This is a genomic window from Pseudenemella bisphenolivorans, assembly GCF_051133435.1.
Lineage (GTDB): Bacteria > Actinomycetota > Actinomycetes > Propionibacteriales > Propionibacteriaceae > JAAYAO01.
Map to the genome: position 1 here is coordinate 223,215 of NZ_JBPGNY010000003.1, position 169,631 is coordinate 392,845.

At 67.4% G+C, this 169,631-nt stretch carries 156 protein-coding genes and 3 tRNA genes (1 of these 159 only partly in view); 67 read left to right on the forward strand and 92 right to left on the reverse strand.

The window, feature by feature from the left end; translation table 11 throughout:
- From ACR4XW_RS08590 to ACR4XW_RS08610, 5 genes are all read right to left on the reverse strand, one after another.
- Positions 1 to 184: the 5' end (the start) of an HIRAN domain-containing protein gene (locus tag ACR4XW_RS08590; RefSeq protein WP_491777672.1), read on the reverse strand. 944 nt of this gene lie to the left of the window's left edge; the window shows 184 of its 1,128 coding nt (coding positions 1-184); it begins with the start codon at positions 182 to 184; its stop codon lies off the left edge, out of view.
- A 54-nt stretch (positions 185 to 238) separates the two neighbouring features.
- Positions 239 to 314, reverse strand: a tRNA-Arg gene (locus tag ACR4XW_RS08595).
- Between the two features lie 302 nt (positions 315 to 616).
- On the reverse strand, positions 617 to 1,459 hold the full coding sequence (locus ACR4XW_RS08600; protein WP_434760135.1) for a class I SAM-dependent methyltransferase: 843 nt from the start codon (positions 1,457 to 1,459) through the stop codon (positions 617 to 619).
- Positions 1,456 to 2,523: a hypothetical protein gene (locus ACR4XW_RS08605; RefSeq protein ID WP_434760136.1), complete on the reverse strand. Its 1,068-nt coding sequence runs from the start codon at positions 2,521 to 2,523 to the stop codon at positions 1,456 to 1,458. Before ACR4XW_RS08605 ends, ACR4XW_RS08600 begins: the two co-directional genes overlap by 4 nt.
- A gap of 12 nt (positions 2,524 to 2,535) precedes the next feature.
- A complete protein-coding gene (locus ACR4XW_RS08610; protein ID WP_434760137.1) occupies positions 2,536 to 3,222 on the reverse strand; it encodes an iron-dependent transcriptional repressor DtxR in 687 nt (228 codons plus the stop codon).
- A gap of 107 nt (positions 3,223 to 3,329) precedes the next feature.
- Between ACR4XW_RS08610 and serC the strand changes: the two genes are divergently transcribed.
- Entirely contained in the window at positions 3,330 to 4,433 is a 1,104-nt protein-coding gene (serC, locus tag ACR4XW_RS08615; RefSeq protein ID WP_434760138.1) for a phosphoserine transaminase, read from the forward strand.
- A gap of 28 nt (positions 4,434 to 4,461) precedes the next feature.
- On the opposite strand, the gene ACR4XW_RS08620 is transcribed toward serC, so the two are convergent.
- Positions 4,462 to 6,297, reverse strand: a complete 1,836-nt coding sequence (locus ACR4XW_RS08620) for an SdiA-regulated/phytase-like domain-containing protein (protein WP_434760139.1) — start codon at positions 6,295 to 6,297, stop codon at positions 4,462 to 4,464.
- Between the two features lie 228 nt (positions 6,298 to 6,525).
- On the opposite strand from ACR4XW_RS08620, the gene ACR4XW_RS08625 reads away from it, so the two are divergent.
- The gene (locus ACR4XW_RS08625) at positions 6,526 to 7,179 is read left to right on the forward strand and encodes a DUF7691 family protein (protein WP_434760140.1); all 654 of its coding nucleotides are present in this window, start codon (positions 6,526 to 6,528) and stop codon (positions 7,177 to 7,179) included.
- Positions 7,180 to 7,256: 77 nt separating this feature from the next.
- Here ACR4XW_RS08625 and ACR4XW_RS08630 read toward each other — a convergent pair whose 3' ends face one another.
- Positions 7,257 to 8,012 carry an alpha/beta fold hydrolase gene (locus ACR4XW_RS08630; RefSeq protein ID WP_434760141.1) on the reverse strand — a complete coding sequence of 252 codons (756 nt, stop codon included), beginning with the start codon at positions 8,010 to 8,012 and terminating at the stop codon, positions 7,257 to 7,259.
- 44 nt (positions 8,013 to 8,056) lie between these two features.
- Positions 8,057 to 11,455 (reverse strand): pyruvate carboxylase, encoded by a 3,399-nt coding sequence (locus ACR4XW_RS08635; RefSeq protein WP_434760142.1) that lies wholly within the window; start codon positions 11,453 to 11,455, stop codon positions 8,057 to 8,059.
- Positions 11,456 to 11,549: 94 nt separating this feature from the next.
- Here ACR4XW_RS08635 and ACR4XW_RS08640 point away from each other — a divergent pair, with 94 nt between their 5' ends.
- Together ACR4XW_RS08640 and ACR4XW_RS08645 are read left to right on the forward strand one after the other, a co-directional pair.
- Positions 11,550 to 12,122 (forward strand): nitroreductase/quinone reductase family protein, encoded by a 573-nt coding sequence (locus ACR4XW_RS08640; RefSeq protein ID WP_434760143.1) that lies wholly within the window; start codon positions 11,550 to 11,552, stop codon positions 12,120 to 12,122.
- Between the two features lie 48 nt (positions 12,123 to 12,170).
- Complete coding sequence (locus ACR4XW_RS08645) at positions 12,171 to 12,584, forward strand: hypothetical protein (RefSeq protein ID WP_434760144.1); 414 nt, start codon at positions 12,171 to 12,173, stop codon at positions 12,582 to 12,584.
- A 269-nt stretch (positions 12,585 to 12,853) separates the two neighbouring features.
- On the opposite strand, the gene ACR4XW_RS08650 is transcribed toward ACR4XW_RS08645, so the two are convergent.
- The 11 genes from ACR4XW_RS08650 to ACR4XW_RS08700 form a co-directional block, all read right to left on the reverse strand.
- Complete coding sequence (locus tag ACR4XW_RS08650; RefSeq protein ID WP_434760145.1) at positions 12,854 to 13,573, reverse strand: VIT1/CCC1 transporter family protein; 720 nt, start codon at positions 13,571 to 13,573, stop codon at positions 12,854 to 12,856.
- A 110-nt stretch (positions 13,574 to 13,683) separates the two neighbouring features.
- Positions 13,684 to 14,250 (reverse strand): DUF4112 domain-containing protein, encoded by a 567-nt coding sequence (locus ACR4XW_RS08655; RefSeq protein ID WP_434760146.1) that lies wholly within the window; start codon positions 14,248 to 14,250, stop codon positions 13,684 to 13,686.
- 112 nt (positions 14,251 to 14,362) lie between these two features.
- Entirely contained in the window at positions 14,363 to 15,166 is an 804-nt protein-coding gene (locus ACR4XW_RS08660) for a DNA-formamidopyrimidine glycosylase family protein (RefSeq protein ID WP_434760147.1), read from the reverse strand.
- Between the two features lie 3 nt (positions 15,167 to 15,169).
- The gene (locus ACR4XW_RS08665) at positions 15,170 to 19,696 is read right to left on the reverse strand and encodes an ATP-dependent helicase (RefSeq protein WP_434760148.1); all 4,527 of its coding nucleotides are present in this window, start codon (positions 19,694 to 19,696) and stop codon (positions 15,170 to 15,172) included.
- 99 nt (positions 19,697 to 19,795) lie between these two features.
- On the reverse strand, positions 19,796 to 21,082 hold the full coding sequence (locus ACR4XW_RS08670) for an MFS transporter (RefSeq protein ID WP_434760149.1): 1,287 nt from the start codon (positions 21,080 to 21,082) through the stop codon (positions 19,796 to 19,798).
- Between the two features lie 241 nt (positions 21,083 to 21,323).
- Positions 21,324 to 22,826 carry an NCS2 family permease gene (locus ACR4XW_RS08675; protein ID WP_434760150.1) on the reverse strand — a complete coding sequence of 501 codons (1,503 nt, stop codon included), beginning with the start codon at positions 22,824 to 22,826 and terminating at the stop codon, positions 21,324 to 21,326.
- Between the two features lie 102 nt (positions 22,827 to 22,928).
- On the reverse strand, positions 22,929 to 23,744 hold the full coding sequence (locus tag ACR4XW_RS08680; protein WP_434760151.1) for a DUF3027 domain-containing protein: 816 nt from the start codon (positions 23,742 to 23,744) through the stop codon (positions 22,929 to 22,931).
- 2 nt (positions 23,745 to 23,746) lie between these two features.
- Entirely contained in the window at positions 23,747 to 24,130 is a 384-nt protein-coding gene (locus tag ACR4XW_RS08685) for a cold-shock protein (RefSeq protein ID WP_434760152.1), read from the reverse strand.
- Between the two features lie 141 nt (positions 24,131 to 24,271).
- On the reverse strand, positions 24,272 to 24,457 hold the full coding sequence (locus ACR4XW_RS08690; protein ID WP_434760153.1) for a tautomerase family protein: 186 nt from the start codon (positions 24,455 to 24,457) through the stop codon (positions 24,272 to 24,274).
- An 8-nt stretch (positions 24,458 to 24,465) separates the two neighbouring features.
- The gene (locus ACR4XW_RS08695; protein ID WP_434760154.1) at positions 24,466 to 25,254 is read right to left on the reverse strand and encodes an IclR family transcriptional regulator; all 789 of its coding nucleotides are present in this window, start codon (positions 25,252 to 25,254) and stop codon (positions 24,466 to 24,468) included.
- 12 nt (positions 25,255 to 25,266) lie between these two features.
- The gene (locus tag ACR4XW_RS08700; RefSeq protein ID WP_434760155.1) at positions 25,267 to 25,935 is read right to left on the reverse strand and encodes a cupin domain-containing protein; all 669 of its coding nucleotides are present in this window, start codon (positions 25,933 to 25,935) and stop codon (positions 25,267 to 25,269) included.
- 152 nt (positions 25,936 to 26,087) lie between these two features.
- Between ACR4XW_RS08700 and ACR4XW_RS08705 the strand changes: the two genes are divergently transcribed.
- The 3 genes from ACR4XW_RS08705 to ACR4XW_RS08715 all read left to right on the forward strand — a co-directional run bounded on the left by ACR4XW_RS08705 (position 26,088) and on the right by ACR4XW_RS08715 (position 29,190).
- On the forward strand, positions 26,088 to 27,368 hold the full coding sequence (locus ACR4XW_RS08705) for an MFS transporter (RefSeq protein WP_434760156.1): 1,281 nt from the start codon (positions 26,088 to 26,090) through the stop codon (positions 27,366 to 27,368).
- 65 nt (positions 27,369 to 27,433) lie between these two features.
- On the forward strand, positions 27,434 to 28,333 hold the full coding sequence (locus ACR4XW_RS08710) for a hypothetical protein (RefSeq protein WP_434760157.1): 900 nt from the start codon (positions 27,434 to 27,436) through the stop codon (positions 28,331 to 28,333).
- 56 nt (positions 28,334 to 28,389) lie between these two features.
- Entirely contained in the window at positions 28,390 to 29,190 is an 801-nt protein-coding gene (locus ACR4XW_RS08715; RefSeq protein WP_434760158.1) for a hypothetical protein, read from the forward strand.
- Positions 29,191 to 29,196: 6 nt separating this feature from the next.
- Here ACR4XW_RS08715 and ACR4XW_RS08720 read toward each other — a convergent pair whose 3' ends face one another.
- Entirely contained in the window at positions 29,197 to 30,345 is a 1,149-nt protein-coding gene (locus ACR4XW_RS08720; protein ID WP_434760159.1) for a DUF2332 domain-containing protein, read from the reverse strand.
- Between the two features lie 108 nt (positions 30,346 to 30,453).
- On the opposite strand from ACR4XW_RS08720, the gene ACR4XW_RS08725 reads away from it, so the two are divergent.
- The gene (locus tag ACR4XW_RS08725) at positions 30,454 to 31,629 is read left to right on the forward strand and encodes an acyl-CoA dehydrogenase family protein (RefSeq protein ID WP_434760160.1); all 1,176 of its coding nucleotides are present in this window, start codon (positions 30,454 to 30,456) and stop codon (positions 31,627 to 31,629) included.
- A gap of 34 nt (positions 31,630 to 31,663) precedes the next feature.
- Here the strand turns inward: ACR4XW_RS08725 and ACR4XW_RS08730 are convergent, their stop codons facing one another.
- Positions 31,664 to 32,233: an NUDIX hydrolase gene (locus tag ACR4XW_RS08730; protein ID WP_434760161.1), complete on the reverse strand. Its 570-nt coding sequence runs from the start codon at positions 32,231 to 32,233 to the stop codon at positions 31,664 to 31,666.
- Positions 32,234 to 32,344: 111 nt separating this feature from the next.
- On the opposite strand from ACR4XW_RS08730, the gene ACR4XW_RS08735 reads away from it, so the two are divergent.
- From ACR4XW_RS08735 to ACR4XW_RS08745, 3 genes are all read left to right on the forward strand, one after another.
- The gene (locus tag ACR4XW_RS08735) at positions 32,345 to 33,934 is read left to right on the forward strand and encodes a class I adenylate-forming enzyme family protein (protein WP_434760162.1); all 1,590 of its coding nucleotides are present in this window, start codon (positions 32,345 to 32,347) and stop codon (positions 33,932 to 33,934) included.
- Positions 33,931 to 35,388 carry an acyl-CoA carboxylase subunit beta gene (locus ACR4XW_RS08740; protein ID WP_434760163.1) on the forward strand — a complete coding sequence of 486 codons (1,458 nt, stop codon included), beginning with the start codon at positions 33,931 to 33,933 and terminating at the stop codon, positions 35,386 to 35,388. The genes ACR4XW_RS08735 and ACR4XW_RS08740 overlap by 4 nt, the downstream gene beginning before the upstream one ends.
- A 93-nt stretch (positions 35,389 to 35,481) precedes the next feature.
- Positions 35,482 to 36,159 (forward strand): hypothetical protein, encoded by a 678-nt coding sequence (locus ACR4XW_RS08745; RefSeq protein ID WP_434760164.1) that lies wholly within the window; start codon positions 35,482 to 35,484, stop codon positions 36,157 to 36,159.
- 195 nt (positions 36,160 to 36,354) lie between these two features.
- Here ACR4XW_RS08745 and ACR4XW_RS08750 read toward each other — a convergent pair whose 3' ends face one another.
- Positions 36,355 to 36,810 carry a glutaredoxin domain-containing protein gene (locus ACR4XW_RS08750; RefSeq protein ID WP_434760165.1) on the reverse strand — a complete coding sequence of 152 codons (456 nt, stop codon included), beginning with the start codon at positions 36,808 to 36,810 and terminating at the stop codon, positions 36,355 to 36,357.
- Between the two features lie 339 nt (positions 36,811 to 37,149).
- On the opposite strand from ACR4XW_RS08750, the gene ACR4XW_RS08755 reads away from it, so the two are divergent.
- The 5 genes from ACR4XW_RS08755 (at position 37,150) to ACR4XW_RS08775 (ending at position 41,884) form a co-directional block, all read left to right on the forward strand.
- A complete protein-coding gene (locus ACR4XW_RS08755; protein WP_434760166.1) occupies positions 37,150 to 38,388 on the forward strand; it encodes a quaternary amine ABC transporter ATP-binding protein in 1,239 nt (412 codons plus the stop codon).
- The gene (locus tag ACR4XW_RS08760) at positions 38,388 to 39,398 is read left to right on the forward strand and encodes an ABC transporter permease (RefSeq protein ID WP_434760167.1); all 1,011 of its coding nucleotides are present in this window, start codon (positions 38,388 to 38,390) and stop codon (positions 39,396 to 39,398) included. Before ACR4XW_RS08755 ends, ACR4XW_RS08760 begins: the two co-directional genes overlap by 1 nt.
- On the forward strand, positions 39,395 to 40,378 hold the full coding sequence (locus tag ACR4XW_RS08765; RefSeq protein ID WP_434760168.1) for a glycine betaine ABC transporter substrate-binding protein: 984 nt from the start codon (positions 39,395 to 39,397) through the stop codon (positions 40,376 to 40,378). Before ACR4XW_RS08760 ends, ACR4XW_RS08765 begins: the two co-directional genes overlap by 4 nt.
- 107 nt (positions 40,379 to 40,485) lie before the next feature.
- Entirely contained in the window at positions 40,486 to 41,139 is a 654-nt protein-coding gene (locus ACR4XW_RS08770; protein WP_434760169.1) for a carboxymuconolactone decarboxylase family protein, read from the forward strand.
- A 7-nt stretch (positions 41,140 to 41,146) separates the two neighbouring features.
- Entirely contained in the window at positions 41,147 to 41,884 is a 738-nt protein-coding gene (locus tag ACR4XW_RS08775; protein ID WP_434760170.1) for an AAA family ATPase, read from the forward strand.
- Positions 41,885 to 41,957: 73 nt separating this feature from the next.
- Here the strand turns inward: ACR4XW_RS08775 and ACR4XW_RS08780 are convergent, their stop codons facing one another.
- The gene (locus tag ACR4XW_RS08780; RefSeq protein WP_434760171.1) at positions 41,958 to 43,112 is read right to left on the reverse strand and encodes a steroid 3-ketoacyl-CoA thiolase; all 1,155 of its coding nucleotides are present in this window, start codon (positions 43,110 to 43,112) and stop codon (positions 41,958 to 41,960) included.
- 100 nt (positions 43,113 to 43,212) lie between these two features.
- On the opposite strand from ACR4XW_RS08780, the gene ACR4XW_RS08785 reads away from it, so the two are divergent.
- Positions 43,213 to 45,357, forward strand: a complete 2,145-nt coding sequence (locus ACR4XW_RS08785) for an acyl-CoA dehydrogenase family protein (protein WP_434760172.1) — start codon at positions 43,213 to 43,215, stop codon at positions 45,355 to 45,357.
- A 178-nt stretch (positions 45,358 to 45,535) separates the two neighbouring features.
- Here ACR4XW_RS08785 and ACR4XW_RS08790 read toward each other — a convergent pair whose 3' ends face one another.
- Entirely contained in the window at positions 45,536 to 46,123 is a 588-nt protein-coding gene (locus tag ACR4XW_RS08790) for a TetR/AcrR family transcriptional regulator (protein WP_434760173.1), read from the reverse strand.
- Positions 46,124 to 46,265: 142 nt separating this feature from the next.
- Here ACR4XW_RS08790 and ACR4XW_RS08795 point away from each other — a divergent pair, with 142 nt between their 5' ends.
- Genes ACR4XW_RS08795 through ACR4XW_RS08805 form a run of 3 tightly spaced genes read left to right on the forward strand, consistent with a single transcriptional unit; the run spans position 46,266 to position 49,384 of the window.
- Positions 46,266 to 47,159: an SDR family oxidoreductase gene (locus ACR4XW_RS08795; protein ID WP_434760174.1), complete on the forward strand. Its 894-nt coding sequence runs from the start codon at positions 46,266 to 46,268 to the stop codon at positions 47,157 to 47,159.
- A gap of 16 nt (positions 47,160 to 47,175) precedes the next feature.
- A complete protein-coding gene (locus ACR4XW_RS08800) occupies positions 47,176 to 48,330 on the forward strand; it encodes an acyl-CoA dehydrogenase family protein (protein WP_434760175.1) in 1,155 nt (384 codons plus the stop codon).
- Between the two features lie 10 nt (positions 48,331 to 48,340).
- A complete protein-coding gene (locus ACR4XW_RS08805) occupies positions 48,341 to 49,384 on the forward strand; it encodes an acyl-CoA dehydrogenase family protein (protein WP_434760176.1) in 1,044 nt (347 codons plus the stop codon).
- A gap of 118 nt (positions 49,385 to 49,502) precedes the next feature.
- Here ACR4XW_RS08805 and ACR4XW_RS08810 read toward each other — a convergent pair whose 3' ends face one another.
- Together ACR4XW_RS08810 and ACR4XW_RS08815 are read right to left on the reverse strand one after the other, a co-directional pair.
- The gene (locus ACR4XW_RS08810) at positions 49,503 to 50,279 is read right to left on the reverse strand and encodes an SDR family oxidoreductase (RefSeq protein WP_434760177.1); all 777 of its coding nucleotides are present in this window, start codon (positions 50,277 to 50,279) and stop codon (positions 49,503 to 49,505) included.
- A gap of 5 nt (positions 50,280 to 50,284) precedes the next feature.
- Positions 50,285 to 51,433: an acetyl-CoA C-acetyltransferase gene (locus tag ACR4XW_RS08815; RefSeq protein ID WP_434760178.1), complete on the reverse strand. Its 1,149-nt coding sequence runs from the start codon at positions 51,431 to 51,433 to the stop codon at positions 50,285 to 50,287.
- A gap of 150 nt (positions 51,434 to 51,583) precedes the next feature.
- Here ACR4XW_RS08815 and ACR4XW_RS08820 point away from each other — a divergent pair, with 150 nt between their 5' ends.
- The 3 genes from ACR4XW_RS08820 (at position 51,584) to ACR4XW_RS08830 (ending at position 55,229) form a co-directional block, all read left to right on the forward strand.
- Positions 51,584 to 53,209, forward strand: coding sequence for an AMP-binding protein (locus tag ACR4XW_RS08820; protein ID WP_434760179.1), 1,626 nt, complete (start codon positions 51,584 to 51,586; stop codon positions 53,207 to 53,209).
- Positions 53,210 to 53,243: 34 nt separating this feature from the next.
- On the forward strand, positions 53,244 to 54,461 hold the full coding sequence (locus ACR4XW_RS08825) for an acetyl-CoA C-acetyltransferase (protein WP_434760180.1): 1,218 nt from the start codon (positions 53,244 to 53,246) through the stop codon (positions 54,459 to 54,461).
- 177 nt (positions 54,462 to 54,638) lie between these two features.
- Complete coding sequence (locus ACR4XW_RS08830) at positions 54,639 to 55,229, forward strand: hypothetical protein (RefSeq protein ID WP_434760181.1); 591 nt, start codon at positions 54,639 to 54,641, stop codon at positions 55,227 to 55,229.
- Between the two features lie 32 nt (positions 55,230 to 55,261).
- Here ACR4XW_RS08830 and ACR4XW_RS08835 read toward each other — a convergent pair whose 3' ends face one another.
- On the reverse strand, positions 55,262 to 56,008 hold the full coding sequence (locus ACR4XW_RS08835) for an enoyl-CoA hydratase/isomerase family protein (RefSeq protein ID WP_434760182.1): 747 nt from the start codon (positions 56,006 to 56,008) through the stop codon (positions 55,262 to 55,264).
- Positions 56,009 to 56,236: 228 nt separating this feature from the next.
- Here ACR4XW_RS08835 and ACR4XW_RS08840 point away from each other — a divergent pair, with 228 nt between their 5' ends.
- The 8 genes from ACR4XW_RS08840 to ACR4XW_RS08875 all read left to right on the forward strand — a co-directional run bounded on the left by ACR4XW_RS08840 (position 56,237) and on the right by ACR4XW_RS08875 (position 62,633).
- Positions 56,237 to 57,097, forward strand: coding sequence for a CoA transferase subunit A (locus ACR4XW_RS08840; RefSeq protein WP_434760183.1), 861 nt, complete (start codon positions 56,237 to 56,239; stop codon positions 57,095 to 57,097).
- Positions 57,094 to 57,867 (forward strand): CoA-transferase subunit beta, encoded by a 774-nt coding sequence (locus ACR4XW_RS08845; RefSeq protein WP_434760184.1) that lies wholly within the window; start codon positions 57,094 to 57,096, stop codon positions 57,865 to 57,867. The genes ACR4XW_RS08840 and ACR4XW_RS08845 overlap by 4 nt, the downstream gene beginning before the upstream one ends.
- Positions 57,868 to 57,942: 75 nt before the next feature.
- Complete coding sequence (locus ACR4XW_RS08850) at positions 57,943 to 58,725, forward strand: SDR family oxidoreductase (RefSeq protein ID WP_434760185.1); 783 nt, start codon at positions 57,943 to 57,945, stop codon at positions 58,723 to 58,725.
- A 46-nt stretch (positions 58,726 to 58,771) separates the two neighbouring features.
- On the forward strand, positions 58,772 to 59,230 hold the full coding sequence (locus tag ACR4XW_RS08855) for an FAS1-like dehydratase domain-containing protein (RefSeq protein WP_434760186.1): 459 nt from the start codon (positions 58,772 to 58,774) through the stop codon (positions 59,228 to 59,230).
- Positions 59,227 to 59,682, forward strand: coding sequence for a MaoC/PaaZ C-terminal domain-containing protein (locus ACR4XW_RS08860; RefSeq protein WP_434760187.1), 456 nt, complete (start codon positions 59,227 to 59,229; stop codon positions 59,680 to 59,682). The genes ACR4XW_RS08855 and ACR4XW_RS08860 overlap by 4 nt, the downstream gene beginning before the upstream one ends.
- Positions 59,683 to 60,420 carry an enoyl-CoA hydratase family protein gene (locus tag ACR4XW_RS08865; RefSeq protein ID WP_434760188.1) on the forward strand — a complete coding sequence of 246 codons (738 nt, stop codon included), beginning with the start codon at positions 59,683 to 59,685 and terminating at the stop codon, positions 60,418 to 60,420.
- A 43-nt stretch (positions 60,421 to 60,463) separates the two neighbouring features.
- Positions 60,464 to 61,612, forward strand: a complete 1,149-nt coding sequence (locus ACR4XW_RS08870; protein WP_434760189.1) for an acyl-CoA dehydrogenase family protein — start codon at positions 60,464 to 60,466, stop codon at positions 61,610 to 61,612.
- Positions 61,613 to 61,622: 10 nt separating this feature from the next.
- Positions 61,623 to 62,633, forward strand: a complete 1,011-nt coding sequence (locus ACR4XW_RS08875) for an acyl-CoA dehydrogenase family protein (protein ID WP_434760190.1) — start codon at positions 61,623 to 61,625, stop codon at positions 62,631 to 62,633.
- A 66-nt stretch (positions 62,634 to 62,699) separates the two neighbouring features.
- Here ACR4XW_RS08875 and ACR4XW_RS08880 read toward each other — a convergent pair whose 3' ends face one another.
- Positions 62,700 to 63,443, reverse strand: a complete 744-nt coding sequence (locus ACR4XW_RS08880; protein WP_434760191.1) for an SDR family NAD(P)-dependent oxidoreductase — start codon at positions 63,441 to 63,443, stop codon at positions 62,700 to 62,702.
- 240 nt (positions 63,444 to 63,683) lie between these two features.
- Between ACR4XW_RS08880 and ACR4XW_RS08885 the strand changes: the two genes are divergently transcribed.
- A complete protein-coding gene (locus ACR4XW_RS08885; RefSeq protein ID WP_434760192.1) occupies positions 63,684 to 64,898 on the forward strand; it encodes an MFS transporter in 1,215 nt (404 codons plus the stop codon).
- A gap of 201 nt (positions 64,899 to 65,099) precedes the next feature.
- On the opposite strand, the gene groL is transcribed toward ACR4XW_RS08885, so the two are convergent.
- Positions 65,100 to 66,728 carry a chaperonin GroEL gene (groL, locus tag ACR4XW_RS08890; RefSeq protein ID WP_434760193.1) on the reverse strand — a complete coding sequence of 543 codons (1,629 nt, stop codon included), beginning with the start codon at positions 66,726 to 66,728 and terminating at the stop codon, positions 65,100 to 65,102.
- A 220-nt stretch (positions 66,729 to 66,948) separates the two neighbouring features.
- Between groL and ACR4XW_RS08895 the strand changes: the two genes are divergently transcribed.
- Positions 66,949 to 67,413, forward strand: coding sequence for a hypothetical protein (locus ACR4XW_RS08895; RefSeq protein ID WP_434760194.1), 465 nt, complete (start codon positions 66,949 to 66,951; stop codon positions 67,411 to 67,413).
- A 32-nt stretch (positions 67,414 to 67,445) separates the two neighbouring features.
- On the opposite strand, the gene ACR4XW_RS08900 is transcribed toward ACR4XW_RS08895, so the two are convergent.
- Genes ACR4XW_RS08900 through ACR4XW_RS08910 form a run of 3 tightly spaced genes read right to left on the reverse strand, consistent with a single transcriptional unit; the run spans position 67,446 to position 69,219 of the window.
- Entirely contained in the window at positions 67,446 to 68,201 is a 756-nt protein-coding gene (locus ACR4XW_RS08900) for a YbaB/EbfC family nucleoid-associated protein (RefSeq protein ID WP_434760195.1), read from the reverse strand.
- A gap of 2 nt (positions 68,202 to 68,203) precedes the next feature.
- Positions 68,204 to 68,926 (reverse strand): hypothetical protein, encoded by a 723-nt coding sequence (locus ACR4XW_RS08905; protein ID WP_434760196.1) that lies wholly within the window; start codon positions 68,924 to 68,926, stop codon positions 68,204 to 68,206.
- Between the two features lie 11 nt (positions 68,927 to 68,937).
- Entirely contained in the window at positions 68,938 to 69,219 is a 282-nt protein-coding gene (locus ACR4XW_RS08910; RefSeq protein ID WP_434760197.1) for a hypothetical protein, read from the reverse strand.
- A gap of 224 nt (positions 69,220 to 69,443) precedes the next feature.
- Between ACR4XW_RS08910 and ACR4XW_RS08915 the strand changes: the two genes are divergently transcribed.
- Positions 69,444 to 69,779 (forward strand): hypothetical protein, encoded by a 336-nt coding sequence (locus tag ACR4XW_RS08915; protein ID WP_434760198.1) that lies wholly within the window; start codon positions 69,444 to 69,446, stop codon positions 69,777 to 69,779.
- Between the two features lie 22 nt (positions 69,780 to 69,801).
- Here the strand turns inward: ACR4XW_RS08915 and ACR4XW_RS08920 are convergent, their stop codons facing one another.
- On the reverse strand, positions 69,802 to 70,095 hold the full coding sequence (locus ACR4XW_RS08920) for a DUF3263 domain-containing protein (protein WP_434760199.1): 294 nt from the start codon (positions 70,093 to 70,095) through the stop codon (positions 69,802 to 69,804).
- Between the two features lie 28 nt (positions 70,096 to 70,123).
- On the opposite strand from ACR4XW_RS08920, the gene manA reads away from it, so the two are divergent.
- The 3 genes from manA (at position 70,124) to ACR4XW_RS08935 (ending at position 72,858) form a co-directional block, all read left to right on the forward strand.
- Positions 70,124 to 71,365, forward strand: a complete 1,242-nt coding sequence (manA, locus tag ACR4XW_RS08925; protein ID WP_434760200.1) for a mannose-6-phosphate isomerase, class I — start codon at positions 70,124 to 70,126, stop codon at positions 71,363 to 71,365.
- A 74-nt stretch (positions 71,366 to 71,439) separates the two neighbouring features.
- Positions 71,440 to 72,114, forward strand: coding sequence for a hypothetical protein (locus tag ACR4XW_RS08930; protein ID WP_434760201.1), 675 nt, complete (start codon positions 71,440 to 71,442; stop codon positions 72,112 to 72,114).
- A 111-nt stretch (positions 72,115 to 72,225) separates the two neighbouring features.
- On the forward strand, positions 72,226 to 72,858 hold the full coding sequence (locus ACR4XW_RS08935; RefSeq protein WP_434760202.1) for a hypothetical protein: 633 nt from the start codon (positions 72,226 to 72,228) through the stop codon (positions 72,856 to 72,858).
- 49 nt (positions 72,859 to 72,907) lie between these two features.
- Here the strand turns inward: ACR4XW_RS08935 and ACR4XW_RS08940 are convergent.
- The 5 genes from ACR4XW_RS08940 to ACR4XW_RS08960 form a co-directional block, all read right to left on the reverse strand.
- Positions 72,908 to 72,983 (reverse strand) — tRNA-Thr (locus ACR4XW_RS08940).
- Between the two features lie 52 nt (positions 72,984 to 73,035).
- Complete coding sequence (locus ACR4XW_RS08945) at positions 73,036 to 73,860, reverse strand: DedA family protein (RefSeq protein ID WP_434760203.1); 825 nt, start codon at positions 73,858 to 73,860, stop codon at positions 73,036 to 73,038.
- A complete protein-coding gene (gene glmS, locus ACR4XW_RS08950) occupies positions 73,860 to 75,725 on the reverse strand; it encodes a glutamine--fructose-6-phosphate transaminase (isomerizing) (protein ID WP_434760204.1) in 1,866 nt (621 codons plus the stop codon). The genes ACR4XW_RS08945 and glmS overlap by 1 nt, the downstream gene beginning before the upstream one ends.
- Positions 75,726 to 75,820: 95 nt before the next feature.
- Positions 75,821 to 76,948 carry a mannitol-1-phosphate 5-dehydrogenase gene (locus ACR4XW_RS08955; protein WP_434760205.1) on the reverse strand — a complete coding sequence of 376 codons (1,128 nt, stop codon included), beginning with the start codon at positions 76,946 to 76,948 and terminating at the stop codon, positions 75,821 to 75,823.
- Complete coding sequence (locus ACR4XW_RS08960) at positions 76,945 to 79,005, reverse strand: PTS mannitol transporter subunit IICBA (RefSeq protein ID WP_434760206.1); 2,061 nt, start codon at positions 79,003 to 79,005, stop codon at positions 76,945 to 76,947. Before ACR4XW_RS08960 ends, ACR4XW_RS08955 begins: the two co-directional genes overlap by 4 nt.
- Positions 79,006 to 79,306: 301 nt before the next feature.
- On the opposite strand from ACR4XW_RS08960, the gene ACR4XW_RS08965 reads away from it, so the two are divergent.
- The 4 genes from ACR4XW_RS08965 (at position 79,307) to rlmB (ending at position 84,247) form a co-directional block, all read left to right on the forward strand.
- Positions 79,307 to 80,401, forward strand: a complete 1,095-nt coding sequence (locus ACR4XW_RS08965) for an ABC transporter ATP-binding protein (protein WP_434760207.1) — start codon at positions 79,307 to 79,309, stop codon at positions 80,399 to 80,401.
- 91 nt (positions 80,402 to 80,492) lie between these two features.
- Entirely contained in the window at positions 80,493 to 81,878 is a 1,386-nt protein-coding gene (locus ACR4XW_RS08970) for a DUF4032 domain-containing protein (RefSeq protein ID WP_434760208.1), read from the forward strand.
- Positions 81,879 to 81,887: 9 nt separating this feature from the next.
- Positions 81,888 to 83,297 (forward strand): cysteine--tRNA ligase, encoded by a 1,410-nt coding sequence (gene cysS / locus ACR4XW_RS08975; RefSeq protein ID WP_434760209.1) that lies wholly within the window; start codon positions 81,888 to 81,890, stop codon positions 83,295 to 83,297.
- Entirely contained in the window at positions 83,297 to 84,247 is a 951-nt protein-coding gene (rlmB, locus tag ACR4XW_RS08980) for a 23S rRNA (guanosine(2251)-2'-O)-methyltransferase RlmB (protein WP_434760210.1), read from the forward strand. Before cysS ends, rlmB begins: the two co-directional genes overlap by 1 nt.
- Before the next feature lie 99 nt (positions 84,248 to 84,346).
- Here rlmB and ACR4XW_RS08985 read toward each other — a convergent pair whose 3' ends face one another.
- Positions 84,347 to 84,517: a hypothetical protein gene (locus ACR4XW_RS08985; protein WP_434760211.1), complete on the reverse strand. Its 171-nt coding sequence runs from the start codon at positions 84,515 to 84,517 to the stop codon at positions 84,347 to 84,349.
- A gap of 120 nt (positions 84,518 to 84,637) precedes the next feature.
- On the opposite strand from ACR4XW_RS08985, the gene ACR4XW_RS08990 reads away from it, so the two are divergent.
- Complete coding sequence (locus ACR4XW_RS08990) at positions 84,638 to 84,880, forward strand: hypothetical protein (protein ID WP_434760212.1); 243 nt, start codon at positions 84,638 to 84,640, stop codon at positions 84,878 to 84,880.
- A 16-nt stretch (positions 84,881 to 84,896) separates the two neighbouring features.
- Here ACR4XW_RS08990 and ACR4XW_RS08995 read toward each other — a convergent pair whose 3' ends face one another.
- A complete protein-coding gene (locus tag ACR4XW_RS08995) occupies positions 84,897 to 86,339 on the reverse strand; it encodes a glycine hydroxymethyltransferase (RefSeq protein ID WP_434760213.1) in 1,443 nt (480 codons plus the stop codon).
- Positions 86,340 to 86,462: 123 nt separating this feature from the next.
- Here ACR4XW_RS08995 and ACR4XW_RS09000 point away from each other — a divergent pair, with 123 nt between their 5' ends.
- Positions 86,463 to 88,892: a sodium-translocating pyrophosphatase gene (locus ACR4XW_RS09000; protein ID WP_434760214.1), complete on the forward strand. Its 2,430-nt coding sequence runs from the start codon at positions 86,463 to 86,465 to the stop codon at positions 88,890 to 88,892.
- A gap of 90 nt (positions 88,893 to 88,982) precedes the next feature.
- On the opposite strand, the gene ACR4XW_RS09005 is transcribed toward ACR4XW_RS09000, so the two are convergent.
- A complete protein-coding gene (locus tag ACR4XW_RS09005; protein ID WP_434760215.1) occupies positions 88,983 to 90,644 on the reverse strand; it encodes a DUF2207 family protein in 1,662 nt (553 codons plus the stop codon).
- Between the two features lie 310 nt (positions 90,645 to 90,954).
- On the opposite strand from ACR4XW_RS09005, the gene ACR4XW_RS09010 reads away from it, so the two are divergent.
- The 3 genes from ACR4XW_RS09010 to ACR4XW_RS09020 all read left to right on the forward strand — a co-directional run bounded on the left by ACR4XW_RS09010 (position 90,955) and on the right by ACR4XW_RS09020 (position 94,603).
- Positions 90,955 to 91,995, forward strand: a complete 1,041-nt coding sequence (locus ACR4XW_RS09010) for a neutral zinc metallopeptidase (RefSeq protein ID WP_434760216.1) — start codon at positions 90,955 to 90,957, stop codon at positions 91,993 to 91,995.
- A 162-nt stretch (positions 91,996 to 92,157) separates the two neighbouring features.
- On the forward strand, positions 92,158 to 93,282 hold the full coding sequence (locus tag ACR4XW_RS09015) for a neutral zinc metallopeptidase (RefSeq protein WP_434760217.1): 1,125 nt from the start codon (positions 92,158 to 92,160) through the stop codon (positions 93,280 to 93,282).
- Positions 93,283 to 93,472: 190 nt separating this feature from the next.
- The gene (locus ACR4XW_RS09020; protein ID WP_434760218.1) at positions 93,473 to 94,603 is read left to right on the forward strand and encodes a neutral zinc metallopeptidase; all 1,131 of its coding nucleotides are present in this window, start codon (positions 93,473 to 93,475) and stop codon (positions 94,601 to 94,603) included.
- Positions 94,604 to 94,613: 10 nt separating this feature from the next.
- Here ACR4XW_RS09020 and ispF read toward each other — a convergent pair whose 3' ends face one another.
- Both ispF and ACR4XW_RS09030 read right to left on the reverse strand, forming a co-directional pair.
- Entirely contained in the window at positions 94,614 to 95,114 is a 501-nt protein-coding gene (gene ispF / locus ACR4XW_RS09025) for a 2-C-methyl-D-erythritol 2,4-cyclodiphosphate synthase (protein WP_434760219.1), read from the reverse strand.
- 94 nt (positions 95,115 to 95,208) lie between these two features.
- Positions 95,209 to 95,694, reverse strand: coding sequence for a CarD family transcriptional regulator (locus ACR4XW_RS09030; protein ID WP_434760220.1), 486 nt, complete (start codon positions 95,692 to 95,694; stop codon positions 95,209 to 95,211).
- Positions 95,695 to 95,979: 285 nt separating this feature from the next.
- Between ACR4XW_RS09030 and ACR4XW_RS09035 the strand changes: the two genes are divergently transcribed.
- Positions 95,980 to 96,525: a copper chaperone PCu(A)C gene (locus ACR4XW_RS09035; protein ID WP_434760221.1), complete on the forward strand. Its 546-nt coding sequence runs from the start codon at positions 95,980 to 95,982 to the stop codon at positions 96,523 to 96,525.
- Positions 96,526 to 96,537: 12 nt separating this feature from the next.
- Here the strand turns inward: ACR4XW_RS09035 and ACR4XW_RS09040 are convergent, their stop codons facing one another.
- From ACR4XW_RS09040 to ACR4XW_RS09050, 3 genes are all read right to left on the reverse strand, one after another.
- On the reverse strand, positions 96,538 to 97,497 hold the full coding sequence (locus tag ACR4XW_RS09040; RefSeq protein WP_434760222.1) for a ribose-phosphate diphosphokinase: 960 nt from the start codon (positions 97,495 to 97,497) through the stop codon (positions 96,538 to 96,540).
- A 72-nt stretch (positions 97,498 to 97,569) separates the two neighbouring features.
- Complete coding sequence (locus ACR4XW_RS09045; RefSeq protein ID WP_434760223.1) at positions 97,570 to 98,247, reverse strand: response regulator; 678 nt, start codon at positions 98,245 to 98,247, stop codon at positions 97,570 to 97,572.
- Between the two features lie 43 nt (positions 98,248 to 98,290).
- Positions 98,291 to 99,448 carry a sensor histidine kinase gene (locus ACR4XW_RS09050; RefSeq protein WP_434760224.1) on the reverse strand — a complete coding sequence of 386 codons (1,158 nt, stop codon included), beginning with the start codon at positions 99,446 to 99,448 and terminating at the stop codon, positions 98,291 to 98,293.
- A gap of 135 nt (positions 99,449 to 99,583) precedes the next feature.
- Between ACR4XW_RS09050 and phoU the strand changes: the two genes are divergently transcribed.
- Positions 99,584 to 100,249: a phosphate signaling complex protein PhoU gene (gene phoU / locus ACR4XW_RS09055; protein WP_434760423.1), complete on the forward strand. Its 666-nt coding sequence runs from the start codon at positions 99,584 to 99,586 to the stop codon at positions 100,247 to 100,249.
- A 53-nt stretch (positions 100,250 to 100,302) separates the two neighbouring features.
- Here the strand turns inward: phoU and ACR4XW_RS09060 are convergent, their stop codons facing one another.
- Together ACR4XW_RS09060 and ACR4XW_RS09065 are read right to left on the reverse strand one after the other, a co-directional pair.
- Complete coding sequence (locus tag ACR4XW_RS09060) at positions 100,303 to 101,052, reverse strand: phosphoglyceromutase (protein ID WP_434760225.1); 750 nt, start codon at positions 101,050 to 101,052, stop codon at positions 100,303 to 100,305.
- A gap of 52 nt (positions 101,053 to 101,104) precedes the next feature.
- Entirely contained in the window at positions 101,105 to 101,839 is a 735-nt protein-coding gene (locus ACR4XW_RS09065) for an SDR family oxidoreductase (RefSeq protein ID WP_434760226.1), read from the reverse strand.
- A gap of 241 nt (positions 101,840 to 102,080) precedes the next feature.
- On the opposite strand from ACR4XW_RS09065, the gene ACR4XW_RS09070 reads away from it, so the two are divergent.
- A complete protein-coding gene (locus tag ACR4XW_RS09070; RefSeq protein ID WP_434760227.1) occupies positions 102,081 to 103,466 on the forward strand; it encodes a hypothetical protein in 1,386 nt (461 codons plus the stop codon).
- Here the strand turns inward: ACR4XW_RS09070 and ACR4XW_RS09075 are convergent.
- From ACR4XW_RS09075 to ACR4XW_RS09095, 5 genes are read right to left on the reverse strand one after another with little or no spacing between them, the layout of a single operon-like run.
- Positions 103,444 to 103,977: a type III secretion system chaperone family protein gene (locus ACR4XW_RS09075; RefSeq protein ID WP_434760228.1), complete on the reverse strand. Its 534-nt coding sequence runs from the start codon at positions 103,975 to 103,977 to the stop codon at positions 103,444 to 103,446. The two genes, ACR4XW_RS09070 and ACR4XW_RS09075, sit on opposite strands and share 23 nt — an antisense overlap.
- 16 nt (positions 103,978 to 103,993) lie before the next feature.
- Positions 103,994 to 104,359, reverse strand: a complete 366-nt coding sequence (locus ACR4XW_RS09080) for a biotin/lipoyl-containing protein (RefSeq protein WP_434760229.1) — start codon at positions 104,357 to 104,359, stop codon at positions 103,994 to 103,996.
- Positions 104,360 to 104,377: 18 nt separating this feature from the next.
- A complete protein-coding gene (locus ACR4XW_RS09085) occupies positions 104,378 to 104,641 on the reverse strand; it encodes a hypothetical protein (protein WP_434760230.1) in 264 nt (87 codons plus the stop codon).
- Between the two features lie 11 nt (positions 104,642 to 104,652).
- Positions 104,653 to 106,206, reverse strand: a complete 1,554-nt coding sequence (locus ACR4XW_RS09090) for an acyl-CoA carboxylase subunit beta (RefSeq protein WP_434760231.1) — start codon at positions 106,204 to 106,206, stop codon at positions 104,653 to 104,655.
- A 13-nt stretch (positions 106,207 to 106,219) separates the two neighbouring features.
- Complete coding sequence (locus ACR4XW_RS09095) at positions 106,220 to 107,716, reverse strand: methylmalonyl-CoA carboxytransferase subunit 5S (protein ID WP_434760232.1); 1,497 nt, start codon at positions 107,714 to 107,716, stop codon at positions 106,220 to 106,222.
- A 149-nt stretch (positions 107,717 to 107,865) separates the two neighbouring features.
- On the opposite strand from ACR4XW_RS09095, the gene ACR4XW_RS09100 reads away from it, so the two are divergent.
- The 4 genes from ACR4XW_RS09100 (at position 107,866) to ACR4XW_RS09115 (ending at position 109,700) form a co-directional block, all read left to right on the forward strand.
- The gene (locus ACR4XW_RS09100; RefSeq protein ID WP_434760233.1) at positions 107,866 to 108,177 is read left to right on the forward strand and encodes a hypothetical protein; all 312 of its coding nucleotides are present in this window, start codon (positions 107,866 to 107,868) and stop codon (positions 108,175 to 108,177) included.
- Positions 108,174 to 108,533 (forward strand): hypothetical protein, encoded by a 360-nt coding sequence (locus ACR4XW_RS09105; protein ID WP_434760234.1) that lies wholly within the window; start codon positions 108,174 to 108,176, stop codon positions 108,531 to 108,533. Before ACR4XW_RS09100 ends, ACR4XW_RS09105 begins: the two co-directional genes overlap by 4 nt.
- Positions 108,534 to 108,648: 115 nt before the next feature.
- Entirely contained in the window at positions 108,649 to 109,266 is a 618-nt protein-coding gene (locus ACR4XW_RS09110; protein WP_434760235.1) for a MerR family transcriptional regulator, read from the forward strand.
- Complete coding sequence (locus tag ACR4XW_RS09115) at positions 109,221 to 109,700, forward strand: hypothetical protein (protein WP_434760236.1); 480 nt, start codon at positions 109,221 to 109,223, stop codon at positions 109,698 to 109,700. The genes ACR4XW_RS09110 and ACR4XW_RS09115 overlap by 46 nt, the downstream gene beginning before the upstream one ends.
- Positions 109,701 to 109,916: 216 nt before the next feature.
- Here ACR4XW_RS09115 and ACR4XW_RS09120 read toward each other — a convergent pair whose 3' ends face one another.
- Positions 109,917 to 110,828, reverse strand: coding sequence for a CPBP family intramembrane glutamic endopeptidase (locus ACR4XW_RS09120; RefSeq protein WP_434760237.1), 912 nt, complete (start codon positions 110,826 to 110,828; stop codon positions 109,917 to 109,919).
- Between the two features lie 134 nt (positions 110,829 to 110,962).
- Between ACR4XW_RS09120 and ACR4XW_RS09125 the strand changes: the two genes are divergently transcribed.
- From ACR4XW_RS09125 to ACR4XW_RS09135, 3 genes are all read left to right on the forward strand, one after another.
- Positions 110,963 to 112,129, forward strand: a complete 1,167-nt coding sequence (locus ACR4XW_RS09125; RefSeq protein WP_434760238.1) for a sensor histidine kinase — start codon at positions 110,963 to 110,965, stop codon at positions 112,127 to 112,129.
- Positions 112,126 to 112,785, forward strand: a complete 660-nt coding sequence (locus ACR4XW_RS09130; protein WP_434760239.1) for a response regulator transcription factor — start codon at positions 112,126 to 112,128, stop codon at positions 112,783 to 112,785. The genes ACR4XW_RS09125 and ACR4XW_RS09130 overlap by 4 nt, the downstream gene beginning before the upstream one ends.
- 228 nt (positions 112,786 to 113,013) lie before the next feature.
- Positions 113,014 to 113,553: a glutathione peroxidase gene (locus ACR4XW_RS09135; RefSeq protein ID WP_434760240.1), complete on the forward strand. Its 540-nt coding sequence runs from the start codon at positions 113,014 to 113,016 to the stop codon at positions 113,551 to 113,553.
- Between the two features lie 64 nt (positions 113,554 to 113,617).
- On the opposite strand, the gene glpX is transcribed toward ACR4XW_RS09135, so the two are convergent.
- Positions 113,618 to 114,646 carry a class II fructose-bisphosphatase gene (gene glpX, locus ACR4XW_RS09140; protein WP_434760241.1) on the reverse strand — a complete coding sequence of 343 codons (1,029 nt, stop codon included), beginning with the start codon at positions 114,644 to 114,646 and terminating at the stop codon, positions 113,618 to 113,620.
- A gap of 184 nt (positions 114,647 to 114,830) precedes the next feature.
- Between glpX and ACR4XW_RS09145 the strand changes: the two genes are divergently transcribed.
- Positions 114,831 to 115,994: a nucleotide sugar dehydrogenase gene (locus tag ACR4XW_RS09145; protein WP_434760242.1), complete on the forward strand. Its 1,164-nt coding sequence runs from the start codon at positions 114,831 to 114,833 to the stop codon at positions 115,992 to 115,994.
- A gap of 21 nt (positions 115,995 to 116,015) precedes the next feature.
- Here the strand turns inward: ACR4XW_RS09145 and ACR4XW_RS09150 are convergent, their stop codons facing one another.
- The 6 genes from ACR4XW_RS09150 to ACR4XW_RS09175 form a co-directional block, all read right to left on the reverse strand.
- Positions 116,016 to 117,167: a branched-chain amino acid ABC transporter permease gene (locus tag ACR4XW_RS09150; protein ID WP_434760243.1), complete on the reverse strand. Its 1,152-nt coding sequence runs from the start codon at positions 117,165 to 117,167 to the stop codon at positions 116,016 to 116,018.
- Complete coding sequence (locus ACR4XW_RS09155; RefSeq protein ID WP_434760244.1) at positions 117,167 to 118,051, reverse strand: branched-chain amino acid ABC transporter permease; 885 nt, start codon at positions 118,049 to 118,051, stop codon at positions 117,167 to 117,169. Before ACR4XW_RS09155 ends, ACR4XW_RS09150 begins: the two co-directional genes overlap by 1 nt.
- Positions 118,048 to 118,773, reverse strand: a complete 726-nt coding sequence (locus ACR4XW_RS09160) for an ABC transporter ATP-binding protein (RefSeq protein ID WP_434760245.1) — start codon at positions 118,771 to 118,773, stop codon at positions 118,048 to 118,050. Before ACR4XW_RS09160 ends, ACR4XW_RS09155 begins: the two co-directional genes overlap by 4 nt.
- A complete protein-coding gene (locus ACR4XW_RS09165) occupies positions 118,763 to 119,530 on the reverse strand; it encodes an ABC transporter ATP-binding protein (protein WP_434760246.1) in 768 nt (255 codons plus the stop codon). The genes ACR4XW_RS09160 and ACR4XW_RS09165 overlap by 11 nt, the downstream gene beginning before the upstream one ends.
- Complete coding sequence (locus ACR4XW_RS09170) at positions 119,527 to 120,738, reverse strand: ABC transporter substrate-binding protein (protein ID WP_434760247.1); 1,212 nt, start codon at positions 120,736 to 120,738, stop codon at positions 119,527 to 119,529. Before ACR4XW_RS09170 ends, ACR4XW_RS09165 begins: the two co-directional genes overlap by 4 nt.
- A gap of 163 nt (positions 120,739 to 120,901) precedes the next feature.
- The gene (locus tag ACR4XW_RS09175) at positions 120,902 to 121,714 is read right to left on the reverse strand and encodes an alpha/beta fold hydrolase (protein WP_434760248.1); all 813 of its coding nucleotides are present in this window, start codon (positions 121,712 to 121,714) and stop codon (positions 120,902 to 120,904) included.
- Between the two features lie 178 nt (positions 121,715 to 121,892).
- Between ACR4XW_RS09175 and ACR4XW_RS09180 the strand changes: the two genes are divergently transcribed.
- Complete coding sequence (locus tag ACR4XW_RS09180) at positions 121,893 to 124,127, forward strand: protein phosphatase 2C domain-containing protein (protein ID WP_434760249.1); 2,235 nt, start codon at positions 121,893 to 121,895, stop codon at positions 124,125 to 124,127.
- A 1-nt stretch (position 124,128) separates the two neighbouring features.
- Here the strand turns inward: ACR4XW_RS09180 and ACR4XW_RS09185 are convergent.
- Together ACR4XW_RS09185 and ACR4XW_RS09190 are read right to left on the reverse strand one after the other, a co-directional pair.
- A tRNA-Thr gene (locus ACR4XW_RS09185) sits at positions 124,129 to 124,204 on the reverse strand.
- A gap of 94 nt (positions 124,205 to 124,298) precedes the next feature.
- Positions 124,299 to 125,861, reverse strand: coding sequence for an alpha/beta hydrolase (locus ACR4XW_RS09190; RefSeq protein ID WP_434760250.1), 1,563 nt, complete (start codon positions 125,859 to 125,861; stop codon positions 124,299 to 124,301).
- A 69-nt stretch (positions 125,862 to 125,930) separates the two neighbouring features.
- On the opposite strand from ACR4XW_RS09190, the gene ACR4XW_RS09195 reads away from it, so the two are divergent.
- The gene (locus tag ACR4XW_RS09195) at positions 125,931 to 126,764 is read left to right on the forward strand and encodes a PSP1 domain-containing protein (RefSeq protein WP_434760251.1); all 834 of its coding nucleotides are present in this window, start codon (positions 125,931 to 125,933) and stop codon (positions 126,762 to 126,764) included.
- Here the strand turns inward: ACR4XW_RS09195 and ACR4XW_RS09200 are convergent.
- The 8 genes from ACR4XW_RS09200 to ACR4XW_RS09235 all read right to left on the reverse strand — a co-directional run bounded on the left by ACR4XW_RS09200 (position 126,746) and on the right by ACR4XW_RS09235 (position 136,820).
- The gene (locus ACR4XW_RS09200; RefSeq protein WP_434760424.1) at positions 126,746 to 127,690 is read right to left on the reverse strand and encodes a DUF4241 domain-containing protein; all 945 of its coding nucleotides are present in this window, start codon (positions 127,688 to 127,690) and stop codon (positions 126,746 to 126,748) included. The two genes, ACR4XW_RS09195 and ACR4XW_RS09200, sit on opposite strands and share 19 nt — an antisense overlap.
- A gap of 26 nt (positions 127,691 to 127,716) precedes the next feature.
- Positions 127,717 to 128,952, reverse strand: coding sequence for a DoxX family protein (locus tag ACR4XW_RS09205; protein WP_434760252.1), 1,236 nt, complete (start codon positions 128,950 to 128,952; stop codon positions 127,717 to 127,719).
- Between the two features lie 132 nt (positions 128,953 to 129,084).
- Positions 129,085 to 130,263, reverse strand: coding sequence for a DNA polymerase III subunit delta' (locus tag ACR4XW_RS09210; RefSeq protein WP_434760253.1), 1,179 nt, complete (start codon positions 130,261 to 130,263; stop codon positions 129,085 to 129,087).
- A 61-nt stretch (positions 130,264 to 130,324) separates the two neighbouring features.
- Positions 130,325 to 130,942 carry a dTMP kinase gene (tmk, locus tag ACR4XW_RS09215; RefSeq protein ID WP_434760254.1) on the reverse strand — a complete coding sequence of 206 codons (618 nt, stop codon included), beginning with the start codon at positions 130,940 to 130,942 and terminating at the stop codon, positions 130,325 to 130,327.
- Complete coding sequence (locus ACR4XW_RS09220) at positions 130,939 to 132,306, reverse strand: hypothetical protein (protein WP_434760255.1); 1,368 nt, start codon at positions 132,304 to 132,306, stop codon at positions 130,939 to 130,941. The genes tmk and ACR4XW_RS09220 overlap by 4 nt, the downstream gene beginning before the upstream one ends.
- Before the next feature lie 9 nt (positions 132,307 to 132,315).
- On the reverse strand, positions 132,316 to 135,048 hold the full coding sequence (topA, locus tag ACR4XW_RS09225; RefSeq protein WP_434760256.1) for a type I DNA topoisomerase: 2,733 nt from the start codon (positions 135,046 to 135,048) through the stop codon (positions 132,316 to 132,318).
- Between the two features lie 213 nt (positions 135,049 to 135,261).
- Positions 135,262 to 136,101, reverse strand: a complete 840-nt coding sequence (locus tag ACR4XW_RS09230) for a hypothetical protein (RefSeq protein ID WP_434760257.1) — start codon at positions 136,099 to 136,101, stop codon at positions 135,262 to 135,264.
- The gene (locus tag ACR4XW_RS09235; RefSeq protein ID WP_434760258.1) at positions 136,098 to 136,820 is read right to left on the reverse strand and encodes an ABC transporter ATP-binding protein; all 723 of its coding nucleotides are present in this window, start codon (positions 136,818 to 136,820) and stop codon (positions 136,098 to 136,100) included. Before ACR4XW_RS09235 ends, ACR4XW_RS09230 begins: the two co-directional genes overlap by 4 nt.
- 201 nt (positions 136,821 to 137,021) lie before the next feature.
- Here ACR4XW_RS09235 and ACR4XW_RS09240 point away from each other — a divergent pair, with 201 nt between their 5' ends.
- Positions 137,022 to 138,230 (forward strand): sensor histidine kinase, encoded by a 1,209-nt coding sequence (locus ACR4XW_RS09240; protein WP_434760259.1) that lies wholly within the window; start codon positions 137,022 to 137,024, stop codon positions 138,228 to 138,230.
- 52 nt (positions 138,231 to 138,282) lie between these two features.
- Entirely contained in the window at positions 138,283 to 138,954 is a 672-nt protein-coding gene (locus ACR4XW_RS09245) for a response regulator (RefSeq protein ID WP_434760260.1), read from the forward strand.
- A 38-nt stretch (positions 138,955 to 138,992) separates the two neighbouring features.
- Here ACR4XW_RS09245 and ACR4XW_RS09250 read toward each other — a convergent pair whose 3' ends face one another.
- Entirely contained in the window at positions 138,993 to 140,480 is a 1,488-nt protein-coding gene (locus ACR4XW_RS09250) for a PTS fructose transporter subunit IIC (protein WP_434760261.1), read from the reverse strand.
- A gap of 28 nt (positions 140,481 to 140,508) precedes the next feature.
- Complete coding sequence (locus ACR4XW_RS09255) at positions 140,509 to 141,483, reverse strand: 1-phosphofructokinase family hexose kinase (protein ID WP_434760262.1); 975 nt, start codon at positions 141,481 to 141,483, stop codon at positions 140,509 to 140,511.
- A 91-nt stretch (positions 141,484 to 141,574) separates the two neighbouring features.
- Here ACR4XW_RS09255 and ACR4XW_RS09260 point away from each other — a divergent pair, with 91 nt between their 5' ends.
- The gene (locus tag ACR4XW_RS09260; protein ID WP_434760263.1) at positions 141,575 to 142,276 is read left to right on the forward strand and encodes an HAD family hydrolase; all 702 of its coding nucleotides are present in this window, start codon (positions 141,575 to 141,577) and stop codon (positions 142,274 to 142,276) included.
- A gap of 8 nt (positions 142,277 to 142,284) precedes the next feature.
- Here the strand turns inward: ACR4XW_RS09260 and ACR4XW_RS09265 are convergent, their stop codons facing one another.
- From ACR4XW_RS09265 to ACR4XW_RS09275, 3 genes are all read right to left on the reverse strand, one after another.
- Positions 142,285 to 143,064 carry a DeoR/GlpR family DNA-binding transcription regulator gene (locus ACR4XW_RS09265; protein WP_434760264.1) on the reverse strand — a complete coding sequence of 260 codons (780 nt, stop codon included), beginning with the start codon at positions 143,062 to 143,064 and terminating at the stop codon, positions 142,285 to 142,287.
- On the reverse strand, positions 143,061 to 143,906 hold the full coding sequence (locus ACR4XW_RS09270) for a class II fructose-bisphosphate aldolase (protein ID WP_434760265.1): 846 nt from the start codon (positions 143,904 to 143,906) through the stop codon (positions 143,061 to 143,063). The genes ACR4XW_RS09265 and ACR4XW_RS09270 overlap by 4 nt, the downstream gene beginning before the upstream one ends.
- A gap of 133 nt (positions 143,907 to 144,039) precedes the next feature.
- The gene (locus tag ACR4XW_RS09275) at positions 144,040 to 146,439 is read right to left on the reverse strand and encodes an ATP-dependent DNA ligase (protein ID WP_434760266.1); all 2,400 of its coding nucleotides are present in this window, start codon (positions 146,437 to 146,439) and stop codon (positions 144,040 to 144,042) included.
- Positions 146,440 to 146,508: 69 nt separating this feature from the next.
- Between ACR4XW_RS09275 and ACR4XW_RS09280 the strand changes: the two genes are divergently transcribed.
- From ACR4XW_RS09280 to typA, 3 genes are all read left to right on the forward strand, one after another.
- Positions 146,509 to 148,017 carry a DUF7059 domain-containing protein gene (locus tag ACR4XW_RS09280; RefSeq protein WP_434760267.1) on the forward strand — a complete coding sequence of 503 codons (1,509 nt, stop codon included), beginning with the start codon at positions 146,509 to 146,511 and terminating at the stop codon, positions 148,015 to 148,017.
- 88 nt (positions 148,018 to 148,105) lie between these two features.
- Positions 148,106 to 149,083 (forward strand): alpha/beta fold hydrolase, encoded by a 978-nt coding sequence (locus tag ACR4XW_RS09285; RefSeq protein WP_434760268.1) that lies wholly within the window; start codon positions 148,106 to 148,108, stop codon positions 149,081 to 149,083.
- 581 nt (positions 149,084 to 149,664) lie between these two features.
- Positions 149,665 to 151,524, forward strand: coding sequence for a translational GTPase TypA (typA, locus tag ACR4XW_RS09290; protein WP_434760269.1), 1,860 nt, complete (start codon positions 149,665 to 149,667; stop codon positions 151,522 to 151,524).
- A 150-nt stretch (positions 151,525 to 151,674) separates the two neighbouring features.
- Here typA and ACR4XW_RS09295 read toward each other — a convergent pair whose 3' ends face one another.
- From ACR4XW_RS09295 to ACR4XW_RS09370, 16 genes are all read right to left on the reverse strand, one after another.
- Complete coding sequence (locus ACR4XW_RS09295; RefSeq protein ID WP_434760270.1) at positions 151,675 to 152,388, reverse strand: hypothetical protein; 714 nt, start codon at positions 152,386 to 152,388, stop codon at positions 151,675 to 151,677.
- Positions 152,385 to 152,795 carry a helix-turn-helix domain-containing protein gene (locus ACR4XW_RS09300; protein WP_434760271.1) on the reverse strand — a complete coding sequence of 137 codons (411 nt, stop codon included), beginning with the start codon at positions 152,793 to 152,795 and terminating at the stop codon, positions 152,385 to 152,387. The genes ACR4XW_RS09295 and ACR4XW_RS09300 overlap by 4 nt, the downstream gene beginning before the upstream one ends.
- Positions 152,796 to 152,838: 43 nt before the next feature.
- Positions 152,839 to 155,340 carry a glycoside hydrolase family 65 protein gene (locus tag ACR4XW_RS09305; protein WP_434760272.1) on the reverse strand — a complete coding sequence of 834 codons (2,502 nt, stop codon included), beginning with the start codon at positions 155,338 to 155,340 and terminating at the stop codon, positions 152,839 to 152,841.
- 42 nt (positions 155,341 to 155,382) lie between these two features.
- A complete protein-coding gene (locus ACR4XW_RS09310) occupies positions 155,383 to 156,093 on the reverse strand; it encodes an HAD family hydrolase (RefSeq protein ID WP_434760273.1) in 711 nt (236 codons plus the stop codon).
- Positions 156,094 to 156,103: 10 nt separating this feature from the next.
- Positions 156,104 to 157,006, reverse strand: coding sequence for a DUF2510 domain-containing protein (locus ACR4XW_RS09315; protein WP_434760274.1), 903 nt, complete (start codon positions 157,004 to 157,006; stop codon positions 156,104 to 156,106).
- A gap of 125 nt (positions 157,007 to 157,131) precedes the next feature.
- Positions 157,132 to 158,025 carry a ferredoxin family protein gene (locus ACR4XW_RS09320; protein ID WP_434760275.1) on the reverse strand — a complete coding sequence of 298 codons (894 nt, stop codon included), beginning with the start codon at positions 158,023 to 158,025 and terminating at the stop codon, positions 157,132 to 157,134.
- Positions 158,022 to 159,122 carry a cupin domain-containing protein gene (locus tag ACR4XW_RS09325; RefSeq protein ID WP_434760276.1) on the reverse strand — a complete coding sequence of 367 codons (1,101 nt, stop codon included), beginning with the start codon at positions 159,120 to 159,122 and terminating at the stop codon, positions 158,022 to 158,024. Before ACR4XW_RS09325 ends, ACR4XW_RS09320 begins: the two co-directional genes overlap by 4 nt.
- Before the next feature lie 137 nt (positions 159,123 to 159,259).
- Complete coding sequence (locus ACR4XW_RS09330) at positions 159,260 to 159,580, reverse strand: hypothetical protein (protein WP_434760277.1); 321 nt, start codon at positions 159,578 to 159,580, stop codon at positions 159,260 to 159,262.
- A 163-nt stretch (positions 159,581 to 159,743) separates the two neighbouring features.
- On the reverse strand, positions 159,744 to 160,523 hold the full coding sequence (gene pstB / locus ACR4XW_RS09335) for a phosphate ABC transporter ATP-binding protein PstB (RefSeq protein WP_434760278.1): 780 nt from the start codon (positions 160,521 to 160,523) through the stop codon (positions 159,744 to 159,746).
- Between the two features lie 28 nt (positions 160,524 to 160,551).
- On the reverse strand, positions 160,552 to 161,712 hold the full coding sequence (pstA, locus tag ACR4XW_RS09340) for a phosphate ABC transporter permease PstA (RefSeq protein WP_434760279.1): 1,161 nt from the start codon (positions 161,710 to 161,712) through the stop codon (positions 160,552 to 160,554).
- Positions 161,712 to 162,668, reverse strand: a complete 957-nt coding sequence (pstC, locus tag ACR4XW_RS09345; RefSeq protein WP_434760280.1) for a phosphate ABC transporter permease subunit PstC — start codon at positions 162,666 to 162,668, stop codon at positions 161,712 to 161,714. The genes pstA and pstC overlap by 1 nt, the downstream gene beginning before the upstream one ends.
- Positions 162,669 to 162,772: 104 nt before the next feature.
- Positions 162,773 to 163,885 (reverse strand): phosphate ABC transporter substrate-binding protein PstS, encoded by a 1,113-nt coding sequence (pstS, locus tag ACR4XW_RS09350; protein ID WP_434760281.1) that lies wholly within the window; start codon positions 163,883 to 163,885, stop codon positions 162,773 to 162,775.
- Between the two features lie 156 nt (positions 163,886 to 164,041).
- Positions 164,042 to 164,926 (reverse strand): NUDIX hydrolase, encoded by an 885-nt coding sequence (locus tag ACR4XW_RS09355; RefSeq protein ID WP_434760282.1) that lies wholly within the window; start codon positions 164,924 to 164,926, stop codon positions 164,042 to 164,044.
- Between the two features lie 5 nt (positions 164,927 to 164,931).
- Positions 164,932 to 167,022, reverse strand: a complete 2,091-nt coding sequence (locus ACR4XW_RS09360; RefSeq protein ID WP_434760283.1) for an RNA degradosome polyphosphate kinase — start codon at positions 167,020 to 167,022, stop codon at positions 164,932 to 164,934.
- A gap of 24 nt (positions 167,023 to 167,046) precedes the next feature.
- A complete protein-coding gene (gene mshD / locus ACR4XW_RS09365; protein ID WP_434760284.1) occupies positions 167,047 to 167,880 on the reverse strand; it encodes a mycothiol synthase in 834 nt (277 codons plus the stop codon).
- A gap of 69 nt (positions 167,881 to 167,949) precedes the next feature.
- Positions 167,950 to 168,603 (reverse strand): winged helix-turn-helix transcriptional regulator, encoded by a 654-nt coding sequence (locus tag ACR4XW_RS09370; RefSeq protein ID WP_434760285.1) that lies wholly within the window; start codon positions 168,601 to 168,603, stop codon positions 167,950 to 167,952.
- 67 nt (positions 168,604 to 168,670) lie between these two features.
- Here ACR4XW_RS09370 and ACR4XW_RS09375 point away from each other — a divergent pair, with 67 nt between their 5' ends.
- Both ACR4XW_RS09375 and ACR4XW_RS09380 read left to right on the forward strand, forming a co-directional pair.
- Positions 168,671 to 168,919, forward strand: coding sequence for a MoaD/ThiS family protein (locus tag ACR4XW_RS09375; protein WP_434760286.1), 249 nt, complete (start codon positions 168,671 to 168,673; stop codon positions 168,917 to 168,919).
- Positions 168,920 to 169,030: 111 nt separating this feature from the next.
- A partial coding sequence (locus tag ACR4XW_RS09380) for a metal ABC transporter substrate-binding protein (protein WP_434760287.1) occupies positions 169,031 to 169,631 on the forward strand: 601 nt, incomplete at its 3' end.

The window sequence follows — 169,631 nt, forward strand, 5'->3', positions numbered from 1 at the left end:
CAGCGATCGCGTTGCGGTCGTACTGGTTGCCGGGTTCGCGAACAAGATGAAAGGTGACGCGCCCCGACTTGCGTGGGAGCCCTGCCCAGTACTCCACTCCGACAACCTGGATGGGCTTCGAGCCGGCCGGCCAGGGCGCTTCCGGTTGACGTGACCGCCCGAAGAGCCAATCGAAGAAGCCCACGCCGGATCATCCTCTCCACAGGGGCGCACCACCCCGACGCCCAGCCACTCGCGATGGCGGCCCCAGCAAGATTCGAACTTGCGACACATGGTTTAGGAAACCACTGCTCTATCCCCTGAGCTATGGGGCCATGTCGTGTCACGACAGCATCCAAGGGTAATGCCCTTCGCCCGTTGATGCCGAATGTGACTCCGGTCGCACCGGTGGCTCGGTCAACCCGACGACAGCAAATCAAAGGTCACGTTTCGGACGCGAAATGTCCACCGCAGCGGGCAATCCCGTTGCGTTAACCGTGACTTCAACTAGTATTTACCAAGAGAGCGGCGCCGACGTGTGTCTCCTGGGGGTGGGTAGACAGGCGTTTGAGCCCTTCGTCGTCGGCGCCCTCTCTTTTACCAGCCGCACTCCCTGACGGGGGCGCGGCTTTCGTCATTATTTGACCGCTGCAAACCGCCGCATCGGCATCGGCAGTTCCACCGAACCACTCTTCGCGGCCTGCTTGTCCAGCCAGTCGATGGTCGCCTCCACCCGGTGCGATTTGACCTTCGGTAAATACAACGAGTGAACGAACCGTTCGGCGTCTCGCCGCTCATACACCGGGTAGCGGTACAACTCCCGCTTGCTCTCCAGCTTGCGCAGGCCGGCATCGGTGACCAACTTGGTCAGGCTGTAGCGCCGGTCGGTGTCCTGGGATCGCTTCGGCAGCCGCGGTTTGCCGCGCAGGTGGCCGTACATCCGGGCCATCATCTTCAGGTCGCGCATCGCCATCGGACGGTTCGTCGGCGCCAGTACCGCCAACATGCCGCCGGGACGCAACACCCGGGAGACCTCGGACATCAGCACCGGCAACGGACGGACGATGCTGAAGCTCATCACCGACACCACCACGTCCACCGATTCACTGGCCAGGGGCAGTTTCAGCGGCGAGCCACACACCCACGAGCCCTGCCGGCCGATCGAGGTTTCGGCGAACCCGTCGGCGGCATCGGCCTCGGCACCTCGCTCGAAGGCCACCCGCAGTTCCGACATGGAGCGGTCGACCCCGATGATGGTGCGGTCGTCGGCGTCCAATTCGCGACCCAGCCGGCCCGAACCGCACGACAGATCGAGGACGACCTTCGCCCGGGCGGACACCACCCGGGTCAGCCACCGGTAGGGCGTGGCCCCACCACTGGTTGCCCGGCTGAACACGTCCTCGAGAATGCCGGGACGCGATTCGTGGAACTGCGCCAGATAACCGGACCAGTCGATCGGTCCACGTGGTGCCTTGCTCATCCGTCCTCCATGGGCCCACTGGGGTCATGACCCAGGATGCGGGCGACGTCGGCGCCGATCGAACGGATCACCACACCCGGCCCGATCGGGCGTCCGGCCACCGCCGAAACGAGTGCCGACAGGCCGGGCAGGGCCTCGTCGGGTGATTCGGCCCGCGGTGCATCCGGCGCCAACAAGGGGTTCTGGCCGTCGTTCCAGGGCGTGGTGAGTTTCTCCCAGGTGCGCAGCCAGGCCTCGGAGATCTCGGCCACCGAGGGCACTCCGAAGAAGTGGCCGACCGGGGCGTGATGGCGCAGGGCCACGATCGGTGAGCCCTCGTAAATCCGAGCCAGGCGCACCCGGGCGTCCAGGTCGCGGCGGTGGGCGTAGTCGTTGCGCATCACGAACGGGCACGGGTTGGGGCAGGTCTCCCCCACATCGGGACGCTCCCCGGCGTCCACGGATTCGTGGTTCATCGCGCACACCGAGAGGGCATCACCCAGCCGGGAGTGGAACCGGTCGAGATAGGCGGTGAACCCCGCCTGGTCACCGTCGGAGGCGTTCAGCGATCGCTTGGCAGTGGCGCGCTGGGCCGAGTTGTGCGGGCAATCAGGGTCGTCGGTACCCCACCGTCCGTCCACCGTGCGACTCATCACCGTCGGGTCACCGGCATGACCCAGGGTCGGTTCCCAGGCCAGGTGGCCCAGGTATTCCGCGATCAGGTGGGCGGTCACCACGACCTGCAGCGGTTCGTGGCGCTGCGAGCGCAACTGGACGACCTCCAGCATCAGCTCGTACAGCGGCACCAGCGACTTCAACGCCCCGCGCTGCTTGTCGCGCGGTTGGATCGGGAAGCAGGCCGCAGCCAGATCGCTGGCCCAGCCGGTGTCGAAGCCATAGGCGATCGTGGAGAAGTCCTCCGCGTCCAGGTCGAGTACCCGCTTCGCCGCGGTGGCGAGCTTGTGGGCCTCGACCAGGTGCGGTGGGGCTCCATCGGCCGGGATCGAGGCGGCGAACAGGGCGGCCACCGCGTCGTACCAGTGCCCATTGAGCAAGGCGGCGACTACGGGTTGGGGTGCGTACAAAGTGCTATCCGATCAGGCGCGAGCCACGAACATGTGCGTGGTGGTTTCGTTGCTGATTTCACAGGCACCGGTGTCGGTTTCCAAAATCACACCCAGCCCACCCGAGCGGGCGGTCATCGGTACCCCGGGGCGCACCCCTGCCTCGTCCAGCGCCGCGAGCAGGTCGAGGTCACTTTGCAGATGCTCGCTGAGCCGGGTCACGACCAGCTCGGACGGCTCCGAGCCGACCACCTCGGACAGCGGCTGGGCACCGGTGCGGAACAGTTCTTCGACCGCGGGCGCCCCGAACTCGTCCATGCCGGGAATCGGGTTGCCGTAGGGCGATTCCACCGGCATCTTCAGGATGTCGACCAGCCGGTGTTCGACCTCGTCGGAGATCACGTGCTCCCAGCGGCAGGCCTCGTCGTGCACCAGCCGCCAGTCGAGCCCGATCACGTCGGTCAGCAGTCGTTCGGCCAACCGGTGTTTGCGCATCACCCGCATCGCCAGGGCCAGGCCCTCCTCGGTGAGTTCGATGTGCCGATCGTCGTCCACCCGCAGCAGTCCGTCGCGTTCCATCCGGGCCACGGTCTGCGAAACCGTGGGGCCACTGTGGTGCAGGCGTTCGGCGATCCGGGCCCGCAACGGGACGATGCCCTCCTCGCGCAACTCCCAGACAGTGCGCAGATACATCTCCGTGGTGTCGATCAATTCGCTCACCGGATCGCCCCCTCAACAACGCACGCCAAGTTACCGACGCCCAGCCTACCCACACCGTCCCCACCCCCACGATTCCCGTCGGCTGTCATACCGGCGAGAATGGGCGGGTGAGTACGTTACGGATCCCCACCGACCTGCTGCCCGCCGACGGCCGATTCGGCTGTGGCCCGGCCAAGATTCCCGGCGACGCCGTCGACCGGCTCGCCGCAGCCGGACGCACCTGGCTGGGTACTTCGCACCGACAGGCCCCGGTGCGCGACGTGGTGGCCCGGATCCAGCGGGGCCTGGCCGAGCTCTACCGGGCACCGGATGGATACCACGTGGCCCTCGGCAACGGCGGCTCGACGCTGTTCTGGGATGCCGCGGTCAGTTCACTGATCGAGCGCCGTAGCGCCCATGGGGTGTTCGGGGAGTTCAGCTCCAAGTTCGCCCAGGCCGTCGCGGCCGCACCGCACCTGGACGAGCCGGCCGTGTTCGAGGCCGCCCCCGGATCGGTGGCGCTGCCCGAGCCCACGGATGCCGACGCGTACGCCTGGGCGCACAACGAAACCTCCACCGGCGCCCTGGCCCCGGTGCAGCGTCCCGATGCCGATGGTTTGGTGCTCATCGACGGCACCTCGGCCGCCGGTGGGGTGCAGGTCGACCTGTCGCAGACCGATGCCTACTACTTCGCACCGCAGAAGGGGCTGGCCTCCGACGGTGGACTGTGGGTGGCTTTCCTGTCGCCGGCCGCGCTGGAGCGGATCGAGCGGATCGCCGCCGGGGATCGTTGGATTCCGGCGATCCTGAGTCTGCAGCAGGCGGTGCAGAACTCCGCCGCACATCAGACCCTGAACACCCCGGCCCTGACCACCTTGTTCCTGTTGGCCGACCGGGTCGATCAGCTGCTCGCCGATGGTGGACTCGAGGCCGCCGAGGCACGTTCGCGCACCTCCTCCGACTACGTGTACCGGTGGGCCGAGGAGCGAAGCTGGGCCTCCCCCTTCGTCGAGGAGCCCTACCGCTCACCGGTGGTGGGCACGATCGACTTCGCCCCCGAGGTGGACGCGGCGGCCGTGGCGGCCACGCTGCGGGCCAATGGCGTGGTCGACACCGAGCCCTATCGCAAGCTGGGCCGTAACCAACTGCGGATCGGGATGTTCCCGACCATCGACCCGGCCGATGTGGAGGCGCTGTGCGCCTGCATCGACTGGGTGGTCGAGAACGGCTGAACCGCCCCGGACGGGGTCGGCGCCTTCATCACCGACCGCGGTTGAGCCACTTCAGGTCGGCCGCTTGTTCCTCCGCCGAACGGCGGGGACGCACCCAAGTGCCTTCGCTGTCTATGGCGTGATCGGGTTCGACCACCGAGGCACGCCGGGGACGGGGACGCACCGGTACGTCCGGCTCCCCCTCGCTGATGGTGAAACTGCGGCGCGGCTCGGCGGTGGGCAGCGGGGCATCGTCCTCGGGCAGGATCGCGCGCCGCGGTACCGGCTCGGGTTCCATCGCGGCCGGAGGAACTGCCGTTGCCGGGGGAACCTGAGTGGGCGGAACTGCTGCCGGCGGGACCGCTGTCGCCGGAGGAGTGTGGGTGGGCGGTGGCCCGACCGGCGCATCGGAGGCGGGCGGCCCTGGGACAGGCGCGGCGGGCATCGGGGCACTGGGCATCGGCGCTCGCGGCATCGGAGCAGCGGGCATCGGCGGCCCGGGCATGGCTGGCCCCGGGGCGGAAGGATCGGGCAGCAACGGGTCGGGCGCAGCCGTGGGTTCCCGGAAGGGGCTCTCGGCGGCCGGTTGGCTCGGCAGATCGAGCTGCTCGACCGGGGGTGGGGTGTAATCCGGTTCGGGATCTGCGAACAGCGGACGGGCCTGTTCGACCTGCGCCGGGTCGGCGATCAACGGACGAGCGGGTTCGGCCGGTTCCTGCGCGACGAAGGGCGAGGCGGGTTCGGGCTCGGGGAAGGGCGACTCGGCTGCGGCGGGTGCCGGCTCGGGGAACGGGGATTCGTGGACGGGCTCGATCGGTTCCGGTTCGGCGGGTTCGATCGGCTCCTCGGCCGGCCCCGCCGCGGCAGGGGCTCGGCGTCCGGCACCGATGAAGTAGACCACCCCGGCCGAGGCCAGTGCCAGCACACCCGCGGCCAGTACCGCGACCATGGTGCCGGTGCGCTCCCCACCGTCGCGGTCATCGGCCGGCGGGGCGTCCTCGGCGTTCTCGGTGGGTTCGGGAGTTTGCGGTTTCGGGTCCGGCTTCGGCGACGCCGGTGGGGTCGGGCCCGGAGCCGGCGCCTCCTTCAGGTCGTCGGGTATCGCGACCCGCACCACGGGCTGCTTCTGCCCGCTGCTGCCCAGAATCAACGACTGCCGATCCAGCGACAGGGCCAGCGCCTCACCCTGCTGCTGCCACGGGGCCGGCGCCCGGGCGGCGACCTGATAGGTACCCGAGTCCAGAATCTCGATCGAGGTGTAACTGCGGGTGGCGATCCGTCCGTCATCGAGGAAGACCGCGTCGGTCACCCAGGCCGGGGCGTCGCCCACCTTGGTCAGTTCGTTGTTGATGCCGCTGCGTGGTGGCCCGTTGGTGGCCCAGACCTCACCCTTGGCGGCATGGGTGATCACGAACAATTGACCGTCGTCGCCGACCAGCATCGCGCGGGCATCGCGCCGCTCACCGTCGGAGTACGACATCTCGAACGTGCGGACGTCCTCGGGCTGGCGACCCACCGGTTGCGGGTTGGCATAGCGGTACACCGCGATCGAGTCGCGGGTTCCGTCCTTGTCGCCGATGTCGGCGATGTAGAGGCGTGAGCCGATGTAATAGACGCCTTGGGGATCTTCCATGGTCCGGCCGAAGCGCACCGTGCCTTCGACCGAACCGTCACTGCGCAGGGCCATGGCGCGGTCGGAGTCGGGGCCGGAGTTCACCGTCCAGTACATCTGCCGGTCGCGGTCGGCGGCCAGGCCGGAGGCCTTCTGTACCCGTTCGTCGGTGACCTCGAAGATGACGTCGTCCTCGGCGGCGGCAGGCACGGCAAACAGAACCAGGGCCAGCAGCATTACCGCCCCGCTCAGCGCACGCCTCAGCTTTCGCATGCCCCCACTTTCCGCCTCAACGGGTTCCGTCAACGCAGGCGAGCGTACCCAACGGCAGATCCTTTTCTCTCATCGCCCGGCCACCGCCCCGATGATCACCACAACGATCATCAGGACCATCGCGCCGATCAGGATCAGGCGGCTCGTGCGGGGATTCACCCGCAACACCTTACGCGCAATCCCCGCGCCCCCACCCCATCCGGGCCGGAGCTGGGCTAGCGTTGCGGTATGGGCGAGCTGCGCTTGTACGCGATCGGCATCGACGAAATCCGAGCCATGTTCGGTGCCGACGAGCATCGTGGCGCCCAACTGCGTGAGATCGCCGCAGCCGACCTGACCCCACCCGCCCCGCCGAAACAGCGCGGTCTGCTCGGGGTGCTGGGGCCGATCTTCAAACGTCCCCCCGGCACCGTCCCGGTCGACCCCGACCAGCCCCGGGCCGCGGATCTGGAGGACCAGATCGCCGGCCGGCACCCCGATCCCGACCGGTTGGTCGCCCGCTGGCGACTGCTCGAGGTGCTGGTCACCGGCACCGCGTGGTCATCGACGAAGCTGCCACTGCCCGGCACCTTGCTCAACGACATCGACTTCTCGATGGCCTGCGTGGGCGTGCCGACCTCGCTGAGCCTGGCCAGCCTGCTGGACGATGACCTGCGCACCGGACTGCCCCCGTTGCCGGGGCTACGCGTGGGGTTCTGCCATCACCCGCGTGCCCTGGCCCGGGCGGAGGCCTACCGGGACGCGGTCGAGTTGATCTCCGAGCCCGAGCGCGCCGAGGCGGTCGAGAAGATCGCCGCCTGGCTGTCGGGGTTCGTCCGTTGGGGCGAGTTGGCGCCCGAACTGGGCCGGCCCGAGCCGTCCCTGGTCGGTTTCTACTCCTGAATGCAACCGTCCCTCGTTCCTGCGGCACGAACTATGTCGCGCAGGAACGAGGGACGGATGCGTTTACGAAAGGGACGTCAGCCGAGGGCCTTCTCCAGGGCGGTGACGAAGTTCACCGGGGCCTCGTACATCGGGTAATGACCGGCGTTGGCGATCACCTGCAGGGTGGCGTCGGGGAAGTTGGTCAGCCAGGTGCCCTTGACCCCTTCGGGCCCGGACGCCGGGTCGTTCTCACCGACGATCACGTGCACCGTGGGGTGTCCTTCGGCCGGGAGTTCCTCGGCGAAGTCGTCCAGGCCCCAGGCGGTGAAGTATGCGCCGTAGGCCTCGGGGGTCGAGTGTGCCAGCGAGTACTCGGTCATCTTGTTCAGCCAGGTGGCGGTATTGCGGTTGCCGGTGGTGAAATCCAGAATCGTGTATCGCTTCTCGGTGTCGTGCGCGGCGCCCTGGAACAGCGCCAACCCGTCGTCGTCCCATTCCAGCGCGGCCGCGCCGATCGGGGAAACCCCGACGATCGTGGTGACCCGGTTCGGGGACTTCAACCACACCTTCTGGGCGGCCTTGCCACCCATCGAGTGACCGACCACCGCGAAGCTGTCCCAGCCGAGTTCGTCGGCGATGGCCAGGGCGTCGTCGGCGATCTCGTCGTTGGTGAACTCCCCCGGTACGTCCATCCGGTCGCCGTAGCCGCGGTAGTTGACGAAAGCCCAGGTGTATTTCTCCTGGTCGATCAGGTCGGGCAGGTATCCCCAGCCGTTGGCGTCACCGAACCAGCCGTGCAGGGCCAGCACTCGAATCGGCCCGTTGCCGATGACCTTCGCAGTGTTGCTCACGATGTGCTCCTTTTCGTGGTGATCCGGGGTTGGGTACGAGTCTCTCAACGAACGACGACGACCAGGTCGCCGCCCTCGACCGATTGCACCGCGCCGAGGGCGATCCGTTCGACCTTGCCGGCCACCTGGGTGGTGATCGAGGCTTCCATCTTCATCGCCTCGATGGTGGCGACCTGCTGTCCGGCACTGACCTCGTCACCCTCGGCAACGGTCACGCTGACCACCCCGGAGAACGGGGCGGCGACGTGGCCCTTGTCGGACGGGTCGGCCCGTTCGGCCGACTTCACGTCCACCTGGATCGACTCGTCGCGCACCCGCACCGGACGCAACTGGCCGTTGAGCTGGGTCATCACGGTGCGCAGGCCGCGTTCGTCGGCATCGCCGATCGCTTCCAGCCCCAGGATCAGGCTGACACCCTTTTCCAGGTAGGCGCTGGATTCGACGCCCTGGCGCAGACCGTAGAAGTAGTCCAGGGTCGACACATTCGACAGGTCGCCGTAGTCCTCCCGGCCGGCCTCGAATTCCTTGGTCGGGCCGGGGAACAGCAGCCGGTTCAAGGTGACCTGCCGCTCGCGTCCGGCTTCGGCGAGCTTGGCCTCGTCCTCGGCGGAGATCTCCTCCTCGCGGATCTTCACGGTGCGACCCTCCAGGGCCTTGGACCGGAACGGTTCGGGGAAGCCGGCGGCCGGCTCGCCCAGTTCACCGGCGAGGAAGCCGATCACCGAGTCGGGCACATCGAAGGATGCCGGATTCTCCTCGAACTCGGCCGGGTCGGCACCCACCGCGACCAGATGCAGGGCCAGGTCGCCCACCACCTTGGACGAGGGGGTCACCTTGGTGGGTCGGCCCAGGATCCGGTTCGCCGCGGCGTACATCTCCTCGACCGCCTCGAAGCGGTCGCCGAGGCCAAGGGCGGTGGCCTGCTGGCGCAGGTTCGACAACTGGCCGCCGGGGATCTCGTGGTCGTAGACCCGTCCGGTGGGTCCGGGGATGCCTGATTCGAAGGGTTGGTAGACCCGGCGCACGGCCTCCCAGTAGGGCTCGAGGTCCATCACCGCACGCAGGTCGAGTTTGGTCGGACGGTCGGTGCCGGCCAGGGCAGCGACCAGAGCGGAGGCGGCAGGTTGGCTGGTGGTGCCGGCCATCGAGGCGCTGGCCACGTCCACCGCGTCCACCCCGGCCTGCACCGCGGCGAACAAGGTGGCGACCTGGCCACCGGAGGTGTCGTGGGTGTGCAGATGCACCGGCAGGTCGAAGCGGTCCCGCAGTGCGGTGACCAGCTTGGTCGCCGCCGGGGCGCGCAACAGGCCGGCCATGTCCTTGATCGCCAGGATGTGGGCTCCGGCCTCGACGATCTGTTCGGCCAGATTCAGGTAGTAGTCGAGGGTGTAGAGGTCCTCGTCCGGGTCCATCAGGTTGCCCGAGTAGCACAGCGCCACCTCGGCAACGGCAGTGCCGGTGGCCCGTACCGCGTCGATCGCCGGCCGCATCTGCTCGATGTCGTTGAGCGCGTCGAAGACCCGGAAGATGTCGATGCCAACCTCGGCCGCCTCCTCGACGAAGGCCTCGGTGACCCGGGTCGGGTACGGGGTGTAGCCGACGGTATTGCGTCCGCGAAGCAGCATCTGCAGGTTCTGGTGCGGCAGCGCCGCGCGCAACTTGGCCAACCGCTCCCAGGGATCCTCACCGAGGAACCGCAGGGCGGTGTCGTAGGTGGCGCCACCCCAGCATTCGATCGAGAACAACTGCGGCAGCATCCGGGCGATCGCCGGGGCCGGCACCAGCATGTCGATGGTGCGCATTCGGGTGGCCAGCAGCGATTGGTGGGCATCGCGCATCGTGGTGTCGGTGATTTCCACCTCGTTGCACTCGCGCAGTTGCCGGGCGAAACCCTCCGGGCCCAGTTCGCGCAGTCGGTCTCGGGCCCCGGCGGGCACCTCGGCGTTGGTGTCGAACTCGGGCAGCTTCTCGTAGGGGTGCACCGTGGTGGGCGCCGGGCCGTCCGGCTGGTTCACGGTCTTCTCCGCCACCCAGCGCAGCAGCCTGGTGCCGCGGTCGGCCGGTACCCGCGAGGCCAGCAGGTGCGGGTGGTCGTCGATGAAGGCGGTGGACAGGTCACCGGCGAGGAAGGCCGGTTCGGCCAGCACCGCCTGCAGGAACGGAATGTTGGTGGATACGCCACGGATCCGGAACTCGGTGATCGCCCGGCGGGCCCGGGCCACGGCCAGATCGAAGTCGGCGCCGCGGGCGGTGAGCTTGACCAGCATCGAGTCGAAGTGGGCGTTGATCTCGGCGCCGGTGCTGGCGGTACCACCGTCCAGTCGGATGCCCGCACCACCGGCGGAGCGGTAAGCGGTGATCGTGCCGGTGTCGGGACGGAAGCCGTTGGCCGGGTCCTCGGTGGTGATCCGCAACTGCAGCGCCGCCCCGCGGATCTCCAGGTTCTCCTGGCTGATGCCGAGATCGTCCAGCGATTCGCCGGCCGCGATCCGCAACTGGGCCTGCACCAGGTCGACGTCGGTGATCTCCTCGGTGACGGTGTGCTCGACCTGGATGCGGGGGTTCATCTCGATGAACACGTGCTCCCCGGCACGCTCCCCCTCGGTTTCGACCAGGAACTCGACCGTGCCGGCGCAGGAGTAGCCGATCTGCTGGGCGAACTTCACCGCATCGGTGGTGAGCGCCTCACGCAGTTCGTCGCTGATATTGGGTGCCGGTGCGATCTCGACGACCTTCTGGTGCCGGCGCTGCACCGAGCAGTCGCGTTCGAACAGGTGCACCACATTGCCGTGGGTGTCGGCCAGGATCTGCACCTCGATGTGGCGGGGGCGTCCCACCGCCTGCTCGACGTAGACCGTCGGGTCACCGAAGGCGGCCTCGGCCTCGCGCATCGCCTGGTCGAGGTTCTCGCGCAGTGCGTCCGCAGTGTCGATCCGGCGCATGCCGCGGCCACCGCCACCGGCGACGGCCTTGACGAAGACGGGGAAGCCGATCTCCTCGGCACCGGCGACCAGTTCCTCCACATCGGTGGACGGGGCGGTCGACTTGAGGGTGGGCAGTCCGGCCTTGCGGGCCGACTCGATGGCGCGCACCTTGTTGCCGGCCAACTCCAGCACCTCGGCGGGCGGGCCGACGAAGGTGATGCCCTCGGCGGCACAGGCCTCGGCCAGGTCGGGGTTCTCCGAGAGGAAGCCGTAACCGGGGTAGATCGCGTCCACCTCGGCGAGTTTCGCGACCCGGATCATCTCCTCGATGTCGAGGTAGGCGCGCACCGGGTGGCCGCGCTCACCGATCAGGTATGACTCGTCGGCCTTGATCCGGTGGACGCCGTTGCGGTCTTCGTAGGGGAACACCGCAACGGTGCGCATTCCCAACTCGACCCCGGCTCGGAACGCGCGGACGGCGATTTCACCACGGTTGGCGACCAGCATCTTCGAGAACATGTTCCGAACTCTATGACCCCACCACATTCGCTGGCGAGGGTGTTCGTGACAGTGAAACGTCCCGCTGCCCTCACCCCGGCTCTAGGCTGGGGGCATGCAGAGTCCGACCGCCCTGTGGCACGCCTTCAACCAGTCGGTGATGATCCCGGCGCTGCGCTCCCCGGTGGGCAGGTTCCTGCACAGCCCGCTGATCGGGTACACCGCGGTGCTCAATACCACCGGACGCCGCAGCGGCAGGACTCGTGCCGTCCCGTTGAGTTACGCCCTGCGTGACGGCCATATCCATTTCGTTTCCGGGCTCGGCGAGGAGAGTCACTGGTACCGCAATCTGCTGGCGAACCCCCGGGTGGTCGTCCAACTGCCCGGACGGGTGTTCGAGGGCGTGGCCGAACCGGTCACCGACCCGGCCGAGGCACTGTCGGCCCGGACTGCGATCCTGCGGACGAGTTGGGTCACTTTGTTGGCCCTGGGCCTGCCGCCGGTCGGGGTGACCGAGGCGCAGGTCGCCGAGAGCACCCTGGGTGATCGTCCGGTGGTGCGGGTGCGCACCGTCGAACCGGTCGAACCCGGTATCTGGGATCCGGGAAGCTGGGGATTCGCCCTGCCGCATGTTGTGGCGCCGATCGTGGCCGTCGGCCTGTTGCGCAAGCTGCGTCGCGGCCGGTGATCAGACCTCCGACGCGTCGGCGGGAATCATCGTCGGGGCCGTGTCAGGATGACCGCCGTGTACATCCGCTTCCAGTCCCCGCACCCCGGCAAGCGCGGCGTGCACACCGGGGTATTCGGCCTGGCCAATGGGCTCGGTCGATCAGGTGAACTCACCGCCGAGGAACATCGCGACTGGCGGGCCGGTAACGACTGGTTCAACGACGCCTACCCGGACCCCAGCGCCACCGACCCGTCGGTTTACGACCAAGCACTGCACCCGCGCGCGACAGCATGGTTCAAATCCAGTGCCACCCATCTGCTGGACCGTGTGCCGCGTTATCTCGAGATCCTCACCGCACACGGTGTTGCCTGTCTGCGGGTCGAGGCCGAGGACCCGGGTCGGGTGATCTACGAGGACGACGTCCAGATCGTCGTCGTGCCGCATGACGAGGACGCGCAAATGTCCTTCCATCCGCAGTAGCGGGGGCCGGTGCCCGGCGGGGCCTTGCCGGCGGAGCCCGAGACCCCTGGCCTATCGGCCTCGGGTCGCTTCCCAGCTAGCGTTGCCGCAACCTTGCTGCCGGAACTGGCCTGATTCCGAGCCGTCAAACCACATACGTGGATGCCGGGACGAGAACAGGCTGGTTGCAGCAGGGGATGGCTGTGCCGAGGGAACTGCTGCGCGAGATGGGAACCAAGATCGTGTGACTTTTTGCTCGCCTGTCGGGCAAAAAGTCACACGATCTTGGATCAGTCGAGTTGCAGCCCGACGGCGGAGCCGATCAGGTAGGTGATCGCCATCGCGATCATGCCGCCCAGCACATTGCGCAGCAGGGCCCGCACCGGCGGGGCACTGCCCAGGCGCGCGCTGACGAAACCGGTGATCGCCAGGGCAACGCCCGCTGCGAGCACGGTTCCGGCGATCCGGTACGCGTCCGGCAACAGCAGGATGGACAGCAGTGGCAGGGCTGCACCGACCACGAAGGCGACGATCGAGGCGAAGGCGGCCTGCCAGGGATTGACGACCTCATCGGGGTCGATGTTCAACTCCACCTCGGCATGGGCGGCCAGGGCATCGTGGCGGGTCAGTTCCTCGGCAACCTGCTGGGCGAGATCGGGATTGAGGCCCTTGGCGCGGTAGAGCCCGGCGAGTTCGGCGAGTTCGGCCTCGGGATGCTCCTCGAGCTCCCACCTCTCCAGGTCGAGCAGGGCCTTCTCGGTGTCACGTTGGGTGGACACCGAGACGTACTCCCCGACCCCCATCGACAGGGCACCCGATGACACACCGGCCAGTCCGGCGATCAGCAGCGTGCCGGGTCCACTGCCCGCGGCGGCGATACCGATCAGCAGGCTGGAGACCGAGACGATGCCGTCGTTGGCGCCGAGCACCATGGCCCGCAACCAGTTCAGCAGGGCGCTGCTGGATCCGGTGTGGGCCTCGTGCGCATGCCGGTGATGGGTTCTGCTCATCGGCCATGTCCTCCATCGGCTGACGTCGGTGGCTGGTCGTGATCACCCCGGACAGTACACGGTTCTTGCGGGCATCTAGGCGGTCTCACGAACGTCCGCCGGGGCCGGGTTCAGCGCGTCCGCATCTGGTCGAGGAAGTTCAACAGCACCACAATGCCGACGATGCCGAGGATGGCCAGACCCAGCACCACGAGCAGGATCATCGCGATGGCCGCGATCACGTAGCCCACGCCCCGGTGCTTGCTGGTGTGGCCCGAGGCGATGGTCTTGTCGAGCAGGCGCAGGTTGCGGGTGTTGCCGCGAAAGGCCATGTCGACGAAGGGCCCCACCGCGGGGATCAGGCCGACCGCCCAGTCGATCACCACATTGCCGAGCATCCGCAGCAGTACCGGCAGCGGCACCCGGCAGCGCACCGCGTCCATCAGCACGACTCCGTTCATCACCGTGCCGGCCGCATCTCCCACGCCCGGGATGAAGGACAGCAGCGCGTCGGCGCCGATGGTGAAGTTGGTGCCCGGCACCCGGATCAGTTCGTCCATCACGTGCGACAACCGGCGAGTGCCCCTGGCCGGGGTGGGTACCACCGTGCCGTGCACGGTGTCCTCGCCGGGGGCCAGCCCGGCCAGCTTCGGGTCGGTGTAACGGCGCCGGTCATTCGCATCGGAAAGTGGGCTCACCACTCCAGCCTAGGGCCCGTGCCCGGATCAGACCTTCATCCACCCGGGTGGAGTATCGGATCGGAGCGCGGAATCCGGATGCTGCGGACGCTCGCGCCGGGGCCGGGCTGCTTCAGCCCGTCCGGGAACCGACCGACTGGCAGGACGGGCAATAGAAGATCGTGCGCTCGCGGGTCGGTGGGCCGGCCATCTCCACCCGAATCGGGGTGCCGCAGCGCCGGCAGGTGTTGCGGTGTCGACCGTGGACGTAGGTATTGCGTCCGGGACGCAGATCACCGGTGCTGGACGGGATCGCGTGGGCACAACTGGCCTGCAGGAACCGCTGCGCCCGATTGACCAGGCTGAGCAGTTGGGCCTCGGAGAGATCGGCGGCCGGGGTCCACGGGTCGAGGCGCTCGGCGAACAGGGTCTCGGCCGCCCAGATCGTGCCGATTCCGGCCAGGCAGCGCTGATCCAGCAGCGCCGCGGCGATCGTGTCGGGATGCTGCTGCAGATTGTGCACCGCGACCTCGGCGTTCCAGTTCTCACCGAGCAGATCGGGGCCCAGGTGACCGATCAAGGTGTGCTCCTCGGCGGTCGGTACCACGTCCAGCATGCCCAGGTTGTGTCCGATCGCCAGGTACTCGTCGGTGCCCAGCAGCGCGCGAACCTTGTGACCACCGGCGCGCGCCCCGGGACGGTCGATGATCCAGGATCCTTCCATCCGCAGGTGGGAGTGCACCGTCCAGGCGCGATCGTCCAACGTCAGCCGGTGCAGCAGGTGTTTGCCGTAACTGGCCACCTCGATGGTGGTGGCACCGGTGAAGTCGTACTCGGCCACCGAGGGCCAGCGCAGTTCGCAGCGGGTCAGTAGCCGGCCGGCGAAGACCCGATGCAGCCGCAGCGCGGTGCGTTTGACGGTGTCACCCTCGGGCATGGCTCATCGCCTGATCCGGATGCCGCGCGGCAGGTGGTGGAAACCGGCCGCCAACATGGCGGCCACCCAGGGGTGTTCGGCGGTGTGGATGTCGGCGCCGTCGATGCGGTCGATGCTCAGCCCCGACATCCGTCCGCTGCGTACCAGCGCGACCAGCTGCGCGGCCGCTTCGGTGATCTGGTCGTCGGTGGCGGGCCAGGTCAGCATGGTGCGGCCGCCGCGTTCCAGGTAGCCGATCAGGGCTCCGTCGGCGAGCAGCACCAGCGCGCCGGCTTTGCGGGCGGGCCGGTGGGCCGGGGTTTCGGGCCAGCCGAGGGCTGCGCCATAGGGGTTGGCCGGGTCGGTGGCGGCCACGATCAGGACGGGTTGGTCGGTGCCGGTGCGCAGCCGGTCGATCGCCCCGGTGTCGGCGAACTGTGCCGCGCCCAGGCCTTCGACGAAGTAGCCACGTCGGACCTTGCCGGCGGCCTCGGCAGCGCTGAGCACCTGATAGACCCGGGCGAAACCACCGGGGATGTCCTCGGCGACCACACTGCCGCGGGTGAGTACCCCGTAGCGGTCGAGCAGGATGTCGGCGGTCAGCAACGCCTCCTGGGTGGCGTCGAGTTCCATCGTCGGCGTCAGCGACCAGCGTCCCGGTGGGCCGGGGGTCGGCAGGTTGCCCGCGATCCGGGCCCGGTGTCGGCTGCGCCCTCGGGCCGCCGGCACCCGGGCCTTGTGGGTGGTGCGGCCGCCGGCGAGTCGTTGCCGCAGCGGGGCCAGGGTGTCGTTGGTGACCAGCCCGTCCCACACCAGTTGCCAGAGTTCCTCGGCCGCACCGGGCCCGGCCGTCGACAGGGTGCTGAAGAAGTAGCCACCGCCATCGGCCAGCAGTTCCAACAGTGCGGCCCGGGTGGGGTTGTCGGCCCCGGACGGGTGGGGTGCGGTGTGGCTGAAGCCGGCCAGAGCTGCCGGGTACAGCGAGATCCAGCCGTCGTTGCCGGCCAGGGCCCCGTGACCGCGCCAGCCGACTTCACCGGCGGCGCACAGTTCGTCCAACATCGCGGGACGATAGTCGGGCACTCGGGCGGGCAGGACGACCGATTCGACGGCGCTGGCCGGGAGCACCGCACCGGCCAGTTGCTCCACCGCCTGCAGGACACCGTCCACACCCCGGCCCCGGCCGAGGCCCTGCCAGCCGGTGAGAAAACGGGCATAGTCGGCCTGCGGTACCGGTTCGATCTCGGCGCGTAGCGCGGCCACCGTTCGGCGCCTGATGGTGCGCAGCACCTGGGGGTCGCAGAACTCGGTGCCACTGGCGCCGGGCCGAAACTCACCGGTGAGCAACCGGCCTTCGCTCACCAACCGGGCCAGGTGATCACTCACCACCGCGACGCCGAGACCCAAAGTGCCGGCCAGTTCGGTGGCGGTGAACGGGCCGTGGGTGCGGGCGAAGCGCGCGATCAACTCCCCCAGCGGGTCGTCGACCGGCTCGGTGAAGACCGCCGGCACTCCCAGTGGCAGGGCGACCCCCAGACCGTCGCGGAGCCGTCCGGCGTCCTCGATCGCGGCATAGGTGCGTTGCCCGCCAACCTGGTGGGCCGGGAAAACCCGGGCAGCGTCCACCAGTTCGGTCAACCATCGGGGCACGGCATCGGGCTCGCGGCAGCGTTCGGCCAGTTGTTCGGCGGTCAGCGGGCCGAGCACGCGCAGCAGGTCGGTGAGGTCGTCGGCGTCCCGGGCCTTGCGGGTCTCGGTGAGGTGTTGCAGTTCGGCCTCGGTGCGCTCGATCGCTTCGGGGTCGAGCAGATCGCGCAGACTCGGGCCGGCACCGGTGCCGAGCAGTTCGCCGAGCAGGTCGGGGTCGACGGTCAGTGCGGCGGCCCGCTTCTCGGCCAGCGGCGCATCGCCCTCGTAGATGAACTGGGCGACATAGCCGAACAGCAGCGACGAGGCGAACGGGGAAGGCCGGGGTGTAGTGGCCTCAACAACGTGGACGTCGCGGCTGCGAACCCGGGCCATCAGCTCGGCCAGGCCGGGCAGGTCGAAGACGTCCTGGAGACATTCGCGTACCGCTTCGAGCACGATCGGGAAGTCGGGAAACTGCGCGGCGACCTCGAGCAGTTGCCCGGCTCGCTGGCGTTGTTGCCACAGGGCTTGGCGTTGTCCGGGGCGTCGGTTGGGCAGCAGCAGGGCCCGTCCGGCACATTCGCGGAACCGGGCGGCGAACAGGGCCGAGCCGCCGACCTGCTCGGTGACCAGGTTGGTGATCTCCTCGGGGTCGAAGATGATCAGGTCGGCAATATCGGGGGCGGCGCTCTTGGGGTCGTCCTCGGCCCAGGGGTCTCCGGTGTCGGGCAGCCGCAGCACGATGCCGTCGTCGGCGTACATCGCCGACACCTCAACGCCGAACCGTTCGCGCAGCGCGGCACCGATCGCCAACGACCAGGGGGCGTGTACCGGCGCACCCCAGGGAGTGTGGATCACCACCCGCCAGTCACCGAGTTCATCGCGGAAGCGCTCCACCACGATCGTGCGGTCGTCGGGCAGAGCGCTGATCGCCTCGCGTTGTTCGGCGAGGTAGCCGACCAGGTTGTCGACGGCCCGCTCGTCCAGGGTGTTCAGTCGGGCGTGGGCCTGCTCGGGGCTGAGGGCGGCCACTTCGCGGACGAAGGCGCCGACCGCGGCCCCCAGTTCGGCCGGACGCCCGATGGTGTCGCCCTTCCAGAACGGCAGTCGGCCCGGTTCGCCCGGGGCCGGGGCGACCAACACCTGGTCGTGGGTGATCTCCAGCACCCGCCAGGTGGAGGTGCCCAGGGTGATCACGTCACCGACCCGGGATTCGTAGACCATCTCCTCGTCCAGTTCGCCGACCCGGCGTCCTGGCCCGTCGCCGGCGACGAAGACCCCGAACAGGCCGCGGTCGGGAATCGTTCCGCCGGAGGTGACCGCGAGCCGTTGCGCGCCCCGACGGGCGACCAGGGTGTCGGTGCCGCGATGCCAGGTCAGCCGTGGCCGCAGTTCGGCGAAGGCCTCGGAGGGATAGCGACCCGACAGCATGTCGAGCACCGATTCCAATACCGGACGGGTGAGCCCGGTGAAGGGGGCGGCTCGGCGCACCATGGCCTCGAGTTCGGGCACGGTCCAGTCGTCCATTGCCACCGCGGCGACGATCTGTTGGGCCAGCACATCGAGCGGGTTGCGGCCGACGCTGAGGTGTTCGATCGCCCCGGCCAGCATCCGTTCGGTGGTCACCGCGCAGGGAACCAGATCACCGCGGTACTTCGGGAAGAACACCCCACGCGAAACCGCGCCGACCTGGTGCCCGGCCCGTCCGACCCGTTGCAACCCCGAGGCCACCGACGGCGGCGCCTCGACCTGCACGACCAGGTCGACCGCGCCCATGTCGATACCCAGTTCCAGTGACGAGGTGGCGACCACCGCCGGCAGCCGTCCGGCCTTGAGGTCTTCTTCGATCACGGCGCGCTGGTCGTGCGAGACCGACCCGTGGTGGGCGCGAGCCAGGTCGCCCGAATGGGGACGCGAATAGGCCGTGGCGGTGGACAGGTTCGTCGAATGTGGCGCGCCGCCGATTCCGGAAAGCTCGCCGGCCGACTCCACTCCGCGGCGTTCGTCGGCGATCTCGTTCAGCCGGGTGGTGAGGGTTTCGGCCAGCCGCCGCGAGTTGGCGAAGACCAGGGTGGAGCGGTGTTGTTCGATCAGGTCGACGATGCGTTCTTCGACATGGGGCCAGATCGAGCTGCGCCGCGGTTCGCCCGCGGCCGGGCCGAGCAGCGATTCGGGTTGCCCGGGCTGCCCGATCGCGGCCAGATCGTCGACCGGCACCTCGACGCTGAGGTCCCAACTCTTGGTGCTGCCCGGATTCACCACACTGACCGGACGGCCGCCGGCCAGGAACCGCGCCACCTCCTCGACCGGACGCACGGTGGCCGACAGGCCGATGCGTTGGGCCGGCCGCTCCAACAGGTGGTCGAGCCGTTCCAGTGACAGGGCCAGGTGTGCCCCGCGTTTGGTTCCGGCCACCGCGTGAATCTCGTCCACGATCACCGTCTCGACGGTGCGCAGCGCCTCGCGGGCCTGCGAGGTCAGCAACAGGTAGAGCGATTCGGGCGTGGTGATCAGCACGTCATCGGGGTGTTGGGCGAATCGGCGCCGCTCGGCCGCCGGGGTGTCACCGGAACGCACCGCGACGCTGATCTGCGGCGGCGTGGCGCCCAGTCGGGCCGCGGCGTGCCCGATGCCGACCAGCGGTGCACGCAGGTTGCGTTCCACGTCCACCGCCAGGGCCTTCAGCGGGGAGATGTACAGCACCCGACAGCCGGCGTCCTCGCGTTCTTCGTCGGCGGCCAGCCGGTCGATCGCCCACAGGAACGCCGCCAAGGTCTTACCCGAACCGGTGGGTGCCACCACCAGGGTGTGCTCCCCGGAGCTGATCGCCTGCCAGGCCCCGGCCTGGGCGGCAGTGGGCGCGCTGAAGCTCGTGTCGAACCACTCCCGGGTGGGGGCGGTGAAGCGTTGCAGCACGCTCATCAGGACTCCACGATCTTCAGCATCTCCGCGATCTTCGAGATGATGCCACTGTGCCAGCAGTCACCGACACTGTGTCGGCCCCGGTTCGGATCCTGCTCGTCAGCGCCGATCGCGGGGGTCCGGCGGCTTCACGCCCAGGTTGCGCACATCCAGCCGCGGCGGACGCATTCCGGCGCGCACCCGCAGGTGTTTCAGGCGCACCACGATGAACACGGTGAGCAGGATCCCGATCACGGTCAACACGCCGCTGGACAGTAGCGTCCATTGCGGCCCGAGCAGTTCACCGAAAATACCGATCACCGGGGATCCGAGCGGGGTGCCGCCGAGCAGCACCATCGAGTACAGCGCCATCACCCGGCCGCGCATCGCCGGATCGGTGTGCAACTGCACGTTGGCGTTGGACGAGGTCAGGGTCAGGATCGCGAACAGGCCGCTGAACGGCAGCAACACCAGATAGGCCCAATAGTTCGGCATCAGGCCGATCGCGAAGTTGAGCAGACCGAAGGCCAAGCTGGTGGCCACGATGAACCGCACCCGCGGGGCCCGTCCACGGCGGGCGGCCCACAGGGCACCCAGCAGGGAGCCGATCGCCATCACCGATCCGGCCACGCCGTAGTCCTCTGCGGTGCGCAGATAGTGCTGCTGCACCATCACTGCATTGGTCATCTGGAAGTTCATCCCCCAGGTGCCCACGTTGAAGGCGATGCCGAGCACCAACAGCAGGTCGGCCCGCTCCCGCACATAGCGAACCCCGGCCCGGATCTGTCCCTTCATCCGGGGGGCGCGTTCGGCCAACCTCAGTTTGCTCGCGTCCAGAACCCCGAGGGCGATCAGGAAAGCCAGATAGCTGAAGGCGTTCAGCAAAATCGCCCAGCCCGATCCCCAGCGGTGGATGATCACCCCGGCGATCGCCGGCCCGATCAGCCGGGCCAGGTGAAAGCTCACCGAGTTCAGCGCCACCGCATTGGCCAACAGCGCCGGTGACACCAATTCGGAGACGAATGATTGCCGGGCGGGCATGTCCAGGGCCGATCCGACGCCGAAGATCAGGGCCAGCAGGTAGACGTGCCACACCTCGGCGTGGCCGAGCAGGGTGATCAGACCCAGTGCCAGGGCACACAGCGCCATCCAGGTCTGGGTCAGCCGCAGCACGACCCGTTTGTCGAAGCGGTCGGCCAGCACCCCGCCGTAGGGCGACAGCACCAGCGCCGGGGCGAACTGCAGGGCGGTGGTGATACCGACCGCCACCGCCGAGCCGTCGGAGAGTTCGAGCACCAGCCAGTCCTGGGCGACCCGCATCAGCCAGGTGCCGATGTTCGACAACAGAGCACCGGTGAAGTAGGTGCGGTAGTTGTAGTCCCTCAGGGCTGCGAAGGTGCGGGCCAATGCTCTCCGATCTGTGCGTCGCCCTCCTGCTTATCACGTCACCCAAGACACCGGACGGGTGCGGACGGTTCGCCGGGGTACCAAAACCCCCAACTCAGCCGGCCGTTTCGGGGGTTGCGGGCTGTTTCGCGGGGGTGAGTTGGGGGTTTTGGTACCCCACCGCCGATGGCACGGGGCTGAAGCACCCCGGAATTGCATGTCGCGCCCAACCTCGAGGTCGAGCGCGACATGTGAACCGGGTTCAGGACAGCAGCGGTGAGAACACGCCCTGGACGAAGTAGAAGATGAACAGCAGCGCCACCACGTACATCAGCGGGTGCACCTTGGCGGCCTTGCCGCGGACGGCCTTGAGCACCACGTACAGGATGAAGCCGGCGCCGATCCCGACGGTGATCGAGTAGGCGAAGGGCATCATCACGATGGTCAGGAAGGCCGGCAGCGCCTCCTCCATGTCGTCCCAGTTGATCGAGGTGACCTGCGACATCATCAGGAAGCCGACGAACACCAGCACCGGGGCCACGGCTTCGGAGGGGACGATGTTGATCAGCGGGGAGAAGAAGATCGCGAGCAGGAAGCCCACCCCGGTGACCACCGAGGCGATACCGGTACGGGCACCGGCGGCGACACCGGAGGCCGACTCCACGTAGGCGGTGTTGGACGACACCGACCCCAGACCACCGGCGGCCGCCGACAGCGAGTCGACCATCAGGATCGCGCCCAGGTGCGGCGGGTGACCCTTCTCGTCCAGCAGGTTGCCCTCGGCACCGACCGCGACCACGGTGCCCATGGTGTCGAAGAAGTCGGCCAGCAGCAGGGCGAAGATCAGCATCGCGATGCCGATCGTGGTGACGTTCTCCTGGCTGAAAGCCCCGAACATGTCGACCCGACCGAGCAGGCCGAAGTCGGGCAGGGAGATCACCGAATCGGTGGCCGGGACGTTCAGCGACCAGCCGGTGGGGTTCGAACCGTCGGGCGCCATCGGGCCGATCTTGCTGACCGCCTCGATGATCGCCGCGAGGGCGGTGGCCACGATCACCGAAATCAACAGGGCGCCCTTGACCTTGCGGGCATAGAGCACCGTCACCAGCAGCAGGCCGATCACGAAGACCGTCATCGGCCAACCGATCAGCGAGCCGTTGATACCGAACTCGACCGGAACCGCACCCTGCGGCTTGCGCACGATGCCGGCGTTGATCAGCCCGACGAAGGTGATGAACAGGCCGATACCCACCGCGATCGCGGTGCGCAGGGTGGCCGGGACGGCGCGGAAGACCGCGGTGCGGAAGCCGGTGAGCACCAGCAGAGCGATGATGATGCCCTCCCAGACCACCAGGCCCATCGCCTGCGGCCAGGTCATCTGCGGGGCGATCACGTAGGCGAGCAGAGCATTGAGCCCCAGGCCCGCGGCGATACCGAGCGGATAGCGACCGACCACACCCATCAGCATGGTCATCACCCCGGCGATCAACGCGGTGGCGGCGGCCACCATCGCGATCGACGCACCGACATTGGCCCCGATCACCTCGCCGGCGGCGTCCAGGTACGGCTGACCCGAGATCAGGTTGCCGTCCTTGTCGGGCGCGGTGCCGATGATCAGCGGGTTCAGGGCGATGATGTAGGCCATCGCGAGGAAGGTGACCAAGCCGCCGCGAACCTCGCGGCCGGTGTTGGACCCACGTTTGGTGATCTCGAACCAGCGGTCGAGCCGACCGGTGGCGGAATTCTCGGTGTCAACCGTGCTCATGGGCGACATCGTAGGGCTGATCGCGGCAGCATCCGAAATGAGCTCACCATCGTTACCCGCGGGTTACCCGGGGTCGGTGTGGACGCTCTATCGGGAAGGCGTTCAGTCCCAGGGGACGACGTCGAATTCGATCGTGTCCCAGACCGCCGGGGGACGTTCGGCGATCCGCGATTCGGCCACCGCATCGGAGTGGCCACCGCAGCCGTGATGCAGGTGCACCACCGAGCCGTCGGACGGGGAATGGTGGTTCGCGCACACCCCGAACAACCGTCCCAGCGAACCGGACAGCCGGACGAAATAGCCGCAGCTCACGCAATCGGCCGGGGCCTGGCGTGACATCTCGTTGTCCGGGCCGCCGTCGCCGTCCAACCATCGTTCGGCGGCCTCGTCGCGGCCTTCCACCGACAGCAGCCGGCTGCGGCCCAGGCCGAGTTCGGCCACCAAGGCGCGGGTGATGCTCGCATCGGCCGGGTCGGCGTCGGCGGCGTCATCGGCACCGCCGGTGTAGCCGGGCACCAGCCGCGGGTCGTTGTCAGGGGTGGGGGCAACCAGGCCGGGGGCGATGTCGCCGGGCTCGACCCGGTCGGCGTAGGGCACCCAATCGGGGGCGACCAGGGCGTCCGGGCCGGGCAGAACGACCACTTCGTTGACCGTGGCGTGCTTGGCCCGGGCGGCCCGGGTCACGGTCACCGACCATTGCCAGCCCCGGTAGGCGCGATGGGTCGCGGCGAAACGGTGGGTGACCACCCGAACGTCCTCGGCGACGCAGCCGTAGTACTCCCCGATCGGTTCCAGGGCGACCTCGGCGGCCGCTTCGCGGGCCAGATCGACCGCCTCGGCGCAGATCGGGTCGAGTTCAATGGCCCGGCGCGATCGCGGGGCGGCAGTTTCGGTGGGCTGTTCGGTGGTTTCGGTCACGTCTACAATTCCAGTTCGTCGGCCACGGCACGCAGCACCGAAGCCACTTTCTTGGCATGTCGACCATCGGGGTGGCGACCATGGCGGTAGCCGTTGCCCAGACCGTCCAACATCTTGATCAGGTCCTCCACGATAACCGCCATTTCCGCAGGCTTCTTGCGCTGGGCCTTCGACAACGACGGCGGTGCGTCGATCAACTGTACGTGCAGGGCCTGTTCACCCTTGCGTCCTTCGATCACGCCGAACTCGACCCGCTGGCCGGGCTTCAGTGAGGTCACCCCGGGAGGCAGCGCGGAGGCGCGGACGAAGACATCGCCACCGTCGTCCTTGGCCAGGAAGCCGAAACCCTTCTCGGCGTCGTAGAAGCGCACCTTGCCAGTCGGCACGTCAACCTCACTTGTGAAATAGGCATGTGACCCTCCGGGTGGAGGGCGGGATCAACGGCCAATCCTATCGACATCGCACCCTGCGGGCGAAGTGTATTCCGCTGATGACGACCCCGCCCCTCCCGAACCGGACGGACGCGACTACTGCTCGCTCTTCAACACATTGCCAACGGCGAACCGGGTCTTGGGCACTTCGTTCACCATCACCCGCACGGTCTCGAGCGGCGCATGGAGTTCTTCGGCCGCGACCTCGGCAACCCTCTTGATGAACGCCTCGACGTGGGCATCAGGTCGCCCTTCGACGAGAGTGACGTTGATGATCGGCATGCTTGCTCCTAAATCTCGTTGGAAAGTTCCGCAGTGGCCGCTTGGTAGCCGAGCAGCTTCGAGACCTGATCAGCGGCCTCGAGCAGCGATTCGACGAAGGCCCGGGGCGGTTCGGCCGGCAGAAAGTGCGTCGCCGCCACAATCGCGAGCGTCGCACGGATGGTGCCGTCGAAGGAGAAGACCGGGGCGGCGACGGCGTTGATGCCGTCGAAGGTCTCGTCGGGGGCTCCGGCCCACCCCCGTTGCCGAACCTGTGCAACCTCGCGCCACAACGCCTCGGGATCCATGATCGTCTTGTCGGTGCGACGCTCGCTGATCTGCCGCCCCCACAACATTTTTTGCTCTTCGTTGGCAAAGGCCAGGGCAACTTTCCCCTGGGCCGAGGAGTTGTAGCCGAATCTCGTACCGGGCAGCATCACCACGTCAATGGGCGAGCCGCCTGCCAGGACCACCACCGGCGTCACCGCCATCGCAGTGAGTTCCGAAAGCACCACGGTCTGCTGCACGCGGCCCCGGAGTTCCTCCATCACCGGTCGGGCGGTGGCGACCAGGTCGGAATGGGTGACGGCCCGTTGGGCCAGCATCAGAAGGCGCCACCCCGCGCTGTAGCGACGTGTGTCACTGGATTGCGCCAGGTATCCGGCATCACGCAACCCGGTGAGATGCCGGTGCGCCCGTCCCTTGGTGATGTTCAGTTCGGTCGCCATCTCGGACACGCCCCAATCACCGGAGCGACTGACGACCTGTTCGAGAATGCGCAGGCTGAGCAATGGTGACGATTTCGCCTGCTCATCCACGACGGCCCCCAACTACATGATTCGTTCGCAGAGCACGCGGTACTGCTGCATGTTCGGCTTATCCCAGTCCTGGGGATAGACGATTCGGATGGAGCTTACCCCCTTCAACTGGCTGGGCAGGATGAAGCAACGGACGAAGGTCGTCGACTCCTCTTCGGTGGTCGGAGCGAAGACCGGTAGGACACCTTTCTCCACCCATGGCGATCCGGCCGGGTGCGTGTGCCGCTCCCCCTCGGTCTCGATCGTGATCTCACCATTGAGCGTGATCCGGATTCCCGGACCCTGGTGCAGGTGCGTCCAGGCGATGCCGCCGGGGGGAAAGGTCACGGTGTCGCACCGCATCAACCAGTCGTACCTGTCATCGAACTCGAAGTCCGCCTTGATCTTGAGTTCGGTTTCGGCCTGGGGTGCCGAACGCAGGTGGAAATCCTCGTCCCGCAAGTCGTCCCCGTCCGCCAGCTCCCACCGCCACAACACCGTGTCGACGGTTCCGTTGATCAGGGTCACCTGATCACCCTCGGTTACGGCATGGCCCTCACGCGCGAACTGACTGCGTGAATCGGTGACGAAGTCACATTCGCCCGAACGCACATAGATCGCACGGTCGCCGCGCGGCAAGTAGATCGGTTTGGCACCGGCCAGGAGCCTGTCCTCGAACAGCCGCAGAGTCCGGATAGTCATTCACCCCTCCTCGATATTGTTTCGCTCAACGATACGCACGTATCGATGTAAGTGACAAGATGTTCCTATTTCCAGTATTTGGTGTTATGTTCAGAAAGATTGTCACGGTGTCTGATATATGCGTCTCGCTCAACGAAACCCGGAGGCTGAGGATGGACCAGGAAGCAGCAACCGCCAGCGGACCCTGGTGGAGGGGCAGAACGAAGAACCAATGGCGATCCTTCTTCGCCGCCTTCATGGGTTGGGCGTTGGACGTGATGGATCTGATGCTCTTCTCGATGCTGATCACTTACGTGATCGCCGAGTTCAACTCCGACCGCACCGTCGCCGGAACCATCGCGTCATTCACGCTGTTGGCATCAGCAGCCGGCGGGTTCATCTTCGGGCTGATCGCCGACCGCATCGGACGCACCCGATCCATGGTGCTCAGCATCCTGTGTTACTCGCTGGGAACCGTGCTGTGTGGCCTGTCCACCAGCATGGGGATGCTGCTCGTTTTCCGGATCGTGGTGGGCCTGGGCGTGGGTGGCGAGTGGGGCGCCGGAGCCGCCCTGGTCACCGAAACCTGGCCGGCGCGGGTGCGGGGGCGGGTGATGGCCTTCGTGCAGAGCGCCTTTGCTGTCGGCTACATCCTGGCCGCCCTGATTGCCGCCGTGTTCGTGCCAACTCTCGGCTGGCGCTGGGCCTTCTTCTTCGGAGTCGTTCCGGCAGCACTTGCCTGGTGGATCCGTCGACGGACCGATGAACCCCAGGTCTGGAAGGACGTCAAGGTGCGCCTGACGACGGGTCAGGCACTCAAGGCGCTGTTCGCCAACCATGCACGCTACTTCTGGGTGGGCTTCGCCTTCACGGGTGCGGCCATGCTCGGATACTGGGGCCTGTTCACCTGGATTCCGAACTACCTGGGAACTCCGGTGGAAGAAGGCGGACGTGGGATGGACCTGTTGGGGTCGACCATGTGGATCGTCATCATCCAGTTGGGTGCCTGGCTGGGCTTCGTCAGCTTCGGATTCGTGGCCGACTGGGTGGGCCGTCGCTGGGCCTTCATCATCTACTTCCTGGTGGCCACGGTCTGCGTACCGGTGTTCATCGCCCTCGAGGCCCCCGCGGCGGTGCTGGTCTTCGGCGTGGTGATGGGACTCTTCGGCACCGGGTTCTACTCGGGCTTCGGGCCCACCTTCGCCGAGATGTTCCCGACCGAGATTCGCGCATTCGCCCAAAGCCTCATCTACAACGGTGCTCGTGCCCTGAGCGCGGTCTCACCCTTCGTGATCGGCGTTGCATCGAAGACCTTCGGGGTCGGTGGCGCCCTGACCATCACCGCAGGCTTCTACTTCTTGGCAGCCGTGATCGTGTTCTTCTTCCTGCCGGAGACCCGGGGAACCGACTTGAGCGAGGTGGGACACCGAGAGGTCTCCTCCGCCGATGACTGATCAGGCGGAGGGCCGGACCTCATCGGACGGCTGGAGGCCGGACCGGAAGCGCCTAGACTGACCCCGTGGCGACTTGGGAGGACGGGCCGGAATACGCCCCACATGAACCCCCGGCGCACTTTGCTGCCCCCGAAACCGCGCCGCTGTCGACCGCACCGGTTCGTCCCACCCCCTCGGCGGGTGCTCCGGTGCAGCCGCCCCGTGAGTTCGCCGCACCACAGGCCGCCCCATTGGCGCAGATCGGCACCGGACCGGGCCTGAACAGCCGTAACCCGTCCCAGCCCTTCGCGGTGGCCGCGGCCACGATGACCGACGGCACCTCGGCCTGGGGAGCGGCGCATTCGATGCGCAATGCCGAACCGGCCGCCGAGCAGTGGGCTCCCCCGCAGGGGACCCCAGCCGTGCCCACCGGGGCATCGAGACGCGACGGCGGTCGCGATCCGCTGCGTCCGATCAACATCGGCAATACCGCCGCCCCCGCCGAGCAGAACTGGGCTCCCCCGCCGGGTTCGGCCCGCCCGGCCGGCACCGCCGTTGCGCCCCACACAGCTGCTTCCACCACCCCGTACGGGGCACCGCCGGCCCCCGGCGTGCCGGACTTCAGGCCCGCGCCGGGCCCACCGGCATCGGGGCTGCGTGGTGCTGCCGAAGCCGTGGTGCGGCTCTTGACCCCGCCGCTGGTGGTGAGCCTGGTACTGGGATTGATCCCCCCGATCGCGCCGGTGATGCTGCTGGTGTCGATGGCCCTGTCGCTGCGTCTGGATCCCCGGCTGACAGCGGTGCGCAACGGCATCATCGCCGGCACCGCCTATCTGATCTTCATTGCCCTGCTGTCGCTGTTGAGCTCGGATTGGTGGGGTACCACGACGAATTGGGGCTGGGTCGTGAACGCCTTCGCCCTGGTGTATGCCGTAGCCATGGCGCATCTCACGGCAGCCAAAGAGGCCCGGAACCACTCCAGGTGATGGATTTGTCAACAAATGGGGATGCTTTCTGACACGTTACCCGCGAGAATGAGCCCATGACGGTTCGCTGGCGGTTACGGGTGATAGGCGTGGCTTTGGCCTGCCTGGGCCTGCTCGCCGGAATGCTGATCGCCTGGAGTCAGCTCGAACGTGCCGGTGTCGCGCAACCTCTCGACACCCCCGACCAGGACCCCGCGAACTCCCCACAGCCGGCCGCACCGCCCACCTCGGAGCCCCCGCCACCGGCCCCGACGTCGACCTTGCCGCCGCCGCAGGAACCCCCGCGCACACAACGGCCCGCACCGGTCACCAGCACCACGGTGCCGGTTCCCCCGCGCTCCGATCAGCCGGAACCGCGTTCGACCGCCACCCGCACCTTGGTCCGTCCGGTGGGTGACAGCACCTCACCCACCCCTTCGCCCACCGCGAAACCGACCAAGAACCCGAGCCCGAGCCCGGCCGACCGCGTTCCCCCCTCGGAGGTGAGCCGGCTCCGGGTGACCTCGACCTCGTCCAGCCACTACACCGTCGAGTGGCGGGCCGCGACCGACGCAGTCGGGGTGGTCGGGTACGAGGTGCGGATCAACGGCGCCTTGCGGTACACCACCGGGACCCGGGTCGAGGTGCCGATCGGCAATCCGCCCGCCGACATCCACGTCGAGGTGCGCGCGTACGACGCCGCCCGCAACACCGGCGCCCCGGCAGATCTCACCATCAAGCCGACCACCCCGACTCCGACACCCACGCCGACCCCGACGCCGACGCCGTCCCCGAGTCCGACGGTGTCACCGAGCACGAAACCGAGCCCCTCATTGGGCACTCCCGAGCAGGCACCCTCGCCCGACGGCACCCCCTGACGGGGTTCAGCCGAGATCCAGCCAGCGACCGTGCGGGTCGGCGGTGCCCAAACTTCGCACCACCGGATCCGCACCACCCCGCCAGGTCTGGGCGCCCAACTGCGCGGTGCCCTCGTTGTTCGTGACGACCTGCACCGACGGCAGCCCCGGCACTCCCCCGGCGGGCTCGGCCGACAACCAAGTGACCGTCAGCCCGGTGGACGCGGCGAACTCGGCCAGCACGGAGGCGAACCCCGCCCGCCGGGAGCGCTCCACATAGGTCAGCGTCCAGGAAGTGAACACCACCACATGCGGATCGGGCTCGTTCGCCTCACGCACCGCCCGATCGAGCACGGCCTGCACCCGGACGGGGTCGGTCAGGTCGGCATCGATCAGAACCGGACGCTGGTCCACAGGCATCGCCCGCCGTTGCCGCACGGCAGCCACGAAACGTTCCACCCGATCGGGCACATCGGGCCACAGGCAGGCCTGCAACCAGCGCAGCGTGCCCTCGTCATCGGGGTCGATGGTGGCCAGGTCGGCCCCGAGCCGGGAAACGATCGGCAGCAGCCGCAACTCCCCCAACCGGACGTGGCCGTCGCGTTGTTGGCCGCGTGGACGACATGCGGACGCGGGATCACCCCAGCGCACCCGTCCTTCGGCACCCTCGATCTGCACGTCGTAGTGATCGGGGGTGAGCAACAGCCCGGCGCTGGTGCCGAATTCGACCAGGGCCACCGGCGCCTCGACACCGAGCAGACCCAGCATGCTCAACAGGTAGGTGCTGCGGTTCACCTCGTTGGTCTGCATGGTGCGGGTGGCGATCGTGTGCCGCAGTTCCTCATGGTGCTCGGTGATCAGCCGGCGGATATCGGGCCAGGGTCCGGGTGCCGACCATTCAGCCTTCGGCGGCAGGTGCTCGCGCCCGACCACCGAGGCGAACCATCGTCCGGCCTCCCGCTGAGCCACGCCGGGGTCGGGTTGCAGTACCAGTTCGTGCAGCGCCGCGAGCAGCAGGACGGGCCGCTCCTGACCCGGACGAGCCGCCAGGAGCAACTCGCAGGCCACCTCATCGGTGATCGCCTGACTGCAGATCGCGTTGTAGAGCGGCAACTGTGGGTAGGCCTCGGCGAAGTCACCGAACCTGCGCCGGATGTCGTCCACACGGGTGCTCATTCGGGCATTCTCGCACCCGAAACCGTGCAAGCAATGTGTGGCCGAAACGGCTTTCCGATCACTGAATATCATATCCAAAACTCCGCCGAGCGTCGCTAGGGTGCGCTCATGACCGATGCGAACGAGGACTGGCGCAACCACCCCGTACTGGCGGGCATTCGGGCCAACGAGGCCGAACTCCGTGCCGAGGAGCAGAACTCCGATCAGGAGCGCAGACTGTCGGCCCGCACCGTCGAGTTGCTCCGCGAGATCGGCGTGATGCGGGTGATCCAGCCGGCTCGGTACGGCGGTTTCGAGGCCGATCCGCGGGTCTTCAACGAGGCCTGCCACCTGCTCGGCCAGTACGCCCCGGCCGCGGGCTGGGTGCTCGGGGTGGTCGGGGTGCATCAATGGAACCTCGGCCTGTTCTCCGATCGGGTGCAGCAGCAGGTGTGGGGCGACGACACCGATGTGTGGGTGTCGGCCTCCTACGGCCCGGCCGGACGCGCGGTGCCGGTCGAGGGCGGCCTGGAGTTGACCGGGCGGTGGGGCTTCTCGTCCGGCTCGGATCACTGCCGCTGGGCACTGGTCGGTGGGCTGTCGCAGGAGGACGGCCGGATGGTGTACCGCCACTACCTGGTCGAACGCGACACCGAGTACGAAGTGGTGGACGTCTGGCACGCCTCCGGGTTGCCGGGGTCGGGCTCCAACGATCTGGTGGTGGAGAAGAAGGTCATCCCCTACGAGCGGGCGATGGACACCGCCGAGTTGTATGCCTTGCAGGTGCCGGGCCTGGCGGTGAACACCGGGCCGTTGTACCGGATCCCCTGGTACACGCTGTTCGTGAATGCGATCTCGATGCCGATGGTCGGGATGGCCCGCGGCATCGTCGACGAGACCCGCTCCATCTTCGCCGAACGCGCCGCCGCCGACCCGGCGAAGGTGCCCGGTCAGGCCACCCTGGTGCGGCTGGCCTCGGCCGATGCGAATGCCGACCTGGCCTACACGGTGTTGCAGACGAACCTGTCCGAGGCCTGGGCGGCGGTGCAGGCCGACGAGCAGGTGTCGATGCGGGTGCGCGGCAACGCCAAACGCGACCACATCCTGGCGGTCGAAGCGGCCGTGCGGGCCGGTAACGAGGCCTACGCGATCGCCGGACCCCGCGCGATTCACAACGCCGGCTGGATTCAGAAGGCCTGGCGCGATCTGAACGCGGGCAACCACCACGCGATGAACCTGCCCGAGGGCGCCTGGACCCAGTACGGCCAATACCTGGTCACCGGCGAACACACGGGTCTGATCTGACCGCGGCCCTGACCCAACAGGCGGGCCGAGCGGCTCAGCGCGCGTCGACCGGGAGGGTGGACTCCTTCTCGGTGCGACCCAGGTCCAACGGCGCGGACGGGTCGGCGGCGATGATCTCGAGCAGGTTGTCCGGCCAGATCCAGGCGTCGGTGTCGGCGAGTTCGGCGATCGGCCACCAGCGGTGTGACTGGAACTTGAGCTGTTCCTCCTCGGTGTGGCCCGCGGTGCTGATCTCGTACCGGTCGGTGCGCAGTAGGTAGAAAACCTCCTGTTGTTCGGTGACCTGATCCGAATAGCCGTGCACGGTGATCCGCTGCGCGACCGGGCCGATCAGCTGTGAGGCGTCGATCCGCAGGCCGGTTTCCTCCTCGAGTTCGCGCACCGCGGCCACCTCGGCGGTCTCGCCCGGGTCGATGCCCCCGCCCGGGGTCACCCACCAGCGGCATACGGGCACCCCCGGATCGGAATCCTCGAACAGCAACACCTCGTCGCCGGCGATCACCACCACGCGGGCGGCGCTGCGCTGGTTGCGGGGTCGATCGGCCGGAGCGGGCAGGTCCATCGACGAATCCGAACGGTCGGCGTCGGGGGTGTGATCGGCCATGTCGCTCCTGGTGGTTGCTGGTCCCGTTCACAGGTGAGGTTACTTGCCGAGCCCAGCGAGGCCTCTTAATGTCCGTGGCGTCCGCCCACAGCCCACAATGACGGAGATTTCATGGCCTGGCCCGAAGCCGTTGCCCAACCCTTCGAGACCCACCTCGAGGACGTGCTCGGCGAACAGCTCGAGGTCTTCGTGCACCGGCCGCGCACCCTGCGCGAAATGCTGGAGCACACCGACCGCTTCGACGACGTCGAGTACCTGGTGATCGACGAGCATCGGCTGACCTATGCCGAGGTGCGCCGGATGGTCGCCGCCCTGGCCAAGGCGTTGAACGAGCAATACGGGGTGACCCACGGTTCCCGGGTCGCGATCCTGGGCGAGAACATGGTCGAGTGGCTGCTCACCTTCTGGGCCACCACCGTGCTGGGCGGTATCAGCGTGGGCATCAACTCCTGGTGGTCGGCCGACGAGATCGCCGTCTACGCCGAGGACTGCGAACCGACGATCATCGCGGTCTCGGACCGGATGCGCGACCACCTGCCCGATCAGACCCCGCCCCTGGTGCGACTCGACTCGATGATCGAGGAACTGATCACCCCGAACCTCGGCGCCGCGATGCCCGACGTCCACATCGACGAGGACGACCCGGTGGTGATCCTGTACACCTCCGGCACCACCGGACGGTCGAAGGGCGCGGTGAACACCCACCGCAACGCGATCTCGATGGTGATGTTGCAGTCGATGGCGCGAGTGGCCAAGTTCCTCGCCGATCCGAACTCCCCGCGCGACATCGGGGCCACGAGCTTCCCCTTCTTCCACGTCTCGGGTCTCTACGGCTCCCTGCTGGTGCCACTGATGGCCGGCGACACCTCGATCTTCCTCACCGGCAAATTCGACGCGGCCAAGGTGCTGCGCGCGGTGGACGCCGAGAAGTGCACCAAGATCTCGATCGTGCCCACCACCGGCTGGCGAATCGCCCGAGAACTGCAGGCCAACCGGGACGCCTACGACCTGTCCACCTTGCAACGGTTCACCGGCGGCGGCGCCCCGATGACCCCGGCGATGCAGGAAGCGCTGCGCGAACAAATCCCGCAGATCGAATTCGCCTTCGGGTACGGCCTCACCGAATGCGCGGGCCTGGCCACCGGCGCCAACAACGAGATGCTGCAACGCAACCCGAACACCGCCGGCGCCCCCTACCCCACCGTCCAACTGCAGATCTGGGACGAGAACGACGTGCCCCAGCCCGACGGCACCGAAGGCCTGGTGATGGTGCGCGGCCCGATGGTGATGCCCGGGTACTGGGACAACGAGGCCGCCAACGAGAAGACCTTCGCCCCCGGCCACTGGCTGCGCACCGGCGACCTGGGCACGATCACCGACGGCGAACTGGAACTGACCGGACGTCGCTCGGACCTGATCCTGCGCGGCGGTGAGAACGTCTACCCGGCCGAGATCGAGTTCGCACTGGAGAACCACCCCGCGGTGGTCGAGGTGGTTGTGGTCGGGGTACCCCACCCCGACCTGGGCCAGGAGGTCTGCGCCCACGTGGTGGTCAACACCGAGACCACCGGCGAGGAGTTCACCGAGTACCTCAAGCCCCGGCTGGCGTACTTCAAGGTTCCGAGCAAGTGGGTGATCGGCAGCGATCCACTGCCGCGAACCGCCTCGGGAAAGATTCTGCGCAAGCAACTGCAGTCATGAACCGCGACGCCTGGCAGCCCCTGCTCGACCGATTGGCCGAGCGTCGGGAGGCTGCGCGGGCGATGGGCGGGGCGGAGAAACTCGCCAAACGCGCCGAACGGGGCCGGGCCACCGCCCGCGGCACCATCGAGCGCCTGGCCGACCCCGGCACCTTCACCGAGTTCGGTGAGCTGGCCGGCACGGACGTCCCGGCCGACGCCTTCGTGGCCGGCTGGGCTTCGATCGACGGCCGTCCGGTGTTCATCGGGGCCGAGGACGGTTCGGTCGCCGGTGGCTCGATCGGCACCGCCGGGGCCACGAAACGGGCTCGGCTGATCGAGTTGGCCGGCCGGGAACGCCGTCCGCTGATCCTGGTTCTGGACGGTGCGGGGCACCGGGCCACCAACGCCCTGCAGCCGCATCGTCCGGCACCCAATGATTTGCAGGGTCTGGCCGATCTGGCTCAAGTGGTGCCGATTGCGACGATCGTGATCGGCCCCTCGGCCGGGCACGGGGCGCTGGCCGCTCCGCTGAGCGATTACTGCGTGCTGGTGTCGGGCCATGGCGTCCTGTTCACCGCCGGGCCGCCCCTGGTGGCCGCGGCCAGCGGCGAGCAGGTGAGTGTGGCCGAGCTGGGTGGGCCGGAGGTGCACCTGGCCAATGGCCTGGCCCATGCCGAAGCACCCGATGTCGCTGCAGCCGGCCAGCGGGTGCGGCGCTGGCTGAGCTACCTGCCGCCGTCGGCCGGGGAGGCCCCGCCCAGGGAGTTCACCGGCTCCGATCTCGGGCCGCGGAGTACCGATGCCCTGTTGGACCTGATTCCGGTCGATCCCCGCACTCCCTATGACATGGCCGAGGTGATCGCCGAGGTTTGCGATGCCGGTTCGGTTTTCGACTGGCAGCCCGGCTACGGGCCGTCCCTGTTGTGTGCGTTGGCCCGGCTCGGTGGACACACCGTGGCCGTGGTGGCGAATCAGCCGCGGGTGCTGGCCGGGTCGCTGGATGTGGCGGCCGCCGAGAAGGGCGCCCGGTTCCTGGAGTTTTGCGGGGCCTTCGGCTTGCCGGTGCTTTTTCTGACCGACAATCCCGGGGTGTTGGCCGGGTCGGCCAGTGAACGTGCCGGCATCCTGCGTGCCTCGGCGCGGATGTTCGGTGCCCAGCGGCGGCTGCGGGCGCCGAAGTTGCAGGTGACGATCCGCAAGGCCTTCGGCTTCGGGTCCTCGGTGATGGCCGCGAACCCCTTCGACCACCAGAGCGTGTCGTTGGCGCTGCCGACCGCCACCCTGGGCGGTATTCCGGCCAAGGTCGGGGGCGAGACCGCCAAGGAGGACGACGCCACCCGCGAGGCCCTGGCGGCCAACGAATCGGCCGGGCCGTGGCGGGGTGCCTCGGTGGGCACCTGGGACGACATCGTCGACCCGCGCGAACTGCGCAATGCCCTGCTCGCGGTGCTCACCCGCGGCGAAGGAGCCTGAGCGCGACCAGTCGTGAGACCGGTCTTCCCCCGAACCTGACCGTAAGTTAGGTTTGCCTTACCTAAGTAAGCAGTGAGGCTTGAGGGGACCCGGATGCAGCACGCAGGATGCGAAGACACCACCGAACTGGCCATCGTGGCCGCCCGGCTCTTGGACGGCGCCGGCATCGCGACATTGTCCGTGCACGGCTCGTCCCGCCCGGAGGATGTGGTGGTGACCCTCGATCACCAGCGGGGGTTCGTCGGCCAGGTTGTCGTGGACTGTCTGCCCGCACCCGGCTCACAACTGCGCGACCCCGCCGTGGCCGGTACCCGGGTGATACTGGCCGTCGACGAATACGCCCCGCTGCCCCAGGTGCGGGTCCTGACCGCCAGCGTTCATCTGCGCGGCGTGGTGTCGCGGGTCGCGACCAACCACGTCAGCGCCGTCCGGGTGACCATCGAGATCACCGACGTGGCGGTGAGCCGGTTCGGTGAATGCGGTGTTATTGATGCCCAACAGATCGACGAGGCGCCCCGCGACCTCCTGGCCGAACAGGCCTTCGACGTGGCCCAGGAACTGATGACCCGCTTCGACACCGTCCTGTCCACCCTGGCCGGGGCGACCTGCGACTCGGCGCTGATCATCGGTGTGAGCCGACGCGGACTGCACCTGATGACCCGACAGGGAAAACAGGCCCGCCTGTCCCGCATCGACTTCGGCGAACCGGCGCACTCGACCGACGATGTCGTCGCGCAGTTGACCCTGCTGATGCACACCGTCGCCGCCTGAACCAGCAGCTACGCCTGCTTCCTGCAACACCCATGGATGAAAACGCACCCGAACAGGGCGAATTCGGCACAAAAGGAGCACGTGGCCGGCTCAGGGGTGCGTTTTCATCCACGCAGCGCCGAGCCAGGTGGGCGAAGCAGGGTCAGGAAGCCAGCCCAAGGTGCCAGGTCGAGGCACCAGGTGGAGTAGCCAGGGTCAACTGGAGGGCGTGGCGGCGCGGATGATCTCGGCGGCCGCGGCGGTATCGGTGGCAACCACATGCCCTTCCGAGGTCACCAGGGTGGGGACGGTCTCATTGCCGTCGTTGTAGCCGCGCAGCCGTTCGGAGGCCTCGGGTTCGTCCCAGACGTTCACCCAGTACGGCACGTGGCGCAGTTCGGAGCCCAGGGCACGGATCAGCGCCGCGCAGTAGGGGCAGCCCGGCCGCCAGAAAACGACGGCTCCACCACGGGCCAGGTGCTCATCCACGCCGGCGACCGGCCGGGACCGAATAGCGACGTTCGCGAAGGTGCGCACGGCCAGGAACCCGAAGACGACGGCAACGACCGGCTTGATCAGATCCGGTTCGACGATGGCCCACAGCAGAAACATCACCGCCGCGAAGGCGAAGAGCGCCGGCAACAGCGCGGGGAGTTTCAGTAGTTTCCGCATCGCCCCAGCATCCCACGGCCACCAGTGGGCCCCGGTTCGGAGATGTCCCGATGGAGGCCTGCGGCACATCGCCCCGTGCTCGGCCGTGACCGTCGCACACCGAGCCATCAGCCCCAATTCGCTGTGCTCGTAGTAACAAACCAGTAACGACCCCCCATCGGGGCGTTTGGCCTTGTCAGGCCCGGAATCATGGGAAACTTGCGGCCTCGGGCTGCCGGAATTCGCTGCATTTGCGGGCCTTGACACGAGCCATCTCGACTAGTGTCCGTCAATAGACCAACAAGCGCCGCCGACCCGCGGGTGTCTCGGCGTGGTACGACTCTGACCCCCGGAGGCAGGATGAGCGACGACGAAACCGTCGTCCGGGCACGGCACCTGTACAAGGTATTCGGTCCGGACGAAGCCCGGATCGGGGCGAAACTCACCGCCGGTGAGGAAGTCGATTTCGACTCCGTTCGCGGCACCGCGGCGGTCATCGACGCCGATTTCTCGGTGCGCAAGGGTGAGACCTTCGTCGTGATGGGGCTGTCCGGTTCCGGCAAGTCGACGCTCATTCGGATGCTGAACGGGCTGAACACGCCGACTGCCGGCGTGGTGGAGATCAACGGCACCGACATCACCAATGCCCCCAAGGACCGGCTGCGGGCGATCCGCCGCGAAGAGATCTCCATGGTTTTCCAGCACTTCGCCCTGCTGCCGCACCGCACCGTGGCCGACAACGTGGCCTTCGGCCTGGAGGTCAAGCGCACCCCCAAGGCCGAGCGCGTCGAGACCGCCCGGCATTGGATGGAACAGGTCGGTCTGGGCGAGGCCGGCGACAAGTACCCCGACGAACTCTCCGGCGGTATGCGCCAGCGCGTCGGCCTGGCGCGGGCACTGGCGGCCGGCACCGACATCTTGTTGATGGACGAGGCGTTCTCCGCCCTCGACCCGCTGATCCGCTCCGACCTGCAGGCCCAGTTGGTGGATCTGCAGGAAGAACTCGGCAAGACGATCATCTTCATCACCCACGACCTGAACGAGGCGATGCGCCTGGGCCACCGGGTGGCGGTAATGCGTCAGGGCCGGATCGTCCAGATCGGCACCGCGCCGGAACTGATCACCTCCCCGGCCGATGACTATGTCGCCCGATTCATCGCCGATGTCGACCGCAGCCGGGTGTTGACCGCCGGCATGGTGGTCGACACCACCGCCCCGACCACCAAGAACATGCAGGCCCTCGGCAGCGAACTTGCCGCCGAGATGGTTCGCACCGGGCACACCATGGCCACCGTGATCGGCCCCGACGACCACCCCCGCGGAGTGGTGCGGTTGTTCGATGCCGAGGGCGAACCGAGCCGTACCGCCGCTGAGTTGATGATCACCGAGCCGCCGGTGCCTCGCATCACCCCGATCGCCGACCTGTTCGCCAAGGCCGCCAATCAGAGCGCACCGCTGGTCGTCACCCACCGGGACGGTCGATTCCTCGGGCTGCTGTCGCAGGATCGTCTGCTCGACTCGATGTCCAGCCCGCCCGACCAGCCGGAACCCGAGGCTTCCGACCGTCCGACCATGGCAACCACCGGAGGTGCTCACTGATGGACGCGTTCCTTCGCTTCTTGCGGTGGGTCTACGACCCGGATATCCCCTTCGGCGACTGGGTGAAGCAGGGCATTCGCTGGCTGCAGAAGAATGCCGACTGGTTCTTCGACGGCATCCACTCGGTGCTGTCGACCGTCTACGAGGCGTTCTTCTCCGTGCTCACCGGGCCGCCGTACTGGGTGATCATCCTGATCTTCGCCGCTCTGGCCTGGGTTGCCTCGTCCTGGCGCCTGGCGCTGTTCACCGTGATCGGTTTCTGGTTCATCCAGGGCTTCGGTCAGTGGCAGAACGCGATGAGCACCATCTCGCTGGTGGTGCTGGCGGTGTTGTGTGCCCTACTGCTGTCGATTCCCCTCGGAATCTGGGCCGCACGGTCGGACACCGTGTCGAAGATCGTCAAACCGGTGCTCGACCTGATGCAGACGATGCCCGCGATGGTCTACCTGGTGCCGGCGATCACGATCTTCGGTATCGGGCCCACGCCCGGCGCGATTGCCACCCTGATCTTCGCGATGCCCCCGGGTGTGCGGTTGACCGAGTTGGCCATCCGTCAGGTGGACGAAGAACTCGTCGAAGCCGGCTACGCCTTCGGCTCGACCCCGGGCCGGGTACTGCGCCAGATTCAGTTGCCCGCCGCCACGCCCACGATCATGGCCGGCGTCAACCAGGTGATCATGCTGGCCCTGTCGATGGTGGTGCTGGCCGGTATGGCCGGCGCCGGCGGCCTGGGTGGTGACGTGGTCGGATCGCTGACCACCCTGAACGTCCCCCTCGGCGTGGAAGCCGGTCTGGCCGTCGTGATCATCGCGATCTTCCTCGACCGCACCAGCGCCTCGGTCGGCCAGCGACGCCACAAGCGCCGACGGGTGCGCTCCACCAGCAAGGCCGCCAGCGCGGCCGAAACGCAGGCCGACGATGACGACGGCCACAACGACGGCACCGACGAAACTCGTGCCGCATCCGAGCAACCTGTGACCACCGACGACACCGAACGGAGAACAGTATGAAGAAGGTCGGACTGACAGCACTGGCATTGGCCGGTGCGCTATTCCTCGCCGCCTGTGGCGGCGGTGACAACGGTGGTGAAACCACCGGCGAACAACCCAAGACCGCAGCCGACTGGGGTAACTGCAAGCCCACCGATTCGGTCAAGGACGCCTCCGGCATGGACGAGGACGGCAAGAAGGACGTCACCATTGGCGCCTTCAACGGCTGGGACGAGTCCTTCGCCACCGCCCACCTGCTGAAGGCCGTCCTCGAGGACGAGGGCTACACCGTCAAGGTCGAGGCCTTCGAGGCCGCCCCGGCCTTCGCCGGCGTGGCCCGTGGCGACATCGACGTGGTCACCGACGTCTGGATGCCGGTCACCCACCCGCAGTACATCGAGGAGTTCGGTGACGACCTGGTGCACCTCGGCTGCTGGTACGACAACGCCCGTCTGACCATCGCGGTCAACGACGACTCCCCCGCCAAGAGCATCGCCGATCTGGCCGACATGGCCGATGAGTACGGCGGCAAGCTCTACGGCATCGAGGCCGGCGCCGGCCTGACCAAGGTCACCCAGGAAGAAGCCATCCCGACCTACGGGCTCGACAAGTACGACTTCGTGGTCTCCTCGACCCCGGCCATGCTGGCCCAGGTCGAGCGCGCCACCAGCCGTGGCGAGAACGTTGCGGTGACCCTGTGGCGTCCGCACTGGGCCTACAGCTCCTGGCCGATGCGCGACCTGGAGGACCCCGAGGGCGCGATGGGTGACGTCGAGGTGATCTCGGCCGCCGGCAGCACCAAGTTCGCCGAGGAGAGCCCGAAGGCCGCCCAGATCGTCAACAACCTGGTGTTGACCGATGAGGAACTGGCCGAGCTCGAGGACTACATGATGAGCCCCGAGCACTTCGACGGCTCCGATCACGACGCCGCGGTGAAGAAGTGGCTGGGTGAACACCCCGACTTCGCCGAGAACCTGGCCAAGGGCGAACTGGGCAAGTGACCCGGACGCACTGAGAACGACAGCACAAGGGGGTGCTGGGAGGGGCCCGTCGCTACACGCGGCGGGCCCCTCCGCTTCCGGTGGGATTGTCAGTGACGTGTGCCACAGTGGCGCATACGGTGGGACGCCACGAGCAGGCGGTGGAACACCACGACCAAACAGTGGAACACCACGAGCAGAAGGAGCCCCGGATGCGGATCACCGACACCGACGGAACCCAGCAAGGGCTGCGCAATCTGGCGCCTGAGATCGTCGACGCGGCCCACGGCTTCGCCGGCGCGATCTACCAACACACCTCCCTGCCGCTGCGGCTGTTCGAGGCCGCCCGGATCGAAACCGCGCTGATCAACGGCTGCATGATCTGCATGAACTGGCAGAGCGCCCGCGACTCCACCAACCTCGGGCCCGACGGCGGCGTCACCGCCAACGGCCCGGCCCCCGACCAGGCCTTCTACGACACCGTGCTGGCCCGGCGCACCGACGGCCTGGACGAACGCGAAATCGCAGCGATCGAATACGCCCGCGGTATGGGCACCAATCCTCAGGGCCTGTCGGGCGACGAGGAACTCTGGTCGCGGATGAAGACCCTGTTCTCCGACCCCGAGATCGTCGAACTCACCTACTGCATCGCCGGCTGGATGGGGCTCGGTCGGGTGGCCCACGTGCTCGGCACCGATCAGGCCTGCGAGGTGCCCGCCGCGGCCGAGGGGCAGTTCGAGATCACCCAGTCGATCCGCGCCGGCAATCCGGTGCAGCTCTGACCCGGTCGTGGCCGGTACCGAGAGCTGGGCGCTGGGCTCCCCCGTACGACGGGTGGAGTGCGCCGAGACCCCGGAGGATCCGAAACTCTGGCCCTTCACGATTCCCGCGGTACGGCAGCTCCTGGACGAGGGACTCGATCTGGGCCCGGCCACCGTGCTGGTCGGTGAGAACGGATCGGGCAAATCCACCGTGGTGGAGGCGATCGCCGAGGCCTACGGGATGAATCCCGAGGGCGGTTCGACCGGGGCGATGCATGTCACCACCCGCACCGAGTCGCCCCTGTCGGGACATCTGCGGCTGGTGCGAGGTGCCCGGGCCAGCCGCAAGGGCTACTTCCTGCGCGCCGAGACCATGCACGGGCTCTACACCTACCTCGACGAGGTGGGTTTCGGCGGCCTGCACGAACGCAGCCACGGCGAGTCCTTCCTGGAACTGATCGAAACCCGCTGTTACGGACCCAACGGTCTGCCCCGTCCGGGCTTGTATCTGTTCGACGAGGTCGAATCGGCGCTGTCCTTCACGTCCTGCTTGCGGGTGCTGGCGATCCTGGTCGAGTTGAGCCGGGAACCGGACGTCCAGGTGGTGCTGGCCACCCACTCGCCGGTGCTGGCCGCGCTGCCCGGGGCCCGGGTGCTGCAACTGGACGCCGACGGCTTCCACGACACCACCTGGGACGAGCTCGACCTGGTGCGCGACGAGCGACTCTTCCTGGCCGACCCGCGACGTTTCCTGCGCCACTTCTGAGCGGGTACCGGGCCACGCTACCGGCATGACGAAGCCCCGAGGCCTCAGCGGGCCCCGGGGCTTCGGTGTTCGATCAGATCCGCTCGATGATGGCGGCCGAGGCCATCGACCCGCCGGCACAGATGGTGACCAGACCACGGGTGGCGTCACGGCGCTCCAACTCGTCGATCATGGTGGCGAACAGTCGGATGCCGGTCGCGCCCACCGGGTGACCGATCGCGATCGCACCGCCGTTGACGTTGAGCCGGTCACGGTCGATCTTGTGGTGCCGCTCCAGCGAGATCGCCACCGAGGCGAAGGCCTCGTTGACCTCGACCAGGTCCAGATCCGAGATCGACATACCGGTGGCATCGAGCACCTTCTGGGTGGCCTGGATCGGGCCGTCCAGCACGTACTTCGGCGGGCCGCCGACCAGGGCTTGGGCGACGATCCGGGCCCGGGGCTTGAGGCCGTGCTCGGCGGCCTTCTCCTCGCTCATAATCAGCAGCGCACCGGCGCCGTCGGAGATCTGCGAGGAGGTGCCGGCGGTGTGCAGGCCCCGCTCGGGGTCAATCGGGTTGAGGGCGGCGAGGGCTTCCAGCGAGGTGTCACGCAAGCCCTGGTCGCGGTTGACGGTGGCCGGCACGTCACCGTCACCGAGGGTGGCGCCGGGCACCGGGACGATCTGGCGGTCGAGCCAACCGTTGTCCCAGGCCTGCTTGGCCAGTTGCTGGGAGCGCAGCCCGAACTCGTCCAGGTCCTGACGGGTGATGCCCTTGTCGCGGGCGATCCGGTCCGACCCGACGAACTGGTTCGGCATGTCCAGATCCCAGTCGTCCGGCTTGGGACGGCCGGTGGGCCCGGGGAAGTTCGACATCAGCGGGATCCGGCTCATCGCCTCCACGCCGGTGGCCATCCCGATACCGATCGCGTCGGCGGCGATCAGGCCGGCCAACAGGTGCACCGAGTGCTGGCCCGAGCTGCACTGGGCATCGATGGTGGTGGCGCCGACCTCCCAGGGCAGGCCCGAGGCCAGCCAGGCCATCCGGGTCACGTTGCCGGCCTGCTCGCCGGCCTGGGTGACACAGCCACCGATCAACTGATCGACCGCCATCGGGTCGAGGCCGTTGCGCTCCAACAGGCCCTTCTGGGCGAAACCGAGCAGGTGGGTCGGGTGGTGGCCGCTCAGCCAGCCGTTGCGCCGTCCGAACGGGGTACGCGCTGCATCAACGATCACGGCCTTGGCCATGTGAACACCTCACTGGTTGGTAATAAGTCTTGACGTCGGGGCGAAGCTAGTACAGCTTCGTAGCGGCCCTAGCACCACAATCCCAGTCACTGGAGGCTTCGTGTCCATCGCGCTTTCCCCCCTGCAACTCGAACTGCGCAACCTGGTGCGGGAGTGGGCAGGCGACCGTGAACCACGAGCCGAAGCCCGCGCCCGCACCGACGGCGACCCGACCTCGCCCGACACCTGGGCGCGCAGCAAGCAGTGGGACGAGTTGGTCGAACTGGGCGCCCTCAGCGCACACCTGCCGGAGAGCGTCGGTGGGCTGGGCGAGTCGCTGGCCGAGGCCGCTGTGGTGGTGGCCGAACTCGGTGAGGCTCTCGCCGGATTGCCGGTGACCACGACGGTCGCCGCCTCCGCGGTGGTGGCGGCATCCTCGGCCCCCGACAAGGAGAAGCTGCTGGCCCGGTTCGCCGAGGGTGCCCGCGGCACGATCGGTTTCGAGCCGACCCTGAACGCTGATGGGGGTCTCGGTGGCAGCACCGGCCCGGTGCTCGGCGCGGCCGAAGCCGACCTGTTCGTGCTGGGCGCCGGCGACCACTGGTACTTGGTCGAAGCCGACGCGGTCTCGATCGACCTGCAGCCCGGCAATGACCCGACCCGTTCGATCGGCACGGTGACCTGCACCGGCAGCAAGGCGATCGAACTGCCCGGGGTGACCACCTCGACCGTCCGCGCGATCGGGGCGGCGATGGCAGTGGCCGAACTGGCCGGTGCCGCCCGCTGGGCCACCGATACCGCGGTGGCCTATGCCAAGGTGCGCGAACAGTTCGGGGTGCTGATCGGCAGCTTCCAGGCGATCAAGCACATCCTGGCCCGGATGGAGGTCGACACCCAGGTGTTGACCGCGGCCGCCTGGGACGTCGCCGGCCTGATCGGCACCGACGGGGCCTGGGATGCCGAGGCCGAACTCGCGGCCACCTCGGCCGCCGCGGTCGGTTGGCCGGCCGCCCTCGAGGTCACCAAGAACTGCATCCAGGTACTCGGCGGTATCGGCTACACCTGGGAACACGACGCGCACTTCTACCTGCGCCGGGCCAAGATGTGGCAATCGCTGCTCGGCCACGAGGTGCACTGGCAGGAACAACTCGGCTCGGCAGTGCTGGGCGGTTTCGAACGCCACCCGGCCCCGCTCGATCTGGACGTCGAACTGGATGCCGACCTGTTGGCCGCCATCGACGAGATCAAGAACACCCCGGCCGAACAACGCCGCCGCAAGCTGATGGACGCCGGCCTGATCCGGCCGACCTGGGCCAAGCCCTACGGTCGCGGGGCCTCGACCGCCGAGAACATGGCGATCGCGGCTGCTCTGGAGGAGGCCGGGATTCAGGTTCCCGACCTGGTGATCGCCGGCTGGATCGTCCCGGCCATCGTGCGCGCCGGTACCGAGGAGCAGTTGCAGCGTTTCATCGAACCCTCGTTGATGGGTGAGATCACCTGGTGCCAGTTGTTCAGCGAACCCTCGGCCGGTTCCGACCTGGCCTCGCTGCGCACCCGGGCCACCCGCACCGAGGGTGGCTGGAAGATCAACGGTCAGAAGGTGTGGACCTCCAACGCCCACTCCTCCGATTGGGGCATGTGCCTGGCCCGCAGCAACCCCGATGTGCCCAAGCACAAGGGCATCACCGCCTTCCTGATCGACATGAAGTCGCCCGGGGTGGACATCCGCCCACTGCGCGAGGGCAATGGCGAAACCCTGTTCAACGAGGTCTTCTTCGACGACGTCTTCGTTCCCGACGAGCTGCAGCTCGGTGAGGAGGGCGAGGGCTGGCGGCTGGCCACCGGCTCGTTGGCCCAGGAGCGGGTCGACATGGGGTCGCGCCGGGCCCTGTCGGAGGACATGGATCTGGTGCTGGATTGCCTGCGCGATGACCCGGGCCCGTGGACCGGCCTGGTGGGTGAGCTGGTCGCCCGCAGTTGGGTGAAGGCCGCCGGTGATCGCCGGATGGCGATTCAGGCCCTGGCCGACATCGTGCCCGACGCCAAGCTGGCCACGGTCACCAAGCTGATCGGGGTGGCCCTCGACCAGGATGTGCGCGAGGCGATGGTCACCGTGCTCGGACCCCGCGGCGCGGTGGCCGACGACACCGGCGGTCACGCCGAATCACGTTTCCTGTCCAGCCGGGCGCTGAGTATCGCCGGCGGCAGCACCCAGATTCTGCTGAATGTGCTCGCCGAGCGCTCGCTGGGGTTGCCGCGCGGCTGAGGCAGCCCCCGTTCGGGCGCTTTTGGCCCGTTTTCACCTCCGGTGAAGGCCGGGTGCTGCTGCAACCGACCTGATTTCGCGCCGAAAAGCTGTATTTGGGCGCGGCGGCGCAAGATCGGGCGGTTTGCAGCAGGGGCGCCCTGACCCCTCTGATCGGAAGCCGGTTCGGTGAGCCGGCCTAGTCCTTGGTGGTGAGCCCTTCGAGGAACATCGCCGAGGCCGATTCGATGAACTCCTCCAGCCCGAAGCCGTCGGCCGGACGGAACCAGCGCATCGACAGCCACAGCCCATCGCGCATCAACCGGAAGCTCACCTGCACCGGGATGTCGTTGCGGAAGACACCTTCCTCCCGGCCCCGGGTCAGGGTGTCCAGCCAGGTCTGCCGGATCTGGCCGGCGATCCGGTTCATCTCCGGCCACTGGGCGCTGCTGCGCAGGTAGCGGTTGTTGTTCTGGTAGATCTCCGAGGCGGCGGGATGACCGAAGGCCGACTCCAGGGTGGCGCGGATCAACGACCGCAATTGTTCCTCGGCATTACCGGCTTCTCCCGCGACGCGGGAGTATTTCGCCGCGATGTCGTCGAGGTAGGCCATGATGATGGCGTCCAGAATCTCGTCTTTGGAAGCGAAGTGATGGTAGAGGCTGCCCGACAAGATCCCGACCTCGTCGGCGATTTCACGCACCGTCGTGGCCACGACCCCTTTTTCAGCGAACAACATGCCCGCTGCCGCCAGGATCTCGCCACGCCTGCCTTGCTTCACCGCCATCGATGACTCCCTCTATCCGTTAACGCGATGGGGCCCGATCGGCGACATCGTCAAAACCAGAATACCAATCAAGCGTTTGCTTGTCAGTTTTCCATGTGATTCATTGGGATGACCTGCAATGCGCCCAAACCCGGAGGCACTCATGACCAACACCCCGCTCTTGTCCGGCCGCACCGCCATCATCACCGGAGCCGGCCAGGGCCTCGGCCGCGCCCACGCCCTGGAGTTCGCCCGCCTCGGTGCGAACGTGGTGGTGAACGACTGGAGTGGCGAGTCGGCCGACGCCGTGGCCGAGGAGATCCGCGCCGCCGGTGGCCAGGCCGTGGCCTCTTCGGGTGATGTCGCCGACTGGGCCTACGGGGAGCAGTTGATCAAGCTGGCCGTCGACACCTTCGGCGGGCTGGATGCGCTGGTCAACAACGCCGGCATCAACCGCGACCGAATGCTGGCCAATATGTCCGAAGAAGAATGGGACGCGGTCATGTCGGTGAACCTCAAGGGCCACTTCGTGCCGATGCGGCACGCCTGCGCCTACTGGCGCGACGAGGCCAAGGCCGGTCGCACCCGCGAGGCCCGCATCGTCAACACCTCTTCGGGCGCCGGGCTGATGGGCAGCATCGGTCAGGGCAACTACGCCGCCGCCAAGGCCGGCATCGTCGCCCTGTCCCAGGTCGCCGCGGCCGAGTGGGCCCGCTACGGCATCAAGATCAACGCCATCGCCCCCAGCGCTCGCACCCCGATGACCACCGCGGTGCCCGAAATGGCCGAGCGGATGGCCGCCCCCGAAACCGGCTTCGACGCGATGGACCCGGCGAACGTCTCGCCGCTGGTGGCCTGGCTGGCCTCGGCCGAGGCCCAGATCACCGGACGGGTCTTCGAGGTCGAGGCCGATGAGGTGTCGCTGGCCGACGGCTGGCAGCACGGCACCCCGGCCAAGGCCGGTGACCGCCGCTGGGAGGCCGCCGAACTGACCGATGTGGTCGCCAAGCTGGAGGCCGAGGGCCCCAAGCCCGCCCCCGTCTACGGGGCTCAGTGAGCAGGAAGCACACACGATGACGCAGACCGACGAAGAGTTCCGCGCGGAGATCCGCGACTGGCTCGCCGAGAATCTGTCCGGCGAGTTCAAGCACCTGGTGGGCACCGGTGGCCCGGGCCACGAGGACGAGATGCTCGAGGAGCGCCTCGCCTGGGAACGCCGGATGGGTGAGGGCAACTGGATCGGCATCGGCTGGCCGACCGAGGTCGGTGGCCGCAATGCCTCCCTGGCCCAGCAGGTGATCTTCCACGAGGAGTACGCCCGCGCCAACGCCCCGGGCCGGGTGATGCACATGAGCGAGCAACTCCTCGGGCCGACCTTGTTGGCCTTCGGCAGCAAGGAACAGCAGGAGCGCTTCCTGCCCGGCATCCTGTCCGGCGAGACCATGTGGTGCCAGGGTTACTCCGAACCCGGTGCCGGCTCCGACCTGGCCGGGGTGCAGACCCGGGCCCGCCGCGAGGGTGACGAGTACGTCATCAACGGCCAGAAGGTCTGGACCTCACTGGCCCATGTCAGCGACTGGTGTTTCGTGGTGTGCCGCACCGACCCGTCCTCATCGCGACACAAGGGGCTCAGCTACATCCTGGTGCCGATGGATCAGGACGGGGTCGAGGTTCGTCCGATCCAGCAGCTCACCGGCACCTCGGAGTTCAACGAGGTCTTCTTCGACGAGGCCCGCAGTGGTGTGGAGAATCTGGTCGGCGCCGAAGGCGAGGGCTGGAAGGTGGCGATGGGCACCCTCGGCTTCGAGCGCGGGGTCTCGACACTGGGTCAGCAGATCGGTTTCGAGCGCGAACTCGAAACGTTGATCGCCGACGCCAAGGCCCGCGGTGCGCTGGACGACCCGCTGGTCGCCGACCGGGTGGCCCGGGCGTGGACCCAACTGCGGGTGCTGCGCTACACCGCGCTGCGCACGCTGCGGTCGTCCGGTTCGGAGCTGTCCGGCCACGAGGCCTCGATCTCGAAGCTGCAGTGGGCGAACTGGCACCGTGCCCTCGGTGAGCTGGCCGTCGACGTCCAGGGGGTTGATGCCCTGGTCGCCGAGTGGCCCTACGACCTGACCGACGCCCAGACGCTGTTCCTGTTCACCCGCTCCGACACGATCTACGGCGGGTCGAACGAGATTCAGCGCAATATTCTCGCTGAGCGCATGCTCGGCCTGCCCCGGTGAGGAGCCGAACATGATCACTCCCGTGTTGATGGACGAAACCGACGAGCAGGAAGCCCTCCGCGAGACGGTCATCGCGATTCTGGACAAGCACGCCGATTCGGAGAAGGTGCGCAAGACCTCCGAGGACCCCGAGGTCGAATACGACGCCCGACTCTGGGAGCGGCTCGCCACCGAACTCGGCGCCACCTTGTTGCTGGTGCCCGAAGATCAGGACGGCCTGGGCATGGGCTGGCAGGAAGCCTCCATCGTGTTGGAGGAACTGGGGCGCCGACTGGTGCCCTCTCCCCTGCTGACCACCCTGGTCGCACACGGTGCGCTGGCTTTCGCCGGGGCCCCGCAGTTGGCCGATCTGGCCGCCGAGGCCACCCCGATGGCTGTGGTCACCGAAGGCGTGACCGCCGAGGGTGAGGCGCTGAACGGCGCGGCCAAAGCCGTGATCGGAGCCGGTTCGGCCGAGGTGTTGCTGGTGATCGCCGACGATGCGGTCTGGCTGGTGCCGACCGAAACCGACGGCGTCACCATCACCCGACGCGCCTCGCTGGACCAGACCCGTCCGCTGGCCGAGGTGGCCTTCGCCAATGCCGCCGCCCAACGGATCGGCGGAGCCGAGGTGGCCGACCGGTTGCGCCAGTTGCTGCGCAGCGCCCTGGCCACCGACTCGGCCGCCGGCGCCGACCGGATCCTCGAGATCACCGTGGAGTACCTGAAGGTGCGCCAGCAGTTCGGCCAGCCGATCGGCAAGTTCCAGGCCCTGAAGCATCGCGTGGCCGATCTGCTGGTCGAGGTGCAGGGGGCCGCAGCCACCGCCCAGTACGCGGTGAAGGCACTGGACGAAGGCGCCGAGGATGTGGACACGGTGACCACGATGGCCAAGGCCGTCGCCGCCGACGCCTATTACGACACCGCGGCCGACGCGATCCAGTTGCACGGTGGCATCGGCTTCACCTGGGAGCACGACTGCCACATGTACTTCAAGCGGGCCAAGGCCAACCAATGGCTCGGTGAGTCCAACTCCACCCTGCGCGCCAAACTGCGTGAGGCCGTCGCCGGCTGATAGCGCTGGCCGTTGAGCCGCCCGGGTCATCATCCGGGCGGCTCATGTGTTTCTGCGATCCAAGGGCGAAAGAAAATGGGGCCCGGACGGTCGTCCGAGCCCCATTTCGTTGAACTGATCAGAGGTTGCGCTGTACCGCGTCGTACCAGCCAGGCACCTCGCCGCCGCCGTCGAGGTTCACCTCCGCACCGGACATGTAGCCCAGCTCGGGGTTCGCCAGCGCGACACAGGCCTTGCCGACGTCCTCGGGGACGGCCATCCGGCCGGCCGGAATCAGCTTGTTGACCGCAGCCATGCCCTCGGGGCCGCCGTAATGCATCTCGGACAGTTCGGTGCCGACCAGGCCGACCCGCACCTGATTCACCCGCACCTTCGGACCCCATTCCAGGGCCAGGGCTCGGGTCAGCATCGACAGACCCGCCTTGGTGGCCGCGTAGATCGCGGTTCCGGGGGCCGGACGCATCGACGAGACCGAGCCGATGTTGATGATCTGCCCACCCTGTTCCTGTTCGGCCATCACCTTCTGGGCGGCCTGGGCCACCAGGAACGGGGCCAGCAGGTTGAGGTTGATCAGCGAGCCGGCCAGTCGCGGTGGGGTGTCGGCGGCGAGCACCGAGGGGGCGCCGCCGGCGTTGTTCACCACCATGTCGAGGCGGCCGTGCTCGGCCACGATGGCCTCGATCAGCGCCGCGACCTGGGAGTCGTTGCGGACATCGCAGGACATGAACTGCGCGCTGCGCCCACCCGCCGTGGGCAGGTCGGCGTCGTCGGGCTCGGTACGTCCACAGATCACCACGGTGCACCCCTCGGCGAGGAAGGCCCGGGTGATCGCGGCGCCGATGCCGCGGGCGCCACCGGTTACCAGGACGACCTGGTCGGAAAGATCGAACTGCATGGTGCTCAGAGCCTTTCGATGATCGTGACGTTGGCCTGCCCGCCACCCTCGCACATGGTTTGCAGGCCGTAGCGGCCACCGGTGCGTTCGAGTTCGTGCAACATGGTGGTCATCAGGCGGGCACCGGTGGCGCCCAGCGGGTGGCCGAGGGCGATCGCGCCGCCGTTGGGATTGACCTTGGCCGGGTCGATCGGGTGCTCCTTCAACCAGGCCATCACGACCGAGGCGAAGGCTTCGTTGATCTCGACCACGTCGATGTCGCCGATGCTCAACCCGGCCTTCTTCAGGGCGTATTCGGTGGCCGGAATCGGGGCGGTCAGCATCCAGATCGGGTCGTCGGCGCGCACCGACAGGTGATGGATCCGGGCGCGCGGGGTCAGGCCGTGGTCCTTGACCGCCTGCTCGGAGGCCAGCAGCAGGGCCGCCGAGGCGTCACAGATCTGGGAGGCCAGGGCGGCGGTGATCGTGCCGCCCTCCTCCAGCGGATCAAGGGTGGCCATCTTCTCGAGGGTCGATTCGCGCGGGCAGGAGTCGGTGTCGACCCCGTTCAGCGGTTCGATCTCCTTGGTGAAGCGTCCTTCGGCGATCGCCTTCAGCGCCCGGGTGTGCGATTCGAGGGCGTACTTCTCCATCTCCTCGCGGCTCAGTTCCCACTTGTCGGCGATCATCTGGGCCGAGCGGAACTGCGAGACCTCCTGGTCGCCGTACCGCTCCTGCCAGCCCTTGGACCCGCTGAACGGGTCGTCGAAGCCGTACTGCTGGCCGGCCCACATCGCCGCCGAGATCGGAATCGCCGACATGTTCTGCACCCCACCGGCGACCACCAGGTCGGAGGTGCCGCTCATGATCGCCTGCGCGGCGAAGTGCACCGCCTGCTGCGAGGAGCCGCACTGTCGGTCGACGGTCACCCCGGGCACATGGTCGGGCAGCCCGGCGGCCAGCCAGGCGGTACGTCCGATATCACCGGCCTGCGGGCCGATGGTGTCGACACAGCCGTAGACGACGTCCTCGACGGCGCCGGGGTCGACATTGGCACGCTCGACCACGGCGCGCAGGGTGTGCGCGCCCAGGTCGGCCGGGTGCACTTCGGCGAAATCCTTGCCACGCTTGGTGACCGGGGTACGGACGGCCTCAACGATGTAGGCCTCGTTCATGTTCGTGCTCCTTGGGCGGGGTTGGTCGGCCGTCAATGATGTTTGCGGCCAATGGGATGAACCGTACCAAGCGCTTGGTCGGGCAGCTACGCTCGTCCCGCCGGGGCGATAGTCTCCGGATGAAACCGACCAACGCACCGGAGGTGGCCCGTGACCGCTACGCCCGACACCGTCGCGTCAATCCCGGAAAGCCTGCGCTTGGCTGCCGCCGAGGATCCCGATCTGGAAGCAATCGTCGACGGCGATCTGCGGCTCACTTTCGCACAACTGGACGCCGAGGTCACCGCCTTCGCCCGCTCAGCGGTGGCCAGTGGCCTGGAGCCCGGCGATCGGGCCGCGGTCTGGGCCCCGAACTCGGCCCGGTGGTGCATCGCCGCCCTGGGCATCATGGCCGCCGGCGGCGTCCTCACCCCGATCAACACCCGTTACCTCGGCGCGGAGGCCCAGTTCGCGCTGAACCGCGCACGCGCGGTGATGTTGGTCACCGAAGAGGGATTCCTGGACAAGTCCTACCTGACGATGCTGCGCGAGACCGCCGCCCCCACCGGCGACGACTGGGGCGCCGACGTCGAGCCGCAACTGCTGCCCGGGGTTCCCTACCTGAGCACCATCGTCGACATCGGCAGCACCGGTGACGACATCGCCACCGACTGGGACGACTTCATCGCCCGCGGCGCCTCGGTCGACGCCTCGGTGATCGACGAGCGGATCGCCGCCCTCACCCCGGAGTCGATCGCCGACATCCTGTTCACCTCCGGCACCACCGGCTACCCCAAGGGGGCGATGGTCAGCCACGGCTCGAACGTCAAGACCAACTGGGAGTGGGGCGCCAATGTCGGGTTGCGCCGGCACGACCGCTACCTGCTGGTGAACCCGCTGTTCCACAGTTTCGGCTACCGCGCCGGCCTGCTCACCAGCCTGCAGCACCGCGCCACGGTTTACCCGGTGCGCACCCTCGACCCCGAGGCAACCCAGCAACTGATTCAGGACGAGAAGATCACCGTGATGCCCGGGGCGGTGACGATGTACACCACGATCATGGACCACCCGTCCTTCGGCACCTACGACCTGGATTCGGTGCGGCTGGCCGTCACCGGCGCCTCGGTGGTACCGGTTCCGGTACTGCAGCGGATGCGCGCCGAACTCGGCATCAAGGACATCCTGACCGCCTACGGCCTGACCGAATCCTGCGGCACCGCCACGGTCTGCCCGCCGGACGCCACCCTGGACCGGCTCTCGACCACCTCGGGCATCGCCATCCCGGGCACCGAGGTGCAGATCATGGACCGGAACGGCGAATTGCTGCCGCCGCGCGAACACGGCGAGATCGTGATTCGCGGATACAACGTGATGGCCGGCTACTTCGAAGACCCGGAAGCCACCGCCAAGGCGATCGACGCCGACGGCTGGCTGCACTCCGGTGACGTCGGTTGGCTGGACGAGGACGGCTACCTCACCATCACCGACCGGATCAAGGACGTGATCACCGTCGGCGGCTTCAACGTCTACCCCGCCGAGATCGAACGCGTGCTGTTGGAGCACCCCGGCGTCGGCCAGGTCGCCGTGGTCGGTATTCCCGACGAGCGCCTCGTCGAGGTGGCCAAGGCCTTCGTGGTGTGCCGTCGCGGACAGATGGTCACCGAGGACGAACTGATCGCGCACTGCCGCAAACACCTGGCCAACTTCAAGGTTCCCCGCGAGGTGGAAATCAAGACCGAACTACCCCAAACCCCCACGGGCAAGATCCAGAAGTTCCTGCTCGCCGACAAGAAGTAACCCGCCCGTTCAGGGTATGAAACAAGGAGACCCCATGACCGATGCCGTGATCGTCGCTGCCGCCCGCTCGCCGATCGGACGAGCTTTCAAGGGAGCGCTGAAGGACGTCCGTTCCGACGACCTCGGTGCCGCGATGATGCGTGCCGCCCTGGACCAGGTGCCCGAGTTCGACCCGAAGAACATCGACGACGTGCTGTGGGGTTGTGCCCAGCCGGCCGGTGAGCAGGGGTACGGGCTGGGGCGGGTCGTCGCCACCCATCTGGGCCTGGATCAGGTGCCCGGCACCACGGTGAACCGGTACTGCGGTTCTTCGGTGCAGACCACCCGGATGGCCCTGCACGCGATCAAGGCCGGTGAGGCCAAGGCGCTGGTCTCGGGCGGATCGGAGGTGATCTCGCGGTACAACTTCGGCAAGTCCGACAATCTGCCCGACACCTACAACCCGACCTACGAGGCCGCCCGCGAGCGCACCGCCAAGCGTGCCGAGGGTGGCGCCCCGGTGTGGACCGACCCGCGCGAGAACGGTGAACTGCCCGACATCTACATCGCAATGGGCCAGACCGCCGAGAACGTCGCCCAACTGCGCGGCGTCTCGCGCGAGGCCCAGGACGAGTGGGGCCTGATGTCGCAGACCCGCGCCCAGGAAGCCATCGCCAACGGGTTCTTCGACACCGACATCACCCCGTTCACGCTGCCCGACGGCACCGTGATGAACAAGGACGAGAGCCCCCGGGCCACCAGTGCCGAGCGGCTCGCCGGACTGGATCCGGTGTTCCGCCCCGACGGCACCGTGACCGCCGGTAACTGCTGCCCGCTGAACGACGGCGCCGCCGCCCTGGTGGTGATGTCGTCGGATTACGCCGCCGAGTTGGGCATCAAGCCGTTGGCCAAGATCCTGTCGACCGGGGTTTCGGCGCTGTCGGCCGAGGTGATGGGTCTGGGCCCGGTCGAGGCCACCAAGAACGCCCTCGCTCTGGCCGGGATGAGCGCCGGCGACCTCGACCTGATCGAGATCAACGAGGCCTTCGCCGCTCAGGTGATCCCGAGCGTGGACGACCTCGGTCTGGATGTCGACCGGGTGAACGTGCACGGCGGCGCGATTGCGCTGGGCCACCCCTACGGCCAGACCGGTGCCCGCCTGACCACCACCTTGATCAACGGCCTGAAGTGGCACGACAAGTCGACCGGACTGGTGACCATGTGCACCGCCGGAGGCCAGGGTATGGCGCTGATCATCGAGCGCATGAACTGATTGCCGGCATCCGCCGGTTCGGTACGGGGGCCGTCCGCTTCGGCGGGCGGCCCTTCGTCGGCTTCGGGGCACACCCCGGCTGCAATGTTGCTTCTCACGGCCCGTCATCGATGCCGGTGGCTACACTGTGCGAAATCGCGCACATTGCAGCACCCGGCGATGACAGCGAGGCCGATCATGCGCACACCCGGCACCCGGGCCCTGGCGGGAATCGGCGCGCTCGCACTGGCGGTGATCGGGGTGGGCATGGGTATTGCCACCAGCGGCACCCGGGGCGGCATCCCGGCAGAACCGGCCAACCCGGCCACCCCGTCGACCACCAACCCCTGCCCCGACATCCTGGCCGCCGGAGCCGGGGATCATCGAGCGCCGTTGACCGCTGTACCCGACGAGCTCCCCGCCGATCCCGACCGAATCTGGCTCTGTGGTGACCCCGCCCAGCAGGCCACCGGGCCGCCCGAACCGCTGACCACCGGAGCCAATCCGGTGGTCGAGGTCTTCAACAGGCTCGAGCGTGGCCGCGACGACATGGTCTGCACCGAGGAGTACGTGCTGAGCTACTACGTGGCTTTCGACTACCCCGAACAGCGCTACGTGTTGCAAGGCGAGCTGCACGGTTGCCGCACGGTCTTCGACGGCACCACCCACCGGATCGGTGGCGACAAGCTACTCGAAGTCATGACGCAGCAGTGGCAGGCCCAGCGCAGGCAACAGGGGCCCCCGAGCGATCCCGGAGCATGCTCCGACGACGCGATCATCCCCTGCTAGAGGTACCGATCAGCCAGGGGCGCATGCTCCGGTCAACTGCGCCAGACCGGGGCGCGACGTTCGTTGAAGGCAGCCATTCCCTCCGCGGCGTCGGGGCCGGCCATCAGTTCTTCCTGGCGCTGCTTCATCAGGGTCTCGAAATCCCCATCGGGCAGACCCACCGAGGCGTACATCAGCTCGCGGGTGGACCGGATCGCCACCGGCGACCCCGCGGCCACCGCTGCGGCCAACTCCAGCGCGGTATCCAGTGCGGTGCCGACCGGCACCACCCGATTGATCAGACCCAACTCGTAGCCGCGCTGCGCGCTGAGCCGGCCGGCACCCAGGCCCAACTCCAGGGCGACCGCCATCGGCAGTTGCTTGGGCAACCCCACGCCCCCGTCGGTGGCGGCGAACCCCAGACCCACTTCCGGTAGCCAGAACTCGGCCGTTTCCACCGCCACCCGCAGGTCGCACTTCAAAGCGATCTCCAACCCGTTGCCCAGGGCCGAACCGTTCAGGGCCGCGATCACCGGCTTGGGGTATCCGGGCCCCAGAATCCGCAGGGGGTTGTTCGCCGGGTCGGCCTCACCGGAGTCGACCGACAGGTCCATCCCGGCGCAGAAGGTGCGATCCCCGGCTGCTGTGATCACAATCACGCGCACCGTGTCGTCCTCGGCCGCCGAGCGCAGGGCGTTGCTGATGGTCAGCCGCGCATCACCGTCCAGAGCATTGTGCTTGGCCGGGCGATCGATCGTGATCACCAGCGTTTGCTCGCGCTGTTCGACCTGTACTGCCACGGAAAACCTCTCCTTCTGCACGGTGCTGTCAGGGCCTGGCGCACCGCGTCATTGCTGCGCACGTCCGGCGTCAGTCAACCACTGATCACCGCCCTCCGTTCACCGGGATCCCGGGCCCAATGCCCCGCCCCTGCGCACCAGACTGGAACGCGTGTTTGACAAGCGTCAGCACACGGGCGAGTATCCAACCAAGCGCTTGACCAAGTAACAGTGACCACAGGAGGGTCGATGGCCGACAAACGTATGACCAGCGACGAGGTGGTGAGCCAGCTCGAGTCCGGGATGACCATCGGAATCGGTGGCTGGGCATCACGCCGCAAGCCGATGGCTCTGGTGCGCGCCCTGCTTCGCTCCGATCTGAAGGATCTGACCGTCGTCGCCTACGGCGGCCCCGATGTGGGCCTGCTGGCCGAGGCGGGCAAGCTCAAGAAGGTCATCTACGGCTTCGTGTCGATGGACACCGTGCCGCTTGATCCGCACTTCCGTGCCGCCCGCCAGCGCGGCGAGCTCGAAGTCGGCGAGATCGACGAGGGCATGCTGCAGTGGGGCCTGTACGCCGCTGCGATCAACGTTCCCTTCCTCCCGACCCGCTCGGGCCTGGGATCGGACGTGATGAAGTACAACCCCGACCTCAAGCTCGTCGCCGACCCCTACGGCTCCGGCCTGGAACTCGTGGCGATGCCGGCCCTGAAGCTGGACGCCGCCCTGGTGCACGTGAACCGCGCCGACATGCACGGCAACGCCGCGGTGACCGGTAACGACCCCTACTTCGACGACCTCTACTGCATGGCCGCCGACAAGGCATTCGTGTCGGCCGAGAAGATCATCAGCTCCGAGGAATTCGGCCAGCTCGACTTCCGCACCATGCAGATCGGACGCCAGCACGTCACCGGCGTGGTGGAAGCCCCCAACGGCGCACACTTCGCGTCCTGTGTGCCCGACTACCCGCGCGACGAGGCCTTCCAGAAGGAATACGCCGCCGCCGGGGCCGACCCCGAGAAGTGGGCCGAGTTCAAGAAGACCTACCTGTCGGGCACCGAGGACGACTACCAGGCGGCCGTGGCCCGCCGGAGCCAGGAGCAGAAGTGAGCAACGAGACTGCGACCCAAACCGTCACCCGCGCCGAATACTGCGTGGTTGCCTGCGCCGAAGCCTTCCGCGACAACGGCGAGATCCTCGCCTCGGCCTTCGGCACGATCCCCGCGATCGGCGCCCGACTGGCCCGCGAGACCTTCTCCCCCGACCTGCTGCTGACCGACGGTGAAGCCAACACCGTGCGTGGCACCTGGGCGGTCGGCACCTCCCCCGAGGGTCCGATCGAGGGCTGGACCCCGTTCCGCCGGATCTTCGACCTGGTGTGGAACGGCAAGCGTCACGTGATGATGATCCCGAGCCAGATCGATGCCGCCGGCAACATGAACATCTCGGTGATCGGTGACTTCCAGAAGCCCAAGGCGGCCCTGATCGGCGTGCGCGGTGGCCCGGGCAATACGATCAGCCACCCGACCAGCTACTGGGTGCCCAAACACGGCACCCGGGTCTTCGTCGAGAAGGTCGACATGATCGCGGGCGTCGGTTACGACTCCGCAGAGGCCGCCGGCAAGGCCGCCAGCGAGTTCCTCGACCTGCGTGCGGTGGTCACCAACCTGTGTGTCTTCCATTTCGTGGACGGACGGATGCAGGTCAAGTCGCTGCACCCCGGCGTCACCGCCGAGGAAGTCGAAGAAGCCACCGGTTTCGCGATCGAGGTGCCGGCCGATGTGCCGACCACCCGCGAACCCACCGAAGAGGAACTGCGCTTGATCCGCGAGGTGATCGACCCCCGGTCGCTGCGCGATCGCGAAGTTCCCAACACCTGACCCGGTTGGCCGGACGATGTGATCGCGAGCGTCCGGCCAACCGTATCCACCACATCGGTGAGAAGAGAGACTGTGATGACCGAATCCGCCCCGACTCCCACTCCCTCGCACAATCTGCTGGCCGACAAGATCGTGGTGGTCACCGCCGCCGCCGGCACCGGCATCGGCTTCTCGGCCGCCCTGCGGGCCGCCGAGGAGGGTGCCACCGTGGTGATCAGCGACCGGCACGAACGCCGCCTGGGTGAGGCCGCCGAGAAGATCAAGGCCGAAACCGGGCAGGAACCCCTGGCCGTACCCTGCGATGTCACCGTCCAGGAGCAGATCGACGCGCTGATGGACAAGGCCGTCGAGGCCCACGGCCGCATCGACGTGCTGATCAACAACGCCGGCCTGGGCGGCACCGCCTCGGTGATCGACATGACCGACGAGCAGTGGGATTCGGTGCTGAACATCTCGCTCACCTCGGTGTTCAAGGCCACCCGTTCGGTGCTGCGCCACATGGTGCCGGCCAAGCGCGGAGTGATCATCAACAACGCCTCGGTGATCGGCTGGCGCGCCCAGGCCGGCCAGGCCCACTACGCCGCCGCCAAGGCCGGGGTGATGGCTCTCACCCGGTGCTCGGCGATCGATGTTGCCGAACACGGCATTCGGGTCAACGCGGTGGCCCCGTCCATCGCGATGCACGCCTTCCTGGCCAAGGTGACCAGCGACGAGTTGCTCGACAAGCTCAGCGAGCAGGAGGCCTTCGGCCGTCCGGCCGAGCCGTGGGAGGTCGCCAACGTGATGATGTTCCTGGCCAGCGACTACTCGTCCTACATGACCGGTGAGGTCGTGTCGGTCTCCAGCCAGCGCGCCTGAACACCCACCCGACGACTGAGCCCCACCTGACGACAAAGGAGGAACCGTGGCCAATCCCGATGCGGTAGGAACCGTCGGTACGCCGTACGAGATGGACATCACCCGCGGCAAGATCCGCGAGTTCGCCCGGGCCACCCGCTCGGACAACCCCGACTACCTCGAGGGCGACAACAACGTCAGCCCGCCCACCTTCCTGATGAACTACATGTTCTGGGCCTTCGGGGATTCCAACCCCTGGCCCAAGGTCGAGCTCAACCAGGAGCGCGGCCTGCACGCCGAACAGGAGTTCACCTTCCACGGTGAGCCGCCGCGCGCCGGCACCACCCTGGAGGCCACCTCCCGGATCGACAACATGTGGACCAAGCAGGGCCGTCGCGGCGGCGAGATGACCTTCGTGACGATGGTCACCGACTTCCGCGACGCCGAGGGCAACCTGGTGGCCGAAGTGAAGATGACCGGCGTGGAGACCGCGCGTCCGCCGGCTGCGGAGGGGGAAAAGGCATGAGCGAGAACACCGAGAAGGTCGAGGCCAACCTGAACGTGCCCCCGGCCCCCGAGGTCTGGACGGTCGGCCCGGTGACCCGCACCGACTTCGTCCGCTACCAGGGCGCCTCGGGCGACATGAACCCGATCCACCACGACGAGGAGTTCGCCAAGAACGCGGGCTTCCCGACCCCCTTCGCGGTCGGCATGTTCCAGGCCGGTGTGGTCGGCTCGTACGCCACCGACTGGCTCGGCGCGGCGAACGTGCGCAACTACCGGATCCGCTTCCAGGCCCAGGTCTGGCCCGGTGACACCCTGACCATCGGCGGCGAGGTGGAACGCACCTACCGCACCGACGAGGGCGAACCGCGGGTGGACGTGGCGCTGTACTGCGACCGGGTCGGCACCGACGGTGGTGAACCCGACCGGGCGGTCAGCGTCTGGGCCACCTTCGTTCTCACCGAGGAGCAGTAAATGAGCATCACCACCGTGATCCATGACAACGGCGTGGCCGAGGTCATCATGGACAACCCGCCGGTCAACGCGTTGACCGTGCAGGGCTGGTTCGATCTGGCCGACCAGATCACCGCCGCCGGACGCAACTCCGACGTCCGCGCCGTGGTGCTGCGAGCCGAGGGCAAGGGCTTCAACGCCGGCGTCGACATCAAGGAACTGCAGCAGACCGAGGACAACTCCGCGATCATCGGGGTGAACCGGGGCTGCTTCGCCTCCTTCAAGGCGGTCTACGAGTGCGAGGTGCCGGTGGTCAGCGCCGTCAACGACTTCTGCGTCGGCGGCGGCATCGGCCTGGTCGGTAATTCCGACATCATCGTGGCCTCCGAGGGGTCGGTCTTCGGCCTGCCCGAGATCGACCGTGGCGCCCTGGGCGCGGCCACCCACCTGTCGCGGATGGTGCCCCAGCACAAGATGCGCGCGATGTTCTTCCTCTGCGAGAACGCCACCGCCGAGGAACTGCACGAGTACGGTTCGGTCTACGCGGTGGTGCCGCGCGAGGAACTGCGCGACAAGGCGATGGAGGTCGCCGGCCGGCTGGCCGACAAGAACGGCACGGTGCTGCGCGCCGCCAAGGAAGCCCTCAACGGCATCGACCTGTGGGACGTGAACAAGTCGTACCGTTACGAGCAGGGCTTCACGATGGAGCTGAACCTGTCGGGGGTCGCCCACGAGGTGCGCGACACCTTCGGCAAGTAACCGCCCCACCGACGTCCACCCGCCGAGGAGACGGAGTTTCACCATGGAGTTGACCGATACCCCCGACGAACAGGCATTCCGGGCCGAGGCCCGCGCCTGGCTGGAGGCCAACGTCCCCAAGGAGCCGCTGCCCGGCGGTGACACCCGCGAAGGGTTCGCCGCGCACCTGGAGTGGGAGAGGCTGCTGCACCGCGACAAGTGGGCAGTGGTCTCCTGGCCCGAGGCCTACGGCGGCCGGGACGCCTCGATCTGGGAATGGATCATCTTCGAGGAGGAGTACTACCGGGCCCGGGCCCCGCAACGGGTGACCCAGAACGGCATCTTCCTGCTCGCCCCGACGATCTTCGAGTTCGGCACCCAGGAACAGCAGGACGTGCTGCTGCCCCGGATGTCGGCGGCCGAGGATCTGTGGGGTCAGGGCTGGTCGGAGCCGGGCTCGGGTTCGGACCTGGCTTCCCTGCGCAGCCGCGCGGTGCGCGACGACGAGCGCGGCGGCTGGGTGCTGAACGGGCAGAAGACCTGGACCACCCGGGGCGCCTTCTGCACCCACGTCTTCGGGCTCTTCCGCACCAACCCCGAACTGGGCCGGCACCGCGGCCTGAGCTACTTCCTGGTGCCGCTGGACACCCCCGGGGTGACCGTGCGCGGCTTCGAACGACTGGACGGGGATGAGGGCTTCGCCGAGGTGTTCTTCGAGGACGCCTTCATCTCCGACGACATCGCCCCCTACGGGCTGCTCGGTGAGGTCGACAAGGGCTGGTCGATCGCGATGGCGACGACCGGTTCGGAGCGCGGCCTGACCCTGCGCTCGCCGGGCCGGTTCCGGGCCGCGGCCGAGAACCTGATCAATCTGGCCAAGGACAACCCGGCGCTGACCGATGTGATCCGCGACCGCGTGATCGGTTCCTGGATGGACGCCGAGGCCTACCACATGTTCACCCTGCACCAGGTCACCGACCTGATCGAGGGTCGCGAACCGGGTGCCCGCTCGTCGCTGAACAAGGTCTTCTGGTCCGATCTGGACGTCCGCCTGCACGAGGCGGCCCTGGAACTGCTCGGCCCGGACGCCTACACCGACAACCCGTGGAGCCGGGGCTTCCAGTTCTCGTTGTCGGGGCCGATCTATGCCGGCACCAACGAGATCCAGCGCAACATCATCGCCGAGCGAGTGCTCGGCCTGCCCCGGGCCTGAGAGGACGATCATGCGTTTTGCCGTTGCCGCCGAGAACGACGAATTCCGCGCCCTGCTGGCCGATGCCCTGCCCGAACTGTGCACCCCGGAGGTGATCCGCGCGATCGGGGACGACCCGTCCGGGGAGGCCGCCGAATCGCTGCGCGGCTCGCTGGCCGAGTTGGGCGTCACCGGCCTGCTGGTCGACGAGGACCACGACGGCCTGGGGATGGACGAGGACACCCTGGTGGTCGTGCTGCGCGAGATGGGACGCGCCGGAGTGCCGCTGCCGATGGTGGAAACCCTGGCCTGGGCACCCGGCCTGGCCGGCCCGGCCGGTTTCGCCGCCGAACTCGCCGCCGGGGAGATCCTGGTCGGCTCCGACCTTGCCGACAGCGGCACCAACACCGCGCTGACCGCGAACCGGGTCGGGGTGGGTGGCTTCGCCGGCCGCGGCCCGGTGCGGTTCATCACCCCCGACGACGCCGGGGAGCGGATCGCCACGGTGAACCCCGCCGCCCAGTGGGGTGCCACCCCTGGTGGTGACGAGGTCACCGTCGACGACGAGGCCCTGGTCGAGCGCGCCTGGCTGCGTGGCGTGATCGGTGCGGCCGCGGTGCTGTGCGGCCTGTCGGACCGGATGCTGACGATGACGGTGGAATACGCCAAGGAACGCCAGCAGTTCGGCAAGCCGATCGGCTCCTTCCAGGCGATCAAGCATCACCTGGCCAATGCCCTGATCGCGCTGGACTTCGCCTGGCCGACCGTGTTGGCCGGTGCCCACCAACTCGCGAGTGGGGATACCGACGCCGCCCGCACCATCTCGATGGCCAAGGCGCGGGCGTCTGAGGCCGCCCAGCAGATCGCCAAGGCCTCGATCCAGAGCCACGGGGCGATCGCCTACACCACCGAGTACGACCTGCAGCTCTACGTCAAGCAGGCCTGGGAGCTGTCCTCGCGGTGGGGTTCGCCCGCTTGGCACCGAGACCGGGTGGGAGATGCGATCGGGCTGCCCGCCGGCGGTCCCCGTCCGGTTGCCTGACGCTCGACCGGTTTCGGCTCGGACTGTCTCGGCTCGACCCTGCTGCCCGTATTTCCGGGCGCCGGGTCAGGCCGAGTAACCGCCGTCCACGTCGATCTTCTGACCGGTGATGTAGTCGGCCTCGGGGCCGGCCAGGAAGAAGACCGCCGAGGCGATGTCCTCACCGTCACCGAAGCTGCGCATCGGGATGTTCTGCTCCGCGGTGCTCAGCGCATACTCGTCCAGGTCTCCCTCGGCGCGGAGTCTTACTGCCATGCCGGCGGTGGTCATGCCCGGCCCGACCGCGTTCACCCGCACCCCGAAGCGTCCTTCTTCGACCGCCAGACCCTTCACCATCATCTCGACCGCGGCCTTCGGAATCACCGACAGACCGTCTCGGGCCGGGTAGCGCCGGGTGCCGGCCGAGGTCAGCGCCACCACCGCTCCCCTGGCTTCGCGCAGCGCCGGCAGGGCCGGGTGCACGATGTTGAAGAAGCCCAGGGCGTCGGCATTCATCTGGTCCCGCAGGATCTCGGGTGAGAGCTTCGACAGGTGCACCTGCGGGATGTGCGGACCGGCGGCATGCACCACCACGTCCAACCGCCCGTGCTCGGCGACGATCTTCTCGATCAGTGCCGCACAACGGGGAATGTCGGTGATGTCGAGTTGTTCGGCGCTGACCTGCTCGCCGAGTTCATCCACCAAGGCCCGGGCGGCATCGGCATTGCGGCCGTAGGTGAACACCACGGTGTCCCCGTCCGCCACGAACCGGCGCAGGATCGCCTCGCCCAGCCCTCCGGTGCCACCGGTCACCAAAACCACTCGCGTCATCGTCGTCGACACATTTCCTCCTCATCCCGGCATCTCGGTACCAAAACCCCCAACTCACCCCTGCCACTTCCTGCGACACGCCGTGCCGGACGAAAGTGAGTTGGAGGTTTCGGTACCCCACCACTGTTCAGCAGATCGGGATCCTTGCGGCCCCGATGTCCCAATCACTCGTATGCTCCAAGACGGGCAATTTGCAGTCGCTGCAATCAAATGGGTCGGCCGGGGCCGGGAAGGAATCACATGTCGAGCGGGGGCGGGCCGTTTCGGGCCCTGCGCCATGGGCCCTACCGATTCCTGTGGTTGACCGCCACGACCTACCACATCGCCTACTGGGTGACCTACGTCGGCCTGCAGTTGGTGGTGGCCCACCTGACCGACCACGACCCGGTTGCGCTGGGCATCATCCAGTTCTCACTGCTGGTCGCGTTTCTGCTGATGTCGATCCCCTTCGGGGTGTTGGCCGACCGGGTGGATCGCCGCCGCCTGCTGCGGATCGCCGAGACGATCGGCTTCACGTCCTTTCTCACCACTGCCCTGCTGGCCACCACCGGGCTGCTGACCCTGTGGCCGGCGGTGGCGGTCGGTTTCGTCACCGGGGTCACCTCGACCCTGACCTCGGCGGCCACGAACTCGATGATGCCGCGGCTGGTGCCCCGCGAAGACCTATCCAGTGCCGCACCCCTGCAGACCGCCACCGGCAACTTGGGCCGGATGTTCGGCCCGATGCTGGTGGGGCCATTGGTGTGGTTGGTCGGCACCTCCGGAATGTTGTGGGCGGCGTTGGGCATTCTGCTGATCTCGATCCTGTGTGCCCTGCGTCTGCCGCCCAGCCCGCCGGCCGAGACCGTGGTTCGCGAATCCCTGCGTCGCTCGATGGCGGCCGGCATCGAACATGCCAGGCAACGTCCCCCGGCGGTGGGCCTGCTGATCGCGGTGGCGGTGACCTCGGCGGTGGGTGGTGGGTTCCAGGCCCAACAGCCCGTGGTGGCCGCCCACGTGGCACCGGACAATGCCGACAACGTCTTCTTCGTGATGGCGACGCTGGCCGGGGTGGCAGCCCTGCTCGCGGTCGCGGTGAGTGCTGCCCAGCGCCGCACCCCCACCCTGACCAGCACCTCGTTGTTGATGGCCGGCCAAGGGGTCTCGCTGATTTTGATGGGGTTGGCACCCAATCCCTGGACGGCGGTGATCTGTGTCGGCATCTCCCAGGCACTGCTGATTGCGGTGATGACCCGTGCCGGCTCGGCCCTGCAACACATCGTCGACGACGCCTACCGCGGACGGGTGATGAGCCTGTACTTCATGGGCTGGGGTGGCCTGTTGCCCTTCGGTGGGCTGGGGCTGGGTGTGCTGATTTCGCGCACCAACGTCCCGATCGGGCTGGGTACCTTCGGCCTGGTGATGATCACCGTGGCCGTACTGCTGCTGCTCAACGGACGACGCCACGCAAGCTGAGCCGCGACAGGCCCTCCGTCCCGTCCGGTGCCCCGGCTGCCCGGCGGCCCGCCCCCTCATCTGCCACATGCAACCCGTACTCGTTCCTGCGTGACTTAGTAGGCCACGCAGGAACGAGTACGGGTTGCGGGAGCGAGAATTGAAAGGTGGGGGTGGACCTTCGCGGTCCACCCCCACCCGGAGTTGCTTATCGGCGTCGGATCAGAAGCCGATGCCACCCATCTCGTCACCGGCGTGGCCGCCCGGCATAGCCGCGGCCTTCTCCGGCTTGTCGGCGATCACAGCCTCGGTGGTGAGGAACAGGGCCGCGATCGAGGCCGCGTTCTGCAGCGCCGAGCGGGTCACCTTGGCCGGGTCGATGATGCCGGCGGCCAGCATGTCCCCGTACTCACCGGTGGCGGCGTTCAGGCCCTCACCCGCGGACAGGCTGCCGACCTTTTCGGCCACCACGCCGCCTTCGAGGCCGGCGTTGATGGCGATCTGCTTCAGCGGGGCCTGGGCCGCGCTCAGCACGATCTGCGCACCGACGGCCTCGTCACCGCTCAGCTCGTCGAGGGTGACGGCCTTGGCCGCCTGCAGCAGCGCGACGCCACCACCGGGCACGATGCCCTCCTCGACCGCAGCCTTGGCGTTGCGCACGGCATCCTCGATGCGGTGCTTGCGCTCCTTGAGCTCCACCTCGGTGGCCGCGCCGACCTTGATCACCGCAACGCCGCCGGCCAGCTTGGCCAGCCGCTCCTGCAGCTTCTCGCGGTCGTAGTCGGAGTCGGACTGCTCGATCTCGTTGCGGATCTGCTGCACGCGTCCGGCGATCTGCTCGGCGTCGCCGGCACCCTCGATGATGGTGGTCTCGTCCTTGGTCACCACGACCTGGCGGGCCTGGCCCAGCAGTTCGAGGGAGACCGCGTCGAGCTTCAGGCCGACCTCCTCGGAGATCACCTGGCCACCGGTGAGGATGGCGATGTCGCCCAGCATGGCCTTGCGGCGGTCACCGAAGCCGGGGGCCTTGACCGCAACCGACTTGAAGGTGCCGCGGATCTTGTTCACGACCAGACCGGCGAGGGCCTCGCCCTCCACGTCCTCGGCGATGACAACGAGCGGCTTGCCCGACTGCATGACCTTCTCCAGCACCGGCAGCAGGTCCTTCAGGCCGGAAACCTTGGAGTTGACGATCAGCAGGTAGGGATCGTCCAGGACGGTCTCCATGCGCTCGGCGTCGGTGACGAAGTAGGGCGAGATGTAGCCCTTGTCGAAACGCATGCCCTCGGTGAGTTCGAGCTCCAGGCCGAAGGTGTTCGACTCGTCGACGGTGATGACGCCTTCCTTGCCGACCTTGTCCATCGCCTCGGCGATGATCTCACCGACCGACGGGTCGGCGGCCGAGATGGACGCGGTGGCGGCGATCTGTTCCTTGGTCTCGACATCGATGGCCATCTCGGTCAGCGCGTCGCTGATCTTGGCCACGGCCTTCTCGATGCCCCGCTTCAGGCCCATCGGGTTGGCACCGGCGGTCACGTTGCGCAGACCCTCGCGCACCATCGACTGGGCGAGGACGGTCGCGGTGGTGGTTCCGTCACCGGCGACGTCGTCGGTCTTCTTGGCAACTTCCTTGACGAGCTCGGCGCCGATCTTCTCGTACGGATCCTCGAGCTCGATCTCCTTGGCGATGGAGACGCCGTCGTTGGTGATCGTGGGGGCACCCCACTTCTTCTCCAGCACGACGTTGCGGCCCTTGGGGCCAAGCGTCACCTTCACAGCGTCGGCGAGCTGGTTCATGCCCGCCTCGAGAGCGCGACGCGCCTCGATGTCGAATTCAATGAGCTTTGCCATAGTTACTCCGGGAGTCCTCCCGCATCAGGGGCCGGTTGGCCCCGGGTTTGTCTGGTTAACGCCCGGCCGGTGCCCGCGACGGCCGGAGCCCCATAATGGCGGCTCCTCACCAACCTGGTAGTGGCACTCTCATGCTTTGAGTGCCAACGCAATTGTTAGCACTCGGCACCCCCGAGTGCAAATATCGTTGCCGGACCGCTGTGGGCCTACGATGCGCACTATGAGCCGAGGACACTGGGTTTTCATTGTTGCGTCATGCGTGGTGGTGTTGGCGCTCATCGTCGGCGTCTCGGTCTGGACCTGGAGCCGCACACGCACTGCCGACCTGTCCGACCCGGCCCAGGCGAGCAAGAGGGCTCAGGAAATCATCGACCGGGCAGGGAGTTCCGAGGCGCTCTCGTTGTCGTACAGCCACGACAGCCTGAGTATCACCTTCATTCGACCCGATCGATCCAGTACCACGCTGACCTGGCGCCGGTTCAAGATCTACGAATCTTCCGAGCCTGATTCGTCCGGTGCGACCTTCGATGCCCGACACGTCGACTGGGACGCCATGGCCGCGGAGCTTTCAATGCCTGACGTCGACAAGGTCCTGATCGACGGGCAGACCGGTGAAGTGAAGGCATACCGGAATGCAGCCCGGGGGGCCCTGAGCGAGATACCGCTCGACCCACTATTGCAGTAGCTCTTAGCTGTTGCGGTGCCGAAGCGAGAGAATCACTGTCGCGGTGGCCACGCCAAGGACGTATCGCGAGGATCCGGCAACCCAATACCTGACAAGTTGCTGGCGTCCAGGAGTTGGTCGAGTTCTGCCGGCATCCGGGGCTGGAGCATCTTGGCCTTCACCTCGTGCGCTTGGGCGACGGCAGCCATCACTGCCTCGGCGAAGCTCTCGTTATCCAAATCTCGAGTTCCCGCACGGTCGATCTCGACCCCCAGAAGCTGGCCGGACACGTCAACGCGAGCGCAGATCGCCCCGTCCAGAGCCTCGCCCTCGAAGTCTCGTTCGGCAGCTTTCAGCCCCATCTCCATCGCATTGACGAACATGTCACGCAGAAAGCCCATATCGCGGGGCACATGCTCATCCAAGGCCTGCTGCAATTGCTGCCGCAGGGCGTCGGGCCCGACGCCTGCAGGACTCTCCGGCATCGCGGGCGGTTGCGGCACACTACCGGCCGCAGCATTGTGCGCCTCGCCTACGGCCGCCACGATTGCGTCGGACAAATTCTCACCGCCCTGTTGAATCGCTTTCGGCGACACATACAGGTCTTGAAGTTGGCCAAAGCTATTGACCGTGGCCTTCACCAACTGTGCCGGATCGGCCCCCTCGTGCCCCTCCGCGAGGCTGTTGGTCATCTCGGAGACTTCCTCACGGACCCGGCTCAGTTCTGCCTGGATCTGGTTCAGATCGCCCCGCTCGGCCACCGCTTGTAGACGCTGGACATTCGCTTGCAACTCGGAAAACGCCGACATACTCAGATCTCCGTCTGCCGATAGGAATCCATCGCGTCGGACAACTGCGGCAGCGCTGCCTCGGGAACGGTGAGCTTGTTGCCGCCGCGTGCCGCCGCGTCCTCATAGAAGAGAGTGGTCATCGAGTTCATCGAGGAGGACAGTTCGCCGGCAGCACCGACCAGGCTCTGGAGGTACGCAACCAACGCGGTCACTCCTGCGACCGCGAAGGCGGCCCAGGCCCCGTAGATCGCCCATTGCGCTGCTGCTCCGGCCGGAGCTCCGACCACGGTGGCCATCGTCGCTGCTGCGGTTGCCAAAGCGACGCTCGCGGAGATCGTCATGGCGAGAAGAGCCAGAATCAGCGCTGCTTGAGCGGTTGCCATGCCATCGCATGCGCCCGCCATCGCGTCCGCTGCCGGCTTGATCTGCTCCAACAGTGGCGCCATCCGGTTGGACCAATACTCCTCCAGCGAAGCGGAGCCTTCCCCTTCCCAGTAGTCCTTGAACTCGGCGAAGGCCAGGGCCAGGTCATTGCTCTCCTGCTCAGCACTCTGCGCGATCTCACGCCAGAGTTCGGCAGTACGTCCGAACTCGAACGGGTCTGCGACTGCCGTCAACACAACAGCGGTGTTGGTAACAACCATGGCGGGCCCTGCGCCGCTGGGCAGGCCGAAGGCAGCGGCTACGCCCACTGCGGCATTCAACGCAACCAGCGTCGCACCCTGGGCAGCAATGGTCGACATATGTGGCCTCCTCAGGCGTTTCGCTCGTATTGCTCGTACAGGTTTCCGACCTCGGTGATCTTCTGACCCAGCGAATCCAGAGCACTTTGCGCCCCTTTGGTCACTTCACCGAATTGTGCGTGAGCATCTTGATAGGCCACACGCAGCCCCAAGGTCAGCATTGGCCACGAAACACCCATCAGACGGGCGTCCTCCCACTGATCTTTCCCGGCTGCCTCGAACTTGTCCGCAGCATCGGAGATTTCCTTGCCGAACTTCTGAAGCCTTTGTGTGTGAACTGAGAGATCGCCCATGCGGAAGACGGTAATGGGTGAATGGGTCAGGACTCGGGCAACCGGAAGATCACTCCTGATGGTTCTAGTCTGGTCTCATGGCGGATCTCACCCGATGGCAACAGTTCAAACGCCTCGTCAATTGGCTCAACCTGAGCACGCCGGGCGGTCTGGTTGTCGCCAGGATCGGCGGGGCGCGCCTCCGCCGGGGCCCCCGGGGGCTCGTTTTGGCGGAGAATTACCGATTGAAGTTCCCGATCGCCGGGGCCTTCACGATCGGCAATGTGGTGATCACCGCGCACCGTTTCGACGAGCAACGGTTACGGCGCCACCCGGGGCTGATCGAGCACGAGGAGAAGCACTCCTGGCAGTGGCTGTGGTGCCTGGGGCTCCCGTTCCTACCGCTCTACCTGTTGGCGATGGCTTGGTCGTGGTTGCGCACCGGCGACCGGGCCAGCCACAACGTCTTCGAGGTTCGCGCCGGTCTGCGTTCCGGGGGTTATCAGCGGCGGGAGGCGCGCAATCCGATCAGCGCAGCGCGCGCGGCCTTGCAAACACTGCGGCGCGGTCAGGACGACTGACCCCGGCGCAGGTCACCAGAATTCAGCGGTCGAGTTCGAAACCGAGCCGACGGGCCGAGCGGGCACGCTGGCGCGAGGAGCGCAACCGACGCAGCCGCTTCACCAGCAACGGGTCGTGGGCCAGGGCAGCCTGAGTGTCGATCAGCGCGTTCAGCACCTGGTAGTAACGGGTCGCGGACATGTTGAACCGTTCCCGGATTCCCTGTTCCTTCGACCCGGCGTATTTCCACCACTGACGCTCGAAGTCCAACAGTTCGGCGTCACGTTCGCTGAGCTGACTTACATCGCCGGTCGGGGTGGCGGCAGGCTGAGACATGGCTTCATTCTAGGGCGAAATCACACCGATGTCATTCGACGCCCCCGTGCTGTATTCCGATGGTGGACGTGATGAGATGGAGGACATGCGCGCACTGATCGGAGAAGTTCAGCACTACGACTGGGGCTCGACCACCGCAATCCCCCGCATCCTGGGGGTGGAACCCGATGGACGCCCCTGGGCCGAACTGTGGCTCGGCGCCCATCCCACCGCGCCCTCGAAGCTGGACGATACCGACGGTCCCACGCTGGACCGGGTGCTGGAGTCCGACCCGTCCGGGATCGGTACCGGCGCGGTGGACGCCTTCGGCCCCCGACTGCCGTTCCTGTTGAAGATCCTGGCCGCCAAACAGGCGCTGTCGCTGCAGACCCACCCGTCCCGGGAACAGGCCGAGGCCGGCTTCGCCCGCGAGGAGGCCGAGGGCATTCCGCGTGACGCCCGTGAGCGGCTGTATGTCGACGACTGGCCGAAGCCGGAGATCATGGTGGCGTTGGAGGAGTTCCACGCGTTGTGCGGTTTCCGCGATCCGATCCAAACCGCCGACATGTTCACCGCCCTCGGCGAGGTCGGGCCCGACCGGCTCGGCGACGTGCTGGCACCGCTGCGTGACCCCGACACCACCAATGCCCTGCGCGAAACCTTCACCTCGGTGCTGCAACTGACCAGCGCCCAGGTGGAAGCCTTCGTCGCCCTGGCCGCCGAGCACACCGACGCCCCCGAGCCGGTGGGTCAGTTCGCGCGCACCGCGGTGGAACTGGCCGCCGACTACCCCGGCGACCCCGGTGTCATCGCCGCCCTGTTGATGAACCGCATCGTGCTGCACCCCGGGGACGCGGTGTTCCTGGAAGCCGACGTGATGCACGCCTACCTGCGCGGTGCCGGGATCGAGCTGATGGCCAACTCCAACAATGTGCTGCGCGGCGGGCTGACCCCCAAGCACGTGGACGTACCCGAACTGTCCCGGATGGTTCACTTCGAGCCCTACACGCCACGGATCTTCCGCGGCACCGAAACCGGGACCGGCCTCACCCACTACGAGGTACCGGTACCGGAGTTCACGCTGTGGCGGATCGACGCCGACAACGAGCCGGTCGAGGTTCCGGCCACGGAACGCGGACGCATCCTGCTGGTCACCAGTGGCACCGCCTCGGTGCAGGGTCCGGACACCGAACTCGCCACATCCCCGGGTCAGGCGGTCTGGTTGGCGGCCGGGGAACAGGCCTCGGTGCGGGGGGTTTCGACCGCGTGGGTGGCGGCCTCCGGGATCTGAACTGGCGTTACTGTCCTGATTTCGTTATCCGGCCCGGTGTGCATTTGCACCTCCGGAGAGTTACCGTTCTACTCGTGACCATTCTCAAGAACACCGCGAAACTGTCCGCCGGCCTGCTGACCGCCACCTTGGTTCTCGCCGGCTGCTCGAATGATCCCGAGCCCACCGAGCCGACCGATCCCACCACCGCCACCGAGCCCACCACGGAGGCGACCGAGGAGCCCACGACCGAAGAGAGCCCCATCGAGGAGAGCCCCTCGGAGGAGCCCAGCGTCGAGGAAAGCCCCTCGCAGGAGCCCAGCACCGAGCAGAGCCCCTCGGGCCAGCCCAGCAGCGAACCGAGCATGGGTCAGGACGGTACCTTCCACGGCACCGGCTACACCCTGAAGGTTCCCGAGGGCTACAAGCAGTCCACCGAGGGTGCCCAGCAGGTCGAGGTGATGTTCACCGACGCCAGCGGTTCCGGCCGAATGAACGTCATCACCACTCCCCTGCCGGGGAGCACCGACCTCGACTCGCTGCTCGAGCAGGCCAAGCCGACCTTGGAGAAGCAGTTCGACAAGATGAGCGACGCCCCGCAGAAGACCCTCGACGGTGAGCCGGCCAAGGGCTTCACCGGCACCATGAACGGCGTCACCGTCACCCAGTACTACTCCATGCACAACGATCAGGTCTTCATCCTGAGCTTCGGTGGTGGAGCGGCCGAAGAGGTCGACAAGTTCATCAGCGGCTGGAAGTGGACTTCCTGATCATCAGCAGGTTGGTTTCTTCCGGTTGAGAAATCCGGTTTCAGCTGTGGCGCGCTTCGGCGCGCCACAGCCAATTTCAGGGCTTTTCCTCCCGATTGTTACGGTGAGCAGGTGAGCACCCTTCGACGTGTTGCAGGTCTGAGTGCGGCGTGTCTGATCGCCGCTGCGGCGCTGGCCGGCTGCTCGGACGAACCCGAGCCGACCGATCCGGACACGCCCGCGGCCGGTGAGCAGGCCACCACCACCCCCGAACCCAGCGCCGCTCCGAGCGAGACCGCCGATCCGACGACCGGGCCCAGCCCCACCGCCGCCGATCCGAGCCCGGTGGCGGGAGGCAAGACCTTCACCGGCAACGGCTACCAGGTGGTGGTACCGGCCGGCTGGCGCACCGAACCGTCGATGGCCGGCGGCCCGGTCGATGTTGTGCTGATCAAGGAGAAGGCCCAGACCACCGACGGGATCTCGGTGGTCATCGCCCCGACCAACGGACAGGATCTGGACACCGTCCTGCCGCAGGCCAAGAAGGCTCTGGAGGGTCACGCGACCGGAATCGCGGATGCCCCGGCGATCACCATCGACGGCAAGAAGGCCCAAGGCTTCAGCGGCACCGCCACCCAGGGCAAGGTGCCCTTCGTGCAGTACTACGTGGTGCAGGGCGACCAGTTGTACGAGATCGACTTCTCGGGCCCCGAGGGCACCAAGATGGTCAAACCCTTCACCGACGCCTGGTCCTTCAAGTCCTGACCGGGTGACCCGCCGGGACGCTGAGCGCCACGGCGGAGCATCCGAGATATGGAGCCTCCGACAGGATTCGAACCCGCGACCGTCCGCTTACAAGGCGGGTGCTCTACCAGCTGAGCTACGGAGGCACGACGCCCTATTGTGCCTTGTTCTGCGCGGGGTTGTCGACGCGAGCCGCGCTCAACTCGCATCGCCGGCCGGGGTGCGGCGATCCCCCTTCTTCGACCGCCACACCATCACCGCGATCATGCCGGCCAGAATCGCCAGGGACAGATACATCGAGTACTGGGCATAGATCTCCACCACCCGCACCGCCGGGGCGCCCAGCGCCCAGCCGAGGGCCAGCCAACCGATCTGCAGGACGGTGGCACAGGCCAGGTTGACGAGGATGAACTTGCGCCAGCTCATGCCCGCCATCGCCAGGGTCGCGTAGATCACCGCCGCCGGGATCGGAATCGGCAGGTAGGTCAGCACCACGGCCGGGGAGGCATATTTCCAGGCCAACCGCTCGGCGCGTTCGGCATTGCGCCGGGCCCGGGGCGATCGTCCGCCGAACACCTCGAGCACCCCGCGGCCCCACAGTTTGCCGGCCCAGAAGTAGATCAGGTCGAACTTGATGATGCTGATGATGCCGATCACCAGGCCCAACGGCCACCACGGATTGCCCGTGGCGCCCAGGGCGCCGATGGTCACCATGCCGGTGCGCGACCCGGTCAGGGCGACCAGCAGATACGGGGTGTAACCGAGCAACACCGGACGCAGCGGCAACATCACCAGGGCGAAGATGCCGACCGCGGTAATCGCGCTCCAGCAGCCGATGTCGGCCTTGGTGGGTTGCCCCTGCCAGGGCATCCGTTCGTCCTCCCACCAGGGACGGTCCTTGTCCTCGGCCTTCCCTTCGGCGGGGGCGGCCTCGGCGTCCGCGACCGACTCGCCGGTCTCGGGAGGCTCCGGCGAGGTCGGCGACTCGGCGTCGGCCGACGACCGGGACGCGTCGGACGCCATCACTCCACGGTCACGGACTTGGCGAGGTTACGCGGCTGGTCGACGTCGTAACCCTTGGCCTCGGCCATCGCGCAGGCGAACAGTTGCAGGGGCACGGTGGTCAGCAGCGGTGCCAGCAGGGTCGGGCTCTGCGGTACCCGGATCACATGGTCGGCGTACGGGGTGACCGCCTCGTCCCCCTCCTCGGCGATGCAGATGGTGACCGCACCACGGGCCCGGATCTCCTGGATATTGGAGACGATCTTGGCGTGCAGCGAATCCCGTCCACGCGGCGAGGGCACCACCACGAACACCGGCTGACCCGGTTCGATCAAAGCAATCGGGCCGTGCTTGAGCTCACCGGCGGCGAACCCCTCGGCGTGGATGTAGGCGATCTCCTTCAGCTTCAGCGCACCCTCCAGGGCCACCGGGAAGCCGACGTGACGGCCCAGGAAGAGCACCGAGGTGGCTTCCGACATCTTCGTGCCGAAGGCCTTGATCTCGTCGGCACCGTCCAGCACCTGCTGGATCTTGGCGCCCATCTGGTTCAGTTCGGCCAGCACATCGGCCACCTCGTCGGCGTACTTGTTGCCGCGCAACTGGGCGAGGTACAGGCCGAGCAGGTAGGCGGCGGCGATCTGGCTCAGGAAGGCCTTGGTCGAGGCCACCGCGATCTCCGGGCCGGCGTGGGTGTAGATCACCGCATCCGATTCGCGCGGGATGGTCGAGCCGTTGGTGTTGCAGATCGCGACGGTCTTGGCGCCCTGTTCCCGGGCGTGGCGCACCGCCATGATGGTGTCCATCGTCTCGCCGGACTGCGACAGCGACACCACCAGGGTCTTCTCGTTGACGATCGGGTCGCGGTAGCGGAACTCGTGGGCCAGTTCGACCTCGGTCGGAATCCGGCACCAGTGCTCGATCGCATACTTGGCGACCAGCCCCGAGTGGTAAGCGGTGCCGCAGGCGACCACCACGATCTTGTCCACCGAGCGCAGCACCGACTCGTCGATGTTCAACTCGTCGAGCACCAGGCGTCCGTTCGGATCGAGGCGGCCCATCAGGGTCTGGTCGATCGCCGCGGGCTGTTCGTGGATCTCCTTCTCCATGAAGGACGGGTAGCCGCCCTTCTCGGCGGCCGCGGCGTCCCACATCACGCGGAATTCCTTGCCCTCGGAGGGGTTGCCGTCGAAATCGGTGACCGAGTACGAGTCGGCGGTGATCGTGACCACCTGGTCCTGACCGAGCTCGATCGCGTCGCGGGTGTAGTCGATGAAGCCCGAGACGTCCGAGCCGAGGAACATCTCACCCTCGCCGACCCCGACCACCAGCGGGGAGTTGCGGCGGGCGGCAACCACGGTGTCGGGACGGTCGCGGTGCAGGGCGAGCAGGGTGAAGGCGCCCTCCAGCCGGCGGGCAGTGTCCTGGACGGCCTTGGTCAGGTCCTCGTCCCCGTTGTTGTTGTAGGTCTCGGCGAGCAGTACCGCGGCCACCTCGGTGTCGGTCTCGGAGGCGAACTCGTGCCCGCGTTCGGTCAGTTCGGCGCGCAGTTCGGCGAAGTTCTCGATGATGCCGTTGTGGATCACCGCCAAGGCGCCGTTGTCGACCACATGCGGGTGGGCGTTGTTGTCGGTCGGGCCGCCGTGGGTGGCCCAGCGGGTGTGTCCGATGCCGGTGCGGGACGTCGGGAGTGGGTCGTCGTCCAGTTCATCGGCCAGATTGGTCAGCTTGCCGGCCTTCTTGCGGTGCGCGATGGCACCATCGGCGGCCACCGCGATACCGGCGGAGTCATACCCGCGGTATTCGAGGCGCCGCAGGCCCTCCATGATCACATCGAGTGCGCTGTGTCCAGCCGCCTCGGTGCCGACGTATCCCACGATTCCACACATGTGGCAGAGCGTAGTTCCCGTCGGCTCCCGACGCGTAATCGACGCACGTTCAAAGGCCTGCCGGGTTCAACCGACAGGCCTTCGAACGCGATATCTCAGTTGGCCCGGAAGACCTCCAGCAGCCCGGCGAAGAGCGGGTGCCCCGCTTCGATACCGGTGACGGTGGTCACGGCCTCTTCGGGGGTCTGCTCGGCGCGGATCTGGGCCAGCGTGGCGACCTCGGGGTCGTCCTCGCTGCGGAACTGCAGCCCGGCACCCACCGCGGCCACCAGGGCCTCGGCGGAGTCACCCCGTTCGGCCAACTCGGCGGCCGGGGAGATGAACCGGTCGTGCCGGCTGAGCTTGCGCATCGGCCCGCGGCCGACCCGTCCCACCGTGTCGGGCAGCCCCTCGTTGGCGAAGCGCCCGAGGATCTTGGTCACGTAGGCGTCGTGTTCACCTGCGTCGAAGCCGTGCTTGGCCACCACCAGGGCGGCGGTTTCGGCCAGGACGGCCTTCACCCGGGCGAGTACCTCGGGGTCGGCGATCGCTTCGGAGATCTTCTCGTGGCCGGCCGCCTGGCCGTACCACGCGGTGGTGGCGTGGCCGGTGTTGACGGTGAACAGTTTGCGCTCGATGTAGGGCGCCAGGTCGGTCACGAAATGTGCCCCACCGATCGGCGGCGGGTTGCCGTCGAAGGGTGTGACGTCGATCGCCCACTCGTTGTATTCCTCGACCGTCACGTCCAGGCCGGCATTCGGGTCCTGGGCCGGGACGATCCGGTCAACCGCGGTGTTGGCGAAGATCGCCTTGGCCAGGTCGTCGGCCGAGCAGTGCTTGGCGACCTCATCGGCCAGGATGTCCGTTGCCGAGATCGCGTTCTCGCAGGCCATCACCGCCACCGGCGGCAGCGCCGCATCGCGACGCTGCAGACCGGCTGCGATCACCGGGGCGATGAACTGCAGGATCCGGACCCCGACCGCGGTGGTCACCACCTCGGCCGAAGCGACCTCGGCGGCCGCCCCGTCCGGATCGTCGGCCGAGTTCACCGCCCGGTAGTTGTCGACCTCGTGCACCGTGCCGGCGCCACCGACCTCGACCACCCGGTAGGAGGGCTGCGAGGACAGCGCGTCGATCAGCGGTGCGGCGACGTCGGCGAAGACGACCTCGTAACCGGCTTGGTGCAACAGCAGCCCGACGAAACCGCGGCCGATATTGCCCGCACCGAAGTGCACTGCCTTCACTGGTTCACCTTTCCGAGCAACTCGACCACTTCTTCGGCGGTGGCTGCGTTGTTGAGCTGTTCGACCTGGGCCTTGTCACCGAAGATGCGGGCGACGTTGGCCAGAATCTCCAGGTGCTCGTTGTCGCGACCGGCGATGCCGATCACCCACTTGGCCTGGTTGCCGTTCCAGTCGACGCCGTTCGGGTAGCGCACCACCGACATCGCCGAGCTGTGCACCTCGGCCTTGGCCTCGTTGGTGCCGTGCGGAATGGCCAGGCCCTCACCCATGAAGGTCGACACCGACTTCTCCCGCTCGTGCATCGCCTCGACGTAGGCCTCGGTGACCGCACCGCGCGCCACCAACAGGGCGCCGGCCTCGTTGATCGCCGAGGTGGCGTCGGTGCCGGTGCCGTCCATCACGACCGATTCGGTGCTGAGAATCGCACCGGACGCGCCGGCCGGTGCCTCGTCGACGATCGCCCGGCTGGGGGTGGCATCGGAGTGTGTCACCGGCGAACCCTCGGCGGCCCGGGCGGCCTGGGCCGTGGAGCCGTCCTGGGCCGGGGTGTCCGGGGCCGTGGTGGTCGCGCCCACCGGGGCCGGGGCGGCATCGGGGTTGTTGCGCCGGTTGACCTCTTCGACCACTTCGTCGTAACGGGGGCTGCCCATGAAGTTGTCGACGGTCACCATCCAGGCTCCGGGAGCCTTGACCTTGGCCCGTTCGGCCAGATCCTGGTGGACGACCATGATGTCCCAGTCGTCGGTGAGGTTGGCGATCGCGGAGTTCTTCACCTCGACCTCGGGGTGACCGGCTTCCTTGATCTTGTTGCGCAGTACCGAGGCACCCATCGCCGAGGAACCCATGCCCGCGTCACAGGCGAAGACGATCCGGCGCACCGGGCCGGTGGCGTCCGAGGGGGCCAGGGCTCCGGCAACCGAGCTCTTCTTGCCCTTCATGGCCTCCATCTGGCTGGTCGCGGCGGCCAAGTCCATCTCCTCGTCGCGCTTGCGCGACAGGCGCAGCAGCAACGCGGCGATCACGAACGAGACCACCGTGGCCGCGATCACCGCCACCACATTGGCCAGGATCGCCGAGGGTGGCGACTGGATCAGGATCGCGATGATCGAACCGGGGGCCGCCGGGGCCCGCACACCGCCGCCGAGCAGGTTCAGGGTGAACACACCGGTCATGCCGCCGGCGATGGCGGCGATGATCAGGATCGGCTTCATCAGCACGTACGGGAAGTAGATCTCGTGAATGCCACCGATGAAGTGGATCAGTGCCGCACCCCAGGCGGACGCCCGCGAGGCCCCGCGTCCGAAGATGCCGTAGGCGAGCAGGATGCCCAGACCGGGGCCGGGGTTGGCCTCCAGCAGGAACAACAGCGACTTGCCCTGCTCCAGGGCCTGCTGGGTACCGATCGGGGTCAGGATGCCGTGGTTGATCGCGTTGTTCAGGAACAGGATCTTGGCCGGTTCGATGAAGATCGAGGTCAACGGCAGCAGACCGTTGGAGACCAGGAAGTCGACCACTGCGGCCGCGCCCTCACTGAACAGCTTCACCGCCGGCCCGATCAGGAAGAACCCGATCGCGGCCATGATCGCGGCGAAAATACCGGCCGAGAAGTTGTCGACCAGCATCTCCAGGCCGGGCTTGATCTTGCCCGCCCAGAGGCTGTCGAGCTTCTTCATCAGCCACGCGGTCAGCGGGCCCATGATCATCGCGCCGATGAACATCGGAATGTCGGAACCAACGATGACGCCCATCGTGGCGATCGCACCGACCACACCACCGCGGGTGTCATGGATCATCTTGCCGCCGGTGTAACCGATCAACAGCGGCAACAGGTAGGTGATCATCGGGCCGACCATGCCGGTGTAGGTATTGCCGTCGGCGTCGGTGCCGAAGCCACCGATCGGGCCGTACGGGGTGAACCCGGCCTCGATGAAGAATGCGGTGATCAGACCCCAGGCGATGAAGGCGCCGATGTTGGGCATGATCATGCCGGACAGGAAGGTGCCGAAGCGCTGGGCCATCGCCCGTGCCGACGACGGCGAAGAAGTTTGAGTGGACATCTGTTCCCTCTTCCACGGACGCGAGCTGTGGGCCACCCCCACATCCGCTTTCCGCCAAACGCTAGTACTTCGATCCCGTGTAGTTGCACCGACCCCCACCGACTGTTGACATTTCGTTGCAAAACCGGACATCCGATTGTGTGCGGGGATCCGGACCGGCCGAGACGCTCACCGACACCGGCCTCACCGCCTCCGGTGAAAGCAGGGGGTTCCCAATGCCGGTGGGGATACGCGATACTGACCGCAACTCCACTACGGATCGTCGGGCACGTACCTGCCCGTGGAACAAGAAAGGTGTGGCATGGCCACCGTGACATTCACCGACGCAACTCGCGTCTACCCCGGCATGGATCACCCGGCCGTGGACAAGTTCAACCTCGAGATCGGCGATGGCGAGTTCATGGTGCTCGTCGGCCCGTCCGGTTGTGGCAAATCGACCACGCTGCGGATGCTGGCAGGTCTGGAAGAGGTCAACTCCGGCACGATTCACATCGGCGACCGCGATGTGACCGACCTGCCGCCCAAGGACCGCGACATCGCGATGGTTTTCCAGAACTACGCGCTGTACCCGCACATGACCGTGGGCGACAACATGGGCTTCGCCCTGAAGATGCAGAACGTCCCGAAGGCCGAACGCGAGGAGCGGGTGCTCAAGGCCGCCAAGCTGCTGGGCCTGGAGGACTTCCTGAACCGCAAGCCCAAGGCCCTGTCGGGTGGTCAGCGTCAGCGCGTGGCGATGGGCCGGGCGATCGTGCGTTCCCCGCAGGTCTTCCTGATGGACGAGCCGCTGTCGAACCTGGACGCGAAGCTGCGCGTGCAGACCCGTACCCAGATCGCCGCCCTGCAGAACGAGCTCGGCGTCACCACCGTCTACGTCACCCACGACCAGGTCGAGGCGATGACGATGGGCGACCGGGTCGCGGTGATGAAGGACGGCATCCTGCAGCAGTGCGACTCTCCGCTCACCCTGTACGACAGCCCGCAGAACGTCTTCGTGGCCGGCTTCATCGGCTCCCCGTCGATGAACCTGATCTCGGGCCGGATCACCGAGGGTGGCGTCGAGGTCGGCGGTTCGGTACTGCCGGTGCCCCGCGAGGTACTGGCCCGGGCCACCGGTGAGGAGACCCTGACGGTCGGTATCCGCCCCGAGGCCTTCGAACTCGCCGAGGGCAACGAGGGCATTGCGGTGGACGTGGCGGTGGTCGAGGAACTCGGCGCCGACTCGTACCTGTACAGCACCTTGGCCAACCAGGAGTCCACCAGCCTGGATTCCGATCAGATCGTGGCCCGGATCACCACCCGGCGCCCACCCGAACGCGGCTCCCAGGTGCGCCTGACCGCCCCGCCGGAGTCGATGCACGTGTTCTCGGACAACACCGGAGAACGCATTTCCTGATCGACGATCGATCCCTCGTCAACGGGCCGGTTCCACGGGAGCCGGCCCGTTGGCGTTCCACCGCCGTGCCACGGCGTGGGACACTGGGACAGTGCCCCGCTTCCTGTCCGCCACCCCCGACACCCGGCTGATCCCACTGCCGTGGAACATTCCGCTCGCGGAATGGCCCACCCATCATCTGGTCGCGTTGCCACGCGGTATTTCGCGGCATGTGGTGCGGTTCATCGGGCTCAACAGTGAGGTTTTCGCCGCCAAGGAAGTGCACGACGCGCTGGCCATTCACGAGTACCGGATGCTGCACGACCTGATGCGGCAGGGCACCCCGTCGGTCGAACCCGTCGCGGTGGTCACCGGACGCACCACCGCCGACGGTGAGCCGCTGGATTCGGTGCTGCTGACCCGACATCTGACCTTCTCACTGCCCTATCGGCAGTTGTTCAGCCCCGGAGTCACCCCCGAACGGGTCGGCCAGTTGGTCGACGCCCTGGTGATTCTGGTTGCCCGGCTGCACCTGATCGGCTTCAAATGGGGCGATATCTCGTTGTCCAATGCCCTTTTCCGGCGCGATGCGGCCGGCTTCGCCGCGCACCTGGTCGATGCCGAAACCGGCGAGTTCCATCCCAGCCTGACCGACGGTCAGCGTGAGCACGACCTGATGATCGCCCGCACCAATCTCTTCGGCGAGTTCTGTGACCTGGAAGCCGGCGGCCTGCTCGACCCGGGTCTGGACCCGCTCACCCTGGTGAACATGATCGAGGGCCGCTACCAGGAACTGTGGTCGGAGCTGACCGGGGTCGAGGAGTTTCCCGGGGCCGAGATCCACCGGATCGATCATCGGGCCCAGCGACTCAACGAACTGGGTTTCGACATCGCCGAGTTGGACATCACCACCACCGCCGACGGCTCGTCGGTGCGGATCCAGCCGAAGGTGATCGACGCCGGCCACCATTCCCGACGCTTGCAACGGATCACCGGCCTGACCACCGAGGAGAACCAGGCCCGTCGGTTGTTGCACGACCTGGACGAATACCGCCGCGCGACCGGCCAGACGGCGGTCGACGAGGCCGCCGTCGCCCACCGGTGGCTGCAGGAGTCCTTCGAACCGGTGATGCGCGAGATCCCCGACGACTTCTTCGCCAAGCTGGAGCCGGCCCAGATCTTCCACGAGGTGCTCGACTACCGGTGGTTCTCCTCCGAAGCCCAGGGTCGGGAGGTACCGCTCGATGTGGCCGCTCGCGGTTACGTCCGCGATGTGCTGGCCGAGCGTCCCGACGAGCAACTCAGCGACGTCCAGTTGCTCGAAGGCGACTTCGACGACGACCGGGTGCCGGTCAACCCCTACGACCCCAGCCACGGCTACCTGGAGGAGGACCAGACCGCCCCGGTCGACCCCTGGGAGAGCGGTGAGGACGAAGACCTGCCCGACCCCGACTTCCTGGATATCGACGCGCTGCGGCGCAAGGCGGACGGGCGGTAGGCTGGCGGGGTGACTTTCCGCTTGTACGACACCCTCACCCGCACGATCGGTGACCTCGACCCGGTCGAGCCCGGCAAGGTGTCGATCTACCACTGCGGGCTGACGGTCCAATCGGCTCCCCACCTGGGCCACATCCGCAAGGAAGTGGTCTTCGACGTCCTGCGCCGCTGGCTGACCCACACCGGCTACCAGGTGACGGTGGTGGCCAACGTCACCGATATCGACGACAAGATTCTGACCAAGTCGGCCGCGGCCGGGGTGCCCTGGTTCGCCCACGCCTACCAGTTCGAACGCGAACTGCACCGGGCCTACGACGCCCTGGGGTGCCTGCCGCCGACTTACGAACCCCGCGCCACCGGGCACATCCCCGAGATGGTGGAGATGATCGAGACCCTGATCGAACGCGGCCACGCCTATCCGGCCGCGGACGGGTCGGGCGATGTCTACTTCGATGTCGGGTCCTGGTCGTCCTACGGTGAATTGTCCGGCCAACGGGCCGACGAGATGGCCCCGGCGGAGGATTCCGACCCGCGCGGCAAACGCGACCCCCGCGACTTCGCCCTTTGGAAGGGCCACAAGGCCGACGAGCCCGAGACCGCGTCGTGGCCCACTCCGTGGGGACGGGGCCGGCCGGGCTGGCATATCGAATGCTCGGCGATGGCCGGCAAGTATCTGGGCCGGGAGTTCGACATCCACGGCGGCGGGCTGGACCTGCGCTTTCCGCATCACGAGAACGAACTCGCCCAGTCGCGCGCGGCCGGGCATCGGTTCGCCCGACACTGGATGCACAACGCCTGGGTGACCGCGGCCGGCGAGAAGATGAGCAAGTCGCTCGGCAACGGCGCCCTGGTGAGCGAGGTGACCAAGCGCTTCCCGGCCCGGGCGGTGCGGTTCTACCTGGTGGTGCCGCATTACCGTTCGGCGATCGAGTTCTCCGACGATTCGCTGGCCGAGGCGAGCGCCGCCCTGGAACGGATCGATCACTTCATGCACCGCGCCGAGGCGCTGGTGGGTGCCGACGAGCCGACCGGTGAGGTACCGGACGATTTCGCCGCGGCGATGAACGACGACCTGTCCACCCCGCAGGCGATGGCGGTGGTCTACAACTCGGTGCGTGAGGGCAATCAGGCGTTGGCCGCGGACGACCGCGCCACGGTGGCCGAGCGGTTGGCCGAGGTGCGGGCGATGTTGTCGGTGCTGGGTCTCGACCCGGCCGCCCCGGAATGGGCCGCCGGCGGTTCCGGCGACGACCTGACCCGGGTGGTGGATTCCCTGGTGGGGGCCATGTTGGCCCAGCGCCAGGCGGCCCGGGAACGCAAGGACTACGCCACCTCCGATCAGATCCGGGATCAACTGGCCGAACTCGGGGTGCAGGTCACCGACACCCCGAACGGCCCCGAATGGGAGCTGCGTCGCTGATGGCAGGAAACTCGCAACGACAGGGCGCGGTGCGCAAGCGCGGCAAGAACGCCCCGGCAGGATCGGGGGGACGGATCCGCAAGTCCCTGGAGGGCAAGGGCCCCACCCCGAAGGCCGAGGACCGCACGTACCACAAGGCGCACAAGCAGAAGAAGGCCGCCGAACGGCGTGCCCAGACCCGGCCCCGTTCCGCAGCCGGCTCCCGTGGTGGTTCCGGTGGCACCGGCCCGGAGTGGGTGATCGGCCGCAACCCGGTGTTGGAGGCCCTGCAGGCCGGCATTCCGGTGCACACCGCCTATGTGGCCGAGGGCGCCGAACGTGACAACCGGCTGCGCGACATTCTGCAGTTCGCCGCCGAGCATTCGATCGCGCTGTTGCAGGTGACCCGTGGTGAACTCGACCGGCTCACCAAGGGGGCGGTCCATCAGGGCGTGGCGCTGCAGTTGCCGGCCTTCGAATATGCCGAACCCGCCGACGTGCTGGACGCGGCCCTGGACAGCAACGGTGTCGTGGTGGTGCTGGATCACATCACCGACCCGCGCAACCTGGGGGCGATCATCCGGTCGGCGGCCGCGTTCGGAGCCGAGGGGGTGGTGATTCCGCAGCGCCGAGCGGCCGGGATGACCGCCGCGGCCTGGAAGACCTCGGCCGGGGCTGCGGCCCGGATTCCGGTGGCCCGGGCGACGAACCTGAACCGGGTGCTGGACAGCGCCCACAAGGCCGGCTTCCTGATCGTCGGGCTGGCCGGTGACACCGACCTGGAATTGTCCGAGGTGGAGGTGGACGATCAGCCGGTGGTCTTTGTGGTCGGCAGCGAGGACGCCGGGCTGGGACGCCTGGTGCGCGAGCACTGTGACCAGGTGGTGCGGATTCCGATGCCGGGTGGTACCGAATCGCTGAATGCCTCGGTGGCGGCCGGGATCGCGCTCTACGAGCTCACCCGCCGCTGATCGACCCCGACTCCGTGGCGCGGCGCCGATCCGGGGACGAAGAAGGCCGGGGACTCTCCCCGGCCCACTTCGTCATCGGCCGTTATCCGGCCGACGGGTTCACTTCTTCTTGCCCTTCTTGGCCGCCTTCTTGGCCTTGGCCTTCTTCGCCAGGCTCTTGGCCTGGGCCTTCTTCGCGTCGGCCTTCTTGGCCTTCTTCTTCGCGTCGCCCTTCTTGGCGTCGAGCTTCTTGGCCTTCTTGTCGGCCTTCTTGCCCTTGACCTTCGCCATGCTTGACCTCCTGGTCGTCAACATCAGATTGACCACGAGTCAACCACGGATTGACGAAACGCGTCAACATTTTGTTGCCCTGCGTGTCGGCGCCGTCGGGTGAAGCTCTAGGATGGGGCCGTGGCCTCAGCGATCAACAAACTGACCGCCGCCTGCGACGACTTCCAGCAGGCGGCCGATCCGTTGGCTGCGGTCGAGATCGCCCAGCAGGTCGGTTCCCTGGCCGAGAAGGTGCAACACGAGGCCGTGCGGGCCGCCCGGCAGCAGGGCGTGTCCTGGTCGAAGATCGGTGCGGTCTTCGGGCTCTCCAAGCAGGGGGCCCAGCAACGCTTCGGCAAACACAAGAACGCCGACGCGGGCTGAGCCCCGCTCGTCCGCCTCAGCCCAGGTCGAGGCCCGGGTACAGCGGGTTGGCCTCCAGCAGTTCGGCAGAGGCCGCCTGCACCCGGTCGGCCACCCCATCGGCCAACACATACTTCGCCTTGCCGGGAGCACCGGCGGAGGTGGTCGCCGGGGTGGTGTTCGACAGCACGTCCACCATCAACTCGGCCACCCGGTCGAAGTCGTCGGCGTCGAAGCCGCGCGAGGTCAGCGCCGGGGTGCCGATCCGCACCCCCGAGGTGTACCAGGCGCCGTTCGGATCGTTCGGCACCGAGTTGCGGTTGGTGACGATGCCGGCCTCCAACAGGGCCGACTCCCCCTGCCGTCCGGTCAGCCCGAAGGAGGACACGTCGACCAGCACCAGATGGTTGTCGGTGCCGCCGGTGACCAGCTTCGCGCCGCGCTTCATCAGCCCCTCGGCGAGCGCCTTGGCGTTGTCGGCCACGGCTTGGGCGTACGTACGGAACTCCTCGGTGCGGGCCTCGGCCAGCGCCACCGCCTTGGCCGCCATCACGTGCGACAGCGGGCCACCGAGCACCAGCGGGCAGCCCCGATCGACCGAGTCGGCGAACTTCTCACCCGCCAGCACCAGACCACCGCGCGGGCCGCGCAGCGACTTGTGGGTGGTCGTGGTGACGATGTCGGCAAACGGCACCGGGTCCTCGTCCCCGGTGAACACCTTGCCGGCCACCAGACCGGCGAAGTGCGCCATGTCGACCATCAGGGTGGCGCCCACCTCGTCGGCGATCTCGCGCATCTTGGCGAAGTTCACCCGCCGCGGGTAGGCCGAGTAGCCGGCCACCAACACCAGCGGACGGAACTCCTTGGCCTGGGCGCGCAGCGCGTCGTAGTCGAGCAACTGGGTTTCGGGGTCGGTGCCGTAGGACCGCTGGTGGAACATCTTGCCCGACACATTCGGCCGGAAACCGTGGGTGAGGTGGCCACCGGCGTCCAGGCTCATGCCCAGCAGGCGCTGTTCACCGAACTTCTTGCGCAGCACCTCCCAGTCGTTCTCGCTGAGCTCGTTGACGTTCTTCACCCCGTGGGCGGCCAGCTCGGGCTTCTCGATCAGGTGGGCCAGGATCGCCCAGAAGGCGACCAGGTTGGCGTCGATGCCAGAGTGCGGCTGGGCGTAGGCGTACTCGGCGCCGAACAGTTCCCGGGCGTGTTCGGCGGCCAGCGCCTCGACGGTGTCGACATTCTGGCAACCGGCGTAGAAGCGGTGCCCGACGGTGCCTTCGGCGTACTTGTCACTGAACCAGGTGCCCATCGTCAGCAGCACGGCCGGCGAGGCGTAGTTCTCCGAAGCGATCAGCTTGAGCGAACCTCGCTGGTCGGCGAGCTCCTGGCGGGTCGCTGCGGCGATCCGCGGTTCCACGGATTCGATGACACGCAGTGCCGACTGATAGGCCTGACTGGCCTGAGCTGCCTGTTCGGACACGTTCCACTCCTGTTTGGTCGAAATGTGATCTCAGCCTAATGGACGGGCCAATCATGGCGCGCATCAGTTGCTGATCACTACACTCGCTGGGCAACCGAGTCAAAGACGACCTGTGGAGGCTTCGTGCGAACACCCATCCTGGAAACAGCCATGCGGCTGTCCGGATCCAACCTGACCATCGTCGGCGTCGTGGCGGCACTGGCGGCCGTCGCCATCGCCATGTCGCTGGTGTACCGGCGACAAGTGCTGAGCGCGGCCGACGGCACCCAGAACATGCAGACCATCGCCGTAGCCGTCCAGGAGGGTGCCAGCGCGTACTTGGCGCGCCAGTTCAAATCCCTGGGCATCTTCTCCGCGATCGCCTTCGTCCTGCTGATGTTGTTGCCCGCCCACGGTGAGATGAACCAATGGCTGCTGCGAGGGGCGCGCTCGGCGGCCTTCGTGGTGGGCGGCGGATTTTCGGCCATGATCGGCTGGCTCGGTATGTGGCTGGCGGTGCGCGCCAATGTGCGGGTCGCGGCCGCGGCGAAGGACAAGGGCGAGGGACGCGCCGTCGCGATGCAGATCGCCTTCCGCACCGGAGCTTCGGTCGGAATGGCCACGATCGGCCTGGGCCTGCTGGGTGCAGCCCTGGTCGTGCTGATCTTCCAGGGCGATGCGGCGACCATCCTGGAGGGCTTCGGCTTCGGTGCCGCGGTGCTGGCGATGTTCATGCGCGTCGGTGGCGGCATCTTCACCAAGGCCGCCGATGTCGGCGCCGACCTGGTCGGCAAGGTGGAGCAGAACATCCCCGAGGACGACCCGCGCAATGCCGCGACCATCGCCGACAACGTCGGTGACAACGTCGGCGACTGCGCCGGGATGGCCGCCGACCTCTTCGAGTCCTATGCGGTCACCCTGGTGGCCTCCCTGATTCTGGGCCGGGCGGCGTTCGGCGAAACCGGTCTGGTCTTTCCGCTGATCATTCCCGCGGTCGGCGTGATCACCGCCCTGATCGGCATCCAGCTCACCCGGGCCAAGGTGAACGAGAACGCGCTGGTCACCATCAACCGCGCCTTCTACATCTCCGCGGTGATCGGTGCGGTGCTGTCGGCGGCCGCCGCCTTCTGGTACCTGCCCTCGTCCTTCGGCGATTTCAACATGGCCTACGAGTTCAGCGGCCCGATCAACGATCCCCGGATCGTGGCGATCGTCGCGGTGGTGATCGGTATTGCCCTGGCCGCGGTGATTCTGTCGCTGACCGGTTTCTACACCGGCACCGAGCACCGTCCGGTACAGGACGTCGGCCGCACCTCGCTCACCGGCCCGGCGACCGTGGTGCTGTCGGGTATCTCGCTGGGTATGGAGTCGGCGGTGTTCACCGCCGGCCTGATCGCCGCCGGCGTGCTCGGCGCCTTCCTGATCGGTGGTGCCGGGGTGACCGGCCTGTTCGCGGTGGCGCTGGCAGGCTGTGGGCTGTTGACCACCGTCGGTGTGATCGTGGCGATGGACACCTTCGGCCCGGTCGCCGACAACGCCCAGGGCATCGCGGAGATGTCGGGTGATGTGGACGATGAGGGCGCCCAGATCCTGACCGAACTGGACGCGGTGGGCAACACCACCAAGGCCGTCACCAAGGGCATCGCGATCGCCACCGCGGTACTGGCCGCGACCGCCCTGTTCGGTTCCTACACCGACTCGATCGCCCGGGTGCTGGGTGATGCCTACGCCGAGTTCGTCGCCCAGTCGGTGGTCTTCTCACCGATGACCCTGGTCGGCCTGATCATCGGTGCCGCAGTGGTGTTCCTGTTCTCGGGCCTGCTGATCAGCGCGGTCGGCCGGGCCGCCGGTGCGGTGGTCTTCGAGGTGCGTCGTCAGTTCAAGGAGATCCCGGGCATCATGGCCGGCACCGGTCGTCCCGAGTACGGCAAGGTGGTCGACATCTGCACCAGGGATTCGCTGCGCGAGCTGATCACCCCCGGCCTGCTGGCGGTCACCGCCCCGATCGCGGTCGGCTTCGGCCTCGGTGCCCCGGCGCTGGCCGGCTTCCTGGCCGGTGCGATCGGTGCCGGCACCCTGATGGCGGTCTTCCTGGCCAACGCCGGTGGTGCCTGGGACAACGCCAAGAAGCTGGTCGAGGACGGCCACCACGGCGGCAAGGGTTCGGAGGCCCACGCCGCCACGGTGATCGGTGACACCGTCGGTGACCCCTTCAAGGACACCGCCGGCCCCGCGATCAACCCGCTGCTGAAGGTGATGAACCTGGTCGCGGTGCTGATCGCCCCGGCCGTGGTCACCATGTCGGCCCTGGGCGGCGACCAGAACTACTGGCGCTACGCGATCGCCGGGGTGGCTGCGCTGCTCGGTATCGGTGTCGCGGTGTGGAGCAGCTCGCAGGGCATGGCCATCGCCGGCAAGGGCGAGGAGCCCAACCCGGGTCTGGACGGCCTGCCGGGCAACCCCGAGTGGGATGCCGAGGGGCACAGCGCGCCGAGCCGTGAGGGCCTGCTGGAGGGCCTCGAGGATCTGACCGAGGAACTCACCGAGGAGGACCTCAGCAGTCGCGACCGATAACCCGTCCGCGGGAATCCGCAGACACGACTGAGGGGCCGATCCGGTGTGGATCGGCCCCTCGGTCGTTGTTCGGTGTGTCGGGTCCTGCGGTCAGCGGGCGAACAGGCTGCCCGACACGGTGGTGACGAAGTTGCGCAGCGAGGCCGGCAGGTCCCGCATGTGCCAGCCCTCCGGGCCGTGGTACCAGAACAGGTCCCGTTCGTCGGAGGTCTCGTCGTCATCGGCATCGACCAGAGCCTTCAGCCAGCGGTCGGCACCACCGAGCACCACCGCATACGGCAGCACCTCGGACAGTTCCCGGTACTCGTGGCCGGGCGGCATCTGATCGGTCGGGTGGGTGAGCAGTTCGCCGCGCAGAGCCCCGAGCCCGGCCAGCAGGGCCGCGCCCTTGGTGGTGCGCGAGGGCATCTCCTGGGCCACGAACAGCAGCCCGAGACCGACCAGGGTCACCGCCAGGCCGACCAGCCCGAACTGGGTGAAGATCGCCAGAATGATGGTCAGCACGATGCCCAGGCCGAGCAGGGCGAAGCCCCACCGGTTCCAGGCACTGCGGGTGTCGTCGGGACGCCGCTCGTACCAGCCCTTGTCGACCACCTCGTCGTAGAGCGCCGACTGCACCCGGCCGATGGATTCGTTGATCGCCGGGCCGATGGTGGACACCTTCACCGGGGTGTCGGCCGCCGCAGGAGCGACCGCATCGAGCAACTCCACCTCGAACGGCGGCAGGTCGTCGGTCGGCCCGTCCACCCGATGGAAGACCCAGTCGGTGGGGGCGAACTCGGTTTCGCGGGGCAGCTCCTCGATCACCAGGTGCTTGCGGATCGCCAGGTCGAGCAGGCTCGCGGTGACGTCGATCGGGTCGACGCGCTCGTCGGCGACCGTGCCGACATGGCCCGGACGGACGTCGTTCAGCACCCGGAACTCGCTGGCCCCGTCCCCGACGGGGTGGAACTCGGCGATCTGCACCACGTCGCTACCGGCCGGGGCGTCCGACCCGGCGCGACGGTGCAGCAGGTACAGGGCGATGGCGCCGAGGGCCAGGATGGCCGCGGCGATACCCAGGGGCAGCGGCGCGACGGAGAAGGCCCGTCCGATCGTCCAGTTCTGGTGCACCTCTTCGTTCGCGGCGACCACCTTCGGATCGAAGCCGATGTCGAGGGCGAGCATCTGACCGGCCCCCAGCGCACCGTGCCGGAACTCGGGGAAGCGTTCGTACTCGGTGCCACCGGCGATCATCTGGCAGGGGTCGGTGCTGTTCGGGGCGCCCGCGGTACAACGCAGGTAGCGGAACAGGCCCGGCAGGCCGATCTCGCCGGTCACCTGGCCGACCGGGAAGTTCAGGCCCTGGACGACCGGCCATTGCACGGCGGTGGCGTCGTCGACGTTCACCGCGGCACCCTTGACGGTGTAGCTGACGGTCACCGGCTCGGTGACGCCTTCGGTGTTGGCGGTGATCACCGTGGTGTCGCCGCCGTCGTCCACGGTCGGGGCCAAGTCCTTGCCGCCGGCCGTGGCCTTGACGTCGCTGATCTGGTAGCGGTACTCGCGGTCATCCATGATGCCGCGGCGCTTGGACAGCCGCTGTTCGAAGGTCGACGGGGCATCGCCCTTGAAGGTGAAGGTTTGTTCCACGGTGACCGCGCCGTCCTTGGCAATGCCGACCTTGATCGCTACCTTCTCGGCTTCACCCTCGGCCCGTGCGGTGAGTGGTGATGACACCAAGGCGAACACGGCGAGCAGCGCGATTGCCACAACTGCGACCACACCGCGTCTCGCCCTCGATACTGCTGACACTGCTGACCTCCAATGGGTGCGGGACTGGGCCAACTATTCCACACCGACGGGGTCGTGCGGATGATCGCCTCCGACGACTAAACCGCACCCCGGGCATGGTCGCCAGCAGCTTCGGCATCCGGTTCACCTTGGTTGACGTTTCCGGAGACTTTCCGCCGAACCGGGCTGCCGGGGATGCGACTCAGGTGGGCAGACCCCCACCGCATGGGCCCATAACGTGGTCGGAAGCCCCCCAACCGTGGCGGCGCGGACGAACGGACTCTCTTCCATGGCGAACCCCCACTGGCCGAATGCGACCCCGCAACACCGCGGGGCCCGGCACCCTGCCGGGCAGGATGGGCCACAGTGGCAGCAACCGGCCCACGCCGCCGGATGGCAACACCAAGGAGCCTGGCACCGACAACCCGAGCCCCCGAAGGCGGTCCGCGAGAAGAAGATCCTCGGCATTCTGCTGGGGGTGTGCCTGGCTGCGCTGGCCGGATTCGTCGCCGTGCTGCTGTTCGTCGACCGCGAACCCGGCTACGACTACGACGACTACGAGGCGCCGCCGGTCAGCGACACCGCGCCCGACCAACTTGTCGTGGCGAAGTCGGAGGAGGAAGCCTGGCAGATCCTGCGCGACAACCCGTCCTATGCCGGTGTCCTGCCCGACAGCGTGAACTGCAAGATCACCGCTATCGAGCACAACGGCATGTCACCGGAAGAAATCGAGGCCCGACTCAACGACCTGACCGCCTGCCTGATGAAGGTCTGGGACCGACCGATGACCGAACAGGGCATCACCATGTTCCGCCCCAGCGTGACCGTCTACACCGCCGACATCACCACCGGCTGCGGGACGACACCGGGAGACGCCCCGAATGCCTTCTACTGCAGTGCCGACCAGATGCTCTACTACAACTTCATCCTGCACACCCACCCCAGAACCAAGTCGGTGGGTGACACCCCGTGGGGCATCGAGGCCGTGATGGCTCACGAGTTCGCGCACTTCCTGCAGGGACGCACCGGCATCATGGGTGCATTCGCCCTCGTGCTGGGTTCGGACGCGAACTCGGAGCCGGCGTTGAATGCCAGCCGCCGCAGCGAGTTGCAGGCGGATTGCTGGGCGGGCATGTGGACCAGGGCCAACCAGCGTGCCGCCGGTGTGGACGAAGCAGGTCACCTCGGTCTGGCTGCCATTTTCGGCGCGTTGGGCGGCGATACGCACGGCTCGGCGGAGCATCGCTCGGGCTGGTATCTGAAGGGCACCCACAGCACCTCCATCGGCACCTGCAACACCTGGGTCGTCCCCGATGACGAGGTGAGCTGAACCGATCCCGCGGATTCACCTTGGTTGACGATTTCGCAGACCTTCAGCCCACCCCGGGGGCCGCGGATACGACTCAGGAGGGCAGATCGGCGGCAAGCGCCTCTATAGCGTGACAAAAGCCCCGAACACCAAGCCGCGCTGCCGAAGGACGGAACCCGTGCCATGACGAACTCGAACTGGTCGCAGCAGGCACCCCAACCCCCGGGAAACCGACAACCCGCGTGGCAGGGCGGCCCGCAGTGGCAACAACCGGCTCAAACGGCCGGGTGGCATCAGCACGGCGGTTGGCACCAACAGAGTGGATGGCAGCAGCCCGACCACGGTTGGCAACAACAAGGCGATTGGCACCAGCAACCGAGCGGCCCGACAAAAGGTCCGCAGAAGAAGATCCTGGGCATCCTCCTGGGAGTGTGCCTGGCGGGGCTGCTCGTCTTTGTCGCGGTTCTGCTGTTCAGCAATCGGGGCCCTGGGTACGACTACGACGATTACGAGTCTCCTCCGATCAGCGACACCGCTCCCGACAAACTCACGGTTCCGGGCTCCGAGGAGGAGGCGTGGGAGATCCTGCGCAACAACCCCGCCTACGCCGGTACCGCTCCGGACAACGTCGACTGTGGCATCGGCATCATCGACCACGAGGGCCTCTCACCGGAAGAACTCGAGGCCCGGCTCAACGAAATGTCCGCCTGCCTAATGATGGTCTGGGACCGGCCGATGACCGAACAGGGCATCACCATGTTCCGACCAAGGGTGACCGTCTACACCGCGGATATCACCATGGCCTGCGGGACGAAACCCGGCGACGAGCCGAACGCCTTCTACTGTGGCAGCGATCAGATGATCTATTACAACCCCCTCATGCACACCCACCCCGAGACCAAGTTCGTGGGCGATACACCCCTCGGCGTCGAGGTGATCATGGCCCACGAGTTCGCCCACTTCCTGCAGGGGCGCAGCGGCATCATCGCCGCCTTCTTCTGGTTGAGCGGGCCGGCCCCCGAGGATGTGCAGTTAGAAATGACCCGCCGGTCCGAGGCCCAGGCCGATTGTTGGTCGGGTCAGTGGGTGCGGGCCAACATTCGGGCGATGGGAATCGACGAGGCGGGCGTCGAGAAGATATTGCGGCTGTATCACGGCATCGGTGATGACTCGCTCACCGGTGATCCCGACATCGTGGGGAATCACGGTTTGGGCAAGACCCGGCGGGCATGGGCCACCACCGGGATGAACAGCGCGGACGTGGGTGCCTGCAACAGCTGGGTGGCACCCAAGGAAAAGGTGCGCTGACCCCAAATCTGCTTTCTCCGCACAGGCAACCCGTACTCGTTCCTGCGCCACATAGTTCGTGCCGCAGGAACGAGTACCGGTTGCATCCAGCGATCGGGGACGGCCGATGCACGGGTCGCCGACAGGTGCGGACGAGCGGGGATCGCGGGCGATCGGTGCAGGCGGCCCCGCGTGTGTTTAAGATGTGCGCGTGTCGCACCCGGGAAATTGGCAGCAAGGTGGTCACCAGCCGAATTGGCAGGGTGGCCAGTGGCAGCAACCCCGATCCGGGGGTGGATGGCCACAGCACCAGCAGCCCGGTGGTTGGCAACAGCAAGGCGCTTGGCAGCAACAAGGCGGCTGGCAACAGCAGGGCGCGTGGGCCCAGCAAGGCAATTGGCAGCAACCGGCGCCCGCCCGTGGGCCCGGTGGCTCCGGCCCCCTCAAGAAGATTCTCGGCATCCTGCTGGCCACCTGCCTCCTCGCGCTGGTGGCTTTCGTGGTGCTGCTGTTCGCCGGCGGTGGAGTGCCCGGCGGCTATGAGTACGACGATTACGAGGCTCCGCCGGCGACCGACACCGCGCCCGATGACCTGATGCTGCCCGGCTCGGAGGACGAGGCCTGGCAGTTGCTGCGCGAGAACGCGGCCTACCAGGGCACCGTTCCCGACAATGTGAACTGTGAGTTGGCCCCGGTCGAACCCGGTGGCATGAGCGACGAACAGTTGCAGACCGCGATGAACGATTTCAGCGCCTGCTTGATGCGGGTCTGGGACCGTCCGATGACCGAGCAGGGCGTCACGATGTTCCGGCCCACGATCACGGTCTACTCCGGGCCGATCAGCACCGGCTGCGGTACCCGCGATGATGTCAACGCCTTCTACTGTGGCGCCGATCAGTTGATCTACTACCACTCCGATCTGCACAAGGCACTGCCCCAGGTGGCCGACACCCCGCTGGGCGTGGAGGTCGTGATGGCCCACGAGTTCGCCCACTTCCTGCAGGGGCGCACCGGCATCTTCGGGGCCTTCGTGGCCCTGGCGGGCAACTTGGAGGAATCCGATCGCAAGGAGATGATCCGTCGCGCCGAGGCCCAGGCGGACTGCTGGTCGGCCCAGTGGGTGCGTGCCAATCTGCAGGCGATGAACATCGACCAGGCCGGCGTGGAGCAGTTGCTGCAGATCTACCACGACATCGGTGACGACTCCCTCAGCGGTGATCCCGACATCGAGGGTGACCACGGCCTGGGTAAGACCCGCCAGGCCTGGGGAACCACCGGACTGAACTCCGACAGCATCGGTGCCTGCAACAGCTGGGTGGTGCCCGCCGAGCAGGTGCGCTGAACCCGCGGCTTCAGCGCCGAATCACCAGGGCCGTGGCCACGGCCGCAATGCCCTCACCCCGGCCGGTGAAACCGAGCCCATCGGTGGTGGTGGCCGACAGCGACACCGGGGCCCCCAGGGCCTCGGCCATCACCTGTTCGGCTTCGCTGCGCCGCGCCGCCATCCGCGGACGGTTGCCGATCACCTGAACCGCCACGTTGCCGATCACGAACCCGGACGCGGCCAGCCGCCGCCTGGTTTCGGTGAGGAAGGCCACCCCCGAGGCAGCCGCCCATTGCGGATCACGGGTGCCGTAGTTGCTGCCCATGTCGCCCAGGCCCGCTGCCGAGAACAGGGCATCGCAGGCGGCATGGCAGGCCACGTCCCCGTCGGAGTGCCCTTCGGGGCCCACTTCCTCGTCGGGGAAGTGCAACCCGGCCACCCACATCTGCCGTCCGGCGGCGAGGCGGTGTGCGTCGGTGCCGATGCCGACCAGGGGTAGTCCGCGGCGCAGTTCGTCGTTGTCCGTCACGGGCCCTATCCAACCGCACCGCGGGATCGGGGTTCATCGCCGGGCATGAAGAACCGGCCGGCACCCGGAGGTACCGGCCGGTTCGATTCGATATTCAGGAGGCGAGCACTTCGTCCAGAATGGTTTCGGCTCGGTCTTCTTCAACCTTTTCGGCAAGCGCCAACTCGGAGACCAGGATCTGGCGAGCCTTCGCCAGCATCCACTTCTCGCCGGCCGACAGGCCACGGTCCTTCTCGCGACGCCACAGGTCACGCACGACCTCGGATACCTTCATCACATTGCCGGAATGCAGCTTCTCGACATTGGCCTTGTATCGACGCGACCAGTTGGTCGGCTCATCCACATGCGGCGCACGCAATACCTCAAAGACTTTTTCCAGTCCCTTCTCGTCCACCACATCACGCACCCCGACCAGGTCGAGATTCGAAGTGGGGACGCGGACAACAAGGTCATTTTGACCAATGATCCGCAGGACCAGATAGACCTTCTCCTCCCCCTTGATCTTTCGGGTTTCGATGTCTTCGATGACGGCCGCCCCATGACTGGGGTAGACCACCGTTTCGCCAACTGTGAAGGTCATATGTTTTTAACCCCTTTCCCAGAGGAGATTCTAGCACGCCCACCGGTTCGCGACGGGGTTTCGGCTTGCATTCGACCCCGTCCGGGGTGTAATGGGGCATCTTGACATTTCAAGTGAGCTGTGCCTCACCCAGGGCCCCAAAAGGCTCCCGGGAAGCGGCCGCAGCAGCCGCTGCCCACCGTCTCGGCCCATCTGCGGTAACGGGTACGCCGATCGCCACGATCTTCGCTACTCTGTGCGCAGACCAGCCACGCCGGGCTGGGATTGGACGAGGAGTTGCCAGAAGTGAAGCGACGTGCCGCCCGCGCATTTGTGACCGCCGCCCTTGCTGCCGCCGTGTTGACCGGAGCATCCGCTTGTGGCTTCAACGCGCAGACCCTGCAGCCGTACACCCAGTCCCATGGCGTGAACGTCGACTCGCGCACCGATCCCGACACCGACCTGCCGTTGGTCAAGGTCCGCAACCTGATGGTGGTTTCGAAGGAGGACGGCTCCGGCTTCCTGGTCGGCGCAATGTTCTCCGAGCCGGGCGACAAGCTCACCGACGTCAGCATCGTCACCAAGAAGGTCGACGGCAACGCGGGCCAGCCGGTCAAGGTCGATCTGGCCGAGCCGATCGAGATCCCCGCCGGTGGAACGGCCCAGTTGTTCGGTGACCAGACCGTCACCGCGACCGGCGCCGACCTGCGGATGGGCTTCTCGGTCGAGATCACGATGACCTTCGAAGAAGCCGGTGACGTGACCGTGACCGCCCCGGTGGTGGACGGCAACCTGCCCGACTTCGAGACCATGAGCCCCGAGCCCGCCGCGGAGGGCAACGGCCAGCAGTGACCCCGGACGGGGTCAGCCGTGGGTCGGCTCGTCGCTGAACAGACTGCTGACCGATTCGCCCAGGTGAATCCGGCGTACCGCCTCGGCGAACAGGGGTGCGACCGAACGCACCTCCAGATTCGGCAACGCGCCCACCCCGTGCTGCGGCACCGAGTTGGTCGTGACGATCTCGTGCACATCGGGTTCGGCGCGCAATCGGTCGACCGCCGGCCCGGTGAACAGCCCGTGGGTGCAGCACACCGTTGCCCCGGTGGCCCCGGCCTCACGCAGCTTGGCCAGCAATTCCACGATCGATCCCCCGGTGGCGATCTCGTCGTCCAACACGATCGCGTGCCGTCCGGCCACATCGCCGACGATTCGGTCGATCACCACGGTGTCGTCGTTGAGGCGTCGTTTCGATCCGGCTGCGACGGGTAGCTGCAACAACCGGGCGAACTGGCTGGCCACCTTGGCATTGCCGAAGTCGGGTGAGACCACCACCGCATTCGACAGGTCTCGGTCGTCGAAGTGTTTGGCCAGTTCGCGTACCGCGCTGAGGTGGTCGACCGGCATCGAGAAGAAGCCGTGCACCTGTTCGGAATGCAGCGCCATCGTGACCACTCGTCCGGCACCGGAGGTGGCCAACAGGTCGGCCACCAGCCGGGCCCCGATCGAGATCCGCGGGGCGTCCTTCTTGTCGGAGCGGGCGTAGGCGAAGTGCGGAATCACCGCGGTGATGTGGGCGGCCGAGGCGCCGCGGGCGGCGTCCAGCATCAACAGCAACTCCACCAGGTTCTCCTGCACCGGCGGCACCAGGGGCTGGACGATGAAGACATCGCGGCGGCGACAGTTGGCGCGCAGTTGCACCTGGAGGCAGTCGTTGCTGAACCGGGTGGTGCGCGACGGCGACAGTTCGATGCCGAGGATGTCGCACATCTCCTGGGCGAAGGCCGGGTCCGCCGAGCCCGAAAAAACCGTGATCTCATTCGACATGCCGTGCTCCCGCCCGGTTGTGATGGTGGGGACGCGAGGTCCTCGCAGAAGCGCACCGCTGCGCCGGGGTGGTCACCCTTCGAACTTGTATCCGAGCCCGCGCACCGTGACCAGGTAGCGGGGTGAGGAGGGGTCGGCCTCGATCTTGGAGCGCAACCGCTTGATGTGGACGTCCAAGGTCTTGGTGTCGCCGACGTAGTCGGCACCCCAGATGCGGTCGATCAACTGCCCGCGGGTCATCACCCGGCCGGCATTGCGCAACAACATCTCGAGCAGTTCGAATTCCTTCAGGGCCAGTTTGACCCGCTGCCCGTCCACCGACACCTCGTGGCGTTCCACGTCCATGCGGACGCCGCCGGCCTCGACGATGTCGGAGAGTAGTTCGACGTCCTGACCGCGGCGCAGCACCGCACGGATTCGGGCGACGAGTTCGCGGTGGCTGAACGGCTTGGTGACGTAATCGTCGGCGCCGAGTTCCAGGCCCACCACCTTGTCGACCTCGGAGTCGCGGGCGGTGACCATGATCACCGGCACCGAACTGCGCGAGCGCAGTTGGCGGCAGACCTCGGTGCCGGGCAGGCCGGGCATCATCAGGTCCAACAGGACGATGTCGGCACCCACCCGGTCGTATTCGGCCAGTCCTTCGGTGCCGTCGGCGGCCTCGATGACCTCGAAGCCCTCCTTGCGGAGCATGAAGGTCAACGCGTCCCGGTAGGAATCCTCGTCCTCAACAACAAGCACCCGGGTCATGGGCCTTGTTCCTCCTAGTTCCTGGGGTGGTGGCTCTCAGCGCCTAGGGCTGATCGTAGCCGGTCTTGTCCATGTCGTCGCGACCGATGTGTTCGGGCACCCGGATGGTGAAGGTCGACCCGTGGCCGAGTTGGCTCCACACGCTCACGGTGCCGCCGTGGGCCCCGGCGATGTGTTTCACGATCGACAGGCCCAGCCCGGTACCGCCGTTGGCGCGCGACCGGGAGTAGTCGACCCGGTAGAAGCGTTCGAAGATCCGCTCGGTTTCGGCCGGCGCGATGCCGATGCCGTTGTCGGAGACCGAGATCTCGACGAAGAACTCGTCATCCTCGACCACCCGGCGGGAGCTGGCGACGACCTTCGCCCCGTCGTCGGAGTAGACGATGGCGTTCTCGACCAGATTCACCACCGCCCCGGTGAGTTGGGTGCTGTCACCGAGTACCTGCAGCCCGGTGTCGGGGGTGATGGTCAGGGTGATCTTGCGTCGGTCGGCGTCCACCCGGCACCGGTCGACGGCATTGGCGAGCACTTGGTCGATCTCCACCACGTCCATCTTCTGCAGCGGGTCCTGCGACTGCAGCCGGGACAGGTCGATGATCTGGCGCACCAATTCGGCCAGACGGTTCGATTCGTTGCCCAGCCGTCCGGCGAAGCGGCGCACCGCCTCGGGGTCTTCGGCAGCCTCGGCGATGGCTTCGCTGAGCAGGGCGACCGCGCCGATCGGGGTCTTGAGCTCGTGGCTGACATTGGCCACGAAGTCGCGGCGGGTGTCGTCGACCCGTTTGGCGGCGGTGCGGTCCTCCGACAGCACCAGTACCAGCCCGTCGCCCAGCGGGGCGACCCGGGACGACAGGTGCATCTTGGAATAGGTGTCGCGCGGCAGTTCCTGGTCGAGGGTGCGCAACTGGCCCTCGGCACGAACCTCGCGCACCAGTTTCAGCAATTCGGGCTGGATCACCCGGCTGCCCCGGACGATGCCCAGGGTGCGGGCCTGGGCCGACGACTGCAGAACCTCGTCGTGCGGGCCGACCACCACCCCGGCGGTGCGCAGCACGTTGATGATCTGGGGCACGATCGGCGGCAGTTCGGTCGGGGGCGGCGGCGGGGGTTCCGGGGTGGGTCGTTGCTGTGCGCGCAGCACGAGGTAGCCGACCAGGCACCCCACGACCAGGCCGGCGACGGCGGCCAGCACAACCCACATGGCACCGATAGTAGGCGCAGTTCCGGGTGGGCCCCGACCAATGGACACTCCCGGTGGTTGGCCTCGGGGCGAGGTTGTACCCGGCTGCCGTATGGTGACGATATGAGTGCCGATGACGTCCAGGGGGTGAAAGCAGTGCGTATTACCTACCGCGAACAACTCCAGGAAGTCGTCGATGACCTGATCTCGATGGCCGAGGCGGCCGGGCACGCATTGCGTTTCGCCACCCAGGCACTGCTCGAGGTCGACCTGCAATTGTCCGAACAGGTGATCTCCGACGACATCCGGCTGGACGAGATGCACGACGATCTGGAACGCCGCTGTTTCCTGTTGCTGGCCCGGCAGGCGCCGGTGGCCGGTGAATTGCGCACGGTAGTGGCCACCTTGCGGATGCTGACCTCGCTGGCCCGGATGGGTGACCTGTCGGCCCATGTGGCCAAGATCGCCCGCCTGCGCTACCCGGAACCGGCAGTGCCCGAACCCCTGCAGCCCAACTTCGCCCGCATGGCCGATGTGGCCGAGCAGATGATCGTCTGCGCCACCGAGGCGCTGCGCAGCAGCGACGTCGCAGCCGCCGAGGACCTTGCCCATCAGGACACCGAGATGGACAGCCTGCGCCGCTCGCAGTTCCGCATTCTGCTCGGCGACGACTGGAGTCACGGGGTGGAGGCCGCCGTCGACGTGGCCTTGCTGGGCCGCTACTACGAGCGGATCGCCGATCACACGGTGGCGATCTCGCGTCAGGTGATCTACCTGGTCACCGGCGAATCACCCGACGGCGAGGATTGGCCGCGCTTCTGAGCTGATCGTGTGACTTCTTGCCCGACAGTCGAACAAGAAGTCACACGTTGCGGTTACTTCTTGCCCTGGTTCTTGACCGCTTCGATCGAGGCCTTGGCGGCTTCGGGGTCGAGGTAGCGGCCACCCTTGGTCACCGGCTTCATGTCCTCGTCCAGCTCGTACAGCAGCGGAATGCCGGTGGGGATGTTCAAGCCGGTGATCTCGTCCTCGGAGATCTGGTCGAGGTGCATCACCAGGGCGCGCAGCGAGTTGCCGTGAGCGGCCACCAGGGTGGTCTTGCCGACCTGCAGGTCGGGGACGATCTGGTCGTACCAGTACGGCAGCATCCGCTTCACCACGTCCTTGAGGCACTCGGTCTGCGGCCGGATCTCCGGGGGCAGGCCGGCGTAACGCGGATCGTGGAACTGCGACCACTCGTCGTCGCGGTCGAGCTCCGGCGGCGGGGTGTCGTAGGAACGGCGCCAGATCATGAACTGCTCCTCGCCGAATTCCTCGCGGATCTGGGCCTTGTTCTTGCCCTGCAGGGCGCCGTAGTGCCGCTCGTTGAGGCGCCAGTGCCGCTTGGTCTCGATCCAATGCCGATCGGCAACCCCCAGGGTGACCTCGGCGGTGTGGATCGCGCGGCGCAGCACCGAGGTGTGCACCACATCGGGCAGCAGGTTCTCGCTCTTCAGCAGCTCACCACCACGCTGCGCTTCGGCCAGACCCTTCTCGTTGATGTCGACGTCAACCCAGCCGGTGAACAGGTTCTTCGCATTCCATTCGCTCTCGCCGTGACGGAGCAAGATCAGCGTGTAGCTCATGGGAAGAGCCTAATGGTGTCGGCTCGGAGCGCCTCGGGCAGGGTCGGGGCGTTCAGTCGACGCGGTGGACGTGGAAATTCGACGCCTGCACCCGGGGCCGGATCACCAACTGGTCGATGTTGACGTGGGACGGCCTGGTGGCCATCCAGCACACCGCGTCGGCGACATCTTCGGCCAACAACGGTTCGGGCACCCCGGCGTAGACGGCATCGGCTGCGGCCCGGTCACCCAGCCGCACCAGCGAGAACTCCTCGGTGCGCACCATGCCCGGACGGATCTCGCAGATCCGCACCGGCCGGTCACGCACCTCCAGGCGCAGCGATCCGACCATCGACCGTTCGGCGGCCTTCACGCCGCAGTAACCCGCGCCCTGCTCGTAGGGGGCTTCGGCGGCGGTCGAGGTGACGAAGACGATCGCCCCCTCGGCGGCTTCCACCGCCGGGAAGAGGGCTTTCGTCACCGCCCCGGTGGCGAGCACATTCAGCTCGTACATCCGCCGCCAGGCGTCCAGGTCGGCGTCGATCACCGGTTCCAGGCCGAAGGCCCCACCGGCGTTGTTCACCAGCACATCGCAGCGCTCCCCCACTGCTTCGGCCAGGGCACCGACCGCTTCGGGGTCGGTCAGGTCGGCCACGAAGGCCTCCCCGTCGATTTCGGCGGCCAGAGCGGTGAGCCGGTCGGCCCGACGGGCGACGCACCAGACCCGAAAGCCGGCCGCGGCCAACTGCCGGGCGCTGGCCGCACCGATCCCGCTGGATGCTCCGGTGACAACGGCAACTTTGTTCATGGCAGCAATTGTGGGGGCCCGCATGACTGTGACAAAGGGGCACGGACGCGAGATCTCATTCGCGCGGATGTCCGCGGTTGATCGCGCGGGATTCTCCGGCCGGATCCGACCCCGCCGGTGTGTGATACTCGAATCGGTCTACGCAGTTGGAGGAGCCATGAGCCACATGTCCCCGGCAGGTCCGCCGCATCCCGGTGGTCCGGGTCAGCAGCCACCCCCGTCCGGACAGCCGGGAGCCGGCATGCCGCAGCCGTACGGGCAGGCACCGGGCGCTTCCGGGCCGGCCCATCCGACCAGTGGTTCCTCGGCCGCCTTCCCGCCGCCCCCGCAGGGTCGGCCGCCTTCCGGCGGTGGTCAGCCGGGTGGCCCGGGAATGCCGCCTCCCCCCGGATCGCACCCCTACGGACCCGGGCCGCAACAGCCCGGAGCGCCCGGCGGTCCCGGAGGGTTTTCCGGGCCCAACCAGGGCGTCCCGCACCGTGGCCCCGGCCAGGGGCCGGGACAAGGGCCCGGCCCGCAGGGTCCGGGACAAGGATCCGGACCCCAGGGCCCCGGACAACATGGCCCGGGTCAGCCTCCCACCGGCCCCGGCGGCACTCCCCCGCCCGAACCGGGCAAGAAGAAGAGCCGCAAGCCGCTGATCATCGCGATCGCCGGTGTGCTGGTGTTGGCGCTGCTACTGACCGGCGGCCTGCTGTGGAAGCGCCATGCCGACGAGCAGGCCGCGATCCGGGCCGAGGAAGAACGTCAGGCCACGATCGCGCACAAGACCGAGATGGCCACCGGCACGGTGAACAACTTCTTCGAAGCCCTCGGCAAGCATGACCTCGAGGCGGTCAAGTCGCTGACCGACGAAGACCTGGAGTCCCCGGGGATCACCAAGGAAATACTGGCCGCCACCCATCCCCAGGCCCCCGAGAACCTGAAGGTCGAACTCGCCTCGCCGATCGACGAGAACTCCGTCAATGCCACCGTCCGGGCAACCTTCGGCCCCGACGGCGCCACCAAGGAGATGGAGTTCCAAGCCTTCGAGAAGGATGCCGACACCTGGTTGCTGGAGCAGGTGGCCATCCCGATGTCCCTGCCCGGTGACAGCGCGGTCAAGCTGAACGGTGTGCCCCTGCAGGGCAAGGATCCGTCGGTGCGAGTGCTGCCGGGCAGCTACCAGGTGACCCCGGCCAACAAGCACCTCACCACCGCCTCGGGCGCCAAACCGGTCGAGGCCTGGGACCTGACCGACACCCCCTCATTCGACGGCGAGTTCGTGATGACCGAGAAGGCCGTGGCAGCCTTCCGCTCCTCGGCGACCAAGTCGATCAACGACTGCATGGCGAAGAAGGAACTCAACCCCAAGGGCTGCCCCTGGAACATCGTGGAGCAGAACGGCATCAAGGTCGTCCCCAGCACGATCAAGTTCAAGATGCTGGAGAACCCTTGGAGCAAGTTGAAGCCCACCTACGATCCCAGCAGCAACGCGGCAGCCGGGTCGCTCACCTGGCAGATGCGGATCGATGCCGAAGCCACCCAGAACGGACGACGGGGTACCACCGGCACCAACTTCACCGCCGGTGGCCTGGCGACCGCCGACCTGTCGGGTGATCAGATCACGGTGAAGTGGTCCCGCTAGATCCATCGTCGGGAGCCAGGTGCTCGAAGGCGGCCAGGTTCGCGGTGGACTCACCGCGGGCCAGCCGCCAGCGCCACTCCTTCTTGATCGACTCGGCGAATCCGAGTTCGAGGATCTGGTTGAACGACTCGTCGGCGGTGGTGGCGATCATCGCCAGCAGCCGGTCGATGGTGTCCTCGTCCACCTCGGCCAGGGGCACCCGTCCGACCAGGTAGATGTCACCCAGCTGGTCGAGGGCGAAGGCCACGCCGGTCAGCTTGACGTTGCGCTGCAACAGCCAGGCGTACACCCGGGCGTGATTCTCGTCGGGTTGACGCGAGACAAAGGCGCGCACGCTCACGGTGTGTTTGCCGACTTCGATCGCGCACTCGGTGGTGAGCTTGTTCATTCCCGGCAGGGTCACCGTGTAGAGCCCCGGACGGGTCTGCGACCATTCGACGTCGACCGCGTCCAGGGTGTTGCGGATGTGGGTGGCGACCCGTTCGGTCACGTCGTCCGCTCGGTTCGCCATCACATCTCCTCTCGGGTCAGAGCTCGATGAGCGCCTGACCTCCCTGTACCGGGTCGCCCACCTTGACCAGCACCTCACGTACCGTGCCGGATCCGGGGGCGGTGATCTCAGTTTCCATCTTCATCGCCTCGAGCACCACCAGTACCTGCCCGGCCTCGATCTCCTGACCGTCCTCGACCAGGATCTTCGCGACCGTGCCGGCCAGCGGGGCCACCACAGCGTTGGCGCTGGCGGCCTGCATCTTGGACGTGACCGGCGCAGTGGGGGTGGGCGCGGTGTGCGACAGCGAGGGCAACCCGATATTGCTCAGGTTCGGGGTGTCCTCCTCGACCTCGACCTCGACGTCGTAGGCGGTTCCGTTGACGGTGACCTTCAGCTTCATGGTTTCCTCTCCCAAACGTCAGCGGACGTGTGGCACCTTGCGGCGCTGTACTTCGGATCGTCCGGCCTGGGCCCACGCCCGGCCGGTATGGAAGTGCACCTGCTTGATCCTGGCGCGGTTGCCCAGGTAGGCCGACACCGCTGCGGCGATGGCCATCATGGTGTCCTCGTCGATCGGGTCGATCCGGCCGCGGAGGGTTTGCACCTCGCCGGTGAGGTCGTCGACCTTGGCGGTCAACGTCTCGACCATCTTGCGCAGTTCGGCCAATTCTGTGTCCGACATGTGTCCTCCGATCAGGCCGGCCCGAGGCCGTGCTTCTTGTCGGGACGCAAGGCGCGCTTGCCGGCCAGGATCTCCAGGGACATCGCGATCTCGCGGCGGGTATCGGCCGGGTCGATGATGTCATCGACCAGACCGCGCGATGCGGCCATGTACGGGGTGGAGAAGGTGTTGCGGTATTCCTCCACCAGTTCGGCACGCTTGGCGTCCGGGTCGTCGGCTGCGGCGATCTCGTTCTTGAACACGATGCCCGCCGCCCCCTCGGCACCCATCACCGCGATCTCGGCGGTCGGCCAGGCGAACACCCGGTCGGCCCCCAGGTCCTTCGAGCACATCGCCAGGTACGCCCCGCCGTAGGCCTTGCGCAGCACCACGGTGACCTTCGGCACGGTGGCCGCGGAGTAGGCGTAGAGCATCTTCGCGCCGTGCCGGATGATGCCGCCGTGTTCCTGGGCTACGCCCGGCAGGAAGCCGGGCACGTCCACCAGGGTCACCAGCGGAATGTTGAAGGCATTGCAGAACCGGACGAAGGTGGAGGCCTTGTCGGAGGAGTTGATGTCGAGCACACCCGACATCACCTGCGGCTGGTTGGCCACCACGCCGATCGAACGGCCGTTGATGCGGGCGAAGCCGACCACGATGTTCGTGGCGTAGCCGGCTTGAACCTCGAGGAAGTCGCTGTGGTCGACCATCGCGGCGATCACATCGCGCACGTCGTAACCCCTCTTGCCGTCCACCGGCACCAGATCGCGCATCGCGGGGTTGGGTTCCACCACATCGTCGGGGTTGACCACCGGCGGATCCTCGGTGTTGTTCTGCGGCAGGAAGCTCAGCAGCTTCTTCGCGATCAGGATCGCGTGGGAATCGTCCTCGGCGACGAAGTGCACCACACCCGATTGGGCCATGTGCGCGTCGGCGCCACCGAGTGCGTCCTGGGTGACCTCCTCACCGGTGACCTGCTTGATCACGCCGGGCCCGGTGATGAACATGTGCGCCTTGCGGGTCTGGATGATGAAGTCGGTCAGGGCCGGTGAGTAGGCCGCGCCACCAGCGCAGGGGCCGGCGATGATCGAGATCTGCGGTACCGCACCCGACAGCCGCACATTGGAGTAGAACACCTGGCCGTAGCCGGAGAGCGAGTCGATGCCCTCCTGCACCCGGGCACCGCCGGAGTCGTTGATGAACACGAAGGGTGTGCCGGTGCTGAGTGCGGCCTCCATCGACTCGGAGACCTTCTTGGAGTGAGTCTCACCGGCCGAGCCGCCCGAGACGGTGAAGTCCTGGCTGGCCAGGTGCACCGGACGTCCGAGTACCGCCGCGGTACCGGTGACCACACCGTCGGCCGGCATATCGGCCTTGTCCATCCCGAAGGTGGTGGTGCGGTTGCGGCGGAACATCCCGAGTTCCTGGAAGGTGCCGGGATCGATCAGTTCGGTGATCCGTTCACGGGCGCTGAGTTTGCCCCGCTCATGCTGCTTCTCGATGCGTTTGGCGCCGCCGCCGAGTTCGAGGCGTTCCCGCTCGGCGGTCAGGTCGGAGAGTCGTTGTTCCATGCTGTTGTTCGACATTTGTTCCTCTGTCTCAGGCCGGTTCCACCGACACCGAACGGGTCTTGCCGTCCACCGTCACTTGGTACTTGATGGGCTCGCGCACGGCCTTGTCCTGGCCCTTGGCGGCCGCAGCTTCCTTCTCCAACTGCTCAGCGGTCTTGCCGACGTTCTTCGGCCCCTCGTCACGGTGGGTGAAGAACTCCTCGGCGACCGCGGGGAACATCGCGTGGGTCAACACGTCCTCGTCGCTGCCGTTGAAGCCCTCGAGTTTCGCGGCCTCGCTGACCAGGGTGTCCCATTCGGGCTTGAGCAGATCGGCCGGACGTTCGCTGATCGGTTCCTTCTTGGTCTGGGTGCGGGCGATCTCGACGATCTCGGGATTGCGATCGCCGATGCACTCGCCGTAGTAACCGAGCATCAGGTCGGCGAACTCACCGGTGAGCACCTTGTAGCGACCCATCAGCACGTTGAACACCGCCTGGGTGCCCACGATCTGGCTGGACGGGGTGACCAGCGGCGGGTGCCCGGCGTCGGCCTTGACCAGCGGCACCTCTTCCATCACCTCGCGGATCCGGTCACCGGCGCCCTGAGCCTTGAGCTGCGACTCCATGTTCGACAACATGCCGCCGGGGATCTGGCTCGAGAAGATGTCGGTGTCGACCAGGGTGGCCGATTCGAACTCGGCATACTTGGGCCGCACCTCGGCGAAGTGGTCTCGGATCTTCAGCAACCGGTCCATGTCCAGACCGGTGTCGTAGCCGGTGCCCTCCAGCATCGCGACCATCGATTCGGTCGGGTTGTGACCGGGCCCCAGCGACATCGACGAGATCGCGGTGTCGATCACATCGGCGCCGGCTTCGATCGCCTTCATCAGCGACACCAGGGTGACGCCGGTGGTGGAGTGGCAGTGGACGTTGATCTGGACGTCCTCGCCGTAGGTCTCCTTGATGCCGCGAACGATGTCGTAGGCCGGCTGGGGTTGCAGCAGGGCCGCCATGTCCTTGAGCGCGATCGACTGGGCGCCCATGTCGAGCAACTGCCCGGCGAGGCGGACATACCCCTCGACGGTGTGCAGCGGCGAGATCGTGTAGCAGATCGTGCCCTGGGCGTGCTTACCGGTTTTCGCCACCGCGGCCATCGCTCGGGCCATGTTGCGGGGGTCGTTCAGGGCGTCGAAGACCCGGAACACGTCCATGCCGTTCTCGGCCGACTTCTCGACGAACTTCTCCACCACCATGTCCTCGTAGTGGCGGTAGCCGAGCAGGTTCTGGCCGCGCAGCAGCATCTGCAGCCGCGAGTTCGGCATCAGTTCCCGGAAGGTTCGCAGGCGCTCCCACGGGTCTTCGTTCAGGAAGCGAATACAGGCATCGAAGGTCGCCCCACCCCAACACTCGACGCTCCAATATCCGGCGGCATCGATGTCGGCACAGGCGTCCACCATGTCCTCAAGTGCCATCCGGGTGGCCATCAAACTCTGGTGCGCATCGCGCAGAACCAGTTCTGTCACACCTATCTCACGCACTGTCATGGACTCATCGTTTCAAGTCGCCCGAAGCGCTGTGCAGGCACCCCCGGACCACGTCGGATCCCACGTCCGTGGTAGGGCCCCGCAGTGTCGGAGGTCGGCCCCGATGCGTGGGAAACTGGTGCGGTCACCTTGCAGGAAGAGAACCGCGAATGTACTTCTCGTCAGTCATGATCGCCGTCATCATCGGCGCCGTCTCGTTGCTGGTGTTCGGCACCGTGGCGATACTCGGATTGGTCTTCGGCCGCCGCACCGGTGGCGGTGGCTACCTCGCCGCGGGTGGCTTGATGGTGATGCTGTTCGGCGGATTCCTGCCGACTGTGATGGCCGGCATGGTGCGCCCCGACAGCACAGTAACCACCCTCCACCTGGTGCAGGGGATGGTCAGTTTCGTGGGGGTCGGGCTTGTGGTGGCCGGAATCGGGATGAATGTGAAGACCTATCGGGAGGTGGGCCGGCGATGATCTCGGTCAGCTCCTTCTTCCCCGTGCTCGTCGGCCTCACGGTGATCGCCGGCGCGATCCTGGCCTGCTTCGGTTCGCCCCGTACCCGACTGCTCGGCATCCTCGGCGCTGTGGTCTGGTGGCTCAGCCTCGGATTGAACCTGATCCCGATGCTGGGACTCGACGCTGCCCTGCCGCCCACCGTGACGGTGGTGCTGGTCAGCGTCACCCACTCGGTGGGCATCGGGCTGCTCGCCCTGGCGGCGGTACTGCCCAGCCGGCCTCGGGTTTCCGGGCCGCCACCCGGCTACCCGCACAACCGGTACCCCGGTTCGCCGGGTTACCCCGTTCCGCCGCAAGGCCCGCACCAGGTCTGAGCGACAGGATCTCGAACACGTTCGCAGGCGGGCTTGCTCCTCACCTTGGGTCAAGACTCACGCTGGTGTCACCAACACGGACGACAATGCCGTGACTGCAGACCGAGGAGACACCATGAGCATGACCATCGGCGAGTTCGCCCGCGCCACCGGACTGACACCTCGGGCGCTGCGGATCTACGACGAACGGGAGATCCTCGTGCCCAGCCACATCGACCCGTTCAGCGGCAGGCGCCGCTACGACTCCGGGCAGGTCCGAACCGGTTACACCATCAAGACTCTGCGAGATGCCGGAGTGCCCTTGGCCGAACTGGTCGACCTCGACCACTTCGATCTGGCCGAGTACCGCAGGAGGTTGACCGAGAAGCGCTTCGAAGAAGACGAAGCGCTCACCGTTGCGCAGGCGCTGGAGGACTTCGATGCCTCGGCGTTCCCTGTGCAGGATCAGCTCAAGGAGCCGCAACCGTGGATCGGTGCCGGGCTGATACTGATGGTCAACGACTTCGAGGACATGGCCGAGCAGGAGCCCGACCCGAACAGCGTCTTCGACGGCTTTGCCAGCATCATGCATCGGGAACTCACCGCAGTCGGTCGGTCTGTGACGGGCCCGTGGTGGATTGCGATGAACACTCCACAGGACACCAAGATGCCCTCGGCGGGACCCGGCTCGACGACACCGTCATCGAGATGCTCATCGTCCTTCCCATCGACACCGACGTCGACACTGCGCTGATCGAAAAAGTGAGAACCGCGTGCGCGGCAGCACTTGCGGACCCGACACTCGGCGTGGACGCCGAACTCAGCGTGCGGGCAGGTGTGCTGCCTGAGCGGCGGGAGATCGGTGCGCGGTTCGAGTTCGCAGGCCTTGCCCCTGGAGCTGATAGCGCCGAAGCGACGCTTCAGGCCGAAGCAGGTGAGAACTCGGAATCGGGCGGCGCCGAGCCGGGCGCCCCTTCCGCGGCACCGGATCCCTTGTTGGACCCGTCTGTGGTTCTGGCCCACATGGGACCACTGCTGGCAGTCGAGGACTACGTCACCGACCACGACCTGACACCGGTGACCTCGAGCGCGGCCAGGCAGGTGGCGGTACTCGGCCCACAACCCGGTTTCCCGGAAGGTACCACCGGGCCGGTGGCCTTCGACATTGTCATCGACGTGGTGGTGTGATCCAGTCGACCCGAGGGCGCCGACCTTGCTGCTGACCGATGACATTGGCCGAGTGCCGCCGGGCCGTTCGGTGACACACCCGCGGCACTGCACTGCCCTGTGTCCCTGCTGCCCTGTGTCTGCTGCTGCCCCGTGTCGCTGCTGAAACCTGCCCGATTTCGACGCCCCATCGATGTATGGAGCGTTGATCGCCGGAATTCGGCCGGTTGCAGCAGCTCAGGTCGTCCGCCAGGGTCGGCGCAGCAGGAGCCGCACGGTTGCAGCGGCTGAAAGCGCCACACCGACACCCACCCACGCGGCCGGTCCGAACCCCCAACCGAGTACGGCTGGCACGAGCAAGCCGGTGTGGATGCCGCCGTGAATGCCCACCGCACCCCACACACTCCCGGTGCACCAGCGCTCCACCCCGGCCCACAGGGCCATCCCCAGCGGCAGCACCAGGTACAGCAACCGTTCGGTGAGGCTCTGCTGTCCCCCGGACGAGGAAAGGTGGATCAGGGTGAAGGCCACCGTCGTGGTGATGAGCACGAACCACGGCCGGTGCTGGTAGCCGCGGAAGGCGAACCCGCGGAACCACCACTCCTCCTGGATCGCCTGGAGCAGGAAGGCCCGGGCCAGTCCGTACACCACGACCAACAGCAGCGGAATCCCCGCCACATCGGCGGCGGCGCGACCGGCGTCCAGACCTGTCAGGTGAAGCACTCCCGCGGCCAGGGCAGTGACCGCGGCGGCCGTCAGCGTGGTCGCGCCGAGGATGCCCCAGGCCTGCGGCGCCCGTAGATTGCCGAAGTAGTCGCGCAACCGTACCTTCTCGATCTTGGCCGCGATCACCAGCAGGCCCAGGGCCGCCAGCGCGGCCAAGGGAAAGCGCAGGGTCTCGACGACCAACAAGAGGGCGGGGTTGCCGTCCCCGGCCTCGATCGCCCAGCGCTCCACACCGGGAATCAAGTAGGGCAGCGTGGCGGCGGTGGCGCACACACTGGTCGCCACCGCCGCGATCAGCAACCGCAGTGCGGTGCCGCGCCGGGTGGTCGGGTGGGAAGCCGGGCCGGTGGGGCGTCGGGTTTCCGCCGCGCCGGAGGGGTGGTCGCCGGTCGGCTTCGGGGTCATCGTCGGGGAGTTCGTCATCGTCTGCTCCTTTCCACTGATTCCAGCTTTCCGACTCGACGCCGCCCGCCCGAGTGCCTCGGGTCACCGGGTGATGGCCCGACAGATGACTGTGGTCACATGCATTCGGTCAGCGGATATGCCTCAATGAGGGGGTGAAGCGCTCCTCTTCGACCGACCCCACGATGCGTTCGCTGGGGGCCGCGTTGCTGGCCACCGCGGGCGTGACCGCTCTGCTCGGCGCGGTCTACCACGCCGATCGGGGCCGCGACGGCCCGGCGATCGTGTTGGCCATAGCGGCGCTGGTGACCACCGCGGCAAGTTTCGGGTGGTTCCGTGGGCGGGGCACCACCACCGGCAAGTGGCTCGCCGTCGGGCTGCTGCCCGCCTCGTACCTGACGTGGTTGTTGGCCGACAACACCACCGGGGTGCCGCTGATGGTGGTGGCGGTCTGCGCGTTGGTGGTGGAGTTCGGCACCCGGGCCGGAGTGCTGGCGGGCGTGGCGCTGATGATCAGCCAGGCCGGTTTGTACGCGGTGATGAACCAGCCGCAAGGCGGCCGGCTGGAGAACTGGATCCTGACCGCGGCCATGGTCGGCCTCGGTTTGCTGGCCGCCCAGGTGGTGGCTCGGCTCGAACGGGCCCGACTGCTCGCCGAAGAGGCGGCCCGCTCCCGGCGCGATGAGGCGATGGCCGAACTCGACCGGGCCCTGGCCGCCGACCGGATGGAGCACGCCCGCGCACTGCATGACGACCTGGGTCAACGCTTGACGTTGATCGGGATGGGCCTCGACCTGGCCGGACGGATCCGGCAGCAGGACCCCGATGCGGCTTGGGCCGAGGTCGAACGAACCCGTGAGGCGGCCTCCGAGGCGCTGGCCGAGCTGCGCACCATGGTGCGGGCGTTGAGTCCGCTCACCACCGATGAGGCGGTCGAGGTCGATCTCGATGCCGCCCTGACCCGGCTGGCCGGCGCCTTCACCGGCACCGGGTTGGAGGTGTCCCTGGTGCGTGGCGAGACCTCGTCCGATCAGGGGCTGGACCCCTTGGCCTACCGGATCATTCAGGAGAGTTTGACCAACGTGGTTCGCCATTCCGATGCCGGCCGGGTCACGGTGGCCATCGAGTCGGGCGATGAACAGATCGTTCGGGTCAGTGACGACGGCACCCACTCCGCCGACGGTGAACCGGGGTTCGGCCTGCGCAATCTGCGTGCCCGGGTCGAATCGGTCGGTGGCACCTTCACCGCCGGCCGCGAAGACCATGGCTTCGTGGTCTCAGCGCGTTTCCCGGCCCAATCGCCGGCGCGGGTCGCGGCATGAGCGACGCCGAACACCTGCGGCTGTTGGTGGTCGATGACCAGGAACTGCTCCGGCGCGGTCTGCGGATGCTGCTGGAGAGCACCGGCGCGGTGACCGTGGTGGCCGAGGCCCGCGACGGTGCCCACGCACTCGCCCTGCTGCAGACCGAACAGGTGGACGCGGTGCTGACCGACGTGGTGATGCCCACGATGGACGGGGTGGAACTGATCCGCCGCTGCGCTGTCGAGCACCCCGGGCTGCCCGTGGTGGTGGTGACCACCTTCGACACCGAGGCGGTGGTGGCCGATGTACTCGGCGCGGGTGCGGCCGGGTTGCTGCTGAAGGACACCTCCCCGGAGTTGATCGTCCAAGCGGTGCGCACCGCCCTCGCCGGTGGCATGTACCTCGACCCGCGGGTGACCAAGACCGCCATCGCAGTACAACGCGGAACTCTGCGTGATCCCTTGGATGAACTGACCGACTCCGAGCGCCAGGTGGCGCTGTGCGTGGCCGAGGGCCTGACCAACACCGAGATCGCCGAACGACTGCACCTGGCCCACGGAACGGTGAAGAACTACGTGTCGACGATCATGCGCAAGCTCCGGGTGGGCGACCGCACCCAACTCGCCCTCACCGTGAGCCGGCTGCAGGATCCGCATCGAACCGGGACGAACTGAGCGGGGCCGCCGGGGCGGTTCTGGATCACACCCTGCGCTGCATGTGTCACTTCCAGCTTGTGTCCCTTCCTGCATGTGTCGCTGCTGCAACGTGCCCGATTTCGACGCCTCATCGATGTATGGAGCGTTGATCCTCGAAATTCGGCCGGTTGCAGCAGAGGGGACTGGGTCGGAGCGCCCCGATTTGGCCCTGTTCCCCGGTACCCCGAGCCGCGTACCTTTGGCGCCATGACTTCGCTGCATGATTTCACCGCGACCCGTCTCGACGGGACCGAGCAGAACCTTTCCGATTACGCAGGCAAAGCCGTTTTGGTGGTCAACACCGCCAGCGAGTGCGGTCTGACCCCGCACTACGAGGGCCTGCAGAAGCTGCACGAGCAGTACGCCGATCGCGGCCTGGCCGTGTTGGGTTTTCCGTGCAACCAATTCGGCGCCCAGGAGCCCGGCACCGAATCCGAGATCGCCGACTTCTGCCGGGCGAACTACGGGGTGGAGTTCCCGATGTTCGCCAAGGTCGATGTGAACGGGCCCGACGCCCACCCGCTGTTCGCCTGGCTGCGTTCGGAGCGCCCCGAGGGCAAGGGCACCCCGCCGGCCGGCTTCGCCGAACACCTGGCCAATCAGCCCCGGGGTGAGAACGGCGACTACCTGGAATGGAACTTCACCAAGTTCCTGGTCGGCAAGGACGGCCGGGTGATCGAGCGGTATCTGCCCTCCGAGACCCCGGAATCCCTGGCCGGCGACATCGAGGCAGCCCTCGCCGATTGAGCCGAACATGCACAACCCCGGTGGAAGCTTCCACCGGGGTTGTGTCGTACCGGGCGGCGCCGGCTCAGAGTTCGCGCAGCTTCTGGCCCGAGGCCTTCGCGTAGGCGTTCAGCTTGTCGAGGTGGTGGAAGGCCTCGATGTAGCGGGTCGTGCCCGAGGCCGAGCGCATCACCACCGAGTGGGTGCGGGCACCGCCGTGGTCGAGGTATTGCACCCCGTCGACCAGGTCACCGTCGCTGATGCCGGTGGCCACGAAGATGGTCTTGTCGCTGGACACCAGGTCGTTGGTGTCGAGCACCTTGTCGACGTCGAAGCCGGCGTCGATGGTCTTCTGGCGTTCTTCATCGCTGGTGGGGTGCAGCTTGGCCATGATCCGCCCGCCCATCGCCTTCATCGCGCAGGCGCTGACCACACCTTCGGGGCTGCCGCCGATACCGGCCAGCAGATCGACGCTGGTGACGGCCTCGGAGGCGGCCGATACCGAGGCGGCGACGTCACCATCGGTGTACATCCGGGTGCGGGCGCCGGCATCGCGGATCGCCTGGGCGAGCCCTTCGTGACGTTCCCGGTTCAGCATGGCCACCACGATGTCGCCGACGTCCTTGCCCTTGGCCTTGGCCACCCGCTTGATGTTCTCTGCGATCGGGGCCTCGATGTCGATCACATCGGCCGCGTCGGGGCCGACCGCGAGCTTGTCCATGTAGAAGCACATCGTGGGGTTGTACATCGTCCCGGCTTCGGCGGCGGCGAGCACGGCGATCGAGTTGCGCATGCCCAGGGCGAGCAACCGGGTGCCGTCCACCGGGTCGACGGCGATGTCGATGCCGGGGCCCTCACCGGTGCCGACCTTCTCGCCGTTGTGCAGCATCGGGGCTTCGTCCTTCTCGCCCTCACCGATGATGATCGTGCCGTCCATCCGCACCCCGGCCAGCACCGCGCGCATCGCGTCGACGGCGGCCCCGTCGCCCTCTTCCTTCTGACCGCGGCCACGCCACCGGGCGGCCGCCAGGGCCGCGGCTTCGGTGGCGCGCATCAGATCCAGCCCCAAGTTGTTCTCTCCGAGCATGTATCCGCGCTCGATCGTCTCGCTCATCATTTGCCTCCTTGCAGATGGACCTATCGACCCTCTTCAACCCTAGCGGCCGTAATCCCGGCACCGGACGGTCGTTCCAACCGCGCGATCTCGTCGGTGAAATGTTGGTGAACACGACGCCAACCGTGCCCCTACCGCCGTCCGGGGGACGAGCAGCCTGCCCGGTGCGCCTATCCTCGTGGGCGTGAAGATCGTTGTGGTGGGAATGGGTTACGTCGGGATGGCGAGCGCGGTGCTGCTCGCCCAGCGGCACGAGGTGGTGGCCGTCGACATCGACGCCGAACGGGTGGCCGAGGTGAATGCGCGGCGCTCCCCGATCGGCGACCCGGACATCGAGACCTATCTGACCCGGGAACTGAATCTGTCCGCCACCACCGAGTTGGCCGAGGCCTTGCCGGGGGCCGACTTCGTGGTGATCGCGACCCCGACCGACTACAACACCTTCACCCAGCATTTCGACACCTCGACCGTCGAGCAGGTGCTGGACGGGGTCGCCCGGCACGCGCCGTCCACCATCGCGGTGATCAAGTCGACCATCCCGGTGGGCTTCACCCATCGGATGCGCGCGGAGCACCCCGAGCTGACCATCCTGTTCTCCCCGGAGTTCCTGCGGGAGGGACGGGCCCTGTACGACAACCTGCACCCGTCCCGGATCGTGGTCGCCGACCCGGGTGCCGAAGCCGAACGGTTCGCCGCACTGCTGGTCGAGGGCTCGGAGGATCCGGACGTGCCGGTGGTCTACACCGGGGCCGCCGAGGCCGAGGCGATCAAGCTCTTCGCCAACACCTATCTGGCGATGCGGGTGGCCTACTTCAACGAACTCGACACCTTCGCCGCCACCCACGGCCTGGACACCCGCCAGATCATCACCGGGGTGGGCCATGACCCCCGGATCGGCGACTTCTACAACAACCCGTCCTTCGGTTACGGCGGGTACTGCCTGCCCAAGGACACCCGCCAGTTGCTGGCGAACTACGAGAATGTGCCGCAGACCCTGATCCAGGCGATCGTCGATTCCAACAGCACCCGCAAGGACTTCGTCGCCTTCGATGTGCTGGCGAAGAAGCCGAATGTGGTGGGGGTGTACCGGCTGGCGATGAAGGCCGGCTCGGACAACTTCCGGCAGTCGTCGATACAGGGAATCATGAAGCGGATCAAGGCCAAGGGGGTGCCGGTGATCCTGTTCGAGCCCCTGTTGGAGGACGACGAGTTCTACCGCTCCGAGGTGGTGCGCGATCTGGACGAGTTCAAGGCCCGCTGTGACGTGATCCTGGCCAACCGGATGTCGCCGGAACTGGCCGATGTGCGCGACAAGGTCTACACCCGCGACCTCTTCGGTCACGACTGAGCTGCCGGGCCCGCCGGGGCTCTAGCTGGTGGTTTCCACCGCCTCGCTCTGCTCGGTCTCGACAGGTTCCTCGGCGTCCTCGACGGTGAGTTGCTCCGAGGGCGGCTGCAGAATGCGCCACTTGGACGCGAACTCGTGACCGCGGGTGATGCCTTCGGGACGGAACAACAGCACGCTGATCAGCACCGCACCGAGCAGAATCAACCGGGCCCCCTCGGGCACGGTGATGATCACATTCGCCACCTGCACCCCCGACTGGAAGGCGATCAGCACCGAGTCGATCACGGTGTACACCAGCGTGCCGACCACCGCACCCCACAGCGACAAGGTGCCGCCGAGCACGAGCATCGCCACGATCGTGAAGGTGGTTTGCACCGACAGCGAACTGCTCTGCATCGAGCCGTTGGTTTCGGCGAACAGCGCCCCGCCCATGCCGCAGATCGCACCCGAGATCACGAACGCGATCAGGCGGTGCACCGAAACGTGAATGCCCGAGGCCGGAGCCGCGGTCAGTGATTCACGCGATGCCCGCAGCAGCCGGGCGGTGGTGGTGCGTTGGTAGACCCAGTTCAGCACGATCGCCGACAGGGCCAACCACAACAGCGTTTGGGCATCGAAGGCATTCGGGATGCCGGTCATCGCCTGCCCGGTGGGCGGCCCGATCTGACGCCAGTAGCGCAGGATCTCGACCGTCACCAGCAACAGGGCGAAGGACGCGATGCCCGCTTGGAGGCCGTTCATCCGCATCAGCACCGGACCGACGATCAGGGCCATCAGCCCGCCCAGGCAACTGGCCACGAAGACGGCCAGGAAGGGGTTCAGTTGCAGGTCGAGCAGGAAGGGGAAGATCTTGCCCATCAGGGCGTTCTTCAGTACCGGGTCGATGGTGGCCAGCCCCATCACCCAACCGCCGACCGCGGCGAAGGCGATGTGCCCGAAGCTCAGCACCCCGGAGTTGCCGATGAACACCTGCAGGCCGACCACCAACACCAGGTTGACCAGCATGTATTCGGCCTGGATGGCCACTGCCCCACCGACCACCGACACCGCGAGCAACACCACCAGGTAGACCACGGCGATCGGCCCGAGCAGGGTCAGGGCTTCGCGGACGAGTTGCTTGGGTGTGCGGGGGAAGGCCGGCGTGTAGGTCTCGGCGCTCTTGGCAAGACTCATCAGGCACGCTCCGCGGCATTCCGGGCCTGCAGCAGGCCGTTGGGTTTGAACAGCAGGATGGCGATCACCAGGGCGAAGACGAAGGCATTGCGGTATTCGCTGATGCCCTGGGGCAACCAGGTGGACAACTGCGACAGCACGAAGCCGACCACGAAGCCACCCACCAGCGCGCCCCAGAGTTTGTCGATGCCGCCGATCACCGCGCCGATCAGGGCCAACACGGTGAAGCTGACCCCGAACCCGGGGTCGACCGCGCCGCGTTGCACGGTGAGCACGAAGGCGACCACCGCGCCCAGCACCCCGGCGATCCCGAAGGTCAGCGCGATCACCCGTCCGGCCCGCACCCCCAACAAGCGGGCGGTGCGGAAGTCGGAGGAGGCGGCCTGCACGTGCAGCCCCCAGGCCGACCGGTTCAGGAACAGGTGCAACAACACCAGCAGCACCGCGGTGGCGACGATGGTGACCAGGGTCAGGTATTGGACCCGCAGGCCGCCGATGTCCATGTAGGTGGCCAGTGGCCCGCCGACCGGGGCGGCGCGGACGTTGTTGCCGAAGATGTTCTCGTAGACCTTCTGCAACAGGAAGGACAGCCCGAAACTGGCGATCAGCAGGGTGGCCGCCCCCGCACCCCGCAGCCAGCGGAAGACCACGAGTTGCATCAGCACCGCGAGCACCACGCAGACCACACCGGTCAACAGCACTGCCACGACCGGGCCGTAGGGGCCCCAGGTGAGCACCATCGTGTAGGCGCCGGCGGTGATCAGTTCCCCGTGGGCGAAGTTGGCCAGCCGCATCACCCCGAAGACCAGACCGATGCCAAGCGCACCCAAGCCGTACAGCGCCCCTTGGGAAAGCGCGTCGATGATTGATTGGACGATGTTCATGATCCGAAATACGCCTTCGTGAGCAGTTCGTCGTCCTCGGCGTCCTCGGGACGCAGTTCGAGGGTCAGTTGGCCGTCGTAGAGCACGTGGGTGCGATCACAGAACGCGATCGTGTACTCCGCGCGCTGTTCGACGACCAGGATGGACGTGCCGTTGTCGCGGACCTGGGCGAGTGCCTCGAAGACCGTGTCGACCGCGGTCGGGGACAAACCCAGGGACGGTTCGTCCAGCATCAGCACATCGGGTTTGGCCAGCAGGGATCGGGCGATCGCCAGTTGTTGCTGCTGACCGCCGGAGAGCAGACCGGCGGTGCGGCCCTGGAATTCGCGCAGGATCGGGAAGAGTTCCAGCACCCATTCGATGTCGTCGGCCAGCCCGTCGCGGGAGCGGCGGCCGACCTCGCCGAGGCGCAGGTTCTGGTGCACGGTGAGGTTGCCGAAGATGTGGCGGCCCTCGGGCACCAGGGCCAGACCCTTGGTGATCACGATCTCGGGGTTCATCCCGATCAGTTCCAGGCCGTTGAGTTTCACCGAGCCGGCCGAGGCCTTCACCGCCCCCATCATGGCCAGCATGGTGGACGATTTACCGGCGCCATTGGGGCCGATCAGACCGACGGTTTCGCCACGGTTGATGGTGAAGTCGATGCCGCGTACCGCCGGCACGCCCGAGTAGCGCACCTCGAGACCCTCGACGACCAGGGTGGGTTCATGCTCAGGCGACACGACCGCTCCTTCCGAGGTAGGCCTCGATCAGCGCCTCGGAGTTGCGCACCTCGTCGGGGGTGCCCTCGAGGTAGCTGCTGCCCTGCACCACCACGTGGATTCGGTCGCAGACAGCCATGATCAGACGGATGTTGTGATCGATCAGCAGCACCCCGCAGTCGCGTTCCCGGGCCAGGCTGGTGATCGCCTCACCGAACTCGCCGATCTCACCCTCATTGAGGCCCGCGGCGGGCTCGTCCAGCAGGATGTAGTTCGGTCGGGCGGCCAACGCGCGAGCAACACCGACGCGACGTTCCACCCCGTGCGGCAGGGTCTTGGCGACATGGCCCGACCAGCGGCGGATATTCATCAGGTCCATCAGTTCGGTGGCCAGATCGCGGGCGGCGCCGGCGCGCAGGCCGGTACCGAGGGCCGCGATCTCGATGTTCTCGCGCACCGACAGGCCCGTGTAGGTGTGGCCCTGCTGAAAGGTTCGGGCCAGGCCGTTGCGGGCCCGGGCGCGTGCCGACAGCCGGGTGATATCGCGTCCGTCCATCTCGATGGTGCCGCTGTCGGGCCGGTCGTAACCGCTGATGATGTTCACCAGGGTGGATTTGCCGGCGCCGTTGGGGCCGATCAGGCCCAGCACCTCACCGCGCTCGACCGACAGGTCGACCTGGGTGAGGGCCTTCACCCCGCGAAAGGAACGGGCGACCCCGGTGGCCCGCAGACGTGGCTGCGGCCCACCGGGAGTCGACTTCTGATCCGAGCTGGTCATTCCGCCCAGGTGACCTTCTTGGGCGAACGGAGCTCGACGAAGACGAGCTTGCCGTCCTTGACCTCCATCACCCGCATCGGACGTTCGACGTTGATGTGCAGTTCGGGGCTGAACGAGGTCGGCCCGGCCAGCAGCGGCACCTCGTCGAACTTCTCCATCGCGGCGGCCAACTTGTCGCCGTCCCAGCTCTTGGCGTCCTCGTAGGCCACCTTGATCGCCTGGATGGTGGAGGCACCGGTCACGAAGCCGCCGACATCGGGGGCCTTGCCGAACTCCTTCTCGACCGCGGCGGCCATTTCGTTGACCGCCTCGTCGGGATCGTCGCCGTTCTTGGAGGCGTAGGTGACCACGTAGTAGTCCTTCAGGTTCGGGATCGCCCCGACCCAGAAGTCACCGTCCTGGCCGAAGCCGGAGATGACCGGCATGTTCAGGCCACCGTCGCGGATCTCCTTGGCGGCGGTACCCCCACCGGGGTTGTAGCTGCAGTTGACGATGACGTCGGGGGCCGGGCCGGAGGCGATCCGCGAAACGCTCTCGCGAATCGAATCGCCCTGGCTGAAGTCGTAGTTGGCCGTGACCTCGCCGCCGAGTTCGGTGAACCGCTTCTTGAAGATCTCGCACTGGTTCTGGGTGTACTTCAGCGAGGTGTCGGTGAGCGTCACCGCCTTGCGCCAGCCCTTGTCGTAGGAGAACTCGGCCATATTGGAGGCCTCACCCGGGTTGCCCGCGCCCATCGAGAAGCCGATCTTCCAACCACCCTGGGGGCCGTAGATCGGGTCGCCGACGCACGGGGCAATGTGCAGGACGTTGGCGTCCTCGGCGGCCTTGGAGGCCGGGGAGGAGACGTCGTAATCACAGGTGACCAGGATGACCTTGGCGTCCTGCTCGAGGAGTTCCTTGGCCGCCGAGGCGTACCGCTCGAGCTTGGTACCGGTGTCGATCAGGGCCAACTCGACCTGCTGACCGTCGATACCGCCTTCGGCGTTGATCTTCTCGATCTCGACCTTCATCGACTCGATCGCCGGGGTGTCGATCGGGCCCATGAAGCCCGAGGACGCCATCACCGCACCGATCTTGATGGTGCCGTCGCCGGAACCACCTTGGTCACCGTCGTTGTTGTCGGGAGGTGCGGCGCTCACACAGGCCGACAGCGAGAGGGCGAGCACACCGAGGCCCGCCAGGACGCGCTTTGAACGAAGAAGGGACATTCCATCACCAACCAGTCTTACGAAGGAAGCCCGCTGCCGACTGCAGTTGGGCCGAACCCGAACTGTGCTGCGAATCACAGTCCCGGATTATTTGTGACATTTGATCATAAATCTCAGGCGGGCGGAAGACTGTTTCTCGCCCGATCTCACGCCGATCCCGCGGTCAGCACCCCAAGCCGTCGAGGAAGGTGTTCACCGCCGAGACCACTTCGTCAGGTTTGTGTTCCATCAGCGGGATGGTGCCCCCGTCGATGTCGACCACCTGCACCGATTCGGCCCGGGTGAGTGCGGCCACCATCGGCTCGATGAAGGGGTAGGAGGCCGGATCGTCGGTGGGGGCCAGCACCAGCACCGGGGCGGTGATGTTCGCGAGCCGGTCCTCCATCCGGTAGTGCGCCACCGCGACATGACCGACGCTCGGGTTCACCCCGGGGGCCAGGGCGTCGCGGATGAACCGGTTCAAAATGTCGGGACGCTGCTTCGGGTAGAGCGCGGCCCGGAAATCCCAGAGCTGTTGCAGATGGGAGCCGTCATCGGCGACCGGAAAGTTGTCGACCTGATGGTGGACGTCCTGGGCGCGGTAGGCCTCATCGCCGTAGGCGGTGCCCGAGACGACCAGGGTCCGGATGCGTTCGGGGGCCGCCGCAGCCACCTCGGTGGCCACGAAGGCTCCGGTGTGGTGACCGAAGAGCACGAACTCGTCCAGACCCAGTGCGTCCACGAAGGCGAAGACACCCTCGGCGTAGGTCTCGATGGATTGCGGCCCCGCTGGCTTGGCCGACATGCCGAAGCCGTACATGTCCATCGCCAGGGTGCGGCGGTTGCGGGCCAGCCCCGGCTGCACGTCGGCGAACTCGTCGAGCGAGCGCGGCGTCTGGTGCAACAGCACCATCGGGGTGCCCTCCCCCGCCTCGGCGTAATGCAGTTGGCCGAGCGGGGTGTCAACGTAGGCGTAGCGGAGCTGCGGGTCGGTCATGGTTGCCTTTCATCCTGCCGACGGCCGGGGTGCGGCCGATAGCAGCATCGTGGGCGGTGCCGCAACCGGTGGTCTAGCCGAAATGCGCACTGTGGGACGGCGTGATTCCGGGCAACGCAGCATGCCGCGGTCACCGCCGACGACGGCCACCGGGCTGCGGAGACTAGGCTGATTTCCCGTGGGAGAACTCCGCCGGCATCTGCGTGCCACCTTCGACTACGTGGTCTTCGTCTACGGGTCGGAGTGGAAGTACGTCGTGGGCCTGATCGGCGTGGTGCTGGGCTTCATCGTTGCCCTGATGCCGAGCGGCTGGGTTTTCGTGGTCACCGGCATCGGCGCAGTGATCACGGTGGCGTTGTTCCTGGTCGACACCCGTGAACTGCGATCGCGCTGGACCGGTGTGCGGTTGCACAACAACAAACCCGAGCTGAACAGCTTCCGCTTCGACGGGGTGCAGTGGGAGGACGGGATGGACGGCTTCGTCCGGTTTCCGCCCCTGCACGGTCAGGAGCCCGGCAGCACCGATGAGTACATCTGGACCGACCCGGAGGTGAACCGCCTGCTGTGGACCCGCTCGGAGATCACCCAGGTCTGGCTCAGCCCGCACCGTTTCGAACTCCCCCGCGATCTGGCCGACATCGCACCCCAGTCACTGCGGCGCACCGCGGCCCCGAATCAGTCGGCGACCGAACGCACCAAACGTCCGATGTGGTTCAACGGACGGCTGGCCCGCCTGTCCTCCGAACCAACCCCGGAGGCCCTGGGCACCACCCGACTGGCCATGCAGGAGGTCACCTACTTCGACGGGCAGGCCAGCAACGAACTGTGGCACTGGAGCCGGGACGAGACGATCGCCGACGGTGGCAGCCGGCTGCCGCTGCATCACGTGGTCGACACCCGGCGGCGGATCCTGTCGTTGGAGCAGGCCCGGATGGCCAACATCGTCGGCATCACGATCTTCGCGATCACCGCCGATGAGCAGGTGCTGTTCGTGCGTCAGTCGATGCGCAACTCGGTGCAGCCGGGCTGGTTCGCGGCATCGGCCTCGGGCTCACTCGATTGGGCCGATGTCGTTGCCGAGGCCGAGTTGAGTACGACGAAGTCACCGACCCTGGGCCGGGTGTTGATGCGCGGCATGTTGCGCGAGTTGGACGAGGAATCGCGGGTGCGTGCCGAGGATGTGTTGGCCGGCTCGGAGCGGGTGACCGGGTACTTCCGCTGGTTGAACCGGGGCGCGAAACCGGAGTTCAGCGGGCTGGTGCGGCTCACCGTGACGCTGGCCGAGTTGGAGCAGCGCACCATTGCCTCCTCGGAGCGTCCGTTCACCGACGGGCATGCCGCGATTCCGGTCGAGCACCTGTTGGCCGAGCGTCCGGACGGGTGGTCGGACGACACCGCCGCCATGTTGGCGGCCCTGAACGCGGGACGGGAGAACCCGACCCCGATCGGTACCAGCACCCGGGCGACCTGGCAGGCGGCCGCCGACTACCTCGAAGCGAATCCGGAGTATCTGACCCGCACCACCTTCACCGAACGGTTCACCTCCTTCGGCTACGCCAGTTGGGCGGGCAAGGGTGACCCAAACACCAACGAGGACTACGCCAACGCCGGTAACCGCGCCATTCTGGTGCTGGACGGCGCGACCGGTCTGGGTGAGGGCCGAGTCAGCCCGGAAGGTAGCGATGCCCGCTGGTTCGCACACACCGTCGGTGATCAGCTCTCGGCCCGGCTGGGCGGTGAGGGCTCGCTGACCGAGTTGATCGCCCTGTCGCTGGCCGAAACCCGGCGGGCCTGGGCCGAACTGCCCGGCAGCGCCGAGGCCTCCGGGTTGGCCCTGCCGACGGCCGGGCTGGCTGTGGCGCGACTGAATGAGGACCGGCTGGAATGGGCCACGCTCGGTGATTGCCGGGTGGTGCTGGCCACCACCGACGCGATCGTCGAACACGTGGCCGACGAACTGCGCGCCCTGGACGCCAAGGCGATCGCCGCGATGGTCGAGATCGCCGAGCGCACCGGCTGCACGGTGGCCGAGGCCCGGGGGCAGATCGTCGATACGTTGCGGGCGCATCGGCAACTGCAGAACGTCGAGTACGCGATTCTCGATCTGGACGGGGCCGGACTCGACCGGCTGCGCACCGGCTCACTGCCGGTGAGCCAGGTGCGGGCGGTGATGCTCGCCAGTGACGGTTTCGCCGAACTGTGGGACGGGTTCGGTGCCGCCACGGCCGGCGAAGTGCTGGGCCGGTTGAACGATGACCGGGCCCAGGACTGGTTGGCCGAGCTGTTCGAGTTGCGTGATCGGGACCCCGACCACAGCCGACTCCCCCGCTTCAAGTTGCACGACGACTCGACCGTGGCGTGGGCGCGCTTGGGTGAGTTGACCGGCCGGGTGCCGATCACACGGCGGAGATGAATGGAGCCGCCTGGGGGAGTCGAACCCCCGACCTACGCATTACGAGTGCGTCGCTCTGCCAACTGAGCTAAGGCGGCCTGGCCCTGCCGGAACCGAGAACACACTATAGGCGATCGGCCGCAACGCTGGGTATTCGTGGTCGGGCCCACCCGGGGCGGGCCCGACCCGAACTCAGGCCTTACAGGTCTTGCCCTGCTCCGGCACCGTCCCGTCGACGAAGAACTTCACCACGGCCTCGTCGATGCAGTCGTTGCTTCCGTAGGCACCGTGGCCTTCACCCTCGAGAGTCAGCAGCGAACCGGAGTCGAGTTGTTCGGCCATCCATTCGGCGAACTCGTACGGAGTGGCCGGGTCACCGGTGATGCCGACCACCAGGATCGGGTCGGCACCCTTGGCGGTGATCTTCTCCAGCGGTTCGACCGCCGGCACCGGCCAGGTGGTGCACACCGTGTCGGCTCCGAAGTAGGGCCCGAAGATGGGTGCCTTCTTCGAGTTCTCGCGCCACTCCTCCTCGGCGGCCTTGAGGCCCTCGTCCGGCTCGTCCAGGCACCGGATCGACGGGAAGGCGTGCATCAAGGATTCGTAGGTACCGTTGGGGTTGCGCTGGTTGTAGACGTCACTCAACATCTGCAGCAGGCTGGGATCACCGTTCTTGGCCCGGATCAGGGCCTGTTGCAGGTAATCCCACGTTTCCTGGGCGTAGAGCGTGGCCACGATGCCGGTCAACCCGATGGCCTGGGTGATCGTCCGGCCGTCGGTGCCCTTCTGGGGGTTGGCCTTGAGATCATCGAGCACCTTCTTGGTGTTGTCGATGACTTCCTCCGGGTTCTTGCCCAGTTCTGCGCAGGTGTCGCCCTCGACGCACCACTTCGCGAAGTTGGTGAAGGCCCGGTCGAAGCCCATCGCCTGCACCACCTCCTCGTTGTCGGTGATGTTGACCGCGCTGTCGAGCACCAACTTGCCGGCCTTCTCGGGGAACATCTCGGCGTAGGTGGCGCCCAGTTCGGTGCCGTAGGAGTAGCCCAGGTAGTTCAGCTTCTCGTCGCCCACCATCTCGCGCATCATGTCGAGGTCACGAGCGGTGTTCTGGGTGGAGACGTACTTCAACAACTCCCCGGACTTCTCCAGGCAGGACATGCCGAAGCCCTTGCTGCCCTCGATCAGCTCCTGGTACCCCTCTTGGTCGTCGGGGTTGGCGCCCAGTTCGGTGAACTTGTCCATCTCCTCGCCCTGCCAGCACTCCACCGGGGTGGACTTGCCGGTTCCGCGCGGGTCCCAACCGATGACGTCGTACTGCTCCAGGCCTTCGCGCTTGAAGCGAATCGCCAACTCGGAGCCACCGGCGCCGGGGCCACCGGGGTTGACGAAGATCGTGCCCAGCTTGGGTTCCTCGGTGGCGGGCACCTTCGTCAGGAACAGGCTCAACGCCTGCCGGTCGGGGTCGTCGTAGTCCAGCGGTGCGGCGATGGTGGCGCACTGGTGCCTGGAGTCTTCGCACTTCTGCCAATCGATCTTCTGCCCGAGGTAGCCCTCCATTCCCCCACCGGGGGCGTCGACGAAGCCTTCGGGCTTCACATCGGGGATCTCGACGTCCTTCGGCCGGTCGGGCGAGACCGGGCCGTCCTTGCCTTTCCCGGGGTCGTTCGTCGGCTCGGGAGTGCACCCGGCAACGAGTCCGAGAGCGAGAACAGCCGCGGCAGCGGCGCGGATTCTGCGTTTCGTTGAGGCAACCACGAGCAGCACCCTACTTGCCGAAGGTGCAGATTCCATCGTCGCCGACCAACGCACCGCTAGGCTGGGTTCGTGCCACAGGTGATGGCGGTGTCCTTCGAACAGCACGGCCGCCTCTACTACGTCGACCCGGGACCACATCGTCCCCGGGTTGGTGACCATGTGCTGGTGCCCACCGACGCGGGCCATGAGGTCGCCCAATGTGTCTGGGCCCCCGAATACGTGGCCGACGAGGGCTTCACCGGACTTCCGGTTTGCGCCGGGCCGGCGACCAAGGCGGACCTGACCCGGGATGCCGAGAACCGGCGGATCCGGGCCCGGGCGCGGGTGGTGGCCAACCGGTTGATTCGCACCCACGAGCTGCCGATGAAGGTGGTCGGGATCGACTACCTCGACCGCTCCGATGAGTACGACCACATGGTGGTGATCTATTTCACCGCCCCGCACCGGGTGGATTTCCGGCGCCTCCTGGGAGATCTGGCACGCACCCTGCAGTCGCGGATCGACCTGCGCCAGATCGGGTCACGTGACTCGGCCCGGTTGATCGGCGGCATCAGCCACTGTGGCCGCGAGTACTGCTGTTCGAGCTTTCTGACCGACTTCGACGGCATCAGCATGCGTTTGGCGCGAGCCCAGGATCTGCCGCCCAACCCACTGCGGATTTCCGGTGCCTGTGGACGGTTGATGTGTTGCCTGAAGTTCGAACACCCGCTGTATGTCGACTTTCTGCGCGAAGCGCCCCCGGTCGGTTCGCAGGTGGAGACCCCGGACGGGACGGGCACGGTGGTCGGGCACAGCGTTCCGGCCGATTCGGTGGTGGTGCGGATGGACGCGACCGGTGAGGTCGCCCCCTGCCCCCGGGCCTCGGTGTGCGAGGCCCGCGCGCTTTACGAGTCGCGCGACTGACCCGGCTCCTGCAGCGGACGGGCGATCAGCACCTTTTCGGAACTGGGGTCGAACGTGCGGTACCGGGGCGGCAGATCGTCCAGTGCCGCGTAGTGATCCTCGAGCACACCCAACTCGATGGTCAGGCTGACCAGGGTGCCGTCGGCGGCATAACCCTTGAGCACCCGGTAGCTGCCGTCCCCCCAGCCGGATTCGGCGAACACCACGTTGGTTTCAGGGGTTGATCCCGGCACCGCGGTGTTGAAGCTCTTGTGCTGGTCGAAGCGGTCGAGCCACTCGTCGGTGAGCTCGTCGCTGGGCCACTCGATGTCGGTCATCGAATCGATCACGCGGGCGTCGGCGAAGGCGACCACCCCGGCGTCGACCCCCAGGCCGAGGTCGTGGCCCGACCCCAGGCCGCCGGCCAGTTCGTACTGGGCCACCGGTTCGGACGAGAGCAGCAACGAGAGGTAGGCATTGCGTGGGCCGGGACCCTCGGAACGCGCGGGTTCCTCGCCGTCCGGTTCGATGGTGGCGATGGTGACGAAGACCGGGTATTCACCGGGCGGCACCGCGAACTCGAGACATTCGCTCAGGAAGTCGGCCCAAGCCCCGACCGCACCCGACCAGGTGGTGAGCGTGCCGAGCGGTTCGGTGTGCAGGTCGACGTCTCGGATCCCGTTGGTCGTCCACAGCGGGCCGGGGCCATCGACCATCGCGAAGATGCCCTCGGAGTCGAACAGCACGTGTTGCGCGCCGGCGGGCAGATCGGTGGAGAACGCTTGCCGGCCGGGTGCCGGGTAGAGGTAGGTCGCGCCTTCCTCGGGTTCGTCCAGGGCGGTCTGCAAGGCTTCGGCTCGCCGACGCTTCTTCGTGGCCCGCACCACCACGACGATCACGGCCACGGCAGCGATCAGCAGTAACGGAAACCAGGCCCAGGGGTCCATCTCGGCCACGTGCTCTTCCTACCCGGTCACTCGACCGCGGCTGCTTCCTTCTTCAGTCGGCGGCGCTTGCGCATGGCGCCATCGATGCTCCATCGGCCTCCGCCGAGCAGCAGGAACAGCAACCCGACGCCGGTGATCAGCAGCGGCAGCTCACCGACGAAACCGGCCATCCCCGACTGGAAGGGGTTGCTCGCTCCCCACAGCACGAAGACCAGGGCCATCACCGCGGTCGCCATCGCAGCCAGGCCGGCCACCCGCACCAGGAAGCCGAAGACCAGCGACACCGCGATCAGCAGCTCCCCGATCGCCAGCACCCAACCGAGCACCTCGGGATAGGGCAGCACCGTGTTCTGGTCGATGAACTGCTGGGTTTCACTCAGTGCGGTGAGGTGCTGAAGCCCCCGGACGAAGAAGATGGCGGCCAGAATCAGCCGCAGCACGAACAGGCCCAGCGATCCGTACCACTTGTCGGTGTTGCGCACCATCACCGTCGCAGCCATCGGCGGCGGTTCGGGAGCCGGACGGGAGACCTTGCCCAGGGCCCGGTTACGCTCGGCACGGGTTGCGGCACGTTCGGCGGCGCGGTCGGCCTCCGGGTCGGTCTCGTCCTGCAGTGCGGTCTCGTCCTGCAGTGCGGTCTCATCGAGGCGGGCGTCATCGACCCGGGCATCGTCGCGGGTGACGGCATCATCGCGTACCGGCTCACGCGCCACGGTGCTGTCCTCGTCGCGGAACAGGCCTGCACCACCCATCGGTGCCGCTGCGTCCTTCCGCTCGAAGACCTGGGTTTCGGCCTCGGAGCCGTAGGCCTTGGTTTCCGGTTCCAGCACCTGGGTTTCCTGGTCGGGCCCGATGTCGCGGGTCCGGGTACGCCGGTCCTGCCCCAGGGTGGGCGGCACATCGGCGTCCCGATCCTGGCCCAGGGTCGGCACCCGGGTGTCGCGGTCCCGGCCCAGGGTCGGCGGGTCGTTGTCCCGGTCTTCACCCAGGGTCGGCGTGACCCGGGTTTCGTCGTGATCGGCACCGACCAGCCCGGGGTTCGCGGCGTCTCCGCGGCGATCGACCCCGGCCAGCGACCGATCGTCGACGTCTTCGTCCATGCCGCCGTGGCCCGTCAGCCGCTGGTCGGGAGCAGTCTCCGGTGGGTCGGCCGACTCCGCTCCGGCTTCCCGAACCCACGTGGCCGGCTGGGGCCACTCCTCACCCGTACGGGCATCATCTCCGGTCGGCTGGTTCGCCCCCGGCTCACGCTGATCGGTCACGATGGGTCCCTTTCCTGGGCATAGCTCTGAGCATCATTTTCGCCCCGCCACGCGCCGAACCCGTGGATGCCGTCCGGAGTTTCGCCGGTTAACCGGGCCCGTGTCGACTTTCGGCCCGAATCCCGGCCCGACTCAGGGGTTTCCCGCCATGCCCGGACGGGCCAGCGCGATCATCAATCGCTCCACCGCCAACAGGGGCGCAACGTTGGTTTCCAACATCGTGCGGCATTCCAGCAGGGCATCGACCCGATGCAGGGTGTCGGCGGCCGACGAGGCTTCGGCCATCGCGGTGAGTTCGGCGTCCATCGTGTTGATCAACCCGGCCCCCGATCCGAGTTGGATGCTCAACACATCGCGGTACCAGGTGGTGAGTTCGGTCAGTGCCCGGTCGAGGGCATCGCGTTGCAACCGCTTGGCCCGGGCCGCCTGCTGTTCGGTGAGTTCCTTCAACGCCGCGGCGGCCTGCTTGGGACGGGCCCCCTTGGTGCCGAAACCGAGGGCCTTTTCCAGTTCGGCGCGTTCGTCGGCATCCAGGGCTTCGGTCTGTTGTTTGGCCTCTTCGGCGGTGGCCTTGACCAGTTCGTCGGCCGCGGCCAGGCATTCCGGCAGGCCCCGGCTCAGGCGGCCGGGAATCTTCAGGATCTGCCGGCGCCGTTCCCGGGCCTCGGCATCACGGGCCAATCGGTTCGCCCGCCCGATGTGCCCCTGGGCGGCGCGGGCCGCCTCATCGGCCAGTTCCGGGTCGATGCCCCGCTCGATCAGCAGGCCGGTCACCGCCGAGGTGCGCGGGGTGGTCAGGTTCAGCGTCCGGCAGCGCGACCGGATCGTCACGCTGACATCGTCGGCGGTCGGGGCGCACAACAGCCAGACCGTGCCGGGGGCCGGTTCTTCCACGCTCTTCAGCAGGGCGTCCGCACCCTGATCGGTGACCCGGTCGGCGTCCTCGACCACGATCACCTGCCACCGGCCCAGCACCGGCGACATCGCGGCCCGGCGCACCAACTCACGAACTTCCTTGACCCCGATGGACAACTGTTCGGTGCGCACCAGGGTGACATCGGGGTGGGCTCCCGACAGGGCGGTGACGCAGGCCTGGCACTGCCCACAGCCCTGTTGGTCGCACTGCAGGGCGGCGGCGAAGGCGCGGGCCGCGTTCGACCGTCCCGACCCCGGCGGGCCGGTGATCAGCCAGGCGTGGGTCATCGCATAGTTGCCGCTGCCCACCGCTCGCCGCAGCACCTCGACCGCCTGCTCCTGCCCCACCAAATCGGCCCAGACACCGGTCAACGGTGAGGCTTCGGCTGTGGTCATGGGCCCAGTCTGCCCGCTGGCTCCGACAGTTTCACCCCGGGACGGACGGTTTCGGTGCCGGTCAGCCTTCGCGAGCGGCCAACAAGGCATCCACCCGGGCCGCGATCCTGGCGGCCAGGACGTCGATCGGATCGCGGGCCGGCAACACCAGGTACCGCTCCGGCGCACCGGCGGCCATCTGCAGGAACGACTCGCGCACCCGCCGGTGGAACTCGTGGCCGGCCTGCTCCAGCCGGTCGCGGTTGGCCTTCACCCCCACCGCCCCATCGGGGTCCATGTCCAGCAGCACCGTCAGGTCGGGATAGCGCCCACCGACGGCCCAGTCGGCCAGATTGACCAGTTCATCCCAATCCAGGGCCCGTCCGGCACCCTGGTAGGCCAGCATCGAATCGACGTAGCGGTCGGTGACCACGATCGCCCCGCGGGCCAGGGCGGGTTCGATCACCGCCGCGACATGATCGGCCTTGTCGGCGGCATAGAGCAGGGACTCGGCCCGGGGCGCCAGGTCACCGGTGTCGGGGTCCAGCAGGATCTCCCGGATCCTTGCCCCCACGGGGGTACCGCCGGGTTGGCGGGTGGCGACGACCTCATGGCCGGCGGCCCGCAGATGCTCGACCAGGGCACGTTGCTGGGTCGATTTGCCGACCCCGTCGCCACCTTCGAGGGCGATGAAGGTCACGACACGACCAGCTTGCGCCGCCACTTCGGCCATTGGTTGACCAGATCGGCGCGGGCTTGGTTCTGGGCGAGTTTGCGGCGCTGGTATTCGCGTCCGGCCTCGAAGGCCTGCTCCGCGGTCAGCGTCGGCACCGATTCCTGCAGCGCGAACAGCTCCGGATCACTCGCCGCCGACAGCCGCTCGGCCATCCGTACCGCGCGGCGGGTGAACCGCCGGTCGCGGGTCAACGGCAGCAGGTCGGCGATCGCGCAGGCATTCACCAGCGACTCGACCCGCGACACCGCGCTGTCCCAGGCGTCCTGGGGTGCGTCGGGCGACAGGTTGTCGACCGCCTTGCGGGTGTCTTTGAGGGCGTTGCCGACCAGGGCCCGGGCCAGTTCACCGGCGGTCTGTTCGCCCATCCCGACCTGCACCGCGCGGGCGGCGACCACCACCCGGTCGATCACCCCCAAATAGTCGGACGAGTCGGGCGGATCGGTGGTCTCGCTGATCTCGGTCGTCACCTGGGCCAGGGCCGCGTCGGAGTCGGCCACCCACTCGGCGTCCAACACCGGCGCCAGGCCGCGGATCTCGCGGCGCAACCGGCGCAGGATCGCGACCAGCTTCTTGGTGTCGGTACTCAGGCCGGTGCGCAGCGCCAGGTCGGCGCCCAGCAGCTCGCGCAGCCGTCCGGCCCACAGGGATTGGACGAAGGCGGGGGCGGGGGTGGCGTCGTTCCAGTCGGCCACCGCCGGCAGGTCGCTCGGGCCGGTGGCGGGGGCGCCGAGGCGTTCGGCCAGCGGCGGGAAGGCCGGCACCCGGGCCGCCCCGACGGCGGTGAGGTTCTCGGCCAGCCAGGACATCTGCTCCGGGGTGGCACCGACCGGGGTGAGGGTGACCTCGCGGTAGCGTCCGGTCACCAACTGGCCCCGACGCACGGTGACCTGATCGTCGCTCAGCCGGGCCAGCACCGCCCGCTGATCGTCGCGCAGATGCCAGGTGCGTCGGCGGCAGTGCAACTGCGCCGACTCGACGAGTTCGGCCCGCCGCATGAACGGCACCACCGCGTCGCGGAACTTCTCGGGCAACTCCTCCGAGGTCGAGGAGGCATCCACCGGCAGCCAGGGTGCCCAGTCGGGGGCATCCAGGTACCACTCGGTCGGGTGCCCCGCGAAGGTGCGCCGGGCCAGCACCACCCCGCTGCGCACCATCCGCTGGTCGTGGGCGTCGAAGATGGTCGCGTCGACCTCGTAGGTGGCGTCGGCGACCTGGACGACATTGGTCAGGCCACGTTGGGGGTCGACCAGTTGTGGTGGGTCAACGGCGAAACCCAGATCGAACAGGCGGACACCGTTGGAACGAAAGGGTCGGGAGCGCAGTTGCATCGCAAGTTCCTACTCGCCGTCGGCCGAAGACTTCTCGGATTTCGCAGCCGACGACTTGGCAGCCGTTGACGTCGTGCTCTTCTTGGCCGTTGTCGTCTTCTTGGCGGTCGTCGTCTTCTTCGCCGGGGCCTTCTTGGCCGGGGCCTTCTTCGCCGTCGTCCGCCTGGTGGTGCGCTTGGGGGCCGGGCCCTTCGCCCGCTTCTCGGCCAGCAACTCCTGCGCCCGTTCAGCGGTCATCGACTCGATCGAATCGTCGCGACGCAGCGTGGCGTTGGTTTCCCCGTCGGTAACATAGGGCCCGAAGCGGCCGTCCTTGACCACCACCGGCTTGCCCGACACCGGGTCGGGCCCGAACTCGGCCAGCGGGGGCTTGGCCGCCGCCCGGCCGCGACGCTTCGGTTCGGCGAAGATCTTCTCCGCTTCCTCCAGCGTCACCGAGAAGATCTGGTCCTCACTGGTCAGCGAGCGCGAATCGGTGCCCTTCTTCAGGTACGGGCCATAGCGTCCGTTCTGGGCGGTGATCTCCACCCCGTCACTGACTCCCACCACCCGCGGCAGGCTGAGCAGAGCCAGAGCCTCGTCCAGGCTGACCGAATCGATGCTCATCTCCCGGAACAGCGAAGCGGTGCGCGGCTTGGCGCTCTTCGGCGCGTCCTCGGGCAGCACCTCGGTGACGTAGGGGCCGAAACGGCCCGACTTGGCCACGATCGGACGGCCCGACTCGGGGTCGGTGCCGATCTCGCGCTCCTCCCCCAGCGGCCGCGACAACAACTCGCGGGCCTTCTCCAGGGTCAGTTCGTCGGGGGGCAGGTCGGGGTCGACATTGGCGCGCGGCCCGTCACCGTCCTGGACGTAGGTGCCGTAGCGGCCCACCCGCACCACAACGTCCTCACCCAGTGGGAAGGTGGACAGCCCGCGGGCGTCGATCTCCCCGAGTTCGGTGACCAGCTTCTGCAGGCCCTCGGCATCGCCCTCACCGAAGTAGAAGTTCTTCAGCACGTTCAGCCGGTCGGCGCGACCGCCGGCGATCTCGTCCAGGGTGTCTTCGAGTTCGGCGGTGAATTGGTAGTTCACCAACTGCGGGAAGTGTTCCTCCATCAGCCGGGTGACCGCGAAGGCCAGCCAGGTCGGCACCAGCGCCGAACCCTTCTTGAACACGTAATCGCGGCTGGTGATGGTGCGGATGATCGAGGCGTAGGTCGAGGGCCGGCCGATCTCGAGTTCTTCGAGCTTGGCCACCAGGGACGGTTCGGTGTAGCGGGCCGGAGGCTTGGTCTCGTGGCCCGAGGCGGTCACCGCCAGGGTGGTGAGCTGCTGGCCCTCGGTCAGGTTCGGCAGGCGTCGCTGCTGATCGTCGGCGGCACCCTCGTCCACCGATTCGACGTAGGCGCGCAGGAAGCCGTGGAAGGTGATGGTGCGACCCGAGGCGGTGAACCGGCACTGTTCCCCGCTCGCGGCGGTCGCGTCGATGCGGATGCTGACCGATTCGCCGCGGGCGTCGGTCATCTGGGAGGCCAGGGTGCGCTGCCAGATCAACTCGTACAGCCGGAACTGGTCTCCGGTCAGCCCGGTCTGGGCGGGGGTCCGGAAGGTGTCACCGGCGGGACGGATCGCCTCGTGCGCCTCCTGGGCGTTCTTCACCTTCGAGGAGTAGAAGCGGGGCTTCTCCGGCAGGTATTCCTCGCCGTACAGCTTGCGCACCGAAGAGCGGATGTCGTTGATCGCCGAGGCGGCCAGGTTCACCGAGTCGGTACGCATATAGGTGATGAAGCCGCCCTCGTAGAGGTCCTGGGCGACCGACATGGTGCGCTGGGAGGTGAAGCCGAGTTTGCGGCCGGCCTCCTGCTGCAGGGTGGTGGTGCGGAACGGCGCATAGGGACGGCGGGTGTAGGGCTTGGCCTCCACCGAGCCGACGGTGAAGGGCCGGCCCTGCAGGTTCTCGGCCAGGGCGGTGGCGGTCGCCTCGTCGATCACCACCACGTTCTCGGCCGGGGTGCCCTTCTCGTCGAAGTCGCGGCCCTGGGCGATCTTGCGGTCGTCCAGATGGGTGAGCCGGGCGTTGACCACCGGCGGTTCGGCCTCGGCCCCGGCGTCCAGTTCGGCGTCCAGATCCCAGTAGGAGGCGCTGCGGAAGGCGAGCCGCTCGCGCTCCCGATCCACCACCAGACGCGTCGCCACCGACTGCACCCGGCCGGCCGAGAGCTTCGGCATGACCTTCTTCCACAGCACCGGGGAGACCTCGTAGCCGTAGAGACGGTCGAGGATCCGGCGGGTTTCCTGGGCATCGACGAGGTTCTCGTCCAGTTCGCGGGGGTTCTCGACCGCCTCGCGAATGGCCGATTCGGTGATCTCGTGGAAGACCATCCGCTTGGCCGGCACCTTCGGCTTGAGTTCCTGCAGCAGGTGCCACGCGATGGCCTCGCCCTCGCGGTCACCATCGGTGGCGAGCAGGAGTTCGTCGACGTTCTTCAGCGCTTCCTTCAGCGACCTGATCGTGGCGCGCTTGTCGGCGGCCACCACATAGAGCGGCTCGAAGTCCTCCTCGACGTTGACCCCGGTGCGGGCCCACTTCTGGCCCTTGTACTTGGCCGGTACCTCCGCGGCGCCGGTGGGCAGGTCACGGACGTGTCCCCGGCTGGATTCGACGATGAAATCGCCGCCCAGGTAGTCGGCGAGTTTCGTCGCCTTGGTGGGTGACTCGACGATCACCAAGTGACGACGAGCCGCGTCCGATGTTGCCAATTTGGGTCACTCCTGCGTTGTCAGACCTTGCCGGCCAACCGGAACTCCTCAATCGCCCCGGTGCGGCTCACTTTAACCCCGGCGTCAACTCGCCGGTTCACGCTCCCCTTTTCGAGAGCGGTCGCAGCACGGCGTTCCGACACGCGACAGTGCCCCCGGATCCACACCCGGGGGCACTGTATTACTCGCTACAACACGCTGCGAGAAGTCAGCTCACTTCACTTCGCGGCGCAGTTGGCGGATGATGCCGACGGTCAGCGGCAGCACGATCCAGATCGCGGCCGAGACGGCGAGCTTGGCAGCCGCATCGGCGTCCATGGTGCCGCCCATCAGCGGCCCCCAGGTGCGGTTCGGATCGATCCACATCATCAGCTTGGCGACATCCTCGGAGATCATCGACACCAGCGGCATCAGGGTCGGCAATCCCATGAACAGGACGATCGCGGCCGGGGTGTTCATCAGCAGCATCCCGAAGCCGGTGGCCATCACGGTGTTCAACAGCAGTACGGCGAGGGCTCCACCCAGGATCGCCCAGTCGGGCGTCCACGTGATCGGCACGTTGTTGATCGAGGCGCCGATCGCGAAGCTGGCGATGGTTACCGCCACCAGCACCGCGAAGGCGGTGATCGCCACGCCCACCACCACCAGCAGTTTCGCCAGCAGCACCCGACCGCGGCGCGGTTCGAGGGCGAAGGTGGTCAGTGCGGTGCGCTGGGTCCATTCCTGGGTGGCGAGCAGGATGCCCAGGATCGGCAGCAGCAGGTTCACCCCGAAGCCGACCTTGGAGAGGTTGTCGAGCCAGGTGGTGGCACCGAAGCCGTCGAACATCACGATGGTTACCGTTGCCACGGCCAGGGTGAGCAGTGCGATCACGCCCAGCATCACCCGTCCGGTGACGGTGTTGGTCAGCTTGCGCACCTCGACCGCGAAGAGTCGGCCGAATCCGACTGAACCGGCGGTGCTGACGGGGGGTAGCAGTTTGGCCTGTTCGGCCGGACGGTCGGTGGTCACCTCGGTGACGAAAGCCTGTTCGAAGGTGGGGTTGGCGCTCATGCCACAAGTCCTTTCCGGTCGGTGGAGCTGGTGAGGTGCAGGAACATCGCTTCGAGGTCGCCGCCGGTGGCGACCAGGTCGCGGGTGGTTCCCTCGGCGACGATGCGGCCGCGGCCGATCATCACGATGCGGTCGGCGATCTGCTCGACCTCGTGCAGCAGGTGCGAGCTGAGCAGCACCGCACCGCCGGCATCGGCGAAGGCGCGCAACAAGTTGCGCATCCAGTGGATGCCCTGGGGGTCGAGACCGTTGGCCGGCTCGTCCAGAATCAACACCTCGGGGTTGCCGAGCAGGGCGTGGGCCAGGCCGAGTCGCTGCCGCATGCCGAGGGAGTAGGTGCCGACCCGCTTGCGGGATTCCTTGCGGGTCAGGCCGACCAGGGCGAGGGCTTCGTCCACCCGGGCGGTGGGCAGGCCCATCGTCATCGCGGCGATGATGAGGGTTTCGCGGCCGGTGCGGCCGGCGTGCTGGGCCGAGGCGTCCAGCAGGACGCCGACCCGGGCGCCCGGGTTGGCCAAGTCCTGGTACTGCTTGCCGAGTACCTGCGCGTTGCCGGAGGTGGGGTGGGTGAGGCCGGTCAGGCACCGCATCGCGGTCGACTTGCCGGCGCCGTTCGGGCCGAGGAACCCGGTGACCGAACCGGGCTCGACGGTGAACGAGATGTCATCGACGGCGAGCACGTCGCCGTAGCGCTTCGAGAGGTTCGTGAAGGTGATCATGTCTTCACCTCACTGCAGCCACCCGGGTGGCCACCACCGGCAGGAGTCGGCAATCACCCCCGACCAAGGTCGGTGCTGTCGATTCCGTCCAAGCTGCGGGGTGGGCACCACCATCGACTTTGGTCGATATCGGATGGCCGGATGGCCAGTTTCGGGTCAGCGACCGGGAGGGACGGCCGACGTCGTCCTACGCTGTGCCTCATGTCCTACCTCTCCAGCGCCTCGCCGGGTCGGCGCACCTGGTCGCTGCTGTGGCGCTACGGCCTGGCGCTGTTGATCGGGGTCAACGCGCTGGTGCTGGGCGCGCCACTGACCAGTCTGATCGGCATGGTGGCGGGAACCGTGGTGGACGCCGTGATCGGCATCGGGGCGGCCTTCTTGATGCGGCTGCGGCACCGGCATGCGCTCGTGCTGACCTTGGCGCTGATGGCAGCCAGCATGTTGGTGTTCAGCATTTCCGGCTTCGTCCTGTGGGCCTTCGTTCATCTGTGCACCAGGCGACGGTGGCAGGAGATCGTGCCGGCCTTCGCGTTTTCGTTCACCTTGCAGATCGCGACCATCTTCTGGCCCTTCCAGGAATGGCACCCCTGGGCCCTGTTCGCCGGCGATACCCGGGTCAACGGAAGCCAACTCGACAATCCGGCTCTGATCGCGGCCTGGCTGATCACCGATCTGGGGTTCAGTGCCCTGTTGACCGCTTGGGGGCTGTACATCGGGGCGCGTCGAGACCTGGTGGACTCGCTACGGGGACGCGCCGAGACCGCCGAACGGGAACAAGAACTGCAGGTGCTGGCCGGGCAGGCAGCCGAACGCAACCGGATCGCCCGCGAGATGCACGATGTGATCGCCCACCGGATGAGCCTGGTGTCGATGCATTCCGGTGCCCTGGCCCACCGCGACGATCTGACGCCGGAACAGACCCGCGAGATCGCCCGCACGATTCAGGAGAACGCCCATCAGTCGCTGACCGAGCTGCGCTCGGTGCTCGGGTCGCTGCGGGAGGATTCCGGCCCGCAACTCGCCCCGGCCAAACCCCAACCCACCCTGGCCGATGTGCCGGCCCTGGTCGATGACGCCCGTGCCGCCGGGGATCGGGTGGAGTTCACCTATCAGGTCGATGGCGACCTACCCGCCCAGGCCGGACGACATGCCTACCGGATCGTCCAGGAGGCGCTCACCAATGCCCGCAAACATGCCCGGCACGCCAAGGTGAGCCTGGACGTCACCGGTGATCCCGAGCGGGGGTTGACGATCGTGGCCCGCAATCCGCTGGGCCGATCCGGGCCGGTGCCCGGAGCCGGCGTCGGCCTGTTGGGGCTGCGCGAGCGGGCGCAGATGGTGGGCGGCACCCTGACCCACCGGATCGACGACGAGGGCCGGTTCGAGCTGCGGGCCTGGCTGCCGTGGTGAGTCCGGTGGCTCGTCCTAGAGTTGTCGCCGGAGGCGAGGAAAGGTGGCCGCGGTGGGTGATGTGATCCGGTTGCTGGTGATCGACGACGACCCCTTGGTGCGTGGCGGTCTGCAGTTGATGCTCGGCGGTGATGCGGACTTGCAGATCGTCGCCGAGGGGTCCGACGGGGACGAGGCGGTGGCTCTGGTGACCGAGCACTCCCCCGACGTGGTGTTGATGGACATCCGGATGCCGCGGATGGACGGGCTCGCCGCGCTGGCGCAGGTCAATGCTTTGCCGGATCCGCCGAAGGTGATCATCCTGACCACCTTCGATGCCGACGACATGGTGCTGCGGGCCCTGGCCGGTGGAGCCGCCGGATTTCTGCTGAAGGACACCTCACCGGACAAGATGATCGAGGCGATCCACCAGGTTGCCGCCGGGGAACACACGTTGTCGCCGACCATCGTGGCGCAGGTGATCCAGTTGGCCACCAGTCAGGGAATCTCACCCAAGCGGGACGCCGCCCGTCAGGACCTGGCGACGCTGACCGACCGGGAACGGGATGTCGCGGTGTTGATCGGTCGGGGCCGGACCAATGCCGAGATCGCCAAGGCCCAGTTCATGTCGGTGGCCACGGTCAAGGCCCATGTCACCCGGATTCTGGAGAAGCTCGGCATGACCAGCCGGGTACAGATCGCACTGAAAGTGCACGACGCGGAATTGAACCAGCCGGACGGATGATGCTCCGTCCGGCTGGTCGTCATCGGTAAGGCGGGCGATCAGGCCGCCACCGGCTCGCGTTCGGGGTGCTGCTCAGCAGCCGCCCGGCGCCGCGCCGAGAAGGTGCGGTACAGGCCGAAGATGGCGCCGGCAATGGCGGAACCGATCAGGATCGCCGCCACCCACAGCACGGGGTGGGTGACGATCGGCAGCACCAGGAAACCACCGTGCGGAGCGGGCGAACCGGCACCCCACAGCAGCGACAGGATCGCGGCGATCGACGAGCCCAGCATCAGGATCGGGATCACCACCAGCGGGTTGCGGGCCGCGAACGGAATCGCGCCCTCGGTGATGTGGGTGGAACCGAGGATGTAGTTGACCAACCCGGCCCGGCGCTCCCCCGGTTCGAAGGCCTTCGGGAAGAAGGTGCAGGCGATCGCGGTGATCAGCGGCGGGGCGATGCAGGCAGCGGACACCGCAGCCATGAAGGTGATGTTGCCGTCGGTCAACATCGCGACGCCGGTGACGTACGCGGCCTTGTTGACCGGCCCACCCATGTCGAAGGCGCACATCACGCCGAGGATCAGTCCCAGCACGATCGGACTGGCATCCTGGAAGCCGGTCAGCCAGTTCTGCAGGCTGGTGGAGATACCGGCCATCGGGGCCGAGATCAGCACCGTGATGAGACCGAAGACGAAGGAACCCAAGACCGGGAACAGGAAGATCGCCTTCAGACCGTTCAGCGACTTGGGCATCCAATCCAGGGCCTTGGCCAGCAGCAGCATGCCGTAGCCGGAGAGGAAGCCGGTGACGATGCCACCGAGGAAGCCCGTCCCATTGTTCAACGCGATCATGCCGGTGACCAGGCCGACCACCAATCCGGGACGTCGGGCGATGGATTCGGCGATGTAGGCCGACAGGATCGGAACCATCAGCCCCAGGCCGACCCCACCGACCTGATGCAGGGCCGCGGCGAACCAGTTGTACTCCTCGTGCCCGGCCTCGGCCGAGTGGATGCCCCACAACAGCGAGACCGCGATCAGGACGCCGCCGCCGACCACCAGCGGCAGCATGTGCGATACGCCGTTCATCAGGTGCTTGTAGATGGCGCGTCCGACCCGCTTGGCGCCGGAACCACCGACCTCGACATCGGCCACGTTCAACACATCGGTGTCGAGGGCGCTTTCGGACTCGTCCCCGGTTTTCGCGGAGTGGGTCTTGGCCGGGCTTTGGTTGTCGGCCATCGCGAGGACGCGATCGATGAGCTTGCCGGCGTCGTTGATCGCGGCGCTCACCCCCACGTCCACCAGGGGCTTGCCCCGGAAGCGTTCGGCCTGCACGTCCTTGTCGGCGGCCACGATCACCCCGGTGGCCCGGGAGATGTCCTCGGCGGTCAGCTCGTTCTCAACACCGACCTGGCCGTGGGTTTCGACTTTCACCTCAATGCCGCGTTCCCGCGCGGCTTGAATGATGGCCTCCTCGGCCATGAAGGTGTGCGCGACACCGGTTGGGCAACCGGTGGCCGCGACGATGAATTGATCCGACATGGTGGTCTCCTCCTTGAGAGGTCGGGAGTCAGTGGGCGGGGGTGGGTGTTGCCGGTTCGGTCAGGCGCAGCCCGGGCTCGGTGAGTTCGCTGACCTGGATGCGGTCCTCCAGTTCGTGGAGCACCGGAAAGAGCGTGGTGGGGCAGGCGACCGCACTTGCCGCCCACAGGGAGGCGGTGGCGAGGGCTTGCTCCCCGATGCCGCCGCCGGCGATGAACCCGGCCAGCAGCGCGTCCCCGGCACCCACGGAGTTGACGAAGGGGACGTCGTGCGAGCGGGCAATCAACGTTGCGTCCCCGGTCACCAACATCGAGCCGTCGGCACCCAGGCTGGCCAGGACGCCGCCGGCACCCAGGTCGCGGGCTGCCTGGGCGGCATCGCGCACCTCGCCGAGGGTGGTCAGTTCTCGTCCGGTCAGCTCGGCGAGTTCGTGGACGTTCGGCTTGATCAGATCCGGCTCGGCAGCCAAGGCTTCGGCCAGCGGGGCTCCGGACGAGTCGAGCACCACCCGCAGTCCGGGTTCTGCCGTACGAGCGGCACGGATCAGCGTGGCGTAGGCATCGGTCGGCAATCCGGCCGGCAGCGAGCCACAGAAGGCCACGATGTCGGCCCCGCGCACGTTCTCGACCAAGGAATCGGTCACCCGGTCGAACTCGGCGGGGTCGATGGCGGCCCCCGGTTCGTTGATCTTGGTCGAATCGCCGGGGGTGATCAGGGTGATGTTGGTGCGGACATCCCGCTCGATCGCGACGATGGTGTGCGGCAACCCGCCGCGGGTCAGTTCGTCGGCCACGAAGGTTGCCGTGGCTCCCCCGGCCGGAAGCAGGGCCCGCACCGGAACACCGGCACGATGCAGTGCCCAAGCGACATTGACGCCCTTACCGCTGGCCTCACGCACCGAATCGGTGATCACGTTCACCGCGCCGAGTTGCCAGGAATCAACGGTGACCGTCCAGTCGATGGCCGGTGCCGGGGTAACAGTCACCACACCCGTGAGGTTCATCCTCGCTCCGTTCGCAACACAAACCAATTGTGATTACTTGTAGATTATTGCGTATAGTTGCGTTTCAGGCAAGCGTGCTACAAGGAGAACCATGACCGGCTCGGAAACCAGGTGGCCCTCGGCGGTCCTCTTCGACATGGACGGCACCCTCGTCGACTCGGAGTTGACCTGGGAGCGGGCCGAGCAGGCTTACGCGGCACGCTTCGACGTGTCGTGGTCGGCCGCCGACGCCCGCGCGGTATTCGGCCGTCCGCTGACCGAAACCGTTGCCACCCTGCGGGCGCACGGAGTTCCCGTCCCGCCCGAGCAGGCCACCCGGGAGTTGATCGAACTCGTGGCGGAGATGCATTCCGCGGGCGTCGAGTGGCTGCCGGGAGCCCGGCCGCTGCTGACGGCACTGGCCGAGGCCGGGGTCAGGTGCGCGCTGGTGTCATCGAGTTACCGCAGCTTGATGGACCCGGTGCTCGCCGCGGCCGAGGAGTTCGTCCCCGGCTTGTTCGCCACCTCGGTGGCCGGCGATGAAGTGGTGGACTGCAAACCTCATCCCGAGCCCTATTTGACCGCAGCCGACCACCTGGGAGTGCGCCCCGAGGAGTGTGTCGTGGTTGAGGATTCCCTGGGCGGCGCGCACAGCGCCCTGGCAGCGAAAATCCCGCTGCTGTTCGTCCCCAGTGCGACGGCCGATCTGCCCGAGGCCGAGGCCCTGGGTGCGTCCATTGCCCCCTCGCTGGAGTTGGTCGGACCGACCGAGCTCGCGCGGGTGGCAGCCGGGGAGAAGCTTCTGTTGCGCTGATCGGCTCTTCAGGCGATCAGAACTTCGACGCCGACATCTTCCAGCCGCTGTCGCTGGTCGGCGCTGAGCCGGTCGGTGACCAACACATCGATATCGCGCAGTTCCGCGTGCTGCACGCCCTTGATCAGGCCGATCTTGGAATGGTCGGCCAGTAGTACGCGCCGTTGGGCGGCTGCGGCCATCCGCCGCTTCACCGCTGCCTCCTCGGTCGACGGCGTCGTCAGACCGCGCTCCAAGGAGATCCCGTTGGTGCCCAGGAAGGCGACGTCGACGTTCACCAGATCCAAGGTTCGGGTGACCGATTCACCGACCGTGGCAACCGTCGTTCGCCGCAGCGTTCCGCCGAGCACTTCCACCGTGGCCGAGGGCAATCGCACCAACGACAACGCCAGGGGCAGCGCGTTGACATAGAAGCGCAGGGCGCAGTCCGACCCGATCAGTTCGGCCAACCGCGCGGTCGTGGTGCCGGCGTCCAGAATGACCGAACCGGAGTCGGGCAACAGCTCCAGGGCCCTTCTGGCGATTCGGTTCTTCTCATTCGAGAACTCGGTGCGGGAGGCGATGTCGGGCTCGAAGGAGATCGTCTCGGCCGGCACGGCGCCACCGTGTACCCGGCGCAGCAGCCCTTGACCTTCGAGGGTGATCAGATCTTTGCGAACGGTTTCGGTGGTCACCCCCAGGGCGACCGCGGCGGTCGCGGCCTCGATGCGGCCCTGCTCGGCCAGCACTCGGATCAGTTCGGCCTGTCGCTCCGGCGCGTAGCGCACCGTGCGCGCCTGCCGGCTCACCCCCCGGCCCCCGCATACCAGCGCAGCAGGCGTTCCACCTCGGGGCGCACGACGGCGTTGCCGGCGGCCAGGTACTTGCGCGGATCGACCACGTCCGGATGCTCGGCCAGGTAGTCACGCACCGCGCCGGTGAACAAGACGTTGAGGTGGGTGGAGACATTGATCTTGGTCATGCCGGCTTCGATGGCCGCACGCATGCCCTCATCGCTGACCCCCGAGGAACCGTGCAGGACGAGCGGAACCGGGACGGCAGCGGCGAGTTCGGCGATGCGTTCGACATCGAGAGTCGCCGAACGCTCGGTCATCGCATGAGACGACCCGACCGCCACGGCCAACAGATCCACCCCGGTGGCCGCCACGAAACGTGCCGCATCGCCCGGGTCGGTGCGCACGCCGGGGGCATGGACGCCGTCCTTGCCACCCACTTCGCCGAGTTCGGCCTCGACCGTGACACCGCGGGCCCGGCAATGGGCGACGACATCGGCCGTGGTGGCCACGTTCTGCTCGTAGTCCAAGTGTGAACCGTCGTACATCACCGAACTGAAACCCAGATCCACCGCTTCGTGCACGAGTCGCAGGTCATCGGCATGGTCGAGGTGCAGCACCACCGGCACCTCGGCGGTTTTCGCCACGGCCAAACTGGCTTGCGCGATGGGCGCCAGCCGGCCGCCGTGATAGCGGACGGCGTTCTGGCTGATCTGCAGGACGACCGGGCGGTCGGCGGCCGTGGCCGCGTCGACGAGCACCTCGGCGGTTTCCACCTGGACGACATTGAAGGCTCCGAGCCCGGTGCCCTCCGACTGACACGCGGCGGCGATCTCGGCGAGATTGGCCAGCGGCATGGTTTCCACCTCTCGATTCGTCGAGCGCCGGGGCGGCGTGCGTCGCCGCACAACACCGGCTGCAGTTGGTTGCGATCGCAACCTTTCGCAACATGGTACTACCTTGCCGGCCCCGGGTCCCGGGGGCCGGCCATCACTCCTCGAGGACCACGTCCTCGGCTCGGATGTCGGGGCGCCAGCCGCGCCAGACCGTGTGCCGCAGGCGTCCGGCATCGGTCAACTCGCCGTATTCGACCTCACCGACCAGCAGTGGTTCGACCCAGTGCGCCTCCTTGGCATCGGCGGTCGGCACCCCATCGAGTTGGGGTTCGTCGCAGGTGATCGAGTCGAGTACCTCATGGGCCTCGGCCAGGGCTTTGGCGCTGAAACCGCTGCCGACCTTGCCCAGGTAGCGCAGCCCGTCCCGGTCGTTGACGGCCATCAGCAGGGAGCCGATCTCCCGTCCGCTACCGGCTTCACCGGGGTGCCAGCCGACGATGATCACGTCCTGGCTGCGTCGATGCTTGATCTTCAGCCAGGTCTTCGCGCGTTTGCCGGGCTGGTAGACGCTGCTCGGACGCTTCGCCACGATCCCCTCCAAGCCGAGTTCCTTGCTGGTGGCCAGGGCGGTGTCCCGGTCGTCGGTGAAGGTGGTCGGGACGTGTACCTGGGAGCCGCCTTCCCCGAGCAGGTCGGTCAGCGCGGCGCGGCGGTCGAGATAGTGCTCGCGCACCAGGGAGCTGCCGTCCAGGTGCAACAGATCGAAGACCATGTAGTGGGCGGTGGCGGTGCCCGAGCCGTGGTTCTGCAGCAGTTCGAACCGGGATCGGCCCTGCTCGTCCAGGGCCACGATCTCGCCGTCGAGCACCACCGCGTGATCGTCCACCAGCTCGGTCAGCTCGGCGAGTTCGGGGTACTTGGCGGTGAGGTCCATACCGCGGCGGCTGCGCAGGGTGAGTTCACCGTCGGCCACCGAGGCGACCGCCCGGTAGCCGTCCCATTTCACCTCGTAATGCCAGTCGTCGCCGCTGAGGTCGGTGATCTCGGCCGGGCTGGCCAGCATCGGCTCGATCACCGGCAGGTCGGCCGGTGGGGCGGCCTCCTCGTCCGGTTCGTCGGCCTTGGATTTCGACTCGGGTTCGGGTGCCGGCTCGGACTCCATCAGGTGGATCAGCCAGTTCTTCTCGTCCCCACCCATTTTGGTGTGAATCAGCGCGAAGGTGCGTGGTTCCCCGCCCAACCCGCCGTCGGGACGGCCGGTGAGGGTGGCGATCACTTCCTTGTCGTCGACCCACTTGTGCAGTCGGTAGGTTCCGGCATCCCAGATGCTGACGGTGCCGCCGCCGTATTCGCCCTTGGGGATCTCGCCCTCGAAGCTGCCGTATTCCAGTGGGTGATCCTCGGTTTGCACCGCCAGATGGTTCTTCTGCGGATCGGTCGGCGGCCCCTTCGGCACCGCCCAGGACGCCAACACCCCGTCATGTTCCAGCCGGAAGTCGTAGTGCAGCCGTCGGGCGTGGTGCTCCTGGATCACGAAGGAGTTACCCTCCCCCGGGGTCGGTGACGCGTCCGGAACCGGTTCGGGGGTGCGGGAGGCATCGCGCATCGACCGGTAGGTCTGCAGCCGGTCGGACTCGGTGACAGATTCGCTGTGGGCGGGCTCGGACCCGTCCAGCAGTACCGCCAGCGGATCCCCGACCTCGGCCAGCCGCTCGATCACCTGGTCGAGTTCCAGGTTCTCCAGATCGGAGCCCAGTTCCTCCCAACTGCGTGGCACCGCCACGGTGGGACGCAGCCGGCCGCGCAGGGAGTACGGCGCGATGGTGGTTTTCGAGGCATTGTTCTGGCTCCAGTCGAGCAGCACCTTGCCCGAGCGCAGGTCCTTCTTCATGTTGGAGACCACCAGCTTCGGGTGCAGCGCCTCGAGCTGGCGGGCCAACTCGTGGGCGAGTTCGGAGACCTCGTCGGAGGTCAGCTCGCCGTCCAGACCGGCATAGAGGTGCAGCCCCTTGCTGCCGCTGGTGACCGGCACCGAGGCCGAGCCCATCCCGTCCAGCACCTCGCGGATCAGAAAGGCCACCTCGACACACTCGGCCAGGCCGACTCCCGGGCCGGGGTCGAGGTCGAGCACCAGCCGGTCGGGATTCTGCGCCTTCCCCTTCGCATTCACCCGCCACTGCGGGACGTGGATCTCCAGGGACGCCAACTGCGCCAACCAAACCAGGGTGGCCGGCTCGTCGATCAACGGATAGGTGTTGTCGTCGGAGGCGTGCTTGATGGTGTGCGTGCGCACCCAGTCGGGGGTCGACTTCGGGTCCAGGTTCTTGTTGAAGAAGGCGTCCCCGGGTTTCTCGGCGGTGCCCACCCCGTCCACCCACCGTTTGCGGGTCGCCGGACGTCCGGCGGCATGCGGCACGAACCACTCCGCGACCGCGGCGTAGTAGGCGATCACGTCGCCCTTGGTGGTGCCGGTCTCGGGGTACATCACCTTGTCGAGGTTGGTGACCTTGATCGTCCGGTCCCCGATCCGCACGGTGTTGGGCGTGGCAGGCATGTCACCAGTGTCGTCCCCGCGCCCGCTGCGCACCAGCATCGCCGCGGGTTCGGGTGCAACGATGACCCCATGACCTTTGCCGAGCTCACCCAGCGATTCCGTGACGCCCTGCTGGCCGCCGAGTGGACCCCGGACGCCGTCCTGGAACGGATCGGTGCGGCCGGCCAGGCCGGGCTGTGGCGCAATACGACGATCGCCACCGAGTACGCCCTGGCCGATGATGACGACCCCCAGGCCACCCTCGCCAGGCTCTGGTTGTTGCAGGAGGCCGTCGATCGTTCGCTGGTCGACGAGGCCCTGCCCGGGTTGGTGCCGGAACTGATCGATGGGGGCGTGCTGACCGACTGGGGCGGGCAGGTCGCGGCGGCGGTGGACGTCCGGCCCTATGGTTCGGACGACGATGGCGCGACCGGCTGGGTGGTTTCCGACCTCTCCCCCAGCCTGGATCACCGCGGCAGCCCCACCAAACCCGATTACGTGCTCGGGGTCTCCCCGGCATCGACGACGCTGGCCCAGTTGACGGTGCGCCGGCCGGTGACCCGGGCGCTGGATCTGGGGACCGGCTGCGGGGTGCAGTCGCTGCACCTGGCCCGACACTGCGAGCAGGTCGTCGCCACCGACCTGAACCCCCGGGCCCTGGAACTGGCCCGCTGGACCTGGGGGCTGAGCGGGGCCGAGGTGGACGGCCGGCTGGGTGATTTGTACGAGCCGGTGGCCTCCGAACAGTTCGATCTGATCGCCACCAACCCGCCGTTCGTGATGAGCCCGCCGGGCCCCGAGGCCGAACGGCTGACCTACCGGGAATCGGGGCTGACCGGGGATGGGCTGATGCACCGGGTGGTGGCCGAGGCCCTGCCCCGGCTGGCCCCGGGTGGCCGGTTGCAGGTGCTCGGCAACTGGGCCCATCTGCGGGACCGGGATTGGGCCGAGCGGTTGGCCGAATGGGTCGGCCCCGACTTCGACCTGCTGGTGCTGGAGCGCGAGGTGCTCGATCCTTACGAGTACATCGAGATGTGGCTGGCCGATGCCGGGCTGAACGGCCAGGAGGCCTGGGCGCCGCGCTACCGGGAATGGCTGAGCTACTTCGACACCCTGGGCGTCGAAGCGGTCGGGATGGGATGGCTCCAGGTTGTCCGCCCCGACAATGGACCGGCCGACAGTGGACGGGCCGGCGTCCAGCGGGTGGAGTCCTGGCCGCACCAGATCGTCCAGCCGGTGGGTGATGCCTTCGCCGCCGCCGGGGACGCCGCCGACCTGGACCTTTCGCCCGATCGGATGCTGGCGACCCACTGGGTGCTGGCCGAGGGAATCGATCAGGAGACCCTCGGTCGTCCCGGGGCGGCCGACCCGGAACATGTCGTGCTGCGGTCACGACGCGGGTTCTGCCGGGCGATCGAGGTCGACACCGCCCTGGGGGCGATCCTGGGCGCCTGCGACGGCGACCTGCCTCTCGGGGTGCTCATCTCGGCGGTAGCCGAGGTGCTCGAGGCCGATGAGGAGGCCCTGCGCGACGAGGTGCTGGGCCGGTGGCCGGCCCTGGTGTTGGACGGATTCTTGCTGCCCGGATCACACTCCTAGCCGCGGGCGGCCAGCACATCCGCCCAGCGGAAGCATCCCTTGCCCGGGCGGAAAGCGGCCTCCTAGCTTCGGCATCCAGGAGGTCATCATGGATGCCGGTTGGAAGCACCGTTACGCCACCATCAACCAGATTCACACCCACTGGGTGGAGCAGGGCGAGGGGCCCCTGGTCGTGCTCTTGCACGGGTTCCCGCACACCTATTACTCGTGGCGTCACCAGATCGGGCCGATCGCCGCAGCCGGCTACCGGGTGGTGGCCCCCGACCTGCGCGGGATGGGGCGCACCGAGGCTCCCGAAGACCTGTCCGCCTATCACGTGGCCGACCGGGTCAACGATGTGCTCGGCCTGCTCGACCACTACGGCGAGCAACAGGCGATCTACATCGGCCTGGACTTCGGGGTGATGACCGCCTACGACATCGCCCACCTGCACCCGGACCGGGTGCGCGGCATCATCGGCCTGGAGAATCCCTTCTTCAACGGCGGCACCGAACCCCCGTTGACCGCCTATGCCCGGATGGCAGCCCGGCATTTCCTGCACATCCACTACTTCGTCGATCAGTACGAGACCGCGGTCGCCGATATGGGTGAGCGCACCCGTGAGTTCTTCACCAAAGTGCTGTGGGCGCTGTCGGGTGAGGGCGATTACCACGCGGTCTTCAAGCATCCGCCGGGTACGCACTACATCGATGCCCTGCCCGAGGCCCCGCCGCTGCCGTGGCCGTGGCTGAGTGAGGCCGACCTGGAGCACTATGTGGCCGATTACTCGGCCTCGGGCTTCGCCGGGCCGCTGAACTGGTACCGATCGATGGACCTGGTGTGGCAAGACCGAGCACCCTATGCCGATGAGGCCGCCGACGTGCCCTTCTACTTCATCGGCTCGGAGAACGACATCGACCTGGACACCTTCCACGGCGATGAGCCCTTGCAGAAGCTGCGTGACCATTGGAGCGACCTGCGCAAGGTCACCATGATCGACGCCGCCGGCCACCTGATGCAGCAGGAGAGCCCCGAGGAGGTCACCACCGCCATCCTCGACAACCTGGCCGACCTCGCCGGAAGCTGAGCGGGCCGGTGCCGGGCGTTTCACTCACCGGCCACCCCCTCTCGCTGCTGCAACCTGCCTGATTTCGGGCCACCGAGCCCGAATACAGCTTCGCGACCCGAAATCAGGCGAGTTGCAGCAGGACCCCGGCGCAAACAACAGGGTTTGGGGACCGCGCATCGTCGACCTCCGGGCTCGGCGGGTACCAAAACAGGCAACTCACCCTGCGGATTCGACAGGAATCGGGGTATCGGTGGGGGTGAGTTGGAGATTTAGGTACCCCCGTCGCGGTGAGTTGGAGATCTGGGTACCCCGTCGCGGTGAGTTGCGGGCTCGGGCTCGCACTCAGCACAGGTTCCGGCCAATTGCTTCCTGCAACCGGTACTCGTTCCTGCGTCACGTAGTAAGCCACGCAGGAACGAGTACGAGTTGCATTTGCGGATTGGGGGGCGCTGAGCGGGGTGGCGCGGCCATTATGGTCATGCCGACCCGCTCAGGGGCCGGGGAGGCTGTGGGCGGGAGGTGAAAGCCGCGGTTAACACCGAGTGCCTTCGGGGGCATAAACTCGCCCCGCCCGAGCCCTGCACCCGGAAAGTCCGCACATGCCAGTACGCGCTGATCTGCGCAATATCGCCATCGTGGCCCACGTCGACCACGGTAAGACCACCCTCGTGGACGCCATGTTGTGGCAGTCCGGGGCCTTTCGGGAAGGGCAGGATGTCAACAACCGCGTGATGGATTCGATGGATCTGGAACGCGAGAAGGGCATCACCATCCTGGCCAAGAACACCGCGGTGCGGCACACCATCGACGGCCAGGACGTCACCATCAACATCATCGACACCCCCGGCCACGCCGACTTCGGTGGCGAGGTGGAACGCGGCCTGGAGATGGTCGACGGGGTGATCCTGTTGGTCGATTCCTCGGAGGGTCCGCTGCCGCAGACCCGCTTCGTGCTGCGCAAGGCGCTGGCCAAGAAGCTGCCGATCATCGTGGTGGTGAACAAGGTCGACCGGCCCGATGCCCGGATCAGCGAGGTGCTCAATGACACCGAATCGCTGTTCATGGATCTGATGGACGATGACTCCGACCCCGATGCCCTCGACTTCCCGGTGGTCTACGCCTCGGGCAAGGCCGGCCGCGCCTCGCTGAACCGCCCGGCCAACGGCGAGATGCCCGACTCGGAAACCCTGCAGCCGTTGTTCGAAACGATCATGGCCACGGTGCCGCCGCCCTCCTACGTCGAGGGGGCCCCGCTGCAGGCCCACGTCACCAACCTGGATGCCTCCCCCTACCTGGGCCGGCTGGCGCTGTGCCGGATCATCGCCGGAGAACTCAAGCGCGGTCAGAACGTGGCCTGGTGCCGCGCCGACGGCACCGTGCGCAATGTGAAGCTCTCGGAGTTGCTGATCACCGAGGCCCTGGATCGGGTACCGGCCCATTCGGCCGGACCGGGCGACATCGTGGCGATCGCCGGAATCGACGACATCACCATCGGTGAAACCCTCTCCGACCCCGACGACCCACGGCCGTTGCCGCTGATCATGGTGGACGAACCGTCGATCTCGATGACGATCGGCATCAACACCTCACCGCTGGCCGGCAAATCGGGCAAGAACCTCACGGCCCGACTGGTCAAGGCCCGGCTGGACCAGGAACTGATCGGCAATGTGTCGCTGCGGGTCAATCCCACCGAGCGACCCGATACCTGGGAGGTGCAGGGCCGAGGCGAACTGCAGTTGGCGATCCTGGTCGAGATGATGCGCCGGGAGAGCTTCGAGTTGACCGTCGGTAAACCTCAGGTGGTCACCCGCACGGTGGACGGCCAATTGCATGAGCCGATGGAGCGGCTGACCATCGACATCCCCGAGGAGTACGTCGGCACGGTCACCCAGTTGATGGGCACCCGCCGCGGACGGCTGGAGCAGATGGTGAACCACGGCACCGGCTGGGTGCGGGTGGAATACATCGTGCCGGCCCGGGGCCTGATCGGGTTCCGCACCGAGTTTCTCACCGAGACCCGCGGTACCGGCCTGATGCATCACGTCTTCGAGAGCTACGAGCCCTGGCACGGTGAGCTGCGCACCCGCCCGACCGGTTCGCTGGTGGCCGACCGCAAGGGTGTGGTCACCTCCTACGCACTGTTCAACCTGCAGGAGCGCGGCTCGATGTTCGTCGGGCCGGGCGAAGAGGTTTACGAGGGAATGATCGTCGGCGAGAACTCCCGGGCCGACGACATGGACGTCAACCCCACCAAAGAGAAGAAGCTCAGCAACGTGCGCTCATCGACCGGCGAAGAACTCGAGCGGTTGATTCCGCCGAAGTTGTTGAACATGGAGCAGGCCCTGGAGTTCTGCCGCGGGGACGAGTGTCTCGAGGTCACCCCCACCCATGTGCGGGTGCGCAAGGTGCATCTGTCGGCCACCGACCGGGCCAAGCTCAGCAAGCGCGCCAAGCAGTAGCAGCTCCCGGGCAGCACGCCGCACCGAACGGCACAGCACCCCAACAGCCAGCGTCCGAACAAGCAGAACGCCGGTCGGGCTCGGCGAATCCGGGGATTCGACGGCCCAACCGGCGGACGTTACGAGTTCGGCGGTACCGAACTCATCGACTCAGTGCTGCTCCTCGCTGAAGCCGGTCTCGGCCTCCACCGGCTCGGTGGCCGGTTCGCTCAGCGGTTCGGGATCCGGGGCCGGAGCGGTTTCACCGAGGTTGTCGGCGGGGAACTCCCCACCGAGGCCGGCGTTCTCGACATCGGCCGGGTGCACCCCGAAGCCCTCACCGGGGGCCTCGTCACCCTTGCCACCGGCGACGTGTTCCTGCGGCTCGGTGGTGTCGGCGTTCACGCCGAAGCCCTCCGCGGTGGCCTTCGACAGGTCGGCGTCGTGCTCCCGCGTGGCACCGCCACGGCCATCGGGACGAACCCGCTCCACAGCGGTGCGTCCGCGCTCGGCCAGGTCGACGATGGCGGTGCGGGCCTCTTCGAGGAAGGCCTCGGCACGCACCCGCATCTGGTCGGGCCATTCCTTGGCCTGCTCGGGCAGGTTGGTCGCCTTGTTCGGAGCCTGGGAAATGAAGTTCTTGACTTCCTCGGCCTGCGCGGCACGCTTGGCGCGGCGCTGCTTGGCCTCTTCCTGGTACTGGTCGTAGCTGTGCTTGACGGCCCCGGCCATCGCGTCGGCCAAGCCGGCAGCGGCGTAGAGGCCGGTGCGGGCGGCTTCGACCAAAACCTGTCCGGTGCGCTCGTCGAAGGCGACGAACCCGGACTTCTTCGGCTCCTGCGGCGGGATCGGGGTCTCGTGGTTCTCGGTGGACTGGTCGGTCATGCCATCCTCCTGGATGCTGGGTCGGGCTCTTCCTGAGTCTCCGCGACGAACGACGCGTAGACCTCCATCAATGCCCTGCGCTGACGGTCGGTCAGCAAAGGGTCTGCCTGCACGGCTTCGCGCACCGTGCAGCGTGCGTGACTTTCCGGGTCGAGAATCCCGGCCCGGACGTACAGCGATTCGGCCGATACCTGCAGCGCCTTCGCCAGTTGCTGCAGCACCTCGGCCGATGGCTTGCGCAGACCACGTTCGATCTGGCTCAGGTAGGGGTTCGAGACCCCGGCCTGTTCGGCCAGCTGACGCAGGGTGAGTGCCGCTTCCTTACGGCGCGCGCCGATGAACTCACCGAGGCTGTTGAGCTGATCACCCAGCCCGGTGGAGCTTCGACGCTTCTCCTCCCGAGTCACACCCCCATTGTGCTTGCAAAAGTTAGCAGAATCAAACCATTAGTTAGCGCATCGGGTTGGCGGTCGGGACGCTGGCGGTCACCAGCGACCCGTCGGCGCGGCGCCGGAAGGGCAGCGTGCCGGGTTGGCCCTCGATCCGCGGGCCCTGATCCTCCAGGGGGATGCGCGCGGTGGCACCGGCGATCAGCGAGACCTTCTGGCCGCGCACCCACAGGTCGAGGGCGGTGCCTTCGAGCACTTCGAAGATGTACTCGTCCTGGGTCAGGGTGGCCTTCACCTTGGTGCCGAGTGCCTGGAAGCGGTAGGTCAGGGCCTCCCAGCGTTCGGGCAACCGGGGCTCGAAGGTGAGTTCGCCGTCGTAATCGCGCAGCCCGCCGAAGCCGTTCACCAGCGCACTCCACACGCCTCCGGTGGACGCCACGTGCACCCCGTCGGAGGTGTTGGAGTGGGCGTCGACCAGATCGACGAAGAGTGAACCGTAGAAGTAGCGCAAAGCGAGCTGGTGGTAGCCGACCTCGGCGGCGATGATTGACTGCACGACCGCCGAGAGGGTCGAGTCACCGGTGGTGATCGGGTCGTAGTAGTCGAAGTTGCGGCGCTTCTCCTCCAGGCTGAACTGATCACCCTGCAGGAACAGCGCGAGCACCACGTCGGCCTGCTTCAGCACCTGGAAGCGGTAGATCACCAGCGGGTGGTAGTTCAGCATCAGCGGCAGCTTCTCGACCGGGGTGGCGTCCAGGTCCCACAGCTCACGCTCCAGGAAGTGCGAGTCCTGGGGGTGCATCCCGAATTCCTCGTCGTACGGGATCACCATCGACTCGGCACAGCGCAGCCACTCGTCGACCTCACCCTCGCGCAGCTTGAGGCGCTGGGCGAGCCGTTCGTAGTCCTCGGGCCAGTGCTCGCGGATGATGAACACCGCGCTGGCCGCCTTGCTGAGGTTGTGCCGCGCCATCACGTTGGTGAACAGGTTGTCGTTCACCACCGTGGTGTACTCGTCGGGCCCGGTGACGCCATGGATGTGGAAGGCCTCGTCACCGTTGGAGCGCCAGAAGCCGAGGTCGGCCCACATCCGGGCGGTTTCGACCAGCACGTCCACGCCCTCGCGGAGCAGGAAGTCCACGTCCCCCGACATCAGCACGTAGCGCACCAGGGCATAGGCGATGTCGGCGTCGATGTGGTACTGCGCGGTGCCGGCGGCGTAGTAGGCCGAGGCCTCCTCACCGTTGATGGTGCGCCAGGGGAACAGTGCCCCGTCCTGGGTCATCTCGGTGGCCCGGTCGCGGGCGGCGTCCAGCATGTTGTAGCGGAACCGCAGCGCGTTGCGGGCCGCGGCCGGACGGGTGTAGGTCAGGAAGGGCATCACGTAGATCTCGGTGTCCCAGAAGTAGTGACCCGAGTAACCCGACCCGGTCACCCCCTTGGCGGCGATGCCGTCGGAGTCGGCCCGTCCGGTGGCCTGGGCGAGCTGGAAGAGGTTCCAGCGGATCGCCTGCTGCACCTCGGGCTGACCGGGCACCTCGATGTCCACGTCGTCCCAGTACTTGTCGTACCAGTCACGCTGCTGGGCGCGCAGGTTCTCGACGCCCTCGGTCTTGGCCCGATCCAGGGTGCGGCGCACCCGGTCGGTCAGCTCGCGGGTCGGCACGCCCTTGGAGGTGTGGTAGCTGGCGTACTTCACCAGCCGGATCACATCGCCCTGCTTGGCCTGCACCCGGTAGACGATCTTGGCCGAATCCTCCTCGGACCAGATATTGCGCTCATAGGTGCCGGTGGCGCTGAACTCGTGGTCGGCCCCCACCGCCAAGGTCATCCCCGATTCGACGGCCTGGAAGCCCAGCAGCATCCGCTGGTCTTCGTGCCAGTGCCATTGCGGGCTCAGCACGCGGCGCTGGAAGCCGGCCCCCTTGCGCGGATCGTGCCCCTCACCCATCGCGGCCGAGCGGACGTAGTACTCGTCCTTACCGTCCTGACGGTTCAGCACCTGGGACGACAGGGTGAGCGCCATCGAGCCGGTGAGCACCTCGATCTCCATCGTCATCACCGCGAGGTGACGTTCGGTCATCGAGACCATCCGGGAGGACTTGATCGCCAGTTCGTGGCCGGCCGGGGTGCGCCAGACCAGTTCGCGGCGCAGGGTGCCGTCGCGGAAATCCATCGAGCGCTCGTACTCGGCCAGGTCGGCATTGGTGAGCAGGATCGGCTCGTCGTCGGCGTAGAGCTTGATCAGGTTCGTGTCCGGGGCGTGCACGATCGTCTGACCGGTGCGGGCGAAGCCGTAGGCCTCCTCGGCGTGCTGGATCGGCCACACCTCGTGGAAGCCGTTGATGAAGGTGCCGTGGCTGTGTGAATCCCGGCCTTCCTCGGGGTTGCCGCGCATACCCAGATAGCCGTTGCCCACCGCGAACAGGGTCTCGGTGGTGCCGAGGTCGGTGGCGTCATGGCGGGTTTCGACCAAACGCCAGGGGTCAACCGGAAAACGCAGCCGGTCCATCGGGTCGGTGGCCGGTGGCGGCTGGTGGGACGCGCGGTAACGGTGGGCCATCAAGAATCTCTTTCGGATCGAGCGGGGCGGTGGGTTGGGTAATCAGGCCGTCAATTCGGCCAGGTCACCGACCACGATGTCGGCACCGGCTTCGGTCAGGGCGGCGGCTCCGACACCCCTATCCACGCCGATCACCTGCGCGAAACCGCCGGCGGCTCCGGCGCGCACCCCGGAGATGGCGTCCTCGACCACCACACAGCGTTCATGGGGTACGCCCAGCAATTCGGCGGCTCGCCAAAACGTATCGGGCGCAGGCTTTCCGGCCAAGCCCTCGTCGGCGGCGACTTGCCCGTCGACCACCACGGGGAAGCGTTCGGCCAGTCCTGCGGCGGCCAGCACGGCCGGGGCGTTCTTGGACGAGGAGACCACTGCCATCCGCACCCCGAGGCCGAACAGATGGTCGAGGTAGCGAACCGATCCGGGGTAGGGCTGGACGCCCTCGGCGGCGAGCACCTGGTTGAACACCAGGTTCTTGCGGTTGCCCAGTCCGCACACCGTCTCGGTGTCGGCGGAGTCGGTGGGGTCGCCCTCGGGCAGGTTGATATCGCGGGAGGCGAGGAAGTCGCGCACACCGTCGTAGCGCGGCTTGCCGTCGACATAGTGGTGGTAATCGGCGTCGGTGTAGGGCTGTTCCCCCCGATCGGAGAGAAAGTCGTTGAACATCCGGTGCCAGGCTCGCATGTGAACCTCGGCGGTCGGGGTCAGCACCCCGTCCAGATCGAAAAGCACGGCATCGAAGTCGGCACTCGTCACATTCGCAACCCTAGCCGACCTTCAGTGATGCCATCGCCTCCCTGGCCGGGGCCTCCAAGTGCTTCGAGGTATTCGGAATCGAGGCGTAGAACAGGCCCGCGCCGGCATCACCGGTGTCGACGATGACCACGATCAACAGTTCTTCATCGGCCTCGAGGTTGGGGATGTCGAAGGACAAATTCGACTCGATCACCCAGGCGTCCCGGCCGTCGACGGTGATCGCCTCACTGCGGACGTCCTCGCGGTGCACCTCGGTGCCCTCACCGTAGAACGACCCCACGACGCACTTCACGACGACCTCGGCGCCGTCCTTGGGGCTGTAGAAACCGTCACCGGCCAGGAGTTCGCCGAGGGTGATCGAGGCGACCCAGTTGTAGCCGGGCTGGTAATCCTTGTGGATGGTCACGTTCTGGCTGAGCGCGGCACGGCTGAACGGCACCCGGGTTTCGGCACGCGGGGCACTCCACTCCCCCTGCGGATCCTTGTAGGCCAGCTTGCCGGCCCGCACCCAGCCGTCCCCCTTCTGCGGCGGGGCGGCCGAGTTCGACGGGTCACCGGGTGGGCAGATCTCGGTGGTGTTGGTGCGGCGCGGGTTCGGACTGGTCGGGTCGTCGTTGCCGCCGCCGATGAAACTGCGGATCGCCAGGAACGCCACCATGGCGATCACGACGAGCGCAACCACCCCGATGATCCCCCACATCAGGGGCTTGCGGTTGTCGGTGCTGCCGTACTCACCGGTGCCGTAGGTCTGGGCATACTCGACCGGATCGGCCACCTGGCCCGGCGCGAAACCGGTCGGCGGTGGCGGGGCGTCGGGGGTGTCGCTGAGCGCGGCAGACCACGAGTGACCGTCCCAGTAACGCAACCTGGACGAGCCACCCGGATCCGGGTACCAACCTGCTGGACTGCTCACGCGGCACAGTCTAAGCGGCCCGATGCCGGGATTCGACCGATCGCGGGACTCGAGACCTTCCCGTTAACCGGACCGGCGATGGGGGCGCGGAACCGGTGGCAACACGCTCAGCGGGACAGCACCGCTCAGCCGGAGAGAACCGTGGCCCGGTGTACCGGCATCGGCTGGGCGGTCGCGGCACCACAGGTCAACTGTCGGGGAGCCGAGCGGGTGCTGTGCACCTCGACGGTGTGTTCGCCGCGGTCGGTGACCTCGAAGGTGACCACGTGGGTGGCCGAATCGGCTCGGCGCACCCCGGCCAGGCGCACCGCGTCCAGACCGGTGACCCCCAGTTCGCGCCGCAGCGCGATCTCGGCGTACTGCACCGGCATCGGCCAGCAACTGCGCCCGCGCAGGCGGTCGAGGTTCAGTTCGCCGCGGCGATGGGTGGCGGTCAGATCGGCGACCTCGTCGGCCTCGATGCCCCCGTAGTAGAGCCCGTGCGGCAACACCAGCAGGTTGGCCGCGAAGCGGTCGCCGCCGAGGTGGGAGACCTCCCAGCCGCAGTCGGGTTCGGTCGTGCGCAGGGCGGCGGCCACCGGACGCCCCCGAACCGCGCAGCAGCGGTCGTGTTTGCCGTGGGTGCAGACCGCGAACAGCGGCTCGGCGACCGGTTCCCAGCCGAGGCTGCCCAGTTGGCGCAGCATCGACAGATCGGTGTGCAGCAGGTCGCGCAGATCGTCCAGTACTGCGGTTTCCAGCCGGGGGTGGGACGCATCGGTGTGGGCCGCGTACACCCGGTGCCCGGTGGTGTCGTCGCTGCGGCGTTCCCCGCGCCGGATCAGCAGGGGGCGTACCCCGGCTTCGGCGCAACGTCGGGCGAGGATCGGGCCCAGGCCTTCGGGCAGGCGGGCATCGCGCAGCGCGTCGGTGCCCCAGGCCCCGTCGTGTTCCAACAGCAGAAAAGCCCGGACGGTCGAGGCGGTGCCGGCCGGATCGTCACCTCGGCTGCGGGCCGCATCGCTGCACGGGAAGGTCATGCCGGGCCCTCGGGGATTTCGACGGCGAGGGTGCCTTCGCGCACCAGCCGACGGCAGAGCACCAACCGGCTCGCTTCGTCCAGATCGAGGTCGGCCGGGGTGAACCGCTGCAGTTCGGCGATTCGAGCGAAGGCCGGTTCCAGCCAGGCCGGGACGTCGAGATGCCGATCGCCGAGCAGCACCCGCATCCGGTCGCCCTCGGGTGGTAGGGGCCGGCAGATACCGCGGCGGCGGAGCACGCTGTTGTCGGTGATTCCCGCGTCATCGGTGTTGCCGGTGTTGACGACATCACGGTCGACCAGGCCACCGGCGAGCCGGCTCGGCCGGGTGGTGAGGAATCGTTCGTGTTCGGCGCGGACGAGTTGATCCGGGTCGAGGGCGCGCACCCGTTCGGCCAGTGCGGTGAGGCGGTCTGCCAGCCCTTCGCGCAGCAGTGCCGGATCGGTGAGGTGCCCGGCCGGCAGATGACCGGGCCCGTCGCCGAGTTCGGCCAGGACCGGTTCGATCGCGCGGCGCAGAACCGCGGGCCAGGTGAGTTGGTTGATGCCGATGGTCACGTGCAGCGAGATGGTGTCCTCGGTGCGGGCGGCATGTCGGGTGCCGGTGGGCAGATAGAGCACCAGACCCGGTTCGAGGGTGACCTCTTCGGGTTCGCTGCGCTCCTCCGATTCCCTGGGCTCTTCGGATTCACTGTCGGCCGTGCCGTGCAACTCCCAGCGCTTGTGGCCGTGGGTCTGGTAGACGAAGACGTCGTGGCTGTCGGAGTGCACCGCGAAGCCCTGGGCCGCCGGTGGAGTGAGGTAGGCGTTGGCCTGGCAGGGGTGCCCGAGCGCCAACTCGAGGTCGGCGATCAGTCGGGTCAGCGGTGACCAGTAGCGGTGCAGGCCCTGGAAGACGATGGTCGCGCCCTCGTCGAACAGAGCCAGAGCTCGCCGCGGGTCGACCAAGCCGGTGAGGGTGCGCCCGGCCAGCGTCGCGGTGCGGATGTAGCGCGATTCGGGCAGCACCGAACCGTCCTGGACCAGGCGAATGGACGGGGTGCGGATCGCGCTGGAGGTCAGCAGTTCATCGGCATCGGCCAGCGAGAAGGTGTCCACCAGTCGCTGCGCGTCACCGAGATGCCGGTGCACCGCACGGGCCCAACGCCTCGCGATGAAGTCGGTGGCGTCGCCGGTGAGGAGGTCGAGCGCCCACCCGCGGTGGGCACCCGCCTCCTCCGTGGCCTGGATTCGATTCAGCCGGCTGCCCCGTCGGTCACGTCGGTGGCGTCGGCATCGGTGCTGTCGGCGTCCGCATCGGTGGCGTCGGCGTCGCGACCATCAGTGCCATCGGCGTCCTGACCATCGGTGCCGTCGGCATCCTGACCATCGGTGCCGTCGGCGTCCTGGCCGTCGGTCACATCGGTGGCGTCGGCATCGGTGCTGTCGGCGTCCTGACCGTCGACCACATCGGTCGCATCGGCGTCGGTGCTATCGGCATCGGCACCCGACCCCGCCATCCCGGCGGGGCCACCGGTGACCATGTCGTCGTCATTGAGTCCGGGGCTCTGGTTCATCTGTCGTCTCCTGAACGTGTTGTGGCCGCCCGGGGTGGGGACCTATCGGCCAGTCAACTGATCCGGCCGGGTTGCGTCAACACCCTCTCGGGTGCGCGCCGGGAAATGCCGGAAACAGTGCGGGCCGGTCCCCGATCGGGAACCGGCCCTGGTGCCGTCCGGCTCAGCCGAAGCGGCCGGAGACGTAGTCCTCGGTGTCCTTCACCGACGGGTTCGAGAAGATCTTCTCGGTGTCGTCGTATTCGATCAGCCGGCCGGGCTTGCCGGTGCCGGCAATGTTGAAGAAGGCGGTGCGATCGGAGACGCGCGAGGCCTGCTGCATGTTGTGCGTCACGATCACGATCGTGTAGTTCTCCTTGAGCTCCTCGATCAGGTCCTCGATCGCCAGGGTGGAGATCGGGTCCAGAGCCGAGCAGGGCTCGTCCATCAGGATCACGTCGGGCTGCACCGCGATGGTGCGGGCGATGCACAGGCGCTGCTGCTGACCGCCCGACAGGCCCGAGCCGGGCAGGTCGAGACGGTCCTTGACCTCGTTCCACAGGTTCGCGCCGACCAGGGCCTTCTCCACGATCTCCATCGCGGCCTTGCTGCCCAGGCGCTTGCCGTTGAGCTTGTAGCCGGCCAGCACGTTGTCCTTGATCGACATCGTGGGGAACGGGTTGGGGCGCTGGAAGACCATGCCGACGTGGGTGCGCACGTCCACCGCGTCCACGCCGGGGCCGTAGATGTTGGCGTCGTCGAGCAGCACCTCGCCCTCGACCCGGGCCTTCGGCACGACCTCGTGCATCCGGTTCAGGGTGCGCAGGAAGGTGGTCTTGCCGCAGCCGGAAGGGCCGATGAAGGCGGTCACGGTACGCGGCTCGATGCGCATGCTCACGTCCTCGACGGCGAGGAACTTGTCGTAGTAGACGTTCAGGTTGTTGACGTCGATCCGCTTCGACATTCGTTACTCCTTCAAAGTGGTACCGGCGTCAGCGTCCGGTCTTGGGGGCGAACTTCCAGGCAACCAGTCGCGCGATGCCGTTCAGGCCCATCACGATGATGATCAGCACCAGTGCTGCGCCCCAAGCTCGTTCCAGGGACGGTCCCGGAGCGCCGGGGGCCGTCGGGGAGATGAGCTGTCGGTAGATGTAGACCGGCAACGTCATCATGGGGTTCGGCCGGCCCTCGAAGAACGGGTTCCAGTTCACCGAGTAGGCCAGTCCTGCGGTCAGCAGGATCGGCGCCGTCTCACCGGTGACCCGGGCGATGGCCAGGGTGACGCCGGAGGCGATGCCGGAGATGGACGTGGGGATCACAACGCGCAGAATGGTACGCCACTTGCGCACGCCCAGCGCAAACGAGGCCTCGCGCAGTTCGTTGGGCACCACCCGCAACATTTCCTCGGTGGATCGCACCACCACCGGAATCATCAACACCGCCAGGGCGATCGCGGCGCTGAAGCCGGCCGTGGCCGCCTGGATGCCGACGATCGGCACGATCACCGCGGCGGCGAAGAGGCCGGCGACGATCGAGGGAATACCGGTCATCACGTCGACGAAGAAGGTGATCGCCCGCGAGAACGGGCCGCCGTTGCTGTATTCGACCAGGTAGATCGAGGTCAGCAGACCGATCGGTACCGAGATCAAGGTGGCCAGCAGGGTGATCATCAGGGTGCCGATCAGGGCGTGCTTGATGCCGCCCAACACCCCGTGCTCGCCCTGCACCGTCTCCTGGTCGACCCGACCGATCACGCCCTGCATGTCGGAGGCGAGGAAGCCGGGGTTCAGCAGACCCGGGACGCCGTTGCTGAGCACGGTCCACACCACCGACAACAGCGGCAACAGGGCCAGGGCGAAGGCGCCGGCGATCATCGTCATCCAGAAGATGTTGCGGCCCTTGCGGGCACCGAGCTTGGCCCAGGACACGCCCGTCCAGGCGAACAGGAAAATGAGGAAGCCGAAGAGCAGGAACAGCACCACATTGAAGCCCCCGGTGATCAGGAAGCTCAGTGCGATCCCGACCACGGCGGCAGCCGCCAGCAGCACATAGGGCATCCACCGCGGGATGGAGGCGGTACGGATCGCCCCACTGCTGAGGGCGAGGTCGTCGGTCTGGTCGTCGACGGTCTTGGTCGCATTCGGTTCGGACATCAGTTGGCTCCCGAGTACTGCGAGTAGCGGCCGACGATCCAGCGGGCCGTCATGTTGACGATCAGGGTGATGGCGAACAGCACCAGACCGGCGGCGATCAGCTCGGATCGGATGGCGCCGAAGGCTTCGGGGTACTTGAGGGCGATCTCGGACGGGACGGTGCGGTTACCGACACCGATCAGGTTCGCGGTCAGCACGCCGGGCGAGAGCACCATCGCCACCGCCATGGTCTCGCCGAGGGCCCGGCCGAGGCCGAGCATGACGGCCGAGACGATGCCGGCGCGGGAGAAGGGGAAGACCGCCATCTTGATCATGTCCCACTTGGTCGCACCGAGGGCCAGGGCCGCTTCTTCGTGCAGCTTGGGGGTCTGGATGAAGATCTCCCGGCACAGCGAGGTGATGATCGGCAGCACCATCACCGCGAGCACGATGCCGGCGGTGAGGATCGTCCGGCCGGCCATCGACACCGGGCCGGAGAACAGCGGGATGAACCCGAAGTTGCGTTCCAGCCACTGATAGAAGGGCACCAGCGCGGGGCCGAAGAAGGTCATCCCCCAGGCGCCGTAGACCACCGAGGGGATCGCGGCCAGCAGGTCGATGATGTAGCCGACCGGCTTGGACAGCCGCCGCGGGGCCAGGTGCGAGATGAACAGGGCGACACCGATCGCGACCGGGGTGGCCAGCAGCAGGCCGATCGCCGACACGATCAGGGTGCCGATGGCCAGCGGGATCACCCAGGAGACGAAGGTCTTGCCATCGATCAGGTCTTCGGGATCGGTGACGAACGCCTCGGCCGACGACACACTCAAGAAGAACGCCACGAAGACCAGCGTCAACAGAATCATCGCTGCCGCGATCATCGTGATGGTCTTGAAGGTGATGTCACCGGCACGACCGCCGCGGGAGACGATCCCGGGCGAGGATTGTGGTGGTGCAGGTGTCTCGGTTTGTGTCATCGCTATCCCCGATTCTCGCTGGTGCCACGCAATGTAACGAACATGGCGGACGCCGGGCTACGCGTTGCGCGTGGCCCGGCGACCGTCATTGCATTTCTTTCAGCTCACTGAACACCGATGGAATCGATGGCTTCGGTGGCCTCACCGCTCAGCTTCTCCGACAGCGGAGCGTTACCGGCCGAGCCCTCGGCGGTCTTCTGACCATCGGCGGAAACCATGTACTTGGCGAAGGCCTTCACCATGTCGGCGGTCTCCTGGTCGGCGTACTTCTGGCAGTAGATGTGGTACGACACCAGCACGATCGGGTACACGCCCGGCTCTTCGGTGGTGCGGTCCAGCTCAACGGCCATGTCGTTGCCCTCACCGGTGCGCTTACCGGTCTCGACGGCCTTCGAAGCGGCATCGGAGGAGTACGGCACGTACTCGCCACCGACACCCACGGCCACGGTGCCCAGGCCCTCGACGGCCGAAGCGTCGGCGTAGGTGATCGCGCCCTCGGTCTGCTTGGTCAGGCCGACCACGCCACCGGTCTGCTGAGCCGACTCGGCCTTCAGGTCGGTCGGCCAGTCCTCGACCTCACCGTAGGTCCAGGTGTCGGCGGCATTCGCCTCCAGGTAGGAGGTGAAGTTCTCGGTGGTACCCGAGGAGTCACCACGCACCACGACGGTGATCGCCAGGTCGGGCAGGTCGACGCCCTCGTTCTGCTCGGCGATCTTCGGGTCGTTCCACTTGTTGATCTTGCCGGTGAAGATGGCGGCGATGGTCTCGGCGTCCATCTTGATGTTCTCGGCCTTCACGTCCGGGAGGTTGTAGGCCAACGCAACCGGAGAAATGTAGGCGGGGATGTTGATGACGCCGGAGTCACCGCACTGCTCGGCCTTGGCGCCGTCTTCCTGCTTCATCGCGGCATCGGAACCTGCGAAGGTGTACTTGCCGGCGACGAAGCCCTCACGGCCGGTGCCCGAACCGACAACGTCGTAGAGCACCTCCATGCCGCTCTGCTCGGACTTGAAACCGTCGATCCAGGCCAGCATCGCGGATTCCTGCGAGGAGGCGCCGCCGCCGGAGAGGGTGCCGGTCAGCTGCTGCTCGCCGCCGCCGCCACCGTTGCCACCTTCATCGCCACCGGTGCCCGGGTTGTTGCTGGCACAAGCCGACAGGCCGAGGCCGAGGGCCGTGGTGAGGGCGATCGCAGCGCCCACGCGAGAAAACTTCACGAGTCTTCCTTCGTTCGTTGTTCAGGGGGTTGGCTCCAGGTTTCGGATCCGGCTGCGACGCTAAGAGCGTCCGGTGACACAACTTGGCGAAATCGGTTAACTCGCGGTGAACGACTTGTCTCGGTGCAGTCACGGGCGTGTGATGTCGCTCACCGCTCAAGTCTCGGTGTCATGGACTTCCAGGGCGATCACCTCGCCGTCATCGGCCAGGTGCAGCACCACCGACCCACCCGGGGAGAGGGAGCGGTTCGGCACCCCCAGGGCCTCGAAAATGCAGGGCAGCACCGGACGATGGCCGCACACCAGGGAGGCCAATCCGGACGCGGCCCGCTCGGCCACCTGGGTGGTCGCCCGGGCAACCCCGGACGGTTCCTGTTCGAAGGCGGCCTCGGTGATTTCGCCGATCGGTTCCACCACCCGGTGGGTGTGGGTGGCGTAGGGGGTGACGGTCTGCATACACCGCGCCCACGGCGAGCTGGTGATTCGTTCGATGCCGTAGGCGCCGAAGAAGTCGACCAGTTCCAGGGACTGTTCCTCACCCCGTACCGCCAGTGGCCGGGTGTTCTCGTCCGACCCCCAGTTCTTGCGGTCGATCGCCTTGCCGTGGCGCACCACCATCAGCACGGTCGTCCGGGGCATCTCGACCGCCTGGGCGACCAGGTCGCGGTCGGCTCGTTGGGTGAGTTCGGCCCGGGCGCGGTCGACCGGCCACCAGGCCACCTCGTCCACCTCGTTGAGGTCGATCGGGCCCTGCTCGTCGGTCTCGTCGGCGACGAAACCGAGCCACCAGTCGACCTCCTTGGCATGGCCCTTCACGGTGTACGTGGTGCGGTCGAGCGGCACCGACAGCCTGATCCGCACGCCGGTTTCCTCGGCAACCTCGCGCACCGCGGCGACCGGGGCGATCTCATTACCCTCCAGCTTGCCCTTGGGCAGTGACCAGTCGTCGTACCGGGGGCGGTGCACCACCAGCACCTCCGGCCCGTCCTGGCTCGCCCGGAGCACCACCGCTCCGGCCGCACGGATCAGCTTTTTGCTCATGCCGCTCAGTGTCGCTTCCGTCGTTTCGTTTTCTCGTCGATCAGGTGCTGCTGCAGGTCGCGCAGCGGACGTCCCTCGGCGTCGGTGGTGTGCGGGGTCCACCGGTCGTCGATCAGGTGCCAGGCCACGGTGCCCTCGTCGAAGGCGAGGTCGAACAGGGCCTCGATCTCTTCGATGTGGTCGCGGCGGGTGATCGACACCAACGCTTCGACCCGGCGGTCGAGATTGCGGTGCATCAGGTCGGCCGAGCCGATCCCGACGGTGGGGTTGCCGCCGTTGGCGAACCAGAACAGCCGGGAGTGTTCCAGGAAACGGCCCAGGGTGGAGCGCACCCGGATGTTCTCGCTCAGCCCCGGTACCCCGGGACGGATGGTGCAGATGCCGCGCACCCACAGATCGACCGGGACGCCGGCCTGGGAGGCCCGGTAGAGGGCGTCGGTGATCGCCTCGTCCACCATCGAGTTGACCTTGATCCGGATCCCGGCCGGATTGCCGGAGCGGTGCTGGGCGATCTCGTTCTGGATGCGTTCCAGCAGGCCGGTGCGGATCGAGTGCGGGGCCACCAGCAGCCGGCGGTAGCGGGTTTCGCCGGTCATCCCGGACAGGTGGTTGAACAGCCTGGCCACATCGGCGGTGATCACCGGGTTCGCGGTGAGCAGGCCCATGTCCTCGTACTGGTTGGCGGTTTTGGGGTGGTAGTTGCCGGTGCCGATGTGGGCGTAACGGCGCAGCCCCTCCCCCTCGTCGCGCACCACCAGCGACAGCTTGCAGTGGGTCTTCAACCCGACCATGCCGTAGACCACGTGCACGCCGTTGCGTTCGAGTTTGCGGGCCCAGCCGATATTGGCCTGCTCGTCGAAACGGGCCTTGATCTCGACCACTGCGAGAACCTGTTTGCCGTTCTGGGCGGCCTCGATCAGGGCGTCCACGATCGGCGAATCACCCGAGGTGCGGTACAGGGTCTGCTTGATCGCCAGCACCCTGGGGTCGTTCGCGGCCTGTTCGACGAAACGCTGCACCGAGGTGGCGAAGGAGTCGTAGGGGTGCTGGACGAGTACGTCATTGCGGCGCAGCGCGCTGAACACATCCACCGGACGGGAGGACTCGACCTCCGACAGGTGCGGGTGGGTGCGGGGCAGGAAGCGGGGGTATTTGAGGTCTTCGCGTTCCACCCGGTCGAGGGCGAACAGGCCGGTCAGGTCGAGCGGTGCGGGCAGGTGGAAAACCTCCGCCTCGTCGATATCGAGTTCGTCGACCAACAGGGCCAGGATCTCGGGGTCGATGTCGTGTTCGACCTCGAGGCGCACCGGTGGCCGGCCCACCCGGCGGCGCAGCAGTTCGCGTTCGAGGGTGTAGAGCAGGTTCTCGGCATCGTCCTCCTCGACCTCGAGGTCTTCGTTGCGGGTGACCCGGAACGTTGCGGTGGAGATGATCTGGGTGGTGCCGAAGAGGTGTTGCAGGTGGTGGGCGATCACGGTTTCGATCGGCACGAACCGGCCCTCGTCCAAGGACAGGAAGCGGCCGAGCACATGCGGCACCTTCACCCGGGCGAACTTGACCTCACGGGTCTTGGGGTCGCGCAGCAGCACCCCGAGGTTGATTGCCAGCCCGGAGATGTAGGGGAAGGGGTGGGACGGGTCGACCGCGAGCGGGGTGAGCACCGGCAGGATGCGTTCGATGAACAGGGTGCTCATCGCGCTGCGTTCGTCGTCGGTGAGTTCGTCCCAGGAGAGGATCTCGATGCCCTCGGCGGCCAGTTCGGGGCGGACTTCCTCGGCGAAGATCCGGGCCTGGTCGGCGACCAGTTCGCGGGTTTGGGCCAGCAGCGCGTCCAGCAGTTCGGTGGGCAGCAGCCCCGAGGTGCCCGGGGAGGCGATGCCGGCGCGGATGCGTCGTTTCAATCCGGCGACCCGCACCATGAAGTACTCGTCCAGGTTCGACGAGAAGATCGCCAGGAACTTGGCGCGCTCCAGCAGCGGCACCCGCAGCCGGTCCTTGGCCAGGTCGAGGACCCGGTTGTTGAAGGCCAGCCAGGACAGCTCCCGGTCGGAGTAGCGGCCCTCGGGCAGCGGTTCGATTTCTGGTTGCTCGGTCATCGAGGGCTCCTGGGGGTAGGTGGCTCAGCGGCCGGGGCCGGACCAGACGATATCGCGATTGAGCACGCCGAAGCCGGAGCGCTCGTACAGGGCCACCGCGGCTTCCTGGTCGCCCTCGACCCACAGCACCACCCGGTGCAGGCCCTGGTCGGCCAGGTGGTGCAGCCCGGCCCACAGCAGGGCCTTGCCGACTCCCCCACCGTGGGCGGACGGGTCGACGCCGATCACGTAGACCTCACCCTCGGTCTCGTCGCGGCGTTTGGTCCAGTGGAAGCCGATCACCTCTCCGTCGCGTTCGGCCACCAGCAGACCCTCGGGGCGGAACCAGCTCTGGGCGCAACGTTCGGCGAAGTCGGCCGCGTCCATCTCACCCTGCTCGGGGTGATGGGCGAAGGCGGCGGCGTTGATCTCGATGATCCGGGGCTCGTCGTCCGGAACGAAAGAGCGGATGGTGAGCCCCTCGGGCTCCGGCGCCGGCGGCAGATCGGTGAGGTCGCGTCCCATGATCAGCAGCTCGCGGGTCGAGCGCAGGGCGAGTTTCTCGGCCACCCGCCGGGCCGCGGGCAGGGCCCCGAAGGACCAAAGCTGGTAACCGCCGGTGATCAGTTTCTCGGCCAGAGCGCTGCCGATGCCCTGGTTGCGATGGTCAGGGTGCACCACCAACTGGGCGGTGCCCGGCAGCAGGTGGGCATAGCCGGTGAGCTCACCGTTGGGGCCGTGCGAACTCAGCGCGGTGACCGGACCGGCGGCGAGCGCACGGTACGCCTCCTCGTTGAGCGGGTCGACGCCGTCGGCCTCGCGGGCCCGGTTCAGCAGGTCGGTGAGCTCCGGGGTGGTGGTGAAGGTCTGATCGGTCACGCGGCCCACGCTAGTCGGTGCGGTCGCAAAGTGGCCCGTCGCATCGCTGCTGTGCGTGTGGCGGATGTTTCAGGTCATCAACCGGTAGCCGACATTGCGCACGGTACCGATCAGCGATTCGTGCTCCGGGCCGAGCTTGGCCCGCAGCCGGCGGATGTGGACGTCGACGGTGCGGGTGCCGCCGAAATAGTCGTAGCCCCAGACATCGGAGAGCAGTTGTTCGCGGCTGAACACCCGTCCCGGACGTTGCACCAGATACTTGAGCAGTTCGAACTCGGTATAGGTCAGGTCGAGGGCGCGTCCGTTGACCCGGGCGACATAGGCGGCCTCGTCGATCGTGATGCCCGATGAGGAGACCAGGTCGGGAGTCCTGTTCTCGGAGGCGAGGATCAGGCGGATGCGGGCATCGACCTCGGCCGGGCCGGCGTCGGCCAGCACCACATCGTCGATGCCCCAGTCGGCGCTGACCGCGGTGAGCCCGCCTTCGGTGACCACCAGCAGGATCGGCATGTCCTTGCCGGCGGAGTTCAGCAGCCGACACAGAGTGCGCACCGAAGCCAGGTCGGTGCGTCCGTCTATGACCAGCAGGTCGGCCTGCGGGGCGCCGACCAGGGCGCCGGCATCGCGGGGCAACAGGCGGGTCTCGTGACCCAGCAGACCCAGCGACGGCAACACCTCGCCGGCGGAGCCGACCTCGGGGGTGAGGATGAGCAACAGGGACACGATTCCGTCGGCCCCCTTCCCGATACCCGTGACGCACTGTGCGCTGGGCATGAAGCAGAATACCGCCATGGCGACAGTGCACTTGCGATACTGGGCGGCTGCCGAGGATGCAGCCGGGGCCGCGACCGCGAGCTACCCGGCGCAGACCCTCAATGAGGCTTTGACGCAGGCGGGGCGTGACCACCCCCGGCTGGCGCAGTTGCTGCCCGGATGCGCGGTGTTGCGCGATGGGGTGCGGGTGCCCGAGGAGCGACGGGACGACCCACTCGGCGAGGACATCGAGGTTGAGGTGCTGCCGCCCTTCGCCGGGGGCTGAGGGCGCAGAGTTCGTCACCGACGAGCTCGGGGTGCGCCGATTTCATTTCCGGGCCCAATCATGATTCCATGAGAACAGTTCTCATTATCGACTGGATTGGGCAATTTCATCATGCGACGCACTGTGGTTGGGCTCAGCGGATTGCTGGTCGGGGCACTGGCTCTGGCCGGATGTGGCACCGACACCGACACCAGCGGTGGAGGCGACTCGAAGGACCCGGTGGCGGTGGTGACCACCACCCAGCTCGGCAGCATCGTGAATGACATCACCGCCTGCAACGATGCGACCGCGGTCACCGTGATGGGCCCGGGTGATGACCCGCACGAGTTCAGCCCCTCGTCCCAGCAGATCTCCCAGATGGCCAAGTCCAAGCTGGTGATCGTCAACGGTCTGGGTCTGGAGGGCAACCTGGAGAAGGCGATCGAGAGCGCTCGTACCGAGGGCGCCACCGTCTTCGAAGTGGCTCCCCAGCTCGATCCGATCCCGTTCGGCGGGCATGACCACGACCATGGCGATGACGATCATGATCACGGCGACGAGGAAGACGGCCACGATCATGAGGGCGAGGGTGACGATCACGCCGACCACGACCACGAAGGTGAAGGCGACGACCACGCCGACCACGACCACGAAGGTGAAGGCGACGACCACGCCGACCACGACCACGAAGGTGAAGGCGACGACCACGCCGACCACGACCACGAAGGTGAAG

Bases quoted from the DNA above. Each gene is read 5' to 3' on its own strand.
- ACR4XW_RS08600 (WP_434760135.1), bottom strand. From the start codon at position 1,459: ATGAGCAAGGCACCACGTGGACCGATCGACTGGTCCGGTTATCTGGCG.
- ACR4XW_RS08620 (WP_434760139.1), bottom strand. From the start codon at position 6,297: ATGCGAAAGCTGAGGCGTGCGCTGAGCGGGGCGGTAATGCTGCTGGCC.
- ACR4XW_RS08625 (WP_434760140.1), top strand. From the start codon at position 6,526: ATGGGCGAGCTGCGCTTGTACGCGATCGGCATCGACGAAATCCGAGCC.
- ACR4XW_RS08635 (WP_434760142.1), bottom strand. From the start codon at position 11,455: ATGTTCTCGAAGATGCTGGTCGCCAACCGTGGTGAAATCGCCGTCCGC.
- ACR4XW_RS08640 (WP_434760143.1), top strand. From the start codon at position 11,550: ATGCAGAGTCCGACCGCCCTGTGGCACGCCTTCAACCAGTCGGTGATG.
- ACR4XW_RS08645 (WP_434760144.1), top strand. From the start codon at position 12,171: ATGACCGCCGTGTACATCCGCTTCCAGTCCCCGCACCCCGGCAAGCGC.
- ACR4XW_RS08650 (WP_434760145.1), bottom strand. From the start codon at position 13,573: ATGAGCAGAACCCATCACCGGCATGCGCACGAGGCCCACACCGGATCC.
- ACR4XW_RS08660 (WP_434760147.1), bottom strand. From the start codon at position 15,166: ATGCCCGAGGGTGACACCGTCAAACGCACCGCGCTGCGGCTGCATCGG.
- ACR4XW_RS08665 (WP_434760148.1), bottom strand. From the start codon at position 19,696: ATGAGCGTGCTGCAACGCTTCACCGCCCCCACCCGGGAGTGGTTCGAC.
- ACR4XW_RS08675 (WP_434760150.1), bottom strand. From the start codon at position 22,826: ATGAGCACGGTTGACACCGAGAATTCCGCCACCGGTCGGCTCGACCGC.
- ACR4XW_RS08690 (WP_434760153.1), bottom strand. From the start codon at position 24,457: ATGCCGATCATCAACGTCACTCTCGTCGAAGGGCGACCTGATGCCCAC.
- ACR4XW_RS08700 (WP_434760155.1), bottom strand. From the start codon at position 25,935: ATGACTATCCGGACTCTGCGGCTGTTCGAGGACAGGCTCCTGGCCGGT.
- ACR4XW_RS08705 (WP_434760156.1), top strand. From the start codon at position 26,088: ATGGACCAGGAAGCAGCAACCGCCAGCGGACCCTGGTGGAGGGGCAGA.
- ACR4XW_RS08715 (WP_434760158.1), top strand. From the start codon at position 28,390: ATGACGGTTCGCTGGCGGTTACGGGTGATAGGCGTGGCTTTGGCCTGC.
- ACR4XW_RS08720 (WP_434760159.1), bottom strand. From the start codon at position 30,345: ATGAGCACCCGTGTGGACGACATCCGGCGCAGGTTCGGTGACTTCGCC.
- ACR4XW_RS08725 (WP_434760160.1), top strand. From the start codon at position 30,454: ATGACCGATGCGAACGAGGACTGGCGCAACCACCCCGTACTGGCGGGC.
- ACR4XW_RS08730 (WP_434760161.1), bottom strand. From the start codon at position 32,233: ATGGCCGATCACACCCCCGACGCCGACCGTTCGGATTCGTCGATGGAC.
- ACR4XW_RS08735 (WP_434760162.1), top strand. From the start codon at position 32,345: ATGGCCTGGCCCGAAGCCGTTGCCCAACCCTTCGAGACCCACCTCGAG.
- ACR4XW_RS08740 (WP_434760163.1), top strand. From the start codon at position 33,931: ATGAACCGCGACGCCTGGCAGCCCCTGCTCGACCGATTGGCCGAGCGT.
- ACR4XW_RS08745 (WP_434760164.1), top strand. From the start codon at position 35,482: ATGCAGCACGCAGGATGCGAAGACACCACCGAACTGGCCATCGTGGCC.
- ACR4XW_RS08750 (WP_434760165.1), bottom strand. From the start codon at position 36,810: ATGCGGAAACTACTGAAACTCCCCGCGCTGTTGCCGGCGCTCTTCGCC.
- ACR4XW_RS08755 (WP_434760166.1), top strand. From the start codon at position 37,150: ATGAGCGACGACGAAACCGTCGTCCGGGCACGGCACCTGTACAAGGTA.
- ACR4XW_RS08760 (WP_434760167.1), top strand. From the start codon at position 38,388: ATGGACGCGTTCCTTCGCTTCTTGCGGTGGGTCTACGACCCGGATATC.
- ACR4XW_RS08765 (WP_434760168.1), top strand. From the start codon at position 39,395: ATGAAGAAGGTCGGACTGACAGCACTGGCATTGGCCGGTGCGCTATTC.
- ACR4XW_RS08780 (WP_434760171.1), bottom strand. From the start codon at position 43,112: ATGGCCAAGGCCGTGATCGTTGATGCAGCGCGTACCCCGTTCGGACGG.
- ACR4XW_RS08790 (WP_434760173.1), bottom strand. From the start codon at position 46,123: ATGGCGGTGAAGCAAGGCAGGCGTGGCGAGATCCTGGCGGCAGCGGGC.
- ACR4XW_RS08795 (WP_434760174.1), top strand. From the start codon at position 46,266: ATGACCAACACCCCGCTCTTGTCCGGCCGCACCGCCATCATCACCGGA.
- ACR4XW_RS08800 (WP_434760175.1), top strand. From the start codon at position 47,176: ATGACGCAGACCGACGAAGAGTTCCGCGCGGAGATCCGCGACTGGCTC.
- ACR4XW_RS08805 (WP_434760176.1), top strand. From the start codon at position 48,341: ATGATCACTCCCGTGTTGATGGACGAAACCGACGAGCAGGAAGCCCTC.
- ACR4XW_RS08810 (WP_434760177.1), bottom strand. From the start codon at position 50,279: ATGCAGTTCGATCTTTCCGACCAGGTCGTCCTGGTAACCGGTGGCGCC.
- ACR4XW_RS08815 (WP_434760178.1), bottom strand. From the start codon at position 51,433: ATGAACGAGGCCTACATCGTTGAGGCCGTCCGTACCCCGGTCACCAAG.
- ACR4XW_RS08825 (WP_434760180.1), top strand. From the start codon at position 53,244: ATGACCGATGCCGTGATCGTCGCTGCCGCCCGCTCGCCGATCGGACGA.
- ACR4XW_RS08830 (WP_434760181.1), top strand. From the start codon at position 54,639: ATGCGCACACCCGGCACCCGGGCCCTGGCGGGAATCGGCGCGCTCGCA.
- ACR4XW_RS08840 (WP_434760183.1), top strand. From the start codon at position 56,237: ATGGCCGACAAACGTATGACCAGCGACGAGGTGGTGAGCCAGCTCGAG.
- ACR4XW_RS08850 (WP_434760185.1), top strand. From the start codon at position 57,943: ATGACCGAATCCGCCCCGACTCCCACTCCCTCGCACAATCTGCTGGCC.
- ACR4XW_RS08860 (WP_434760187.1), top strand. From the start codon at position 59,227: ATGAGCGAGAACACCGAGAAGGTCGAGGCCAACCTGAACGTGCCCCCG.
- ACR4XW_RS08865 (WP_434760188.1), top strand. From the start codon at position 59,683: ATGAGCATCACCACCGTGATCCATGACAACGGCGTGGCCGAGGTCATC.
- ACR4XW_RS08870 (WP_434760189.1), top strand. From the start codon at position 60,464: ATGGAGTTGACCGATACCCCCGACGAACAGGCATTCCGGGCCGAGGCC.
- ACR4XW_RS08875 (WP_434760190.1), top strand. From the start codon at position 61,623: ATGCGTTTTGCCGTTGCCGCCGAGAACGACGAATTCCGCGCCCTGCTG.
- ACR4XW_RS08880 (WP_434760191.1), bottom strand. From the start codon at position 63,443: ATGACGCGAGTGGTTTTGGTGACCGGTGGCACCGGAGGGCTGGGCGAG.
- ACR4XW_RS08885 (WP_434760192.1), top strand. From the start codon at position 63,684: ATGTCGAGCGGGGGCGGGCCGTTTCGGGCCCTGCGCCATGGGCCCTAC.
- groL (WP_434760193.1), bottom strand. From the start codon at position 66,728: ATGGCAAAGCTCATTGAATTCGACATCGAGGCGCGTCGCGCTCTCGAG.
- ACR4XW_RS08895 (WP_434760194.1), top strand. From the start codon at position 66,949: ATGAGCCGAGGACACTGGGTTTTCATTGTTGCGTCATGCGTGGTGGTG.
- ACR4XW_RS08900 (WP_434760195.1), bottom strand. From the start codon at position 68,201: ATGTCGGCGTTTTCCGAGTTGCAAGCGAATGTCCAGCGTCTACAAGCG.
- ACR4XW_RS08905 (WP_434760196.1), bottom strand. From the start codon at position 68,926: ATGTCGACCATTGCTGCCCAGGGTGCGACGCTGGTTGCGTTGAATGCC.
- ACR4XW_RS08910 (WP_434760197.1), bottom strand. From the start codon at position 69,219: ATGGGCGATCTCTCAGTTCACACACAAAGGCTTCAGAAGTTCGGCAAG.
- ACR4XW_RS08920 (WP_434760199.1), bottom strand. From the start codon at position 70,095: ATGTCTCAGCCTGCCGCCACCCCGACCGGCGATGTAAGTCAGCTCAGC.
- manA (WP_434760200.1), top strand. From the start codon at position 70,124: ATGTCATTCGACGCCCCCGTGCTGTATTCCGATGGTGGACGTGATGAG.
- ACR4XW_RS08945 (WP_434760203.1), bottom strand. From the start codon at position 73,860: ATGGCGTCCGACGCGTCCCGGTCGTCGGCCGACGCCGAGTCGCCGACC.
- glmS (WP_434760204.1), bottom strand. From the start codon at position 75,725: ATGTGTGGAATCGTGGGATACGTCGGCACCGAGGCGGCTGGACACAGC.
- ACR4XW_RS08960 (WP_434760206.1), bottom strand. From the start codon at position 79,005: ATGTCCACTCAAACTTCTTCGCCGTCGTCGGCACGGGCGATGGCCCAG.
- ACR4XW_RS08965 (WP_434760207.1), top strand. From the start codon at position 79,307: ATGGCCACCGTGACATTCACCGACGCAACTCGCGTCTACCCCGGCATG.
- rlmB (WP_434760210.1), top strand. From the start codon at position 83,297: ATGGCAGGAAACTCGCAACGACAGGGCGCGGTGCGCAAGCGCGGCAAG.
- ACR4XW_RS08985 (WP_434760211.1), bottom strand. From the start codon at position 84,517: ATGGCGAAGGTCAAGGGCAAGAAGGCCGACAAGAAGGCCAAGAAGCTC.
- ACR4XW_RS09010 (WP_434760216.1), top strand. From the start codon at position 90,955: ATGGCGAACCCCCACTGGCCGAATGCGACCCCGCAACACCGCGGGGCC.
- ACR4XW_RS09015 (WP_434760217.1), top strand. From the start codon at position 92,158: ATGACGAACTCGAACTGGTCGCAGCAGGCACCCCAACCCCCGGGAAAC.
- ACR4XW_RS09030 (WP_434760220.1), bottom strand. From the start codon at position 95,694: ATGACCTTCACAGTTGGCGAAACGGTGGTCTACCCCAGTCATGGGGCG.
- ACR4XW_RS09040 (WP_434760222.1), bottom strand. From the start codon at position 97,497: ATGTCGAATGAGATCACGGTTTTTTCGGGCTCGGCGGACCCGGCCTTC.
- ACR4XW_RS09045 (WP_434760223.1), bottom strand. From the start codon at position 98,247: ATGACCCGGGTGCTTGTTGTTGAGGACGAGGATTCCTACCGGGACGCG.
- ACR4XW_RS09050 (WP_434760224.1), bottom strand. From the start codon at position 99,448: ATGTGGGTTGTGCTGGCCGCCGTCGCCGGCCTGGTCGTGGGGTGCCTG.
- ACR4XW_RS09060 (WP_434760225.1), bottom strand. From the start codon at position 101,052: ATGAGCTACACGCTGATCTTGCTCCGTCACGGCGAGAGCGAATGGAAT.
- ACR4XW_RS09065 (WP_434760226.1), bottom strand. From the start codon at position 101,839: ATGAACAAAGTTGCCGTTGTCACCGGAGCATCCAGCGGGATCGGTGCG.
- ACR4XW_RS09070 (WP_434760227.1), top strand. From the start codon at position 102,081: ATGCCGCAGCCGTACGGGCAGGCACCGGGCGCTTCCGGGCCGGCCCAT.
- ACR4XW_RS09075 (WP_434760228.1), bottom strand. From the start codon at position 103,977: ATGGCGAACCGAGCGGACGACGTGACCGAACGGGTCGCCACCCACATC.
- ACR4XW_RS09080 (WP_434760229.1), bottom strand. From the start codon at position 104,359: ATGAAGCTGAAGGTCACCGTCAACGGAACCGCCTACGACGTCGAGGTC.
- ACR4XW_RS09085 (WP_434760230.1), bottom strand. From the start codon at position 104,641: ATGTCGGACACAGAATTGGCCGAACTGCGCAAGATGGTCGAGACGTTG.
- ACR4XW_RS09090 (WP_434760231.1), bottom strand. From the start codon at position 106,206: ATGTCGAACAACAGCATGGAACAACGACTCTCCGACCTGACCGCCGAG.
- ACR4XW_RS09095 (WP_434760232.1), bottom strand. From the start codon at position 107,716: ATGACAGTGCGTGAGATAGGTGTGACAGAACTGGTTCTGCGCGATGCG.
- ACR4XW_RS09100 (WP_434760233.1), top strand. From the start codon at position 107,866: ATGTACTTCTCGTCAGTCATGATCGCCGTCATCATCGGCGCCGTCTCG.
- ACR4XW_RS09105 (WP_434760234.1), top strand. From the start codon at position 108,174: ATGATCTCGGTCAGCTCCTTCTTCCCCGTGCTCGTCGGCCTCACGGTG.
- ACR4XW_RS09110 (WP_434760235.1), top strand. From the start codon at position 108,649: ATGAGCATGACCATCGGCGAGTTCGCCCGCGCCACCGGACTGACACCT.
- ACR4XW_RS09115 (WP_434760236.1), top strand. From the start codon at position 109,221: ATGCTCATCGTCCTTCCCATCGACACCGACGTCGACACTGCGCTGATC.
- ACR4XW_RS09120 (WP_434760237.1), bottom strand. From the start codon at position 110,828: ATGACGAACTCCCCGACGATGACCCCGAAGCCGACCGGCGACCACCCC.
- ACR4XW_RS09130 (WP_434760239.1), top strand. From the start codon at position 112,126: ATGAGCGACGCCGAACACCTGCGGCTGTTGGTGGTCGATGACCAGGAA.
- ACR4XW_RS09135 (WP_434760240.1), top strand. From the start codon at position 113,014: ATGACTTCGCTGCATGATTTCACCGCGACCCGTCTCGACGGGACCGAG.
- glpX (WP_434760241.1), bottom strand. From the start codon at position 114,646: ATGAGCGAGACGATCGAGCGCGGATACATGCTCGGAGAGAACAACTTG.
- ACR4XW_RS09150 (WP_434760243.1), bottom strand. From the start codon at position 117,167: ATGAGTCTTGCCAAGAGCGCCGAGACCTACACGCCGGCCTTCCCCCGC.
- ACR4XW_RS09155 (WP_434760244.1), bottom strand. From the start codon at position 118,051: ATGAACATCGTCCAATCAATCATCGACGCGCTTTCCCAAGGGGCGCTG.
- ACR4XW_RS09165 (WP_434760246.1), bottom strand. From the start codon at position 119,530: ATGACCAGCTCGGATCAGAAGTCGACTCCCGGTGGGCCGCAGCCACGT.
- ACR4XW_RS09170 (WP_434760247.1), bottom strand. From the start codon at position 120,738: ATGTCCCTTCTTCGTTCAAAGCGCGTCCTGGCGGGCCTCGGTGTGCTC.
- ACR4XW_RS09175 (WP_434760248.1), bottom strand. From the start codon at position 121,714: ATGACCGACCCGCAGCTCCGCTACGCCTACGTTGACACCCCGCTCGGC.
- ACR4XW_RS09200 (WP_434760424.1), bottom strand. From the start codon at position 127,690: ATGGACCCCTGGGCCTGGTTTCCGTTACTGCTGATCGCTGCCGTGGCC.
- ACR4XW_RS09210 (WP_434760253.1), bottom strand. From the start codon at position 130,263: ATGACCACAGCCGAAGCCTCACCGTTGACCGGTGTCTGGGCCGATTTG.
- ACR4XW_RS09220 (WP_434760255.1), bottom strand. From the start codon at position 132,306: ATGCAACTGCGCTCCCGACCCTTTCGTTCCAACGGTGTCCGCCTGTTC.
- ACR4XW_RS09230 (WP_434760257.1), bottom strand. From the start codon at position 136,101: ATGAGCGCCAACCCCACCTTCGAACAGGCTTTCGTCACCGAGGTGACC.
- ACR4XW_RS09235 (WP_434760258.1), bottom strand. From the start codon at position 136,820: ATGATCACCTTCACGAACCTCTCGAAGCGCTACGGCGACGTGCTCGCC.
- ACR4XW_RS09240 (WP_434760259.1), top strand. From the start codon at position 137,022: ATGTCCTACCTCTCCAGCGCCTCGCCGGGTCGGCGCACCTGGTCGCTG.
- ACR4XW_RS09250 (WP_434760261.1), bottom strand. From the start codon at position 140,480: ATGTCGGATCAATTCATCGTCGCGGCCACCGGTTGCCCAACCGGTGTC.
- ACR4XW_RS09255 (WP_434760262.1), bottom strand. From the start codon at position 141,483: ATGAACCTCACGGGTGTGGTGACTGTTACCCCGGCACCGGCCATCGAC.
- ACR4XW_RS09260 (WP_434760263.1), top strand. From the start codon at position 141,575: ATGACCGGCTCGGAAACCAGGTGGCCCTCGGCGGTCCTCTTCGACATG.
- ACR4XW_RS09270 (WP_434760265.1), bottom strand. From the start codon at position 143,906: ATGCCGCTGGCCAATCTCGCCGAGATCGCCGCCGCGTGTCAGTCGGAG.
- ACR4XW_RS09275 (WP_434760266.1), bottom strand. From the start codon at position 146,439: ATGCCTGCCACGCCCAACACCGTGCGGATCGGGGACCGGACGATCAAG.
- ACR4XW_RS09280 (WP_434760267.1), top strand. From the start codon at position 146,509: ATGACCTTTGCCGAGCTCACCCAGCGATTCCGTGACGCCCTGCTGGCC.
- ACR4XW_RS09285 (WP_434760268.1), top strand. From the start codon at position 148,106: ATGGATGCCGGTTGGAAGCACCGTTACGCCACCATCAACCAGATTCAC.
- typA (WP_434760269.1), top strand. From the start codon at position 149,665: ATGCCAGTACGCGCTGATCTGCGCAATATCGCCATCGTGGCCCACGTC.
- ACR4XW_RS09295 (WP_434760270.1), bottom strand. From the start codon at position 152,388: ATGACCGACCAGTCCACCGAGAACCACGAGACCCCGATCCCGCCGCAG.
- ACR4XW_RS09305 (WP_434760272.1), bottom strand. From the start codon at position 155,340: ATGGCCCACCGTTACCGCGCGTCCCACCAGCCGCCACCGGCCACCGAC.
- ACR4XW_RS09320 (WP_434760275.1), bottom strand. From the start codon at position 158,025: ATGACCTTCCCGTGCAGCGATGCGGCCCGCAGCCGAGGTGACGATCCG.
- ACR4XW_RS09330 (WP_434760277.1), bottom strand. From the start codon at position 159,580: ATGAACCAGAGCCCCGGACTCAATGACGACGACATGGTCACCGGTGGC.
- pstB (WP_434760278.1), bottom strand. From the start codon at position 160,523: ATGTCGAAGCGGATCGACGTCAACAACCTGAACGTCTACTACGACAAG.
- pstA (WP_434760279.1), bottom strand. From the start codon at position 161,712: ATGTCCGAACCGAATGCGACCAAGACCGTCGACGACCAGACCGACGAC.
- pstC (WP_434760280.1), bottom strand. From the start codon at position 162,668: ATGACACAAACCGAGACACCTGCACCACCACAATCCTCGCCCGGGATC.
- ACR4XW_RS09355 (WP_434760282.1), bottom strand. From the start codon at position 164,926: ATGAGCAAAAAGCTGATCCGTGCGGCCGGAGCGGTGGTGCTCCGGGCG.
- ACR4XW_RS09360 (WP_434760283.1), bottom strand. From the start codon at position 167,022: ATGACCGAGCAACCAGAAATCGAACCGCTGCCCGAGGGCCGCTACTCC.
- ACR4XW_RS09375 (WP_434760286.1), top strand. From the start codon at position 168,671: ATGGCGACAGTGCACTTGCGATACTGGGCGGCTGCCGAGGATGCAGCC.